At 70.0% G+C, this 222,508-nt stretch carries 225 protein-coding genes, 4 tRNA genes and 2 pseudogenes (2 of these 231 only partly in view); 161 read left to right on the top strand and 70 right to left on the bottom strand.

The genetic code is table 11. The features are described from left to right. From AC067Z_RS12120 to AC067Z_RS12105, 4 genes are all read right to left on the bottom strand, one after another. A protein-coding gene (locus AC067Z_RS12120) for an NAD(P)H-binding protein (RefSeq protein WP_478789369.1) crosses the window boundary here: on the bottom strand, positions 1–546 show its 5' portion. The gene continues 300 nt to the left of window position 1, outside the view; 546 of the gene's 846 nt are visible here — the first part of the coding sequence; it begins with the start codon at positions 544–546; the stop codon falls past the left edge of the window. Between the two features lie 164 nt (positions 547–710). Further along, positions 711–1,460, bottom strand: coding sequence for a metallophosphoesterase (locus AC067Z_RS12115; RefSeq protein ID WP_478789368.1), 750 nt, complete (start codon positions 1,458–1,460; stop codon positions 711–713). A gap of 91 nt (positions 1,461–1,551) precedes the next feature. Further along, positions 1,552–2,082, bottom strand: a complete 531-nt coding sequence (locus AC067Z_RS12110) for a GNAT family N-acetyltransferase (RefSeq protein WP_478789367.1) — start codon at positions 2,080–2,082, stop codon at positions 1,552–1,554. 40 nt (positions 2,083–2,122) lie between these two features. Beyond that, positions 2,123–2,953 carry a DUF6597 domain-containing transcriptional factor gene (locus tag AC067Z_RS12105; RefSeq protein WP_478789366.1) on the bottom strand — a complete coding sequence of 277 codons (831 nt, stop codon included), beginning with the start codon at positions 2,951–2,953 and terminating at the stop codon, positions 2,123–2,125. Positions 2,954–3,025: 72 nt separating this feature from the next. Between AC067Z_RS12105 and AC067Z_RS12100 the strand changes: the two genes are divergently transcribed. The 3 genes from AC067Z_RS12100 to AC067Z_RS12090 all read left to right on the top strand — a co-directional run bounded on the left by AC067Z_RS12100 (position 3,026) and on the right by AC067Z_RS12090 (position 5,703). Further along, positions 3,026–3,607, top strand: a complete 582-nt coding sequence (locus AC067Z_RS12100) for a TIGR03086 family metal-binding protein (RefSeq protein ID WP_478789365.1) — start codon at positions 3,026–3,028, stop codon at positions 3,605–3,607. A 236-nt stretch (positions 3,608–3,843) separates the two neighbouring features. After that, positions 3,844–4,524 (top strand): SDR family oxidoreductase, encoded by a 681-nt coding sequence (locus tag AC067Z_RS12095; protein ID WP_478789364.1) that lies wholly within the window; start codon positions 3,844–3,846, stop codon positions 4,522–4,524. 303 nt (positions 4,525–4,827) lie between these two features. Then, positions 4,828–5,703, top strand: coding sequence for a glycosyltransferase family 2 protein (locus tag AC067Z_RS12090; RefSeq protein WP_478789363.1), 876 nt, complete (start codon positions 4,828–4,830; stop codon positions 5,701–5,703). A gap of 54 nt (positions 5,704–5,757) precedes the next feature. Here AC067Z_RS12090 and AC067Z_RS12085 read toward each other — a convergent pair whose 3' ends face one another. Further along, on the bottom strand, positions 5,758–6,312 hold the full coding sequence (locus AC067Z_RS12085) for a hypothetical protein (protein WP_478789424.1): 555 nt from the start codon (positions 6,310–6,312) through the stop codon (positions 5,758–5,760). A gap of 116 nt (positions 6,313–6,428) precedes the next feature. Here AC067Z_RS12085 and hemL point away from each other — a divergent pair, with 116 nt between their 5' ends. The 8 genes from hemL (at position 6,429) to AC067Z_RS12045 (ending at position 14,596) form a co-directional block, all read left to right on the top strand. Beyond that, positions 6,429–7,745, top strand: coding sequence for a glutamate-1-semialdehyde 2,1-aminomutase (hemL, locus tag AC067Z_RS12080; protein ID WP_478789362.1), 1,317 nt, complete (start codon positions 6,429–6,431; stop codon positions 7,743–7,745). Beyond that, positions 7,742–8,422, top strand: coding sequence for a histidine phosphatase family protein (locus AC067Z_RS12075; protein ID WP_478789361.1), 681 nt, complete (start codon positions 7,742–7,744; stop codon positions 8,420–8,422). The genes hemL and AC067Z_RS12075 overlap by 4 nt, the downstream gene beginning before the upstream one ends. Positions 8,423–8,579: 157 nt before the next feature. Then, positions 8,580–9,827, top strand: coding sequence for a polysaccharide deacetylase family protein (locus AC067Z_RS12070; protein ID WP_478789360.1), 1,248 nt, complete (start codon positions 8,580–8,582; stop codon positions 9,825–9,827). Positions 9,828–9,895: 68 nt separating this feature from the next. Next, positions 9,896–10,495, top strand: coding sequence for a TlpA family protein disulfide reductase (locus AC067Z_RS12065; RefSeq protein ID WP_478789359.1), 600 nt, complete (start codon positions 9,896–9,898; stop codon positions 10,493–10,495). A 46-nt stretch (positions 10,496–10,541) separates the two neighbouring features. Next, positions 10,542–11,264: a cytochrome c biogenesis CcdA family protein gene (locus AC067Z_RS12060; protein WP_478789423.1), complete on the top strand. Its 723-nt coding sequence runs from the start codon at positions 10,542–10,544 to the stop codon at positions 11,262–11,264. 4 nt (positions 11,265–11,268) lie between these two features. Next, positions 11,269–12,942 carry a cytochrome c biogenesis protein ResB gene (resB, locus tag AC067Z_RS12055; protein WP_478789358.1) on the top strand — a complete coding sequence of 558 codons (1,674 nt, stop codon included), beginning with the start codon at positions 11,269–11,271 and terminating at the stop codon, positions 12,940–12,942. Then, positions 12,939–14,030 (top strand): c-type cytochrome biogenesis protein CcsB, encoded by a 1,092-nt coding sequence (gene ccsB / locus AC067Z_RS12050; protein WP_478789357.1) that lies wholly within the window; start codon positions 12,939–12,941, stop codon positions 14,028–14,030. The genes resB and ccsB overlap by 4 nt, the downstream gene beginning before the upstream one ends. A 50-nt stretch (positions 14,031–14,080) precedes the next feature. After that, a complete protein-coding gene (locus AC067Z_RS12045; protein WP_478789356.1) occupies positions 14,081–14,596 on the top strand; it encodes an SRPBCC domain-containing protein in 516 nt (171 codons plus the stop codon). A 12-nt stretch (positions 14,597–14,608) separates the two neighbouring features. On the opposite strand, the gene AC067Z_RS12040 is transcribed toward AC067Z_RS12045, so the two are convergent. The 5 genes from AC067Z_RS12040 to AC067Z_RS12020 form a co-directional block, all read right to left on the bottom strand. Continuing rightward, a complete protein-coding gene (locus AC067Z_RS12040) occupies positions 14,609–16,114 on the bottom strand; it encodes a hypothetical protein (protein WP_478789355.1) in 1,506 nt (501 codons plus the stop codon). Continuing rightward, positions 16,114–18,177 carry a hypothetical protein gene (locus AC067Z_RS12035; RefSeq protein ID WP_478789354.1) on the bottom strand — a complete coding sequence of 688 codons (2,064 nt, stop codon included), beginning with the start codon at positions 18,175–18,177 and terminating at the stop codon, positions 16,114–16,116. The genes AC067Z_RS12040 and AC067Z_RS12035 overlap by 1 nt, the downstream gene beginning before the upstream one ends. 109 nt (positions 18,178–18,286) lie before the next feature. Beyond that, positions 18,287–19,267: an isopenicillin N synthase family dioxygenase gene (locus tag AC067Z_RS12030; RefSeq protein WP_478789353.1), complete on the bottom strand. Its 981-nt coding sequence runs from the start codon at positions 19,265–19,267 to the stop codon at positions 18,287–18,289. Beyond that, a complete protein-coding gene (locus AC067Z_RS12025; protein ID WP_478789352.1) occupies positions 19,260–19,712 on the bottom strand; it encodes a nucleoside deaminase in 453 nt (150 codons plus the stop codon). Before AC067Z_RS12025 ends, AC067Z_RS12030 begins: the two co-directional genes overlap by 8 nt. A 72-nt stretch (positions 19,713–19,784) precedes the next feature. Next, complete coding sequence (locus AC067Z_RS12020) at positions 19,785–20,093, bottom strand: PLD nuclease N-terminal domain-containing protein (protein WP_478789351.1); 309 nt, start codon at positions 20,091–20,093, stop codon at positions 19,785–19,787. 101 nt (positions 20,094–20,194) lie between these two features. On the opposite strand from AC067Z_RS12020, the gene AC067Z_RS12015 reads away from it, so the two are divergent. The 4 genes from AC067Z_RS12015 to AC067Z_RS12000 all read left to right on the top strand — a co-directional run bounded on the left by AC067Z_RS12015 (position 20,195) and on the right by AC067Z_RS12000 (position 23,899). Then, positions 20,195–21,646, top strand: coding sequence for a menaquinone biosynthesis decarboxylase (locus tag AC067Z_RS12015; RefSeq protein WP_478789350.1), 1,452 nt, complete (start codon positions 20,195–20,197; stop codon positions 21,644–21,646). After that, the gene (gene mqnP / locus AC067Z_RS12010; RefSeq protein WP_478789349.1) at positions 21,643–22,545 is read left to right on the top strand and encodes a menaquinone biosynthesis prenyltransferase MqnP; all 903 of its coding nucleotides are present in this window, start codon (positions 21,643–21,645) and stop codon (positions 22,543–22,545) included. Before AC067Z_RS12015 ends, mqnP begins: the two co-directional genes overlap by 4 nt. Before the next feature lie 177 nt (positions 22,546–22,722). After that, positions 22,723–23,154 carry a Uma2 family endonuclease gene (locus AC067Z_RS12005; protein ID WP_478789348.1) on the top strand — a complete coding sequence of 144 codons (432 nt, stop codon included), beginning with the start codon at positions 22,723–22,725 and terminating at the stop codon, positions 23,152–23,154. Between the two features lie 67 nt (positions 23,155–23,221). Then, the gene (locus AC067Z_RS12000; protein ID WP_478789347.1) at positions 23,222–23,899 is read left to right on the top strand and encodes a UbiX family flavin prenyltransferase; all 678 of its coding nucleotides are present in this window, start codon (positions 23,222–23,224) and stop codon (positions 23,897–23,899) included. Here AC067Z_RS12000 and AC067Z_RS11995 read toward each other — a convergent pair. After that, complete coding sequence (locus AC067Z_RS11995) at positions 23,896–24,042, bottom strand: hypothetical protein (protein WP_478789346.1); 147 nt, start codon at positions 24,040–24,042, stop codon at positions 23,896–23,898. The two genes, AC067Z_RS12000 and AC067Z_RS11995, sit on opposite strands and share 4 nt — an antisense overlap. Before the next feature lie 113 nt (positions 24,043–24,155). Between AC067Z_RS11995 and AC067Z_RS11990 the strand changes: the two genes are divergently transcribed. From AC067Z_RS11990 to AC067Z_RS11965, 6 genes are all read left to right on the top strand, one after another. After that, on the top strand, positions 24,156–24,611 hold the full coding sequence (locus AC067Z_RS11990; protein ID WP_478789345.1) for an Lrp/AsnC family transcriptional regulator: 456 nt from the start codon (positions 24,156–24,158) through the stop codon (positions 24,609–24,611). 50 nt (positions 24,612–24,661) lie between these two features. After that, positions 24,662–25,825, top strand: coding sequence for an aminofutalosine synthase MqnE (mqnE, locus tag AC067Z_RS11985; RefSeq protein WP_478789344.1), 1,164 nt, complete (start codon positions 24,662–24,664; stop codon positions 25,823–25,825). 81 nt (positions 25,826–25,906) lie between these two features. Further along, the gene (locus AC067Z_RS11980; RefSeq protein ID WP_478789343.1) at positions 25,907–26,431 is read left to right on the top strand and encodes an N-acetyltransferase family protein; all 525 of its coding nucleotides are present in this window, start codon (positions 25,907–25,909) and stop codon (positions 26,429–26,431) included. Between the two features lie 64 nt (positions 26,432–26,495). Then, the gene (locus AC067Z_RS11975; RefSeq protein WP_478789342.1) at positions 26,496–26,792 is read left to right on the top strand and encodes a DUF4229 domain-containing protein; all 297 of its coding nucleotides are present in this window, start codon (positions 26,496–26,498) and stop codon (positions 26,790–26,792) included. A gap of 88 nt (positions 26,793–26,880) precedes the next feature. Continuing rightward, on the top strand, positions 26,881–26,982 hold the full coding sequence (locus tag AC067Z_RS11970; RefSeq protein ID WP_478789341.1) for a putative leader peptide: 102 nt from the start codon (positions 26,881–26,883) through the stop codon (positions 26,980–26,982). 144 nt (positions 26,983–27,126) lie between these two features. Then, a complete protein-coding gene (locus AC067Z_RS11965) occupies positions 27,127–28,476 on the top strand; it encodes a dicarboxylate/amino acid:cation symporter (protein WP_478789340.1) in 1,350 nt (449 codons plus the stop codon). Between the two features lie 92 nt (positions 28,477–28,568). On the opposite strand, the gene AC067Z_RS11960 is transcribed toward AC067Z_RS11965, so the two are convergent. Continuing rightward, complete coding sequence (locus AC067Z_RS11960) at positions 28,569–29,141, bottom strand: dihydrofolate reductase family protein (protein ID WP_478789339.1); 573 nt, start codon at positions 29,139–29,141, stop codon at positions 28,569–28,571. An 86-nt stretch (positions 29,142–29,227) separates the two neighbouring features. On the opposite strand from AC067Z_RS11960, the gene AC067Z_RS11955 reads away from it, so the two are divergent. After that, the gene (locus AC067Z_RS11955) at positions 29,228–29,890 is read left to right on the top strand and encodes a TetR/AcrR family transcriptional regulator (RefSeq protein WP_478789338.1); all 663 of its coding nucleotides are present in this window, start codon (positions 29,228–29,230) and stop codon (positions 29,888–29,890) included. Here the strand turns inward: AC067Z_RS11955 and AC067Z_RS11950 are convergent. Then, positions 29,859–30,737, bottom strand: a complete 879-nt coding sequence (locus tag AC067Z_RS11950; RefSeq protein WP_478789337.1) for a MaoC family dehydratase — start codon at positions 30,735–30,737, stop codon at positions 29,859–29,861. The genes AC067Z_RS11955 and AC067Z_RS11950 overlap by 32 nt on opposite strands. Before the next feature lie 2 nt (positions 30,738–30,739). After that, positions 30,740–32,050, bottom strand: a complete 1,311-nt coding sequence (locus tag AC067Z_RS11945; protein ID WP_478789336.1) for a 3-oxoacyl-ACP reductase — start codon at positions 32,048–32,050, stop codon at positions 30,740–30,742. A 71-nt stretch (positions 32,051–32,121) separates the two neighbouring features. Here AC067Z_RS11945 and AC067Z_RS11940 point away from each other — a divergent pair, with 71 nt between their 5' ends. Both AC067Z_RS11940 and AC067Z_RS11935 read left to right on the top strand, forming a co-directional pair. Next, positions 32,122–33,399 carry an acetyl-CoA C-acetyltransferase gene (locus tag AC067Z_RS11940; RefSeq protein ID WP_478789335.1) on the top strand — a complete coding sequence of 426 codons (1,278 nt, stop codon included), beginning with the start codon at positions 32,122–32,124 and terminating at the stop codon, positions 33,397–33,399. A gap of 77 nt (positions 33,400–33,476) precedes the next feature. Further along, positions 33,477–35,384: an AMP-dependent synthetase/ligase gene (locus AC067Z_RS11935; protein WP_478789334.1), complete on the top strand. Its 1,908-nt coding sequence runs from the start codon at positions 33,477–33,479 to the stop codon at positions 35,382–35,384. A 95-nt stretch (positions 35,385–35,479) separates the two neighbouring features. Here the strand turns inward: AC067Z_RS11935 and AC067Z_RS11930 are convergent, their stop codons facing one another. Beyond that, positions 35,480–35,683, bottom strand: a complete 204-nt coding sequence (locus AC067Z_RS11930; protein WP_003967102.1) for a cold-shock protein — start codon at positions 35,681–35,683, stop codon at positions 35,480–35,482. Between the two features lie 364 nt (positions 35,684–36,047). Here AC067Z_RS11930 and AC067Z_RS11925 point away from each other — a divergent pair, with 364 nt between their 5' ends. The 11 genes and pseudogenes from AC067Z_RS11925 to AC067Z_RS11875 all read left to right on the top strand — a co-directional run bounded on the left by AC067Z_RS11925 (position 36,048) and on the right by AC067Z_RS11875 (position 47,811). After that, entirely contained in the window at positions 36,048–36,896 is an 849-nt protein-coding gene (locus tag AC067Z_RS11925) for a menaquinone biosynthetic enzyme MqnA/MqnD family protein (RefSeq protein WP_478789333.1), read from the top strand. Positions 36,897–36,959: 63 nt separating this feature from the next. Further along, on the top strand, positions 36,960–38,648 hold the full coding sequence (locus AC067Z_RS11920) for a protein kinase domain-containing protein (RefSeq protein WP_478789332.1): 1,689 nt from the start codon (positions 36,960–36,962) through the stop codon (positions 38,646–38,648). A gap of 100 nt (positions 38,649–38,748) precedes the next feature. Beyond that, complete coding sequence (mqnC, locus tag AC067Z_RS11915) at positions 38,749–39,948, top strand: cyclic dehypoxanthinyl futalosine synthase (protein WP_478789331.1); 1,200 nt, start codon at positions 38,749–38,751, stop codon at positions 39,946–39,948. A gap of 7 nt (positions 39,949–39,955) precedes the next feature. Then, on the top strand, positions 39,956–40,591 hold the full coding sequence (locus AC067Z_RS11910) for an imidazolonepropionase-like domain-containing protein (protein WP_478789330.1): 636 nt from the start codon (positions 39,956–39,958) through the stop codon (positions 40,589–40,591). 70 nt (positions 40,592–40,661) lie between these two features. Beyond that, positions 40,662–42,089, top strand: coding sequence for a hypothetical protein (locus AC067Z_RS11905; RefSeq protein ID WP_478789329.1), 1,428 nt, complete (start codon positions 40,662–40,664; stop codon positions 42,087–42,089). Beyond that, positions 42,086–42,835 (top strand): hypothetical protein, encoded by a 750-nt coding sequence (locus AC067Z_RS11900; protein WP_478789328.1) that lies wholly within the window; start codon positions 42,086–42,088, stop codon positions 42,833–42,835. The genes AC067Z_RS11905 and AC067Z_RS11900 overlap by 4 nt, the downstream gene beginning before the upstream one ends. Next, the gene (locus AC067Z_RS11895) at positions 42,832–43,509 is read left to right on the top strand and encodes a hypothetical protein (protein ID WP_478789327.1); all 678 of its coding nucleotides are present in this window, start codon (positions 42,832–42,834) and stop codon (positions 43,507–43,509) included. Before AC067Z_RS11900 ends, AC067Z_RS11895 begins: the two co-directional genes overlap by 4 nt. 90 nt (positions 43,510–43,599) lie before the next feature. Continuing rightward, positions 43,600–44,295, top strand: a complete 696-nt coding sequence (locus tag AC067Z_RS11890) for a demethylmenaquinone methyltransferase (protein ID WP_478789326.1) — start codon at positions 43,600–43,602, stop codon at positions 44,293–44,295. Between the two features lie 10 nt (positions 44,296–44,305). Further along, entirely contained in the window at positions 44,306–45,238 is a 933-nt protein-coding gene (locus AC067Z_RS11885; protein WP_478789325.1) for a glutaminase, read from the top strand. Beyond that, positions 45,145–45,399: pseudogene (locus tag AC067Z_RS11880) on the top strand (zinc-ribbon domain-containing protein); the annotation flags it as partial. The gene AC067Z_RS11885 and the pseudogene AC067Z_RS11880, both read left to right, overlap by 94 nt. A gap of 174 nt (positions 45,400–45,573) precedes the next feature. Continuing rightward, the gene (locus tag AC067Z_RS11875) at positions 45,574–47,811 is read left to right on the top strand and encodes a hypothetical protein (RefSeq protein ID WP_478789426.1); all 2,238 of its coding nucleotides are present in this window, start codon (positions 45,574–45,576) and stop codon (positions 47,809–47,811) included. Between the two features lie 6 nt (positions 47,812–47,817). Here the strand turns inward: AC067Z_RS11875 and AC067Z_RS11870 are convergent, their stop codons facing one another. Beyond that, a complete protein-coding gene (locus AC067Z_RS11870; protein WP_478789324.1) occupies positions 47,818–48,357 on the bottom strand; it encodes a GNAT family N-acetyltransferase in 540 nt (179 codons plus the stop codon). 103 nt (positions 48,358–48,460) lie between these two features. Here AC067Z_RS11870 and AC067Z_RS11865 point away from each other — a divergent pair, with 103 nt between their 5' ends. Then, positions 48,461–49,747 (top strand): geranylgeranyl reductase family protein, encoded by a 1,287-nt coding sequence (locus AC067Z_RS11865; protein ID WP_478789323.1) that lies wholly within the window; start codon positions 48,461–48,463, stop codon positions 49,745–49,747. A 174-nt stretch (positions 49,748–49,921) separates the two neighbouring features. After that, positions 49,922–50,749 carry a class I SAM-dependent methyltransferase gene (locus AC067Z_RS11860; protein WP_478789322.1) on the top strand — a complete coding sequence of 276 codons (828 nt, stop codon included), beginning with the start codon at positions 49,922–49,924 and terminating at the stop codon, positions 50,747–50,749. A 159-nt stretch (positions 50,750–50,908) separates the two neighbouring features. Here AC067Z_RS11860 and AC067Z_RS11855 read toward each other — a convergent pair whose 3' ends face one another. Next, positions 50,909–51,709, bottom strand: coding sequence for a C40 family peptidase (locus AC067Z_RS11855; protein WP_478789321.1), 801 nt, complete (start codon positions 51,707–51,709; stop codon positions 50,909–50,911). Between the two features lie 691 nt (positions 51,710–52,400). Here AC067Z_RS11855 and AC067Z_RS11850 point away from each other — a divergent pair. From AC067Z_RS11850 to nuoN, 14 genes are read left to right on the top strand one after another with little or no spacing between them, the layout of a single operon-like run. Beyond that, positions 52,401–52,760 (top strand): NADH-quinone oxidoreductase subunit A, encoded by a 360-nt coding sequence (locus tag AC067Z_RS11850; protein WP_478789320.1) that lies wholly within the window; start codon positions 52,401–52,403, stop codon positions 52,758–52,760. 19 nt (positions 52,761–52,779) lie between these two features. Next, entirely contained in the window at positions 52,780–53,334 is a 555-nt protein-coding gene (locus AC067Z_RS11845; protein WP_478789319.1) for a NuoB/complex I 20 kDa subunit family protein, read from the top strand. Continuing rightward, on the top strand, positions 53,331–54,062 hold the full coding sequence (locus tag AC067Z_RS11840) for an NADH-quinone oxidoreductase subunit C (protein WP_478789318.1): 732 nt from the start codon (positions 53,331–53,333) through the stop codon (positions 54,060–54,062). The genes AC067Z_RS11845 and AC067Z_RS11840 overlap by 4 nt, the downstream gene beginning before the upstream one ends. Then, positions 54,059–55,381, top strand: coding sequence for an NADH-quinone oxidoreductase subunit D (locus AC067Z_RS11835; protein WP_478789317.1), 1,323 nt, complete (start codon positions 54,059–54,061; stop codon positions 55,379–55,381). The genes AC067Z_RS11840 and AC067Z_RS11835 overlap by 4 nt, the downstream gene beginning before the upstream one ends. Positions 55,382–55,398: 17 nt before the next feature. Further along, positions 55,399–56,211 (top strand): NADH-quinone oxidoreductase subunit NuoE, encoded by an 813-nt coding sequence (gene nuoE, locus AC067Z_RS11830; protein ID WP_478789422.1) that lies wholly within the window; start codon positions 55,399–55,401, stop codon positions 56,209–56,211. Then, a complete protein-coding gene (nuoF, locus tag AC067Z_RS11825; protein WP_478789316.1) occupies positions 56,208–57,593 on the top strand; it encodes an NADH-quinone oxidoreductase subunit NuoF in 1,386 nt (461 codons plus the stop codon). The genes nuoE and nuoF overlap by 4 nt, the downstream gene beginning before the upstream one ends. Further along, positions 57,590–60,085 carry an NADH-quinone oxidoreductase subunit G gene (locus AC067Z_RS11820; protein WP_478789315.1) on the top strand — a complete coding sequence of 832 codons (2,496 nt, stop codon included), beginning with the start codon at positions 57,590–57,592 and terminating at the stop codon, positions 60,083–60,085. The genes nuoF and AC067Z_RS11820 overlap by 4 nt, the downstream gene beginning before the upstream one ends. After that, positions 60,082–61,455 carry an NADH-quinone oxidoreductase subunit NuoH gene (gene nuoH, locus AC067Z_RS11815; RefSeq protein ID WP_478789314.1) on the top strand — a complete coding sequence of 458 codons (1,374 nt, stop codon included), beginning with the start codon at positions 60,082–60,084 and terminating at the stop codon, positions 61,453–61,455. Before AC067Z_RS11820 ends, nuoH begins: the two co-directional genes overlap by 4 nt. Beyond that, positions 61,418–62,080, top strand: a complete 663-nt coding sequence (gene nuoI, locus AC067Z_RS11810; protein ID WP_478789313.1) for an NADH-quinone oxidoreductase subunit NuoI — start codon at positions 61,418–61,420, stop codon at positions 62,078–62,080. Before nuoH ends, nuoI begins: the two co-directional genes overlap by 38 nt. Beyond that, entirely contained in the window at positions 62,077–62,913 is an 837-nt protein-coding gene (locus tag AC067Z_RS11805; RefSeq protein WP_478789312.1) for an NADH-quinone oxidoreductase subunit J, read from the top strand. The genes nuoI and AC067Z_RS11805 overlap by 4 nt, the downstream gene beginning before the upstream one ends. Further along, on the top strand, positions 62,910–63,209 hold the full coding sequence (nuoK, locus tag AC067Z_RS11800; protein ID WP_478789311.1) for an NADH-quinone oxidoreductase subunit NuoK: 300 nt from the start codon (positions 62,910–62,912) through the stop codon (positions 63,207–63,209). Before AC067Z_RS11805 ends, nuoK (AC067Z_RS11800) begins: the two co-directional genes overlap by 4 nt. Before the next feature lie 13 nt (positions 63,210–63,222). Further along, positions 63,223–65,121, top strand: a complete 1,899-nt coding sequence (nuoL, locus tag AC067Z_RS11795) for an NADH-quinone oxidoreductase subunit L (RefSeq protein ID WP_478789310.1) — start codon at positions 63,223–63,225, stop codon at positions 65,119–65,121. Position 65,122: 1 nt separating this feature from the next. Then, positions 65,123–66,694: an NADH-quinone oxidoreductase subunit M gene (locus AC067Z_RS11790; RefSeq protein ID WP_478789309.1), complete on the top strand. Its 1,572-nt coding sequence runs from the start codon at positions 65,123–65,125 to the stop codon at positions 66,692–66,694. Continuing rightward, positions 66,691–68,346: an NADH-quinone oxidoreductase subunit NuoN gene (nuoN, locus tag AC067Z_RS11785; RefSeq protein ID WP_478789308.1), complete on the top strand. Its 1,656-nt coding sequence runs from the start codon at positions 66,691–66,693 to the stop codon at positions 68,344–68,346. The genes AC067Z_RS11790 and nuoN overlap by 4 nt, the downstream gene beginning before the upstream one ends. Before the next feature lie 65 nt (positions 68,347–68,411). Here the strand turns inward: nuoN and AC067Z_RS11780 are convergent, their stop codons facing one another. The 6 genes from AC067Z_RS11780 to AC067Z_RS11755 are packed head-to-tail and all read right to left on the bottom strand — an operon-like array spanning position 68,412 to position 75,240. Next, positions 68,412–71,123 (bottom strand): fumarate reductase/succinate dehydrogenase flavoprotein subunit, encoded by a 2,712-nt coding sequence (locus tag AC067Z_RS11780; protein ID WP_478789307.1) that lies wholly within the window; start codon positions 71,121–71,123, stop codon positions 68,412–68,414. Positions 71,124–71,135: 12 nt separating this feature from the next. Beyond that, positions 71,136–71,921: an ABC transporter ATP-binding protein gene (locus tag AC067Z_RS11775; RefSeq protein WP_478789306.1), complete on the bottom strand. Its 786-nt coding sequence runs from the start codon at positions 71,919–71,921 to the stop codon at positions 71,136–71,138. Next, positions 71,918–72,829, bottom strand: coding sequence for an ABC transporter permease (locus tag AC067Z_RS11770; protein WP_478789305.1), 912 nt, complete (start codon positions 72,827–72,829; stop codon positions 71,918–71,920). The genes AC067Z_RS11775 and AC067Z_RS11770 overlap by 4 nt, the downstream gene beginning before the upstream one ends. Beyond that, the gene (locus tag AC067Z_RS11765) at positions 72,826–74,184 is read right to left on the bottom strand and encodes an ABC transporter substrate-binding protein (protein ID WP_478789304.1); all 1,359 of its coding nucleotides are present in this window, start codon (positions 74,182–74,184) and stop codon (positions 72,826–72,828) included. The genes AC067Z_RS11770 and AC067Z_RS11765 overlap by 4 nt, the downstream gene beginning before the upstream one ends. Positions 74,185–74,198: 14 nt before the next feature. After that, positions 74,199–74,426, bottom strand: a complete 228-nt coding sequence (locus AC067Z_RS11760) for a 4Fe-4S dicluster domain-containing protein (RefSeq protein WP_478789303.1) — start codon at positions 74,424–74,426, stop codon at positions 74,199–74,201. A gap of 43 nt (positions 74,427–74,469) precedes the next feature. After that, positions 74,470–75,240: a GntR family transcriptional regulator gene (locus AC067Z_RS11755; protein ID WP_478789302.1), complete on the bottom strand. Its 771-nt coding sequence runs from the start codon at positions 75,238–75,240 to the stop codon at positions 74,470–74,472. Between the two features lie 238 nt (positions 75,241–75,478). On the opposite strand from AC067Z_RS11755, the gene AC067Z_RS11750 reads away from it, so the two are divergent. Continuing rightward, complete coding sequence (locus tag AC067Z_RS11750) at positions 75,479–75,880, top strand: hypothetical protein (RefSeq protein WP_478789301.1); 402 nt, start codon at positions 75,479–75,481, stop codon at positions 75,878–75,880. A 100-nt stretch (positions 75,881–75,980) separates the two neighbouring features. On the opposite strand, the gene AC067Z_RS11745 is transcribed toward AC067Z_RS11750, so the two are convergent. The 4 genes from AC067Z_RS11745 to AC067Z_RS11730 all read right to left on the bottom strand — a co-directional run bounded on the left by AC067Z_RS11745 (position 75,981) and on the right by AC067Z_RS11730 (position 80,463). Continuing rightward, on the bottom strand, positions 75,981–76,775 hold the full coding sequence (locus AC067Z_RS11745) for a DUF4190 domain-containing protein (RefSeq protein ID WP_478789300.1): 795 nt from the start codon (positions 76,773–76,775) through the stop codon (positions 75,981–75,983). A 113-nt stretch (positions 76,776–76,888) separates the two neighbouring features. After that, complete coding sequence (locus AC067Z_RS11740) at positions 76,889–77,218, bottom strand: hypothetical protein (protein WP_478789299.1); 330 nt, start codon at positions 77,216–77,218, stop codon at positions 76,889–76,891. Then, on the bottom strand, positions 77,215–78,441 hold the full coding sequence (fahA, locus tag AC067Z_RS11735) for a fumarylacetoacetase (RefSeq protein WP_478789298.1): 1,227 nt from the start codon (positions 78,439–78,441) through the stop codon (positions 77,215–77,217). Before fahA ends, AC067Z_RS11740 begins: the two co-directional genes overlap by 4 nt. Positions 78,442–78,525: 84 nt before the next feature. After that, positions 78,526–80,463 carry a CocE/NonD family hydrolase gene (locus AC067Z_RS11730; RefSeq protein WP_478789297.1) on the bottom strand — a complete coding sequence of 646 codons (1,938 nt, stop codon included), beginning with the start codon at positions 80,461–80,463 and terminating at the stop codon, positions 78,526–78,528. 219 nt (positions 80,464–80,682) lie between these two features. Between AC067Z_RS11730 and AC067Z_RS11725 the strand changes: the two genes are divergently transcribed. From AC067Z_RS11725 to AC067Z_RS11710, 4 genes are all read left to right on the top strand, one after another. After that, on the top strand, positions 80,683–81,693 hold the full coding sequence (locus tag AC067Z_RS11725) for a polyprenyl synthetase family protein (protein ID WP_478789296.1): 1,011 nt from the start codon (positions 80,683–80,685) through the stop codon (positions 81,691–81,693). 198 nt (positions 81,694–81,891) lie between these two features. Then, positions 81,892–83,124, top strand: a complete 1,233-nt coding sequence (locus tag AC067Z_RS11720) for a LolA family protein (RefSeq protein WP_478789295.1) — start codon at positions 81,892–81,894, stop codon at positions 83,122–83,124. 82 nt (positions 83,125–83,206) lie between these two features. Further along, complete coding sequence (locus AC067Z_RS11715) at positions 83,207–84,145, top strand: ABC transporter ATP-binding protein (RefSeq protein WP_478789294.1); 939 nt, start codon at positions 83,207–83,209, stop codon at positions 84,143–84,145. Next, complete coding sequence (locus AC067Z_RS11710; RefSeq protein WP_478789293.1) at positions 84,132–85,034, top strand: ABC transporter permease; 903 nt, start codon at positions 84,132–84,134, stop codon at positions 85,032–85,034. The genes AC067Z_RS11715 and AC067Z_RS11710 overlap by 14 nt, the downstream gene beginning before the upstream one ends. Here AC067Z_RS11710 and AC067Z_RS11705 read toward each other — a convergent pair. The 3 genes from AC067Z_RS11705 to AC067Z_RS11695 all read right to left on the bottom strand — a co-directional run bounded on the left by AC067Z_RS11705 (position 85,031) and on the right by AC067Z_RS11695 (position 87,655). Then, positions 85,031–85,588 carry a flavodoxin family protein gene (locus AC067Z_RS11705; protein ID WP_478789421.1) on the bottom strand — a complete coding sequence of 186 codons (558 nt, stop codon included), beginning with the start codon at positions 85,586–85,588 and terminating at the stop codon, positions 85,031–85,033. The genes AC067Z_RS11710 and AC067Z_RS11705 overlap by 4 nt on opposite strands. A gap of 98 nt (positions 85,589–85,686) precedes the next feature. Further along, on the bottom strand, positions 85,687–87,003 hold the full coding sequence (locus AC067Z_RS11700; protein WP_478789292.1) for a M28 family metallopeptidase: 1,317 nt from the start codon (positions 87,001–87,003) through the stop codon (positions 85,687–85,689). Between the two features lie 199 nt (positions 87,004–87,202). Continuing rightward, entirely contained in the window at positions 87,203–87,655 is a 453-nt protein-coding gene (locus AC067Z_RS11695; protein ID WP_478789291.1) for a VOC family protein, read from the bottom strand. A gap of 37 nt (positions 87,656–87,692) precedes the next feature. Here AC067Z_RS11695 and AC067Z_RS11690 point away from each other — a divergent pair, with 37 nt between their 5' ends. After that, positions 87,693–88,280 (top strand): CGNR zinc finger domain-containing protein, encoded by a 588-nt coding sequence (locus AC067Z_RS11690; protein ID WP_478789290.1) that lies wholly within the window; start codon positions 87,693–87,695, stop codon positions 88,278–88,280. An 11-nt stretch (positions 88,281–88,291) separates the two neighbouring features. Here AC067Z_RS11690 and AC067Z_RS11685 read toward each other — a convergent pair whose 3' ends face one another. Then, entirely contained in the window at positions 88,292–88,744 is a 453-nt protein-coding gene (locus AC067Z_RS11685) for a winged helix-turn-helix transcriptional regulator (protein ID WP_478789289.1), read from the bottom strand. 145 nt (positions 88,745–88,889) lie between these two features. Here AC067Z_RS11685 and AC067Z_RS11680 point away from each other — a divergent pair, with 145 nt between their 5' ends. Further along, positions 88,890–90,323: an MFS transporter gene (locus AC067Z_RS11680; protein WP_478789420.1), complete on the top strand. Its 1,434-nt coding sequence runs from the start codon at positions 88,890–88,892 to the stop codon at positions 90,321–90,323. Positions 90,324–90,412: 89 nt separating this feature from the next. Continuing rightward, a complete protein-coding gene (locus AC067Z_RS11675; protein WP_478789288.1) occupies positions 90,413–90,775 on the top strand; it encodes a DUF6401 family natural product biosynthesis protein in 363 nt (120 codons plus the stop codon). 127 nt (positions 90,776–90,902) lie between these two features. Here AC067Z_RS11675 and AC067Z_RS11670 read toward each other — a convergent pair whose 3' ends face one another. From AC067Z_RS11670 to AC067Z_RS11640, 7 genes are all read right to left on the bottom strand, one after another. After that, positions 90,903–91,757, bottom strand: a complete 855-nt coding sequence (locus AC067Z_RS11670; RefSeq protein WP_478789287.1) for a mechanosensitive ion channel family protein — start codon at positions 91,755–91,757, stop codon at positions 90,903–90,905. A 205-nt stretch (positions 91,758–91,962) separates the two neighbouring features. Then, positions 91,963–93,027, bottom strand: a complete 1,065-nt coding sequence (rarD, locus tag AC067Z_RS11665) for an EamA family transporter RarD (RefSeq protein ID WP_478789286.1) — start codon at positions 93,025–93,027, stop codon at positions 91,963–91,965. A gap of 212 nt (positions 93,028–93,239) precedes the next feature. Continuing rightward, the gene (locus AC067Z_RS11660) at positions 93,240–94,289 is read right to left on the bottom strand and encodes a 2-oxoacid:ferredoxin oxidoreductase subunit beta (RefSeq protein WP_478789285.1); all 1,050 of its coding nucleotides are present in this window, start codon (positions 94,287–94,289) and stop codon (positions 93,240–93,242) included. Beyond that, a complete protein-coding gene (locus tag AC067Z_RS11655; protein WP_478789284.1) occupies positions 94,282–96,228 on the bottom strand; it encodes a 2-oxoacid:acceptor oxidoreductase subunit alpha in 1,947 nt (648 codons plus the stop codon). The genes AC067Z_RS11660 and AC067Z_RS11655 overlap by 8 nt, the downstream gene beginning before the upstream one ends. A 239-nt stretch (positions 96,229–96,467) precedes the next feature. Beyond that, positions 96,468–97,127: a response regulator transcription factor gene (locus tag AC067Z_RS11650; protein ID WP_478789419.1), complete on the bottom strand. Its 660-nt coding sequence runs from the start codon at positions 97,125–97,127 to the stop codon at positions 96,468–96,470. A gap of 196 nt (positions 97,128–97,323) precedes the next feature. Continuing rightward, a complete protein-coding gene (locus tag AC067Z_RS11645; protein WP_478789283.1) occupies positions 97,324–98,646 on the bottom strand; it encodes a sensor histidine kinase in 1,323 nt (440 codons plus the stop codon). 245 nt (positions 98,647–98,891) lie between these two features. Then, positions 98,892–100,064 (bottom strand): sensor histidine kinase, encoded by a 1,173-nt coding sequence (locus AC067Z_RS11640; protein WP_478789282.1) that lies wholly within the window; start codon positions 100,062–100,064, stop codon positions 98,892–98,894. Between the two features lie 205 nt (positions 100,065–100,269). On the opposite strand from AC067Z_RS11640, the gene AC067Z_RS11635 reads away from it, so the two are divergent. The 13 genes from AC067Z_RS11635 to AC067Z_RS11575 all read left to right on the top strand — a co-directional run bounded on the left by AC067Z_RS11635 (position 100,270) and on the right by AC067Z_RS11575 (position 113,138). After that, on the top strand, positions 100,270–100,668 hold the full coding sequence (locus tag AC067Z_RS11635) for an NADH-quinone oxidoreductase subunit A (RefSeq protein ID WP_478789281.1): 399 nt from the start codon (positions 100,270–100,272) through the stop codon (positions 100,666–100,668). Beyond that, the gene (locus AC067Z_RS11630) at positions 100,659–101,255 is read left to right on the top strand and encodes an NADH-quinone oxidoreductase subunit B (RefSeq protein WP_478789280.1); all 597 of its coding nucleotides are present in this window, start codon (positions 100,659–100,661) and stop codon (positions 101,253–101,255) included. Before AC067Z_RS11635 ends, AC067Z_RS11630 begins: the two co-directional genes overlap by 10 nt. Continuing rightward, positions 101,252–102,784, top strand: coding sequence for an NADH-quinone oxidoreductase subunit C (locus AC067Z_RS11625; RefSeq protein ID WP_478789279.1), 1,533 nt, complete (start codon positions 101,252–101,254; stop codon positions 102,782–102,784). The genes AC067Z_RS11630 and AC067Z_RS11625 overlap by 4 nt, the downstream gene beginning before the upstream one ends. Then, complete coding sequence (locus AC067Z_RS11620; protein ID WP_478789278.1) at positions 102,781–103,749, top strand: complex I subunit 1/NuoH family protein; 969 nt, start codon at positions 102,781–102,783, stop codon at positions 103,747–103,749. Before AC067Z_RS11625 ends, AC067Z_RS11620 begins: the two co-directional genes overlap by 4 nt. Further along, entirely contained in the window at positions 103,749–104,414 is a 666-nt protein-coding gene (locus AC067Z_RS11615; RefSeq protein WP_478789277.1) for a NuoI/complex I 23 kDa subunit family protein, read from the top strand. Before AC067Z_RS11620 ends, AC067Z_RS11615 begins: the two co-directional genes overlap by 1 nt. Continuing rightward, entirely contained in the window at positions 104,411–105,022 is a 612-nt protein-coding gene (locus AC067Z_RS11610) for an NADH-quinone oxidoreductase subunit J family protein (RefSeq protein ID WP_478789276.1), read from the top strand. The genes AC067Z_RS11615 and AC067Z_RS11610 overlap by 4 nt, the downstream gene beginning before the upstream one ends. Further along, positions 105,022–105,390 carry an NADH-quinone oxidoreductase subunit NuoK gene (gene nuoK / locus AC067Z_RS11605; RefSeq protein WP_478789275.1) on the top strand — a complete coding sequence of 123 codons (369 nt, stop codon included), beginning with the start codon at positions 105,022–105,024 and terminating at the stop codon, positions 105,388–105,390. The genes AC067Z_RS11610 and nuoK (AC067Z_RS11605) overlap by 1 nt, the downstream gene beginning before the upstream one ends. Beyond that, entirely contained in the window at positions 105,387–107,387 is a 2,001-nt protein-coding gene (locus AC067Z_RS11600) for an NADH-quinone oxidoreductase subunit 5 family protein (RefSeq protein WP_478789274.1), read from the top strand. The genes nuoK (AC067Z_RS11605) and AC067Z_RS11600 overlap by 4 nt, the downstream gene beginning before the upstream one ends. A gap of 27 nt (positions 107,388–107,414) precedes the next feature. Further along, positions 107,415–108,992, top strand: coding sequence for a complex I subunit 4 family protein (locus AC067Z_RS11595; protein WP_478789418.1), 1,578 nt, complete (start codon positions 107,415–107,417; stop codon positions 108,990–108,992). Further along, positions 108,989–110,524, top strand: a complete 1,536-nt coding sequence (locus AC067Z_RS11590; RefSeq protein WP_478789273.1) for an NADH-quinone oxidoreductase subunit N — start codon at positions 108,989–108,991, stop codon at positions 110,522–110,524. The genes AC067Z_RS11595 and AC067Z_RS11590 overlap by 4 nt, the downstream gene beginning before the upstream one ends. A 146-nt stretch (positions 110,525–110,670) precedes the next feature. Further along, entirely contained in the window at positions 110,671–111,534 is an 864-nt protein-coding gene (gene htpX, locus AC067Z_RS11585) for a zinc metalloprotease HtpX (protein WP_478789272.1), read from the top strand. Further along, positions 111,531–111,917, top strand: coding sequence for a YccF domain-containing protein (locus tag AC067Z_RS11580; RefSeq protein WP_478789271.1), 387 nt, complete (start codon positions 111,531–111,533; stop codon positions 111,915–111,917). The genes htpX and AC067Z_RS11580 overlap by 4 nt, the downstream gene beginning before the upstream one ends. 36 nt (positions 111,918–111,953) lie before the next feature. Further along, a complete protein-coding gene (locus AC067Z_RS11575; protein WP_478789270.1) occupies positions 111,954–113,138 on the top strand; it encodes a barstar family protein in 1,185 nt (394 codons plus the stop codon). Between the two features lie 3 nt (positions 113,139–113,141). Here AC067Z_RS11575 and AC067Z_RS11570 read toward each other — a convergent pair whose 3' ends face one another. Beyond that, the gene (locus AC067Z_RS11570; protein ID WP_478789269.1) at positions 113,142–114,398 is read right to left on the bottom strand and encodes an APC family permease; all 1,257 of its coding nucleotides are present in this window, start codon (positions 114,396–114,398) and stop codon (positions 113,142–113,144) included. 77 nt (positions 114,399–114,475) lie between these two features. Between AC067Z_RS11570 and AC067Z_RS11565 the strand changes: the two genes are divergently transcribed. Next, positions 114,476–114,745, top strand: coding sequence for a GlsB/YeaQ/YmgE family stress response membrane protein (locus tag AC067Z_RS11565; protein WP_478789268.1), 270 nt, complete (start codon positions 114,476–114,478; stop codon positions 114,743–114,745). 40 nt (positions 114,746–114,785) lie between these two features. On the opposite strand, the gene AC067Z_RS11560 is transcribed toward AC067Z_RS11565, so the two are convergent. The 3 genes from AC067Z_RS11560 to AC067Z_RS11550 form a co-directional block, all read right to left on the bottom strand. Then, positions 114,786–115,472, bottom strand: coding sequence for an alpha-ketoglutarate-dependent dioxygenase AlkB family protein (locus AC067Z_RS11560; RefSeq protein WP_478789267.1), 687 nt, complete (start codon positions 115,470–115,472; stop codon positions 114,786–114,788). Continuing rightward, a complete protein-coding gene (locus AC067Z_RS11555; RefSeq protein ID WP_478789266.1) occupies positions 115,469–115,975 on the bottom strand; it encodes a methylated-DNA--[protein]-cysteine S-methyltransferase in 507 nt (168 codons plus the stop codon). The genes AC067Z_RS11560 and AC067Z_RS11555 overlap by 4 nt, the downstream gene beginning before the upstream one ends. Positions 115,976–116,149: 174 nt before the next feature. Continuing rightward, positions 116,150–116,638: a YajQ family cyclic di-GMP-binding protein gene (locus AC067Z_RS11550; protein ID WP_478789265.1), complete on the bottom strand. Its 489-nt coding sequence runs from the start codon at positions 116,636–116,638 to the stop codon at positions 116,150–116,152. 191 nt (positions 116,639–116,829) lie between these two features. On the opposite strand from AC067Z_RS11550, the gene AC067Z_RS11545 reads away from it, so the two are divergent. After that, a tRNA-Tyr gene (locus AC067Z_RS11545) sits at positions 116,830–116,911 on the top strand. 149 nt (positions 116,912–117,060) lie between these two features. Here AC067Z_RS11545 and AC067Z_RS11540 read toward each other — a convergent pair. From AC067Z_RS11540 to AC067Z_RS11505, 8 genes are all read right to left on the bottom strand, one after another. Then, positions 117,061–117,702 (bottom strand): NIPSNAP family protein, encoded by a 642-nt coding sequence (locus tag AC067Z_RS11540; RefSeq protein ID WP_478789264.1) that lies wholly within the window; start codon positions 117,700–117,702, stop codon positions 117,061–117,063. A 282-nt stretch (positions 117,703–117,984) separates the two neighbouring features. Further along, positions 117,985–118,572, bottom strand: a complete 588-nt coding sequence (locus tag AC067Z_RS11535; protein WP_478789263.1) for a hypothetical protein — start codon at positions 118,570–118,572, stop codon at positions 117,985–117,987. Between the two features lie 279 nt (positions 118,573–118,851). Beyond that, positions 118,852–119,262, bottom strand: coding sequence for a hypothetical protein (locus AC067Z_RS11530; RefSeq protein ID WP_478789262.1), 411 nt, complete (start codon positions 119,260–119,262; stop codon positions 118,852–118,854). Positions 119,263–119,469: 207 nt separating this feature from the next. Next, positions 119,470–119,880 carry a hypothetical protein gene (locus tag AC067Z_RS11525; RefSeq protein WP_478789261.1) on the bottom strand — a complete coding sequence of 137 codons (411 nt, stop codon included), beginning with the start codon at positions 119,878–119,880 and terminating at the stop codon, positions 119,470–119,472. 22 nt (positions 119,881–119,902) lie between these two features. Further along, on the bottom strand, positions 119,903–120,334 hold the full coding sequence (locus AC067Z_RS11520; RefSeq protein WP_478789260.1) for a hypothetical protein: 432 nt from the start codon (positions 120,332–120,334) through the stop codon (positions 119,903–119,905). Positions 120,335–120,342: 8 nt separating this feature from the next. Further along, the gene (locus AC067Z_RS11515) at positions 120,343–121,911 is read right to left on the bottom strand and encodes a peptidoglycan-binding protein (protein WP_478789259.1); all 1,569 of its coding nucleotides are present in this window, start codon (positions 121,909–121,911) and stop codon (positions 120,343–120,345) included. A gap of 14 nt (positions 121,912–121,925) precedes the next feature. Next, the gene (locus AC067Z_RS11510) at positions 121,926–122,309 is read right to left on the bottom strand and encodes a hypothetical protein (RefSeq protein ID WP_478789258.1); all 384 of its coding nucleotides are present in this window, start codon (positions 122,307–122,309) and stop codon (positions 121,926–121,928) included. Positions 122,310–122,916: 607 nt separating this feature from the next. Continuing rightward, positions 122,917–123,873: a GlxA family transcriptional regulator gene (locus AC067Z_RS11505; RefSeq protein WP_478789257.1), complete on the bottom strand. Its 957-nt coding sequence runs from the start codon at positions 123,871–123,873 to the stop codon at positions 122,917–122,919. An 83-nt stretch (positions 123,874–123,956) separates the two neighbouring features. On the opposite strand from AC067Z_RS11505, the gene AC067Z_RS11500 reads away from it, so the two are divergent. Together AC067Z_RS11500 and AC067Z_RS11495 are read left to right on the top strand one after the other, a co-directional pair. Then, positions 123,957–124,550 carry an MBL fold metallo-hydrolase gene (locus AC067Z_RS11500; protein ID WP_478789256.1) on the top strand — a complete coding sequence of 198 codons (594 nt, stop codon included), beginning with the start codon at positions 123,957–123,959 and terminating at the stop codon, positions 124,548–124,550. A 286-nt stretch (positions 124,551–124,836) separates the two neighbouring features. Then, positions 124,837–125,262 (top strand): VOC family protein, encoded by a 426-nt coding sequence (locus AC067Z_RS11495; RefSeq protein ID WP_478789255.1) that lies wholly within the window; start codon positions 124,837–124,839, stop codon positions 125,260–125,262. 102 nt (positions 125,263–125,364) lie between these two features. On the opposite strand, the gene AC067Z_RS11490 is transcribed toward AC067Z_RS11495, so the two are convergent. The 3 genes from AC067Z_RS11490 to AC067Z_RS11480 all read right to left on the bottom strand — a co-directional run bounded on the left by AC067Z_RS11490 (position 125,365) and on the right by AC067Z_RS11480 (position 127,923). Then, positions 125,365–125,874, bottom strand: coding sequence for a GyrI-like domain-containing protein (locus AC067Z_RS11490; protein ID WP_478789254.1), 510 nt, complete (start codon positions 125,872–125,874; stop codon positions 125,365–125,367). 89 nt (positions 125,875–125,963) lie between these two features. Then, the gene (locus AC067Z_RS11485) at positions 125,964–126,620 is read right to left on the bottom strand and encodes an SDR family oxidoreductase (RefSeq protein ID WP_478789253.1); all 657 of its coding nucleotides are present in this window, start codon (positions 126,618–126,620) and stop codon (positions 125,964–125,966) included. Positions 126,621–126,687: 67 nt separating this feature from the next. Next, positions 126,688–127,923: an amidohydrolase family protein gene (locus AC067Z_RS11480; RefSeq protein WP_478789252.1), complete on the bottom strand. Its 1,236-nt coding sequence runs from the start codon at positions 127,921–127,923 to the stop codon at positions 126,688–126,690. A gap of 314 nt (positions 127,924–128,237) precedes the next feature. Here AC067Z_RS11480 and AC067Z_RS11475 point away from each other — a divergent pair. The 6 genes from AC067Z_RS11475 (at position 128,238) to AC067Z_RS11450 (ending at position 130,934) form a co-directional block, all read left to right on the top strand. Continuing rightward, a tRNA-Thr gene (locus AC067Z_RS11475) sits at positions 128,238–128,310 on the top strand. A gap of 47 nt (positions 128,311–128,357) precedes the next feature. After that, positions 128,358–128,430: transfer RNA gene (locus AC067Z_RS11470), tRNA-Met, on the top strand. Positions 128,431–128,546: 116 nt separating this feature from the next. Continuing rightward, on the top strand, positions 128,547–128,711 hold the full coding sequence (gene rpmG / locus AC067Z_RS11465; RefSeq protein WP_003956487.1) for a 50S ribosomal protein L33: 165 nt from the start codon (positions 128,547–128,549) through the stop codon (positions 128,709–128,711). A gap of 129 nt (positions 128,712–128,840) precedes the next feature. Further along, positions 128,841–129,293 (top strand): FAS1-like dehydratase domain-containing protein, encoded by a 453-nt coding sequence (locus tag AC067Z_RS11460; protein WP_478789251.1) that lies wholly within the window; start codon positions 128,841–128,843, stop codon positions 129,291–129,293. Further along, complete coding sequence (locus AC067Z_RS11455; protein WP_478789250.1) at positions 129,293–129,721, top strand: MaoC family dehydratase; 429 nt, start codon at positions 129,293–129,295, stop codon at positions 129,719–129,721. Before AC067Z_RS11460 ends, AC067Z_RS11455 begins: the two co-directional genes overlap by 1 nt. A gap of 157 nt (positions 129,722–129,878) precedes the next feature. Then, positions 129,879–130,934 (top strand): UDP-N-acetylmuramate dehydrogenase, encoded by a 1,056-nt coding sequence (locus AC067Z_RS11450; RefSeq protein ID WP_478789249.1) that lies wholly within the window; start codon positions 129,879–129,881, stop codon positions 130,932–130,934. Between the two features lie 129 nt (positions 130,935–131,063). Here AC067Z_RS11450 and AC067Z_RS11445 read toward each other — a convergent pair whose 3' ends face one another. Together AC067Z_RS11445 and AC067Z_RS11440 are read right to left on the bottom strand one after the other, a co-directional pair. Beyond that, positions 131,064–132,092, bottom strand: a complete 1,029-nt coding sequence (locus AC067Z_RS11445) for an adenosine deaminase (protein ID WP_478789248.1) — start codon at positions 132,090–132,092, stop codon at positions 131,064–131,066. Between the two features lie 134 nt (positions 132,093–132,226). Beyond that, entirely contained in the window at positions 132,227–133,453 is a 1,227-nt protein-coding gene (locus AC067Z_RS11440; RefSeq protein ID WP_478789247.1) for a pyridoxal phosphate-dependent aminotransferase, read from the bottom strand. A gap of 205 nt (positions 133,454–133,658) precedes the next feature. On the opposite strand from AC067Z_RS11440, the gene AC067Z_RS11435 reads away from it, so the two are divergent. From AC067Z_RS11435 to tuf, 15 genes are all read left to right on the top strand, one after another. Further along, a tRNA-Trp gene (locus AC067Z_RS11435) sits at positions 133,659–133,731 on the top strand. Positions 133,732–133,839: 108 nt separating this feature from the next. Further along, positions 133,840–134,127: a preprotein translocase subunit SecE gene (gene secE, locus AC067Z_RS11430; protein WP_478789246.1), complete on the top strand. Its 288-nt coding sequence runs from the start codon at positions 133,840–133,842 to the stop codon at positions 134,125–134,127. 74 nt (positions 134,128–134,201) lie between these two features. Beyond that, positions 134,202–135,110, top strand: coding sequence for a transcription termination/antitermination protein NusG (gene nusG / locus AC067Z_RS11425; RefSeq protein ID WP_478789245.1), 909 nt, complete (start codon positions 134,202–134,204; stop codon positions 135,108–135,110). A 265-nt stretch (positions 135,111–135,375) separates the two neighbouring features. Then, positions 135,376–135,906 (top strand): hypothetical protein, encoded by a 531-nt coding sequence (locus AC067Z_RS11420; protein WP_478789244.1) that lies wholly within the window; start codon positions 135,376–135,378, stop codon positions 135,904–135,906. A 181-nt stretch (positions 135,907–136,087) separates the two neighbouring features. Continuing rightward, positions 136,088–136,522, top strand: a complete 435-nt coding sequence (gene rplK / locus AC067Z_RS11415; protein WP_389224752.1) for a 50S ribosomal protein L11 — start codon at positions 136,088–136,090, stop codon at positions 136,520–136,522. Positions 136,523–136,601: 79 nt separating this feature from the next. Then, on the top strand, positions 136,602–137,330 hold the full coding sequence (gene rplA / locus AC067Z_RS11410; protein ID WP_478789243.1) for a 50S ribosomal protein L1: 729 nt from the start codon (positions 136,602–136,604) through the stop codon (positions 137,328–137,330). Positions 137,331–137,509: 179 nt separating this feature from the next. Continuing rightward, positions 137,510–138,379, top strand: a complete 870-nt coding sequence (locus AC067Z_RS11405; protein ID WP_478789242.1) for an SCO4651 family lipoprotein — start codon at positions 137,510–137,512, stop codon at positions 138,377–138,379. A 257-nt stretch (positions 138,380–138,636) separates the two neighbouring features. Further along, on the top strand, positions 138,637–139,167 hold the full coding sequence (gene rplJ, locus AC067Z_RS11400) for a 50S ribosomal protein L10 (RefSeq protein WP_478789241.1): 531 nt from the start codon (positions 138,637–138,639) through the stop codon (positions 139,165–139,167). Between the two features lie 109 nt (positions 139,168–139,276). Further along, positions 139,277–139,660 (top strand): 50S ribosomal protein L7/L12, encoded by a 384-nt coding sequence (rplL, locus tag AC067Z_RS11395; RefSeq protein WP_478789240.1) that lies wholly within the window; start codon positions 139,277–139,279, stop codon positions 139,658–139,660. 550 nt (positions 139,661–140,210) lie between these two features. Next, on the top strand, positions 140,211–143,696 hold the full coding sequence (gene rpoB, locus AC067Z_RS11390; protein WP_478789239.1) for a DNA-directed RNA polymerase subunit beta: 3,486 nt from the start codon (positions 140,211–140,213) through the stop codon (positions 143,694–143,696). Between the two features lie 97 nt (positions 143,697–143,793). Then, complete coding sequence (locus AC067Z_RS11385; RefSeq protein WP_478789238.1) at positions 143,794–147,693, top strand: DNA-directed RNA polymerase subunit beta'; 3,900 nt, start codon at positions 143,794–143,796, stop codon at positions 147,691–147,693. Between the two features lie 305 nt (positions 147,694–147,998). Beyond that, positions 147,999–148,370: a 30S ribosomal protein S12 gene (rpsL, locus tag AC067Z_RS11380; RefSeq protein WP_003948652.1), complete on the top strand. Its 372-nt coding sequence runs from the start codon at positions 147,999–148,001 to the stop codon at positions 148,368–148,370. 2 nt (positions 148,371–148,372) lie between these two features. Beyond that, positions 148,373–148,843 carry a 30S ribosomal protein S7 gene (rpsG, locus tag AC067Z_RS11375; RefSeq protein WP_340474758.1) on the top strand — a complete coding sequence of 157 codons (471 nt, stop codon included), beginning with the start codon at positions 148,373–148,375 and terminating at the stop codon, positions 148,841–148,843. 38 nt (positions 148,844–148,881) lie between these two features. After that, positions 148,882–151,008, top strand: coding sequence for an elongation factor G (fusA, locus tag AC067Z_RS11370; RefSeq protein WP_478789237.1), 2,127 nt, complete (start codon positions 148,882–148,884; stop codon positions 151,006–151,008). A 145-nt stretch (positions 151,009–151,153) separates the two neighbouring features. Then, on the top strand, positions 151,154–152,347 hold the full coding sequence (tuf, locus tag AC067Z_RS11365) for an elongation factor Tu (RefSeq protein ID WP_307707791.1): 1,194 nt from the start codon (positions 151,154–151,156) through the stop codon (positions 152,345–152,347). A gap of 124 nt (positions 152,348–152,471) precedes the next feature. On the opposite strand, the gene AC067Z_RS11360 is transcribed toward tuf, so the two are convergent. Next, a complete protein-coding gene (locus AC067Z_RS11360) occupies positions 152,472–154,616 on the bottom strand; it encodes a PIG-L family deacetylase (RefSeq protein WP_478789236.1) in 2,145 nt (714 codons plus the stop codon). Between the two features lie 265 nt (positions 154,617–154,881). On the opposite strand from AC067Z_RS11360, the gene AC067Z_RS11355 reads away from it, so the two are divergent. Then, on the top strand, positions 154,882–155,490 hold the full coding sequence (locus AC067Z_RS11355) for a hypothetical protein (protein WP_478789235.1): 609 nt from the start codon (positions 154,882–154,884) through the stop codon (positions 155,488–155,490). A 48-nt stretch (positions 155,491–155,538) separates the two neighbouring features. Here the strand turns inward: AC067Z_RS11355 and AC067Z_RS11350 are convergent, their stop codons facing one another. Further along, the gene (locus AC067Z_RS11350; RefSeq protein WP_478789234.1) at positions 155,539–158,307 is read right to left on the bottom strand and encodes a poly(A) polymerase; all 2,769 of its coding nucleotides are present in this window, start codon (positions 158,305–158,307) and stop codon (positions 155,539–155,541) included. A gap of 2 nt (positions 158,308–158,309) precedes the next feature. Continuing rightward, entirely contained in the window at positions 158,310–159,968 is a 1,659-nt protein-coding gene (locus tag AC067Z_RS11345) for an RNA ligase family protein (RefSeq protein ID WP_478789233.1), read from the bottom strand. A gap of 204 nt (positions 159,969–160,172) precedes the next feature. On the opposite strand from AC067Z_RS11345, the gene AC067Z_RS11340 reads away from it, so the two are divergent. Continuing rightward, on the top strand, positions 160,173–160,892 hold the full coding sequence (locus AC067Z_RS11340) for a YoaK family protein (RefSeq protein WP_478789232.1): 720 nt from the start codon (positions 160,173–160,175) through the stop codon (positions 160,890–160,892). A 30-nt stretch (positions 160,893–160,922) separates the two neighbouring features. Here the strand turns inward: AC067Z_RS11340 and AC067Z_RS11335 are convergent, their stop codons facing one another. Continuing rightward, the gene (locus AC067Z_RS11335; protein WP_478789231.1) at positions 160,923–161,831 is read right to left on the bottom strand and encodes an AfsR/SARP family transcriptional regulator; all 909 of its coding nucleotides are present in this window, start codon (positions 161,829–161,831) and stop codon (positions 160,923–160,925) included. A 185-nt stretch (positions 161,832–162,016) separates the two neighbouring features. On the opposite strand from AC067Z_RS11335, the gene AC067Z_RS11330 reads away from it, so the two are divergent. The 32 genes from AC067Z_RS11330 to truA all read left to right on the top strand — a co-directional run bounded on the left by AC067Z_RS11330 (position 162,017) and on the right by truA (position 181,417). Beyond that, positions 162,017–163,324 (top strand): metallophosphoesterase, encoded by a 1,308-nt coding sequence (locus AC067Z_RS11330; RefSeq protein WP_478789230.1) that lies wholly within the window; start codon positions 162,017–162,019, stop codon positions 163,322–163,324. Between the two features lie 471 nt (positions 163,325–163,795). Then, complete coding sequence (gene rpsJ, locus AC067Z_RS11325; protein ID WP_003948644.1) at positions 163,796–164,104, top strand: 30S ribosomal protein S10; 309 nt, start codon at positions 163,796–163,798, stop codon at positions 164,102–164,104. 14 nt (positions 164,105–164,118) lie between these two features. Beyond that, positions 164,119–164,763, top strand: a complete 645-nt coding sequence (rplC, locus tag AC067Z_RS11320) for a 50S ribosomal protein L3 (protein ID WP_005313592.1) — start codon at positions 164,119–164,121, stop codon at positions 164,761–164,763. Between the two features lie 5 nt (positions 164,764–164,768). Beyond that, on the top strand, positions 164,769–165,422 hold the full coding sequence (rplD, locus tag AC067Z_RS11315) for a 50S ribosomal protein L4 (RefSeq protein ID WP_478789229.1): 654 nt from the start codon (positions 164,769–164,771) through the stop codon (positions 165,420–165,422). Then, positions 165,422–165,745 (top strand): 50S ribosomal protein L23, encoded by a 324-nt coding sequence (gene rplW / locus AC067Z_RS11310; protein ID WP_147987681.1) that lies wholly within the window; start codon positions 165,422–165,424, stop codon positions 165,743–165,745. Before rplD ends, rplW begins: the two co-directional genes overlap by 1 nt. A 39-nt stretch (positions 165,746–165,784) precedes the next feature. Beyond that, a complete protein-coding gene (rplB, locus tag AC067Z_RS11305; RefSeq protein ID WP_478789228.1) occupies positions 165,785–166,621 on the top strand; it encodes a 50S ribosomal protein L2 in 837 nt (278 codons plus the stop codon). A gap of 12 nt (positions 166,622–166,633) precedes the next feature. Further along, positions 166,634–166,915: a 30S ribosomal protein S19 gene (gene rpsS, locus AC067Z_RS11300; RefSeq protein ID WP_030351437.1), complete on the top strand. Its 282-nt coding sequence runs from the start codon at positions 166,634–166,636 to the stop codon at positions 166,913–166,915. A gap of 40 nt (positions 166,916–166,955) precedes the next feature. Next, complete coding sequence (gene rplV / locus AC067Z_RS11295) at positions 166,956–167,303, top strand: 50S ribosomal protein L22 (RefSeq protein ID WP_004571827.1); 348 nt, start codon at positions 166,956–166,958, stop codon at positions 167,301–167,303. After that, positions 167,303–168,136 carry a 30S ribosomal protein S3 gene (gene rpsC, locus AC067Z_RS11290; RefSeq protein WP_100108606.1) on the top strand — a complete coding sequence of 278 codons (834 nt, stop codon included), beginning with the start codon at positions 167,303–167,305 and terminating at the stop codon, positions 168,134–168,136. Before rplV ends, rpsC begins: the two co-directional genes overlap by 1 nt. Before the next feature lie 5 nt (positions 168,137–168,141). After that, positions 168,142–168,561, top strand: coding sequence for a 50S ribosomal protein L16 (rplP, locus tag AC067Z_RS11285; RefSeq protein WP_005313579.1), 420 nt, complete (start codon positions 168,142–168,144; stop codon positions 168,559–168,561). Further along, entirely contained in the window at positions 168,561–168,785 is a 225-nt protein-coding gene (gene rpmC / locus AC067Z_RS11280) for a 50S ribosomal protein L29 (protein WP_017949657.1), read from the top strand. Before rplP ends, rpmC begins: the two co-directional genes overlap by 1 nt. Then, the gene (gene rpsQ, locus AC067Z_RS11275) at positions 168,785–169,069 is read left to right on the top strand and encodes a 30S ribosomal protein S17 (protein WP_264246571.1); all 285 of its coding nucleotides are present in this window, start codon (positions 168,785–168,787) and stop codon (positions 169,067–169,069) included. Before rpmC ends, rpsQ begins: the two co-directional genes overlap by 1 nt. 106 nt (positions 169,070–169,175) lie before the next feature. Beyond that, positions 169,176–169,544 carry a 50S ribosomal protein L14 gene (gene rplN, locus AC067Z_RS11270; protein WP_003956455.1) on the top strand — a complete coding sequence of 123 codons (369 nt, stop codon included), beginning with the start codon at positions 169,176–169,178 and terminating at the stop codon, positions 169,542–169,544. A gap of 2 nt (positions 169,545–169,546) precedes the next feature. Further along, on the top strand, positions 169,547–169,870 hold the full coding sequence (gene rplX / locus AC067Z_RS11265; protein ID WP_019888758.1) for a 50S ribosomal protein L24: 324 nt from the start codon (positions 169,547–169,549) through the stop codon (positions 169,868–169,870). Beyond that, on the top strand, positions 169,870–170,427 hold the full coding sequence (gene rplE / locus AC067Z_RS11260; protein ID WP_356631657.1) for a 50S ribosomal protein L5: 558 nt from the start codon (positions 169,870–169,872) through the stop codon (positions 170,425–170,427). The genes rplX and rplE overlap by 1 nt, the downstream gene beginning before the upstream one ends. A gap of 5 nt (positions 170,428–170,432) precedes the next feature. After that, positions 170,433–170,618, top strand: a complete 186-nt coding sequence (locus AC067Z_RS11255) for a type Z 30S ribosomal protein S14 (protein WP_003956452.1) — start codon at positions 170,433–170,435, stop codon at positions 170,616–170,618. Between the two features lie 208 nt (positions 170,619–170,826). After that, the gene (gene rpsH, locus AC067Z_RS11250) at positions 170,827–171,225 is read left to right on the top strand and encodes a 30S ribosomal protein S8 (RefSeq protein ID WP_015035585.1); all 399 of its coding nucleotides are present in this window, start codon (positions 170,827–170,829) and stop codon (positions 171,223–171,225) included. A gap of 21 nt (positions 171,226–171,246) precedes the next feature. Further along, positions 171,247–171,786, top strand: coding sequence for a 50S ribosomal protein L6 (rplF, locus tag AC067Z_RS11245; RefSeq protein ID WP_005313535.1), 540 nt, complete (start codon positions 171,247–171,249; stop codon positions 171,784–171,786). Positions 171,787–171,789: 3 nt separating this feature from the next. Further along, positions 171,790–172,173, top strand: a complete 384-nt coding sequence (rplR, locus tag AC067Z_RS11240; protein WP_384709983.1) for a 50S ribosomal protein L18 — start codon at positions 171,790–171,792, stop codon at positions 172,171–172,173. A gap of 46 nt (positions 172,174–172,219) precedes the next feature. Continuing rightward, on the top strand, positions 172,220–172,828 hold the full coding sequence (gene rpsE / locus AC067Z_RS11235; protein WP_010354225.1) for a 30S ribosomal protein S5: 609 nt from the start codon (positions 172,220–172,222) through the stop codon (positions 172,826–172,828). Beyond that, positions 172,828–173,010 (top strand): 50S ribosomal protein L30, encoded by a 183-nt coding sequence (gene rpmD, locus AC067Z_RS11230; RefSeq protein WP_005313525.1) that lies wholly within the window; start codon positions 172,828–172,830, stop codon positions 173,008–173,010. Before rpsE ends, rpmD begins: the two co-directional genes overlap by 1 nt. Before the next feature lies 1 nt (position 173,011). Beyond that, positions 173,012–173,467, top strand: coding sequence for a 50S ribosomal protein L15 (gene rplO, locus AC067Z_RS11225; protein ID WP_478789227.1), 456 nt, complete (start codon positions 173,012–173,014; stop codon positions 173,465–173,467). 669 nt (positions 173,468–174,136) lie between these two features. Next, positions 174,137–175,456: a preprotein translocase subunit SecY gene (gene secY, locus AC067Z_RS11220; RefSeq protein WP_478789226.1), complete on the top strand. Its 1,320-nt coding sequence runs from the start codon at positions 174,137–174,139 to the stop codon at positions 175,454–175,456. Continuing rightward, the gene (locus AC067Z_RS11215; RefSeq protein ID WP_478789225.1) at positions 175,456–176,121 is read left to right on the top strand and encodes an adenylate kinase; all 666 of its coding nucleotides are present in this window, start codon (positions 175,456–175,458) and stop codon (positions 176,119–176,121) included. Before secY ends, AC067Z_RS11215 begins: the two co-directional genes overlap by 1 nt. 103 nt (positions 176,122–176,224) lie before the next feature. After that, entirely contained in the window at positions 176,225–177,061 is an 837-nt protein-coding gene (map, locus tag AC067Z_RS11210; RefSeq protein ID WP_478789224.1) for a type I methionyl aminopeptidase, read from the top strand. A gap of 161 nt (positions 177,062–177,222) precedes the next feature. Further along, positions 177,223–177,444, top strand: a complete 222-nt coding sequence (gene infA / locus AC067Z_RS11205) for a translation initiation factor IF-1 (RefSeq protein ID WP_003956442.1) — start codon at positions 177,223–177,225, stop codon at positions 177,442–177,444. Between the two features lie 58 nt (positions 177,445–177,502). Beyond that, the gene (gene rpmJ / locus AC067Z_RS11200) at positions 177,503–177,616 is read left to right on the top strand and encodes a 50S ribosomal protein L36 (protein ID WP_003956441.1); all 114 of its coding nucleotides are present in this window, start codon (positions 177,503–177,505) and stop codon (positions 177,614–177,616) included. 195 nt (positions 177,617–177,811) lie between these two features. Next, entirely contained in the window at positions 177,812–178,192 is a 381-nt protein-coding gene (gene rpsM, locus AC067Z_RS11195; protein WP_478789223.1) for a 30S ribosomal protein S13, read from the top strand. Between the two features lie 65 nt (positions 178,193–178,257). Next, entirely contained in the window at positions 178,258–178,662 is a 405-nt protein-coding gene (gene rpsK / locus AC067Z_RS11190) for a 30S ribosomal protein S11 (protein ID WP_003956432.1), read from the top strand. Positions 178,663–178,817: 155 nt separating this feature from the next. After that, positions 178,818–179,840 carry a DNA-directed RNA polymerase subunit alpha gene (locus AC067Z_RS11185; protein ID WP_003956430.1) on the top strand — a complete coding sequence of 341 codons (1,023 nt, stop codon included), beginning with the start codon at positions 178,818–178,820 and terminating at the stop codon, positions 179,838–179,840. Positions 179,841–179,935: 95 nt separating this feature from the next. Continuing rightward, positions 179,936–180,436: a 50S ribosomal protein L17 gene (gene rplQ / locus AC067Z_RS11180; protein ID WP_478789222.1), complete on the top strand. Its 501-nt coding sequence runs from the start codon at positions 179,936–179,938 to the stop codon at positions 180,434–180,436. Positions 180,437–180,526: 90 nt separating this feature from the next. Beyond that, complete coding sequence (truA, locus tag AC067Z_RS11175) at positions 180,527–181,417, top strand: tRNA pseudouridine(38-40) synthase TruA (RefSeq protein ID WP_478789221.1); 891 nt, start codon at positions 180,527–180,529, stop codon at positions 181,415–181,417. On the opposite strand, the gene AC067Z_RS11170 is transcribed toward truA, so the two are convergent. Beyond that, complete coding sequence (locus tag AC067Z_RS11170) at positions 181,388–182,374, bottom strand: hypothetical protein (protein WP_478789220.1); 987 nt, start codon at positions 182,372–182,374, stop codon at positions 181,388–181,390. The genes truA and AC067Z_RS11170 overlap by 30 nt on opposite strands. A 56-nt stretch (positions 182,375–182,430) precedes the next feature. On the opposite strand from AC067Z_RS11170, the gene AC067Z_RS11165 reads away from it, so the two are divergent. The 4 genes from AC067Z_RS11165 to glmM all read left to right on the top strand — a co-directional run bounded on the left by AC067Z_RS11165 (position 182,431) and on the right by glmM (position 186,804). Continuing rightward, positions 182,431–184,050: an ABC-F family ATP-binding cassette domain-containing protein gene (locus AC067Z_RS11165; protein WP_478789219.1), complete on the top strand. Its 1,620-nt coding sequence runs from the start codon at positions 182,431–182,433 to the stop codon at positions 184,048–184,050. Positions 184,051–184,277: 227 nt separating this feature from the next. Then, a complete protein-coding gene (rplM, locus tag AC067Z_RS11160; RefSeq protein ID WP_478789218.1) occupies positions 184,278–184,721 on the top strand; it encodes a 50S ribosomal protein L13 in 444 nt (147 codons plus the stop codon). A gap of 44 nt (positions 184,722–184,765) precedes the next feature. Next, positions 184,766–185,293, top strand: a complete 528-nt coding sequence (rpsI, locus tag AC067Z_RS11155) for a 30S ribosomal protein S9 (RefSeq protein ID WP_478789217.1) — start codon at positions 184,766–184,768, stop codon at positions 185,291–185,293. A 152-nt stretch (positions 185,294–185,445) separates the two neighbouring features. Beyond that, positions 185,446–186,804, top strand: a complete 1,359-nt coding sequence (gene glmM, locus AC067Z_RS11150; protein WP_478789216.1) for a phosphoglucosamine mutase — start codon at positions 185,446–185,448, stop codon at positions 186,802–186,804. 35 nt (positions 186,805–186,839) lie between these two features. Here the strand turns inward: glmM and AC067Z_RS11145 are convergent, their stop codons facing one another. Together AC067Z_RS11145 and coaA are read right to left on the bottom strand one after the other, a co-directional pair. Then, positions 186,840–187,775 (bottom strand): DUF389 domain-containing protein, encoded by a 936-nt coding sequence (locus AC067Z_RS11145; RefSeq protein WP_478789215.1) that lies wholly within the window; start codon positions 187,773–187,775, stop codon positions 186,840–186,842. 8 nt (positions 187,776–187,783) lie between these two features. Then, entirely contained in the window at positions 187,784–188,779 is a 996-nt protein-coding gene (gene coaA, locus AC067Z_RS11140) for a type I pantothenate kinase (RefSeq protein ID WP_478789214.1), read from the bottom strand. A gap of 148 nt (positions 188,780–188,927) precedes the next feature. Here coaA and AC067Z_RS11135 point away from each other — a divergent pair. The 6 genes and pseudogenes from AC067Z_RS11135 (at position 188,928) to AC067Z_RS11110 (ending at position 194,761) form a co-directional block, all read left to right on the top strand. Then, positions 188,928–189,925 (top strand): annotated as a pseudogene (locus tag AC067Z_RS11135) (ATP-binding cassette domain-containing protein). Beyond that, positions 189,922–190,710, top strand: a complete 789-nt coding sequence (locus tag AC067Z_RS11130; RefSeq protein ID WP_478789213.1) for an ABC transporter permease — start codon at positions 189,922–189,924, stop codon at positions 190,708–190,710. Before AC067Z_RS11135 ends, AC067Z_RS11130 begins: the two are co-directional and overlap by 4 nt. Before the next feature lie 184 nt (positions 190,711–190,894). Further along, on the top strand, positions 190,895–191,689 hold the full coding sequence (locus AC067Z_RS11125; RefSeq protein WP_478789212.1) for a hypothetical protein: 795 nt from the start codon (positions 190,895–190,897) through the stop codon (positions 191,687–191,689). Positions 191,690–192,099: 410 nt separating this feature from the next. Then, positions 192,100–192,552, top strand: a complete 453-nt coding sequence (locus AC067Z_RS11120) for a DUF6325 family protein (RefSeq protein WP_478789211.1) — start codon at positions 192,100–192,102, stop codon at positions 192,550–192,552. Between the two features lie 40 nt (positions 192,553–192,592). Then, positions 192,593–192,883 carry an SHOCT domain-containing protein gene (locus AC067Z_RS11115; protein WP_478789210.1) on the top strand — a complete coding sequence of 97 codons (291 nt, stop codon included), beginning with the start codon at positions 192,593–192,595 and terminating at the stop codon, positions 192,881–192,883. Positions 192,884–192,910: 27 nt separating this feature from the next. Continuing rightward, the gene (locus tag AC067Z_RS11110; RefSeq protein WP_478789209.1) at positions 192,911–194,761 is read left to right on the top strand and encodes a glycoside hydrolase family 15 protein; all 1,851 of its coding nucleotides are present in this window, start codon (positions 192,911–192,913) and stop codon (positions 194,759–194,761) included. A 139-nt stretch (positions 194,762–194,900) separates the two neighbouring features. On the opposite strand, the gene AC067Z_RS11105 is transcribed toward AC067Z_RS11110, so the two are convergent. The 3 genes from AC067Z_RS11105 to AC067Z_RS11095 form a co-directional block, all read right to left on the bottom strand. Beyond that, positions 194,901–196,292 (bottom strand): chloride channel protein, encoded by a 1,392-nt coding sequence (locus AC067Z_RS11105; RefSeq protein ID WP_478789208.1) that lies wholly within the window; start codon positions 196,290–196,292, stop codon positions 194,901–194,903. 34 nt (positions 196,293–196,326) lie between these two features. Next, complete coding sequence (locus AC067Z_RS11100) at positions 196,327–196,893, bottom strand: potassium channel family protein (protein ID WP_478789207.1); 567 nt, start codon at positions 196,891–196,893, stop codon at positions 196,327–196,329. A gap of 360 nt (positions 196,894–197,253) precedes the next feature. Then, a complete protein-coding gene (locus AC067Z_RS11095; RefSeq protein ID WP_478789206.1) occupies positions 197,254–197,673 on the bottom strand; it encodes a DUF7144 family membrane protein in 420 nt (139 codons plus the stop codon). Between the two features lie 221 nt (positions 197,674–197,894). On the opposite strand from AC067Z_RS11095, the gene AC067Z_RS11090 reads away from it, so the two are divergent. From AC067Z_RS11090 to AC067Z_RS11055, 8 genes are all read left to right on the top strand, one after another. After that, complete coding sequence (locus AC067Z_RS11090; RefSeq protein ID WP_478789205.1) at positions 197,895–199,487, top strand: GMC oxidoreductase; 1,593 nt, start codon at positions 197,895–197,897, stop codon at positions 199,485–199,487. A 98-nt stretch (positions 199,488–199,585) separates the two neighbouring features. Next, entirely contained in the window at positions 199,586–201,433 is a 1,848-nt protein-coding gene (gene glmS, locus AC067Z_RS11085; RefSeq protein ID WP_478789204.1) for a glutamine--fructose-6-phosphate transaminase (isomerizing), read from the top strand. Positions 201,434–201,470: 37 nt separating this feature from the next. Beyond that, positions 201,471–201,839: a holo-ACP synthase gene (locus tag AC067Z_RS11080; protein ID WP_478789203.1), complete on the top strand. Its 369-nt coding sequence runs from the start codon at positions 201,471–201,473 to the stop codon at positions 201,837–201,839. 251 nt (positions 201,840–202,090) lie between these two features. Further along, a complete protein-coding gene (locus AC067Z_RS11075; RefSeq protein ID WP_478789202.1) occupies positions 202,091–203,578 on the top strand; it encodes an NAD(P)H-hydrate dehydratase in 1,488 nt (495 codons plus the stop codon). A 151-nt stretch (positions 203,579–203,729) separates the two neighbouring features. Continuing rightward, positions 203,730–204,905, top strand: a complete 1,176-nt coding sequence (gene alr / locus AC067Z_RS11070) for an alanine racemase (protein ID WP_478789201.1) — start codon at positions 203,730–203,732, stop codon at positions 204,903–204,905. A gap of 10 nt (positions 204,906–204,915) precedes the next feature. Further along, positions 204,916–206,139: an alpha/beta fold hydrolase gene (locus tag AC067Z_RS11065; protein WP_478789200.1), complete on the top strand. Its 1,224-nt coding sequence runs from the start codon at positions 204,916–204,918 to the stop codon at positions 206,137–206,139. After that, positions 206,111–206,632, top strand: coding sequence for a tRNA (adenosine(37)-N6)-threonylcarbamoyltransferase complex ATPase subunit type 1 TsaE (gene tsaE, locus AC067Z_RS11060; protein ID WP_478789199.1), 522 nt, complete (start codon positions 206,111–206,113; stop codon positions 206,630–206,632). The genes AC067Z_RS11065 and tsaE overlap by 29 nt, the downstream gene beginning before the upstream one ends. 183 nt (positions 206,633–206,815) lie before the next feature. Next, entirely contained in the window at positions 206,816–206,998 is a 183-nt protein-coding gene (locus tag AC067Z_RS11055; RefSeq protein ID WP_478789198.1) for a hypothetical protein, read from the top strand. A gap of 151 nt (positions 206,999–207,149) precedes the next feature. On the opposite strand, the gene AC067Z_RS11050 is transcribed toward AC067Z_RS11055, so the two are convergent. Next, a complete protein-coding gene (locus AC067Z_RS11050; RefSeq protein ID WP_478789197.1) occupies positions 207,150–207,707 on the bottom strand; it encodes a hypothetical protein in 558 nt (185 codons plus the stop codon). 118 nt (positions 207,708–207,825) lie between these two features. On the opposite strand from AC067Z_RS11050, the gene tsaB reads away from it, so the two are divergent. From tsaB to AC067Z_RS11020, 6 genes are all read left to right on the top strand, one after another. Next, complete coding sequence (tsaB, locus tag AC067Z_RS11045; RefSeq protein WP_478789196.1) at positions 207,826–208,479, top strand: tRNA (adenosine(37)-N6)-threonylcarbamoyltransferase complex dimerization subunit type 1 TsaB; 654 nt, start codon at positions 207,826–207,828, stop codon at positions 208,477–208,479. Positions 208,480–208,499: 20 nt separating this feature from the next. Next, positions 208,500–208,955 (top strand): ribosomal protein S18-alanine N-acetyltransferase, encoded by a 456-nt coding sequence (gene rimI / locus AC067Z_RS11040; protein ID WP_478789417.1) that lies wholly within the window; start codon positions 208,500–208,502, stop codon positions 208,953–208,955. Continuing rightward, positions 208,955–210,049 (top strand): tRNA (adenosine(37)-N6)-threonylcarbamoyltransferase complex transferase subunit TsaD, encoded by a 1,095-nt coding sequence (gene tsaD / locus AC067Z_RS11035; protein ID WP_478789195.1) that lies wholly within the window; start codon positions 208,955–208,957, stop codon positions 210,047–210,049. The genes rimI and tsaD overlap by 1 nt, the downstream gene beginning before the upstream one ends. Continuing rightward, positions 210,046–210,303: a hypothetical protein gene (locus tag AC067Z_RS11030; protein WP_478789194.1), complete on the top strand. Its 258-nt coding sequence runs from the start codon at positions 210,046–210,048 to the stop codon at positions 210,301–210,303. Before tsaD ends, AC067Z_RS11030 begins: the two co-directional genes overlap by 4 nt. A gap of 107 nt (positions 210,304–210,410) precedes the next feature. After that, the gene (locus AC067Z_RS11025; protein ID WP_478789193.1) at positions 210,411–210,767 is read left to right on the top strand and encodes a YciI family protein; all 357 of its coding nucleotides are present in this window, start codon (positions 210,411–210,413) and stop codon (positions 210,765–210,767) included. 55 nt (positions 210,768–210,822) lie between these two features. Then, positions 210,823–212,073 (top strand): RNA polymerase sigma factor, encoded by a 1,251-nt coding sequence (locus AC067Z_RS11020; RefSeq protein ID WP_478789192.1) that lies wholly within the window; start codon positions 210,823–210,825, stop codon positions 212,071–212,073. Positions 212,074–212,133: 60 nt separating this feature from the next. Here the strand turns inward: AC067Z_RS11020 and AC067Z_RS11015 are convergent, their stop codons facing one another. Both AC067Z_RS11015 and AC067Z_RS11010 read right to left on the bottom strand, forming a co-directional pair. Next, positions 212,134–213,903 carry a M14 family zinc carboxypeptidase gene (locus tag AC067Z_RS11015; RefSeq protein WP_478789191.1) on the bottom strand — a complete coding sequence of 590 codons (1,770 nt, stop codon included), beginning with the start codon at positions 213,901–213,903 and terminating at the stop codon, positions 212,134–212,136. A 101-nt stretch (positions 213,904–214,004) separates the two neighbouring features. After that, positions 214,005–215,204, bottom strand: a complete 1,200-nt coding sequence (locus AC067Z_RS11010) for a S8 family peptidase (protein WP_478789190.1) — start codon at positions 215,202–215,204, stop codon at positions 214,005–214,007. A gap of 338 nt (positions 215,205–215,542) precedes the next feature. Between AC067Z_RS11010 and AC067Z_RS11005 the strand changes: the two genes are divergently transcribed. Together AC067Z_RS11005 and AC067Z_RS11000 are read left to right on the top strand one after the other, a co-directional pair. After that, entirely contained in the window at positions 215,543–216,502 is a 960-nt protein-coding gene (locus tag AC067Z_RS11005; RefSeq protein ID WP_478789189.1) for a helix-turn-helix domain-containing protein, read from the top strand. Between the two features lie 31 nt (positions 216,503–216,533). Then, a complete protein-coding gene (locus AC067Z_RS11000) occupies positions 216,534–217,187 on the top strand; it encodes a hypothetical protein (protein ID WP_478789188.1) in 654 nt (217 codons plus the stop codon). A 16-nt stretch (positions 217,188–217,203) separates the two neighbouring features. Here AC067Z_RS11000 and AC067Z_RS10995 read toward each other — a convergent pair whose 3' ends face one another. Further along, positions 217,204–218,382: a class I SAM-dependent methyltransferase gene (locus tag AC067Z_RS10995; protein WP_478789187.1), complete on the bottom strand. Its 1,179-nt coding sequence runs from the start codon at positions 218,380–218,382 to the stop codon at positions 217,204–217,206. 90 nt (positions 218,383–218,472) lie between these two features. Between AC067Z_RS10995 and AC067Z_RS10990 the strand changes: the two genes are divergently transcribed. From AC067Z_RS10990 to groL, 4 genes are all read left to right on the top strand, one after another. Next, entirely contained in the window at positions 218,473–219,417 is a 945-nt protein-coding gene (locus AC067Z_RS10990; RefSeq protein ID WP_478789186.1) for a polysaccharide deacetylase family protein, read from the top strand. Beyond that, complete coding sequence (locus tag AC067Z_RS10985) at positions 219,414–219,593, top strand: hypothetical protein (RefSeq protein ID WP_478789185.1); 180 nt, start codon at positions 219,414–219,416, stop codon at positions 219,591–219,593. The genes AC067Z_RS10990 and AC067Z_RS10985 overlap by 4 nt, the downstream gene beginning before the upstream one ends. 306 nt (positions 219,594–219,899) lie before the next feature. Next, positions 219,900–220,208, top strand: a complete 309-nt coding sequence (groES, locus tag AC067Z_RS10980; protein ID WP_478789184.1) for a co-chaperone GroES — start codon at positions 219,900–219,902, stop codon at positions 220,206–220,208. Between the two features lie 113 nt (positions 220,209–220,321). Beyond that, positions 220,322–221,950: a chaperonin GroEL gene (gene groL, locus AC067Z_RS10975; protein WP_478789183.1), complete on the top strand. Its 1,629-nt coding sequence runs from the start codon at positions 220,322–220,324 to the stop codon at positions 221,948–221,950. A 70-nt stretch (positions 221,951–222,020) separates the two neighbouring features. Here the strand turns inward: groL and AC067Z_RS10970 are convergent, their stop codons facing one another. Then, on the bottom strand, positions 222,021–222,508 hold the 3' portion of the coding sequence (locus AC067Z_RS10970; protein WP_478789182.1) for an ester cyclase. The gene runs 205 nt beyond the window's last position; 488 of the gene's 693 nt are visible here — the last part of the coding sequence; the start codon falls outside the window, past its right edge — the gene reads right to left on this strand; it ends in the stop codon at positions 222,021–222,023.

Below are 222,508 nucleotides of genomic sequence, written 5' to 3'. Positions count from 1 at the left end.
GCGCAGCAACGGGTCGGTGAGCACGGCCATCGCGGCCTCTGCCAGGTCGAGTTCATGGAGCGGATCGCCGTGACTGCCCGGATAGGGGAGTTCGACGACGCCGGTGGAGCGCAGTGCGTGTGCCCATTGGAGCGCGTTGCCCGCGAAGGCGCCGGGTCGCAGGACGGTGAACGGGACAGGGCCGTCGGCGAGGGCCCTTTCGGTGGCGAGGTGCATCGCCGCGAGCGGGTTGCCGGCTGCTTCCGGGGCCAGGACCGCACTCGACGACAGCAGCACGATGTGCCCGACACCTGCGGTGTGCGCCGCGTCGATGAAGGCGTCGATGTGGGAGGGATCGGCGTAGAGGAAGACGGAGTCGATGGATTCGAGGGCGGTCGCGAAGGTTGTCGGGTCGTCGAGCGCGAGGCGTACGGAATCGATGCCTTCGGGCAGTTCGAGGTCCGTGGGGCGGGCGGAGGCGGCTCGAACGTCGGCTCCTGACTCGTGGAGGAGGGCAAGCAGGGTCGAGCCGACCTTGCCGCGGCAGCCGGTGATGAGCATGGTCATGCGAAGTGCTCCTGGGTCGAGGGGTGTGGCGTCGGCGTGTGGTCGTCCATAGGGCGTCGACAGGTACGCGTCGTTGCGCAGTATCTGCGTGACGCAGATAAATAGTCTGGGAAAGGGCCCGCCTCGTCAAGCGGGCCCTTCGGTCGTGCGCGGGTTGCGGCGGGTTACACCACCACGCGGAAGTGCGTGGTGACCGGGGCGCCGCCCTCGCCCAGGACGTGGAAGGCGACCCCGGGCGGAGCTGTGCGGTCGGTCAGGCCCGCGCCGGGCTCCCAGGGCAGCCGCAGCGTGGAGACGACGCCGGGGGCCACCAGCAGGGGGAGGCCCGCGAACGTCGTTGCGCCGGGGGTGTGGGCATGCCCGGTCAGGATCGCCGGCACGTTGCTGCGCCCCGCGAGCAGCGTGGCCAGGCGGTCGGCGTTCGTGAGGTTCGTCGAGTCCAGGTAGGCGTGGTGGAGCGTGGCCGGCGGGTGGTGGAAGGCGGGCAGCGCGGGGGTGTCACCCAGGGCGTCGAGGGTGTGCTCCAGCCATTGCAGCGTCTCGTCGTCGAAACGGCCCGGGTCCTCGCCGGGGATGGTCGAATCGCACAGCAGCAGGGCGTGGTCGGCGACGTGGTGCAGGCGGTTGACCGGGCCGGCCGGGGTGTCGGACGTCTCCCCGAGCAGCACCTTGCGGTAGTTGGCGCGGTCGTCGTGGTTGCCCGGGCAGGGGAAATGAGGTGCGGTCAGGCGGGACAGGAGCTCTGCCGCCTCCGCGTACTCCGCCGGGGCGCCGTGGTCCGCGATGTCCCCCGTGACCAGAACCGCGTCGGGCTGGCGCGTCAGGGAGTTGAGGTACGCGACCGTCCGTGAGGCGCGGCCGGACGTCTCTGCGGTGCCGTCGAGATGCAGATCGCTGATGTGTGCGAGCAGCATGATTCGCCCTCCGTTGACCTAATGGTTGGATCACTCTATTCCATTAGTAAGGGTTATGGTGGCGACGGCTCCGGTGACGGCTCGGGGTGTGTCAGGACCCCAGCAGGTCGAACCGCCAGTCGTTGGAGGCGAGCACGGTGCCCGGCGGGTACTCGAAGTCACGCACGCCGAGGAGTGTGAATCCGGCCTTGCGGCACACCCCGTTCGACGGCCCGTTGTCCACGGACGGGAACGCGTGCAGGAAACGGTGCTTGCCCTCGGCACGGGCCGCCCCGATCACCGCCAGCGTCCCCGCCGTCGCGATCCCGCGGCCCTGGAACGCGGGCAGCACACTCCACCCCGTCTCGTAGATCTGCTCGCCGTCCCAGGTCTGCTCCCAGAAGCCGACCGATCCGGCCGACAGGCCCGCATCGCCGCCCCCGGCGATGACGATGCGGAACATCCGGCCGCGGCCCGTGCGGTCGGCGCTCAGCTCCACATAGCGTCCGTGCCGTGTGACCAGCTGTTCCTCGGTCTCGGGTCCACCGAGGTGGTCCATCAGCTCCGGTGAGTTCACGGCGTGGAGCAGCTCGAAGTCGTCCTCGGACCATGGCTCGATCCGTACGTTCGCAACGTGGCTCATCTTCAGCACTGTAGGACGGGGGTCCGACAGTGCCGAAGCCTCAGCTCGCAGGGCGGGCGTACGCCGTCGGCGGTACCCCGACGGTTGCCGTGAAGTCCCGCACCAGATGCGCCTGATCGCTGTAGCCCAGCTCGCCCGCCAGCACGGACCAGTCGACCTCGCCGTCCGTCTCGGCCCGTTCCAGCGCCTCGTGGATGCGGTAACGCAGGATGACCCACTTGGGGCCGACGCCGACGTACGCCGCGAACAGCCGCTGCAGAGAGCGGGCCGACACTCCCTCGGCCGCGGCCAGCTCGGCGACGCGGCGGATGGTGCGGTCGCAACGGACGTGTTCCACCAGGGCCATGGCGTGCAGCGCCGACGGGTCGGAAGCCGGTCCCAGCCCCAGCAGGAACGCGTCCAGTGCGGCGACCCTGGCGTCCTCGTCGTCCGGATCGACGATCCGCCGTGCGGCCTCCGCGGGGTCCCCGGCGGGCCCGCCCAGATCCTCGTGCGCCTGCGTCAGCGGCACCCGGCGGCCCGTCCAGTCCGAGACCGGCCGTCCGGGCGCGAAGGGCCGGAACCCGCCGGGCCGGAACTGCACCCCGCACACCCGTCCCCGGCCGGTCAGCTTCTGTGTGAACAACTCCAGCCCGATGCCTGCGATCTCGGCCCAGGCGAGCTCCTCGCCGTGACGCTGGAACACCATGTTCACCGACGGGTGCGGCACCACATGGGAGGCGTACGGCTCGGTCAGGTCCCAGTCGATGAGCCAGTAGTGCTCGAGGAACGGACGGAGCCCGGGGGCCGGCTCGCGGCGGCGGAAGTCGACGCGGGCGAACAGCTCGCGCGCTTCGACGATGCCCCTGGTGTCGCGTCGCGGACCTCCCATGGGCCGATCCTATGCCGGGTGCTGTCGCGTTTCTTCAAGACCGGGACCACGGCCCGCTCCTACGGTGGCTGCATGGCGAACACCATCAGTGACCTGCTCCGGACCGCCGCCGAACAGTCCGTGCCGGTCGTCCGCGGAATCACCGACGCGCAGCTGGCCGACCCGACTCCGTGCGCGGAGTACGACGTCCGGCAGCTGGTCGATCACCTCCACCAGGTGGTGACCAACTTTCAGCGCCTGGCGGCGAAGGAGGACTCCGACTTCTCCGCCGAACCCGACCACGTCGGACACGGAGACTGGCGGGCGTCGTTCGCCGCCGAGGTGGACACGCTCGTGCGGGCCTGGGCGGTGCCGGGGGCCGACGAGGGCGTGACCGGTGCCATGGCGATGCCGGCAGGCGTCGTCGGGCGGATGGCGCTCGGCGATCTCACCGTGCACGCCTGGGACCTGGCACGCGCCACGGGGCAGCAGTACACGCCGGACCCGCGGGTGGTCCGCGAGGTGCTGGACACGTTCGAGGAACTCGCCCCGACAGCAAGGAAGATGGGCGCCTTCGGTGAGGAACGCCCGCTGCGGGACGGGGGTGCGGGGGCATCGGACCTCGACCGGTTGCTGGCGCTGACCGGGCGCGACCCGCAGTGGCAGCGGCCGTAGGCCCGCGCCCTGTGTGCCGAAACGAGACCCGCTTACGCGGGCCGCGTCGCGCTGCCTTCGTGGCGTCGCGCCGGCTTCGCGGACGGACCCGCCTTCGCGGACCCGACTTCCGGCCGGCCCGCCTTGGCGGACGGACCCGCCTTCCGGCCGGACCCCCTCCCCGGGCCCGTACCACGCACCCGCCGCCCGGCCGCTCCCCGATGTCCCATCACGCCGTTCTGTGTCGTCCTTGGGGTATGAGGATTGCCATTGCGGGTGGAACGGGAACGCTGGGCCGCCACGTCACGGACGAACTGCGCGTACGGGGTCACGAGGTACGGGTGCTCAGCCGCCACGCTCCCGAATACCGGGTCGACCTGACGACCGGGGAGGGCCTGGCGGTGGCGCTCGGCGGCTGTGACGCGGTGGTCGACGCGAGCAACAGCCAGTCGCCCAAGCAGGCCGAACAGATTCTGGTGGAGGGTTCGCGCCGTCTCCTGGCGGCGGAGGACGCGGCGGGTGTGGGGCACCACGTCTGTGTGTCGATCGTCGGCTGCGACCAGGTGCCGGCGGGCTACTTCCGGTTCAAGGCCGCCCAGGAGAAGGTCGTGGAGGACGGCCCGGTGCCGTGGACCGTCGTCCGTGCCACGCAGTTCCACGAACTGGTGGCGACGGCCTTCGCCACGCTCGGGAAGGCGCGGGTGCTGCCGATGCCGCAGGGCAGGCTCCAGCCGGTGGCCGCGGCTGAGGTCGCGCACGCGGTCGCCGATGCCGTCGAGGCCGGGCCGCGACGGGGCCGGATCGAGGTGACCGGCCCCGAGGCGGCGGACCTGCGGGTCCACGCCCGCCGCTGGCGCGCGATCACCGGCCGCCGTGTTCTGGTGCTGCCGTCGCCCTGCCGGGTGCGCTCGGCCGGGCGCTGCGTGCGGGTGCGGTGACGTCGGCGCATCCGGACGTGAAGGGCACGGTCCGTTTCGACGATTGGCTCCGCGAGCACGTCCCGTCGCGGTGAGCCGCCCCGATGGCTGCCCGCGGGCGGTCCACCCGACGGACCCGCGAACCCGACGGCCGGCGCCGTGCACCCCGAACAGGACCTCTCCGTGATCTCCCTCACGGCGGAAACGCGCCGCACAGCCGCTGTCCACGTCATCCGCAATCCGGACGAGCTCGCCTCCGTACACCTGCCGGACGGTTCCCGTTAAGCTCGCGGGTCACGGTTGGCAACAGATGGAGATGTGGACGTGTCCCGAGCGCGTGTGGGTGTGGCCGTACTGACAATGGGCTCACGCCCGGTCGAGCTGCGCGCGCTGCTCGACTCGGTGGCCGCCCAGGACCATCCCGCCACCCGCGTGGTCGTCGTCTCCAACGGTGCCCCGCTGTCCGATCTGCCGCCGGGTGTGACCGGCATCGAGCTCCCCGAGAACCTCGGGGTGTCCGGCGGGCGCAATGTCGCGATGGAGCGGCTGCGGGAGTTCGGCGACGTGGACGTGCTCGTGGATCTCGATGACGACGGCCTGCTCATCGAGAGCGACGTGTTCAGCCGCATCGCCGCGATGTACGACGCCGACCCGGCGCTCGGCATCGTGAGCTTCCGCATCGCCGACGAGACCGGCTTCACCCAGCGCCGGCACGTGCCCCGCATCGGGAACACCGACCCGCTGCGCGGAGGCCAGGTGACGACGTTCCTCGGCGGCGGGCACGCCCTGTCGATGCGGATGCTGGAGCGGGTCGGCGGCTGGCCGGACGACTTCTTCTTCACGCACGAGGAGACCGACCTCGCCTGGCGTGCGCTGGACGACGGCTGGAAGATCCTCTACGCCCCCGAGCTGGTGCTCCAGCACCCCCGGACGGCACCCACGCGGCATGGCGTCTACTACCGGATGACCGCCCGTAACCGTGTCTGGCTGGCGAAGCGCAACCTTCCCGCCCTGCTGGTGCCGCTCTACCTCGGCTCGTGGACCGCGCTCACGCTGGCCCGTACGCGGTCGGCGCCCGGCCTGCGCGCCTGGTTCGGCGGCTTCGCCGAGGGTGTCCGCACACCGTGCGGAGAACGGCGCCCGATGCGGTGGAGCACCGTGTGGCTCATGGCGCGTCTCGGCCGCCCGCCTGTCGTCTGAGCGCGGAACGGCTGCCCGCCTGTCGTCCGAGCGCGGCGCGGGAGAACGCGAGGGTCAGGGCCAGACCAGGCAGTACGGCTGGTGGCCCGCCTCGTGCAGACGATGGCTGAAATCTTGCCATTCGTGCAGCAGCTGGTAGACGTTGAACGCGTCCCGGGGCCCGCCCCGGTCCGGGACCGTCGACCATATGAAGGCTGCGGCGCCCACCGATTCCTCACCGATGTCCCGCAGGGGGTCGACGACGGTCATCGGCAGCTTCACCACGGCGTAGTCGGGGTGCAGCACGACCAGCTCCAGCGGCGGCACCTTGTGCAGGGGCATGCCTTGGATGCCGGTCAGCACCATCGCGGCTATGGTCTCCGGCTTGATCTTGGTGAACATCCCGCCCATGCCGAGCTCGTCGCCGCCCAGCTCCTCGGGGCGCATCGAGATCGGCACGCGCGCGGCAGTGGCACCGTCGGGCGCACCGAAGTATTTGTACGTCACCCCCAACCGGCCGCTCCTGCCTCCCGCGGGCTCATCCGCTTCGCCTCGCCGGTGTTTTCCACGCCGGGCAGGCTCAGGACCCAGGTCGTCGGTCCCCTCGCCCAGTCCGCCACCGCGATGCATATCTCCACCCGACCACTCGCAGCCCCCGCCGCGCAACCAGATCATCGTGACAGTGACCTCCCCCACGAACGTGCGGTGAAACACCTGTCCGCAAGAACGTCGGAGCCTCTGAGACCATGGTTTCCGTGAGCTTTCCCTATGACGCCCCAGTTTCGCAGACGCTTTTCGACCGCGCGTCCCTCGTGACGCCCGGCGGCGTGAACTCTCCCGTCCGTGCTTTCCGTGCCGTGGGCGGTACGCCCCGGTTCATGGTGTCCGGCACCGGGCCGTACCTCACCGATGCCGACGGCCGTGAATACGTCGACCTCGTCTGCTCGTGGGGTCCGATGATCCTCGGGCACTCCCACCCGGAGGTCATCGGGGCGGTGCAGGCGGCGGTCGCCCGCGGTACCTCCTTCGGCACACCCGGCGAGGGGGAGGTCGCCCTCGCCGAGGAGATCGTGTCCCGCATCGGTCCCGTCGAGCAGGTACGGCTGGTTTCCAGCGGTACGGAGGCGACGATGTCGGCGATCCGGCTGGCCCGCGGCTTCACCGGCCGGGCCAAGGTCATCAAGTTCGCCGGCTGCTACCACGGGCACGTGGACGCGCTGCTCGCCGCGGCCGGTTCGGGCGTCGCGACGTTCGCCCTGCCGGACACCCCCGGAGTCACGGGTGCGCAGGCCGGCGACACGATCGTGCTGCCGTACAACGACCTGGAGGCCGTCCAGGAGGCGTTCCACGCGCACCCCGGTGAGATCGCCTGTGTGATCACCGAGGCGTCCCCCGGCAACATGGGCGTGGTCCCGCCCCGGCCCGGTTTCAACCAGGGCCTGAAGGACGCCTGCGCGAAGAACGGCGCCCTGTACATCTCCGACGAGGTCATGACCGGATTCCGTACGTCGAAGGCCGGCTGGTTCGGTGTCGACGGTGTGGTGCCCGACCTGATGACCTTCGGCAAGGTCATGGGCGGCGGGTTCCCCGCGGCGGCGTTCGGCGGCCGTCAGGACGTCATGGCACACCTCGCCCCGGCCGGCCCCGTCTACCAGGCGGGCACGCTGTCCGGCAATCCTGTCGCGACCGCCGCGGGCCTCGCGCAGCTTCGGCTCCTCGACGACGCCGCGTACGAGAAGGTCGACGCGGTCTCGGCGGAGATCCAGGCGCTGGTGACCGGCGCGCTCTCCAAGGAGGGTGTGGCGCACCGGTTGCAGACCGCGAGCAACATGTTCTCGGTGTTCTTCACCCCGACCGAGGTCAGGGACTACGAGGACGCGAAGAAGCAGGAGGCGTTCCGCTTCAACGCGTTCTTCCACTCGATGCTCGCCGACGGGGTCTACCTGCCGCCGTCCGCCTTCGAGTCCTGGTTCGTGTCGACCGCCCACGACGAGCGGGCCGTCGAGCGGATCGCGGCCGCGTTGCCCGCCGCCGCCCGAGCCGCCGCGGAGGCGACCGTATGAGCACCAGCGACATCACCGTGGTCCACCTGCTGCGCCACGGCGAGGTGAACAACCCCGACGGCGTGCTGTACGGCCGCCGCAGCGGCTACCACCTCTCCGAGCTCGGACGGCAGATGGCCGACCGGGTCGCCGAGCATCTGGCGGGCCGGGACGTCACGCATGTCGTGTCCTCCCCGCTGGAGCGTGCCCAGGAGACGGCCCAGCCGATCGCCAAGAAGCACGGGCTGACCCTCGACACCGACGAGCGGCTGATCGAGGCGGGCAACGTCTTCGAGGGCAAGACGTTCGGCGTGGGTGACGGCGCGCTGCGCAAGCCCGGCAACTGGAAGCACCTGACGAACCCGTTCCGCCCGTCCTGGGGGGAGCCGTACGTGGAGCAGGTCGTCCGGATGATGGGTGCGCTGGACGCGGCACGGGACGCGGCACGCGGCCATGAGGCGGTGTGCGTCAGCCATCAGCTGCCGATCTGGATCGTGCGCAGTTTCGTGGAGAAGCGCCGGCTGTGGCACGACCCGCGGCGCCGGCAGTGCACGCTCGCCTCACTGACCTCGTTCACGTACGAGGGCAACACAATTGTCTCCGTCGGCTACTCCGAGCCCGCCCGTGATCTTGTCCCCGCGCATCTGCTCGCCGGCGCCAAGCCGGTGAAGGGCAAGTCCAAGGCATTTGGCGCGTAGGCCCGTTGGTACGGTCCGCTGCGCCCGTTTCCCGGCTGCCCTGAGGCAGCCGGGAAATTGATTACGCGTCCCAGGAACCTCCGCGTTCCGAACGGCATCTCCTTCTGTGCCGGTTGGAAATGCTCTCCCGGACCAGGAGAGCGCGGATGGGGACGATATGCGCGACATCAGTCGAAGGGGTTTGCTCGGGGCGGGACTTGGGGCCGCAGCCGCGATCACAGTGGCGGGCTGTGGCACCGGGGCGGCGGGCAGAACGAGTGACTCCGAACCGGGCAGGGGTGGTGACCAGGGCAACGGTGGCAAGCCGTCCCCGTCGGCCACGGCCGGCCGGCCGATCGGCGACGGCTCCACGGCCGACACCGGAAAGCAGCCCAACCAGCCGCCGCGGCCCGTTCCCCTCGAACCGGGCCAGACGCCGCCGCAATTCGTGATCTTTTCCTGGGACGGTGCGGGAGAGGTCGGCAACGGACTCTTCCCCCGTTTCCTCGAACTCGCGAAGAACCACGACGCGGCGATGACCTTCTTCCTCTCCGGGGTGTATCTGCTTCCCGAGTCGAAGAAATCTCTCTACCGTCCGCCGAACAACGGCATCGGTGCGTCCGACATCGGCTACCTCACCGATGAACACATCAAGGACACGCTGAAGTACATACGCCAGGCATGGCTCGACGGCCATGAGATAGGCACCCACTTCAACGGCCATTTCTGCGCCGGCTCCGGATCGGTCGGCAATTGGACCCCCGCGGACTGGCGGAGCGAGATCGATCAGGCTGTGAAGTTCGTCACCGAATGGCGGACGAACAGCGGCTGGCACGACATCGATCCGCTGCCATTCGACTACCGCAAGGAACTCGTCGGCGCCCGCACCCCGTGCCTGCTCGGCCAGGACAAACTGCTGCCCACCGCCAAACAGCTCGGCTGGCGCTACGACGCCTCCTCGCCCGGCGGCCGCCAGAAGTGGCCCGACAAGCGGCTGGGCCTGTGGGATCTGCCGCTCCAGCAGGTCCCGTTCCCCGGGCACTCCTTCGAGGTGCTGTCCATGGACTACAACATGCTCGCCAACCAGTCGCAGAATGCGACCCAGGGTGTGCCGTCGCGCTTTCCGGGATGGAAGAAGCAGGCGACGGACGCGTATCTCGCGGGATTCCAGCGGGCGTACGAGTCCAATCGCGCCCCGTTTTTCATCGGCAACCACTTCGAGCAGTGGAACGGCGGCATCTACATGGACGCCGTGGAGGAAGCGCTCAAGGGGATGGCCGGGAAGAAGGACGTACGGCTGGTCTCCTTCCGGCAGTTCTGCGACTGGCTGGACGTGCAGGACCCGCAGGTGCTCGCGAAACTGCGCACCCTGGAGGTCGGCCAGTCGCCGGTCGGCGGCTGGAACGCATTCCTTAGGGCTTCTTGACAACGGGTCTTAACGGTCAGGCAGGGGGGTGCGGAAGATCCCCGCGGAGGCCATGCGAAACTTTTCACATGAGCCTCAGCCGTGCCCCCCGCGCCGCCCTGCTGACCGCCTTGGCCGTCGCAGGTGCGCTCACCCTGTCGGCATGCGGCGAGGGCGGAAAGTCCGGAGGCGGCGGTGACACCAACTTCGTCACCGACTCCGGCGGCATCTCCACCGTCGCCAAGGGGGAGCGCAAGTCCCCCAACGAGCTCAAGGGTGAAACGCTCGAGGGTGAACAGCTCGACGTCGCCGGCCTCAAGGGCAAGATCGTCGTGATGAACGTGTGGGGATCATGGTGCCCGCCCTGCCGCTCCGAGGCCCCCTATTTCGCCAAGGTCGCCAAGGAGACCCAGGACAAGGGCGTCGAGTTCGTCGGGATCAATACGCGGGACACCAACAAGGGACCCGCGCTCGCTTTCGAGAAGGATTACGGAATCGAGTACCCGAGCCTCTACGACCCGATCGGCAAGCTGATCGTCAACGGTTTCCCCAAGGGCAGCCTCAACCCGCAGGCCATTCCCTCCACGATCGTGCTCGACCGCGAGGGAAAGATCGCGGCCCGTTCCCTCAAGGCGCTGGACGACGAGGAACTGCACAAGATCATCGACCCGTTGATCGCGGAGAAGTGATCCTGTGGACGTACTCGCCGCGGGCTCCGGGGCGTACGACACGGTCATGGGCGGCGCACTCCTGCTGGCGCTGCCCGTCGCCGTGCTCGCCGGGCTGGTGTCCTTCTTCTCGCCGTGCGTGCTGCCGCTCGTCCCGGGCTACCTCTCGTACGTGACCGGGGTCACCGGCACCGACCTGGCCGAGGCCCGACGCGGCCGGATGGTCGCCGGCGCCTCCCTGTTCGTCCTCGGCTTCACCGCCGTCTTCGTCTCCGGCGGCGCGCTGTTCGGCTACTTCGGCTCCACCCTCCAGGGACACCGGGAGATCCTCTCCAAGGTCCTCGGTGCGCTGATGATCCTGCTGGGCGTGTTCTTCATGGGCCTGATGCCCTGGCTCACGCAGCGCGAATTCCGCATCCACAAGCGGCCGGTGTCCGGGCTCGTCGGCGCGCCGCTGCTGGGCGCCCTGTTCGGTATCGGCTGGACGCCCTGCATCGGACCGACGCTCTCGGCCGTCCAGGTGCTCGCGGCGGACCAGGCGAGCGCGGGACGCGGGGCCATACTGACCGTCGCGTACTGCCTCGGCCTCGGGCTGCCGTTCATCCTCGCGGCGGTCGCGTTCCGCAAGGCGCTGGGTGCGTTCGGCTGGGTCAAGCAGCACTACGCCTGGGTGATGCGGATCGGCGGAATCATGATGATCGCGACCGGTCTGCTGCTGCTCACAGGTGTATGGGACAGCATGGTCCAGTCGATGCAGAGCTGGTCCAACGGTTTCACGGTGGGGATCTGAGTCCATGAGCAAGACCGAAGAACGCGAGCTCGGCGAGGCCGGTGCGCAGTTGTCCACCGCCCCCGTGGAGAACGCGGCGGACCAGGCCGTCGGCGGTCCCACGCTCGGCGTGATCGGCTGGATGCGCTGGTTCTGGCGCCAGCTGACCTCCATGCGGGTCGCGCTGATCCTGCTCTTCCTGCTGTCCCTCGGCGCGATCCCCGGCTCCCTCATCCCGCAGAACAGCGTGGACGAGATGAAGGTGCAGGCATTCAAGAGCCGGCACGAGACCCTCGCGCCCCTCTACGAGAAGCTGCAGTTCTTCGACGTCTACAGCTCCGTGTGGTTCTCCGCGATCTACATACTGCTGTTCGTCTCGCTCATCGGCTGCATCGTCCCGCGTTCGTGGCAGTTCGTCGGCCAGCTGCGCAGCCGCCCCCCGGGGGCGCCCCGCCGGCTGACCCGGCTGCCCGCGTACACCACGTGGCGGACCGAGGCCGAGCCCGAGCAGGTGCGCGCGGCGGCGCTCGCGATGCTCAGGCAGCCCCGCTTCCGCGCCCACGAGGCGGGCGACGCCGTGGCCGCGGAGAAGGGCTATGTGCGCGAGGCCGGGAACCTGGTCTTCCATGTGGCGCTCATCGTGATGCTGGTGGCGTTCGCGTCGGGGCAGCTGTTCAAGTCCGAGGGCGGCAAGCTGGTCGTCGAGGGCGGCGGCTTCTCCAACACGCTGACGCAGTACGACGACTTCAAGTCCGGATCGCTGTTCGACACGGACGAACTCACACCGTTCAGCTTCAGCCTGGACAGCTTCACCGGCACCTACGCCAAGGACGGCCCGCAGCGCGGCACCCCGCGCACCTACGAGGCGGCCGTCACCTGGTCCGAACCGGGCAGCGCCGACAAGAAGCAGGTCATCGAGGTCAACACGCCGCTGTCCGTCGACGGCACCAAGGTCTTCCTCAACGGCCACGGGTACGCACCGGTCGTCACCGTGCGGGACGGCAAGGGCAAGGTCGTCTACCGGGACGCGGTGCCGCTGCTGCCGATCGACAACAACATCACCTCGACCGGCGCGATCAAGGTGATGGACGGCTACCGCGACAAGAACGGCAAGAAGGACCAGCTGGGCTTCCAGGCCTTCTTCGTACCGACGTTCGCCGGCGCCGGCAACGGCGACATGTTCTCCCAGTTCCCCGGGCTCGACTTCCCCGTGCTCGCGCTCACCGGCTACCACGGCAGCCTCGGTGTCGACGCCGGTCTCCCGCAGAACGTGTACCAGCTCGACACCCGCAAGATGAAGCAGTTCAAGGATGCCAAGGGCGACATCCTCAAGCAGCGGCTGCTGCCCGGCGAGACCATGAAGCTGCCCGACGGCGCCGGCTCCATCACGTTCGAGAAGGACGTGAAGGAATGGGCGACCTTCCAGATCACCCGTCAGCCCGCCACCGGCTGGGCACTCACCGGTGCTATCGCCGCCATCGCCGGACTCGCGGCATCGCTGTTCGTCCAGCGCCGCCGGATCTGGGTCCGGGCCGTGCGCGGGGAGGACGGGGTGACCGTCGTGGAGATGGCGGGCCTCGGCCGCAGCGAGTCGGCGAAGCTCCCCCAGGAGCTGGGCGAGCTGGCCGCCACCCTCAATTCCCGGGCGCCGACGGCGCCCGAACCCGTGGACGCACCTGCCGAAGGGGCCAAGGAGTGACACTCGCCGCCGCAACCAACGAGAACCTGGCGGAGATCAGCAACTATCTGATCTATTCGTCGATGGCCGTGTACACGCTGGCCTTCTTCGCGCACATGGCCGAATGGCTCTTCGGCAGCCGGAGCAAGGTGGCCCGCACGGCCGCCGCGCTGACCGCACCCGCCGACAAGGCGTCCGACGCGGCCCCGGCCCCCGCCGTCACGGTCAGGAAGGCCGGCGGGACCGCCGTCCTGGAGAAGCCGACGGTCGTCACCCGGTCGGCGAGCGGCACCCGGGACGTCCCGGACGGCCCCGGCGCACACGGCGGCACCGAGCAGGGCGACCTGTACGGCCGCATCGCCGTCTCGCTGACGGCGCTCGCCTTCCTGCTGGAGGCGGCCGGTGTGGTCGCCCGCGCCGTGTCGGTGCAGCGCGCCCCGTGGGGCAACATGTACGAGTTCTCCACGACCTTCTCGACCGTCGTGGTGGGTGTGTACCTGGCGCTGCTGCTCGCGAAGAAGAACGTCCGCTGGGCCGGTCTGCCGCTCGTCACCACGGTCCTGCTCGACCTCGGGCTTGCCGTCACCGTCCTGTACACCAAGAGCGACCAGCTGGTGCCCGCGCTCGACTCGTACTGGCTGTGGATCCACGTCTCGACCGCGATCTTCTGCGGCGCCGTCTTCTACCTCGGCGCGGTCGGCGCGGTGCTCTACCTCTTCCGCGACGCCTACGAACGCAAGCTGGAGCGCGGCGGGAAGCCCGGCAGGTTCGCCACCTCGGTCCTGGAGCGGCTGCCCTCCGCCGCGACCCTCGACAAGTTCTCCTACCGTGTCAACGCCGCCGTCTTCCCGCTGTGGACGTTCACGATCATCGCCGGCGCGATCTGGGCCGGCGACGCCTGGGGCCGGTACTGGGGCTGGGACGCCAAGGAGGTCTGGTCCTTCATCACCTGGGTCGCGTACGCCGCCTACCTGCACGCCCGCGCGACGGCCGGCTGGAAGGGCCGCAAGGCCGCGTACATCGCGCTCGTCGCGTTCCTGTGCTTCCTGTGGAACTACTACGGCGTGAACATGTTCGTGAACAGCCTGCACTCGTACGCCGGCGTCTGACCGCGCCCGGTGCGGTAGCGGCCGGGCCGCCGGGGAGCGACGCTGGATGCATGAGCGACGTGATCCCCCAGGGCACCAGCGAGACCCGGGACAGCGGGACTCGCCTGCTGCGGTACGAGCTGCACCTGCCGCATCCGGTGATCCGGGTCTGGGCCGCCGTCGCGACCCCCGAAGGTCTGCCGTCCTGGCTCTGCGCCGCCGACGTGCTCGAACCGAGAGTCGGCGGCGCCGTCACGCTCCGCTGGCTCAACGCGGACGCGGACGGCCGTCACACCGTCGCCGAGGGCCATGTCACCGCATGGGACACGGAACGGGTCGCCGAGTACACGGTCACCGTGCACGGCCGCATCCGCTTCCACCTGGAGGCGCAAGGCGACGGCGGTACGGTGCTCCGCTTCGGCAACGAGCTGCGCTGCGACGACGAGGTGCTGCTCGACTGCCTGGCCGGCTGGCACCACCACCTCGAACTGCTCGTCGCCGCGCTCGAGGGCAGGCCCACCACCGACTGGTCGGCCTGGACCTCCGAGCGCTGGCAGCAACTGCGGGACGCGTACGCGGCGTCGTGACGCCGGGCGCGGTCAGTCCTTGCGGTACACGCAGTCCACCGGCGGCGCCTTTCCGTCCGGCCAGGAGAACTCCTCGAACCGCAGCGTGCCGTCGGCGGTCAGCCGCACGATGGGTACCGCCTTGTTCCGCGGATTGCCGTCGTTGTCCAGGCAGATCCAGCCACTGGCACCGTTCACCCGGAGCGAGCCGGTCAGATGCGGCCACTGGGCCGTCACATCGTCCAGCTCCGGTGCCTCGTCCGACGATCCGGTCGCGCGGCGGATGCCCTGCACGGCCGTGGCCATCGCGTCGTAGCCGATGATCGTCTGACCGTCCTGCAGGTCGTTCGGGCCTATGCCGGAGCGCACCTCGTCGATGCTGTCGGCGAGTTGCCGGAACGCCGCCGCCGAACCACCGGTCGCCGGGACCGGCCTTCCGTCGGCCTCCGCCCAGGCGTCGGGGTGTGCCAGCGCCGCGTACTTCAGCGTGACCCGTGGCTTCTTGCCGCCCGGCCGGACCTCCAGCGCCCTCCGGTCGAGCTTCCCGTCCGCGCCGAGGTACGACGCCTCGTCGCCGGTGAGGACGGTGAAACCGCGGTCCGCGCAGCCCGCCCTGCCCAGTTCGGAGACGAAGACCCTCAGCGGGGTGTGACGGCCCGCGAAGAACACCGTTCGGGCGTCGGTGTCGCAGATGTAGTGCGCGATGCTGTTGAAGACATTGCCCAGGTTGCCCGGGTTGTTCGGCTCCTCCTTGGAGGTGAACGGTCGGGCGTCGTAGACCTGGTGGGGCAGCTGCTCCTCGAACGCCTTGCGCAGCGTCTTCGCGTAGCGGTCGTGTTCATTGGTGTCGTAGACGAGCAGTGCGCTGCTGTCGGCGGCCTTGGCGTGCGCCACCAGCGCTCGCGCCTCGTCCCTGTTGGTGGGGGAGACGCGGGCGAGCCCGGCGACCTTGGTGATGTCGTCGGCGGTGATCGTCGAGCCGACCATCGGTATGCGGTGCCGGGCGAACAGGTCGACCGCCTTCTTGTTCGCCGTGTTGCTGGTGGCGATCCCCGTCACCGCCCGCAGCGGCTCGGGGTCGTCCACCATGCCCGCCAGCTGGTTGGCCACCTGCTCCCAATGGCGCCCCAGATCACCGGTGTTGGCGAGCAGCAACCGGATCCGGGGCGGCCGGCCCTCGGCGCGGTTGGCGAGCCGCTGCTGCACGTACACGCCCTGCAGCTCGTGCCGCATCTTCGTCAGCTGCTCGGGCGCGCGGGAGCTGAACGGCATCATCACGGCCACGGAGACCGTGAGCTGCCCGGCCTCCTCGACCTCCTTGTTCTCGGCGGCTATGGCCCGGGAGACGTCCCGGATGTCCTTCACCCCGAAGTCGTAGCCGGTCGCGGAGACGCCGATGCACTCGTCGCTGTTCTCCGGCCTGGCGACCCCGGCGGAGCAGGTGCGGTCCGGGTCGAGGATGCCGGGCCCGAACAGCACGCCGAGGACCACCGCGGCCGCCACCCCCACACCGATGAGGATCTTGGTCAGGTTGTTCATCACTCGTTCCCCCCGCTCGCCCGGGTCCGCCGCGAGCAGCCGCACTCCCGCAGCGGACGGCCCGACCGGATGCTCTCCGCCCAGTGGGTGGCCGCGTCGGTGAGCACGGAACTGTCGGCGACGTCGTCCCGCAGTGCATGCAGCGCGCTGTGGGCCGCGGCCTCCAGCCGTGCCTCGGGAAGTTCCAGCCAGTCCTGGGCCAGCCACGCGGCGTTCAGCAGCCGCTCCACCCGCCGGGCCGGCTCGCGGTGCCCGCCGGTGAACGCGCGTGCCCGCCGCTCCTCGAGCCTCTCGAAGCACGGCGCGGACGCGATGTGCAGCAGTTCGTCGAGCCAGGCGGCGGTGTCCGGGCCGCCCAGTGATCCGGTGAGATGCGCAACCGCATTGCCCGTGCGGCCGATCGCCAGCTCGTGGTGGTAGCGGTGCCAGGAGCCGGGGCGGGTGTCGGAGTAGTGCGAGACGAGCCGGGAGTGCATACCGAGCCAGGACGAATGATCGGCGTCCAGATGGTAGAGCCGGTGCAGCAGCACGGTGCGCAGACAGTGGTCGGCCACGAAGTGCTGGTCGCAGCGCGGCCATCCGTCGGCATCGAGGGCGTGGCGCAGCTCGGGCGTGCTCATCGCGGCAGCCGCGGGAAGCAGCAGCTCGGCCGCCCGCGCATCCGCCGCGGGGGAGAGCCGCGTGAGCAGCTCGCCCAGCTCCCCGGGCGCCAGCTCCTGGCGCAGTTTCTCGGCGACCGTCGGCCCCGTCGTCGGCTGCAGCGGAGTGGCGGGCCGATGGCGCAGCAGCGAACGCAGCGTCAGTTCCGACAGTGCGTGCGGCGCGGGCGACGCGTCGGTGGCATCGGCGACGGCCGCCGCGCGGCGCAGCTCGTCGACCGCGTCCGTCATCCGCGTCATCGCCAGCGGGCGCCCGCCGGTGAACCGGTGCAGTGCGCGCGGCAGTCCGGGCGGCAGCATCGCGTCCGGGTCCACATGGCTCAGCAGCCCGTCGGAGGTTTCCGGGCCCGCGGGCGGCAGCGGCGGATACGGCACCACGACCATCGCGTGCCGGCACAGTTCGTCGCCGCGGCTCCCGGCCAGTCCCACCGCCGAACTCAGTGACGGCAGCCGATGCGCTCCCTGCAGCACCGGCGGATCGCCCCGGCGGAACGCCCCGTACATCACCACCCGGTCCGGATGGCCGGTCGCCCGGTGGGTGACGCAGTCGCGCACCAGCTGTTCGCCCAGTTCGTCGTGCGCGTTGTCGAGCAGCATCAACGGCCGCCCGGTGCGCAGCAGCCAGCCGCCGGTCGTGCGGTACGCCTCGTCGAGATCGGCGCGCAGCGCCTGCCCTAGGAAGAACTCGGCCCGCCGCCGCTGGTCGCCGCCGAGCCGGAAGTGACTGCCGAGCAGGGTCAGCCCCCACTGTGCGCTGCCCTGCGCGCCGGGATAGGCGCCGTACCAGCCGACCGCCTTGCGGCTGCCCCGCTGGAACAGTTCCTGCAGCAGTACCTCCACCGACACCTCGATGAGCTTCTGCACCGGCGGCAGCGGCATCGGCAGCGCCGCGTATCCCGCCACCAGCTTGGAGACCCAACTCTGCACCACCGAAGCCCAGTTGCCGCGCGCGGGCGAGATGAGCTCCAGCCGGCGCAGCTCCGCGGCGATGCGCTCGTCCTGGTCGGCGTTCCAGGCGCCGGACGCCACGGCGACCAGGCCCGCGAACAGCCGGGTCATGTGCAGGGCCGGCGCCCGCGGCGGCCCGCTGCTGGTGAACCCGACGCCGAGCAGCCGCAGCGCCTCCGTCACCAGCGAACGTGACTCGGGCGACTCGGCAGCGCCGGTGCGCAGGGTCTCGTCGGCACAGTCCAGATACGCGGTGGGCGTGGTGGTTCCGCAGCTGTCCCGCAGGCGCTCCAGGGCATGCGTCTTGCCCGTGCCCCGGCCGCCGACGACGGCGACCACGGGCGGCGGCAGCACCTTGCAGTACGGGCGGTACCTGTGGCCGGCGACCTCGGCGCCGGTGAGATGGGACGTGAGCTGCGCGAGTAAGTCGCCCCTCGCGGCGAGTTGATCCCTCAAGAACGACTCCCGGGCAGTCAAGTGGCGCCGGAGGGCGGACAGTTGACGATCAGGTTATTACCCGCTCGCGGAACGCAAGGAGGGATTCGTGATGTCCGTGTTCAGTCCGTTACACGCGGTCGCCGTACCCCGTCCGAGCAGGATCTCCGGGGACCGAGATCGCGTCGAGCTTCGCCCGGAGATACGTGTGCGAGTCCACCGGCTCGTAGGCCACCCGCCCCTTCGGCGCGGGCAGCGGCGCCACGACCGTGCCCGGATCGCATTCGTAGAAGTACACCAGCGACATCAGCTCCTCCGACGGAGCTTCGGCGGGCGGCGGCAGCACGCGGTGGCGGCCCGAGCGCCAGCGGTCGCCCGTCCAGCGGGCCATCAGATCCCCGATGTTGACGGTGAACGCCGCCGGGTCCCACGGCGCGTCCTGCCAGCCGCCGCGCTCCGTGAACACCTGGAGCCCTCCCCGGCCGGCCTGCCGGTCCAGGACCGTGACCGTGCCGAAGTCGGTGTGCGGGCCGATGCGGAACTGACCGGGCTGCGGCACCCCGACCGTGTCCGTGCCCGGGTACCAGTTCACGTTGAAGCCCCATGTGGGACCGCCGGTGTGCCGGGTGAAGAAGTCCGGGCCCTCGCCGAGCGCGTCGCCGAGCAGGGCGAGCAGCCGGTCGGACAGGGCGTGCATCTGCTGCAGATACGTCTCCACCAGCGGCCTCAGCTCCGGGACCTCGGCGGGCCAGACGTTCGGCAGGAACCACTCGGCGTCGACCGTCGCGTCCCCGGTGGCCTCGTCCGCCGCGAACGAGAGGGACTCCTTCAGGTCCGGCGGTGTCTGGGTGCCCTCCGCGTACCCGTTGGCCTCCGCGCCCGGGCCGAGCCAGCCACGTCCGCCGACCCGCACGGCGTACGGCTCCTTGACGGTGGCCGGCAACCGGAAGAAGCGCCGTGCGCTCTCGCGGATCTCCTCCCGCAGCCCGGGTGCCACCTCGTGGCCGGTGACCAGGAGGAACCCGGCTTCCTGCAGGGCGCGGTCGATGACAGCAGCCTGGGCCGCCGGCTCCCGGGAGAGATCGATGGTCGGAATGCGCGTCTCACTCATCGCCGATGTCCTCGTTCCAGAGCGCCGGGAACTCCTCGATGAAGCGGCGCATCATCGATGTACAGGCGGGGTCGTCCAGCACCACGACCTCGACGCCGTGCTCCGCCAGCCAGTCGTGGCCGCCGTGGAAGGTCTCCGCCTCGCCGACGACGACCCGGGAGATCCCGAACTGCCGGACGAGCCCGGAGCAGTACCAGCACGGCGAGAGTGTCGTCACCATCGTCGTGCCCGCGTACGACCGCTGCCGGCCCGCGGCCCGGAAGGCCGCCGTCTCCGCATGCATCGACGGGTCCCCGTCCTGCACCCGTCGGTTGTGCCCCCGCCCCAGCAGGATGCCGTCGGCCCCGTACAGCGCGGCGCCGATCGGAATCCCGCCCTCGGCGAGCCCGGCCCGCGCTTCCGCGACCGCCGTTGCCAGCCACCGCCGGTCCTCGTCCTCGTCCATGCCACGACTCTTCCCCGAACGGGCGGGCGGCATCACCCGGCCGAGGCAGGTACAGCGGGCAGGTGCAGCGCGTCAGGGCCTCGGCTTGTCGGGGTCGTCGCCGTCCTCCCGCTCCGCCTGGCGCTCGCGCTCGTTCTCGTCGCGCAGTGACTTGAGGAAATCGGGGTTGTCGTCAGGGGCGACCCAGCCGCGGCGCGGCGCCGCGCCGCCCACGGCGGCGCGATTCTTGCCGACGATCAGCCAGGAGACGGAACCCACCAGGGGGAACAGCAGGACGAGGATGGCCCACAGGGGCTTGGGGATGTAGCGGACATCCTTCTCGTCGGTGGTGATGCAGTCGATGAACGCGTAGATGCTGAGCGCCAGCGGTACCAGAATCATCAGCACCCGAAGCATGGCCGACCCCCTGCACAAAGAACTCGGGACCGGCCGGGCGGCCCCCGTGACAGTTCCAGCGTAGTGCGTACCGGATACTGGACCGCATGGCTTACGACGATCTTCGCTCCCTGCTCCGGGCGCTGGAGCGCGAGGGTGACCTCAAGCGCATCAAGGCCGAGGTCGACCCGTATCTCGAGGTCGGGGAGATCGTCGACCGGGTCAACAAGGCCGGCGGCCCCGCGCTCCTCTTCGAGAACGTGCGCGGCTCGGCGATGCCGCTCGCGATGAACGTCTTCGGCACCGACCGCCGCCTGCTCAAGGCGCTCGGGCTGAAGTCCTACGCGGAGATCAGCGACAAGATCGGCGGGCTGCTCAAGCCGGAGCTGCCGCACGGCTTCGTCGGGGTGCGCGAGGCCTTCGGCAAGCTCGGCTCGATGGTGCACGTCCCGCCGAAGAAGGTGAAGGACGCGCCGGTCCAGGAGGTCGTCCTGCGCGGCGACGACGTCGACCTCGACCAGCTGCCCGCGCTGTTCACCTGGCCCGAGGACGGCGGCTCCTTCTTCAACCTGGGGCTCACGCACACCAAGCACCCGGAGACCGGGGTCAGGAACCTCGGTCTCTACCGGCTCCAGCGCCACGACCGGCGCACCATCGGCATGCACTGGCAGATCCACAAGGACAGCCGCAACCACTACGCCGTTGCGGCGAAGCGTGGCGAGCGGCTGCCGGTCGCGATCGCGTTCGGCTGCCCGCCGGCCGTCACGTACGCCTCGACCGCGCCGCTGCCCGGCGACATCGACGAGTACCTCTTCGCCGGCTTCGTGGCCGGCAAGAGGACGGAGATGGTCGACTGCAAGACCGTCCCGCTGCAGGTCCCGGCGAACGCCGAGGTCGTGCTGGAGGGGTGGCTGGAGCCGGGGGAGATGCTGCCCGAGGGGCCCTTCGGCGACCACACCGGTTTCTACACGCCGCAGGAGCCGTTCCCCGCGCTGACGATCGACTGCGTGACCATGCGCAAGCGCCCGTTGCTGCAGTCGATCGTGGTGGGCCGGCCCCCGACGGAGGACGGGCCGCTGGGGCGGGCGACGGAACGGTTCTTCCTGCCGCTGCTCAAGATCATCGTCCCGGACATCGTGGACTACCACCTGCCGGAGTCGGGCGGTTTCCACAACTGCGCCATCGTCTCGATCGACAAGAAGTACCCGAAGCACGCGCAGAAGGTCATGCACGCGATCTGGGGCGCGCACATGATGTCGCTGACCAAGCTGATCGTCGTCGTCGACGCCGACTGCGACGTCCACGATCTGCACGAGGTGTCGTGGCGCGCGCTTGGCAACACCGACTACGCCCGTGACCTCACCGTCGTCGAAGGCCCGGTCGATCATCTCGACCACGCCTCCTACCAGCAGTTCTGGGGCGGCAAGGCGGGCATCGACGCGACGCGGAAGCTCCCCGAGGAGGGGTACACCCGGGACGGCGGCTGGCCGGAGATGGTGGTCTCGGACCCGGAGACGGCGGCCAAGGTCGACCGCCGCTGGAAGGAGTACGGCCTGTGACCTCCGCCGCCGCGGCCATGCCGCAGCCCGGACGCACCAAGGCGTTCCTGCGCCTGGTGATGATCGAGCACTCGGTCTTCGCCCTGCCGTTCGCGTACATCGCCGCGCTCACCGCGATGTTCGAGCTGGACCGGAACATCCACTGGGTGAAGCTGCTGCTCGTCACCGTCGCGATGGTGGGTCTGCGGACCTTCGCGATGGCCTGCAACCGGATCATCGACCGCGAGATCGACGCCCGTAACCCGCGCACGGCGAGCCGGGAGCTGGTCACCGGCGCGGTCTCCGTGCGGTCCGCCTGGACCGGCGCGCTCGTCGCCGTCGTCGTCTTCCTCGGTGCGGCGGCGCTGCTGAACCCGCTGTGCCTGGCGCTCGCGCCGATCGCCGTCGTGCCCATGGTGGTCTATCCGTACGGCAAGCGGTTCACGAACTTCCCGCACGCCATCCTCGGCCTCGCGCAGGCCATGGGTCCGGTCGGCGCATGGATCGCGATCACCGGCGAGTGGTCGTGGGACGCCGTGACCCTGGGCCTCGCGGTCGGCGTGTGGATCGGCGGCTTCGACCTGATCTTCGCCTGCCAGGACGTCCAAGCGGACCGCGCCCACGGCGTGAAGTCGGTCCCGGCCCGCTTCGGCATCCCGGCGGCGCTGTACGGCGCGCGCGGCTGCCATGTCGTGACGATGGCGCTGTTCGTCTGGTACGCGCTGGCAACGGACGCGGGCGTGTTCCTGTGGCTGGGCCTGGCGCTCGTGGCGGGGGCGTTCCTCTACGAGCACTCGATCGTGCGCCCGCACGACCTGTCCCGTCTGAGCAGGGCGTTCTTCACGGTCAACGGCTTCATCGGTATTGCCCTGTTCGTGTGCGCGCTGCTGGATCTTGTGGTGCGAGGTCTGACGGTCTGAGGAGCGTGCGGCCTACCAGGGAATGGAGGCCGACGTGACCATCTCTGAGAGCGACCGCCTGCACTCGCAGCTCAGCCGGTTCGAGGACATGTTCCCCGGGTACCGGACGGAGATTGTCGAGGGCGACATCGTGATGAGTCCGGTCAAGCCGCACCACGCCGAATCGATCCGGCGGGTGTGGAACCTCCTCGAGTCACAGGTCTCGGGGAGTGGGGTTTCATCAGCGACGTCGCTGTGCCGTTCGACGACGAGAACGAGTTCTGCCCGGATCTCGCCGTCATCCCGGCCGCCGAGGTGGGCAGGAACCTCAGCGCCTACTCTCCGGAGTTGATCGAGCTCGCCGTCGAAGTCGTCTTGCCGAGCAGTGTGCGCAACGACTACGAGGTCAAGGACCGCGCGTACGTGCGGCGCGGGATCCCGCACTACCTGATCTTCGATCCGTGCAAGGCGCAGTGCGTGACGCTGTGGAACCCGGGGCCTGACGGCTCTCTGGGGCGGGACACCATCCCTTACGGCAAGCAGGTCACCGTCGAGTCCGATATCGGGAAGCTCACCGTCGACACCGCGGAGCTGCCCGTCGACCCGAGCGTCCGTCGACCGCAGGTCTGACACCGCCCCGATCGGGCGGGAGACCTTGGTCGGCCGTGCCGACAGCCCGCCGGATAGGCTCAGCGGTGTGGAGCCGCAGGAAAAAACCAGTCGCCGGCCGTGGGTCGTGGGGGTGTCGGGTGCCTCCGGCACGCCGTACGCCGCCGCCGTGCTGCGGGGGCTGCTCGCCGCAGGCGAGAGCGTGGACCTCGTCGTCAGCCGGGCCTCGCGGCTCACGCTGCTCGACGAGACCGGGGTCGCGTTCCGTGACGCGTACTGGCGGGACGATCTGCGCCAGTGGCTGGCGCGGGGCGCGGACGGGAAGCCGGACACCTTCGACACCGACGTGGACGACGTCCGTCACTGGGCCGCAGGCGATCTCGCGGCCGGGCCGTCGTCCGGCTCGTACCCGGTGAAGGGGATGCTGATCGTGCCCGCCTCCACCGCCTGTGTGGCGGGGGTTGCGCTGGGGCTTTCGAAGGACCTGCTGCAGCGGGCGGCGAGCGTGACGCTCAAGGAGCGGCGCCGGCTGGTCGTCGCCGTTCGGGAGACTCCGCTGAACGGGCAGACGCTGAAGCATCTGGTGACGCTGGACGAGGCGGGCGCCGTGGTGCTGCCCGCCTCTCCGGCGTTCTACGCGGGGGCGACGCACATCCAGGATCTGGTGGACTTCGTCGCCGGGCGGGTGCTGGACGCGGCAGGGGTGCCGCACCGGCTGTACCGCCGCTGGGAAGGGGAGCTTGGGGGTGGCTCCCGGAGTGGTTAGCGCTTGTCGGCGCCGCGCGTACGGGCCTTCTCGGCCTTGCGAGCGGCGGTGAGCTGCTGGTGGGCACGCGAGCGGTTGGCACGGTCCTGAAGCTGTCGCATCTGGGCGTAGGCCATCTCGAGCGTGTACACGGTGAGTTTCATCTCCTGAAGATCGTCATTGATCATTTGTATGGATCGCAGGGAATCGACCCCTGCATGCCTTAGATTCTACACTCAATCTTGCGAGATCGCTGAATAATGGAAGGCTCAGGCTTATGGACGCCGTGGATAGGCAGCTCATCCAGGCTCTGCGTGAGAACGGCAGGGCTTCGTATGCCGAGCTCGGCCGGCTCGTGGGGCTCTCCGGCCCCTCCGTCACCGACCGCATCAACCGACTGGAAGCGGCGGGCGTCATCACCGGCTACCGCGCCACGGTCGACGCCGCCTCGCTCGGCCTCGGTGTGACGGCCCTCATCGGTATCTCGCTCTCCGACGCGGCCGACCACGAGGACGTGGCGCGCCGACTGAAGGACCTCGCCGAGATCGAGGACTGCTGGTTCATCGCCGGCGACGACTCGTACATGCTCAAGGTGCGCGCCAGCGACGTGGACGGGCTGGAGAAGACCATCCGCCGGCTGTCGGGCACCCGCGGTGTCTCGCGGACCCGCACGACCATCGTGCTGTCCACCAAGTGGGAGAACCGGGTCGGCGATCTGCCGGAGGAGAGCTAGGGATACCTTTGGTGGAGCCCGATTGGTTGACGTATGGGAGGCGGCCCCCAGTGGACGCAGGACTCAAGCGCGAGCTCGAGGAGAAGGTCCGGGCCGGTGAGCGGCTGACGCGCGAGGACGGCATCGCCCTCTACGAGTCGGACGACCTGGCATGGCTCGGCGGGCTGGCGCACGACGTGCGCACCCGCAAGAACGGCGATGTCGTCCACTTCAACGTCAACCGCCACCTCAACATGACGAACGTGTGCACCGCGTCGTGCGCCTACTGCTCGTTCCAGCGCAAGCCGGGCGAGAAGGACGCGTACACCATGCGCATCGAGGAGGCCGTCCGCCTCGCCAAGGCGATGGAGAACGAGAACCTCACCGAGCTGCACATCGTCAACGGGCTCCACCCCAACCTGCCGTGGCGCTACTACCCCCGCTCGCTCTCCGAGCTGAAGAAGGCCCTCCCGAACGTTTCGCTCAAGGCCTTCACCGCGACCGAGATCCACCACTTCGAGACGATCTCCGGGCTCAGCGCGGGCGAGATCCTCGACGAGCTCATCGAGGCCGGTCTCGAGTCACTGACCGGCGGCGGCGCCGAGATCTTCGACTGGGAAGTGCGTCAGCACATCGTCGACCACCGCACCCACTGGGAGGACTGGTCGCGTATCCACCGCCTCGCGCACGAGAAGGGTCTCAAGACCCCGTGCACGATGCTGTACGGGCACATCGAGGAACCCCGTCACCGCGTGGACCACGTGTTGCGGCTGCGCGAGCTGCAGGACGAGACCGGCGGCTTCCAGGTCTTCATCCCGCTGCGCTACCAGCACGACTTCGTCGACATGCAGGACGGCAAGGTCCGCAACAAGCTGCAGTCGCGCACGACCATGGCGACCGGTGCCGAGGCGCTGAAGACCTTCGCCGTCTCCCGGCTGCTGTTCGACAACATCCAGCATGTGAAGGTGTTCTGGGTGATGCACGGCGTGCAGACCGCCCAGCTCGCGCTGCAGCACGGCGCGGACGACATGGACGGCTCGGTCGTCGAGTACAAGATCACGCACGACGCGGACAACTACGGGACGCCGAACAAGCTCACCCGCGACGACCTTCTCGACCTGATCCGTGACGCCGGCTTCCGCCCGGTCGAGCGCAACACCCGCTACGAGGTCATCCGCGAGTACCCGGGTCCCGACGCCGACCGCCGCGAGTCGCCGCAGCCCATGCGCGTCTGACGCCCGCAGGCGGACGCGCGGCGCCGTCCCATCTGATGGAAGCCCCGGCCCCGGCCGGGGCTTCTTTCCTACCCTTGCGCCATGGCTCTGACGTTCGAACTCGACCCGCCCGGCGGTCCGTCCCTGCGCGACGGCGTGCTCGCCCTCTGGGCGGACGTCAGCAACGCGGGTGGTGCCGTCGGCTTCGTGCCCCCCGTCACGGTCGACGAGATCCGGCCGGAGTGGGTCAAGCATCTGACGGCGATGGCCGAGGGCAGGATGCGGCTCGTCGTGGGGCGCGACGAGGAAGGCGAGATCGCCGCCACCGCGTTCATCGCCCACAACACGCACCGGCTGATGACCCACTGGGTCTGGCTCTACACGGTCATGGTCCACCCCCGGCACCAGGGCAAGGGGTACGGCAGCGATCTCATGGCCGCCACCGCCGATGCCGTCCGCGGTCTGGAAGGCGTCGAGGCGATACGGCTCACCTGCCGCGGCGGCACCGGGGCCGACCGCTTCTACGCCGCCTGCGGCTACAAGGAGGTCGGGCGGGTGCCGGGCGCCATCCGTGTCGCCGAGGGCGACGACCGCGACGACATCGTGATGCTGCTGCCCCTGAACTGATCGCTTTCCGGACATGCTTCACTGGACGGGCATCTCTTGTCGTACGAAGGAAGAAGGCCCCGCCGTGTCCGCTTCAAGGACGAGCGCCGCGATCCGGTACACCGCCCTGCGTCTGGCGATCTTCGTCGGTTGCCTCGTCGCCGTCGGCGGGCTGGTCCAGATCGGCGTCCTGCCGAAGGGTCTCGGGGACTCCAACTTCGTCTGGGTCATCCTGCTCGCGCTGGTGCTCTCCGCACCCCTGAGCTTCGTCCTGCTGCGCAAGCAGCGCGACGCGATGTCCGAGCAGATCGTCCCGATGGTGGACAAGGCCAAGTCCCGCCTGGACGCCAACCGTTCGCAGGAGGACGGCGCCGCGCGCTAGGCCCTGTCCGGGCGTCACGGCTCGGGGCGATCAGGGGCCCCAAAGGGGAGCTTTGAGGTTCTCAAAGTTCAAGTGTTAACGTGTTGCCATGAAGACAGCAGCGCGCCACCACGTCGCCGCGAGCATCCCGCTCGTGGCGCGCCTGCATGTCGATCTCTGCCGCTGTACGTCCGCGGTCTGTTGCCGCTAGGGCCTGCCCGGCGGGTCAGGGCCTGAGGGCCTGCTCCGCGAAAGGCCCGGGTCCGACCCCGGCACCACATGCAGCGGCGTCGCGCCGACGCGCGCCGCATCCCCGTCCCCGTAGTCCCCTGATACGCCCCACTGGAGTGCGTCCGTGTCCGCGAACACCGCGTCCACCCCTGCCGGAAATCGGTCCGGCACCGGATTCCGTATACCCAAGGTCCCCTTCTGGGCCCAGATAGCCGCCGGTCTCGTGCTCGGCGTCCTGTTCGGCTGGCTCGCCCGCAGTCAGGACGTCACGTGGCTCAAGGACACCCTCGACCACATCGGCTCGATCTTCGTCCAGCTGCTGAAGCTTGCCGTCGCACCGCTCGTCTTCTTCGCGATCCTGGTGTCGATCACCAATCTGCGGAAGGTCAACAACGCCGCCCGGCTGGCCACCCGCACCCTGCTCTGGTTCATGATCACGTCGCTGATCGCGGTCGCCATCGGCCTCGTCATCGGCCTGCTCACCGACCCCGGCGCCGGCACCGGCCTCACCCCCAAGGACGGCCAGAAGCCCGAGCAGGCCGGCTCCTGGATCGACTTCATCACCGGCATCGTCCCGACCGACGTCATCACGCCCTTCACCGAGCTGAACGTCCTCCAGATCGTCTTCATGGCCGCCGTCGCCGGTATCGCCGCCCTCAAGCTCGGCGACCGCGCCAAGCCGATCCTCGCGCTCAGCGAGTCCGTGCTGGAGCTGCTGCAGAAGGCACTGTGGTGGGTCATCCGCCTCGCGCCGCTCGGCACCGTCGGCCTCATCGGCTACGCCATCGCCGACTACGGCTGGGACCTGATCGGCAAGTACGCCACCTTCACGGCCGACGTCTACATCGGCTGCGCCCTGGTCCTCTTCGGCGTCTACCCGCTGCTGCTGGCGACGGTCGCCAAGGTCAACCCGGTGCAGTTCTTCAAGGGCGCCTGGCCCGCCATCCAGCTGGCCTTCGTCTCCCGCTCCTCGGTCGGCACCATGCCGGTCACCCAGAAGGTCACCGAGCGGCTCGGCGTCCCGAAGGACTACACCTCGTTCGCCGTCCCGTTCGGCGCGACCACCAAGATGGACGGCTGCGCCGCGATCTACCCGGCGCTCGCCGCGATCTTCATCGCGCAGATCTTCGATGTGCAGCTGGGCATCCAGGACTACCTGCTGATCGCGTTCGTCTCCGTCGTCGGTTCGGCTGCCACCGCCGGCCTGACCGGTGCCACGGTCATGCTGACGCTGACCCTGTCCACGCTGGGCCTCCCGCTGGAGGGTGTGGGGCTGCTGATGGCGATCGACCCGATCCTGGACATGATGCGCACCGCCACCAACGTGGCGGGCCAGGTGGTGTCGCCGCTGCTTGTCGCCGCACGCGAGGGAATCCTCGACCGTGACGCGTACAACTCGGCGAAGCCGTCGCCGATCGACGAGGCGGACTCCCGTGACGCCGAGCGCGAGGTCGCGGTGCCGGTCCCCGCGTAGCCCTGCCGCCGGAGCGGCCGCCGTGTCCCACGGCGGCCGGCCCGGCCGGCGAAAGCGCCCCTGATCCTCCGCGATCCGGGGCGCTTTCGCCGTTACGCGCTGCCCCCGGCCCGCTCGTGGTGCAGCAGCACCACGCCGTTGCCGAAGGTGCGGGTCCCGACGAGGCGCAGATCGGCCGTCGCGTCCGACGCCGCGAACAGCGGCTTGCCGCGGCCGATCAGGACCGGGTGGACGTAGATGCGGAACTCGTCGACGAGGCCGTGGCGCAGGAACGTCGCCGCCAGGTCGGCGCCGCTGAGTGCGAGGTCCCCGCCCGGCTGTGCCTTGAGCGCCTGCACCTCTTCGGGGACGACGTCCCTGACCACCGTGGTGTTCCAGTCGGCCCGCTGCAGGGTCCGGGAGTACACGGTCTTGGGCATGTCGCGCCAGATTCCCGCGAACTCCGCCATGGTTGCGGTGCACGAAGGGTCGGATTCGGCCGTCGGCCAGAAGCCCGCCATCAGCTCGTGGGTGACGCGGCCGCTCAGGAATCCGCCCATCGTGGCGATGTGCTCGTTGAAGTGGTGGTGCAGCTCCTCGTCGACCCGGTGCCAGCCGATGTCGCGTTCCGGTCCCTCGATGTAGCCGTCGAGCGAGACCGACATCATCAGGACGATCTTTCTCATCGCGGTCCTCCGGCGTTCCGTCGGTACTTCCGACAGGGCCTAGTCTTACCGCTGGGTAAGGGCACGGGGCGGGAGGACATCGGACAATGGGTGCTGTGAAGGGCGCGAGGGCCAAGCGCATGCCGCGGGCCGTGCGCGAGCAGCAGATGATGGACGCCGCCGTGCAGACCTTCGGGCAGCGCGGGTACCGCGCGGCGTCGATGGACGAGATCGCCGAACTCGCCGGTGTGTCCAAGCCGCTGGTCTACCTCTATCTGAATTCCAAGGAAGAGCTGTTCACGGCGTGCATCCGGCGCGAGGCGAAGGCCCTCACGGAGGCGGTGCAGGCGGCCATCGAACCGGGCCTCTCGGCGGACCAGCAGATGTGGGCCGGACTGGAGGCGTTCTTCCGGCACACCGCCGAGAACCCCGACGGCTGGTCCGTGCTGCATCGCCAGGCGCGCACGCACGGGGAGCCGTTCGCCGCCGAGGTCGCGAAGATGCGCGAGGAGATCGCCGCGTTCGTGACCGAGCTGATCGGGGCCGCCGCCCGCCAGGGTGTGCCCCCGGCGGGCCGGCGCGACGCCGAGCTGGCAGAACGTGACGTGGCCGGTCTGGCCCAGGCGCTGGTCGGCGCGGCCGAGTCGCTCGCCGGGTGGGTGAACGAGACCGGCGGCGTCTCTGCGAAGGAGGCCGCGGGCATGCTGATGAACTTCGCCTGGACGGGCCTCGACCGGCTCATGCAGGGGGAGCGCTGGAGCCCCAGGTGACCCTGCCGGCGAGGTGGATCCGGCCCGCCGTGCCGCGCAGCTGGAATGCGGCGCCGTCCGGCGTGCTGTCGGCCGCGTAGGTGACGGAGGCCGGCAGCAGGACGGGTGCCTTGAACTCGGCGTGCGCGGACGCGGTGGGACCGCCGGTGCGTTCCGCCTCGGCCAGGCAGCGGGCGAAGGTCCACATGCCATGGGCGATGGCGCGGGGGAACCCGAACAGCCGGGCGCCCAGCGGGTGCAGATGGATCGGGTTGCGGTCGCCGGAGGCCGCGCCGTAACGCCGGCCCAGATCGCCGGGAACCCGCCATTCGGCGGTGGCCGGGAGCGGCTTGGGCGCGGCCGCGTTCTCGCGGGGGCCGTCGTGGGACGTGCGGTGGCGGGCGAGGTAGGAGCTGCGCGACTCCCACACGAGCGCCCCGCCGAGCCTTGCCTCGGTGACCATGACGACCTCGGTGCCGCGGTGGTGCGCCACCAGCTTCTCGGCGTACACGGTCAGCTCGGGGCGGTCGTCCGGGTGCAGCGCGGCGCCGTGCCGTTCGATGCCGATACGGGTGTGGACCAGACCGAGCACCGGCAGGGGGAACGCGCGGTCGGCCATCAGCCGCATCGCCAGCGGGAAGCCGAGGATGTGCGGATACGGCAGCGGCAGCGGCCCGGCCGGGGGAAACCCGCAGACCTCGGCGTAGGCGGCGAGCCGCCCTGCGTCGGTCCGGGCGCCCGGCAGCACGAGCCGGGTTCCGGGCAGTGGCGCCCGGGCGCCGACGCGGCGCTTGAACGGGGACAGGACGGCGCCGCGGGCGAGCAGCGGCGTGAGCGCGGGGGTGGTGTCGAGGGTGTGGGTCGTCATCGTCAGGCACCCAGCAGGCTCTGGCCGCAGACGCGCAGGATCTGGCCGTTGACGGGCCCGGACGCCGGGTGGGCGAAGTAGGCGGTGGCCTCGGCGACGTCGACGGGCAGTCCGCCCTGGGCCATGGAGTTCATCCGGCGGCCGGCCTCGCGGATGAACAGCGGTACGGCCGCGGTCATCCTCGTCTCGATGAAACCGGGGGCGACGGCGTTGACCGTGACGCCGTGGGCGGCCGCGGCACGCGGCGCGAGGGAGCGGACCAGGCCGATGATCCCGGCCTTGCTCGCGGCGTAGTTGGTCTGCCCGGTGTTGCCGGCGATGCCCGCGATGGACGCGGTGGCGACGATGCGGCCGCCGCCGCGGACCGCGCCGGCCTTCAGCAGGGCGTCGGTGGTGTCGAGCACGGCGGCCAGATTGACGTCCAGCACCGAACTCCAGCGATCGGCGGGCATGTTGGCGAGGCGCCGGTCGCGGGTGATGCCCGCGTTGTGGACGAGGACGTCGAGTCCGCCGTCGGGGAGCGCGGCCGCGATGAGGTCCGCGGCGTCGGGGGCGGTGATGTCGAGGGGGAGCGCGGTGCCCCCGAGCCGGTCGGCGGTGCGGATCAGATCGGCCTGGGCCTGGGGCACGTCGAGGCAGACGACGTGCGCGCCGTCGCGGACGAGGACCTCGGCGACACAGGCGCCGATGCCGCGGGCGGCACCGGTGACGAGTGCGGTGCGGCCGGCGAGGGGGCGTGCGGCGTCGGCGGGGAACTCCGGCTCGGTGTCACCGAGTTCGACGACCTGGCCGCTGACGTAGGCGGACTTGGGCGAGAGCAGGAAGCGCAGGGTGGACGCCGCGGCCTCGGGCGCGGGCGAGGTGAGCCGGACGAGGTTGACGGTGCGGCCTCCGCCGATCTCCTTGCCCAGGGAGCGGACGAATCCTTCGAGGGCCTGCTGGGCGGCGGCCTGGTGATGGTCGTCGGCGGCGGGCCGGGCGCCGATGACGACGATGCGGCCGCCGGGGGTGACGGAGCGCACGACCGGGTGCAGGGCGGCGTGCACCTCGGCGAGGCCGGCCGCGGTGGTGACCCCGGTGGCGTCGAGGACGACGGCGGCGGGCCGGTCGCCGGAGTCGGCGACCTGGAGTCCGGTGTCGGGCAGCGGTCGCTCGAGTGCGGACGTTCCGGCGGTGAGCAGCAGCACCGGCCCGTCGAGGGCGGGGTTCTCCGGGTTCCAGCGCCGCAGCGGGGCGGGCTGGGGAAGGCCGAGCCGCCGGGTGAGAAAGCGGCCGGGTGCTGTGCCGGTGAAGTGCAGATAGCGATCGGCCATTGTCCTGACTCCCTGCTCGGTCGTAGATTTACTCCAGAGTAAGGTTACTGAAGAGTCAGGAGCTGGTCGAGATGCTGCCGAAGTTGCCTCGCAGGGTTGCGGTGATCGGCGGCAGCCGTGTCCCGTTCGCCCGGTCCGACGGCCCGTACGCCACCGCCTCCAACCAGGACATGCTCGGCGCGGCCCTCGCCGGGCTCGTCGAGCGGTACGCACTGTCCGCGCCGGGCGCGGTCGGCGAGTTCGTCGCCGGAGCCGTCCTCAAGCACAGCCGCGACTTCAACCTGGCCCGTGAAACCGTCCTCGGCTCCGGACTTGACCCGCACACCCCGGCGTACGACATCCAGCAGGCATGCGGCACCGGCCTCCAGGCCGTCATCGCCGTCGCCAACAAGATCGCGGTCGGCGGCGTGGAGAGCGGCATCGCGGGCGGCGCCGACACCACGAGCGACGCGCCCCTCGGCGTCAACGACGAACTGCGCCGCATCCTGCTCGAGGCACGCCGGGCCGGAAGTACGGGCGCGCGGCTCAAGGCACTCGCGCGGGTGCGCCCGAAGCACCTCGTCCCCGACATCCCGCGGAACGCCGAACCCCGCACCGGGCTGTCCATGGGCGAACACGCGGCGATCACCGCGCGGAACTGGGGGATCGGCCGCGAGGAACAGGACCTGCTGGCCGCCACGAGCCACCAGCGGCTCGCCGCCGCCTACGACCGCGGGTTCCTAGACGATCTCGTCGTGCCCTTCCGCGGCCTGGAACGCGACCAGAACCTGCGACCCGGCTCCACGGTCGAGAAGCTCGCGACCCTGAAGACGGTCTACGGCAACGACGCACCCGGCGCCACCATGACCGCCGGAAACTCCACGCCCCTCACCGACGGCGCGGCCACCGTGCTCCTCGCGAGTGAGGAGTGGGCGGCGGCACACGGCCACGAGCCACTCGCGTATCTCACCGCGTACGAGACGGGCGCTGTGAATTACGTGGACGGTGACGTCGCCGGCGGCGAGGACGGACTGCTGATGGCCCCGGCCCACGCCGTTCCCCGCATGCTGGCACGCGCCGGGCTCTCGCTCGCCGACTTCGACCTGGTCGAGATCCACGAGGCGTTCGCCTCGCAGGTGCTCGCCACGCTCGCCGCCTGGGAGGAGCAGGGCCTGCCGCCGGTGGCCCGCGACCGGCTGAACGTCGCCGGGTCCTCCCTGGCCACCGGCCACCCCTTCGCGGCCACCGGTGCGCGGATCGTCGCCACCCTCGCCAAGCTCCTCGCCGAGCGTGAGGGCCCGGGCCGCGGCCTGATCTCGGTCTGCGCCGCCGGCGGCCAGGGCGTCACGGCCGTCCTCGAACGCGCCTGACCCCGGGGTCCGTCGCCGTGCCGGGCGCCCCTGCCATCCGCCGATGAACGTTCCCACCCCCTGACGAGGAGCCGCACGTGTCCGTCGATCCACTCGTCCCCGCCGGTGCCCCCGCCCCGGTAGAACCCCACAAGAAGCGGGTGAACGGCGTCGTGCGGGAGGTCTCCGTGCCCGCGCTCGTCCCCGCCGTCACCCATGGCTCGCTCGCCGACATCCCCTTCGACAACGAGCGCGAGGCCCCCGGCGAGGCCGTGCTCAGCCGCAAGGACGCCGACGGCCGTTGGCACGACGTCACCGCGGCGCAGTTCGCCGATGAGGTCCGCGCCGTCGCCAAGGGGCTCGTCGCCGAAGGGCTGCAGCCCGGCGACCGGCTCGCCGTCATGGCGCGCACCACCTACGAGTGGACGCTGTTCGACTTCGCCGCCTGGGCCGCCGGCCTCGTCACCGTGCCCATCTACCCGACGTCTTCCGCGTTCCAGGCCCGGTGGATCCTGGAGAACTCGGGCGCGGTCGCCTGCGCCGTCGAGACCGCCGAACAGGCCCGGCTCATCAGCCAGGAGCGCAGGCAGCTTCCAGGTCTCGAGCATCTGTGGGTGTTCGACACGGGGGCCGTGGAGACGCTGCGAAGGGCGGGGGAGAAGGCCGGCGTCCCGGACGCCGCCGTCGCCGAACGCCGCGCCTCGCTCACCCCCGGGTCCGTCGCCACGCTGATCTACACCTCGGGCACCACCGGCCGGCCCAAGGGCTGCGTTCTGACCCACGCCAACTTCTTCGCCGAGGTCGACAACGCGGTCGAACTGCTGCACCCCGTCTTCAGGTCGGTGAGCAAGGAGCCTGCCTCCACCCTGCTCTTCCTCCCCCTCTCGCACGTCTTCGGGCGCATGGTCGCGATCGGCTGCCTGCGGGCCCGGGTACGCCTCGGACACGCCCCGTCGATCAAGACCGAGGACCTGCTTGCCGACCTGGCCGGTTTCGCTCCCACGTTCCTGCTGGCCATCCCGTACGTCCTGGAGAAGGTCTTCAACACCGGGCGCGCCACCGCCGAGAAGCTGGGGCGGGCATCCTCCTTCGACCGCGCCGCGCGGATCGCGCAGCGCTACGGGCAGGCGGTGGAGGCCGCCGAGCACGGCACGGGCCCCGGCCCCTCGCTCGGCCTGCGGGCGGCCCGCGCGCTGTACGACCCGTTGGTCTACCGTCGCATCCGGGCCGCACTCGGCGGAAAGGTGCGGTACGCGATCTGCGGCGGCTCCCCGCTGGGCAGTCGGCTCGGCTCGTTCTACGCGGGTGCCGGCATCCAGGTCTTCGAGGGCTACGGGCTGACCGAGACGACCGCAGCCTCCACCGTGACCCCGCCGCTGCGGCCCCGGATCGGCACGGTGGGCTGGCCGCTGCCCGGCACCGCGGTCCGCATCGCCGACGACGGCGAGATCGAGCTGCGCGGCGGCCAGGTCTTCGGCGGCTACTGGGACGCCGAGCGTGCCGCGGCCGTCCCGGTGGCAGGGGACGGCTGGCTGCCGACGGGTGATCTCGGTGCCCTGGACGACGGTGGATATCTGACGATCACGGGCCGCAAGAAGGACATCATCATCACCTCCGGCGGCAAGAACGTGGCGCCGGCCCCGCTGGAGGACTGGCTGCGGGCGCATCCGCTGGTGGGCCAGTGCATGGTGATCGGCGACAACCGCCCGTACGTCACCGCCCTGCTCACCCTGGAGCCGGACGGGCTCGACCACTGGCGGCGGATGAAGAGGAAGGTGCATCTGCCGCTCGTCGAACTGGTGGCGGACCAGGACCTGCTGGAGTCGCTGCAACGCGCCGTCGACGAGGCGAACCGGCTGGTCTCACGCGCCGAGTCGATCCGCCGCTTCCGGGTCCTGACGGGCGACTTCACCGAGGAGAGCGGTCACCTCACGCCCTCGCTCAAGCTGAAGCGGGCGGAGATCGCGCGGGACTTCGCGGCAGAGATCGAATCGCTGTACCGGTAGCGGCGGCAAAAGGCAGGAGCCCCGTTCCGTACGGAATGTACGGAGCGGGGCTCCTTGGGTACTGCTGGTCGTGCGCGATCGCCGACCCGGGCTGACTAGGCCGGGGTGACGTTCTCCGCCTGCGGGCCCTTCGGGCCCTGGGTGACGTCGAAGTTCACGACCTGGTTCTCCTCGAGGGAGCGGAACCCGGACGCGTTGATCGCGGAGTAGTGGACGAAGACATCCGGGCCGCCGCCGTCCTGGGCGATGAAGCCGAAGCCCTTTTCAGCGTTGAACCACTTGACGGTTCCGGTAGCCATAAGCCCTCCTTGGGCCAAAGGGTTGCCCTGCTCCAGAACCTGCAAGAAGTCTGAAAACTACAAAAGCCTGCGGGTTACATGCTCCGCAGGCTCTGTACTGCAAGGGAAACCAAACTGCAACTTGCGTCGAGCCTAGCACGCAGCGTGTGCGCAGCGGTAGAGGGAAAGATCACTTCACCCGGACGTTTGATCCGAGGGTCGTTCTGCTGACGAAGCCCAGCTCGGGACCGGGGCGGATGCACTTCGGCACCCCCCTGCAGGAGCGGCGCGGCGAGCGGCGGCGGCCGCCCCCGGCGCGGACGGCCGCCGCGCACAGGTCTAGCCTCACGATGTGGACAGTCACGGAGAAAGCACAGCAACCGGCATGCGCCGCACCAGGCCGCGAGTCGGTCACATCCAGTTCCTGAACTGTCTTCCCCTTTACTGGGGACTTGCCAGAACAGGAACTCTGCTCGACCTGGAACTGACGAAGGACACCCCCGAGAAGCTCAGCGAGCGACTCGTACGCGGCGAACTCGACATCGCGCCGATCACGCTCGTGGAATTCCTTCGCAATGCCGACGAGCTCGTCGCCTTTCCCGACATCGCGGTCGGCTGCGACGGCCCCGTCATGTCGTGCGTGATCGTCTCGCAGCTTCCGCTGGAGCAGCTGGACGGCGCACGGGTCGCGCTCGGCTCCACCTCCCGCACCTCCGTACGCCTCGCCCAGCTGCTGCTCGCCGAGCGGTACGAGGTCACGCCCGACTACTTCACCTGCCCGCCGGACCTCGGCGTAATGATGCAGGAGGCGGACGCGGCCGTCCTCATCGGCGACGCGGCGCTGCGCGCCTCTCTCCACGACGCCCCGCGCCTCGGCCTCCAGGTCCACGACCTCGGCCGCATGTGGAAGGAATGGACCGGGCTGCCGTTCGTCTTCGCCGTGTGGGCGGCGCGCAAGGACTACCTGGCCCGCGAACCCGTCGTCGTCCACCAGGTGCACGAGGCCTTCCTCGCCTCGCGCGACCTGTCGCTGGAGGAGGTCGCCAAGGTGGCCGAGCAGGCGGCGCGCTGGGAGAACTTCGAAGCGGAGCTGCTGGAGCGCTACTTCACGACGCTGGACTTCCGCTTCGGACCCGACCAGCTCGCGGGCGTGAGGGAGTTCGCGCGCAGGACGGGACCCACGACGGGATTCTCCGCGGACGTCCACGTGGAGCTGCTCGACGGCCGGCCCTGATCCGTCGGACACGCCCTAGTCTGAGGTCCGGACCGACACGGCCAGGCCAACGGGGGAGTCGAGATGCAGCCGCTTGATCCGGGGGAGCCGCGCAGCATCGGCGCGTACCGGCTGCTCGGCAGGCTGGGCGCGGGCGGGATGGGGCGCGTCTACCTGGGGCGCAGCGCGGGCGGCCGTACCGTCGCGGTCAAGGTCGTCCATCCGCACTTCGCCCTCGACGACGAGTTCCGGGCGCGGTTCCGGCGTGAGGTCGAGGCCGCCCGCCGGGTCGGCGGCCAGTGGACCGCGCCCGTGCTCGACGCCGATCCGGACGCGTCCGTGCCCTGGGTCGCCACCGGCTATGTGGCCGGGCCCTCCCTCTCCCAGGCGGTCACCGGACACGGACCGCTGCCCACCCGTTCGGTACGGGTGCTCGGCGCGGGACTGGCACGTGCCCTGGTCGCCGTGCACGCGCTGGATCTCGTGCACCGGGACGTGAAGCCGTCGAACGTGCTGCTGACCCTGGAAGGACCGCGGCTGATCGACTTCGGGATCGCCCGCGCCACCGACGGGACCGCGTCGCTGACGTCGACGGGCGTGTCCGTCGGTTCGCCCGGCTACATGTCGCCCGAGCAGATCCTCGGCAAAGGCGTCACCGGTGCGGCCGACGTCTTCTCGCTCGGCGCGGTCCTCGCCTACGCGGCGACCGGAGCGGCCCCCTTCCCCGGCGACTCGTCGGCCGCCCTGCTCTACAAGGTGGTGCATGAGGAGCCCGAACTCGGCGCCTTGGACGGGGAGATACGGGATCTGGTGGCCGGTTGCCTTGCCAAGAACCCGGCGGCCCGCCCGGCACCCGCCGAGATCGCCGAACGCCTCGACGCCGACGGCGGCGCGGGCGGTTGGCTGCCGGGACCGGTCGTCGAGGAGATCAGCCGGGCAGCCGTCGACCTGCTGCACCTGGAGTCGTTCCCCGTCGAGCCCGTTGCCCCGGCCGGGCCGGGAGCGTCGGGGCCCGTCGCGTTCTCCAGTCCGGCCGTCGGTGTCTTCGGGCCGCCCGTGGAACCGGACCCGTCCGCTCCCGCGCGGTGGGCCGCGCCGCCGTCCGACGAGCCGCACTCCGACGCATCGCGCGCCGGTACGCGTTCCCCCGCCGCTCCGGACGGCACGGCGGGTGCGCAGGCGAACGGCTTCTCCCTCTCGGCGGGCGGCAGCACCGGCGCACGGCGGGTCAGCTGCACCCTCGCCCTCACCGTGGCGGGCGCGCTGGCGGCCGTGACCGTCGGGGGCGTCTTCGTCCTCGATCTGCTGCCCGGCAGCGGCGGCGACGGCAAGCAGGGTCCGAGCGACTCGGCCGAACAGCCGCCCGCCGCGACCGCGTCGGCGTCCCCGGGGCAGGTGAACGAGGTGCCCAAGGCGTTCCTCGGCACCTGGAGCGGCCCGGCCACCGAGCGCAGCGGGTCGCCGCACGGCACGGTGACCGTCGAGTTCACCGCCGGCCGCAAGGGCCAGGACGTCGTCCGGACGACCAACACCCTCTCGGCGCTCGGAGTGAAGATCGAGTGCTTCGGGGTGGGCAAGCTCGCATCCGGCACCTCCCGGGTGCTGCGGGTCGACGAGCGCAGCGACCCCGACCGCCAGGGCACGACGGGTGCGTGCACCAGCGGCGCGGCCGAGTTGGTGTTCACGCTCGGAGCCGACGGATCCCTGCGCTATCAGTCGAAGGAGGAGGCCGCCGGGCTCCCGCAGGGGACGCTCACCCGGGTCGAGGACTGAACGGCCGCGTGCGGGGAGGCCCGCGACCGGGCGGCGGGACCGTGGCGTAGCCTGGATCGGTCCGTTGATCCGCAGAAGTACCGCCGAAGGGTGACGCCCGGTGACCGAGAAGGCCGACCTCCAGTCCGTGCTGGACCGTGCTGCCGACGGTGGGCGCATCACGCCCGAAGAGGCGCTCGACCTGTACCGCTCCGCACCGCTGCACGCGCTCGGAGCGGCGGCGGACGCCGTGCGCAAGCGGCGGTACGCCGGTACGGAGCACATCGCGACGTACATCGTCGAGCGCAACATCAACTACACCAACGTGTGCGTCACGGCCTGCAAGTTCTGCGCCTTCTACGCCCCGCCGAAGGACACGGCGAAGGGCTGGACCCGGGACCTCGACGACATCCTGCGCCGCTGCGCGGAGACCGTCGAGCTCGGCGGCACGCAGATCATGTTCCAGGGCGGCCACCACCCGGACTACGGCGTCGAGTACTACGAGCAGCACTTCGCCGCCATCAAGAAGGAGTTCCCCCAGCTGGTGATCCACTCGCTCGGCGCGTCCGAGGTGGAGCACATGGCCCGGATCTCCAAGGTCTCCGTCGAGGAGGCGATCTCCCGCATCCACGCCGCCGGTCTCGACTCCTTCGCCGGCGCCGGCGCCGAGCTGCTGCCCGAGCGGCCGCGCAAGGCGATCGCCCCGCTCAAGGAGTCCGGCGAGCGCTGGCTGGAGATCATGGAGATCGCGCACGGCCTGGGCGTCGAGTCGACCTCCACCATGCTGATGGGCACGGGCGAGACCAACGCCGAGCGGATCGAGCACCTGCGGATGATCCGCGAGGTGCAGGACCGCACGGGCGGCTTCCGCGCCTTCATCCCGTACACGTACCAGCCGGAGAACAACCACCTCAAGGGCCGTACGCAGGCGACCCTGTTCGAGTACCTGCGCATGATCGCCATCGCGCGGCTCTTCCTCGAGAACGTGGCGCACATCCAGGGTTCGTGGCTGACCACGGGCAAGGAGGTCGGCCAGCTGTCCCTGCACTACGGCGCGGACGACCTCGGCTCGATCATGCTGGAGGAGAACGTCGTCTCCTCGGCCGGCGCCAAGCACCGCTCCAACCGCATGGAGATCATCGACCTGATTCGCAAGTCGGGCCGTGTCCCGGCGCAGCGGACGACGACGTACGAGCACATCGTCGTGCACGACGACCCGGCGAACGACCCGGTCGACGAGCGCGTCGTGTCGCACTTCTCGTCGACGGCGATCGAGGGCGGTACGGCGCATCCGGAGCTGAAGCTCCTCAGCGCCAACTGAGGTCGCCTTGCTGACGATCCACGTCGCGGACCGGGTTCTGGGCTCTGCGGACGCGGTGTTCGTCGACGGAGGGCTGATCGCGGCCGTCGGCCCGTACGAGCAGCTGGCCACCGCCCACCCGCAGGCGCGGGTGCGGCGCTGGCCCGGGCTGCTGATGCCGGGGCTGTGCCACCCGTTGGCCGCCCCGTTGCTGGAGAGCGTCTACCACCCCGATCCGCGCGAGGCCGATGAGCTGGGCGCCGAGCCGCTGCATGGTGAGGCACTGTCAGGGCTCGCGATCGACGACGCGCGCTGGGGCGCGAGCGCCCGGCGCGGGCTCCAGCGGCTGCTGGGCCACGGAGTGACAGCGGTCGCCGGTCCGTTCGGCCGGCCGGCGGTGCGGACGGCAGTCGCCCGGTCCGGCCTGCGGGTGCGTGATCCGCGGCAGGTGCGGGACATGCAGGCGCCCCTCACGCTCGATCCTTTCGAGGGCTTTCCGCTCGCCTCCCTGCTCGACGGGGACCTGTCCGTCGGCGGCCCCGCCGACTTCGCGGTCTTCGACGTTCCCGTGGAGGAGCAGCCCGCCCGTGCACTGCGCCGGTACGGCGCGGGTACCTGCGTGGCCACCGTCCTCAGCGGCCGACTGGTGTTCCGGCGCCGCTGACCCGGTCCGAGGTGTGTCGTGGACACGACGTTAGGGTGTCCGGGGCCGAGAACGACGGGGAGGGCCAGTGATGCACGTGAAGCGGATGGCGACGGTTGCCGCGGTCCTCCTCCTTGCGGCGGCAGGTCCCGCGACCGCGGCCGAACTGCCGTCCACCCGGGCCGACATCGCCGCGGACGCCCTGCGCAAGGACCCCGTCCACGTCAGCCCGCACCTCGCGCCCGGCGCGGTCGGCCCGCGGGACGTCGAGCGGATCCGGGCCGCGGCCGACAAGCTCCGGGAACTCGGCGTTCCGGTCTATGTGTCCCTCAGCCCGGTATGGGACGGCGACGGCAGCGGTGACTTCGGTGTCGCCCATCTCGCCCTTCTGCACGACCGGTTGAGCAAGGACGGCGCGTACGTCCACGTCGACGACGAAGGGGACGTGCAGGTCCGCACCTACGGCGTCCAGCCGCTCGGGTACGCGTCCGACATCGAGAGCCGGATGTCCGGCTGGAGCGACGGCGGGGACTCGCTCGCCGATCTCGCGGTCGTCGCGATCGACGGACTGCGCACGGGTGAAGTGCCGCGCGGGAAGGGCGAGATCGAGGACGACGCGGAGAACGAGGCGTACGCCCGCACCGAGGACTTCGTCAACAACGCCGCGCTGGCGGTCGGCGCCGTGAGCGCCGCTCTCGTCGCCGCGCTCATGCTGCTCCACCGCCTCACCGACGTGCCGCTGTGGCCGCGGCGCAGGCGGCCCGCGCCTCCCGTCCCGGCCGTGGACTGGCGCTCCGCACCCGATCTGCCCGACCACGCGTACGCCACGCTGTACGACCTGGCCCGGCGCCGCACGCACGCGCTGCGGGCCGCGGTCGTGGCCGCGGAGGCAGCCGGGCTGAAGGTGGGCGGTGCGCTGCCGGACAACGCCTGGGACCTCGCGGACGACCTGCTGATGATCGCCTGGGAGCCCGGTGCCGAGCCCGATGCCGCCGTGCTCGCCGAGCACGGGCCGGGCTGGTGGGAGGAGCGGGCGCCGCTCATCGAGGGCGCAGATCTGCCGGAGCTGCTGGCGGCGATCGAGATCAGCCGCATCGGCATGCTCGCGCTCGCCGCGCTCCGCGACGGCGACGACGCGCCTTCGGACGTGGAACCGCCGTGCTACCACAACCCGTTGCACGAGCGCGGGGTCCGGCGTGCGACGTTGGCCCGGATCACCGACGAACCGATGGCCGTCCTGGTCTGCCAGGACTGCGCCACTCGCGGGCCGGACCCGCTGCTGGTGGCGACCGAGGAGGGGCCGCAGCCGTACTACGCGGCACCCGCGACCAACCCGGTATGGGTCGTGTCGGGCTACGGGGCGGCGGAGCCGCGCGGGTCCGCCGAGTCGCTCGTCGCGTACCTCGCCACCTGGGCGGACGGCGGCGACGAGGACGAGGACGAGCACCAGGACCAGGACGACGAGGCCGAGGCCACCCCTGCCGACGAACCCGGGCGCGACGAGGAGGCCCGCGCATGAGCCGTACGACGAAAGCCACCGGGCTGCTGCTCGCTGCTGCCGCACTGGTCGGCGGCATCGGCGCCGGGGCCCCCTACGACCCCATCGAGCGTGCCGCCGCCGGACTCCGCGAACGGCCCGTGTACGTCGACCCCGACCTCGGGTACCTCCTGAAGCCGAAGGACCGCACGACGATCGAGAACGAGCTGAAGAAGCTCGACGCGCCCGTGTTCCTCGCCGTACTGCCCGGCGTGCCCCGCGGCTACCTCAACCACGCCCGCACCCGCGCGCTCGCGAAGCGGACCGGCAAGGACGGCGCGTACCTCCTCGTCACCGAGCGGGGCTGCTTCGACGTCAACACCCAGACGCTGCCCAAGAGGAAACCGCCGGAGATCCCGCAGCAGTGCGAGGCGTCCAGCGCGGCGATCCGCGACCTCACCGTCGACTACGCGCGTGCCGCGGAGCGGCTTCCCGATGCGCCCGCCGGGCATCTCGCCGGGGACACCACCTGGGAGACGCCGCAAACGGACGGCGACAGAGCCGACGACGCCGTCCAGGAGGCGGAGTGGCACCCTGTCGAACGCCTCACCGGCGAGGAGTGGGGCAGGATCTGGGTGTCCGTGATCCCCGGCGCGTTGGTCGGCTGGTGGGTGATCCGGCCGCTCGTCCTGCTGGGATTCCGGCTCGTACGCCGACGGCCCGCGTCCACCCGGTCGGCACGCCGGGCCGGGGCCGAACTCGACTCCCGGCTGGAGGCCCTGCGATGACCTCCGTACGCTGTGTGCCGCTCACGGCGGCCCTGATCACACTGGCGCTCACCGTGCTCGCCCCGGCGGGAACGGCCGCGGCGAGCACAGTCACCGCCGACCGTCCCGACCGCGCCCGCGCGATCGCCGACGCGCTCGCCGAGGATCCGGTGTACATCGAGCCCGCGCACAAGGCGTCCCTCGACGACTCCGTGCGCCTGAGGATCAGCAAGCAGATCCGGGACTCGGACGTCCCCGTCTACGTGATCGTCGCCGGGCTCCGCCACGACGCCGACGACCCGTACGAGGGAGACGCCGAGGTGCTGCTCTCGTTCGTCCACGACCGGCTGCGGCGCGACGGCGTCTACGTCTTCGGCGAGGGAGGCGGCGACGAGCTCGTGGCCCAGGAGTACGGAGTGGACCGGGACGCCGACACGGCCGTCCTGCTCGGCGAGTACGACGACCCGCTCGACGTCATGCTGCCCCGCTTCGTGGACGCCGTCGTCACGGACACCGCCGACGAGGTGTGGGAGAAGGAGAACGGCTGGTCGGACGAGGACGACGCGGAAGAGGAGGACGACAAGGGCACGATGTCCGGCACCACCGCGCTGATCATCCTCGCGGTCATCGTCCTCGTCATCGGCGGTGCCGCCGTCCGCGCCATCCGCAAGGGGCCGCCCGGGGCACGGAGGTGACGTGCGCCCGGGGCACGGGAACAACGGCACCGTCCGCGCCCCGCGCAGGGCGCGCCGCTGCTTCGGCGGGCGGGCTGCTTGAATGGGCCTGTGACCCGAGCAACCCTGGACAAGCAGCCGCACGAAGTCGCCTCGATGTTCGACGACGTGGCGGCGAACTACGACCTCACCAACGACGTGCTCTCGCTCGGCCAGGACCGGCGCTGGCGCAAGGAGGTCGCCAAGGCGGTCGATGCCCGCCCCGCGCAGAAGGTCCTCGACCTCGCCGCCGGCACCGGCACGTCCTCGTTGCCGTTCACCGCCACCGGCGCGTACGTCGTGCCGTGCGACTTCTCGCTCGGCATGCTCCGCGAGGGCAAGAGGCGCCACCCGTGGCTGCCGCTGACCGCGGGCGACGCGACGAAGCTGCCCTTCGCCGACGACGTCTTCGACGCCGTGACGATCTCCTTCGGCCTGCGCAACGTGCAGGAGACCGACCAGGCGCTGCGCGAGCTGTACCGGGTGACCAAGCCGGGCGGGCGCGTGGTCATCTGCGAGTTCTCGCACCCGACGTGGGCACCGTTCCGCACCGTGTACGAGGAGTACCTGATGCGGGCCCTGCCGCCCGTCGCCCGCGCAGTCTCGTCCAACCCGGACGCGTACGTCTACCTCGCCGAGTCGATCCAGAGCTGGCCCGACCAGCCTGCGCTCGCCCGCCGCCTCCAGCAGGCCGGCTGGTCGAAGGTCGCGTGGCGCAATCTGTCCGGCGGCATCGTGGCGCTGCACCGCGGCACCAAGCCGCTGTAGGCAGCCCGGCATGGAGCACTTGGGGATCGCCGTCGACTACCAGGCGGTCCTGCGGCAGATCGCCGAAGACGTGGCGCCGCTGGTCGGCAGCGGCACCCCCGCCGAGTACATCCCGGCGCTCGCCGGGGTCGACCCGCGCCGCTTCGGCATGGCTGTCGCCGATCTGCAGGGCCATGTGTACGGGGTGGGCGACTGGCGGCACCCGTTCTCCACGCAGTCGATCACCAAGGTCTTCACGCTCGCGCTCGCCCTCGCCGCCGGCGGCGACGGACTGTGGGAGCGGGTCGGCCGGGAACCGTCGGGCAACCCGTTCAACTCGCTGGTGCAGCTGGAGTACGAGAACGGCATCCCGCGCAATCCGTTCATCAACGCGGGTGCCCTCGTCGTCACCGACGCCCTCCAGACCCTGACCGGCGACGCGAGCAGCGAACTGCTGGAATTCCTGCGGGAGGAGAGCGGCAACAAGGCGCTCGCCTTCGACCCCGAGGTCGCCGAGTCCGAAGCCGCCCACGGCGACCGCAACGCCGCGCTCGCCCACTTCATGGCCTCGTACGGCAACATCACCAATCCCGTTCCCGCCCTGCTCGACCACTATTTCTGGCAGTGCTCGATCGAGATGAGCTGTGCCGACCTCACACTCGCCGCCCGCTTCCTGGCCCGGCACGGACTGCGGGCGGACGGCTCGCGGCTGCTGAGTCGCAGCGAGGCCAAGCACATCAACTCCGTGATGCTCACCTGCGGTACGTACGACGCGGCGGGGGAGTTCGCCTACCGCGTCGGCCTGCCGGGCAAGAGCGGTGTCGGCGGCGGCATCGTGGCCGTGGTGCCCGGGCGGTGCACGCTGTGCGTATGGAGCCCCGGTCTGGACGCGCGGGGCAACTCGGTCGCCGGGGTTGCCGCGTTGGACCGGTTCACGACGCTGACGGGACTGTCCGTGTTCTGAGCGGAACCGGTCGATGCCAGGATGAGTCAGTTGTTTACGGCTTCCTTATCCTGCGTCATCTTCCGTCCCCACTCGATGTTTTCGGAGTTCCCATGGCGTCGTACTGCGCCCACTGCGGTGTCCCGTCCCCGGACGAAGCCCGCTTCTGCATGAAATGCGGCAAGGAACGATTGCCCGATGCCGAGCCACCGGCCCCGGCGGCGGCCCCCGTGGCGGCCCCCGCGTCGGCGCCGGTCCTTCCGCCACCTCCGCCGCCCCCTCCCGCATACGTCCCGGGCCCGGCCACACCCTCGCCCGTCGGCGCCTTCTTCGGCCGTGCGATGCGCGGGGACTGGGTGTCCTCGGTGCAGGCCGCGCTGTGGCCGGCCGGGCTGCTGCTCGTGCTGGCGACCGCGCTGGCGATCCCGACCTACGGGCAGGACGACGAGGTCGTCGTCGGCTGGAGCGACCGGCTGCGGGTCGCGCTCGCCCTGCTGATGCAGGGATTCGGCGGCGGCTTCGAACTCCGGGCCGCCGACGGGTCGATGACGGACCCCTCCGGGTCCGGCGGTTCGTCCGGCTACGAGGGCGATTCGGACTACTCCGGCGGCTCCGACGGTTTCGAGGGCGGCTTCGGGGGCGGGTTCGGGAGCGGCTCGGACTCCGGAATGGACGCCATCGCGCAGGGCGCCGCGTCGTTCTCCCTCGTCCCGCTGACCGTGACCGTGCTGTGGATCGCCGCGCTCTACCTGGGGGCGCGGATGCTCCGTACGCGGGGCGCCGGTCTCGACGCGGCCGTGCGCGTGAGCCTGCTGGTCACCGGAGTCGTACTGGTGCTCGGCCTGTTCGCACAGCCGGACATCGAGGGCGTGGAGGTCTCCTCGTCGCCGATGCTCGGCGCGCTCGGCGCGCTCGTCCTCTCGGCGGTCGTGACCGCCGGAGTGCTGCAGCGCGACGACCTCGCCGCCCGGCTCGCTCAGCGTCCCGCCGCACGGTCCGCGGTCCGCGCCTTCGGCACGGCCGTACGCGCGCTCGCCGTGGTGATCGCCCTCTGCTCCCTGGTCGGCTTCGTGTTCCTCGCCACGCAGGACGACGTGGACGGCACGGCCCTGCAGGTCGCGCTGCCCTTCCTGCCGAACATCGGCTTCGCCGTGCTGGGCCTGAGCTGGGGCGTTCCCGTCGAGTACGACGTCCGGGGCCAGCTCGGCATGTTCGGCTCGGGCAGCGAGCACGGCAGCGTGGGGCTCGGTGAGATCTCCGACTTCTGGGGCGGTGGCGCGGTCGCCGGCGTGCTGGCGCTCGGTGCCGTGTCGGCGCTCGTCCTCGGGGTCTCGGCGGCGCGCCGCTCGGCGGACCGGCGCGAGCAGCTGCTCGTCGCCGCCTTCGTGCTGGGGCTCGTACTGCTGGGCACCGCGCTGAGCGGTGTCTCCGCCGAACTGTCCGGTGGCGTCGGAGATTTCGGGGGCCAGGGCGACACGGAGATTGCGCCGAGCGTTCCGGACGCGCTGCTGTTCGGGCTGCTGTGGGTGGCTGCTGCGACGTTCCTCGGACCCTATGTGCTGCGGCTGGTGGGGCAGTCGGCCCAGGTGCCGGCACCGCCCGCCGAGGGCGTGGCGCCGGTGCCCGGAGTGCTGCCGTACGCCCCGGGTGCCCAGCCGTCGGCGGCCGCCGCCTCTCCTGCGGCGGCGCCCTTCGCTCCCGAGCCGCATGCCGCGCCGGCCGTGCAGCTTCCTGCGCAGGCAGTGGGTGAAGTGGGTGCTGTGGGCGCAGTGGGTGCCGCTCACGATCCGTACACCGTGCAGCTCGGTGCCCCCGCGGCGCCCGGGGCGCCCGGGGGTCCCGCGGCGGTCGATCCGGCCGATGGCACCGCGCGCAAACGCAAGGTCCTGCTGTGGACGGCCACGCTCACCGCCGCGTTCGTCATCGGCGGCGGCGCGACCGCCGGCGTGCTGATCTGGCAGAACCAGAGCGGCGACAAGCGCGCCACCACGACACAGGACAAGGAACCGGCCGCCGCCGAGACGCCGGACGCCAAGCCGGCGGATTCCACCCCGCCGTCCCCGTCCCCGTCCGCCACGCCCTCCGGCCCCTCGGCCGACCCGTCCACCGCCGGACCGTCCGAGACGCCCGGTGGCGGCACCCTCCCGGCCGGTTTCGTGCTGCGCCAGGACCCCGCCGGGTTCACGGTCGCCGTCATGGACGGCTGGACGCGCCGGCAGACGGGCAGCCAGGTCTTCTACGAGGCCCCCACCGGCGGCGACTACCTCCAGGTCGGCATCATCAGGAACACCCCGATGAGCTCGTACGAGAACTTCACCAGCCTGGAGAAGACGCACCTGGAGAAGCCGGAGAACGACTACCAGCGCCTGCGGCTGGAGCAGAACACCTACCAAGGCCGCCCCGGTGCCCTCTGGGAGTTCACCCACATCCCCGAGCCCGACGAGGGCGGCCGGGCCCGGCACGTCATCGACCAGGCATTCGTCTCCGCCGACGGCACGGAGTACGCGATCCTCGCCGCCGGCCGGGCCGACCTGTGGGACGCGGACAAGGACGTGGTGTTCTCCACCGCCGTCAGCACGTTCAAGGCCGGCTGAGAACGCTCAGGTCCGGGCCGCCGGGCCCGGACCGCCCAGATCCAGCCGGAAGCAGAGCGCCTGATCCTCGGTGTCCGGAATCGGGTAGGTCTCGGCGAGCTCCATGCCGAGCCGCCCGGTCACGGCGATCGACCGCGCGTTGCGCGCGTTCACCATCGCCACCACACGCTCGACCCCCGCCGCCCGTACCCGCTCCAGCGTGGTGCGGGCGGCGGTCGTCGCGTAGCCCTGCCCCCACGCGGACCGGGCGAGACGCCAGCCGATCTCGATCTCGCCGACCGGGCCGCGCGTCTCGTGCGGCCACGGCTGGGCGCCGGTGAAGCCGATGACCGCGCCGCTCGCGTCGAGCATCGTCCACAGGCAGAAGCCCCGCTCGGCGTCATGCCTGCGCTGGCGGGCGGTGAACTCCTCGTACACGGACAGCTCGGCCGCCTTGCCCCCGTGGAACTCCATGACCTCCGGATCGTCGAAGACCCGGTGCCAGGCCAACGCGTCCTCGTCGGTGGGCACCCGCAGTTGTATGGCGGGGAACGGCCTGCTGGTCATAGACGGAGCCCTTCAGTCGGGTGATCAGTGCGCACCCATAGACTGCACATGTCCTGTGCCGATCGGTACGCAATATCGAATCGAATCTTCGGGAGAACCCGCCGTGACCGAAGCCCTCACCGAGCACACTGCCGATGTGATCGTCGTCGGGGCAGGCCCGGCCGGCTCCACGACCGCGTACTACCTCGCCAAGGCGGGTCTGGACGTACTCCTCCTCGAGAAGACCGCGTTCCCGCGCGAGAAGGTCTGCGGCGACGGACTCACCCCCCGCGCCACCAAGCAGCTCGTCTCGATGGGCATCGACATCTCGGAAGAGGCCGGCTGGCTGCGCAACAAGGGTCTGCGCATCATCGGCGGCGGGGTGCGGCTCCAGCTCGACTGGCCGGATCTCGCCTCGTACCCGGACTACGGCCTGGTCCGCAAGCGCGACGACTTCGACGAGCAGCTGGCCCGCCAGGCGCAGAAGGCCGGCGCCCGGCTGTACGAGCGCTGCAACGTGGGCGCGCCGGTCATCGACGACCGTACGGGCCGGATCACCGGCGTCCACGCGAAGCTCGGCGAGGAGAAGACCCCGGTCACCTTCCACGCCCCGCTCGTCGTCGCCGCCGACGGCAACTCCTCGCGCATCTCGCTCGCGATGGGCCTGCACCGCCGCGAGGACCGCCCGATGGGCGTCGCGGTCCGCACCTACTTCACCTCGCCCCGCCACGACGACGACTACCTGGAGTCCTGGCTGGAGCTGTGGGACCGCCGCGGCCCCGGCGAGGACCGGCTGCTGCCCGGCTACGGCTGGATCTTCGGCATGGGCGACGGCACGTCCAACGTCGGCCTCGGCGTCCTCAACACCACTGCCTCCTTCAAGGAGCTGGACTGGCGCGAGGTGCTCAAGGCCTGGTGCGCCTCGATGCCCGAGGACTGGGGCTACACCGAGGAGAACATGACCGGCCCGATCCGCGGCGCGGCGCTGCCGATGGCGTTCAACCGCCAGCCCCACTACACCAAGGGTCTGCTCCTGGTCGGCGACGCGGGCGGCCTGGTCAACCCGTTCAACGGCGAGGGCATCGCGTACGCGATGGAGTCGGGCCAGATCGCGGCGGACGTCATCGTCCAGGCGCACGCCCGCCAGACCCCGGCCCAGCGCGAACTGGCCCTGCACCGCTATCCGAAGGTTCTCAAGGACACCTACGGCGGCTACTACACGCTCGGCCGCGCCTTCGTGAAGCTGATCGGCAACCCGAAGGTCATGAAGATCGCGACGCAGCGGGGTCTGACGCATCCGCTGCTGATGAAGTTCACGCTGAAGATGCTGGCGAACCTGACGGACCCCACGGGCGGCGACGCGATGGACCGCATCATCAACGGTCTGTCGAAGGTGGCGCCGAAGGCATGACGGCCCCGGGGGACGCCGGACGGCGTCCCCCGGCGGACCGCAGGCACGAGCAGTGAGACGTGAGCGCACCGGCCGGCGCGGGACTCGGCCCGACGGCCGTTCCGCCCGCGCCGAGCGCGGCATCCGTGGTTAGCATCCGGACAGGGTCAGCCCACAGATGGCACGGAGGCGCTCGTGCAGTACAAACCCACGTCCTCGTCCCGACTGTCCGCGAACCGTTCGCGGCTCGGCCACAAGCTGCGGTACGCGGTCCGGAACCCCCGCCGCGTCCTGCCCTACCTGCGCCGGGCGGGCAGGGACAACTGGCTGCGGCTGCGCCATCGCGGCGGCCACGTCGCGTACTACCGGGCGGTGATGGCGTCCGACACCGCGCGGAGCCCGGAGGCGGCGGTCGGCGGCGGGCCGTCGCACGACCGCTGGCTCGCCATCGGGAAGATGCAGTTCGACTACCTGACGGAGCACGGGCTGCAGCCGGGCGACCGGATGCTGGAGATCGGCTGTGGCAACCTTCGGGCCGGATGGCGGTTCATCGACCATCTGGAGGCCGGCCACTACTACGGGATCGACATCTCGCCCGACATCCTCATCGAGGCCAAGAAGACGCTCGTCCGCTACGGCCTCCAGCACAAGCTGCCGTATCTGACCCCCGTCGACGATCTGACGCTGGACTTCCTCCCGGATGCGTCGTTCACGGTTGTCCACGCCCACAGCGTCTTCTCGCACTCGCCGCTCGAGGTCATCGACGAGTGCCTGGCGAACGTGGGGCGCGTGCTGGCGCCCGGCGGCTTCTTCGACTTCACCTTCGACCGCACCGAGACCCGGGAGCACCAGGTCCTGGGCGAGGACTTCTACTACCGGACGGAGACGCTGGCCCGGCTGGCCGCGCGGCACGGTCTCGTGGCCCGCTTCATGGACGACTGGGAGAGCCTTCCGCACGGCCAGTCGAAGCTCCGCGTCACCCATGCCGAGCCCGGTGGAACCATGCGCGGTGAGTCCGTGTAAGGGGCCGGCCTGCCCGGAGCGTTGTCCGGCGGGCCGGGGCCGCTGATCCGGGTCCGTCCATGTGCCGTACGGGCGCCATGGGCTGAGGCCCCCACCGCATGACAGAGGGCCGTCGTCCCCTCCCGGGAACGACGGCCCTCCGCCGAAGATCAGCAGGTGTCAGAGGACGCGGACCGCGCCGCTCGCCGGGTAGCCCGACAGGTCCTGGATCACGACGCCCTTGCCGGGGTTGGCGGCGTCGAGGTACTGGCCGTTACCGATGTACACACCCGTGTGGTACGCGGAGCCCGCGCCACCCCAGTAGAGGATGTCGCCGACCTGGAGGTTGGAGGTGCCCACCTGGGTGCCGGCCACCGACTGGTCCTGCGAGACGCGCGGCAGGTCGACGCCGACGGTGCGGAACGCCGCCTGGACCAGGCTGGAGCAGTCCCAGGCGTTGGGGCCGGTGGCGCCCATGATGTACGCGTCGCCGAGCTGGGCCTTGAGGAAGGCGACCACCGCTGCGGCGGAGCCGCTCGCGGGCGCGGTGCTCGTGGAGGCCGACGCGGAGAGCGTCGTGCGCTCGGCGGTGCGGGAGGCGCGTGCCTCGGCCGCCGCCTCGGCGCGCGCCTTGGCCTCAGCCTTCTCCTTGGCCTCCGCCTTGCGGTCCGCCTCGGCCTTGGCCTTCTTGGCCGCCTTGGCGGCCTTCTCGGCCGCGGCGTTCTCCTGGGCCTGCAGTTCGAGGTCGAGCGCGACCTGCTGCGTGGCCTCCGCCGACTGCGCGACCGTGGCGGAGAGATCGGCGGACGTGAGGACGGGCATCTCGATGGTCTCGGTCACCGGTTCGGCATTCGCCGGCCCGGCGGCTCCGGCCACCGCGATGGTGCTGAGGACGCCACCGGCAACTCCGGCCCGGAGCGCGATTTTCGATGCGCCTCGGCGGGGCTTCCGGTGGCTGGGTATGTGAGCGGTGTGGGACATGAGTACAACCGCTATCAGGGCGCGACGGTTCCCTTCAAGAAACGTGTGTTGCGCCACAGTTGTGTCCGGAACCTGTGAATCCGCCCTGTGCGGGCCTTTATTGACGCCGTAACGGACTAATCGGGCATCCATGATCACGGCTGTGATCATGGGGTTTTCGTAAAAGGTCCGAATTGCCGCGGGCTTACCACTGGCGCGGACCGTTGGCCAAGCCCGCTTTTGTTGAACTCTTGAGTGAGTGGCGCAGGTCACAGAATGGTCAACGTGCGGGCGCTCGTGAGCTCGTGAACGGGCGCACGCGTCCACCGCCGTCCGCGGCGTCCCACGGTCGAGTGAGCAGATGTCCACTATCACCCCATGCGGTCCATCACCAATTTGCTTGCATGAGCCATCACTTGATAGAGCGCCACGTCTGCGACCAGCGGTAACCAGGCCGGATGTCACGTCTGGTGATCATCCGAGAGCTTCGCGTATGAAGATCACCGCTCATTGGGCTTCATGATCGTTCGTCGGGTGGTGGAGATCACAAACGCGATGGCCGACCCCGTGTCGCAGATCACAGACCGACAGGCATAGGATGCGGGGCAGTCGGGCTTGTGAACTGCCTCACATGTACACGATCTTCGCGAGGCGGCGAGGCGATTGCCCGGTGCGGTCCAACGGTCAAGGACGACTGGAAGGAGCGAGGAGGGTGAATGCTTACGCGCCCATCCTTGTGCTCGGCGCCCTCGGGGCAGGGTTTGCGATCTTCTCCGTGGTCATGGCCACGCTTATCGGCCCAAAGCGGTACAACAGGGCGAAACTTGAAGCGTACGAGTGCGGCATCGAACCCACTCCGACGCCGGCCGGAGGCGGCCGCTTCCCGATCAAGTACTACCTGACGGCGATGCTCTTCATCATTTTCGATATCGAGATCGTCTTCCTCTATCCCTGGGCCGTCACGTTCGACGCCCTGGGGATCTTCGGGCTCGTGGAGATGCTGCTCTTCGTGCTCACCGTCTTCGTCGCCTACGCGTATGTATGGCGGCGCGGCGGCCTGGACTGGGACTGAGGGGCGAAGGAGCACTCCAATGGGACTCGAAGAGAAGCTGCCGAGCGGCTTTCTGCTGACCACCGTCGAGCAGGCCGCAGGCTGGGTGCGCAAGTCGTCCGTCTTTCCGGCGACCTTCGGCCTGGCCTGCTGTGCCATCGAGATGATGACGACGGGCGCCGGGCGGTACGACCTGGCCCGGTTCGGCATGGAGGTCTTCCGCGGCTCGCCGCGCCAGGCCGACCTGATGATCGTGGCCGGGCGGGTGAGCCAGAAGATGGCGCCCGTCCTGCGCCAGGTCTACGACCAGATGCCCAGCCCCAAGTGGGTGATCTCCATGGGCGTTTGCGCATCATCGGGCGGAATGTTCAACAATTACGCGATTGTGCAGGGTGTTGATCACATTGTCCCCGTCGACATCTATCTGCCGGGCTGCCCGCCGCGCCCCGAGATGCTGATCGACGCGATCCTCAAGCTCCACCAGAAGATCCAGACGTCCAAGCTCGGCGTGAACGCTGAGGAAGCGGCCCGCGAGGCCGAGGAGGCCGCGCTCAAGGCGCTCCCCACGATCGAGATGAAGGGGCTGCTCCGATGAGTGACGACCAGCCGAATCCGGAGAAGGAGCTCTCCGAGCAGAACCTTCCCGGGCAGCGGGGCGAGCACGGCGAGGAGATCCGCGTCCAGCGCGGCATGTTCGGCGCCAACAACGGAGGGGACACATCCGGTTACGGAGGGCTCGTACGGTCCGTACGCATGCCCGGACCGGCCTCCCGCCCCTACGGCGGCTACTTCGACGAGGTCGCCGACGAGCTCGAGGGCGCCCTCGAGGAGCAGGACCTCCTCCCGGAGAACGCCATCGAGAAGACGGTCGTCGACCGTGGCGAACTCACTTTCCACATCGCCCGGGAACACCTGCTGCGCGTGGCGAAGACGCTGCGTGACGACCCGGCACTGCGCTTCGAGCTGTGCACCGGGGTCAGCGGTGTGCACTACCTCGAGGACAAGGGCCGCGAGCTGCACGCCGTCTACCACCTGCGCTCGCTCACCCACGGCCGGCTGATCCGGCTGGAGGTCTCCGCACCGGACAGCGACCCGCACGTCCCGTCCCTGGTGTCGGTCTATCCCACCAACGACTGGCACGAGCGCGAGACCTACGACTTCTTCGGGCTCGTCTTCGACGGTCACCCCGCCCTCACCCGGATCATGATGCCGGACGACTGGCAGGGCTTCCCGCAGCGCAAGGACTATCCGCTCGGCGGCATCGCCGTCGAGTACAAGGGCGCCCAGATCCCGGCTCCGGACCAGCGGAGGTCGTACTCGTGACTACACCGTCTGCAGATGCACGCGAGACCACCGAGGGTCCCGTATATACGGTCACCGGCGGCGACTGGGACGAGATCGTCCAGTCAGCGGCCAAGGCCGACGACGAGCGCATCGTCGTCAACATGGGTCCGCAGCACCCGTCCACACATGGCGTGCTCCGGCTCATTCTGGAGATCGACGGCGAGACCGTCACCGAGGCCCGCTGCGGCATCGGTTATCTGCACACCGGCATCGAGAAGAACCTCGAGTACCGGACCTGGACGCAGGGCACGACCTTCGTCACGCGCATGGACTACCTGACGCCGTTCTTCAACGAGACGGCGTACTGCCTGGGCGTGGAGCGCCTGCTCGGCATCGACGACCAGATCCCGGACCGGGCTTCGGTCATCCGCGTCCTGCTGATGGAGCTCAACCGGCTCTCCTCGCACCTGGTGTGCATCGCCACCGGCGGTATGGAGCTCGGCGCGACGACGATCATGATCTACGGCTTCCGTGATCGTGAACTGATTCTCGACATCTACGAGCTGATCACCGGCCTGCGCATGAACCACGCGTACATCCGGCCCGGCGGCCTCGCCCAGGACCTGCCGCCCGGCACCGTGGACCAGCTGCGCGAGTTCGTGAAGACGATGAAGAAGAACCTGCCGGAGTACGACAAGCTGGCCACCGGCAACCCGATCTTCAAGGCCCGTATGCAGGACGTCGGGTACCTCGATCTGACCGGCTGCATGGCGCTCGGTGCCACCGGGCCGATCCTGCGCTCCGCGGGCCTCGCCCACGATCTGCGCAAGACCGACCCGTACTGCGGCTACGAGACGTACGACTTCGACGTCCCGACCGCCGACACCTGCGACTCCTACGGCCGCTTCCTCGTCCGCCTGGAGGAGATGCGCCAGTCGCTGCGGATCATCGAGCAGTGCCTGGACCGCCTCGCGCCGGGGCCGGTCATGGTCGCCGACAAGAAGATCGCCTGGCCCGCGCAGCTCGCGCTCGGCCCGGACGGACTCGGCAACTCCCTCGACCACATCAAGAAGATCATGGGCACCTCGATGGAGGCCCTGATCCACCACTTCAAGCTGGTCACCGAGGGCTTCCGGGTGCCGGCCGGGCAGACGTACGCCGCGGTCGAGTCACCCAAGGGCGAGCTCGGCGTCCATGTCGTCTCCGACGGCGGCACCCGCCCCTACCGGGTCCACTTCCGGGACCCGTCCTTCACCAACCTGCAGGCCATGGCGGCCATGTGCGAAGGCGGCCAGGTCGCCGACGTCATCGTCGCCGTCGCGTCCATCGACCCCGTGATGGGAGGCGTCGACCGGTGACTGACGTCAGCTTGGGGATGCCCCAGCTCCCCGCCCCCGACTACCCGGCCGATGTGCGCGCCAGGCTCGAGGCGGACGCCAAGGAGATCGTCGCCCGCTACCCGGGCAGCCGGTCCGCCCTGCTGCCGCTGCTGCACCTCGTGCAGTCCGAGGAGGGCTTCGTCTCCCGCACCGGCATGCGGTTCTGCGCGGACACGCTCGACCTCACCACCGCCGAGGTCACCGCCGTCGCGACCTTCTACAGCATGTACCGGCGCAAGCCGTCCGGTGACTATCAGGTGGGCGTCTGCACCAACACGCTCTGCGCGGTGATGGGCGGCGACGCGATCTTCGAGGAGCTCAAGGAGCACCTCGGCGTCGGCAACAACGAGACGACCGAGGACGGCAAGGTCACCCTCGAGCACATCGAGTGCAACGCCGCCTGCGACTTCGCACCCGTCGTGATGGTCAACTGGGAGTTCTTCGACAACCAGACGCCCGAGTCGGCGAAGCAGCTCGTCGACGACCTGCGGGCGGGCGAGCGGGTCAGCCCGACCCGCGGCGCGCCGCTGTGCAGCTACAAGGAGACGGCCCGCATCCTGGCCGGCTTCCCCGACGAGCGCCCCGGCGCGGTCGAGGCCACCGGCGGCGCGGGCCCCGCCTCGCTGATCGGGCTCCGCCTCGCCAAGGGCGAGAGCCCCACGGCCCGGATCGTCTCCCCGCGCGGCGAGGCCGCGCACGGCAGTCCGCAGCCCGGCTCCGAGCACCTCAGCTCGCATGACGCACCGCAGCAGACCTCGGCGTCCGACCCGGAGCACCCGGCCGGCCCCGCAGCCGAGGAGGGGGAGTGATGACCGTGTCGACCGAGTACGGGGGCAACTCCCGGCCCGACGCCGGAGACCACAGCCCGGAGAAACTGCTCGCTCCCGTCCTGTCCGCCTTCTGGGACGCACCGGAGAGCTGGACCCTGGAGACGTACAAGAGGCACGAGGGCTACGAGGGCCTGAAGAAGGCACTCGCGATGTCGCCCGACGACCTCATCGCCTACGTCAAGGACTCGGGCCTGCGCGGCCGTGGCGGCGCGGGCTTCCCCACCGGAATGAAGTGGCAGTTCATTCCGCAGGGCGACGGCAAGCCTCACTATCTTGTTGTCAACGCCGACGAGTCGGAGCCGGGGACCTGCAAGGACATCCCGCTCCTCTTCGCGAACCCGCATTCCCTCATCGAGGGGATCGTGATCGCCTGCTACGCGATCCGGTCGAACCACGCCTTCATCTATCTGCGCGGCGAAGTCGTGCCCGTCCTGCGGCGGTTGCACGAGGCCGTCCGCGAGGCGTACGAAGCGGGCTTCCTCGGCAAGGACATCCTCGGCAGCGGCCTCGACATCGAACTCACCGTGCACGCGGGCGCGGGCGCGTACATCTGCGGTGAGGAGACCGCACTCCTCGACTCACTGGAGGGACGGCGCGGCCAGCCCCGGCTGCGACCCCCCTTCCCCGCGGTCGCCGGTCTGTACGCATGCCCCACTGTGGTGAACAACGTCGAGTCCATCGCCTCCGTTCCCGCGATCCTGAACAAGGGCAAGGACTGGTTCAAGTCGATGGGCAGCGAGAAGTCCCCGGGCTTCACGCTGTACTCGCTCAGCGGTCATGTCGCCGGCCCCGGCCAGTACGAGGCGCCGCTCGGCATCACGCTGCGCCAACTGCTCGACATGAGCGGCGGCATGCGGCCCGGCCACCGCCTCAAGTTCTGGACGCCGGGCGGCTCGTCGACCCCGATGTTCACCGACGAGCACCTCGACGTCCCGCTGGACTACGAGGGCGTCGGCGCCGCCGGTTCGATGCTCGGCACCAAGGCGCTCCAGTGCTTCGACGAGACGACGTGCGTGGTGCGTGCCGTCACCCGGTGGACCGAGTTCTACGCCCACGAGTCGTGCGGCAAGTGCACGCCCTGTCGCGAAGGCACCTACTGGCTCGTCCAGTTGCTCCGCGACATCGAGGCCGGCAAGGGCGTCATGTCCGACCTCGACAAGCTGAACGACATCGCCGACAACATCAACGGCAAGTCGTTCTGCGCGCTCGGTGACGGCGCCGCCTCGCCGATCTTCTCCTCGCTCAAGTACTTCCGCGAGGAGTACGAGCAGCACATCACGGGCAAGGGCTGCCCCTTCGATCCCGCCAAGTCCACGGCCTGGGCAGACCGGCCCGCCAACAACACGGAGGTGCGGGCATGACCGTCACCACGTCCGGGTCCGCCGCCGCAGGCGGCAGCGCGGCCGTACCGCCCGAGGACCTCGTCACGCTGACCATCGACGGCATCGAGATCTCCGTCCCCAAGGGGACGCTGGTCATCCGGGCCGCCGAGCTGCTCGGCATCGAGATCCCCCGGTTCTGCGACCACCCCCTCCTCGACCCGGCCGGGGCCTGCCGCCAGTGCATCGTCGAGGTCGAGGGCCAGCGCAAGCCGATGGCCTCCTGCACCATCACCTGCACCGACGGCATGGTCGTCCGCTCGCAGCTCACCTCGCCCGTCGCCGAGAAGGCGCAGAAGGGCGTGATGGAGCTTCTGCTGATCAACCACCCGCTCGACTGCCCGGTCTGCGACAAGGGCGGCGAGTGCCCGCTGCAGAACCAGGCGATCTCGCACGGCCAGGCCGAGTCCCGTTTCGAGGGGAGGAAGCGGACCTACGAGAAGCCGGTCCCGATCTCCACCCAGGTGCTGCTGGACCGCGAGCGCTGCGTGCTGTGTGCGCGCTGCACCCGGTTCTCCAACCAGGTCGCGGGCGACCCGATGATCGAGCTGATCGAGCGCGGCGCGCTGCAGCAGGTGGGCACCGGCGAGGGCGACCCGTTCGAGTCGTACTTCTCCGGGAACACCATCCAGATCTGCCCGGTGGGCGCGCTGACGTCGGCCGCGTACCGCTTCCGCTCCCGCCCCTTCGACCTGGTGTCCTCGCCGAGCGTGTGCGAGCACTGCTCGGGCGGCTGCGCGACCCGCACCGACCACCGGCGCGGCAAGGTCATGCGCCGACTGGCCGCCGAGGACCCGGAGGTCAACGAGGAGTGGATGTGCGACAAGGGGCGCTTCGGTTTCCGCTACGCCCAGCAGCGCGACCGCCTCACCACGCCCCTCGTCCGCAATGAGCAGGGCGAACTGGAGCCCGCGAGCTGGCCGGAGGCGCTGGAGGCGGCAGCCGAGGGTCTGCGTGCCGCGCGCGGCCGGGCGGGCGTCCTCACCGGCGGCCGGCTGACGGTCGAGGACTCCTACGCGTACGCCAAGTTCGCACGCGTCGCCCTCGACACCAACGACATCGACTTCCGCGCCCGTGCGCACTCCGCCGAGGAGGCCGACTTCCTGGCCGCCGCGGTGGCGGGGCAGGGCAAGGACCTCTCCGGTACGGGAGTCACCTACACGTCGCTGGAGAAGGCACCGGCCGTTCTGCTCGCCGGGTTCGAGTCCGAGGAGGAGGCGCCCGGCGTCTTCCTGCGGCTGCGCAAGGCCCACCGCAAGCACGGCCAGCGCACGTTCTCCCTCGCCACCCACGCCACCCGCGGCCTCACCAAGGCGGGCGGCACGCTGCTGCCGGCCGCGCCGGGCACCGAGACCGAGTGGCTGAACGCCCTCGCGAACGGCACGGGTCTCGACGAGGACGGGGCGCAGGCGGCCGAGGCGCTGCGGGCCGAGGGCGCGGTCATCGTCGTCGGCGAACGGCTCGCGGCCGTGCCCGGCGGTCTCACCGCCGCCCTGGGCACGGCGACCGCCACCGGCGCGCGGCTGGTGTGGATCCCGCGCCGGGCCGGCGACCGCGGCGCGGTGGAGGCCGGCGCACTGCCGACGCTGCTGCCCGGCGGCCGCCCGGCCACCGACCCGCGTGCCCGCGAGGAGACCGCCGAGGTCTGGCGCGTACGCGAACTCCCGCACCGCTACGGCCGGGACACCGGCCAGATCGTCGAGGCCGCGGCCATCGGCGAACTGGGCGCCCTCGTCGTCGCGGGCGTCGAGGTCGCGGACCTGCCCGACGTGGCCCGTGCCCGTGAAGCCCTGGACGCGGTCGGCTTCCTGGTCTCGTTGGAGCTGCGGCCCAGCGAGGTGACCGACCGGGCCGACGTCGTCTTCCCGGTGGCGGCCGTCGCCGAGAAGTCCGGCACCTTCCTCAACTGGGAGGGCCGGGTCCGGATGTTCGAGGCCGCACTGAAGCCCGAGCAGATGACACGACGCCTCGCGCCGACCGACGCACGGGTGCTGCACATGCTCGCGGATGCGCTGGACATCCCGTTCGGACTGCCGGATCTGAAGTCCGTACGTGCGGAGATGGACCGGCTCGGCCGCTGGGACGGACCGCGCGCCGCCGAGCCGGCGGAGTCCGCGCAGCCGCTGCCCCGGCCGGGTGAGGGCGAGGCCGTGCTCGCCGGGCACCGGATGCTGCTCGACCTGGGCCTGTTGCAGCAGGGCGACGAGGCGCTGGCCGGCACCCGGCACGCGGCCGTGGTCCGGCTCTCGGCGGCGACCGCCGCCGAGACGGGTGTCAAGGACGGCGACGAGCTGGAGGTGTCTGGACCTGCCGGACCCGTCCGGCTGCCGCTCCGGGTGAGCGAGATGCCCGACCGGGTGGTGTGGCTGCCGCTGAACTCCACCGGCGGCGGAGTCACCGCCGACACGGGGGCGCGCCCCGGTGAGCTGGTGCGCATCGCGGCGGCGACGGGTGCGACGGAGGTGGAGGCATGACCGGCATGACAAGCCTGGCGCTCGAGGACCTGTCGATGTTCGGGCGCGACCCGTGGTGGCTCGTCGTCATCAAGGCCGTGTTCTGCTTCGCGTTCCTGATGGTGACCGTGCTGTTCTCGATCGTGTGGGAGCGCAAGGTCGTCGCCTGGATGCAGTTGCGCATCGGGCCCAACCGGCACGGCCCCTGGGGAATGCTCCAGTCGCTCGCCGACGGCATCAAGCTGATGCTGAAGGAAGACCTGATCGTCAAGCGGGCGGACAAGGTGGTCTACATCCTTGCTCCGATCGTCGCGGCGATCCCGGCCTTCATGGCGATCGCCGTGATCCCGTTCGGTCCGTCCGGCAACGAGATCTCGATCTTCGGCCAGCGCACCACGATGCAGCTGACCGACCTGCCGATCGCGATGCTCTACATCCTCGCGGTCGCCTCGGTCGGCATCTACGGCATCGTGCTCGCGGGCTGGTCGTCCGGTTCCACGTACCCGCTGCTCGGCGGACTGCGCTCCTGCGCGCAGATGATCTCCTACGAGATCGCGATGGGCGCCGCGTTCGCCTCCGTCTTCCTGTACTCCGGGTCGATGTCGACGTCGGCGATCGTGGAGGCGCAGGCGGACCGCTGGTACATCCTGCTGCTGCCGGTCTCCTTCATCATCTACGTCGTCACGATGGTCGGTGAGACCAACCGCGCCCCGTTCGACATGCCGGAGTCCGAGGGCGACCTCGTCGGCGGCTTCAACACCGAGTACAGCTCCATCAAGTTCGCGATGTTCATGCTGGCCGAGTACGTCAACATGGTCACCGTCTCCGCCGTCTCGGTCACCCTCTTCCTGGGCGGCTGGCGGGCACCGTACCCGGTCTCCACGTTCTGGGAGGGCGCGAACCACGGCTGGTGGCCGATGCTCTGGTTCGTCATCAAGGTCCAGCTGTTGCTGTTCTTCTTCATCTGGCTGCGCGGCACTCTTCCGCGGGTGCGCTACGACCAGTTGATGAAGCTCGGCTGGAAGGTCCTGATCCCGGTGTCGGTCGTCTGGCTGATGCTGGTGGCGACCGTACGGGCGCTGCGGAACGAGAACTACGAGTTCCAGTCGATCGTGCTCTACGTCGCCGGGGCCGTCATCGCCGTGCTGCTGCTCTCCTTCGTCGCCGACGTCTTCCGCGGCAAGAAGGAGAAGGCCGCCGAGGCCGCGGAGCCCGAGCCGCCGGCGTTCGACCCGATGGCGGGCGGATTCCCCGTACCGCCGCTGCCCGGACAGGAGTTGCCGCCGGTGCCGCGCAGGCGCCCGCGCCGGGACCGCGAACTGATTGTCAGTGGTGGACCCAATACTGACAGTGATGGTCCTCAGGACGGAAAGGAGGCTGACGGTGTCTGAGGGATCCGAGAACAAGTTCCAGAATCCGGTTGCCGGCTTCGGCGTGACCTTCAAGGCCATGTTCAAGAAGCGGCTCACCGAGCAGTATCCGGAGCAGCCGAAGGTCACAGCGCCGCGCTTCCACGGCCGGCATCAGCTCAACCGCCATCCCGACGGTCTCGAAAAGTGTGTCGGATGCGAGCTGTGCGCCTGGGCCTGTCCGGCCGACGCCATCTATGTGGAGGGCGCGGACAACACCGACGAGGAGCGCTACTCCCCGGGCGAGCGGTACGGCCGCGTCTACCAGATCAACTACGCCCGCTGCATCCTGTGCGGACTGTGCATCGAGGCGTGCCCGACGCGCGCGCTGACGATGACCAACGAGTTCGAACTGGCCGACAGCAGCCGGGAGAACCTCATCTACACCAAGGAGCAACTGCTCGCCGGTCTCGACGAGGACATGGTCGACACGCCGCACGCGATCTTCCCCGGCATGGACGAGCAGGACTACTACCGCGGCCTGGTCACCGAAGCCGCCCCCGGCACCGTCCAGCAGGTCGCTGTCTCCAAGGGGGAGCAGGTGCAGGAGGGCGAGTCCACGTTCGGTGAGCGCGAGCCCGCGTCGAAGAAGGTGATCGGCGCATGAGCACGTTTGCCGCCGCCGCTTCGACCGGCGAGGCCGTCCAGTTCTGGGTGCTCGGCACGGTCGCCGTCATCGGCGCGCTCTGCACGATCCTGATGCGGCGGGCCGTGCACAGCGCGCTCTGCCTCGCCGGAACCATGATCATCCTTGCCGTCTTCTACCTCGCCAACGGCGCGTACTTCCTCGGCATCGTCCAGATCGTCGTCTACACCGGCGCCATCATGATGCTGTTCCTCTTCGTCGTCATGCTCGTCGGTGTCACCGCGGCCGACTCGCTCAAGGAGACGCTGAAGGGTCAGCGCTGGTGGGCCGCGGCCTGCGGCCTCGGCTTCGGTGTCCTGCTGATCGCGGGCATCGGCAACGCCTCGCTGAACAACTTCAACGGACTGGGCGTCGCCAACACCGCCCACGGCGGCAATGTGGAGGGCCTCGCCCGGCTCATCTTCACGAAGTACGTCTTCGCCTTCGAGATCACGGGCGCGCTGCTCATCACGGCCGCCGTCGGCGCCATGGTGCTCACGCATCGGGAGCGCACCGAGCGTGCCAGGACCCAGCGCGAGCTCAGCGAGCAGCGCGTACGGGAAGGCAAGCACCTGCCGCCCCTGCCCGCGCCCGGCGTCTACGCCCGGCACAACGCCGTGGACATCGCCGGTCTGCTGCCCGACGGCACCCCGTCCCAGCTGACCGTCAGCAAGACACTGCGGGAACGCGGTCAGATCCGCGATGTGTCGACCGACGCGCTGAACGACCTCAAGGCGCTGGAGCAGCGCTCCGAGGAGCGCCTCGGCCGGAAGAAGGACGAGCCCGACCGGGACGGACAGGAGGCCAAGCGGTGAATCCGGTCAACTACCTGTATCTCGCCGCCCTGTTGTTCACCATCGGCGCGGTGGGCGTGCTGATCCGGCGGAACGCGATCGTGGTCTTCATGTGCATCGAGCTGATGCTCAACGCCTGCAACCTCGCATTCGTCGCCTTCTCCCGGATGCACGGCAATCTCGACGGCCAGATCATCGCGTTCTTCACGATGGTCGTCGCGGCCGCGGAGGTCGTGGTCGGACTCGCGATCATCGTGTCGCTGTTCCGTTCCCGCCACTCGGCCTCGGTCGACGACGCCAGCCTGATGAAGCTGTAAGGGGACGCTGACCGTGGACAACCTGATTGCGCTGCTCGTCGCGGCGCCCCTGCTCGGGGCGGCGGTGCTGCTCTGCGGCGGACGCCGCCTCGACAAGACCGGCCACTGGATCGGCACCCTGCTGGCGGCCGTGTCCTTCTTCATCGGCGTCGTGCTCTTCGTCGACATGCTCGGCAAGAGCGCCGACGACCGCACTCTGAACTCGCTGCTGTACAGCTGGATCCCCGTCGAGGGGTTCCAGGCGGACGTCGCCTTCCAACTCGACCAGCTGTCGATGACGTTCGTCCTGCTGATCACCGGTGTGGGCACCCTGATCCACATCTACTCCATCGGGTACATGGAGCACGACGAACGGCGTCGCCGCTTCTTCGGTTACCTGAACCTGTTCCTCGCGGCGATGCTCCTGCTGGTCCTCGCCGACAACTACCTGCTGCTGTACATGGGCTGGGAGGGCGTCGGTCTCGCCTCGTACCTGCTCATCGGCTTCTGGCAGCACAAGCCCAGTGCGGCGACCGCCGCGAAGAAGGCATTCCTGGTCAACCGGGTCGGCGACATCGGCCTGTCGATCGCGATCATGCTGATGTTCACGACCTTCGGGACCTTCGCCTTCGGGCCGGTTTTCCAGGCGGCGGACGAGGTGTCCGAGGGCACCCTGACCGCCATCGGCCTGATGCTCCTGCTCGCCGCGTGCGGCAAGTCGGCGCAGGTGCCGCTCCAGTCCTGGCTCGGTGACGCGATGGAGGGCCCGACCCCGGTCTCGGCCCTGATCCACGCGGCGACCATGGTGACCGCCGGTGTCTATCTGATCGTCCGCTCCGGCACGATCTTCAACGGGGCACCGGACGCCCAGCTCGCGGTCGTGATCGTCGGAGCCGTCACGCTCCTCTTCGGTGCGATCGTCGGTTGCGCGAAGGACGACATCAAGAAGGCGCTGGCCGGTTCGACGATGTCGCAGATCGGCTACATGATCCTTGCGGCCGGCCTCGGGCCCATCGGATACGCCTTCGCGATCATGCACCTGGTGACGCACGGCTTCTTCAAGGCCGGGCTGTTCCTCGGCGCCGGCTCGGTCATGCACGGCATGAACGACGAGGTGGACATGAGGAAGTACGGCGGCCTGCGCAAGCACATGCCGATCACCTTCGTCACCTTCGGCCTCGGCTATCTCGCGATCATCGGTTTCCCGGGGCTGTCCGGCTTCTGGTCCAAGGACACGATCATCGAGGCGGCGTTCGCCTACGACGACGGCATCCGCGGCTGGATCTTCGGCGGAGTGGCCCTGTTGGGCGCCGGTATCACCGCGTTCTACATGACCCGCGTGATGATCATGACGTTCTTCGGCGAGAAGCGCTGGCAGCCCGATGACGAGGGCCACCAGCCGCACCCGCACGAGTCGCCGAGCTCCATGACGATCCCGATGATCGTGCTCTCCTTCGGATCGGTCTTCGCGGGAGGGTTCTTCGCGATCGGCGACCGTTTCGTCGACTGGCTCGCGCCCGTGACCGAGTTCGAGCACCCGCATCCGGTCATCAGCATCCCGGCCATCACCACCGCGACGATGGTCGTCCTGGTGATCGGCGCGTCGATCGCCTATGTGATGTACGGACGGCGCCCGGTGCCCGTCACCGCGCCGCGCGGCTCGCTGCTCACCCGAGCCGCCCGACGCGACCTGCTCCAGGACGACTTCAACCACGTGGTCCTGGTCCGCGGCGGCGAACACCTCACCCGCTCGCTGGTGTACGTCGACCACACCCTGGTCGACGGCGTGGTCAACGGCACGGCCGCCACCTTCGGCGGAGCCTCCGGCCGTCTGCGCAAACTGCAGAACGGCTACGCCCGCAGCTACGCGGTCTCGATGTTCGGCGGTACGGCGATCCTGATCGCCGCGACCCTGCTGATGAGGGCGGTCTGACATGTCCTTCCCGATTCTGACGGCCATGGCGGTACTGCCCGCGGTCGGCGCGATCGCCACCGCGGCCGTGCCCGCCTCGCGCCGGACCGTGGCCAAGTGGCTGGCGCTGCTGGTCTCACTGGCGACTCTGGCGCTCGCCGCGGTCGTGCTCGTACGGTTCGAGCCCGCTGGCGCCCGCTATCAGCTGACCGAATCCCACGCCTGGATCGCGGACTTCGGCGTCCGTTACGAGCTGGGTGTGGACGGGATCGGGGTCGTGATGGTGGCGCTGACCGCGCTGCTGATCCCGTTCGTGATCCTCGCGGGCTGGCACGACGCCGACCCCCTGGAGACGAAGTCGTCCCGCTGGCGCCCGACCCAGGGCTTCTTCGCCCTGATCCTCATGGTCGAGGCGATGGTGATCCTCTCCTTCGAGGCCACCGACGTCTTCCTCTTCTACATCCTGTTCGAAGCCATGCTCATCCCGATGTACTTCCTCATCGGCGGCTTCGGCGACCGCGCCCACGCGGGCACCGACGAGAACGCGGCGGCCCAGCGGTCGTACGCCGCGGTGAAGTTCCTGCTGTACAACCTGGTCGGCGGCCTGATCATGCTGGCCGCCGTCATCGGTCTGTACGTGGTCGCAGGCACCTTCTCGCTCTCCGAGATCGCCGAGGCGCGCGCCTCCGGCCAGCTGGAGATGGCGACCACCACCGAGCGGCTGCTGTTCCTCGGCTTCTTCTTCGCCTTCGCGGTGAAGGCGCCGCTGTTCCCGCTGCACACCTGGCTGCCCAACGCCATGGGCGAGGCGACCACCCCCGTCGCCGTGCTGATCACGGCGGTCGTGGACAAGGTGGGCACGTTCGCGATGCTGCGCTTCTGCCTCCAGCTGTTCCCGGAGGCGAGCAAGTGGGCCACACCGGTGGTCATCGTCCTGGCCCTGATCAGCATCGTCTACGGGGCGCTGGTCGCAGTCGGCCAGCGCGACATCAAGCGCCTGATCGCGTACGCCTCGATCTCGCACTTCGGCTTCATCATCCTGGGCATCTTCGCGATGACCAGCCAGGGCCAGTCCGGCGCCACGCTCTACATGGTCAACCACGGGATCTCGACCGCCGCGCTGATGCTGGTGGCCGGCTTCCTGATCTCCCGGCGCGGGTCGCGGCTCATCGCCGACTACGGCGGTGTGCAGAAGGTCGCGCCGGTCCTCGCCGGCACGTTCCTGATCGGCGGTCTGGCGACGCTGTCGCTGCCCGGACTGGCGCCGTTCGTCAGCGAGTTCCTGGTCCTGGTCGGCACCTTCTCCGCCTACCCGGCGGCCGGGATCATCGCGACGACCGGCATCGTGCTCGCCGCGCTCTACACCCTCGTGCTCTACCAGCGCACGATGACCGGTCCGGTGAAGGCCGAGGTGAGCACCATGCCCGACCTCAAGGCGCGTGAACTGGTGGTCGTCGCACCGCTGATCGCGCTGCTGCTCTTCCTCGGTGTGTTCCCGAAGCCGCTGACGGACATCGTCGACCCGGCCGTGGAGCACACGATGTCCGACGTACAGAAGAAGGACCCCCGGCCCGAGGTGGAGGCGGCACGATGAGCGCAATGGCTGTCCACAGCCTGTGGACAACGGCTGCGGAGGTCGAGCCGCTCGGCAAGATCCCCGCGCCCCACATCGAGTACGCCCAACTGGCACCGGTACTGATCGTGGTCGGTGCCGCGATCGTGGGCGTGCTCGTGGAAGCCTTCGTCCCGCGGCGGGCTCGGTACTACACCCAGGTGTTCCTGACCGTCGTCGCGCTGGCGGCCGCCTTCGCGGCGGTCGTCGGCCTCGCCGCCGGCGGATACGGCACCACCAAGGCGCACATCGCGGCGATGGGCGCGATCGCCGTCGACGGACCGGCTCTGTTCCTCCAGGGCACGATCCTGCTGTCGTCGCTCGTCGCCGTGTTCACCTTCGCCGAGCGCCGCCTCGACCCGGCGGCCCACGGCAACCGCATCGACTCGTTCGCCGCCGAGGCCGCCGCGGTCCCCGGCAGCGACCACGAGAAGGCCGCGGTCAAGGCCGGGTTCACGACCACCGAGGTGTTCCCGATCGCGCTGTTCGCGATCACCGGCATGCTGGTCTTCCCGGCCGCCAACGATCTGCTGACGCTGTTCATCGCGCTGGAGGTCTTCTCCCTCCCGCTCTACCTCCTGTGCGCACTGGCCCGCCGCAAGCGGCTCCTGTCCCAGGAGGCGGCGGTGAAGTACTTCCTGCTGGGCGCCTTCTCCTCCGCGTTCCTGCTGTTCGGCATCGCCCTGCTCTACGGCTACGCGGGCTCCGTGTCGTACGCCCGGATCGCCGAGGTCGTCGACGGCAGCGTCCGCACCATCGACCCGGCGCTCGCCGACACCATGGGCAACGACGCGCTGCTGCTGATCGGCGGCGCGATGATCCTCATGGGCCTGCTGTTCAAGGTCGGCGCGGTGCCCTTCCACATGTGGACGCCCGACGTCTACCAGGGCGCACCGACCCCGGTCACCGGCTTCATGGCGGCGGCCACCAAGGTCGCCGCGTTCGGTGCGCTGTTGCGCCTGCTGTACGTGGTGCTTCCGGGCCTGACCTGGGACTGGCGCCCGGTCATGTGGGCCATCGCCATCGTCACGATGCTCGGTGGTGCGATCGTCGCCATCACGCAGACCGACATCAAGCGGCTCCTGGCGTACTCGTCGATCGCACACGCCGGTTTCATCCTGGCCGGTGTGATCGCCACGACCCCGGAAGGCGTCTCGTCCGTCCTCTTCTACCTGCTCGCCTACTCGTTCGTGACGATCGGCGCGTTCGCGGTCGTCACACTGGTCCGCGATGCGGGCGGCGAGGCGACGCACCTGTCCAAGTGGGCGGGTCTCGGGCGGCGTTCGCCCCTGGTGGCTGCGGTGTTCGCGGTGTTCCTGCTCGCCTTCGCCGGCATTCCGCTGACGTCGGGCTTCTCCGGCAAGTTCGCGGTCTTCACGGCGGCGGCGGAGGGCGGCGCGGGAGCGCTGGTCGTGGTGGGTGTGATCTCGTCGGCGATCGCCGCGTTCTTCTACATCCGGGTCATCGTGCTGATGTTCTTCAGCGAGCCGAAGGCGGACGGCCCGACGGTCGCCGTGCCGTCCCCGCTCACGATGACGACGATCGGCGTCGGCGTCGCGGTCACGCTGGTCCTGGGCGTCGCACCGCAGTACTTCCTGGATCTGGCGGGCCAGGCGAGCGTGTTCGTGCGCTGAGCAGCCCCCTGCACAGCCGAAGGTCCGGCGCCTCCTCGGGGGAGGGGCCGGACCTTCGGCATGGATCACTCCGCGTTGACCCGCCCCGCGTACGCCCGCACGTCCGCGTCCGGGTCGTGGACCGCGGTGGTCAGCGCGGCGCGGGCGTCCTCGTCCGCCGTGTGCCGCAGCAGCGCGAGCACCGCGGCCTTGCGGACGTCGGCGTTCGCGTCGCCCAGCGTCTTGGCCAGGGCCGGCACGGCCGTGTCCGTGGCCGCCGCGCCCAGGGCCGTCGCCGCGCCCGCCCGGACCTGCCAGGCGGTGTCGGCCAGGGCGCGGACCGCCTCCTCGGCGAGCGCGGCCGGGCAGCCGGCCGTGCCCAGTGCCCCGAAGGCCGCCGCCCTGACGAGGGCGTCCTCGTCGCCCGCCAGTCCCGCGAGCGGCGCCAGCACGCGGGGGTCCGCGACCGCGGCCAGGCCCTTGGCCGTGGCGACGCGGACCTCGCGGGCCGTGTCCGCCGCGGCGGCCGACAGCGCGTCGACCGCGTCCACCGACACCAGGGCGCGCACCGCGGCGATGCGGACCCCGATGTCCGGAGCGCCTGCTGCCGAGGCGTAGACGGCGGCGTCGCCCAGGCGCAGCGCGCGCAGCACGTCGAGTGCGGCGGCCGGGACCACCGGGTCGGCGGAGGTGAGCGCAGCCACCAGCAGGTCGCGTAGTGCGGGCTGCGGGGGCAGCGTCTCCACCAGTTCACGCAGCGAGTCCGCCGCGGCGGACCGCACCCCGGAGTCGGGGTCGGTCAGCGCCCGGGCGAGCGCCGGGCCGGTGCCGTCCGGGGTCGTCTCCGTGAGTGTGGCGACGGCCGCGCGCCGCACCGAGGGGTCGGCGTCGGTCAAGTAGGGGGTCAGGTCGGTCAGTTCGGGCTCGCCCTCGGCGAAGGACAGCGCCTGGAGGATGCGCGGTGACGCGGTCGCGGGCCCGGCATCGGTACGTACGGGCGCGGCCGCGATACGGGACCCCGTCGGCGCCACCACGCGCGGGCCGGCCGTTGCCACCTGCGCGAGTGCGACCTCGCCGAGATGCCGGGACGGGCCCCCGACCGCGGCGTACTCGTCGACCGGAACCAGATACGGAGCCACGGGCCGCGCCGTGAACTCCATCGTCCCGGCCTCCGACTTGCGCAGGTCCAGATGGTGCAGCCAGCCCTCGTCGTCACGCTGCGGATGGTCGGTGCGCTCGTGGTACAGCCCCCAGCGGGACTCCGTGCGTGCCAGCGACGAACGGGCTGCCATCTCCGCGCAGTCCCGGATGAAGCTCACCTCCGCGCACCGCATCAGCTCGTGCGGCGTCGTGGCTCCCATCTCCGCGATCTCCGTGTGCATCCGCTCGAAATGCTCCACGGCGAGCGAGAGCCGCGCGCCGCTCTTGGGAGGCGCGACGTAGTCGTTCACGAAGCGGCGCAGCTTGTACTCGACCTGGGGCTGCGGCGCGCCGTCGGGTCGGCGCAGCGGCCGGTAGACCAACTCGTGTGCCGCGCGAAGCTGTTCGGCGGGGAGCTCCCCCTCGTACGCCTGGTACCGCGCGGCGTCGGCACCGGCCAGCTCGCCGAAGACGAACGCGCCGATCATGTAGTTGTGGGGGACGCATGCCAGGTCACCGGCGGCGTACAGCCGTGGCACGGTGGTGCGGGCGTGGTCGTCGACGCGTACGCCCGACGCCGAGTGCCCGCCGCACAGACCGATCTCCGAGATGTGCATCTCGATGTCGTGGGTGCGGTAGTCATGGCCGCGGTTCGCGTGGAACGTGCCGCGGGTGGGCCGTTCCGTGGTGTGCAGGATGCCCTCCAGTGCCGCGACCGATTCCTCGGGGAGATGGCTGAGCTTGAGGTAGACCGGGCCGCGGTCCGAGGCGAGCTCCTCCGCGAACTCGGCCATCATCTGGCCCGACCAGTAGTCGGAGTCGACGAACCGCTCGCCGTGCCGGTTGACCTGGTAGCCGCCGAAGGGGTTGGCGACGTAGGCGCAGGCGGGACCGTTGTAGTCCTTGATCAGCGGATTGATCTGGAAGCACTCGATGCCGGTGAGGTCGGCTCCGGCGTGATACGCCATGGAGTACCCGTCGCCGGCATTGGTCGGGTTCTCGTACGTGCCGTACAGATAGCCGGAGGCGGGCAGCCCGAGACGCCCGGCGGCCCCGGTCGCGAGGACGACCGCGCCCGCGCGCACGGTCACGAACTGCCCGGTCCGGGTGTTGAAGCCGGCCGCGCCGACGGCCTGTCCGTCCTTCGTCAGCACGCGCACCGGCATGACCCGGTTCTCGATGCGGATGCGCTCGCGCATCTCGCGGCGGCGCAGCTGCCGGTAGAGGACCTTCTTGACGTCCTTGCCCTCGGGCATGGGCAGCACGTAGGAGCCCGAGCGGTGCACCTGGCGTACCGCGTACTCGCCGTGCTCGTCCTTCTCGAACTTCACGCCGTACGACTCCAGCCGCTGCACCATCGCGAAGCCGCGGGTCGCGGTCTGCCGGACGGTGGACTGGTCGACGATGCCGTCGTTGGCGCGGGTGATCTCGGCGACGTAGTCGTCCGGTTCGGCGCGGCCGGGGATGACTGCGTTGTTGACGCCGTCCATGCCCATGGCGAGGGCGCCGGAGTGCCGGACGTGCGCCTTCTCCAGGAGCAGCACGTTCGCGCCGTGCTCGGCGGCGGTGAGCGCCGCCATGGTGCCGGCGGTGCCGCCTCCGATGACGAGGACGTCGCAGGAGAGCGCCTCGGCGTCCGCGAGGGAGGGGATGTCCATGGTGCGTGCCTCTCAGATGTCTCGGCTGCCGAGGGATTCGAGGACGGTGCGGCGCAGGGCGACCGTGGCCGGATCACCGTGCGCCGCACGGTCGCGGGGCCGCGGGACGTCGAGGACGTCGAGCACGCCACCGTTGCCGAGCAGTGCGACACGGTCGCCGAGGAAGACGGCCTCGTCGACGTCGTGCGTCACGAAGACGACGGTCGCGCCGGTGCCCCGCAGAACGTCGACCAGCAACTGCTGCATACCGGCCCGGGTCTGGGCGTCCAGCGCGCCGAAGGGCTCGTCCATCAGCACCGCGCGCGGCTCGCCCGCGAGCGCGCGGGCGAGCTGAACGCGCTGCCGCTGCCCGCCGGACATCCGATGGGGGTACTTGCCCTCGTGCCCGGCGAGTTTGACCCGCTCCAGCCACTGCTCGGCCGCAGCCCGGCGTTCGGCGCGCGCGAACCCCTTGATGGCCAGGGGCAGTTCCACGTTCGCCCGCACCGTGCGCCAGGGCAGAAGGGCGTCGTCCTGGAAAACCAGCGCCCGGTCGCCGCGAGGAGCGGATACGGGCTCCCCGTCCTGGGCGACGTCACCCGCGAGCGGGGGCAGCAGCCCGGCGAGGGTGCGCAGCAGGGTCGACTTGCCGCAACCGGAGGGTCCGACGACAGCGAGGATCTCGCCGGGCACGATGTCGAGGTCCACCGTGTCGAGCACGGGTGCCCCCGCCCGCCCGAGTGCGGCCCCGCGCAGGGTGAGCCGTACGCCCTGAACGGCGGCCCGTTCCTGAGTTTTCGTGGTGGTGTCGGTGATCATGAGGGCGTTCCTCCTCGTGCCGTGCCGGCGGCTTCGGGCTGCTCCCCGCCGATGGGCGCGGTGGTTGCGGGCGCGGGGGCCACGGGTGGGGTGGCGTCGCGCCGCGGCCGGTGCTTCACGGGCCGGGGGCCGGCCGGTCCGGCCGACTCGGTGCGGGGCAGCCACCTGGTCACCCTGCGCCCCGCCACCTCCACGGCGGTCGAGGTCAGCCAGCCCAGCACCCCGATGGTCGCCATCCCGACGAACACCCCGGGGTAGTCGAGGACCGTGTAGTCCTGCCAGGTCCGGTAGCCGACGCCGTACTCGCCGGAGATCATCTCCGCGGAGATCACGCAGATCCACGAGACGCCGATCCCCACGGACAGGCCCCCGAGGATCCCGGGCAGCGCGCCCGGCAGTACGACCGAGCGCAGCACCCGCCACCGGCCGCCGCCCATCGTGCGCACGGCCTCCTCCCACACCGGGGTGAGCGCGCGCACCGCGTGCCGGGTCGAGACCAGTACGGGGAAGAAGGCGGCCGTGAAGGTGATGAACACGATGCCCTGCTCGTTGCTCGGGAAGAGCAGGATCGCCACCGGCACCAGGGCGATCGCCGGTACGGGGCGCAGCACTTCGAGCACCGGGCCGACCACGTCCTCCACCACGCGCGACCTGGCGATCGCGGTGCCGACCGCCACGCCCGCCACCGCCGCCAGCGTGAAACCGGTGACGATGCGGGTGAGGCTGTCGGACAGGTCCTGCCAGTACGCGCCGCTGCCGGCCCGTTGCCCGAAGGCGTGGGCGACGTCCGTCACCGTCGGGAACTGCTCGAACCGCAGCCACAGGTTGACGTCGTACGCGGTCAGCAGCTGCCACACCCCGAGCGCACCGGCCAGGGACAGGACACGCAGCACCCTGCGACCGGTCATGACGCGGCACGCTTCAGGATGTCGGCGTACGGGACGGTCACCGCACCCGGGTGTCCGGCCGTGTACGCGGCGGCCGCCGACGGGGTGACGAACGGCAGCGCCTTCGCGCCGTCCGCGACCCACACCGCCTTGTCGGCGAACCAGGGTGTGCCGGTCGTGGTGTCGGGCACATACGCGGCCCGCACCTTGTCCGGACCGGCGCCGGCCACCGCCTTCAGCAGCGCGCCGGGCGAGTCGAAGGATGTGGTGGTGCCGTCCTTGCGCCACACCTCGGAGCGGGCAGCGGGGGCTGTCGCGGCGAGGGCATCGGCGTACTTCGTGCCGTACACCCGCTTGATGTACCGGTCGTCCACGAACGCGTCCACGTCCACATCGCCCACCAAGTCCGCCGACTTCAGCACCGGCACGTCCTGCTTCAGCGCCGCGACGAGCGCGGGCTTGACGGTCGGATCGAAGGTGGCGATGCCGTTGGCGCCGTTGTAGAGGTAGACGACCTCGGCCGGCAGCCCGGTCGCCTTCGCCACCGACTCGGCCGCCGCGACCGGCTCGGTGCGCAGGTACGTGGTGGCCCGCAGCTGAGCGCGCAGGAAGTCCTCCAGGACCTCGGGCCGCTTCTCGGCGAAGGACTCGACAGCGGTGACCCCGTGGAAGGTCGGCAGCTTCAGCTCGGCGCCGTCGTAGAGGGCCTTGGCGCGGCCCTGGAAGGCGAGCAGTCCGGGCCAGGCGACGAACTGCGAGAGGGCGTCGGCGCTGCCCGACTCGAGCGCCGAAGCACCCACCGACGGCTGCTGGTTGAGCTTGCGGATGTCCTTGCCGGGGTCGATGTCCGCACGCTGCAGGGCGCGGACGAGTGTGCCGTCGGCCGCCGAACCGACGGACGTGGACACCTTCTTCCCGCGCAGGTCGCCGAGGGAGGCGAGCTTCGAGTCCGGCGCGGTGACGATGGTGTTGAGGCCGCCGCGCAGGTTGTAGCCGGTGACGGAGACGAGCTTGGTGGGCCGGTCGAGCTGCTTGCCGCGGGCGGCGTTGAGCAGCAGCGGGAAGTCGCCCATCGAGCCGATGTCGATCTTCCCGGCGGTCATCTGCGCGGTGATCGGTGCGCCTGTGGCGTAGTCCTGCCACTTCACCTTGTACGTGATGCCGTCGCGTGCGCCCCGCTTCTTCAGCTCCTCCTCGAAGTAGCCGAGGGAGCGCAGCAGGGTGCCCGCGGTGACGGTGTTGATCGTCTTGGACTGGTATCCGACGGTCACGGTGACCGTGTCCGCGTCCCCGGCGTTCGCGTCGCCGCCGCATCCGGTGGCGAGCGGGACGAGGAGCGAGGCCGCGAGGGCGACGGCAAGAGGAGTGCGCTTCATGGGAGTCGGGCCTCTCAACGGAGCAGATAGGGCATGTTGACCGTGACTGCGCCGGTGGGACACCGGGCTGCGCACGGGCCGCAGTACCAGCACTCGTCGACGTGCATGTAGGCCTTGCCGTTGTCCGACTTGATGGCGAGGGAGTCGAGCGGGCACATGTCGACGCACAGGGTGCAGCCGGTGATGCACTTCGACTCGTCGATGGTCACGGGCACGTCGGCCCGCTGGGGCACCAAGGGCATGGCTGTCTCCAGTGAGAGCGGTACGGAGGTCGGGGCGTCGGGGTCAGCAGGCGCGGTGCAGCAGGCCGCTCATGGCGATGCGGTCGCCGCGGAAGCGGATGAACTCCAGGTCGACGGGCCTGCCGTCGGCGAGGTGGGTGAGCCGCTCCAGCATCAGCACGGCGGCGCCGCGCGGCGCCTGGAGGACGGCGGCGGAGTGCGCGTCGGCGTTGACGGCCTCCAGGGTGATCTCGGCGGTGCCGAGCAGCTGACCGGTGAGGCGCTCGAGGAGCCGGAACACATCGGTGTGCTCCAGGTCGCAGCCGATCAGTTCGGCGCCGATGTCCATGGGGACGTAGGTCAGGTCGAGGGAGAGTGGCAGGCCGTTCAGCCGGCGCAGCCGCTCGATGTAGAGCACGTCGCTGTGCTCGGCGATGCCCAGGCGGCGGGCGACGGGTGCGGGGGCGGTGACGGGGCCTGCGGTACGGACCTCGTTGGTGACCTCGCCGTGTTCGTGCAGGGTCTCGGCGAGCCCCTGGAGCCGGTCCAGTCCGTGCGGGTACTTCTCGGACACCACCACAGTGCCGACCCCCGGCTGCCTCTCGATCAGCCCTTCACCGCGCAACAGGTCGAGGGCCTGCCGGACGGTGTTGCGGGAGACGCGGTAGTCGGCGCCGATGGTGCCTTCCAGGGGCAGGACGCCGCCGGGGAAGCCGCCGGTGCGCACCTGGTGGCGCAGCAGGTCGGCCAGCTGCCGCGCCTGGTCCGCGCGCAGCCGCCGCCGGCGTGCGGCGGCGAGGGGCACGGTGTGCTCACGGAGGCGTTCGGCTGGCATGCGGTGGACCATACCGACGGTGTTCGCCGAATGGTGTTGCCGCAGTATTGCGCCACTTGAGGCCCCGACAGCGCGGCCTTGACCTGCAGGTTCGCCGGTCGCGAGGGAAGATCTGCCACTCGGCCGGGGGACGGGGACGGGCCCGGTGGTGCGCTGAGCCGCCCGCCCGAGCAACCAATGATCAAGGCCCGGCGTCATCCCAGGGGCACCGGGCCTTGATCGTTCATACGGGGGAGTAATGCGGGAGCAGTCAGAGGAACAGGCACAGGGTCAGGCACAAGGTCGCGGACAGGACCAGGAGCAGGGGCAGGACCAGAACCAGGGACAGGACCAGAACCAGAATCAGGATCAGGATCAGGATCAGGATCAGGAGCAGCCCAAGGCATCGGTGTTCACCTCCACCCTGTCGCTGCTGCTCATCGGACCCGCACTCCTGCTGCTGCGATTCCTGGGCGAGTTCACTTGGATCTACTGGACCGCCGCGGCCATCGGTGTGACCGGTGCCGTCATCGCGGTCTTCGAGTTCGTCGCCGCGATCCGTTCGCTGTTGCGCCGCAGGCGGATGCTCGCCTCGGTCTGGGCCGCATTCCTCCTGGCTGCGGGGGTCTTCGTGCTCGGGCTCAGGCTGAGCGGGAGCTGACCTCCCGCTGCCCCGCGCCCCCAGGGTCTTTCGTCGGGATCAGGCCGGCTCAGCGGGCGTGCAGGGCACCGCGAGCCCGGCAGGATCCGAACGAGAGGCCCTATGCCCCGGAGCCGGCGCCCGAGCCGGCGCTGCGCGCCGAACCTGTGCTCGACCCGCTGGTGTCGCCCAGGAAGCAGGTGACCTCGCGGTCGCCGAAGGCCCAGCCGGCGGCCTGCGGGTGGTAGTAGTACACCTCCAGCGTCTTCGGGAGCTCGGCGTCGTTGCCCACGTAGTCGGTGAGCACGGTTCCGGCGCACTTCTCCTCGGCGGCCGCGACGACCTCCTCCGTACCGGGGTACGGGCCCTCCTCCAGGTCGAAGACGGCGTACGCCTCGGCCTCGTGGGGTTCGGTGCAGGGAACGATGCTCACCGAGAAGGCGGCCTCACCGCCCTCCTTGCCGTACTCCTCGAGGTCGTCGTTGGTGTTGAAGCAGTCGCCCTTGTGGATGTCCTGCACGTCGCTGGAGCCCGGGCTGGTCACCTGGCCGCCGTTGTCGCGCCGAGGCTCGGGACCGTCGTCGAGTGCGCCGGACAGGCCCAGTACCAGGACCAGCGCGTAGAACGCGATGGTCACGCCGTGGATGGCGATCGCGGCGACGGCGAAGCCCTTGCCCCGCTCCCCGCGGTTGCGGATCTGGGAGAGGGCGATGATGCCGAGGATGAGCGGCACCAGCGGCACCGCGCACACGATCGACATGACGAACCCGACGATGGCCAGGGCGTTGGTCTTCTGCGGCGGCGCCGGCGCGTACCAGTTCGCCGGGCCGCCGTACGGGCCGGGCTGTCCCTGCGCGTACGGTCCCGGCTGCGGGTACGGCCCTGGGGACGACGGCGGTTGCGGCGGTATGGACATGCTGCGTGGCGCTCCTTGTGCCGAGGGTGAGGCCCGCAACCTATAGCCGGCCACCGACAGTCCGGACACCGGGTGCGCTCTCGCCGGGGCAACCCCAGGTCGGCGCCGCCGCGCTACCGCGGGGGTGAGGCGGGCAGACCGCTCGCCCCGTGCATGCAGCCCAGCATCCACGCCTGGCTCGGCGGGAAGGGCTCCACCCCGTCGGTCTCCGCGTGCTCGCCGCACTCCGAGTCCGCGCCGATGGCGTCGGCGGGGTCGGTGACGTCCGGGACATGGCCGTCGGGGATCTCGTCGCGGCCGAAGCGGTAGCCCTGCTCGTACTGCTCCGCCGGGGCGGGTTCGTCCGAGCAGCCGGCGAGCAACAGGACGAGAGAGGCGGCGGCCAGGGCCCGTCCGGCGCCGATCCGCCGGACAGGCAGTCGTCGCCGGACGGTGCGGGTCATGCCGAGGGCGCGATCCGGCCGGTGACCTCGCCGAGTCCGACGCGTACGCCGTCGGGGCCGGGGGCCCACGCGGTCATCGTCACCTCGTCGCCGTCCTCCAGGAACGTGCGCTTGCCCTCGGGCAGTTCGAGCGCGTCGCGGCCGTTCCAGGTGAGCTCCAGCAGCGAACCGCGCTGGTGCACCTCGGGGCCGCTGACGGTGCCGGAGCCGTAGAGGTCGCCCGTGCGGAGCGAGGCGCCGTTGACCGTCATATGGGTGAGCTGCTGCGCCGCGGTCCAGTACATGGTGGAGAACGGCGGCTCGGCGACCACGTGTCCGTTGATCGCGACCGAGATGCGGAGGTCGAAACCGCCCGGCTCCTCCTCCGCCGCGTCGTCGAGATACGGGAGCAGGTCCACGTCGCGCGTGGGCGGCGCGGTCCTGGCGGCGTCGAGCGCCTCCAGCGGGGTCACCCAGGCGGAGACCGAGGTGGCGAAGGACTTGCCGAGGAACGGGCCGAGCGGCACGTACTCCCAGGCCTGGATGTCGCGCGCCGACCAGTCGTTGAGCAGGAACAGCCCGAAGACGTGCTCCCGGAAGTCCGCGAGCGCCACGGAGCTGCCGAGCTCGGAGGGGGTGCCGACGAGGAAGCCGACCTCCGCCTCGATGTCGAGCTTGACGGACGGTCCGAAGACCGGGGCCGGGTCGGACGGGGCCTTGCGCTGGCCGGACGGCCGCACGACGTCCGTGCCGGAGACGACGACGGTGCCCGCCCTGCCGTGGTAACCGATCGGCAGGTGCTTCCAGTTGGGCGTGAGCGCGTCACCGTCGGGCCGGAAGATCTTCCCGACGTTGGTGGCGTGGTGCTCGCTCGCGTAGAAGTCGACGTAGTCGGCGACCTCGTACGGCAGATGCATCGTCACCGTGTCGACGGGGTGCAGCAGAGGCTCTATGTCGGGTCGGTGCGCGGGGACGGTGACCCAGGCGGTCAGCGCGCGCCGTACGTCGCGCCAGGCGGTGCGCCCGGCGGCCAGCAGCGGATTGAGGCTCGACTGGGCGAGGACGCCCGCGTAGGGGGAGCCGAGCGCGAGGGCCGCGGCCCCGGCGTCGAGCACATGGTCACCGATACGGACGCCGAGCCTGCGGCGCTCCGGCTCGTCGGCCGTGGTGAAGACGCCGTACGGGAGGTTGTGCGGGCCGAAGGGATCGCCCTCGGCGAGATCGAGCGGGCTCTGCTCGGACATCGGTGCCTGCCTCGCTTTCCACGGTTGTGGACGACACGTTACGTGGACCTCACCACGGCGCGGCACCGTGCCTCGGCCACCCGGTCAGTCCACCGCGCGCGGGACGCGTTTCTCCCAGGTCCGGTGGAAGACGATCTCACTGCCGTGCCGGCACACCAGCTCGTCCGACGTGACGAAGTCGGAGGCGTCGCAGGTCATTTCGGAGCGGGTCTCGATCCGGACGTCCCAGCCCAGCTCGGGCCGGTGCAGCCGCAGCGTCCAGGTGGACAGGGCCCGGGCGGAGAGCGGGTCGTCCTCGTGCACCGTGTACGTCTCGTGGGCCTCCTCGGTGTACTCCAGTCCGTCCGGGTGCACATGGGTGCCGCCGCGGTGGGGCGTCGCGTCGAGCGTCCACCGTCCGTCGGACACGTCGCGGGTGAGCAGCAGGCGCGGACGCTCCTCACCGAGGGTCTGGGGCACGGCGACCGCGGGCGGCTCGGCATGCTCCGGCTCAGGGAAGTCGATCTTCTCGCCGGTCGGTTCGCGGACGGGCAGGCCGAGGCGGGAGCCCGCCGGGTCCAGGGTGAAGCCCGCCGTGTCGGCGTGCGGCCAGATCCACGGCCAGTACGCGGAGGAGACCGCGAGACGGATGCGGTGTCCGGGCGCGAAGGTGTGTGCGGCCAGGGAGAGGTCGAAGGCCACGTCCTGCACCGCGCCGTCGGCGGGCAGGTCCAGCGCGCCGCGCGTGACGAGCACGGAGGTGCCGTCCGGGGCGACGTCGCACAGCCGGGCCACGACCTGCCCGTGCGCCGGGTCCCGGTGCAGCCGCAGGGTGATCCGGGGCCTGCCGAGGACGTCGAGGGGGGCGTCGCCGACGGGGAACTCGAAGCACACCGACCTCGCATCCTCCTCCCGCTGGTCGGGCGGCAGGTCCGCGGCGTGGCCCACGGGGCAGTAGCGTCCCGCGTCGGCGCCGGTGTGCTGAGGGGAGCGCACGAGGACCGGCGCGCCGCCCAGCGCGTAGGGGACGACGGTGACGTGCGGGGACGGCACGGCCCCCTCCCCGGCCCAGTGGCCCCCGGACGGATCCGGCGACGCGAGCATGCAGCGCAGCACCGGTTCCGCCAGGACGCCCGTGTCCCTGTCCTTCAGCCACTGGTCCCACCAGCGCAGCGTCTCCTGCAGGAAACCGATCGCCTGGCCCGGGCCGGTCGGCCGGTCGGGGTACTGGCGCTGCCAGGGGCCGATCAGTCCCCGCACCCGGTCGGCGGGCAGCCGTTCGACGAGCCGCAGCACGGTGTCCCGGCCGGGGTCGTGCAGTCCGCCCACGGCGAGGACGGGGGCCCGTACCGCTGCCGTGTCGTCGCTGATGCCCGCGCTCGCCCAGAACTCGTCGCGCGTACGGTGCCCCAGCCAGGTGTGCACGGCGGGTCCGGCGGCCGCCAGCCGCTCCAGCCACATCGCGCGCCACTCCCGGCCCGCGTGGAGCGGGTCCGGCGGCCGGGCGGCGTGGGCGAGGAGGGCGGCGGACCGGGAGTGCAGCCCCTGGCCGGTGACGCAGCCGCCGAGGAAGGGGCCGTCGTTGTCGTACGGGTCGTCACTCGCGCAGACGGCAACCACCGCCCGCAGCGCCTCCGGCGCGAGTGCGGCGATCTGCAGCGCGCCGCGTCCGCTGTCGCCGATGCCGAACAGGCCGACCCTGCCGGTGCACCACGGACGGCGGGCCAGCCAGGAGATGACGGCGACACCGTCCGCGAGCTCGGTGGCGTCGCACTCGCCGCCGGGGACCCCCTCGCTGTTCCCGTGGCCGCGGGCATCCACCCGTACGGAGGCGTAGCCGTGACCGGCGTACCAGGGGTGGCGCTCGCCGTCGCGCACCGCCGTCGCGTCGGTGAGCCGGTGGGTCGCGTATTCGAGGAGTACGGGCACGGGCCCGCCGGTCACCGGCCGCCACACGCGGGCGTGGAGGGTGACACCGTCCGGCAGGGGGATGCGGATGTCCTCGTGGGCCGTCTCGTGGGGAAATACGGTACGGATACGCATGGCGGAACCTCGGTGGCGCGGCCCCGGTCCGGGGGTGGCGGGGACGATCACGGGTAGGTGTAAAAGCCCTGCATCGTGGTATTGCGGCTGATCACGAACATACCGGGGGTGGCGGGAAGGCGCTCATGGTGATCGAAAGGCGACCGGATACGCTGACTTGAGTGAATCCAGCGACACATCGACAATCCGTGTGATCGTCAGCAGACAGGAGACCCCCTCGTGACCGTCGTCGGGCCGTTCGGGCTGAGCGTGCGGGACCAGGCTCTTGAGGCCGATGTCCAGACCGGGCTGTCGGCTGTCGAGGCGGGCCTGCTCGATGCCACCAAGAGCGAGGTTCCGTTCATCACGGAAGCCGCGCAGCATCTCGTGCGGGCCGGCGGGAAGCGTTTCCGCCCGCTGCTGGTGATGCTGGCCGCGCAGTTCGGTGATCCGTACGAGCCGGGCATCGTGCCCTCGGCCGTCGTCGTCGAGCTCACCCACCTCGCGACGCTGTACCACGACGACGTGATGGACGAGGCCGACGTGCGGCGCGGCGTCGCCAGCGCCAACACCCGCTGGGGCAACTCGGTGGCGGTGCTCACCGGCGACTTCCTGTTCGCCCGGGCCTCGCACATCCTGGCCGACCTGGGCCCGGAGGCCGTACGCATTCAGGCGGAGGCGTTCGAGCGTCTGGTCACCGGCCAGATCCTGGAGACCGCGGGGCCCCGCGACGGCCGCGACCCGGTGGAGCACTACCTTGACGTGCTCGCCGGGAAGACCGGCTCGCTGGTCGCGGTGTCGTGCCGGTTCGGCGCGATGATGTCCGGCGCCGAGGAGCGCGTCGTCGACGTCCTCACCCAGTACGGCGAGCGCCTCGGCGTCGCCTTCCAGCTCGCCGACGACGTCCTCGACATCGCCTCCGACTCCCACGAGTCCGGCAAGTCGCCCGGCACCGACCTGCGCGAGGGCATCCCGACGCTGCCGGTGCTGCACCTGCGTGCCGCGGCCGAGGCGCACGGCCGCCCCGAGGACCTGGAGCTGCTCGCCCTGCTCGACGGCGACCTGAGCGACGACGCCCGGCACGCGGAGGCGCTGCGCCGGCTGCGTGAGCACCCGGCGCTGGAGCAGGCCCGCCAGGACTCCGTCCGCTACGCGGAGGAGGCCCGGTCGATGCTCACGCCGCTGCCGGACTGCTACGCGAAGGCGGCGCTGGCGGAGCTGTGCGACGCGGTGGTCCACCGCGCGGGCTGACAGGGCGGGATCCACCCCGGCCCGGCCGCGCGGGAACTTCTGCTCGTCCCTCGACCCCTACGGGTCGGGGGACTTGGTGTCGCCGGTTGTCATCCCAGAGGGGTACAGGGGATTGCGCCCGGGGGCTGACGCTTCCGTACGGTTGTTTTGGTCAGATGGAGAGCACCACCCCTGACAACCACGGAGGTAGGGCACACCATGGCACCGAACGACAGCGCACACTCCACCGACGAGGCCGGGGACCTCTCAGTGGGGCGCCGCAAGGCCACTCGCTATCTCGTCCCGCTCGCGGTGGCCGGGATCGCGGCGGGGACCATCGGGCTCGTCCCGGCGCTCGCCGCCTCCGGTGACCCCGATCTGCCGGAGACCACCGCTCAGGAACTGATCGAGAAGATCGCCGCGTCCGACACGCAGCAGCTCTCGGGCAACGTGAAGATCAGCACCGACCTCGGCCTGCCCTCGCTCGACGGACTGGCGGGCTCCCTCGCCGGTGCGGCCGGGGACGGCGAGGGTTCCTCCGCCGACCCGGAGTCCAAGCTGACGCAGCTCGCCACCGGCACGCACACACTGCGGATCGCGGCCGACGGCCCCGACCGCCAGAAGGTCTCCATCCTTCAGGACTCGGCCGAGTACAGCCTGATCCACAACGGCGACGACGTCTGGGGCTACGACAGCGCCTCGAACGAGGTCTTCCACGGCAAGGCCGAGGCAGGGCAGGAGGGGAAGCACGAAGGCCCCGCCGACGCCGGTGATCTCCCGGCCACGCCCAAGGAGTTCGCCGACGAGGTGCTCAAGGCGTCCGACAACACCACGGCCTTCTCCGTCGGCGGCACGTCGCAGGTCGCCGGCCGTGACGCGTACAAGCTCGTCGTGAAGCCGAAGCAGCAGGGTTCCACGGTCGGTTCGATCACGATCGCGGTGGACGCGAAGACCGGCACCCCGCTGAAGTTCACCCTGACCTCGAGCGGCGGCGGCAAGGCCGTCGTCGACGCGGGCTTCACGAAGGTCGACTTCTCCCGGCCCGCCGCCTCGACCTTCGACTTCACGCCCCCCAAGGGCGCGAAGGTGACGGAGGAGGACGAGATCGAACGCGGCAAGGACGCCCACGAGGGGTTCAAGGGCCACGAGGGGTTCATGGGCTCCTCCCCGGAGGACTTCGCCGGTCCGAACGTCATCGGCGAGGGCTGGACCTCGATCGCCAAGATCGAGGCTCCGGGTGGCGCGCGCCTCCCCGAGAAGGGCGAGGGCGACGTCCCGCCGGAGGCCCAGCAGTTCCTGGACTCCCTCGGCGACAAGGTCAGCGGAAAGTTCGGCGAGGGCACGGTCTTCACGACGCGCCTGGTCAACGCCCTGATGACGGACGACGGCACGGTCTACGTCGGTGCCGTCACCAAGGACGCCCTGGTGAAGGCCGCCGACGCGGACAAGTAGGGCTTCGCCCCGACCGAGCGCCCCGCCGTACGCTGCGTACGGCGGGGCGCATCCGATCGCAGACCTCGAACGGGGGACCGCAATGACAGCCGTCATCGAGACGCGCGGGCTCACCAAGCGCTACCGGGGCGGACAGCTCGCCGTCGACCGCCTCGATCTGAGCGTGCCCGCGGGCAGCGTCTTCGGCTTCCTCGGACCCAACGGCTCCGGAAAGACCACCACCATCCGGATGCTCATGGGTCTCATCGCGCCCACCGCCGGCACGGCCACGCTCCTCGGCCGTCCGGTCCCGCGCTCGCTGCACACCGTGCTCCCGCAGGTGGGCGCGCTCATCGAAGGCCCGGCGCTGTACGGCTTCCTGAGTGGGCGTGACAACCTCGTGCGCTACGACTCGGCCGACCCGGTCGCGGATCCCCGTACCCGCAAGGCGCGTGTCGCCGAGGCGCTGGACCGGGTGGGTCTCGCGCAGGCGGCGGGCAAGAAGGCCAGGGCGTACTCCCTGGGGATGAAGCAGCGGCTCGCTCTTGCCGCGGCGCTGCTGCAGCCCAGGAAGCTGCTGGTGCTGGACGAGCCGACGAACGGGCTCGACCCGCAGGGCATGCGCGAGATCCGTTCCCTGGTACGGGAGTTGGCGGCGGACGGCACGACCGTCTTCCTCTCCTCGCATCTGCTCGACGAGATCGAGCAGGTGTGTACGCACGCCGCGGTGATGGCACAGGGGCGGCTGATCACCCAAGGGCCGGTCGCCGAGCTGGCGGCGGGTGCACGAGGGCGGCTCGCGGTTCTCACCCCCGACACCGCCGACGCGGCGCGGGTGCTCAAGGAGCACGGTGCCGTGGAGGTGACCGTGGCGGGGGAGAAGGTCACGGGCGAACTGCCCGAGCCGGACAGGGAGCTGGCGGAGATCAGCGCCGCCCTGGTGGGGAACGGGGTCCGGGTGCGCGGATTCGGGATGGAGCGCGCGTCGCTGGAGGACGCGTTCGTCGCACTGACCGGGGAGGGCTTCGATGTCGCGGGCTGAGACGGCTCAGGCCGCGGTGCCGGGGGCGGGTGGCAGGCCGCTGCGGGCGTTGGGGCTCGGCCTGTTCCGTTCCGAGCTGACGCTCACCTTCCGCCGTTGGCGCACCCTCGCCCTGCTCGGCGTGCTCGCGGCCGTTCCGGTGCTGATCGGTATCGCCGTGAAGATCGAGACGAGCGACGGCGGCGCCGTCGGGGGCGGTGGCCCGGACGGTGCTGCGGGCCCGGCGTTCCTCGCGCAGATCACCAACAACGGCCTGTTCCTGGTCTTCGCGGCCATCGCCGCGACCCTTCCCGTCTTCCTGCCGATGGCCGTCGGGGTCGTGGCAGGGGACGCGGTCGCCGGCGAGGCGGCCGGCGGCACGCTGCGCTATCTGCTGGTCGCCCCCGCGGGCCGCACCCGGCTGCTGCTCGCCAAGTTCACCGCCGTGTGCGCCTTCTGCCTGGTGGCGACGGCGGTGGTGGCCGCGTCCGCGCTCGCCGTGGGCGCGCTGCTCTTCCCGCTGGGCGAGGTGACCACGATCTCCGGCACCACGATCCCGTTCGCCGAGGGGCTGTGGCGTGCGGTGCTCATCGCGGTCGTCGTCGCCGCGTCGCTGACCGGGCTCGCGGCCGTGGGCCTGTTCGTGTCGACGCTCACCGGCAGCGGTGTCGCCGCCATGGCCACGACGGTGGGGCTGTTGGTCACCGTGCAGATCCTGGGCTCGATCCCGCAGCTGGGCGGCATCCACCCGTACCTGTTCCCGCACGGCTGGATGTCGTTCTCGGACCTGATGCGCGAGCCGGTCCTGTGGGACGAGGTGCTGAAGAACCTCGGTCTGCAGGGACTGTACGTCGCGGTCTTCGGATCGGCGGCGTGGGCGCGGTTCACCACCAAGGACATCACGGCTTAGGGCCTGTCCGCGAAGAACGTCTTGGCCTCCCTCAGCGCCCGCTCGTCGCGGTGGACGTCGCCGGGACGGTTGCCGTTGCCCAGCAGTACGCCGCCGAACTCCATGCTCATGTAGGACGCGACCGTCCGCAGCGTGCCGACCAGCGGATCGGCGTCCGCGCGATCCGTCCCGGCGAGGGCGGTGACACCCCACAGGGTGCGCCCGGCCATACGGGGCCTGAAGTCCAGGCCGGGTACCCGCATCCAGCCCGACCAGTGGTCCAGATACCGCTTGACGGACGTGGACAGGGAGTACCAGTACAGCGGGGAGGCGACGACGAGATCGGTCGCCCCGAGGGTGGCGTCGAGCAGGGTGGCGGCGTGGCCCGTGGGTGCCGCGTAGCTGCCGTCGCCCTCGTGGCGCAGGTCCTCGAACTCGGGCAGAGGAAGCGCGGAGAGGTCCAGCCAGCGCTGCTCGGTGCCGGCAGGGAGCTGCTCGGCGGCCAGCCTGGCCAGTGTCTCGGTGTTGCCGCCGGTGCGGCTGCTGCCGATCAGGAAGGTGAAACTCCGGGTCATGGCGTGGTCCCCCGTAGGAAGTGACTGCATGCGTGTGCAGTATATGCACACGCATGCAGTCGATGGGGGGTGGCGGCTTCTCCGGTGGTTCGCAGTCGTCAGAAGGTGAGCTTCCAGCTGTCGATGTAGCCCGTGTCGTACCGGGCGACGTCCTGGACCCGCAGCTGCCATGCTCCGTTGGCCGTCTCTGCGGAGGCGTCCACGGTGTAGGTCGCGACGATGTTGTCGGCCGAGTCGCTGCCGCTGGAGTTCTTCAGCCGGTACGCGGTCCCGTCCGGCGCCACGAGGTCGATCACCACGTCGCCCCGCCAGGTGTGCTTGATGTCCACGCCGACCTTGAGCGCGGCGGGCGCGTTGCCCGTGCGCCCTGAGACGGTCACCGTCGAGGTGACGGCCGCCCCGGCGTCCGGGATGGTGACGTCGGCGGCGCTCTCGTAGGAGTCGCCCGGCGGAACGGTGGTGCCGGCCGAGAGGGTCCAGATCGCGTGCGCGACGGCGTCGCTGTTGCGGTCGAGTGCGGTGTCGTTGATGTTCGACGTGGTGTCGCACGACGAGTGGTAGCAGCGGTCGAAGGCCTGGCCGGCCGTGCCGCCCCACTTCTGCGCCTGGGCACTGGACTTGGTGCGGCTCGCGCCGGTGAACAGGCCGCCGACGGGTATGCCCACGTTCTTGAACGACGCGTGGTCGGAGCGGCCGTCGCCCTCGGTCTCGATCTCGGTGGCGACGCCGAGGGAGGCGAAGTAGTCCTTGAAGGTCTGCTCGATCGTCGGGTCGTCGTCGTAGACGAAGTAGCCCGGGTTGGGGGAGCCGATCATGTCGAAGTTCAGATAGCCCGAGATCTTCGAACGCTCGGTGGCCGGCAGGTTGTTGACGTAGTACTTCGAGCCGACCAGGCCGAGCTCCTCCGCGCCCCACCAGCCGAACCGCAGATGCTTGGTGGGCTGGAGCTGGGCGCGGGACACGGCGAGCGCGGTCTCCAGCACGGCGGCGGATCCCGAGCCGTTGTCGTTCATGCCCGCTCCGGAGCTGACCGAGTCGAGATGGGCGCCGGCCATGACGGTCTGGTTGACGTCGCCGCCCGGCCAGTCGGCGATCAGGTTGTAGCCGGTCGCGCCGCTGGAGGTGAACTGCTGGATCGACGTGGTGAATCCGGCCGCGTCGAGCTTGGCCTTCACGTAGTCGAGGGAGGCCTTGTAGCCCGCCCGGCCGTGCGCCCGGTTGCCGCCGTTGGCGGTGGCGATCGACTGGAGCTGCGTGAGATGCGCCTTGACGTTGGCGAGCGGTATGTCGGGGGCGGCGAGAGTGGAGACGGGCGCCGTGGGCGCCGCGGTCGCCGCCGGTGCGCCGGCCGCGAGCAGCCCGGCGAGGGCGAGGGCGGTGGCCGCGAGGGTACGTCTGGGCACGGAGACGTTCATGTGGGGGCTCCGGATTCCGTACGGGGACAGGACGGAACGTGCGTGACGCCCCGGACCGGCGGGGTACGGGGCGCTGGAGCTTGACGTGCGCGGTGCGTGCTGAATGGTCAGCGAGAGGTTGACGTACCGTCAAGGGCGGAAATCGGTCACGGTCGTTCGTATTGCGGACGGTCGAACGCGACCTGCGCCCGGGCAGGGTCTAGTGCACGCAGAACTCGTTGCCCTCCGGGTCCGCCATGACCGTCCACTCGCCGCCGGGCTCCTTCACCTGCCGCAGCACCGTCGCCCCCAGCCCCCGCAGGCGGGCGGTCTCCGCGTCCCTCGTGCCCGGCTCGGTGTGCAGGTCCACGTGCAGCCGGTTCTTTCCGCTCTTCTTCTCGGGCACCCGCTGGAACAGGATGCGGCGGCCCAGGCCGGTGCCGCTGTGCTCGTCGTACGGGTCGTCCGGATGGCGGACGGCGACCAGATCGCGCCAGGCGCGGCGGCCGTGCGATTCCACCGTCGCCTCCTCGGGCGCGGCTCCGGCCGCGAGGACCTGCTCGATCAGCCGACTGTTGTCCTCGACCGCGTACCCCAGGGCCTCGGCCCAGAAGTCGGCCTGGGCGTGCGGGTCGGCGGAGTCGATCACAAGCTTCCAGTGCAGCGGATTCATGGAAACCAGTTATAGTGGTTACGCCAGGGAGGTGGCCATGGACGCGCCGGGAATGCTGCTGGAACCGCCGTCCGGGGGCTCGTTCCGCTTCGACCCGGGCGCGCTGTGCCTGGAACTGCTGACCACCGGCGGCCCCGGAAGGCTTGCCGCGTTCGAGGTGCTGCACGATCCGGACGCGCTCTTGCGGTGGGTGGCGGACAGTCGGCTTCCGGCGGGCCTGCATCTGAGCGTGGACGACGCGGAGGTGACGGCCGCGCGGGCCCTTCGGGATGCCGTGTGGGGCCTGGCCGTTGCCCAGGTGCACGGTGACGACGCGGCCCCGGCGGATGTGTCCGTGGTCAACGCGGCAGCCGCGGGGCCGGCTCTGGCGCCCCGCATCGGTGTGGACGGATCGCGGGAGTGGGCGCCCGGCGCGACAGTGGCGCAGATGCTCTCGACAGTGGCCCGGGACGCCGTGGAGCTCTTGACCGGCCCTCACGCGCACCGGGTGCGCGAATGCGGATCGCACGACTGCCGACTGCTCTTCGTCGACACCTCACGTCCCGGCCGCCGCCGGTGGTGCGCGATGGAGCGATGCGGCAACCGCAGCAAGGTGCGGGCGCACCGCGCTCGCCACTCGGACTGACCCCGCGAGCCTCAGTCGGCCCGGGCGAGCTCCGCCTCGGCCCGCGCGTCGTAATCGGCGCGTGCGGCCGCGATCTCGTTCTGATGCTCCTCGGTCCAAGTGACCAGCGAGCGGATGGTGGTGTGCAGGGTGCCGCCGAGCGGAGTGAGCGCGTACTCCACCCGCGGCGGCACCACGGGGTGCACCGTCCGCGTGACCAGCCCGTCGCGCTCCAGCTGGCGCAGGGTCACGGTGAGCATCCGCTGGCTGATGCCGTCGATCTCCCGGCGCAGCTCGGTGAACCGGAGCACGCGCCGGTCCAGCAGCGCGATGACCAGCAGCGACCACTTGTCCGCCACCCGGTCGAGGATCTGGCGGACCTCGCAGTCCTCCCGTGTGTCCCACTGGAACGGGTCCGTATCGCCCGCGTCCGCGTAGTCGGTGACCCGGCAGTTACTCGGTGACTTCGAAGTGCCTTCTTCCATGTCTCCTCATGCTGCCGGAGGATCGAGGCGGTTACAAGAGGGAACCGGCCATCGATCCGGTAACCCACTTCCCTTGCGTATGTGCCCACCCGTGCGTACGCCCTCCTCCTACGGAGCTGCTGTGTCCGCCGATCCGTACCCCCGCATGTCCGCACGCGCCTGGGCCCTGCTCCTGGTGCTCTGCGGAACGATCTTCCTCGAGGGCATCGATGTCGCCATGCTCGCCGTCGCGGTGCCGGCCGTCCGTGCCGACCTCGGGCTGTCCACCGGTTCCGCGGCCTGGGTGATGAGTGCCTACGTCCTCGGCTACGCCGGGTTCACCCTGCTCGGCGGACGTGCCGCCGACCTGCTGGGCCGCCGGCGCATGTTCCTGACCTGGCTCACCGTCTTCCTCCTCTTCTCCGGGCTCGGCGGATTCGCCACCGAAGGCTGGATGCTGATCGTGGCCCGCTTCGTCACCGGTGTGGCGGCGGCCTTCATGACACCGGCCGCGATGTCGATCATCACCACTTCCTACGCGGAAGGGCCGCAGCGCAACAAGGCGCTCCTCGTCTTCGCGGGCACGGCGGCGGGCGGCTTCTCGCTCGGCCTCGTCATCGGCGGTCTGCTGACCCAGTTCGGCTGGCGCTGGGTCTTCTTCGCCCCCGTGCTGCTCTCCGCCGCCATCCTGACCGCCGCGCTCAAGCTGGTGCCCGCCGGTGCGCCGCCACTGCGCAAGGGCGGCTTCGACCTGGCGGGCGCGGCGACTGCCGCAGGCGCGATGCTCCTGCTCGCCTACGGGGTCGTGCGCCTGGAACACGGGCTCGCGGGCTGGGGTGCGACCGCCGCCGCCGTGGCCGGCGGGCTGGTGCTGGTCGCCGTCTTCGTCGCCGTCGAACGCCGCTCGGCCGCGCCCCTCGTCCGGCTCGGCATCCTGCGCCGGGCCGCCATGGTCCGTGCCGACCTCGGTGCGCTGCTGTTCGTCGGCTCGTTCTTCGGCTTCCAGTTCGTCGTCACGCTCTACCTCCAGGAACTGCGCGGCTGGTCCTCGATGGAGACGGCGCTCGCCCTGCTGATCATGGGCAGCGACGCGGTGCTCGCCCCGACGCTCACTCCGCGCCTGGTGAACCGGTTCGGCAACGCCCGGGTGATCCTCGGCGGCTTCCTGCTCGGCGTGCTCTCCTACGCCCTGTTCCTGCCGGTCGCACCGGACTGGACGTACGCCGCGATGCTCCCGACGCTCGCACTCACCGGCGTCGCGTTCGCCCTGGCGTACGGCCCGCTCACCATCGCGGCGACCGACGGGGTGCCCCCGGCCGAACAGGGCCTCGCGGGCGGACTGCTGCACACCTCGACGCAGTTCGGCTCCGCGCTCGGCATCTCCGCGGTGACCGCGGTGTACGGCATCGCGTCCACCGGCTCCGGGCCGGCCGCGACGCTCGACGCCTATCGGGCGGCGCTCGTGGTGCCGCTGGTGATGGTGGCGCTCGGCGCGCTGATCACGGCGACGGGGCTGCGCCCGGCGCGCGGGTCCAGCACGGCGCCCGCGGGCGCGGCCACGACGGCGGAGCGGTCCGTCGCGGCGGCGCGCCAGAGCTGAAGCGCAAGGGCTCGTCCGTTCCGACGGGCAGGGTGGTTTGCGACGGACGTCACGTCTGGGGGCACCTGTTCCCGGCTTAACGTGGGGGAATGGACGCTCTGCCCCACAGCGGGCCGCCCGGCTGCCCGCTGGTCGGTGTGGCCGCCACGTACATGCCCCGGCTCTCGGAGTTCTCCTTCGAGCCGGGGCTTGTCGCGGCGGTCGACCAGCACGCGGCGGCCGTGCGGGATGCGCTTCTGCCGTCCGTGCCCGGCCCTCGCAGGTCTCCGGAGTCGGCGGGCCCGGAGACGCCCGACGCGCCGCTGCGCGAGGATCTCGCGGACTACGTCCTGGGGTTCACCGACTGGCTGTCGGAGATCGACTGGTCCGAGCCCGTCGGCTACGACTTCGCGACACTGCGGCTGACCGCGGTCTGCTGGCTGATCCGCGAGCACGACCTGCTCGGCCGCTGACGTCGGGCGCAGCCGCGCGAGCCGCTGACCTCGGGCGCAGCCGCTCGAGGGGCGGGCCCGGAGCGCACGCAGGACAGGCGGGTGATCACGGCAGGTCCTGTGTTCGTGCTCCGGGCCCGCCGGTGCGTCACATCGGGTCGCGGCCGTTCCCCAGCGGCGGGCCCTCGTCCATGTCCCGTCCGCGGCCCATGTCCTGCCTGCCGTCCCTACCGCCCCGCCGGCCCTTCTGGCGTTCGGTCGCGGGCTGTCCGGCGGCTGCGTCGGCGCGGCCGCGCTGGTAGGCGGAGAGAGTGTCCTTGGCGCGGCCCGACTCGGCCTCGGCCGTCGCGAGCCAGCGCTCCCAGCGTTCCCGCATCGGGCCGATGAGGCCGCCGCCGACACCGACGATCAGGACGCCCGCCACCGTGGCGAGCACCGCCCAGAGCACCGGACCGGTGACGGAGGTCGCGATCTGCACCTGGCCGAGCGCGGCGATCACGCCGAGTCCCACGATGAAGGCCCAGACGATCGTCCCGAGAGTGCGGCCGTAGGAGGTCTCGGACAGGGCGCTCTGGACGATGTCGCGGACGGCGCGGGCGATCGCCATGGCCACGACGACGATGATGCAGGCGACGATCGCCTTCGGGATCCAGGAGACGATCCCGTTGATCATGGTGCTGACCGGGTTGGGCCCGAAGACCCCGAAGCCCAGTTGCAGGGCGATCAGCATGATCGCGTAGTAGAGGATCTTGCAGAGGATGCCGGTGGCGTCGTACTTCGAGCCCCGGAGGCTGTTCGCGATGCCGCTGCGCTCGGCCATCCGCTCGAAGCCGACCTTGCGCAGCAGCCGGTCGGCGACCTTGGCGATCGCCTTGGCGATGAACCAGCCGATGACCAGGATCGCCAGGAAGGCGATGAACTTCGGGATGAACTCCGCCACGGCGGACCAAGCGTCGGTGAGGCCTTGACCGAAGTCGACCGACAGTGCGAGGGGTTGAGACATGACGCACTCGCTCCGCTCTCTGGGTCACCGCGGTCCGTCCGACCGGGGCCTGGACTTCGGTGGTAGCACCCGTCGTCGGGGGCGGCCTGCGCCCGGAGGCGGTACTGCGCCGTTCGAGTGGAGATGGGGCCCTGGTGGGCGTGTCGGTCACCGGATGCGGCCCGGACCGTGGGAAGCCGGGCCGGCGTCGGGTGGCCGCGGGACGTCAGACCGTCGGCTCCGTCTCCCGCTCGGCGCGTGCGGCGCCCACTGCGGGCTCCTCCTCATCGGCCGACGCGGCCGCGGGTGCGGTCACCGTGCCGGCGACGGCACCGGCCTGCGCGACCGTGACCGGCTCCGCGCCCGAGGCCGCCGCCTGGACCGCCAGCCGCAGGGCCTCCGCCTTGTTGCGGCGGGCCGTGCGCAGCGCATCCCAGGTGAGGCACGACAGGGCCAACCACACCAGCGCGAAACCGGACCAGCGCTCCGCGGGCATCGCCTCGTGGAAGTAGAGGATGCCGAGCAGGAACTGGAAGACCGGGGCCAGGTACTGCAGCAGGCCCAGCGTGGACAGCGGCACCCGGATCGCGGCGGCGCCGAAGCAGACCAGCGGCGCGGCCGTCACCACGCCCGTCGCGGCGAGCAGCAGCGCATGGCCGGTGCCGTGGAACCCGAAGGTGGCCGAGCCGTTCGCGCCGAGCCACACCAGGAAGGCGAGCGCGGGCAGGAACTGGATCGCCGTCTCGGCCGCCAGGGACTCCAGGCCGCCGATGTTGACCTTCTTCTTCACCAGGCCGTACGTGGCGAAGGAGAACGCCAGCGTCAGGGAGATCCACGGCGGCTGCCCGTAGCCGATGGCCAGGACGAGCACGGCGGCGAAACCGATGCCGACTGCCGCCCACTGGGCCGGACGCAGCCGTTCCTTCAGGAGCAGGACGCCCATGGCGATGGTGACCAGCGGGTTGATGAAGTACCCGAGTGAGGCCTCGACGACATGGCCCGTGTTGACGGCCCAGATGTAGACGCCCCAGTTGACCGTGATCACCGTGGCGGCGACGGCTATCAGCGCCAGCTTCCGCGGCTGCCGGGCCAGCTCGCGCACCCAGCTCCACTGCTTCAGGAAGAGCAGCGCGACCGCGACGAAGGCCAGCGACCAGACCATCCGGTGGGCGAGGATCTCCAGGGCTCCGGCCGGCTTGAGCAGCGGCCAGAAGAGGGGGACCAGTCCCCACATGCCGTAGGCGCCGATCCCGTACAGCAGTCCCGCGCGCTGCTCGTTCTGCGACTTCACTGACCCTCCTGCCCAGCGTCCATTCCTCGAAGAAGGTACGCCGCAGGAGCCCTGATGTCATGTCCGTATCGCCATACGGTCATGACGGATCATGCCGCGGCCGCCAGAAAGGACCGAGGCCGTCCGGCCGCGAGGGCTTCGGCTGCTCCGCACATGCAAGGAGGTCAGGAACCGACCGGTTCCTGACCTCCTTGTACGTGCTGTGCCCGGCGTCAGCCGACGACCGTCCAGGTGTCGTTGCCCGACAGCAGCGCGGCGAGGTCGCCCTTGCCGTTCTGCTCGACCGCGGTTTCCAGCTGCTCCGCCATGAGCGTGTCGTAGACGGGCCGCTCGACGCTGCGCAGGACGCCGATCGGCGTGCGGTGGAGGGTGTCCGCGTCCGCGAGCCGGGAGAGGGCGAACGCCGTGGTGGGGCTCGGGTTGTGCGCGTCGTGGACGAGGACCCTCGCCTCGTTCTCCGGCGTCACCGTCACCACCTCCAGGTCGCCGGTCCGTTCGTCGCGCACGACGCCCTTCGCCAGGTCGGCGCCGAAGCGGATGGCCCGGCCGTGCTCCAGCCGGATCACCGCCTCCTCGGCCTGCTGCTTGTCCTTCAGTGCTTCGAAGGCGCCGTCGTTGAAGATGTTGCAGTTCTGGTAGATCTCGACCAGCGCGGTGCCCCGGTGGTCTGCCGCCTGGCGCAGCACTTCGGTGAGGTGCTTGCGGTCGGAGTCGATGGCGCGCGCCACGAACGACGCCTCCGCCCCGAGCGCGAGCGACACGGGGTTGAACGGCGCGTCCAGGGAGCCCATCGGCGTGGACTTGGTGATCTTGCCCAGCTCGGACGTCGGGCTGTACTGGCCCTTGGTGAGCCCGTAGATCCGGTTGTTGAACAGCAGAATCTTGAGATTGACGTTGCGGCGCAGCGCATGGATCAGGTGGTTGCCGCCGATGGACAGGGCGTCGCCGTCACCGGTGACGACCCACACCGACAGATCGCGGCGGGAGGAGGCGAGGCCCGTCGCGATGGCGGGTGCGCGGCCGTGGATCGAGTGCATCCCGTAGGTGTTCATGTAGTACGGGAAGCGGGAGGAGCAGCCGATGCCGGAGACGAAGACGATGTTCTCCTTCGCCAGGCCGAGTTCGGGCATGAAGCCCTGCACGGCGGCGAGGATCGCGTAGTCGCCGCAACCGGGGCACCAGCGCACTTCCTGATCGGACTTGAAGTCCTTCATGGATTGCTTGGCCTCGGCCTTGGGCACCAGCGAGAGCGCCTCAGTCATTGATGGCCTCCTTGAGAGCCGTGGCGAGCTGCTCCGCCTTGAACGGCATGCCGTTCACCTGGGTGTAGCTGTGCGCATCGACCAGATATCTCGCCCGGATCAGGGTGGCGAGCTGGCCGAGGTTCATCTCCGGTACCACTACCTTGTCGTAACGCCCCAGCACCTCACCGAGATTCCCCGGGAACGGGTTGAGGTGACGCAGATGTGCCTGCGCGATGGGCAGGCCCCCGGCGCGCAGCCGGCGTACGGCGGCGGTGATCGGGCCGTACGTCGATCCCCAGCCGAGCACGAGGGTGCGGGCGCCGTCCGGGTCGTCGACGTCGATGTCCGGGACCTCGATGCCGTCGATCTTGGCCTGCCGGGTGCGGACCATGAAGTCGTGGTTGGCCGGGTCGTAGGAGATGTTGCCCGTGCCGTCCTGCTTCTCGATGCCGCCGATGCGGTGTTCGAGACCGGGGGTGCCGGGCACGGCCCACGGGCGGGCCAGCGTCTGCGGATCGCGCTTGTACGGCCAGAACACCTCGGTGCCGTCCGCCAGCTCGTGGTTCGGGCCGGTGGTGAACTGCACGCGCAGATCGGGAAGTTCGTCGATCTCGGGGATCCGCCACGGCTCCGAGCCGTTGGCCAGGTAGCCGTCGGAGAGCAGGAAGACCGGGGTGCGGTAGGCAAGCGCGATCCGGGCCGCGTCGATCGCCGCGTCGAAGCAGTCCGCCGGGGTGCGGGGGGCCACGATCGGCACCGGCGCCTCGCCGTTGCGCCCGAACATGGCCTGCAGCAGGTCCGCCTGCTCCGTCTTGGTCGGCAGTCCGGTGGAGGGGCCGCCGCGCTGGATGTCCACGACCAGCAGCGGCAGCTCCAGCGACACCGCGAGACCGATCGTCTCCGACTTCAGCGCCACACCGGGGCCGGAGGTGGTGGTGACGGCGAGCGCGCCGCCGAACGCCGCACCCAGCGCCGCGCCGATGCCCGCGATCTCGTCCTCGGCCTGGAACGTGCGCACGCCGAAGTTCTTGTGCTTCGACAGTTCGTGCAGGATGTCGGAGGCCGGGGTGATCGGGTACGAGCCCAGATACAGCGGAAGATCGGCCTGCCTGCTCGCCGCGATCAGTCCGTAGGACAGGGCGAGGTTGCCGGAGATGTTGCGGTAGGTGCCCGTGGGGAACGCCTTGCTGGCCGGCGCGACCTCGTAGGAGACGGCGAAGTCCTCGGTCGTCTCGCCGAAGTTCCAGCCCGCGCGGAATGCCGCGATGTTCGCCTCGGCGATGGTCGGCTTCTTCGCGAACTTCGTCCGCAGGAACGACTCCGTGCCCTCGGTGGGCCGGTGGTACATCCAGCTCAGCAGCCCGAGCGCGAACATGTTCTTGCTGCGCTCGGCCTCCTTGCGGGACAGGCCGAAGTCCTTCAGCGCCTCGATCGTCAGCGTCGTCAGCGGCACGGGGTGGACGTGGAAGGCCTCCAGCGAGACGTCCTCCAGCGGTGAGGTGTCGTAGCCGACCTTGGCCATCGCCCGCTTGGTGAATTCGTCGGTGTTGACGATGATCTCGCCGCCGCGCGGTACGTCACCGACGTTGGCCTTGAGCGCGGCCGGGTTCATCGCGACCAGCACGTTCGGGGCGTCGCCGGGCGTGAGGATGTCGTGGTCGGCGAAGTGGAGCTGGAAACTGGAGACACCCGGGAGCGTTCCGGCAGGTGCCCGGATCTCCGCGGGGAAGTTCGGCAGCGTGGAGAGGTCGTTGCCGAACGACGCCGTCTCCGAGGTGAACCTGTCACCTGTCAGCTGCATACCGTCACCGGAGTCACCCGCGAAGCGGATGATCACCCGGTCCAGTCTGCGGATTTCCTTGTCGCCCGAAGGCCTGCGTTGTTCGCCGACGACGGCCTCACGGCCCCCACCCGACTCGTCGGCCTGCTCGGTCGGGCTACTCACCTGGCTGGTCACTGAACTGGACCTCCCTCGAGGCGGCTCCTCGGGCCCGGCCGGTCCGCCGACCGTCCCATTGGCAACCCTACGACGGTAAGGAGGGCCTTCCCCGGACCGTTCGTATCTCGGAATCACCCGTGAGACGTCGTGCCGCCCACCTTTGTCATGATTCATATGCTCATGTGTTCCCGGTGTACACGTTCACCCGTCGTGGCGCACGAGTCACCCGTTCAGGGAACTGCGCCGGAAGTGGGACGTCACGAGTTCAAATACGTCAGCACGGCCAGCACCCGCCGGTGGTCACCCTCGCTGGGCGAGAGGCCGAGCTTCATGAAGATGTTGCTCACGTGCTTCTCCACGGCGCCGTCGCTCACGACGAGCTGCTTGGCGACCGCCGAGTTCGTCCGGCCCTCGGCCATCAGCCCCAGAACTTCGCGCTCGCGGGGCGTGAGGCCGGCGAGCACGTCCTGCTTACGGCTCCGGCCCAGCAGCTGCGCCACGACCTCCGGGTCCAGCGCGGTACCCCCACGGGCCACCCGGACCACGGCGTCCACGAACTCGCGCACCTCGGCCACCCGGTCCTTGAGCAGATAGCCCACGCCCCGGCTGCTGCCCGCGAGCAGCTCGGTCGCGTACTGCTCCTCCACGTACTGCGAAAGGACGAGCACGCCGATGCCGGGATGCTCCCGGCGCAACTGCACAGCGGCCCGTACGCCTTCGTCCGTATGGGTGGGAGGCATCCGCACATCGGCGACGACGACGTCCGGCAGCGCGTTCTGGCCGGCGAGCTCCGCCACCGTCTTGATCAGCGCCTCGGCGTCGCCGACACCGGCGACGACATCGTGGCCGCGGTCGGTCAGCAGCCGGGTCAGCCCCTCCCTGAGCAGCACGGAATCCTCGGCGATGACCACCCGCACCTTGTCCTCCACAGCCCCGCGTCCCCCTGTTGATGAGTGTTGTGGCCCCTGCGCCGTCCAGCATCCCAGCCCGGGCCCGCTCGCGGGCCCGGGCTCCGGGATCTGCAGGGGGTGCGGGGCGGGTACGCCGACCGCCGAACGGGGGGACGCAGGGGGGCCGGGGAGGGTTGAGACCGGGCCCTGCGCGGCGCCGGGGTCAGGCGCGCCAGGGGAGCTCGGCCGTCACCGTCGTCGGGCCGCCTGCCGGCGAGTCCACGGCGAGGATGCCGTCCACCGCACCGAAGCGCTCCGCCAGCCCCGCGAGACCGCTCCCCGCCGCAGGGGAGGCGCCGCCCCTGCCGTTGTCCGTGACCTGCAGCATCAAACGGTCCTGCGAGCGCCAGACGTCCACGGACACACGGGTCGCCTGCGCGTGCTTGCTGACGTTCTGCAGCAGTTCGGACACGGTGAAGTAGGCGATGCCCTCTATCGCGGCGGCCGGTCGCGTGTCCAGGTCGACGGTCACCGTGACGGGGGCGGTGCAGCGGGAGGCGACCGCCGACAGTGCGGCGTCGAGACCGCGGTCGGTGAGGACCGCGGGGTGGATTCCGCGTGCGAGATCACGCAGCTCCTGCAGCGCCACCTTCACCTCGCCGTGCGCCTCGTCGACCATGCGGGCGGCGGCCTGCGGGTCCTCGGCCAGTTTCTCCTTGGCGAGCCCCAGGTCCATGGCGAGCGCGACGAGCCGGGCCTGCGCGCCGTCGTGCAGATCGCGTTCGATACGGCGCAGGTCCGCGGCGGCCGTGTCCACGACCACTCCGCGGTCCGACTCCAGCTCCTCGACGCGGCCGGCCAGCCGGGACGGCCCGAGCAGCCCTGTCACCATCAGCCGGTCCACGCCGGTCAGGCCGCGGATGACCCACGGTGTCGCCAGGGTCAGCAGCAGACCGGCGAAGCTGGTCACCCCGATCTCGAAGGGGGAGTCGAGGTAGTAGCCGTGCGTCCGGTCGCCGTACAGCTGCAGCCCGTCGACACCGCCGTACATCGGGAAGACCCATTGCCACAGCGGGTACAGCAGCAGCGCCCAGCCGGCCGTCCACAGCGGCACCACCAGAGAGAAGCCGAAGACCGCCCACGGGAAGTGGAGGAGCGCGTAGAGGAGGTGTCGCCAGGAGGCGCCGCTCTTGAGGATCCCGCCGATCCAGCCGGCGGCTCCGGCCTTCCTGACCCGCACCGGCTCGGGCGCGGCGACGTCCACGTCCAGCAGGGCCCTGGCCCGCATGCGCTCCACCGCGCCGAGGCCGCGCAGGGTGGCGAACGTGCCCGCGAGCAGCGGGATTCCGAGGAACGTGACGAGCAGTCCGGCGCTCGTCGACGTCAGGGCGACGGCCAGGACGAAGAGCAGCACACTCATGGGCAGGCTCAGCACGAGCCAGACGAACTCCCGCCACGTACGCCCCTCCAGCGGCGCCCGCAGTACGGGAGGCAGCGCATGCACCCGCTCGCGGGGCACTGTGCCGTATCCGTGATCCGTGGTCATCGAAGTAGTCCGTTCTGCGATGCGGGTTGTCATGTCTCTAGCGTGCTGACCGGGAATCGCACACACCATGAGGGCGGTCGGCGTCCTGGCCGGGGGTTTTCCCCACCACGGGCGCCCGGGCGGGCTCGTGGCGGGCATGACCGAGAGGATGGGGCAGGGGCAGGGGCAGGGGGCGGGACGTCGGGGCATGCCCGAGGGGCGAGGGCATGGGGGAGGGCGTGGGAGAACCCTGTGCGCCCGGGCTGTTAGGCGCGGCGCTCCCGCCACGGCAGTTCCGCCGTGACCTTCGTCGGGCCGCCCACGGGGGAGTCCAGCGCGAACAGGCCGTCCACCGCGCCCAGGCGTTCCGCGAGGCCGGACATGCCCGTGCCGCCGTCCAGCCGCGCCCCGCCCTTGCCGTTGTCGCTGACCTGGATGAGCAGCCGCTCGTCGGCACGCCAGACGTCCACGGACGCACGGGTGGCCCGCGCGTGCTTGCTGACGTTCTGCAGCAGTTCGGACACGGTGAAGTAGGCGATGCCCTCGATCGCCTCCGCCGGTCGCCTCTCCAGGTCGACCGTCACCGTGACGGGGGCGGTGCAGCGGGAGGCGACCGCCGACAGTGCGGCGTCGAGACCGCGGTCGGTGAGGACCGCGGGGTGGATTCCGCGTGCGAGATCGCGCAGTTCCTGAAGCGCGAGTTTCACCTCGCCGTGCGCCTCGTCGACCATCGCCGCCGCCGCGTCGGGATCCTCCAGCAACTTCTCCTTCGCGAGGCCGAGCCCCATGGCGAGCGCGACGAGCCGGGCCTGCGCGCCGTCGTGCAGATCGCGTTCGATACGGCGCAGGTCCGCGGCGGCCGTGTCCACGACCACTCCGCGGTCCGACTCCAACTCCGCGATGCGCCGCTCCAGTTCGTCGGAGGGCGACAGCAGTCCGCGCACCATGGCACGGTCCGCGTTGGCCATCCCCCGAGCCAGGTACGGCAGCAAAGGCCACAGCGCCACCAGCCCCACGAGCGTGACGGCGAACGTCAGCACACCCCACGGCAGCCGGATGAACGAGTAGAGCACCGCCCGCCAGCCCACCGGATCCTTCAGCCGGGACCAGATCCGGGCGAGCAGACCTGAGCCGTGCCGCGGGGAGCCGAGCGGGCTCGGCTCGTCGATGCGCACGCCGAGCAATGCACGGGCCCTCGCCCGCTCCAGACGTCCCACGCCGCGCGCGCCCGCCAGCCCGAGGGCGAGCAGGGGCAGCCCGATCACGGTGACGGACAGGCCCGCTCCGACCGCCACGGCCACCAGGACGTAGACGAAGGAGACGAGCGCCACCGGCAGATTGGCCAGCAGATGCGCGACCTCCCGCCAGGTGTGACGGTCGAAGGCGAAGCGCACGGGTGGCGGTCCTCCGTTGTCGGGGGAGGTGATGCTCGCGGTCATGAGGGCCAGCCTGCCGGGCGCGTCCTCCGGGCGCCATGGGGTACATGGGTGGGAGGAAGTGGGGATAACCCCACCTCATGCATGACGCGACTGCTTACGGTCCCTTTAGCAGGGCCTAGACTCCCGTGCGTACGGACGCCGCAAGGCGTCGTACGAAGCGACAAGCAGCATCGAAGTCGACGAGGTCAGGGAGCGAGGGGCGGACGTGCCGGAAACGACCGTGGTCGTACTCGCGGCGGACTACTTCCAGAGCTACTCGGTCGTCGGACTGCTCGCGGTGATCGGCGTGCTCTTCGTCGCCGTCGCCTTCGGCGCCGGCCGGCTGCTGCGGCCGGTGGTGCCGACGCCGGAGAAACTGCTGACGTACGAGTGCGGAGTCGACCCTGTCGGCGAGGGCTGGGCCCACACCCAGGTCCGCTACTACGTCTACGCGTTCCTGTACGTGATCTTCGCGGTCGACTCGATCTTTCTTTTCCCGTGGGCGACCGTGTTCGCCGCGCAGGGCTACGGCGCGACGACGCTCGTCGAGATGTTCATCTTCCTCGGCTTCCTGGCCGTGGGCCTGCTCTACGCGTACAAGAAGGGCGTCCTGACATGGGCGTGACTCCCGTCGATCTTCCCGAGCCGCAGAGGCTCGGCGCACTGGCGCGCCTGGCCCCCGAGCCGATGAAGGTCGTTCTCAACTGGGGCCGCCGCTACAGCCTCTGGGTCTTCAACTTCGGCCTCGCCTGCTGCGCCATCGAGTTCATCGCGGCCTCCATGGCGCGGCACGACTTCATCCGGCTCGGCGTGATCCCGTTCGCCCCCGGCCCGCGCCAGGCGGACCTGATGGTCGTCTCCGGCACGGTGACGGACAAGATGGCACCTGCGGTGAAGCGTCTGTACGAGCAGATGCCCGAGCCCAAGTACGTCATCTCCTTCGGCGCCTGCTCCAACTGCGGCGGCCCGTACTGGGACTCCTACTCCGTCACCAAGGGTGTCGACCAGATCATCCCCGTCGACGTCTACGTGCCCGGCTGCCCGCCCCGTCCCGAGGCGCTGCTCCAGGGCATCCTCAAGCTGCAGGAGAAGATCGCAAACGAATCGCTCGGCGAGCGCTACGCACGCGGCACCGCCCGCCCGTCGGCCGAGGCGCTGCGCAGCGGTCTGGTCACGCCGCCACCGCCCCCCGGATCGGAGGGCGAACGGTGAACGCGTACGACAACCTCCCGGACGCCGTCACCGAGATCTTCGGCGAAGAGGCCACCGCGGAGCGCAGCTACGAACTCCTCACGGTCGACGTCCCCGTCGGCTCCTGGATCCCCGCCCTCGAAATCGCCCGCGACAAGCTGGGCTGCACCTATTTCGACTGGCTGAGCGCGGTCGACGAGCCGGGCACCGGCTTCCGCGTGTGCGCGCACGTCGTCTCGCTGGAGGGTCGCAGGGTCCGTCGGCTGCTTGTACGCACCACGGTCCCGCACAGTGCCCCGGCGCTGCCGTCGGCCGTCGACATCTACGCGGGCGCGAGCTGGCACGAACGCGAGACGCACGAGATGTTCGGGGTCGACTTCACCGGGCATCCGCATCTCGATCCGCTGCTGCTGCCCGAGGGCTTCGAGGGGCATCCACTGCGCAAGGACTTCGTCCTGGCCGCCCGGGTGGCCAAGGCATGGCCGGGCGCGAAGGAGCCGGGGGAATCCGAGCACGGGGGCCCCAAGCGCCGCCAGATGCTGCCGCCCGGTGTGCCCGACCCCAACGAGTGGGGCCCGCTGAAGGGCCAGCTCCCGCCTGCCCCGGCGCGACCGGCCCGCACCCCGCGTGCGGCCGGAGCACCCGGCGAACGCCCACCGCGCCGCACGCGCACAGCCACCGAGGGCTCGGCTTCCCAGGCGGCCACGGGCACGGCCGCGGGAACGGGTACGGAGGCGGGTGCGAGCGCGGGTGGGGGACCCGCCCCGGCATTGCCTCGCCGTTCGCGCAGTGCGAGCGAGGGCTCGGCGTCTCAGGCGGCCTCGGCGTCCCAGACGGAGGACGTGGCGTCCCAGGCGGAGGACACGGCGTCCCGGGCGGGCGCTGCTTCGGAGGCTCCGGCTGCGGGAGAGTCGCGGCCTCGTCGTTCGCGCAGTGCGAGCGAGGGCTCGGCCTCTCAGGCGGCGGGCACGGCGGAGGGTGCAGCGGCGGGCACGGCGGAGGGTGCGGCTTCGGCTGAGGGGCCTTCGGCCGAGCGGCCACGCCGCTCTCGCAGCGCCGCCGCAGGTTCGGCGAGCACGCGCCGGGCGGAGGCCGCCCCGGAGGAGACCGAGCCCCCGGCCCCGCCGGCCCGCAGTTCCGACGCCCCCTGGCACCACGCGCGCCCGGCATTCGACGACGACAGGCCGACCCCGGGCGCCGCGGCGCCCGCGCCGAAGGGCGCGACGGAGGACGCGACGGAGGACGCCGACGCCACCGGCGCCGCCGAGCCCTCTGCGCCCGCGGCGGCCGAGTCCGCGCCTGCCGAGCCCTCTGCGCCCGCGGCGGCCGAGTCCGCGCCTGCCGAGCCCCCTGCGCCCGCACCGGCCGACTCCGCACCGGCCGAGTCCGCGCCGGCGTCGACGCCTGGGAGCCCTGCGCCCGCAGTCCCCGAGCCGGACGACGGCGACACCGATGCGGACGCGGACGACACGGAGCCCACGGACGACACGGGCCCCGCCCACCCCGACCGCACCCAGCAGGACCGACCCACCGGAGGCGACCCCGCGTGAACGACGCCCTCGACGTCGCCGTCCGGCTGATCGTCGTCTTCGCCGTGTTCATGGTGTTCCCGCTCGTGATCGGGCAGACCGAGCACAAGGTCATGGCCCATATGCAGGGCCGCCTCGGCCCGATGTACGCGGGTGGCTTCCACGGCTGGGCCCAACTCGTCGCCGACGGCGTGAAGTTCGCGCAGAAGGAGGACGTGGTCCCGGCCGATGCCGACCGCCGCATCTTCCAACTCGCCCCGGCCGTCGCCCTGCTGCCCTACCTTCTCGTCCTGGTCGCCATCCCCATCGGCCCCAGCGAGGGCGCGGTCGGCCAGGTCGTCGACGCTGGCATCTTCTTCGTCCTCGCCGTGATGGGCGTCGGTGTGCTCGGCTCGCTCATGGCGGGCTGGGCATCGGCCAACAAGTACTCCCTTCTCGGCGGCCTGCGAACCGCCGCTCAGCTCCTGGCATACGAGCTCCCCATGCTGCTCACCGCGGCGTCGGTCGCCATGGCGGCCGGGACCGTGTCGCTGCCCGGCATCGTGAACGCCTTCGAGTGGTGGTGGCTGCCCTGGCAGATCGTGGGCGCGCTTGTGTTCTTCGTCGCCGGTCTCGCCGAACTGCAGCGTCCTCCCTTCGACATGCCGGTCGCCGACTCCGAGATCATCTTCGGTGCGTACACCGAGTACACGGGCCTGCGTTTCGCGTTGTTCCTGCTCGCCGAGTACGCGGGCATCGTCGTGCTGTGCGGCTTGACCACCGTCCTCTTCCTCGGCGGCTGGCACGGTCCGCTGGGTGCCGACGGGCTCGGCTGGCTGTGGACCCTCCTCAAGACCGCGGTGCTCGCCTTCGTCGTCATCTGGCTGCGGGTGAGCTACCCGCGGCTGCGCGAGGACCAGCTGCAGAAGCTGGCCTGGACCGCGCTCATCCCCCTCGCCCTCGCCCAGATCGCCCTCACCGGCATCGTCAAGGTGGTGATCCAGTAATGTCCCCGATCCCCGGCAGCGGCCTCGCCAAGGGCCTTGCCGTCACCCTGCGGACGATGACGAAGAAGACCGTCACCGCGCAGTACCCGGACGTCCTGCCCGAACTGCCGCCCCGCACGCGCGGAGTGATCGGCCTGTTCGAGGAGAACTGCACGGTCTGCATGCTCTGCGCCCGTGAGTGCCCCGACTGGTGCATCTACATCGACTCCCACAAGGAGACGGTCCCTGCCGCCGTCCCCGGCGGCCGTGAGCGCAGCCGGAATGTCCTCGACCGGTTCGCCATCGACTTCTCGCTCTGCATGTACTGCGGTATCTGCATCGAGGTGTGTCCTTTCGACGCGCTGTTCTGGTCCCCCGAGTTCGAGTACGCGGAGACCGACATCCAGGAGCTCACCCACGAGCGCGACAAGCTCCGCGAGTGGATGTGGACGGTGCCCGCGCCACCCGCGCTCGACCCGGGCGCTGAGGAGCCGAAGGAGGTCGCGGCAGCCCGCAAGGCGGCCGAGAAGCTCGCGGCCGCCGCCCAGGCCGACGCCACGCCGACTGCCGGAGACGCGCCCGCAGGCGGCCCCGTCTCCGGTATCGGCCCGACCCCGCCCGCCGACGGGGACGCTCCGGCAAAGCGCGAGCCCGGACCCCAGCCGGGCGAGGGAGGTCCCGCATGACGCTCGCCGCAGTAGCGCCACAGGGCTTTCTCTCCCCGACCGGTGTGGAGATCGCCTTTCTGCTCGTCGGCCTCGCCACCTTCGGCGCGGCCGTCATCACCGTCACGACCAAGCAGCTGGTGCATGCCGCCCTCTGGCTGGTCGTTGCGCTCGGCGGTATCGCCGTCGAGTACCTCCTGCTCACCGCCGAGTTCATCGCGTGGGTACAGGTCCTGATCTATGTCGGCTCCGTGGTCGTCCTCCTCCTCTTCGGTCTGATGCTCACCAAGGCGCCCATCGGCCGTTCCCCCGACGCCGATTCCGGCAACCGGTGGCTCGCGCTCGGGGTGGCCGTGGTCGCCGCGACGGCGCTGGTGTGGGTGGTCGTGGACGCGTTCCGCACCACGTGGATCGATCTGGACGGACCCGCCCAGGGATCCACCAAGGTGTCCGGCGAGATCCTCTTCCGGCACTGGGTGCTGCCGTTCGAGGCGCTCTCCGTCCTGCTGCTCGCCGCCCTCGTGGGGGCGATCGTCCTGTCCCGCAAGGACCCGGAACCGCCGCACACCACGCACGGCCCCGGCCCGTCGGACCGAACGGCCCGCGAGGCCGGAGAGGGGAAGCGCTGATGCATCTCGCCTATCCCGCCGTGCTCGCCGTCCTCCTGTTCTGTGTCGGGCTGTACGGCGTCCTTGCACGCCGCAACGCGATCCTCGTCCTGATGTCCGTCGAGCTGATGCTCAACGCCGTCAACCTCAACCTGGTCGCCTTCGACGTGTGGCTCCGCGACGCGCTGCACGCCGGCCAGGCGTTCACCCTCTTCATCATTGCCATCGCCGCGGCGGAGATCGGAATCGGTCTCGCGATCGTGCTGATGGTGTACCGAAACCGCGGCACCTCGGACGTCGACCGCCTCCGGGACACCGCCGAGGCCGCCGGGCCCGACGACAGCCCCTCACCCGCAGACCGCGAGGAGAAGGCAGAGGCCACCGCGTGACCACCACAACCCTCGCCGTCCTCGTCCCCCTCCTTCCGTTCCTGGGCGCCGCGGCCGGTTTGCTGCTCGGCCGCGCCGCGCCCGGTTTCGTACGACCCCTCGCGGTCCTGCCCACCCTGGCCGCGACTGCGCTCGCCGCCCTCGTGGCCGCCCGACAGGGCGGCGGCCGGGCGATCACCGCGGCGACCGAGCTGACGCCCACCGGATCGGTCCCGATCGATCTCGCCCTGTACATCGACGGCTTCGCGGCCCTCGTCGCCGTCGTGGTCGGGATCGTCGCGTCCTGTGTGCAGATCTACTCCACGGCCTATCTGCGCGACGACCCTCGCTATCCCTCGTACGCCGCGCTCATTTCCCTGTTCACCTCCGCGATGCTGCTCGTCGTCTACTCGGGCGACCTGATGGTGCTGCTGGTGGGCTGGGAGATCATGGGCATCTGCTCCTACTTCCTCGTCGGCCACTACTGGGAGACGCCCGAGGCGCGCGCCGCCTCCCTCAAGGCCTTCCTGGTCACCAAACTCGGCGATGTCCCCTTCCTCATCGGCCTGTTCGCCCTCGCCACCGACGCCGGCACGTTCCGGATCAACGGAATCCTCGGCGCCGTCGCGGCCGGCACCATCGAGCACCCCACCCTGGTCGCCCTGCTCCTCCTCGCGGGCGTGGCGGGCAAGTCGGCGCAGTTCCCGCTGCACACCTGGCTGCCCGATGCGATGGCGGGCCCCACACCCGTCTCCGCACTGATCCACGCCGCGACGATGGTCGCCGCCGGCGTCTACTTCGTCGCCCGGCTCCTTCCCCTCTTCGCAGCCTCCGCGGCGGCCATGACCGTCCTTGCCGTGATGGCCGCCGTCACGATGGTCGGCTCCGGGCTCGCCGCCCTCGCCCAGGACGACATCAAGCGCGTCCTCGCCTATTCGACGATCGGCCAGCTCGGTTACATGACCGGCGCGCTGGCCGTCGGTGACCGCGGCGCCGCCGTCTTCCACCTCCTGTCCCACGGTGCCTTCAAGGCCCTGCTCTTCCTGGCCGCGGGCTTGATCATCCACGCCGTGGGCACCAACTCGCTCGCCGCCATGTCCCGCATGAGCGGCATCGCCAAGCGCGTCCCTGATGCGTACTGGACGATGACCATCGCGCTGCTGGCCCTCGCCGCGATTCCTCCCTTCGCCGGCTTCTTCTCCAAGGAAGCCGTCCTCGTGGCTGCCGAGCACACCGCGTTCGGCGACTCCGCCATCGCGCCCACGGGTGCGGGCTGGACCGTACTGATCGCCGGTCTGATGACAGCCGTCCTCACCGCCGCATATGCGATGCGGCTGTGGCTGCTCGCTTTCCGTGGCCGCGGCGCCGAGGCCCCCGACCACGGCAGGCAGCCGGTCGCCATGACCGCTGTGCTCTGGGTCCTCGCCGTCCCGTCACTCGCCTTCGGCCTGACCTACAACCAGCTGCCCGGCTGGTTCGACGGACACGCCCTCACCGCCACCGTCACCACTGCCGTCCTCGGCACCGGCCTGGCCATGGTCGGCGGACTCGTCACCTACGGAACCTGGCGGCACACCACCGCCGTCATGGCCCGCACACCCATCGGTGCGGTCGCCGCCCACCCCGAAGCCGAACCCGCCGTCTCCGAGGCCGAGGCGATCGCGACCCACACCCCCGCCTACGGATCGCTCGCGACCGCCCCCGACCCGGCCGATCCCGCCCGGTTGCTGCTCGGCCCGCTCCACAGGCATGCCGCCGTCGGCTTCCACGTCGACGCCCTTTACAGCGCGTTGTTCGTGCGCCCCGTCCGGGCGGCCGCCCAGCTGGTGCGCTTCCTGGACCGCGAGGTGGTCGACACCTACGTCAGCGGATCGGGCGCCGGAACACGCCTGCTCGGAACAGTCGTCAGGCGCGCACAGACCGGCAATGTGCAGACCTACCTCGGTGCGCTGCTCGCCGGCTCTGTCGTCCTGGCGGTCGCCGCCGTCGTCCTGTCCAACGTCAACGCGGGATCGTGAGCCGTGATCGATATCAGCGAGTCAGTGATGCAGGTCCTTCTCGCGTTCATCGTCGTCGGACCGCTCCTCGGCGCCGTCGCCGCGCTGCTCCCCGCGCCGCCCGGGCTGCGCGGATCCGGCCCGGACCAGGCGGTCCTGCGCCACGGTGTGACCGTGACCGGGGCGATTCTCGTCGCCGCGGTGGTGCTGGCGCTCGGCTTCGACCACGACCACCCGTCGGTGATGCAGGCCACGACGGACATCAAGTGGATCCCGGCACTCGACGTGCGGATCCACCTCGGCGTCGACGGCATTTCGCTCCCCCTTGTCGTACTGACGGCGTTGCTGACCTTCCTCTGTGCGCTCCACAGCTACTTCAAGATGCCTTCCGGCCCCTCGCCGAAGGCATTCGTCGCTCTGCTGCTCGTCCTCGAATCGGGCACTCTCGCGACCTTCGCCGTCCTCGACCTGGTGCTGTTCTTCCTGGCCTTCGAGATGGTGCTCATCCCGATGTACTTCCTCATCGCCCGCTGGGGCGGTGCGGAGCGGCAGGCAGCCGCCTGGAAGTTCATCCTCTTCACGCTTCTCGGCTCGGTCGTGATGCTGCTCGGCCTTCTGCTCATCGGGCTGAAGGCCGGCACATTCGACATGGTGGCACTCGCCACTGACAACGGCCGTGACCTGACCACATCCGTGCAGGTCATCGCCGTCCTGGCGATCGGGATCGGGCTCGCGGTGAAGACGCCCATGTGGCCTCTGCACAGCTGGCTGCCCGACGCTCACACCGCCGCCCCGACAGTCGGCTCCGTGCTCCTCGCCGGAGTCCTGCTCAAGATGGGTACGTACGGGTTCGTCCGCATCGCCCTGCCCATCACGCCCGACGGGATGCAGATCTTCGCCCCGTACCTCGCGGCATTCGCGGTCGTCGGCATCATCTATGGATCCCTCGCCTGCCTCGCCCTGGCCAGGCAGGGAGCCGGCGGTGACCTGAAGCGGCTGATCGCCTACTCGTCCGTCGGCCACATGGGGTTCGTGCTCCTCGGCATCGCCTCGATGACGCCGACCGGCATCAACGGGGCCCTGTTCGCCAACATCGCGCACGGCCTCATCACCGGCCTGCTGTTCTTCCTGGTCGGCGCGGTCAAGGACCGCTACGGCACCGCCGACCTGGACGCTCTCGCCGGTGCCACCGGCGCCGCGCTGTACGGACGGGCGCCCCGCCTCGGCGGTCTGCTCGCCTTCGCGGCCGTCGCCTCGCTCGGCCTGCCGGGTCTCGCCGGGTTCTGGGGCGAGATGCTGGCCCTGTTCGGCGCCTTCGACCCCGCCGACGGCCTCAGCCGGCCTGCGTTCCTCACGTTCATGGCGATCGCCGCGTTCGGCACACTGCTGACCGCCGCGTATCTGCTGGTCGTCGTGCGCCGCGTGTGCATGGGCGCGCCGCCGCAGGCGGGGGCGAGTGCGGCGGAAGGCCGCCCGTTCGCCCCGCTCACCGATGTCCGGGGCTACGAATTCGCCGCCTGGACGCCGCTCGTCGCTCTCACCGTCCTCGCCGGACTGTGGCCCGCGGTCCTCCTCGGCCTCACCGACCCGGCAGTGCAGAAGCTCCTCGCAGGAGGCAATTCGTGACCGTGGCCGCCGAGAGCGTCACCAGCCTCGTCCAGTCGGTCGACTGGCTCACGATCGCGCCGCCCACGATCACGGCGGTCGTCGGCATGATCGTTCTGGTCGCCGACCTCTTCCTCGCGGAACGCCGCAAGCCAGTGCTTGGCGGCGTCGCGATCGCCGGCCTCGTCGCCGCGATGCTGACCCTGGTGCCGCTGCGTAAGGGCGACCGTTCGACGTTCTGCCTGACGAGCGACGTCGACGTGTGCAGTTACACCGCCGACCACTTCACGCTGGCCATCCAGTTCCTGGTTCTCGGCGGCGCGTTGCTGACCGCTGTGCTCTCGCTCACGGACACGCGCCGCGAGCTCCCGGCCGGTGAGTTCTGGTTCCTGCTGCTCTCCTCGGCGGCGGGCGCGGCCCTGCTGCCCGCATCGCGTGACCTCGCCACCCTCGTCGTCGCGCTCGAAGTCGCCTCGCTGCCCGCGTTCGCACTCGTGGGCCTGCGGCGCGGTAACCGGCTGTCCAGCGAAGCCGCCCTGAAGTTCTTCCTCTCCTCGGTGACCGCGACGGCCGTGACCCTGCTCGGCGTCAGCTTCGTCTACGCCGCGACGGGAACCCTGCATCTCACCCAGGTCGCCGCCGGCCTGGAGAATGTGCCCGGTCAGTTCGACACGCTCGCCAAAGCCGGCGTAGCGCTGACCCTGGTCGGCTTCGCCTTCAAGACGGCCGCCGTTCCCTTCCACTTCTGGGTTCCGGACACCTATGTCGGCGCGCCGCTGCCGATCGCCGGATACCTCTCCGTCGTCGGCAAGGCCGTGGGCTTCACCGGCCTCATCCTGGTGACGGTCGTGGGCTTCCCCGGGTACGCCGACGTCTGGGGCCCTGCGCTCGCCGTCCTCGCGGCACTGACCATGACGGCGGGCAACGTGGCCGCGCTGCGCCAGTCCGCCACGCGTGCGTGGAGCGCGGTACGGCTGCTGGCCTGGTCCTCCGTGGCCCAGGCCGGGTACCTGCTGGTGCCGATAGCGGCCGCCGCGTACTCGAGCGACGACCAGATCGGTGCCACCGTCGCGTACGCCCTGATGTACGCCGTCGTGAACCTGGGCGCGTTCGCGGTAGCGGCGCTCGTCGCGCGCAACCACCCGCAGAACCGGATCTCCGACTACCGCGGCCTCTACGCGACCCGCCCTCTCGCCGCCCTGGCGATGGGCTTCTTCCTGCTCTGCCTGGCAGGGCTGCCGCCCGGCATCATCGGACTGTTCGCCAAGGTCACCGTCTTCTCGTCGGCCGTCGATGCCGGGCTCGGCTGGCTCGCCGTCGTCATGGCCATCAACGTCGTGATTGCCCTCTACTACTACCTGCAGTGGACGGCGATCCTGTTCCGCGCCCCCGAGGCGGTGGGCGAAGGAGAGGCCGTGGAAGCGGCCGCCCCGGCGCGGCGGCGCACCCCGGCCCCGGTCACCGTCGCGATCGCGCTGACGGCCGTCGCCGGTGTGGTCCTCTCCGGGTATCCCCAGCTGGTGCTGCGCTTCGCGGCGAACACCCTCTTCTGAGCATCACTCCACCGGCGCATGCCCGGGGTCGGGAGTGCAGGGGAACCAGCGTCCTTCGCCTGGCGTTGACCAGTACAGAAGGGTCCACTGGAGAGTGAGCACCACAGGCAAAGGGTTCCCCTGCCGCACCATTTGGAGGGCGTACCGTGCACCGCCGGCACAACGGGCTGAAGACCGCCGTACTCCTCGGGGGACTGTCCGCCATCATCCTCGTCATCGGCAGCTTCTTCGGCCGGACGGGGCTGCTCGTCGCGCTTGTCGTGGCACTCGGCACGAACGCCTACGCGTACTGGAACAGCGACAAGCTCGCGCTGCGGGCCATGCGTGCCCGGCCCGTCAGCGAATTCGAGGCGCCCACGCTGTACCGCATGGTCCGCGAGCTCTCGACCGCCGCCCGCCAGCCCATGCCCCGGCTGTACATCTCCCCGACGCAGGCACCGAACGCCTTCGCCACCGGCCGCAATCCGCGCAATGCCGCCGTGTGCTGCACGGACGGGATCCTGCGGATCCTCGACGAGCGCGAGCTGCGCGGCGTGATCGGCCACGAGCTGAGTCATGTCTACAACCGTGACATCCTCATCTCGTCCGTCGCCGGAGCCCTGGCCTCGGTCGTGATGTTCCTGGTCAACTTCGCCTGGCTGATCCCTGTCGGCCGCTCGGACGACGACGACGGCCCCGGCCTGGTCGGCATGCTGCTGATCATGCTGCTCGGCCCCCTGGCTGCTTCCGTCATCCAGCTCGCTGTCAGCCGCTCGCGTGAGTACGAGGCGGACGCCTCGGGGGCTCAGCTCACCGGTGACCCCCTCGCCCTGGCGAGCGCCCTGCGCAAGCTGGATGCCGGGACGAAACAACTACCGCTGCCGCCCGAGCCCCGGCTGGAGACAGCGAGCCACATGATGATCGCGAACCCGTTCGGCCCCGTCCGGGGGCTGTCCAAGATGTTCTCCACCCACCCGCCCATGGCGGAACGGATCGCCCGACTCGAACAGATGGCAGGTCATCGCCCGTGAAAACCATTCTGAACGTCATATGGCTGATCCTCAGCGGCTTCTGGCTGTTCCTGGGATACCTGCTCGCGGGCGTGATCCTGTGCATCACGATCATCGGAATCCCGTTCGGCCTGGCCTCGTTCCGGATCGGCGTCTATGCCCTGTGGCCCTTCGGCTACACGACCGTCGACCGGCACGACGCCGGAGCCCCGTCCGTGCTGGGCAATGTCCTGTGGGTGATCCTGGCCGGCTGGTGGCTGGCGCTGGGTCATATCGTCACGGGCATCGCGCTGTGCCTGACGATCATCGGGATCCCGTTCGGCGTCGCCAACTTCAAGATGATCCCTGTCTCGTTGATGCCGCTGGGCAAGGAAATCGTCCCGACGGACCGCCCCTTCGTGTGAGGCCCACCCCCTTCGTGTTGAGAGGTGACCTGGTAGTTGCGCATACAGCTGGCTGTCGCGAACACCGACCCCGACGATCCCGAGGACACGGAGATCCTGGCCCTCTGCACTGATGCGGAGGGCCTCTACGGGGACCCGCCGGAACCGGAGCGGGACCGCTACGAACTCGTCGGCTGCGCGCCCGAGGGGCGCCTGTCGGAAGCGGCCGCCAACCCGCAGGAGGACGGCACCTCGCCCGTCGGCGTGCTGTACGCGGTGACCCTGGACCCCGAGGGGCAGCCGATCGATCCGCCCTGGCTTGCGTGGTGGGGCCTGCAGGACGTGCGGGTACTGGCTGTGCGACCGAGTGCGGCGGGCGACGGCCTGGTCGACATCACGGTCGAAGCTGCCCTGGAGGGGTGGGACGAAGTCCACGAGCACCAGCCGGACGTACCGGAGCAGCCGCCCCGGTCCCGGGGCTTCCGCCTGGAGGGCCGGGACGAGCAGCCCTGGGGTCACTGCCAGGAGGTGAGGCTGGTCGGTGACAAACAGCCGGAACCTGGCGCGACACCGCTGCAGTTGCTCGGCTGCGAAGCCCGCGGGACCCTGCTCGCCGCGCTGCATGCGGGGGACGACGACTTCACGCTGGGTGGCGTCCACATCGGGGTGCTCGACCGCACGGGGCGGGTCGTCCAGGAGGACTGGTTCAACGTGGACATCCAGACGTGGAAGCCGTCTGCCCTGGGAGACGGACTCTTCGATCTCACCCTCGACGTCTACGCCTTCGACGAACGCAGCGCCGCACGCCGCCGGGTCCACGAGATCTGGTGGAGCGGGCCGCCGGCCGAGCCCAACCTCTGGGCTTCGCTCGATACGGTGGGACGTGCGTGCTGGCCCCTGGTCACGATGAAGAACCACCAGCAGGTGCGCGAACATGACGCCCCACCGGGCGGGACGTACCACCTGGACGGCAGGCACGTCACCGACGTTCCGGGATTCCTCTGCGCACTGGGCGAGGCCATGAACGGGCCCGGCACGTACTTCGGTTGGGGTCTGTGGGCCATTGACGACTGCCTGAAGGGCGGGTTCGGCGTCGAGGCCCCGCTCACCCTGGTCTGGCACGACCATCACATCGCCCGTACGTGCCTCGGGATGCCTCCGCTGGCGAACCCCGAGCAGCCCACGTTCGAGTACGTTCTCGCGACGCTCGCCGCAGGCAAGGTCGAGGTCGTCCTGGGCTGAGGGTCAGCGGGCACCGCGCCGACGGCGCAGCAGCAGCGCCCGCCCCCCGTACACCGCGGCTCCCGCCGACAGCACCGCCGTGCCCGACAGCACCGAGGAGAGCGGCAGCGCGAAGGCCAGCCCGAGACAACCCACCAGCCCGCATCCCGCAAATGCCTGCACGCTCCGGGAACTCAGCGTCCAGGCCGAGGCGTTGGCAATGGTGTAGTACACCAGCACTCCGAACGACGAAAAGCCGATCGCCCCGCGCACGTCCGCCGTCGCCGCCACCACCGCGACGACGGCCCCCACGGCAAGCTCCGCGCGGTGCGGCACCTGGAAGCGGGGATGCACCGCGGCCAGTGCTCCCGGCAGATGGCCGTCCCGGGCCATCGCCAGCGTTGTGCGGGAGACGCCGAGAATCAGCGCGAGCAGCGAGCCGAGCGCCGCCACCGCGGCGCCCGCCTTCACGACGGGCTCCAGCCACGGCACACCAGCCACACGCACGGCATCCGCGAGCGGAGCCGCAGCCTGGCCCAGCCCGTCCGGGCCCAGCACAGAGAGGACCGAGACAGCGACACACACATAGACGAGCAGCGCGATACCGAGCGCCAGTGGTACGGCCCGAGGGATCGTCCGGGCCGGGTCCCGCACCTCTTCGCCCAGCGTGGCGATCCGTGCGTACCCGGCAAAGGCGAAGAACAGCAGCCCCGCCGCCTGCAGCACACCACCGGCCGTCACGTCCGTACCGAGGCCCAGCCGTTCCGTGTCCGCGGCGTCCGACCCGAGGGAGGCCACCACGACCGCAGCCAGAACCGACAGCACGACCGCCACGATCGCCCGCGTCAGCCACGCCGACTTCTGAACGCCCCCGTAATTCACGGCAGTCAGCGCGACCACCGCGGCGACGGCGACCGCGTGTGCCTGCTCCGGCCAGGCGTATGCACCGACCGTCAGCGCCATCGCGGCACACGATGCCGTCTTCCCGACCACGAACGCCCAGCCGGCCAGATACCCCCAGAACGGGCCCAGCCGCTCCCGCCCGTACACGTAGGTGCCCCCGGACGCCGGGTACAGGGCCGCGAGCCTGGCCGACGACATGGCATTGCAGTACGCGACGGCGGCGGCCAGCGCCAGCGCGGGCAGCAGCCCGGTCCCGGCCGAGTCGGCCGCCGGGCCCAGCGCAGCGAAGATGCCGGCTCCGACCATCGAGCCGAGTCCGATCACGACCGCGTCGAAGACACCCAGCGATCGACGCAGTTCTCGTGTCACGCGTCGCACCCTACCGATCTCCGCAACCGCGCCCGGTCGCCCGGTCGTCCTCAAGTGCAACAACGTACGAAAGGCAGGTTCACGGCATGAGCATCATCAGCTGGATCGTCCTCGGGCTGCTGGCCGGGGTCATAGCCAAGATCCTGCTGCCCGGCCGCGACCCGGGCGGGCTGATCGGCACGACGGTCACGGGCATTGCCGGCGCGTTCATCGGCGGCTGGATATCGGCCCGTTGGCTGGACCGGCCGATCTCCACCGACTTCTACGACGGGGCCACGTGGGCCGCGGCCATCGGCGGTTCCCTTGTGCTGCTGATCGCCTACCGGATCCTTTTCGGTCACTCGCGTTCTCGCTGATCCCGACGCGCTGATCCCGGCAGGATCCGAACGAGAGGCCCTACAGTCCGGTCTCGCGCAGGGTGATGTTCAGCCGACCGCTGCTCATCCCCGTCGCGGGATCGGCCGTGCCGGGAAGCACCTTCGGGACCCCGTGGTAGGCGAATCGGGAAGGCCCGCCGAAGACGAACAGGTCCCCGGACATCAGCTCCACGTCCCTGTACGGCTGCCCGCGCGTCTCGGTGTTCCCGAATCGGAAGACGCAGCTGTCACCGATGCTCAGCGACACCACCGGAGCGCCGGACCGCTCCTCCTTGTCCTGGTGCATCCCCATCCGCGCGGCACCGTCGTAGAAGTTGATCAACGCGGTGTCCGGGGAGTACGTGCTAGCCGACGCCGCGGCCTGCCCGCCCTCTCCACCCTCGGACCCCGTCCCGTACGCCGCGGCCAGCGCCTCCCGTCCCAACTCCATGAGCCAGTCGGGAAATTCGGCCACTCGAGCACCGTTCACATCGTCGGCGGTCCGGGAGTAGCGATACGGCTGCCAGTGCCACCCCACGCACACGGTCTGCACCGACATCACGCCGCCGCCCGGCAGCGCCGTGTGCCGGATGGGCACAGGGCCGCGCGCCCAGGCGCGGCACGCTTCGACCAGTTCCCGCTGCCGCCCGACCGGCAGCCAGCCGGGGACGTGCACCGCGCCCGGCGCGACAACTGTCCGTTCCCTGGGAAACAGGGGGTCGTTCACGACGCCCGCGTGCCCTCGAGTCCGAGGAGTCGTTCCTTGGACGCGAGGCCTCCGGCGTATCCGCGCAGGGCACCGTCCGTGCCGATCACTCGATGGCAGGGCCGGACGACGAGCAGCGGATTGCGCCCGATGGCCGTCCCCACGGCCCGTACACCGACCGCGGAAGTGCCCACTCGCTCGGCGATCTCCTTGTAGGTCGTGGTGCGCCCGTACGGCACCTCTTCCAGTGCCCGCCACACCCGTCGCTGGAAGTCGGTCCCGCTGTCGGCGAATTCGATCTCGAAACGGGTCAGTCGTCCAGCGAAGTACGACGAGAGCTGTCGGCCCATCTCCTCGAACGCCGCCGGGTCACGCCGCCAGCCGTCCTGCACGACCGCCGCGCCCTTCTGCCCGGGCAGCGAGAGCGAGACGAGCGCGGTGCCGCCCTTCGCCGTGGCCGAGGCCTCGCCGACGACCAGCAGCTCACCCAACGGGCTGTCGACGACCTCGTACAGAGTGGTCATGGCTCGCGTCCCTCCTTGCGGGATGTCTCCGTGCGCCGTACGCCTACGATTCTGCGCCCCCGACGACGTCGCGGCTGGCGGAAATCGGACGTCACGCCCTGCCCCGGCACAAGGGCGGGGGCGGAGCGGTCGAGCCGCTCCGCCCTCGGTCGCTCCGGCGCGCCCGTGCCTACCTCACCGGTAGTTCACGAACTGCAGCGCGAAGTCGAAGTCCTGCCCCTTGAGCAGTGCCTGTACGGCCTGCAGATCGTCCCGGCTCTTGGAGCTGACACGCAGCTCCTCGCCCTGGACCTGAGCCTTGACACCCTTCGGGCCCTCGTCGCGGATGATCTTCGCCACCTTCTTGGCGTTGTCCTGGGAGATGCCCTCCTCGATCGAGGCGAAGATCTTGTACTCCTTGCCGGAGAGCTGCGGCTCGCCCGCGTCGAGTGCCTTCAGCGAGATTCCGCGCTTGACCAGCTTCGTCTGGAAGACGTCGAGGATCGCCGCGACGCGGTCCTCGGAGTTCGCCTGCATCAGGATCTTCTCGCCGGACCAGGCGATCGAGGCACCGACGTTCTTGAAGTCGTAGCGCTGGGAGATCTCCTTGGCGGCCTGGTTGAGGGCGTTGTCGACCTCCTGCCGCTCGACCTTCGAGACGATGTCGAAACTGGAGTCGGCCATGTCCTGTGGCTCCTTTGTCGGGTGCGTGGAGGCGCGTCCGGAACACCCGGACGGCTCCGTCAAGCCTAGCCATCCGCGCCCGCCCCGAGTGCTGATCAATCCGGTGGCGAAGCACCCCTGCACATCAGGTATCGTTTACGTCGTTGCCACGGAGCACCGCCCCGAAGGGGTGTCTCAAGGCGACATCCCATGGCGGTGTGCCCGAGTGGCCAATGGGAACGGACTGTAAATCCGTCGGCTTAGCCTACCCAGGTTCGAATCCTGGCGCCGCCACGTGATGAAGATGGCCCCTGATCTGCGGAAACGCAGGTCAGGGGCCATCGTCGTTGCTGCCGCCGGCAGATCGAGCCGTCGCGCACTGTCTCTCTGTTTCACGTCTCTACCGGCTGTTGTGGAGGGGGCGTGGACGGGACTTCCGATGTCTACCTGCGGCGATGAGCAGGCGTCGCAAGTCCCCGGGGCTGCTGCCCCCGAACGGGCTCCAGCCGGAGCTGCCGCGGAGCCGACTTCAGATGAGCCGAGAGGTCCGGCAGGGGCGGTACCTCGCCCGCCGTGAACCAGAGCAGGACCTCCTCACCGGTCCGGACCGGCAGCGCGGGGAAAGTGTTCTCCGCGTGCTCGGAGCGGTGTACCGCCTGCGCAGGGGTCCCGGCGGCGGCCAGCGCGGGGCGCAGGTGCTGCTCGAAGTGGTCGGCGAAGGCCGTATCCATGGGGTGGCAGATTGTCGCGACGACCGGCCCTGCGGTGTCCGGGGCGGTGAAGCCCGGTCCGCGCAGCAGGAGCACGTCGTCCGAGTCCAGCATGGTCGCGTTGGCCCTCTCGCGGTGTGCCTGCCAGACGGGGCCGTCGTAGAAGGCGTGCAGCGCCCGGGCCCGCTCTGCCATATCCGGGAAGCTGCGCAGCCAGACGAAGCGGTCCGAGTCGTCCAGGTCCCGGAACCGGCCTCCTACGGTGATGCCGGCCGCCTCCTGCCCGGTGACGAATTCCCGCTCGAAGAGGTCGACCAGGGTGTCCCGGGCGCCCGGGCGGAGGGTGTATTGCCGGAGTTCGACGATGACGTCCATGGCCGGAGACTAGGGACAGTTCACTGACATCTCCTGTCAGTGGACTGGGTGAACTGGCAGCGCACGCAGGACACCGCCGGGCGGACAGGACTTTGACGACACCGCCTGCCCCTTGAAAGGCGTCGAGTGCCACCGCCCGGTCCCGCTTGGGTCGAGGCCGGTCCACACTCTCTGAGTCGGGCGGAGATCTTCGCGTTCGCGGCCTCGTCGCCACCCTTCAGGTACTTCGCATCGCAGGACAAGGCAATGCCGTCGCTGCCCTGAGCGCGGTCGGCGCCCGGCTCAATAGCCGACGGGGCCGGGCCTCGCCCGGGCCCGGTCGCGGAAATACGCGGCCGCCCCCACCAGCACCGCCGCCCCCAGCCCGTACAGGGGCAGCCACAGAGTCGTCGTGGCCGCCAGGCACTCGGCAACGGCCTTGCGGGCCTGGGCCTCCTGCGCGAACGCCAGAGCGGCACCGTCACTGCCGGCCAGGTTCCCCAGCGCGGCCTGCACCCGGAGGGCCTCGTACCTGCCCATCAGCCCGCACTCGCTGCGCGTGCCCGGCATCGGGAACAGCCAGGCCCGGCGCTGCAGCAGGGGTGCAAGTGCGATCGCCACGCACAGGCCGACGACCAGCGCGTACGCGACCAGGCCGCGCATGTACGCCGAGCGAATGTCCGGCGTCCACTCCGCCCGTCGCTGGAAGGCGAGCATCACCGCAAGGAGCGTCACCCCGATGAACGTGGCGAACCACTGCCACGAGCCCTGGGCGAACGCGAACGTCAACACCGCGGCGAGTCCGATGCCGATGACTCCGGGAGCGGGAATGTCATCGCCTGCTGCGACGGATGCCGGCCTCGGGGTCACTCGGGGGCTGGGATCGCTCACGGGCCTCTCCTGCAGGGGGAGGCATCAGCATCCGCCGCGCGGCGCCGCGGCCCTGGGCACCATGCCGTACGGGCCCGGCGCCTCGCCCGGATGGCCTGCACCTGGTCGGCCGCGCGGGCCACCGGCCGGGACGGCGCCTGGGCCGCCTCTTCCGGATCATGCCTGGCACGCGCTGCCTGCCACGCACCTTGCTGCGTTGTCGGAGCGTTCAGACGATGTCCAGTGATGTACCGAAGACTGAGTGCGTCTCGTCGCAGGCCGAGCGGGAGCTGATCATTCCTACGGGTGTGTGCGCTCCGGGCGGTCAGCGGCAGTGGTCGGAGCCGGCTGCCAGGTCACCCGTCCCTTGATGTTCGGCGCGCCGCCCGAATCCGCGGGCAGGTCGGCCACCACCACGCCCTCCACCGACTGACCAGGGGCAAGGCTGCCGTACTCGCATCGGATGGCGTCAGCCGTGGCCTCGCACGGCTCGCTCACCTCCGCGACTGGCAGCTCGGGGGTGATCCTGTGGGTCAGGACGAGCTGGTCGATCTCCTGGTCACCGGGATTGGTCACCGTCCAGCTCCAGGTGACCTTGTCCCCGTCCTCGGAGATCTCAGGGCTGGCGTAGGTGAACTCGAGCTCTTCGTCCGCCGACGCGCTGGACGCGTTGACCACGCCAAGACCCGTCAGGGCGGTTGCCGTGAGCACAAGGGCCGCAATCCTGGACCGCATGGAGTCCCGCTTTCGTCGAGGCCGCACCACGAGCTGATGCGTGACGATCTCCTAACCCCCACGGCCCTGCTGACGGAACGCCAGTCCACCTGTTCAGACCACACTCCGCAACGGGCTGCCCGCGGGGGGATGCTGCTGGTCCTCGACGGCGAGACACCGCTCGGCCGGCGCCTCTCGTGAGGATCAGGCCGGACCTGGCCCCGCCGTCGCGGCCCGGCTGCCGCGGCGCAGGCCGACGAGCTCGGCGACCGTGTCCAGCCAGCGTGCGGCGCGCGCCTGGTCATCCGGTGTGTCGGCGACCTGCGCGGCGGTCTCCAGCCAGTCCCGCAGGCATGCGGACGCGGTCCCCGACGGCAGGGGCTCGGCCAGCCCCGCCGCGTACGCGAGGCCGCCGGCCCGGACGATCTTCGCGACGTACCTCACCGAGCGCGGCAGCACTCCGAGCCGGTCGAGGGTGATGGCGGCGGCGATCGCACCGTCGCCGAAGAGCATGCTGCGGAAGGCGTCGCGCCTGAGGCCGTGGCGCAGCAGTGCCTCGATGTCGGTGGCGGCGAGCACCTCGTCGTCGGTACGCGGGGAGGGGGCGTGGACCATCGTCGTTCCGTTCCGGTCCGGCTCAGCGGACGGTGATCGTATAGAGGTAGTAGGCGGGTTCCTGGTCCGAGTTCTTCGGGGTGCTCGTGGCTGTCGGCACCGGCGACGCTGCGACCTCGTCGGCGCTGTGGCACCGCGCGTAGGGGCAGAACACCAGCTTCACCGTCGTCTTCCCGGACGAGAGTCCGGTGAAGTCGAAGAACTGGGCTCCGTCACTGACGTCGCCGGTGTGCTCGCGGTTGCCCCGGTACTCCAGGACGTCCGGGTCCGGGCGCGGGTCCGCCAGGTACCAGTTCTGGCCGAGCTCCATGGCGGCCGGCACCTCCAGCGTGAACTTCTCGCCGCGGTCGACCGAGATGGTCCGCTCGTCGGTCTCGTACGCGGAGTCGCCGCAGCCGGTGAGGACAAGAAGCAGGGCGGCCAGCACGGGCGCCGTACGCAGGGAAGATCGCATGGACACCATCAATCCTGTTCGATGTAGACGGTGCTGACATCGCCGTTACGGCCCTTGGAGAAGCGGTCGTCGGTGGCCGCGCTGAGGTCGCCGTTGATGAAGTCGTCCTCGCTCACCCACGTGGTGGTGCCCCAGGGGTTGTAGATCTGCAGCTTCCCGTCCTCCTGCCCGACGATCATCACGCTGTGGCCGATCCACTCGCCTTCCGCGTCCTTGCCGGAGATGTTGATGGGGACCGGCTTGCCATCGGCCACGGACTTCTCGATGTCGGGCAGGACACCGCGCCGGTCGTCGGCGCCGTCCATCTCCTGCGTGTCGTACTTGTCGCCGGTGTGCGGGCCGAGTTCCTTGTTCGAGATCTCCTCCTGCCCGTCGGAGTCCATCCCGGCCGGGTGGCGGTCCCACCACCAGCCGTCGTAGTCGCCGTCGCCCTCGTCGTTCATCCGGAACTGCTCGTCGTGCAGGCGCTTGCGGAAGTGGTCGGGGTCATCGTCCTGGCCGTCGGGACCGCCGGTGAGTTCGAGGGCGTAGACCGGGTCGACCAGGGCGCGCGCGGTGACCGTCGAGGACGGGACGCAGGTCGCGTCGTCCTGGGACCATTTCTCGTCACCGAACTTCTGATCCTCCTTCCCCGTGGTCGAGCCGGTGGTGACCGGCGTCAGGTGCTCCGCGAGCCACGCCGAGTCCTTGCCGTGGATCTTCCCTCCGAACTCCTCGACCTCGCCGACGTCGTAGCCCGAGGCGAGGGCCTTCATGAGGTACGCCTTCTCCTGCGGGCTCGACGCGTTCGCCAGGAGCCGTTCCATACGGGCCCGTTCGGCGGGCGAGAGGTTCTCCATGGCACGGCCCGACCGTTCGAGGTCGTTGGCGCTGAGGATCTCGTTCAGTTCGGCGCTGCCGCCGACGTTGCTCGTGTCGGCGAGGGCGAGGCGGTCGGCGGCGGTCAGTTCGTCGGTGTCCATCTGACCGGCGCGGGCCTCGGCGGCGAACTTGTTGAGGTCGCGGGCCGCGACGCGGGCGGCGTCGTCGGCGCCGACGGCCGCCGTGTGCAGGTCGTCGACGCCGTGGGAGGCCAGCGAGCGGGCCCGCAGACGGACCTCCTCCTCGTCGTCGTCCTCGTGCCAGTCGTCGAAGAAGCCGTCCTTGCCGCCGAGCATGGTGCGGGCGTCCCGCAGCTTGCCGCGGCCGGTGCCGTCCGTGGTCTGCGCGATCTCCAGCGCGTCGGACAGCGCGATCAGTGCCTTGCCGCCGCCCCGGAACGCCTCGATCATCTGCTGGGCGTCGCGGGAGGCGGCGCCCACCACCTCGGAGGCGAGGACGCTCGTGTCGCCGACCCAGATCTGCGGAAGACCCGTGCGGGCGATCCTGTCGATCCGGTCGCTCACCGCGTCGGCCTCGTCGGTCTGGCCGGTGTAGCGCTTGCCCAGGGCCTCGATCACCTTCGGGTCGCCGACCGGTGCCGAGACGCCGAGGGCGTCGTCGATCGCGTCGATCAGGTCGTTCTTGCTGCCGGCCGAGGAGATGCGCCCGCGCAGGCCGTTGAGCTTCTGCCTGCGGTCGTTCGTGGATTCCGTCATGGACGCGTGCCCCGTCAGTAGGCGGCCAGCGCGGACGGGCGCTGGGCGTGGGCCGGCATCGTGCTGACGGCCGCGTCGTCCGCCGAGCCGACGGAGACGGCTTGCGCTCCCGTACGGACGTCGATGTCGGAACCGCGGTACGCGTGGCTGGAGAGACGGACTTTGTTCGCGAGTTCGTGCAGGGCCGCTTCGAGGACCTTGGTCTCGGCCTCCCAGGCGGCCGCGAACTCGTTGAACGCGGGCCCGGTGTCGGAGCCGCCGAGGGCGTCCTGCGTGTAGCACATCGTGCTGGCGACGGCCTTGCGGATCTTGCCCACGTCGTTGCCGGAACCGTCCAGTTCGCCGGCCTGGCCCGACATGCCCTTGTGCCCGACCTGGTAGCCCCCCGAAGAGGTCATGGCCCTTCCCCCGTTTCTGCTTCCCCGACCCCGACACACCTTCCGAACAGGGAAGTTGCGCCAGGTCACAACCGTCAGGAAGTTAGCAGATGACTGCCATGGACACGCCCGCCGCCACAGGTTCCCCACAGGGCTCCCGTGTATGTGCCACCCGGCGACGAGCGCCGCGCCCACCGCAAAAGCCGAAGGGCCGCACCCTCATCCAGAAAGCGTCCGACCCCTGGGGTGCGGCCCTTGGGCCGTATCGGTGAACCGCGGTGCCACGTGACCAGACCTCGTGACTTCCGCCCGTCGCAGGGCCGGCACCCTTCTGGCTCGCCGCTGATCAAGAGGCGCACCGGACCCGTCCCGGAAGCTCCCAAGGCTTTTCAGCGAGGCGGGCCCCTCCTGAAAAGCCGCCCGAAGCGGAGGCGGGGGCGGGGGCGAGCCCCCCAAGGGGCGTGGCCACCACGGCTTGAAGGTGGTGCAACGCCCGTCCTGGAGAGACGGAGGAGAACATCTCCCGGCCTCCGCCACCCCGACCGCCGTCACCGTCAACGTGGGCGGTACTGGCGGTTTGACGCTGTCCACTGCTGCGCGGGCAGGGATGGGGCATGCCCCTCGCCGGCTACGGCGTACGCGTGAAGGACCGGCGGTAGGAGCGGGGCGGGACTCCCCGACGCCGTACGAACTGTGAGCGCAGGACGGCCGCGCTTCCGAAGCCGACCAGGCGGGCGATCTCCTCGACAGGGAAGTCCGTGGTCTCCAGGAGTTCCTCGGCGCGGCTGAGCCGCAGGCCGAGCAGCCAGGCGTGCGGGGTGGTGCCGGTCGAGGCGGCGAAACGGCGGGCGAAGGAGCGCCTGCTCATCAGGGATCGGCGGGCCAACTCCGCCACGGGAAGCGGCTCGTGGAGGTGCTCGCGGGCCCAGGCGAGCACGTCGGCAAGCCGATCGTCATGGCAGTTCTCGGGGGCCGGGGTGGCCAGGTACTGGGCTTGGCCACCGTCGCGGTGGGACGGCAGAACCAGGTCTCGGGCGATGGCGTTGGCCGTGGCAGCTCCGTACTCCCGCCGCAGAAGGTGCAGGCACAGGTCGAAGCCGGCGGCGGCTCCCGCGCCCGTGGCGATCCGGCCTTCGTCGATGTACAGGGCGTCGGGTTCGACGGTGACGTCGGGGTGGCGGTCGGCCAGCAGACCGGCGAACCGCCAGTGGGTGGTGGCGCGCCGCCCGTCGAGCAGGCCGGCCGCGGCGAGCGCGAAGGCGCCGACGCAGTGTCCCGCGACCAGCGCACCGCGCTCATGTGCGGCGGTCAGCGCCTCGAGCACGGCGGGTCCCGGCGGTGTACGGAACTCGGCCCACGGCAGGGCGATCACCAGATCGGCGGCGGCCAGCCGGTCCAGGCCGTGCTCGACCACGATCGGCAGCCCGACATCACTGCGGATCCGTCCGGGCCGGTCGGTGCACAGGGCGAAGTCGAAGCGGGGCAGGTCCGGGCCGCGCGCGTCGAACACCTCGGAGGCGATGCCGGCTCCGAGCATCCCGACACCGGGCGGGGCGTAGGCGGCGACGGTCACGAAGGGCGGCATGCGGGGCAGTGTGGCACGATTCCTGCGATCAGTGGCAGTGCGGCCACTCGTGAAGGAGGCTTCTGCCCCGAAGACTTGGGGTCATGACAGACGCACCGCTCGGCCGCAGCGCCACCTACAGGATCCTGACCACCGGCTACACCCTCTCCACCGGCCCCGGGGTGGCCGCCACCGTCTCCTACATCAGTGACGGGGAACGCCGCGTGATCGTCGACCCGGGAATGGTGGCCGGCCGCGAGCGGATCCTCGGTCCGCTCGCCGAGTCGGGGATCGGCCCCGATGACATCACCGACGTGGTGCTCAGCCACCACCATCCCGACAACACCATGAACGTCGGCCTCTTCGGCCGGGCTCGCGTCCACGACCACAAGGCGATCTACCAGAACGACCAGTGGACCGACCGCGACGCCGAGGGCTACGAACTGACCTCCTCGCTCAGGCTGATCCGCACCCCGGGTCACAGCCGCGAGGACATCACCCTGCTGGCAGGCACGGACTCGGGTGTGGTGGCCTTCGTGGGTGACCTGTGGTGGCGTCCCAACGGCCCGGTGGACGACCCGGTGGCCCCGGACCACGAGATGCTGCTGGAGTCCCGGCTCCGGGTACTCGCCGCCGCGGATCTGATCGTGCCCGGCCACGGCGCCGCGTTCCCGGCCGACGACACCGCGCCGCGCTAGGGCGTTGAGCACGGCCGCGATGAAGATGGCCCCTGAGCTGCGGAAACGCGGATCAGGGGCCATCGTCGTCGGCAGGCCGGATGTCCCCTCTGTCTCGTTCGGGCGAGCTCCCTGGCGGCTGTCCGCCGGAGCGCAGGCCGCCGGCGCGGAGCCGGCGGTGGGCGGCGGAGTGGCCAGGGGGAACCGCCGAGGGAAGGTCGGTGACCCCGCCATGCGCGAGGTGACCCCGCCGAGCGAGCCTGGTGCCTCCAGCCCTCGGGCCACCGCTCGCGGCATAGTGGAGGGCATGAACGCAGACGGCAGGAACGGTCTGGCCGGGGCACGCGTGGCGACCAGGCTTCCGGCCCAGAACCTGGACCGGGCGCGGCGTTTCTACTCCGAGCAGCTCGGTCTGGAGCCCGTCGATGAACGGCCCGGTGGGCTGCTGTACCGGTGCCAAGGCGTGGAGTTCGCGCTGTTCCAGTCGACGGGAGCCTCTCCCGGCACCTTCACGCAGATGGGGTGGCAGGTCGACGACGTAGAAGCTGTCGTGTCGGAACTCAGACGGCGCGGCGTGGTGTTCGAGGAGGTCGACGTCCCCGGGCTTCGCACGCGGGACGGGATCGCCGAGATCGACGGGAACTACCCGAGCAAGGGCGCCAGGGGCGAACGCGCCGCCTGGTTCCGTGACAGCGAGGGGAACATGCTGGGCGTCGGCGAGCCGGTCGTCTGAGTCGGGCACCCGATCGGCGCCCGGAAACGCCCCCACGCCCGGCAGGCGCAAGGCCGGGCGGGCCGGATCGCCCGCCGCCCACGCCCCTGCGCGACGCCCGTGTCAGTCCGCCAGTCGGAACGCCAGCTCGATCTCCCACTTCGACGGGTCCGGTTCCACCCGGGGGTCGGTCAGATACGACTCCAGCCTGCACGCCCAGTGCTCGACCCCGTCGACGTCCGTCATGTCCCAGTCCAGGCCCTCTCGTGCCGCCCACGCCCGCAGAGCCGTGACGACGCCGAACAGCTGGTCGGGATGGCCGAGGTGCCTGACGGTCGCGTAGCGGCCTGCCGGCAGCAGCGCCACGCCGATGTCGCCCTCCGGCACGGGCAGGGACGTGACGGGCATGCCCGCCTCGACCGCCGACACCCCTTCCATGTCGAGGGTGTTGAAGCGGAAGAACGGCGCCCCGGCGAACTCCGCGCCCCGGCCGCTCAGCCAGCCGATCAGTTCGGGCAGCCGGTCGGCGAGCACGGCGAAGTTGTCCAGGCGTACCGAGCCACGGACGTAGGCGTACGGCTGCTCGCCGCGTTCGACGATCGCGGGGTGGATCTCCGGTGTGTGACGATTCATGACCTCAAGGACCCTCGGGGCAGGCGAAATTCATCGGTGGGGGCGCAGCGGCCGGGCCGCGGGCCGGTGAACGGCCCTCGATCACCGGGTCAGTTCCCGGCGACATCCTTCACCGCCACCGCCACGGGAACCGAGCCGCTGATCAGCTCCAGCGTCAGACCGGCCGTGGCAGTCGACTCCGTCATCTCCGCGAGCACCGCAGCCACATCGTCCCGCGGTACCGGCCCGCGCCCTGTCGACGCCCCGAGCCGTACCAGCCCCTTGCCCGCGTCGTTCGTGAGCGCACCGGGCCGCAGGATCGTCCAGTCCAGGCCGGTCTTGCCGCGCACGTAGTCGTCGGCCGCGCCCTTCGCCCGCAGATATGCGTCGAACACCTCGTCGCCCTCGTGCTGCGCGTCGGCGCCCATGGACGAGACCACGATGTACCGGCGTACGCCCGCCCGTTCCGCCGCGTCGGCGAAGAGCACCGCCGCGCCGCGGTCCACGGTGTCCTTGCGGGCGACGCCGCTGTTCGGACCCGCGCCGGCTGCGAAGACCGCCGCGTCCGCGCCTTGGAGCACCGCTGCCGCCTCCTCCACGGAGGCCGACTCCAGATCCAGCAGCACCGGCTCGGCTCCGGCTTCCCGCAGGTCGTCGCCCTGATCGAGACTGCGGATGATGCCCGCGACCTCGTGTCCGCCCGCCGAGAGCAGTCGCTCGAGCCGGAGTGCGATCTGACCGTGTCCACCAGCTATGACAATGCGCATGCTTACGACCGTACGTCCGAAGCACGGCCCGCGCTCAGGAAGTGGCGGGCGACGCGGCCGCAGTGCCCTACGGGCAGGTGTCCGGCCGCCCCTGACGCGGCAGTTCGAGCGCCACGGTGGCCGCCGAGTCGCAGTACTCGCGTACGGCGCTGGTGCGGGCCACCACCCGCCCGCGGTGGATGACGATGCGGCTGTAGGCGAGGGACAGTACGCCCGAGAGACGCTCTCCGCGCACAGCCAGCAGTTCGGCCGGAAACCCCGCCTCGACACGTACTTCGGGAAGGCCCATCACCGTGCGGGCGGTGCCGGCCACGCAGCCGTACGCGTCCGACGGGCGCATTCCCGCCTGGGAGGCCAGCAGATAGGCGGCCTCCAGCGGATCGCCGCGGCCCACCGGGTTGCAGATGATGTCCCGCAGCGCGCCGCTGCCGGCCGCGACGGTGACGCCGGCGGCGCGCAGCAGCCGTACGGGGGCGTTCCCGCGGTGCTCGATACCGGCGCAGCCGCCCTGGGGCAGGGAGACGACGGTGACCCCGGCCGCCGCGAGGCGGTCGGCGGCACGGGCGGCGACGTCGCGCGGCAGCCGGGAGAGTCCGGCGCAGGGGCCGATCGTGACGCCGGGGCGCAACCCGCCGGCCATGGCTGCCAGCCGGGCGAGGCGTGCCGGATCGTCGCCGTGTGTGTGCAGATCGACGGGGCAGCCGTGCTCGGCGGCGATCTCCAGGACTGCCTCGACGTACCCGGTGGGGTCGGGGTCGGCGTTGGGGCAGCCGCCCACCACCCCGGCGCCCATCTTCATGGCGTCGCGCAGGATCGCCATGCCCTCGGCGCCTGCGACCCCGGTCAGCAGCCGGGGCACGGCGACCGCGGTGAGATCGGCGAGACCGCGCAGCGAACGCCGTGCCTGCAGTACCGCTTCCAGCGCGCCGAGCCCTTGCACGTCCCCGATGCGCACATGGGAGCGCAACGCGGTCGCGCCGTGTCCCACCTGCAGCAACGCGGCCTCGGTCGCGCGGCGCCGGATGTCGTCGGGCTCGTACGAGACGGGGCCCGGGGTCTCGGCGCTGAGCGCGGTGTCGCCGTGGGTGTGCGGGTCGGCGGGCGCGGGGAGCAGCAGATAGCCGGTCAGATCGACGCGGGCGGAGTGCGGGGGCAGGCTGCCCGCGGTGCCGACCGCCTCGATGCGGCCGCCGCCGAGCCGTACGTCGACGGTGCGGCCGTCGGTGAGGCGCGCGCCGCACAGCAGCAGCGCCGTGTGGTCCGTGGTCGCGCTGTCGGGGGGCTGCGGCTGACTGTCGGGCATCGCGCTCCTGGAGGAGGAGGGTTCGGGGGCCTGCGGCACCGGAAGGGATCACCGAAGGGATCACTCAGCGTGAGTCGAGACTAGGGGCGCTCGGAGTGAGCTTCGAGGAGGAGCGCAATAGTCGTACTGGTGTGGTCACACGCGACGTACGGGACGGGGGTGACGCCGCGGGAGCAAGCCGGACAACGGGTACGTGATGGCGGGGCCGCGGTGGGGCGACGTGCGGGCCGCGCGGGTGCCGGTCCGGGCCGGACAGGGGGCCGCTAAACGGATTTGGGCGATCGGCGGGCGACCGTGTAATGTCTTCATCGCTCGCCCCAATAGCTCAGTCGGTAGAGCGTCTCCATGGTAAGGAGAAGGTCTACGGTTCGATTCCGTATTGGGGCTCTGGTGATCGGTGATCCTCGCCTTCGGGCGAGGGGATCCGTCATCAAAGCGGTGTAGCTCAGTCGGTAGAGCAAGCGGCTCATAATCGCTGTGTCACCGGTTCAAGTCCGGTCACCGCTACACACAGTAGCCGATTGTGGGGTCGGTCCTCCGGTCGGCTACTCTTTATTGTTCCCCCCAGCCTTTGGCGTGGAGGGACACCCATCCGTCCATCCGTCCGTCCAAGGAGCACTCACGTGGCTGCCACCGACGTCCGCCCGAAGATCACGCTGGCCTGCGTGGAGTGCAAGGAGCGGAACTACATCACCAAGAAGAACCGGCGTAACAACCCGGACCGTCTTGAGATGAAGAAGCACTGCCCGCGCTGCAACTCGCACACGGCGCACCGCGAAACGCGCTGAATCAGGCTCGTACACGAGGCCGTCCCCGCTGGGGGCGGCCTCGTGTCGTTTGTGTCGTGGCCGGTCCGTGCACCCTGAGGTCGGACGGACCCGCCCAATCCGTTGGGTCAATCAGGAGGGAGCCAGTCCATGGCGCTCGACCAGTCGTTCGTCGGGCGGACGTATCCGCCCACCGCGCCGTACGAGGTGGGCCGGGAGAAGATCCGCGAGTTCGCCGAGGCGGTGGGCGACCCGAATCCGGCCTACACCGATCCCGAGGCGGCGGGCGCGCTCGGTCACGCCGATGTGATCGCTCCGCCGACCTTCGTGTTCGCCATCACGTTCAAGGCGGCCGGCGAGGTCGTGCAGGATCCGCAGCTTGGGCTGGACTACAGCCGAGTGGTGCACGGGGACCAGAAGTTCGCCTACCGCCGCCCGGTGCGCGCGGGGGACCGGCTGACCGTGACCTCGACCATCGAGTCGATCAAGTCCCTTGCGGGCAACGACATTCTCGACATCCGGGGTGAGGTCCACGACGCGGCCGGCGAGCACGTGGTGACCGCCTGGACGAAGCTGGTGGCACGCGCCGCCGAGGAGGCGTGATGGCAGCGAAGATCGCTTACGCGGACGTGGAGGTCGGCACCGAGCTGCCGGCGCAGAGTTTCCCCGTGACCCGCGCCACGCTCGTGCAGTACGCCGGCGCCTCCGGTGACTTCAACCCGATCCACTGGAACGAGAAGTTCGCCGTCGAGGTCGGTCTCCCGGACGTGATCGCCCACGGCATGTTCACCATGGCCGAGGCGGTCCGTGTGGTGACGGACTGGCTGGGCGACCCGGGTGCGGTCGTCGAGTACGGCGTGCGTTTCACCAAGCCGGTCGTCGTGCCGAACGACGACAAGGGCGCGGTCGTCGAGGTCAGCGGCAAGGTCGCGGCTCTGCTGGACGACAAGCGGGTGCGCGTCGATCTGACGGCGACCTGCGACGGGCAGAAGGTGCTCGGTATGTCCCGCGCCGTGGTCCAGCTCGCCTGAGCCGGGGCAGGGGTGTGGAGAAGGGCGCCTGCCACTGCAGGCGCCCCTTCGACGATCCCGCGGGGATCGCCGTCTGAACCCGGTCCGCTCCCCTCTGTACGGCCCCGGTCCGCGGCCCCGCCCGAGTGGCGGGGCCGCGGACCGTACTCTTGTCCCCGTGCAGGAACTTCACGACGCCCCCCTCGCCCCCCTGACCACCTTCCGGCTCGGCGGCCCCGCCACGCGCCTCGTGGTGGCCACGACCGACGACGAGGTGATCGCCGCCGTGCGCGAGGCGGACGACGCCGGCACGCCGCTGCTGATCATCGGCGGCGGAAGCAACCTCGTGATCGGCGACAAGGGCTTCGAGGGCACGGCCCTGCGCATCGCCACCCGCGGCTTCCTGCTCGACGGGACCCGGCTGGAACTCGCCGCGGGCGAGGTCTGGACGGACGCGGTCGCCCGCACCGTCGAGGCGGGCCTCGCGGGAGTCGAGTGCCTCGCAGGCATCCCCGGCTCGGCCGGCGCGACCCCGATCCAGAACGTCGGTGCCTACGGCCAGGAGGTCTCGGGCACCATCACCGAGGTCGTCGCCTACGACCGCACCACCGGCGAGACGGTGACGCTGTCGAACGATGAGTGCGGCTTCTCCTACCGGCACAGCCGCTTCAAGCAGCACCCGGAGCGCTACGTCGTGCTCCGCGTCCGCTTCGCGCTCGAGGACGCGGGCGGCCTCTCGGCTCCCGTGAAGTACGCGGAGACGGCCCGGGCGCTCGGTGTCGAGGTCGGCGACCGCGTCCCGGCCGCCGCCGCGCGCAAGACGGTGCTGGCGCTGCGCGCCGGCAAGGGCATGGTGCTCGACCCCGAGGACCACGACACCTGGTCGGCCGGGTCGTTCTTCACCAACCCGATCCTCACAGCGGCCGAGTACGAGACGTTCCTGACCCGGGTGCGCGACCGCCTCGGCGACGACATCGCCCCGCCCGCCTACCCGGCCGGTGACGGCCTCACCAAGACCTCCGCCGCCTGGTTGATCGACCGGGCCGGCTTCACGAAGGGCTACGGATCCGGCCCGGCCCGGATCTCCACCAAGCACGCGCTCGCCCTCACCAACAGGGGAGAGGCCACCACCGAGGATCTGCTCGCACTGGCTCGCGAGGTGGTGTCCGGAGTACGGGACGCCTTCGGCGTGACGCTCGTCAACGAGCCGGTGACGGTCGGCGTCAGCCTGTAGCGCGCCCGGCGGTGTGCGTCCGGGGGCGTTCGCCCACGAGACGCCCCTCGGGCCGCCGGCCTCGCCCCCGCGCCGCCGTCTTCGGCGGTCACCGACCGGCCTCGACGGCGTACCCGCCGCGTGGCCGGATCAGACTCCCGGGCCCGCCAGCCAGTCGTCGACCCCGGCGAGCAGCTTCTCCCTGACGTCCTCCGGGGCGGCGGAGCCGCGCACCGACTGGCGGGCCAGCTCCGCGAGCTCCTCGTCGGTGAAGCCGTGATGGCGGCGGGCCAGCTCGTACTGCGCCGCGAGCCGCGACCCGAACAGCAGTGGGTCGTCCGCCCCGAGCGCCATCGGGACCCCGGCGTCGAAGAGCGTCCGCAGCGGAACGTCCTCCGGCTTCTCGTACACGCCCAGCGCCACGTTCGACGCCGGGCACACCTCGCAGGTCACCCCGCGCTCGGCCAGCTTGCGCAGCAGCCGGGGATCCTCCGCGGCGCGAACGCCGTGGCCGATGCGGGAGGCGTGCAGATCGTCCAGGCAGTCCCGTACGGAGGCGGGGCCGGTGAGCTCGCCGCCGTGCGGGGCTGCCAGCAGACCGCCCTCGCGGGCGATCGCGAAGGCGCGGTCGAAGTCCCGCGCCATGCCCCGGCGTTCGTCGTTGGACAGCCCGAACCCGACGATGCCGCGGTCCGCGTAGCGCACGGCGAGCCGCGCCAGCGTGCGGGCGTCCAGCGGGTGCTTCATCCGGTTCGCCGCCACCAGGACACGCATCCCGAGACCGGTCTCCCGCGACGCGCTGTCCACCGCGTCGAGAATGATCTCCAGGGCCGGGATCAGCCCGCCGAGGCGCGGCGCGTACGAGGTCGGGTCGACCTGGATCTCCAGCCAGCCCGAGCCGTCCCTGATGTCCTCCTCGGCCGCCTCGCGCACCAGACGCCGGATGTCCTCCGGATCCCGCAGGCAGGACCGGGCCGCGTCGTACAGCCGCTGGAAGCGGAACCATCCCCGCTCGTCGGTGGCGCGCAGCTTGGGCGGCTCCCTGCTGGTCAGTGCCTCGGGGAGGTGCACACCGTGTTTGTCGGCGAGTTCCAGAAGGGTGGTGGGCCGCATCGACCCGGTGAAGTGCAGGTGCAGATGGGCCTTCGGGAGAAGGGAGAGATCGCGTACGTGCTCCATTGGGTGATCCTGCCTCAGTACGCGGCTCCCCGGCAGGGGGTTTCCCCGATCGGGCGCTTGCCCGAACGAAAGACGGAGCGGCGCCCGCCCCCGCAGGGACAGGCGCCGCTCCGTGCATCTCGTGTGCGGTCCCTCTACGCCTTGGCCTCCGCCAGCAGCTTCTGGATCCGGGAGACGCCCTCGACCAGGTCCTCGTCGCCCAGGGCGTACGAAAGACGCAGGTAGCCGGGGGTGCCGAAGGCCTCGCCGGGGACGACCGCGACCTCGACCTCGTCGAGGATCAGGGCGGCGAGCTCGACGGAGGACTGCGGGCGCTGACCGCGGATCTCCTTGCCGAGCAGCCCCTTCACCGACGGGTACGCGTAGAACGCGCCCTCGGGCGTCGGGCACAGCACACCGTCGATCTCGTTGAGCATCCGCACGATGGTCTGGCGGCGCCGGTCGAAGGCCTCGCGCATCTTCGCGACGGCGTCCAGGTCGCCGGACACGGCGGCCAGCGCGGCGACCTGCGCCACGTTGGAGACGTTCGAGGTGGCGTGCGACTGCAGGTTCGTCGCGGCCTTCACGACATCCTTCGGGCCGATGATCCACCCGACGCGCCAGCCCGTCATCGCGTACGTCTTCGCGACGCCGTTGACCACGATGCACTTCTCGCGCAGCGCGGGGACGAGGACGGGCAGCGAGGTGAACGTCGCGTCGCCGTAGACCAGGTGCTCGTAGATCTCGTCGGTCATCACCCACAGACCGTGCTCGGCGGCCCACTCGCCGATCGCGCGGGCGTCGGCCTCGCTGTAGACGGCGCCGGTCGGGTTCGACGGAGAGACGAAGAGGACGACCTTGGTCTTCTCCGTGCGCGCGGCCTCCAGCTGCTCGACCGAGACGCGGTAGCCGGTGGTCTCGTCGGCGACGACGTCGACCGGGACACCGCCCGCGAGGCGGATCGACTCGGGGTAGGTGGTCCAGTACGGGGCCGGGACGATGACCTCGTCACCCGGGTCGAGAATCGCGGCGAACGCCTCGTAGATCGCCTGCTTGCCGCCGTTGGTGACCAGGATCTCGGCGGGGTCGACCTCGTAGCCGGAGTCGCGCAGCGTCTTCTCGGCGATGGCCTTCTTCAGCTCGGGCAGGCCGCCGGCCGGGGTGTAGCGGTGGTACTTCGGGTTGCGGCAGGCCTCGACAGCCGCCTCGACGATGTAGTCGGGCGTCGGGAAGTCGGGCTCACCCGCGCCGAAGCCGATGACCGGACGCCCGGCGGCCTTGAGAGCCTTGGCCTTGGCGTCGACGGCGAGGGTCGCGGACTCGGAGATCGCGCCGATGCGGGCGGAGACCCGGCGCTCGGTGGGAGGGGTTGCAGCGCTCATGCGGCCCATGCTCCCAGACGCCGAACGGACGAGGCACACAGGTTTCATGGACCGGACAACAGTGGTCAGAACTGGACCCGAGGGCATTGTGTTCGACGCCGGGCCTGGGACCACGTACACTCACTCGTCGTTGGCCCTCACCAGCCACGTCCGTGCCGGGCACTTAGTGCATCCGGTCGGATGCGGTAGGTTGGGGGAACCACAAAGGGTCGTAGCTCAATTGGTAGAGCACTGGTCTCCAAAACCAGCGGTTGGGGGTTCAAGTCCCTCCGGCCCTGCTACACACACCTTCGCCAGGCTGTGTGCGCATGTACGTACTTCTATGCACCGCCGTGCGGCTCCACCGGGCGCGGCACGGCCACGACCCGGGAATCAGGTGAGAGATCGTGACGGACGCCGTGGGCTCCATCGACATGCCTGATGCCGAAGACGAGTCGCCGGAATCGAAGAAGAAGAACCGCAAGGGCGGAAAGCGCGGCAAGAAAGGCCCGCTGGGCCGTCTCGGGCTCTTCTACCGGCAGATCGTCGCAGAGTTGCGCAAGGTCGTCTGGCCGACTCGCAATCAACTGACGACGTACACCACAGTGGTGATTGTCTTCGTCGTCATCATGATCGGCCTCGTGACCGTGATTGACTATGGCTTCCAGGAAGCAGTCAAGTACGTCTTCGGCTGATCCGCGGAGGGCGCCGTGATGCGGCGCCCCTTTCGCATGTTCCACCCCTCTGTATCCAGGAAGAAGCAGCCACCGTGTCTGACCCGAACCTGAACGACGCCGTCCAGTCCGGCGAGAGCTTCGAGTCCGCTGAGGACGAGCTCGACATCGTCGAGGCGGCGGACGTGGACCAGGCCGAAGCTGCCGACGCCGCCGCCGGTGAGCCGGCCGAGGAAGCCGCGCTGCACGTCGAGGACGACACCGACACCGACTCCGAGGCTGCCGACGACGTCGCGGCGGACGCCGGGTCCGACGAGGCCGAGTCCGACGACGCCGAGTCCGAGTCCGACGACGAGGCGGAGGTCGAGGCAGAGCCCGAGGCTCCGGTCGACCCCATCACCGCCCTGCGCGACGAGCTGCGTGGCCTGCCCGGCGAGTGGTACGTCATCCACACCTACGCGGGCTACGAGAAGCGCGTGAAGGCCAACCTGGAGCAGCGCGCCGTCTCGCTGAACGTCGAGGACTTCATCTACCAGGCCGAGGTCCCCGAGGAAGAGATCGTCCAGATCAAGAACGGCGAGCGCAAGAACGTCCGGCAGAACAAGCTGCCCGGCTACGTGCTCGTCCGTATGGACCTGACGAACGAGTCCTGGGGCGTCGTCCGCAACACCCCCGGCGTGACCGGCTTCGTGGGCAACGCCTACGACCCGTACCCGCTGACGCTGGACGAGATCGTCAAGATGCTCGCCCCCGAGGCCGAGGAGAAGGCCGCCCGCGAGGCCGCCGAGGCCGAGGGCAAGCCGGCTCCGGCCCGCAAGGTCGAGGTCCAGGTGCTGGACTTCGAGGTCGGCGACTCGGTCACCGTCACCGACGGCCCCTTCGCGACGCTGCAGGCCACGATCAACGAGATCAACGCCGACTCGAAGAAGGTCAAGGGCCTCGTCGAGATCTTCGGCCGCGAGACCCCGGTCGAGCTCAGCTTCGACCAGATCCAGAAGAACTAGCTTCTCCGCGCTCCGCCCTGAGGGGGCGGCCACGCCGATCCAACGGCGGGCCGCCCCCTCAGGCGTTCCCCGAGGCGCCCGCGGGCCGGACGCGGCCGTGAATTTCGATGTGTTCTGCACCACAACCATCGGGCGGTGACGGTGGTCTGACCTTATGACCGAAACGCGCGAACGGTTCCCTTCGCAGTGAACTGCGAGGGTTGACCGGTAATGCGCCATGCGCGCTTCGGGGTCATGTCACCGAAGAGCAAGGGGGGATCTCCTCATGCGTGCCCGAATCACAGTGATCGCCGCAGCTGCCTGCGCGTTAGTCCTCGTTCCCGCGGGCTCCGCCCTGGCCGGCACGGGCCCCGCACCCTCGCCGGGTGCGAAGAAGTCCGCGGCCGCCAGGTCGACGGCCGCCTCGGAGGCGGGCAACCCGGTCAGCGCGAAGGCCGTCGCGGCCGGCGTCTGCGCGGACGCCTACCAGATCGGGACCACCGCTTACATCAACCGCTCCGGGGCGCACGTGGCCTCGGTGAAGCAGTTCTACTCGCCCGAGTGCCGGAAGAACTACGGCTATGTGTGGGTGTGGCAGAGCTTCCGCGACAAGATCAAGGACTACGACGTCAGCAGCGGCATCTACAGCTACTCCCGTGACGCCGTCGTCAGCAGGCAGGTGTGGAAGGCCACCAACGCCCAGGAGTTCTGGTCCCTGCCCGCGGACACGGTCGAGGAGTGCACCGCGGCCATCGGCACGCTCCGCGCCCCCGGTGACCCGGTGCCGGGCCAGACGGTGAGCTCCAAGCGCTGCTGATCCTGCGTACAGGCGCGACATGCGGGCCCCGGCCATCGGAAGTGGCCGGGGCCCGCGGCACGGGATCCGGGCCCACCGGTTTTGGGCGCCGGTGGGTTACCCGTTATCGTTGTGCAGTATGCCTCCATCCGGATGATCCGGTTGGAGTGCTGAAAACTCTCACTAGGACCCGGAGAGAGCAATGCCTCCCAAGAAGAAGAAGGTCACGGGGCTCATCAAGCTCCAGATCCAGGCCGGCGCGGCCAACCCGGCTCCGCCGGTCGGCCCCGCACTGGGTCAGCACGGCGTCAACATCATGGAGTTCTGCAAGGCCTACAACGCCGCGACCGAGTCGCAGCGTGGCATGGTCGTGCCGGTGGAGATCACGGTCTACGAGGACCGTTCCTTCACCTTCGTCACCAAGACTCCGCCGGCCGCCAAGCTGATCCTCAAGGCCGCGGGTGTGGACAAGGGCTCCGGCGAGCCGCACAAGACCAAGGTCGCCAAGCTCACCGGCGCCCAGGTCCGCGAGATCGCCTCGGTCAAGATGCCCGACCTGAACGCCAATGACCTTGACGCCGCGTCGAAGATCATCGCCGGCACCGCCCGTTCCATGGGCATCACGGTCGAGGGCTGACCAGCCCCCAGCAGTCCCCAGTGGTAGGGCCAAGCGCTGGCCCGCACCACGACTCCACCCCTGAACCTCAGGAGCAGAAGTGAAGCGCAGCAAGACTCTCCGCGCTGCGGATGCCAAGATCGACCGGGAGCGCAACTACGCCCCCCTCGAGGCCGTCCGTCTCGCCAAGGACACCGTCGCCACCAAGTTCGACGGCACCGTCGAGGTCGCCTTCCGTCTGGGTGTTGACCCGCGCAAGGCCGACCAGATGGTCCGTGGCACCGTCAACCTTCCGCACGGCACCGGCAAGACCGCCCGGGTCCTGGTCTTCGCGACCGGTGACCGTGCTGCGGCCGCGGAAGCCGCGGGCGCCGACATCGTCGGCTCCGACGAACTGATCGACGAGATCTCCAAGGGCAACCGCCTGAACGAGTTCGACGCGGTTGTCGCCACCCCGGACCTCATGGGCAAGGTCGGCCGCCTCGGCCGTGTGCTCGGTCCGCGTGGTCTGATGCCGAACCCGAAGACCGGCACCGTCACGATGGACGTCGCCAAGGCCGTCAACGAGATCAAGGGCGGCAAGATCGAGTTCCGCGTCGACAAGCACTCGAACCTGCACTTCATCATCGGCAAGGTCTCCTTCGACGAGACGAAGCTGGTCGAGAACTACGCCGCGGCTCTGGAGGAGATCCTCCGTCTGAAGCCGTCCGCCGCGAAGGGCCGCTACATCAAGAAGGCGACCCTGACCACGACGATGGGCCCCGGCATCCCGCTGGACTCCAACCGCACCCGGAACCTCCTCGTCGAGGAGGACCCGGCCGCTGTCTGACCGGGTCCGGGCCGAGCCCGAGGGCTCGCCGCACGGCTGACGACGGGCCTGTCACCCCGCTTCACGGGGGTGGCAGGCCCGTCTTCCATTTGTCCGGCGGGATATTCACGGGGACTTCGATGATCTTCCGAATACAGTCATGGGGATCACGCAGAGTGACACCCATGGGGGAGGCGTACATGAAGAAGGCAGTCCTCACGCGAGCAGGTGCCGCCGTCGCCGGTGCTGCGCTGCTCACGGCCGCCATGACCGCTTGCGGCGGCAAGGGCGGCGAGGACGCCAGCGGGCCGGGCAGGGCTGCCGCAGCGCCCTCGGAGGCCATCGAGGCGTCCTACCTGAAGACGGTGGACGCCAAGTTCGCCCGGGCCGATCTGACGTACGCCGAGGGGAACGGCAAGACGAACCGCCAGGTCGGCGTCAAGGGGTGGTACCCGGCCAGCCAGGACCTGACGATGACGGCGGACGGCAAGGACGAACAGCTGCTCCAGATCGGCGACGACGTCTACGCTCCGGCGGACAAGGAGGCCTCGGGCAAGCCCTGGACGAGGATCGACCTGTCCGACGGCGGCAAGCCCGGTGTCCGGCTGAACCAGGACCCGGCCGAGTACCTGGCGATGCTGCTCGACCAGGACGAGCTCGGGCACGTGGGTACGGAGAAGTCCGGTGGCAGCGACTCCGAGCACTACCGGGGAACTTTCACCCTCGCCGAACTGCTCAGGGCGGACACCAGGAGCAACGTCATGAAGGACGACCGGCGCAAGGCGCTCCACGACGCCCTCAGGAAGGCCGGGATCACGCAGTACAAGATCGACATCTGGATCGGGAAGGACGGCTACCCGGTCCGCGTCGAGGACGTCATGACGGATGCCGAGGGGACGGCCACGACCAAGGCGACGTTCTCGGACTACGGGACGGCCCCGGCCGTCAAGGCCCCGCCGGCCGACCAGGTGTCCGACTTCGACGACGTCATGAAGGGCATCGACGACAAGCTCAAGGAGACCGACGAGATCCTCCAGGGGCTCGCCGGAGGCTCCGCCGGCGGGGCTTGATCACCCGATTTGCCTGGCGGGGATCCCCTCCCGTACTCTTCCCGAGAAGCCAAAGACCGCTGGTCGTTGCCGTGCCCTCCCGAGGGTTCGGTGGCCGAAGGATCCGCTCAGCAGCGGACGACCCGCGCAGGTGACTGTGGAAAGCTCCCGGATGTCTCATCAGGTCGAGCTACGCCCCGTGCGCCTGCGCCGGGGCGTTTCGTTTTGTTCAGCCCCTTCTGAGCGGTCCTCATCACCCGGAAGGAGGCCGACGCTCTATGGCAAGGCCCGACAAGGCTGCCGCGGTAGCCGAGCTCGCGGACCAGTTCCGTAGCTCGAACGCCGCCGTGCTGACCGAGTACCGGGGTCTCACCGTGGCTCAGCTCAAGCAGCTGCGCCGTTCGCTCGGTGAGAACGCCCAGTACGCCGTGGTGAAGAACACGCTGACCAAGATTGCGGCCAACGAGGCCGGGATCAACACGCTCGACGACCACTTCAGCGGTCCGACGGCGGTTGCCTTCATCACCGGTGACCCGGTGGAGTCGGCGAAGGGTCTTCGTGACTTCGCCAAGGAGAACCCGAACCTGATCATCAAGGGCGGTGTCCTTGACGGCAAGGCGCTGTCCGCCGATGAGATCAAGAAGCTTGCGGACCTCGAGTCCCGCGAGGTTCTGCTCGCCAAGCTGGCGGGCGCCATGAAGGGCAAGCAGTCCCAGGCTGCCGCGCTCTTCCAGGCGCTTCCCTCGAAGTTCGTCCGCACCGCGGAGGCGCTTCGTGCCAAGAAGGCCGAGCAGGGCGGTGCCGAGTAATTCGGCTCGCGCATTGACCGACGCCGCCTGAGGCGACGGTCACAGCGGGCCGACTACGCCCGCCGACACATACAACCGGCACCTGCCGAATGAGTGGAAGGACGCCATCATGGCGAAGCTGTCCCAGGACGACCTGCTTGCGCAGTTCGAGGAGATGACCCTCATCGAGCTCTCCGAGTTCGTGAAGGCCTTCGAAGACAAGTTCGACGTCACCGCCGCCGCCCCGGCCGCCGTGGCCGTTGCCGGCCCGGCCGGTGCCGCGGTCGAGGCCGAGGCCGAGCAGGACGAGTTCGACGTCATCCTCACCGGCGCCGGCGAGAAGAAGATCCAGGTCATCAAGGTCGTGCGCGAGCTGACCTCCCTGGGTCTGAAGGAGGCCAAGGACCTCGTCGACGGCACCCCGAAGCCGGTCCTCGAGAAGGTCGCCAAGGAGGCCGCGGAGAAGGCTGCCGAGTCCCTCAAGGCTGCCGGCGCCTCCGTCGAGGTCAAGTGACCCCACGGAGTCCCTGACTCCTCGCGTGTAACGCGCGCACACTGAAGGGCGATCACCCAATCGGGTGGTCGCCCTTCGGCGTGCCCGGGAGAGCTCTCTTGCGCTGCCGGTCGCGGGGAGTATGGTGATCTTCGCCGTGCGCCCCTCACGGCGCCTGTGAGATTCCCCGAGCAGCAGCTCAGGGACGGGGGCCTTGACGAACCGCACGCAGCGCGCAATTCTCAGGACGCGTCGTCACAACGATCCGTATCCGAGGCATGGATCGACGACCGAACGGGCAGTATCGATGTGCGCCTCACGGCGCATGGGTTCGCGGAGATGAGAAAAACGAGGGTCTCGAGGGTCTCGAAAACCCGCACTGGACATCAGTGTGCCAAGTGGCTACACTGACCCTTTGCGCTGCCTGTTAGCTGCCTCCTGCCCGTCACCAGGGGCATGCCCATACCTGAGCATCGGATGAAAGATCGCCCCCACCCGGGCTTTCTCTCTCCGTGCATGGAATGGGACCGGTACGCGCGTAGTGAGTCCGAGCCCTCGGAAGGACCCCCTCTTGGCCGCCTCGCGCAACGCCTCGACCGCGAATACGAACAACGGCGCCAGCACCGCCCCGCTGCGCATCTCCTTTGCAAAGATCAAGGAGCCCCTCGAGGTTCCGAACCTCCTCGCGCTGCAGACCGAGAGCTTTGACTGGCTGCTCGGCAATGCCGCATGGAAGGCTCGTGTCGAGGCGGCTCTCGAAAGCGGACAGGACGTCCCCACCAAGTCCGGTCTGGAAGAGATCTTCGAGGAGATCTCGCCGATCGAGGACTTCTCCGGGTCGATGTCGCTGACCTTCCGCGACCACCGTTTCGAGCCTCCGAAGAACTCGATCGACGAGTGCAAGGAGCGCGACTTCACGTACGCGGCCCCGCTCTTCGTCACCGCCGAGTTCACCAACAACGAGACCGGCGAGATCAAGTCCCAGACGGTCTTCATGGGCGACTTCCCGCTCATGACCAACAAGGGCACCTTCGTCATCAACGGCACCGAGCGTGTCGTCGTGTCGCAGCTGGTCCGCTCGCCGGGTGTCTACTTCGACTCCAACATCGACAAGACGTCCGACAAGGACATCTTCACGGCCAAGATCATCCCGTCCCGGGGTGCCTGGCTGGAGATGGAGATCGACAAGCGCGACATGGTCGGTGTCCGCATCGACCGCAAGCGCAAGCAGTCCGTGACCGTCCTGCTCAAGGCTCTCGGTTGGACCACCGAGCAGATCCTCGAGGAGTTCGGCGAGTACGAGTCCATGCGCGCCACCCTGGAGAAGGACCACACCCAGGGCCAGGACGACGCGCTGCTCGACATCTACCGCAAGCTGCGCCCGGGCGAGCCGCCCACGCGTGAGGCTGCTCAGACGCTGCTCGAGAACCTCTACTTCAACCCGAAGCGCTACGACCTCGCCAAGGTCGGCCGCTACAAGGTGAACAAGAAGCTCGGCGCGGACGAGCCGCTGGACGCCGGCGTGCTCACCACCGACGACGTCATCGCGACGATCAAGTACCTGGTCAAGCTGCACGCCGGTGAGACCGAGACCGTGGGCGAGTCCGGCACGCAGATCGTCGTCGAGACCGACGACATCGACCACTTCGGCAACCGTCGTCTGCGCAACGTCGGCGAGCTCATCCAGAACCAGGTCCGCACGGGTCTGGCTCGTATGGAGCGCGTCGTGCGTGAGCGCATGACGACCCAGGACGTCGAGGCGATCACGCCGCAGACCCTGATCAACATCCGGCCGGTCGTCGCCTCCATCAAGGAGTTCTTCGGCACCAGCCAGCTGTCGCAGTTCATGGACCAGAACAACCCGCTGTCGGGTCTCACCCACAAGCGCCGTCTGTCGGCTCTTGGTCCGGGTGGTCTCTCCCGTGAGCGGGCCGGCTTCGAGGTCCGTGACGTGCACCCGTCGCACTACGGCCGCATGTGCCCGATCGAGACGCCCGAAGGCCCGAACATCGGTCTGATCGGCTCGCTCGCGTCGTACGGCCGGGTCAACGCGTTCGGCTTCGTCGAGACGCCGTACCGCAAGGTCGTCGACGACCAGGTGACCGACGAGGTCGACTACCTGACCGCCGACGAGGAGGACCGCTTCGTCATCGCGCAGGCCAACGCCGCGCTGACCGACGACATGCGCTTCGCCGAGGCGCGTGTCCTGGTCCGCCGTCGTGGCGGCGAGGTCGACTACGTCCCGGGCTCCGACGTGGACTACATGGACGTCTCGCCGCGCCAGATGGTGTCGGTCGCGACCGCCATGATCCCGTTCCTCGAGCACGACGACGCCAACCGTGCCCTCATGGGCGCGAACATGATGCGTCAGGCCGTTCCGCTCATCAAGGCGGAGGCCCCGCTCGTCGGCACCGGCATGGAGTACCGCTGTGCCACCGACGCCGGTGACGTCATCAAGGCGGAGAAGGACGGTGTGATCCAGGAGGTTTCGGCCGACTACGTCACCGTCGCCAACGACGACGGCACGTACACCACGTACCGCGTCGCCAAGTTCTCCCGCTCCAACCAGGGCACCTCGGTCAACCAGAAGGTTGTCGTCTCCGAGGGCGACCGGGTCATCGAGGGCCAGGTCCTCGCCGACGGCCCCGCCACCGAGAACGGTGAGATGGCGCTCGGCAAGAACCTGCTCGTGGCGTTCATGCCGTGGGAGGGTCACAACTACGAGGACGCGATCATCCTGTCGCAGCGCCTCGTGCAGGACGACGTCCTCTCCTCGATCCACATCGAGGAGCACGAGGTCGACGCCCGTGACACCAAGCTCGGCCCCGAGGAGATCACCCGGGACATCCCGAACGTCTCCGAGGAGGTCCTCGCGGACCTCGACGAGCGCGGCATCATCCGTATCGGTGCCGAGGTCGTCGCCGGCGACATCCTGGTCGGCAAGGTCACGCCCAAGGGTGAGACCGAGCTGACCCCGGAGGAGCGTCTGCTCCGCGCGATCTTCGGTGAGAAGGCGCGCGAGGTCCGTGACACCTCGCTGAAGGTGCCGCACGGCGAGACCGGCAAGGTCATCGGTGTGCGCGTCTTCGACCGCGAGGAGGGCGACGAGCTTCCCCCGGGCGTCAACCAGCTGGTCCGCGTCTACGTGGCCCAGAAGCGCAAGATCACCGACGGTGACAAGCTCGCCGGCCGTCACGGCAACAAGGGCGTCATCTCGAAGATCCTGCCGATCGAGGACATGCCGTTCCTGGAGGACGGCACCCCGGTCGACATCATCCTCAACCCGCTGGGTGTCCCGTCCCGAATGAACCCGGGACAGGTCCTGGAGATCCACCTCGGCTGGCTCGCCAGCCGCGGCTGGGACGTCTCCGGTCTTGCCGATGACTGGGCCCAGCGCCTGCAGGCCATCGGCGCCGACCAGGTCGCGCCGGGAACCAACGTCGCGACCCCGGTCTTCGACGGTGCGCGTGAGGACGAGCTCGCCGGCCTCTTCGAGGCCACGATCCCGAACCGCGACGGCGACCGTCTGGTCCAGCCGTCCGGTAAGGCGAAGCTGTTCGACGGCCGCTCCGGTGAGCCGTTCCCGGACCCGATCTCCGTCGGGTACATGTACATCCTCAAGCTCCACCACCTGGTCGACGACAAGCTCCACGCCCGTTCGACCGGTCCGTACTCGATGATCACCCAGCAGCCGCTGGGTGGTAAGGCCCAGTTCGGTGGCCAGCGATTCGGTGAGATGGAGGTGTGGGCACTGGAGGCGTACGGCGCCGCCTACGCACTCCAGGAGCTGCTGACGATCAAGTCCGACGACGTTACCGGCCGCGTGAAGGTCTACGAGGCCATCGTCAAGGGCGAGAACATCCCCGAGCCCGGCATTCCCGAGTCCTTCAAGGTGCTCATCAAGGAAATGCAGTCGCTCTGCCTCAACGTGGAGGTGCTCTCCTCGGACGGCATGTCCATCGAGATGCGCGACACGGACGAGGACGTCTTCCGCGCGGCGGAGGAGCTCGGTATCGACCTGTCCCGGCGCGAGCCGAGCAGCGTCGAAGAGGTCTGACGGGCCTGACGGGGGGCTCGCCCAAGAGCCCCCCGTCATCCCCGGGACCGTTCAGACCATGATTGAGACTCGACCCCGAAAGAGGGATTGACGCACAGTGCTCGACGTCAACTTCTTCGACGAGCTGCGGATCGGCCTTGCCACCGCGGACGACATCCGAACCTGGTCGCACGGCGAGGTCAAGAAGCCGGAGACCATCAACTACCGCACGCTCAAGCCCGAGAAGGACGGACTCTTCTGCGAGAAGATCTTCGGTCCGACCCGGGACTGGGAGTGCTACTGCGGCAAGTACAAGCGTGTCCGCTTCAAGGGCATCATCTGTGAGCGCTGTGGCGTCGAGGTCACGCGTGCCAAGGTGCGCCGTGAGCGGATGGGCCACATCGAGCTCGCCGCTCCCGTCACGCACATCTGGTACTTCAAGGGTGTTCCGTCGCGTCTGGGCTACCTGCTGGACCTGGCGCCGAAGGACCTCGAGAAGGTCATCTACTTCGCCGCGTACATGATCACGTTCGTGGACGAGGAGCGCCGTACGCGCGATCTGCCGTCGCTGGAGGCCCACGTCTCCGTCGAGCGCCAGCAGGTCGAGAACCGCCGCGACGCCGACCTCGAGGCCCGTGCCAAGAAGCTCGAGACCGACCTGGCCGAGCTCGAGGCCGAGGGTGCCAAGGCCGACGTGCGCCGCAAGGTGCGCGAGGGCGCCGAGCGCGAGATGAAGCAGCTGCGCGACCGTGCCCAGCGCGAGATCGACCGTCTCGACGAGGTGTGGAACCGCTTCAAGAACCTCAAGGTCCAGGACCTCGAGGGCGACGAGCTGCTCTACCGCGAGCTTCGTGACCGGTTCGGCACGTACTTCGACGGTTCGATGGGTGCCGCGGCGCTGCAGAAGCGCCTGGAGTCCTTCGACCTCGAGGAGGAGGCCGAGCGTCTCCGCGAGATCATCCGTACCGGCAAGGGCCAGAAGAAGACCCGTGCGCTCAAGCGCCTCAAGGTCGTCTCGGCGTTCCTGCAGACGTCCAACAGCCCCAAGGGCATGGTGCTCGACTGCGTGCCGGTCATCCCGCCGGACCTGCGTCCGATGGTGCAGCTGGACGGTGGCCGCTTCGCGACCTCCGACCTGAACGACCTGTACCGCCGCGTGATCAACCGCAACAACCGTCTGAAGCGTCTGCTCGACCTCGGTGCTCCCGAGATCATCGTGAACAACGAGAAGCGGATGCTCCAGGAGGCGGTCGACGCCCTCTTCGACAACGGCCGTCGTGGTCGCCCCGTCACGGGCCCCGGCAACCGTCCGCTGAAGTCCCTCAGCGACATGCTGAAGGGCAAGCAGGGTCGTTTCCGTCAGAACCTGCTCGGCAAGCGAGTCGACTACTCGGCGCGTTCCGTCATCGTCGTCGGCCCGCAGCTGAAGCTGCACCAGTGCGGTCTGCCCAAGGCCATGGCGCTGGAGCTCTTCAAGCCGTTCGTGATGAAGCGCCTGGTGGACCTGAACCACGCGCAGAACATCAAGTCGGCCAAGCGCATGGTCGAGCGCGGCCGCACCGTCGTGTACGACGTCCTCGAAGAGGTCATCGCCGAGCACCCGGTGCTGCTGAACCGTGCGCCCACGCTGCACCGCCTCGGCATCCAGGCCTTCGAGCCGCAGCTGGTCGAGGGCAAGGCCATCCAGATCCACCCGCTCGTCTGCACCGCGTTCAACGCGGACTTCGACGGTGACCAGATGGCCGTGCACCTGCCGCTGTCCGCGGAGGCGCAGGCCGAGGCCCGCATCCTGATGCTGTCCTCGAACAACATCCTGAAGCCGGCCGACGGCCGTCCGGTCACCATGCCGACCCAGGACATGGTGCTGGGCCTCTTCTTCCTCACCACGGACGAGGAGGAGCGCGAGGTCATCGGCGAGGGCCGGTCCTTCGGCTCCACCGCCGAGGCGATCATGGCATTCGACGCCCGCGAGCTCTCGCTCCAGGCGAAGATCGACATCCGCTTCCCCGTCGGCACCATCCCGCCGCGCGGCTGGGTTCCCCCGGTCGCCGAGGAGGGTGAGCCGGAGTGGCAGCAGGGTGACTCGTTCCGTCTGCGGACGACCCTGGGCCGTGCGCTCTTCAACGAGCTGCTGCCCGAGGACTACCCGTTCGTCGACTACTCGGTGGGCAAGAAGCAGCTCTCCGAGATCGTCAACGACCTGGCCGAGCGCTACCCCAAGGTCATCGTGGCGGCGACGCTCGACAACCTGAAGGCGGCCGGCTTCTACTGGGCGACCCGTTCCGGTGTCACCGTGGCCATCTCCGACATCGTCGTGCCCGACGCCAAGAAGGCGATCGTCAAGGGCTACGAGGACATGGACGAGAAGGTCCAGAAGCAGTACGAGCGCGGTCTGATCACCAAGGAAGAGCGCACGCAGGAGCTCATCGCGATCTGGACCAAGGCGACCAACGAGGTTGCCGAGGCGATGAACGCGAACTTCCCGAAGACCAACCCGGTCTCCATGATGGTCAACTCGGGTGCTCGCGGAAACATGATGCAGATGCGTCAGATCGCGGGTATGCGTGGTCTGGTGTCCAACGCCAAGAACGAGACGATTCCCCGTCCCATCAAGGCGTCGTTCCGTGAGGGCCTGTCCGTGCTGGAGTACTTCATCTCCACGCACGGTGCCCGTAAGGGTCTGGCTGACACCGCCCTGCGTACCGCCGACTCGGGTTACCTGACCCGTCGTCTGGTGGACGTCTCGCAGGACGTCATCATCCGCGAGGAGGACTGCGGCACCGACCGCGGTCTGAAGCTCAAGATCGCGGAGCGCGCCGCGGACGGCAGCCTGCGCAAGACCGAGGACGTCGAGACCTCGGTGTACGCACGGATGCTCGCCGAGGACGTCGTCGTCGACGGCAAGGTCATCGCACCGGCCAACGTGGACCTCGGTGACGTGCTCATCGACGCCCTCGTCGGCGCCGGCGTGGAGGAGGTCAAGACCCGCTCGGTCCTGACCTGTGAGTCCGCGGTCGGCACGTGTGCGTTCTGCTACGGCCGTTCGCTGGCCACCGGCAAGCTGGTCGACATCGGTGAGGCGGTCGGCATCATCGCCGCCCAGTCCATCGGTGAGCCCGGTACCCAGCTGACGATGCGTACCTTCCACACCGGTGGTGTGGCCGGTGACGACATCACCCAGGGTCTGCCCCGTGTCGTCGAGCTCTTCGAGGCTCGTACGCCCAAGGGTGTCGCCCCGATCTCGGAGGCGGCAGGCCGCGTCCGTATCGAGGAGACCGAGAAGACCAAGAAGCTCGTCGTCACCCCGGACGACGGCAGCGACGAGACGGCGTTCCCGATCTCGAAGCGTGCCCGTCTGCTGGTCGGCGAGGGCGACCACGTCGAGGTGGGCCAGAAGCTCACCGTGGGTGCCACCAACCCGCACGACGTGCTGCGGATCCTCGGTCAGCGCGCGGTCCAGGTCCACCTGGTCGGCGAGGTCCAGAAGGTCTACAACTCGCAGGGTGTGTCGATCCACGACAAGCACATCGAGATCATCATCCGGCAGATGCTGCGCCGTGTGACGATCATCGAGTCCGGCGACGCGGAGCTGCTGCCGGGCGAGCTGGTCGAGCGCTCGAAGTTCGAGACCGAGAATCGTCGTGTGGTCACCGAGGGCGGTCACCCCGCCTCCGGCCGTCCGCAGCTGATGGGTATCACCAAGGCCTCGCTGGCGACCGAGTCGTGGCTGTCGGCGGCGTCCTTCCAGGAGACGACCAGGGTTCTGACGGACGCGGCGATCAACGCCAAGTCCGACTCCCTGATCGGCCTCAAGGAGAACGTCATCATCGGTAAGCTCATCCCGGCCGGTACGGGCCTGTCCCGCTACCGCAACATCCGGGTCGAGCCGACCGAGGAGGCCAAGGCCGCGATGTACTCGGCCGTCGGCTACGACGACATCGACTACTCGCCGTTCGGCACCGGCTCCGGCCAGGCCGTTCCGCTGGAGGACTACGACTACGGTCCGTACAACCAGTAGGCAAGTGCGTGAAGGGCGGTCACCCCACGGGGTGGCCGCCCTTCGGCGTACCCCGGCCCGCGGGGTGCGCGTGGCCATTTGTTTTGACCGGAGTCCATACGGTAGGTACGCTCAGACCTTGTGCCTGGGGTGTGCCTGGGCTCGCGTGCGTGTCCTCAACCGCATGGCGAGTTCGATATCGGCCACCGCAATCTGCGCCCTTCCCGCCTTGCGGCGGGAGTCTGCAGCATTCGACACACCCGACCGCGTGGGTCGGCGACGTTCCAGGTTAGTTTCACAGACGGCACACAGAAACCGGAGAAGTAGTGCCTACGATCCAGCAGCTGGTCCGGAAGGGCCGGCAGGACAAGGTCGAGAAGAACAAGACGCCCGCACTCGAGGGTTCCCCTCAGCGCCGTGGCGTCTGCACGCGTGTGTTCACGACCACCCCGAAGAAGCCGAACTCGGCCCTGCGTAAGGTCGCGCGTGTGCGTCTGACCTCCGGCATCGAGGTCACGGCCTACATCCCGGGTGAGGGACACAACCTGCAGGAGCACTCCATCGTGCTCGTGCGTGGTGGCCGTGTGAAGGACCTGCCGGGTGTTCGTTACAAGATCATCCGCGGTTCCCTCGACACCCAGGGTGTCAAGAACCGCAAGCAGGCCCGCAGCCGCTACGGCGCCAAGAAGGAGAAGTAAGAATGCCTCGTAAGGGCCCCGCCCCGAAGCGCCCGGTCATCATCGACCCGGTTTACGGTTCTCCTCTGGTGACCTCGCTCATCAACAAGCTCCTGCTCAACGGCAAGCGTTCCACTGCCGAGCGGATCGTCTACGGCGCCATGGAAGGCCTCCGCGAGAAGACCGGCGCAGACCCGGTCATCACGCTGAAGCGCGCCCTCGAGAACGTCAAGCCCTCTCTCGAGGTCAAGTCCCGCCGTGTCGGTGGCGCCACCTACCAGGTGCCGATCGAGGTCAAGCCCGGTCGCGCTGCCACCCTCGCGCTCCGCTGGGTCGTGGGTTACTCCCGCGCCCGCCGTGAGAAGACCATGACCGAGCGCCTCATGAACGAACTGCTCGACGCCTCCAACGGCCTCGGCGCTTCGGTCAAGAAGCGTGAGGACACGCACAAGATGGCCGAGTCCAACAAGGCCTTCGCGCACTACCGCTGGTAGTCGCTACCCACATCGAGACCGAGAGAAGATTGAGCCTTATGGCCACCACTTCGCTTGACCTGGCCAAGGTCCGCAACATCGGGATCATGGCCCACATCGACGCGGGCAAGACGACGACCACCGAGCGCATCCTGTTCTACACCGGTGTGAGCTACAAGATCGGTGAGGTCCACGACGGCGCTGCCACGATGGACTGGATGGAGCAGGAGCAGGAGCGCGGCATCACGATCACGTCCGCCGCGACGACCTGTCACTGGCCGCTCGAGGACGTCGATCACACCATCAACATCATCGACACCCCGGGTCACGTCGACTTCACCGTCGAGGTGGAGCGTTCGCTTCGTGTCCTCGACGGTGCCGTCACGGTGTTCGACGGTGTCGCCGGTGTCGAGCCCCAGTCCGAGACTGTCTGGCGTCAGGCGGACCGCTACGGCGTGCCGCGTATCTGCTTCGTCAACAAGCTCGACCGCACCGGTGCCGAGTTCCACCGCTGTGTCGACATGATCGTGAACCGCCTCGGCGCGACCCCGATCGTCATGCAGCTTCCGATCGGTGCCGAGGCAGACTTCAAGGGCGTCGTCGACCTCGTTCGTATGAAGGCTCTTGTCTGGTCCGCAGAGGCCACCAAGGGCGAGATGTACGACGTCGTCGACATCCCGGCCACGCACACCGAGGCTGCCGACGAGTGGCGCGGCAAGCTGGTCGAGACGGTTGCGGAGAACGACGAAGAGATCATGGAGCTGTACCTGGAGGGCCAGGAGCCCACCGAGGAGCAGCTGTACGCCGCGATCCGTCGTATCACCATCGCTTCCGGCAAGGGCGGCGACACCACGGTCACTCCGGTGTTCTGTGGTACCGCGTTCAAGAACAAGGGCGTCCAGCCCCTGCTCGACGCCGTTGTGCGCTACCTCCCCTCCCCCCTGGACGTCGAGGCCATCGAAGGCCACGACGTGAAGGACGCGGAGCAGGTCGTCTCGCGCAAGCCGTCCGAGAGCGAGCCGCTGTCGGCGCTCGCCTTCAAGATCGCGAGCGACCCGCACCTCGGCAAGCTCACCTTCATCCGGATCTACTCCGGTCGCCTGGAGGCCGGCACCTCGGTGCTGAACTCCGTCAAGGGCAAGAAGGAGCGCATCGGCAAGATCTACCGTATGCACGCGAACAAGCGTGAGGAGATCGACGCCGTGGGCGCCGGCGACATCGTCGCCGTCATGGGCCTGAAGCAGACCACCACCGGTGAGACGCTGTGCGACGAGAAGAACCCGGTCATCCTGGAGTCCATGGACTTCCCGGCGCCGGTCATTCAGGTCGCCATCGAGCCCAAGTCCAAGGGTGACCAGGAGAAGCTGGGTGTCGCCATCCAGCGTCTCGCGGAGGAGGACCCCTCCTTCCAGGTTCACTCGGACGAGGAGACCGGCCAGACCATCATCGGTGGTATGGGCGAGCTTCACCTCGACGTCCTCGTCGACCGTATGCGCCGCGAGTTCAAGGTCGAGGCCAACGTCGGCAAGCCGCAGGTCGCGTACCGCGAGACGATCCGCAAGACCGTCGAGCGTCACGACTACACCCACAAGAAGCAGACCGGTGGTACCGGTCAGTTCGCCAAGGTGCAGATCGCGATCGAGCCCATCGAGGGCGGCGAGGCGTCGTACGAGTTCGTGAACAAGGTCACCGGTGGCCGTATCCCGCGGGAGTACATCCCGTCGGTGGACGCCGGTGCGCAGGAAGCCATGCAGTTCGGCATCCTGGCCGGGTACGAGATGACGGGCGTCCGCGTCATTCTTCTCGACGGTGGCTACCACGAGGTCGACTCCTCCGAGCTCGCGTTCAAGATTGCCGGCTCGCAGGCCTTCAAGGAGGCCGCGCGCAAGGCTTCGCCCGTGCTTCTCGAGCCGATGATGTCCGTCGAGGTCACCACGCCCGAGGACTACATGGGTGAGGTCATCGGCGACATCAACTCCCGCCGTGGCCAGATCCAGGCCATGGAGGAGCGCAGCGGCGCTCGCGTCGTGAAGGGCCTCGTGCCCCTCTCGGAGATGTTCGGCTACGTCGGAGACCTCCGCAGCAAGACCTCGGGTCGCGCAAGCTACTCGATGCAGTTCGACTCCTACGCCGAGGTTCCCAGGAACGTCGCCGAGGAGATCATCGCGAAGGCCAAGGGCGAGTAACTCACCCGAGTTCACGCTTTAGGCTTGACACCATCCGCCGGGGTTCGCCCCGACCCGGGAACGGACCCCGGCGGCTGGCTTCCCAGCAAAGATCACCTGGCGCCGATGAGTAAGGCGTACAGAACCACTCCGTAGGAGGACCCCAGTGGCGAAGGCGAAGTTCGAGCGGACTAAGCCGCACGTCAACATCGGCACCATCGGTCACATCGACCACGGTAAGACGACCCTCACGGCCGCCATTACCAAGGTGCTGCACGACGCGTACCCGGACCTGAACGAGGCCTCGGCCTTCGACCAGATCGACAAGGCTCCTGAGGAGCGCCAGCGCGGTATCACCATCTCCATCGCGCACGTCGAGTACCAGACCGAGTCGCGTCACTACGCCCACGTCGACTGCCCCGGTCACGCGGACTACATCAAGAACATGATCACGGGTGCGGCGCAGATGGACGGCGCCATCCTCGTGGTCGCGGCCACCGACGGCCCGATGCCGCAGACCAAGGAGCACGTGCTCCTGGCCCGCCAGGTCGGCGTTCCGTACATCGTCGTCGCCCTGAACAAGGCCGACATGGTGGACGACGAGGAGATCCTGGAGCTCGTCGAGCTCGAGGTGCGTGAGCTCCTCTCCGAGTACGAGTTCCCGGGCGACGACCTGCCGGTCGTCAAGGTCTCGGCGCTCAAGGCTCTCGAGGGCGACAAGGAGTGGGGCCAGTCGGTCCTGAACCTGATGGCCGCCGTCGACGAGGCGATCCCGCAGCCCGAGCGTGACGTCGACAAGCCGTTCCTGATGCCGATCGAGGACGTCTTCACGATCACCGGTCGTGGCACCGTCGTCACCGGTCGTATCGAGCGTGGTGTCCTCAAGGTCAACGAGACCGTCGACATCGTCGGTATCAAGACCGAGAAGACCACCACCACGGTCACCGGCATCGAGATGTTCCGCAAGCTGCTCGACGAGGGCCAGGCGGGCGAGAACGTCGGTCTGCTCCTCCGTGGCATCAAGCGCGAGGACGTCGAGCGCGGCCAGGTCATCATCAAGCCGGGTTCGGTTACGCCGCACACCAGCTTCGAGGCCCAGGCCTACATCCTGTCGAAGGACGAGGGTGGCCGTCACACCCCGTTCTTCAACAACTACCGCCCGCAGTTCTACTTCCGTACCACGGACGTGACCGGCGTCGTGACCCTCCCCGAGGGCACCGAGATGGTCATGCCGGGCGACAACACCACCATGACCGTCGAGCTGATCCAGCCCGTCGCCATGGAGGAGGGCCTCAAGTTCGCCATCCGTGAGGGTGGCCGGACCGTGGGCGCCGGCCAGGTCACCAAGATCAACAAGTAATTGTTGGTTTGACCTGGTAGCTCGCTGAGCTGCAAGAAGGGCCCCGCACCGTGAGGTGCGGGGCCCTTCGTCGTTTTCGGTTGCCGGGCCGGCGCCGGGGCGATGCCGGCCCCGGCCGACCCGTTCAGCCTTCGGCGTCGGGGCGAGGTGCCCAGGACCAGGGGTGCGCGTCGGGGCCGAGGCCGATGGCCGTCGCGCCCCGGGCGCGCAGGTGGAGAGCGACACCGTCGATGCACGGCGTACCAGTGGTGCGGGTCAACAGGCGTCCGTTGAAATGCAGTTGGATCCGACCGGCCAGATCCCGGCCGAGGAGTGCGGTACCCGTGGGGCCGGTGGCGGCGGACACCGAGCCGTACCCGTCGAAGCGGTCGGCGGGCAGCTGCTCCCCGTCGGCCGTCAGCCGGGCCAGCCGGGCGGACGCGCTGCCGCGCGAGTCGGTTGCCGAGGCGCGCCGCCACGGCCGCTCGGTGCGGTAGAGCAGCTGTACGGAGCCGTCCTCGCCGGCCAGCGCGGCGGGGGAGTCGACCGCGACCGGGAGGCGTCCGGGCGGCCGGTGGGCCGGCGGCAGGCCCGGTGCGTCCTGCGCCCAGTGGTGCACGGTGCCACGGCCCGCGCCGAACACGTGGACCAGGCCGGCGCCGTCCACCACGGTGGACAGTCCGTCCTGGATCTCGGCGAAACCGCCGAGCGGCTGCCATGCGCTCCAGCTGCCGTCGGCCTGCCGGACCCGGGTGCTGACGCCCTTGTCCGCGTTGCGCACGAACAGATGGACCCGGCCGTCCGGCGCGGTGACGGCCACGGGTATGCCGATGCGCCGGCCCCGGTCGTCGTTGCGCTCCGGGTTGCCGAGACCCCGCCAGGCGCGGAACGGGCCGCCGGGGGAACTCTGCTCCAGCAGCACGATCTCCCGGGCGTTGTTTCCGCCGTGGCCGCCGATCGCCGAGAAGCGCAGAGCGAAGAGCAGGTGGCGGCCGTCCGGCAGAGCCGTCGAGCCCAGCACGGGTGCGAGCGGGCCGCCGCCGAGGTCGTACGGCTCACCCCATCGGCCGCTGCCCGGCTCTGCCTCCCGCCAGCGCACCGCGCGCAGCCCCAGCACCCCGTACGCGGCGAGCCGCCCGTCCGGTTCGGACGCGACGGCCGTGCGCGGGCCGGGGTAGCGGTGGTGGGTGGAGCGGACCCAGCCCTTCTTGTTGGTGAGGGGGCGCTTGCCGCCGACGCCGTAGTCGCCGCACCCGCCGCTGTTGCCGCACTGCCAGTCCGCGTCGCCGCCGTACGGGACGAGAGGGGCGGCTTTCCTCCGGAGCACGGTGTCCGGCAGGTTCTTCGGCCAGTGCCGGTTGTAGTAGCCGCGGAACGAGGTGGCGGCGAACGCCGGGACCTCGCCGCCGTCCTGGGTGGACTCGGCGACCCACTGGACCATCGCGGTCCAGCTGAACGACGCCACCGCGGTGTGGTCCGCGTGGTCCGAGTAGCCGCGCTGCTCGGAGTCCCTCTTACGGGTCGCCTCGTCGCTGTACTGGATGTCCGGATCGGGGTCCAGCGTCTGTATGACGGTGGGCCGGTAGCGGTCCATCAGTCCGACGAGGACATCGACGAGCTGGTCGTAGTCGTACCCCCCGGCCCTGCGCACCGGCGAGTCGTCGGCCACGACGGTCGGCAGTTCCAGAACCCGGTCGCGCCACAGGCTCGGCAGGCCCAGCCGGTAGTTGCGCATGGTGTGCATGGCGAGATTGAGGAAGATCAGGTCGACCCGGCGTGCGCCGTTGGTCAGTGTGTTGATCTCGGCCCGCCGGTCGCCGCGGAGGGTGGCGACGCCCTTCTGCCACTCGGTGAACTTGGGCAGCCCCAGCAGCGTCGCGTATGCCTGCCGCAGACCCTGGTGGCGGGCGGAGGAGTACGCGTTCTTGTCGGGGGCCGGCCGAGGGTGGCCCGGCATTCTGTTGACCCCGTTCGCCTCACCCGCGGTGACGTACACACACACCAGCGGCACACCGGAGTCCAGCATCTGCTGGGTGTCGGGGTTCATGAAGTACAGGTCGTCGTCCGGGTGCGCCAGTATCTGCATCAGCTGCGCACGCCGGGAGCTGGCTATCGGGATGCCGGGCGCGGGGTCGGCGACCGGCCCGGCGCGCCGCGGCGCGGGCACGGCGCACGAAGTGAGCGCGGTGGCCGACACACTCGCGGCGAGGGCGGTGATCGCCGCGACGACGCTGCGCCGCCGGGGCCGGTTCCGGGCATGGCTCAGCCTGGACACAACTCGCTCGTTCACTTGTGCTCCGTCCGCTTCCCCCCGCAGCGGCCGGGCTGCGCGCCCCCGTCTGCGTACTGTGATCTCCCCAGGGCGGACTGGCTGGTCAGGAGCCCTTCCGCGATCAACTAGACGGAGCTCGGGCGGGCCGGGTTGCTTCACGGCGGGGCGATGTGACGCAACAGGCCCTGCGGGAGGAAAGGGAGTCGCGCAGGGCCTGCGTACTCATTGGCGACTGAGTACGTCATCGCTTCTGCGGGCGGGGGCAGGGCGCTTGGATGGGCCCATGAGTACGACGCCCTCACCCGAGCGCCCCCCTCGGCCCACCGAGCCGCAGTCCCGCCGCGACACGCGGATGGTGATCGTGACGTTCACGGTGCTGGCCGTGTCCTTGGGGCTCATCGCCCTGCTCGCGAAGGGATGCGAGTCGATGGCGGGCGGCCGGGTGATGTCGGAAGCGGCGTACCGCGAGCATCTGCGGCACACCGAGGAGGCGGGCGAGGACGCGGTGCGGCGGCTGGGCGTGGACCCGGCATCAGTGATCGACGGGCACGAGACGGCCAACGCCTCCTGCAAGGACGACCTCGGTATGGACTCGGAGGGCGTCACACGTGACCAGCCGACCGTCAGATGGGCGCCCGACTTCGCGAACCGTGCCGCGTACGTGGCAGCGGTCGAGACCCTCCGCGACAAATGGTCCGCGCAGGGACTGACGGTGGAGGACGTCGCCGCCCCCGCACAGGGCGAGCCGGGAGCCGGGCTGCCGGGGATCCGGGCGACGGACGACCGCGGCATCGAACTGCTGCTGCGCCCCGACTGGTACTCCGGGGAGCCGACGCTCGTCGCCGACGGGGGATGCGTACGGCACGAGGGGTACCTGGTGGAGTGGGAGTGACGGCAACCGTGCTGCGGGAGCGTGACCCGGTGTCCCTCGTGCCCGGTGTCAGCGCAGCGTCGGCATCTCACCGTTCTCCGCCCGCCTGAGCGTCACCCCCGGCAGCCCCCGCAGCCGGCGCGCCGCGACGGCCGCGAGGTCGTCCGCCGTCGGGGGGCGGCGGCCGAGACCGATGGCGTAGCGGGTCGGGGCCGTGGTGACGGGGCGGGGCCAGGCGTGGATGTCCGGGGTCGGCAGGTCGGACAGGGCGGAAAGGTCGGACAGCAGAGCGCGCATCCGGCCCCGTACCCGGCCGTCGTCGCGGGGGTCCGCCGTCACCACGGCCCAGGCCGCGTGGCGGCGGTGGAGCGGGGGAGGGGCCAGGAGGTCGTCGGCCGACGACGAGTCCAGGAGCTCCCAGGCGCGGAACAGTTCCTGCGTGAGCAGATCGCGCATTCCGGCCGTGACCTGGTCGGTGCAGGGACGCACCGGCTCGGTCGGGGTCATGACCGTGACCGGCAGGTCGGGGCGCGCGGCGCCGTCCACCGGCTCGCGCCAGTCCCACGCGGCCCACGTCGCGAAGAAGTGCCGCAGCAGCTCCGTGGGCGGCAGGTCACCCGCCTCGCGCACGGTCCTGGCGGACAGCACCGACCAGGCCAGGCCCGGCAGTGTGCCGAACGGTGCCGAGTCCAGGCCCCGTGCCCTCGCCCACGCCTTGACCTGCCCGGCCAGCCGGGAGAACGCTTCCTCGCGCGCGCCGACCGAGGCGAGCACCGCATCGGCGTCGCTCACCGCGCTCAGGGCGACCGCCGCCGCCTCGCCCAGCTCGGTCCGGCGGTCCACCGCTTCGGCGGGCCGCATCGTCCCGGTGGCCACGACGACCAGGTCCACGTCCAGTCCGTCCACGCGCAACCGCAACCCGGGCACCCGGGCCCCGACCACCTCGCGCATGTCCGACGCCTGGGGGAGCGCGTCCGTCAACCGGGCCTGTACGGCAGCCATGTCGGCCGCGCCCGGCAGCGCAGCCACCAGGTCCAGGTCCGCGCCGGGCAGCGCGCACCCCATGCGCCGGGAGCCGACGACGTGTACGACACCGTCACCGAGCGCCTCCGCGATGCGCCGGGCGGTCGTTTCGGCGTGGCCGGGGACCTCGTACGAAGCGGTGGGGGCCGGGTCCGGCATCCAGCGGATCTTGCCCGTGCCGAGGGCCACGGTCGCCCGCACCCGCATCGGCTCGTCGCCGCGCCGGGACAGCAGTGCCAGCTCCCCGACCCGCACGGGCACCGGGGTGAGCCGCGCGCCGCAGTGTTCGGCGAGCGCGTGCGGATCGGTGGTCCGGCCCAGGCTCAGATGCGGGGTGAAGCCCTCGCGCCGGCCGCGGCAGCGGGGGAAGTGCCGCACCAGCGTCCGGTGCAGCTCGGCCCACGGCTTCCCGCCGCCGGCCGCGGGGTCGAGCCAGACGGTGGCGTCGTCGCGGTGCCCGAACCAGTGCACGCCCTCCAGCCGGGCGTCGAAGGGGGCCGACGTCGCGGCGGCTGCCGCGAGCACCGTGGCCGCCTGCGCGAACGCGTGCTCCGGCACGAAACCGAAGAGCACGTTGACATGTGGCGGCCAACGGTGGATCTGCGGGTCGTGGTCTCGGCGGATGTCCTGCAGCGGCGGCCACAGCTCCCGGGGCGGAATCCACGCCAGCGCCGTACGGGCCGTCGGCCGCACGTCCAGGACGTTCTCGTCGTGGGTGTCCGCGCCCAGTTCGGCCGCCACCCCGTAGTGGTCCGAGATGTACAGGCCGTCGGCCGTGGGGGTGTCGCCGTACAACTCGGCCCGGCGCACCCGTAGTCCTTCGGAGCGCAGCAGCACCCGGTCCAGCCGGGAGACCCGGCCGGTCAGGGAGGAGACGGCGGCGAGTGGGTTGGTGCCAGGGTCGAAGGTCGGCGTGGTGTCCTCGGGCCCGTGGGCCTCGCTCCACGCGTCGCGCATCCCCAGCGTCCGCTGAGGTGTGTCCCCGCCGTCGTTGAAGTCGCCCATCAGGACCAGATCGCCGTCGAGCCCCGCCGATCCCTCGGCGATACGGGCCAGTTCGGCATCACGCCGGGCGGCACCGTTCTCGGAGTGGTCGCTGCTGAGATGGGTCGCGGCGACCACGAGCGGCTGTGCTCCGGTCTCCACGACGAGCGCCGCGACGGCCTTGTGCGGTCCGAGCGCATGGTGCGCCGCTTCGCGGACGGGCAGCCGGCTGAGCAGCAGCAGACCGCAGTTGTCGACGTCCCGGCCGCCCGGGTCCGTCCCCAGCGTCCAGTCAGCGCGTACCCACGGCTCGCGCAGCAACAGGGCGAGGAGCTCCGGCTCGGCCTCCTGGAGCGCGATCACATCCATGTCGGCGTCGCGGAGGGCGGCGAGCAGCAGCGGCCTGCGCCGGGCGCTGTCGATGCGGTCGGCGTCGTAGCGGTCCCAGAGGGTGTTCCAGGTCAGCACGCGCACCGCGCCCGTCCGCGGCGCGATGCCGCGCGGGGAAGGCGCGGGTGTCCAGCCGTTCCCGTCCCAGGCGTACGGCGTCCGCGCCTCGAAGAACGGCGCCCGCAGTCTGCGGGCCTCCCGTACCCGTCCGGCATCCGTCGCGTCGATCCGGTCCACGCCCGTGGTCCGGTCCCACACGACCTCGCCGTCGGCCTCGAAGAACAGCACCCGGTGCCACGGAATCTCGCCGCCGGGCACGAACGCGGGCAGCGGTACGCGCTTGGGGGCGGCCCCGCGCTGCAGGATGCCGATCACGAAGCGGGCCGGGTCGAACCGTGCGTCCCAGCGCACCCGGTGGTAGATCTCCTCGCTCGTACGCACGGTCAGACCTCTTCCTCGACGGTTCCGCTCGCACCGATGTACCAGGTGCGGTGGGCCTCGCCGGGGTACGGCGGGCCGAAGCGGTGCAGCTGAGCGGTGAGCACCTCCGGCGGAACGGGGTGCTCGCGACGCTCGTTGCGCCGGATCAGCTCGTCCTCGTCGACGAGGACCACAGCATGGGTGACCAGGGCGTCACGGCGGTCGGCGACCGAGCGCACCAGCGAGCGCTGCTGCCGGTTGAGGGACGTGGCGTCCCACACCACGGTCCCTCCGGCGGCCAGGGCCGCGTCCAGCCGGTCGAGGCCGGTGCGCAGGACGTTCCCGTTGGCCTTCTGGTCGGCCCGGGAGCCGCGGGCCTCCCGCAGATCGTCGAGGGAGACGTAGGCCGCCACCCCGGCGAGCTGCCGGGCGAAGGTGCTCTTCCCGCTGCCCGAGGGGCCGACCATCTGGATCAGTGTCGGGAACTCGCCGGAACGCCAGCGCCAGGTCGCGGCGACAGCCTCCTCGACACCGCCGATCCGCCCCTGTGCATACGCCTCGCGTGCTTCGGCGCGGCAACGGTCGGCGGCATCCGGCGCCAGGTCGGCGAACGCGCCCCGCAGCCCGGCCTCGTCCAGCCCGTCGATGTCCTCGGCGTGCAGTGCCGACCACTCCACCTGCTCGCGCGCCTCGTCGGATCCGGCGGTAGCCCGGGCGACGGCGTGCAGCACGCCGAGGTCGGCGGCGTGCGACAGGTGCACCAGACCGGCCCGCCGGGCCTCGTCCGGATACGGCCGGTGCAACGCCGGATGCAGCCCGACGAGGTCCGCGACGCGCCGCGCGAGCGGCATCCCGAGCGGGGAGGCGAGCTTCGGCGCCAGCGCGGCGCGGCGGTGGCGGTGCAGCATCGCGGCCAGGACGCCGGCGAGCCGGTCGTCGCCGGTCCGGCCGCCCGAGTCCAGTCGCGCGACGGCGTCGGTGTCCCCGTCGGCGACACCGACAGCCTCGCCGAGCGCCCGCACGTCGGCCGCGGCCCCCGACCGTACGTCCCACAGTGCCGCGCCCGGACCGAGGCCGTTCGCGACCACGGCCGTGTGCATCCAGTGCGTGTCGGTCTGCACATGTCCCGCCCGCACCCACTTGGCGACCCGCTGTCCGAACTCCTCGGCCATGAAGCCCTCGGCGCTGCGGACGACGTATCCCTCCTGCCGCCCGAGGTCCAACTTCAGCGCCCGCAGCGCCCGTTCGTCGAAGACACCCCGCCAGAGCACGCGCGGTACGGGGATCCCGAGCCCCCGCAGGAACCGGACGGTCCAGTCCCAGTCCGGGCACCAGCCGAGTTCGTCCCACACGGAGAACCCGTAGAAGTAGCTCTCCAGCCCTTCATAGGCGATCGAGTGGCGGGCGTACATGTTCTCCCCGCACACCCGCCAGCCCTCGGGGATCGCCTGCCCGACCCGTCCTTGCAGTGCTTTGACCCAGGCCCGCGACGGGTGATGCGCGGAGTCCAGCGAGCGGGCGTGCAGCCCGTCGGCGTACAGCGTGGTGTTCTCGCCGTCGAGTTTCTCGGTGACGACGACCTCGCGGCCGAGCAGCCCGGACAGGTCGGTGACCCGGACATCGTCCGCGGTCGCCCCGGGCGACCAGGGCAGATGCCGGGTCCGTGGATAGTGCGTACGCATGGTGGCCGTTCCCCCGTGTCTACTGCTGCCGCCGTCACTGTAGGTGGCGGTGGGGAGGTGCTTCGAAGCATTTACGCGCCCGGGGCCGCCGTTGGGACGGCTCGGTAGGTCCGTGCGCTCTGTCCCTCGGAAGCTTTCACCCACCGGGGTGAGGCGGTCCGGCGATGTGCCGCCGGGGAGGCCCCGCGCCCGTACCGTCCGGGTATGAAACCGAAGGCCGGGCGGGCACTGACTTTCGCCATGGTGTTGCTCACCGTGACGACCGGGATGATCGAGGCGGTCTCGTTCCTCGCGCTCGGTCCGGTCTTCGCGGCCGTCCAGACCGGCAGTTTGCTGCTGCTCGGGTTCGCCGTCGCCGGGACCGGCGGCATCTCGGTCGCGGCGACGGCGGCCTCCCTGGCGGGCTTCGCGGTGGGGGCGGTCGGCGGCTCGCGGGCGGAGTCGGCGATCGACAGCCGGGGCCGACGGTGGTTCACCGCTGCCCTCGTGGGGGAGGGCGTCCTGCTGAGCGCGTCGGCGTTCGTGATCTGGCGCGTCGGCATCGAGCGCCCGGGCGGCGCGGTGGACGGGCGCCACCTCGCGGCGATCGGCATGGTGGCCTGCGCCATGGGGGTACGCAACGTGACCGCGCTGCGGGTGAACGTGCCGGGCGTCACCACCACGGTGGCGACCTCGGCCCTGACCGGACTGCTCGTCGCACTCCACCCGCTGGCGGCCGACAGCCGGGTCCGCTCGGGCGTCGGGGTGGAGTTCCGGCGGCTTGCGTCGATCCTCGCCATGTTCTCCGGCGCCCTGTTCGGTGCGTGGCTGCTGGCGCAGTGGGTCGATCCGGCGGTGGTACTGGCCGTCCCGGCCGGGCTCGTCCTCGTGCTCGGCCTGAGCCTGTCGGCGCTGCCCCGGGAGCGGACGTCGGTGCCGGGCTGACCCGTCTCGGCTCCGACCGTCGGGCCACGGCTACTCGAACGGACCGCGGCGGGTGAGCCGAGGGACCGCGAACGGCATCTCCGGTTCCTCCGCCGTCCCGCTCTCCTGCCGCAGCGCGGAGAGCGCCATCAGATGCGGATCCTGCAGAAGCAGCCGGGCATGGAGCGCCCGTAGGGCGGGACCTGGCTCCGTGCCCAGTTCCGCCACGACCCGGCTGCGGTGGTCCGAGTACACCGTCAGCGCCTCGTTGCCGCGGTCGGACCGGTACAGCGCGAGCATCAGCAGCCAGATGAAGCGCTCCCGCAGCGGATACTTGTGCACCGCGTAGTGCAGGAACGGCACCGCGTTGCGGTGTCTGCCGAGCTCCAGCTCCAGCTCCGCCCGGACCTCCATGTCCGCGAGGAACCGCTCCTGGCGGTACAGCCGTTCACGTTCCAGCATGGGCCCGTCGAGCCCTTCGACGAGAGGGCCCGTCGACATCGTCCGTGCCCTCTCCAGCAGGCGTGCCCCCTCCAGGATCTCGCCCCTGTGGGCCGCGGCGATGCCGGCTGCCGCGAGCTGTTCGTACACGTACATGTCAACTTCGGCGTCACGTACATCCAGCAGGTATCCGCTGCCGGACCACTCCAGGGACACCCCGCCTGCCGTCTGTTCCTCGGTCGCCAGCAGGCCGCGCAGACCGGAGACCGACTTCTGGATCAGGTTCTTGGCGTAGGCCGGGTAATCGTCGTCCCACAGGGATTCGATGAGCTGATCGATGCCCGTTTCCAGGCCCGGCCTGAGCAATAACACGGCCAGCAGGGAACGTTGTTTCGGCGGGCCCAGCTCGATGACCTCCGATCCGCGGGTGACCTGAAGCGGACCGAAGAGGCGGAAGCGGAGTCTTGACGGGTCCTGGTTGTCGCAGGAATCAGAACGGCGGAACAGCACACCAGACATGTCTCTCCCCCAGAGAATCGGCGCAGCAAGCACTAAGTAATACCGGCGAGTTCCAGCCGGCGGCAGGTCGATTGAGATCGACATCACGTTGCGCGCCATCTTGACGTCGCTCCGGGCGTGTGACCGCCAGGAGGGCCCGAGCGCCGTGAGGCCACGGAGGCCGGCCTGTCCCCGGGGCGCCTCTGATGCTCGGAATCGGCATGTGGGTGCTGATGCTGGCCGGGTCAGGCGTCCTGCACCGCTACCTGTGGGTCCGCCTGGTCCGCGACACGACCGGGCCCGGGACCCCGGGGCGCCGGCTGGGTACGGGGGCGGTGGTGCTCTCGGCACTGGCCGCCCCCGGCACGCGGATCGTCACCCCGCTCTTCGACCCCTCGGACGACGGGGCCGGGCGCTGGGTGGCCTGGCCCGGTTACACCCTGATCGGCGTCCTGCTCTATCTGCTGCTCACGCTGGCCGTTCTCGAGGTGCCCCGGGCACTGCTGCTGCGCAGGTGGCGGCGCCAGGACGGGCAGGGAACGGCCGCGGCGCCCGAGCCGGAGCGGGAGGCGGTCGGCGCCGCAGTCTCCGGCACTCCCGCCGTACCGCCCGTCCCGAGCCGGGAGACGTCCGCGCCGCCCGAGCCGGCCCCCGCCCCCTCCGGCGGCCGGCCGGTCGGCCGCCGGCTCGTGCTCGGCCGGGCGGTGGGCGTGCTGGCCGGGGCCACGGCCCTGGGCACCGTGGGTTACGGCATGTCGAAGGCGCTCGGCGATCCGACGATCAAGCGGGTGCCGGTCACCCTCTCCAAGGTGAACGCCCGCCTGGCCGGTCTGCGCATCGCCGTGGTGAGCGACATCCACCTGGGGCCGATGCTCGGGCGCTCCCACACCCAGCGGATCGTCCGGATGACCAACGAGCTCCAGGCCGACCTCGTGACGATCGTCGGCGACCTGGCCGACGGCACCGCCTCACAGCTCGGCCCGGCGGCCCGTCCCCTGCGGGGACTGGAGTCGCGGTACGGCAGCTTCTTCGTCACCGGGAACCACGAGTACCTCTACGACGGTGTGGAGGACTGGCTGGACGAGATGCGGGCGGTCGGCGTCCGTCCGCTGGTCAACGAGCGGGTGGAGATCCGGCACAACGGTGCCTTCCTCGATCTGGCCGGGGTGGAGGACCTGGCGGGGGAGGAGACCGGCCGGGGTCCCGACCTGGAACGGGCGCTGGCCGGCCGGGACACCTCGCGCCCTGTGGTGCTCCTGGCTCACCAGCCGGTGTTCGCCGAGGAGGCCGCCCGGCACGGTGTGGATCTCCAGCTGTCCGGGCACACCCACGGCGGGCAGATGTTCCCGCTGACCGCGGTGACGGCGCTCGCCAATCCGGTGAGCGCGGGCCTCGGCAAGGTGGACGACACGACCCTGTACGTGACGAGCGGCGCCGGCTTCTTCGGCCCGCCGGTCCGGGTCGGTGCCCCCGCGGAGATCACCCTGCTCGAACTGCGCGCGCCGGCGCCGTGACGGCTGCCGGTCCGGGCGCCCCCCGCCCGGACCGGCAGCACCCACGCGCCGCCCCGCACGGGGTGTTCCGCGTGCCCCTGTTTGACACGCAACCCCCGCGGGGTAATCTCTTCGGCTCGATTGGCCATGGCCAGGGCCCGTGTGGCAGACTGTCCGGGTTGCTCGGTTGAGTGCCGATGCTGCGCGCCTCCCGCCGGGAGGACCGGAAGCGAGTCCCACAGTACTCGTCGACCCCCAGCGGGTCGGACGTACGGGAATCTTTCGGGAAGCGTCAGTGCGGTGCCGGCCAGGCACTCGGTGGGAGTTCTTCCCCCGGTCCCGCGGTCTTCAGGCCCGCAACCCCTTGGTTGGGAAATCCTTCGGGAGATCTTCGTAGAGGGAGTGCGACACGCCCGACCGCGGGGGTCGGAGAAGAAAGCACGACCCATCGAGTCCAGAGCGTTTCACTAGACAAAGGACTACTGAGTAGCCATGGCGGGACAGAAGATCCGCATCCGGCTCAAGGCCTACGACCACGAGGTCATCGACTCCTCGGCGAAGAAGATCGTCGAGACGGTGACCCGCACTGGTGCGTCGGTCGCAGGCCCGGTGCCGCTGCCCACTGAGAAGAACGTGTACTGCGTCATCAAGTCGCCGCACAAGTACAAGGACTCGCGCGAGCACTTCGAGATGCGCACGCACAAGCGCCTGATCGACATCCTCGACCCGACGCCCAAGACCGTTGACTCGCTGATGCGCCTGGACCTTCCGGCCGGCGTTGACATCGAGATCAAGCTCTGAGAGGCGCGGAAGAGATGGCAAAGCAGATCAAGGGCGTCCTGGGCGAGAAGCTCGGCATGACCCAGGTCTGGGACGAGAACAACCGTGTCGTCCCTGTGACCGTTGTCAAGGCCGGGCCCTGCGTCGTTACCCAGGTCCGTACGAACGACATCGACGGCTACGAGTCGGTCCAGATCGCCTTCGGCGAGATCGACCCTCGCAAGGTGAACAAGCCCCTCAAGGGCCACTTCGCCAAGGCCGACGTGACCCCCCGCCGCCACCTGGTGGAGCTCCGTACCCCTGACGCCAGCGAGTACACGCTGGGCCAGGAGATCACTGCCGAGGTGTTCGAGTCCGGCGTCAAGGTTGACGTCACGGGCAAGAGCAAGGGCAAGGGCTTCGCCGGTGTCATGAAGCGTCACAACTTCAAGGGCCTCGGCGCCGGTCACGGCACCCAGCGCAAGCACCGCTCTCCCGGCTCCATCGGTGGCTGTGCCACCCCGGGCCGTGTGTTCAAGGGCCTCCGCATGGCGGGCCGCATGGGCAACGAGCGGGTCACCACCCAGAACCTGACCGTTCACGCCGTTGACGCGGAGAAGGGTCTGCTGCTCATCAAGGGCGCAGTTCCCGGTCCGAACGGCGGCCTGGTCCTGGTCCGCACTGCGGCCAAGGGGGCCTGAGGACTATGAGCACCATTGACATTCTGTCGCCCGCCGGCGACAAGTCCGGGACCGTAGAGCTCCCGGCCGAGATCTTCGACGCCAAGGTCAGCATCCCGCTGATCCACCAGGTCGTCGTCGCGCAGCTGGCCGCCGCCCGTCAGGGCACGCACAAGGTCAAGCGTCGTGGCGAGGTCCGCGGTGGTGGCAAGAAGCCTTACCGCCAGAAGGGCACCGGCCGCGCGCGCCAGGGTTCGACCCGTGCGCCGCAGTTCGCCGGCGGTGGCGTTGTCCACGGCCCCACGCCGCGTGACTACTCGCAGCGGACCCCGAAGAAGATGAAGGCCGCCGCCCTGCGCGGTGCCCTCACCGACCGGGCCCGCAACTCCCGCATCCACGTCGTCACCGGCGTGGTCGACGGTGGGGTGTCCACGAAGGCCGCCAAGTCCCTGCTGGGCAAGATCAGTGAGCGCAAGCACGTGCTCCTGGTCGTCGAGCGGGCCGACGAGGCCGCGTGGCTGTCCGCCCGCAACCTGCCCCAGGTGCACCTCCTGGAGCCGGGCCAGCTGAACACGTACGACGTGCTCGTCTCCGACGACGTGGTCTTCACCCAGGCCGCCTTCGAGTCCTTCGTGTCCGGCCCCAAGGCCGCCAACGACACCGAAGGGAGCGAGGCCTGATGTCCGAGGCCACGATCACCAGCAAGACCTTCACGGACCCGCGCGACGTTCTCGTCAAGCCGGTTGTCTCGGAGAAGAGCTACGCCCTGCTCGACGAGAACAAGTACACGTTCATCGTCGCGCCCGGCTCCAACAAGACCCAGATCAAGCAGGCCGTCGAGGCGGTCTTCTCGGTCAAGGTCACCGGGGTCAACACGATCAACCGTCAGGGCAAGCGCAAGCGCACCCGCACCGGTTTCGGCAAGCGCGCCAACACCAAGCGCGCCATCGTGACCCTTGCCGAGGGCGACCGTATCGACATCTTCGGCGGCCCGACCTCCTGACGGAGGTCGAGTCGTCCGGAATCGGACGAGGACTGAGAAATGGGTATCCGCAAGTACAAGCCGACGACCCCGGGCCGTCGTGGCTCCAGCGTCGCCGACTTTGTCGAGATCACGCGGTCCACGCCGGAGAAGTCGCTGGTCCGCCCCCTGCACAGCAAGGGCGGCCGTAACAACACCGGTCGTGTGACCGTCCGTCACCAGGGCGGTGGCCACAAGCGTGCCTACCGCGTGATCGACTTCCGTCGTCACGACAAGGACGGCGTGCCGGCCAAGGTCGCTCACATCGAGTACGACCCCAACCGCACCGCGCGCATCGCGCTGCTCCACTACGTGGACGGCGAGAAGCGCTACATCATCGCCCCGCGCGGCCTCTCGCAGGGCGACCGGGTCGAGAACGGCCCCGGCGCCGACATCAAGCCCGGCAACAACCTGGCGCTGCGCAACATCCCGGTCGGTACGACCATCCACGCCATCGAGCTGCGGCCCGGCGGCGGTGCGAAGTTCGCCCGTTCCGCGGGTGCCTCCGTGCAGCTGCTGGCGAAGGAGGGCCAGATGGCCCACCTGCGCATGCCGTCCGGTGAAATCCGCCTGGTCGACGTCCGCTGCCGCGCCACCATCGGCGAGGTCGGCAACGCCGAGCAGTCGAACATCAACTGGGGCAAGGCCGGCCGCCTGCGCTGGAAGGGCGTTCGCCCGACCGTCCGCGGTGTCGCGATGAACCCGGTTGACCACCCGCACGGTGGTGGTGAGGGCAAGACCTCCGGTGGTCGCCACCCGGTCTCCCCGTGGGGTCAGAAGGAGGGTCGTACTCGTTCTCCCAAGAAGGCGAGCAACAAGTACATCGTCCGCCGCCGCAAGACGAACAAGAAGCGCTAGGAGCGGGTTTAGATGCCGCGCAGTCTCAAGAAGGGGCCCTTCGTCGACGACCACCTGATCAAGAAGGTGGACGTACAGAACGAAGCCGGCACCAAGAACGTCATCAAGACCTGGTCCCGTCGCTCGATGATCGTCCCGGCCATGCTGGGCCACACGATCGCGGTGCACAACGGCAAGATCCACGTCCCGGTGTTCGTCACCGAGTCGATGGTCGGCCACAAGCTCGGCGAGTTCTCGCCGACTCGCACCTTCCGCGGCCACGTCAAGGACGACCGGAAGTCGAAGCGCCGCTAACGCGGGGTGACTGACTATGACTTACACCGAAGGGACAACCATGGAAGCCAGGGCCCAGGCGCGGTACATCCGCGTCACGCCCATGAAGGCCCGCCGAGTGGTGGACCTCATCCGTGGCATGGATGCCACGGAGGCTCAGGCGGTCCTGCGTTTCGCCCCGCAGGCCGCGAGCGTGCCGGTTGGCAAGGTGCTGGACAGCGCCATTGCCAACGCTGCACACAACTACGACCACACCGACGCCTCTTCGCTGGTCATCAGCGAGGCGTACGTGGACGAGGGCCCGACCCTGAAGCGGTTCCGTCCGCGTGCTCAGGGCCGTGCCTACCGGATCCGTAAGCGGACCAGCCACATCACCGTGGTCGTCAGCAGCAAGGAAGGAACCCGGTAATGGGCCAGAAGGTTAACCCGCATGGGTTCCGGCTCGGCATCACCACGGACTTCAAGTCCCGCTGGTACGCCGACAAGCTGTACAAGGACTACGTCAAGGAAGACGTCGCCATTCGTCGCATGATGACGAAGGGCATGGAGCGGGCCGGTATCTCGAAGGTCGAGATCGAGCGCACCCGTGACCGCGTCCGCGTTGACATCCACACCGCTCGTCCGGGCATCGTCATCGGCCGCCGCGGCGCCGAGGCGGACCGCATCCGCGGCGAGCTGGAGAAGCTGACCGGCAAGCAGGTCCAGCTGAACATCCTCGAGGTCAAGAACCCCGAGGTGGACGCTCAGCTGGTGGCCCAGGCCGTCGCCGAGCAGCTCTCCTCCCGCGTCTCCTTCCGTCGTGCGATGCGCAAGTCGATGCAGAGCTCGATGAAGGCCGGCGCCAAGGGCATCAAGATCCAGTGCGGTGGCCGTCTCGGTGGCGCCGAGATGTCCCGCTCGGAGTTCTACCGCGAGGGCCGTGTGCCCCTGCACACGCTCCGCGCGAACGTCGACTACGGCTTCTTCGAGGCCAAGACCACCTTCGGCCGCATCGGCGTGAAGGTCTGGATCTACAAGGGCGACGTCAAGAACATCGCCGAGGTCCGCGCCGAGAACGCTGCTGCCCGTGCGGGCAACCGCCCGGCCCGTGGTGGCGCTGACCGCCCGGCCGGCCGTGGTGGCCGTGGTGGCGAGCGTGGCGGCCGCGGTCGCAAGCCGCAGCAGGCTCCGGCTGCCGAGGCCCCCAAGGCCGAGGCTCCCGCCGCCGCTCCGGCTGCTGAGAGCACCGGAACGGAGGCCTGACCGACATGCTGATCCCCCGTAGGGTCAAGCACCGCAAGCAGCACCACCCCAAGCGTCGCGGTATGGCCAAGGGTGGTACGACGGTTGCGTTCGGCGAGTACGGCATTCAGGCCATGACTCCGGCGTACGTGACCAACCGCCAGATCGAGGCGGCTCGTATCGCGATGACCCGCCACATCAAGCGTGGCGGCAAGGTCTGGATCAACATCTACCCGGACCGCCCGCTGACGAAGAAGCCTGCCGAGACCCGCATGGGTTCCGGTAAGGGTTCCCCCGAGTGGTGGGTCGCGAACGTGCACCCGGGCCGGGTCATGTTCGAGCTGTCCTACCCGAACGAAAAGATTGCACGTGAGGCTCTGACTCGCGCGGCTCACAAGCTGCCGATGAAGTGCCGGATCGTCAAGCGCGAGGCAGGTGAAGCGTGATGTCGGCCGGTACCAAGGCGTCCGAGCTGCGCGAACTGGGCAACGAGGAGCTTGTTGCCAAGCTCCGCGAGGCCAAGGAAGAGCTGTTCAACCTCCGCTTCCAGGCGGCGACGGGCCAGCTCGAGAACCACGGCCGGCTGAAGGCCGTCCGCAAGGACATCGCCCGGATCTACACCCTGATGCGTGAGCGCGAGCTGGGCATCGAGACGGTGGAGAGCGCCTGATGAGCGAGAGCAACGTGACTGAGAACAAGGAAGCGCGCGGATTCCGCAAGACCCGTGAGGGTCTCGTCGTCAGCGACAAGATGGACAAGACCGTCGTCGTCGCTGTCGAGGACCGTGTGAAGCACGCGCTGTACGGCAAGGTCATCCGCCGTACGAACAAGCTCAAGGCGCACGACGAGCAGAACGCTGCCGGCGTCGGCGACCGCGTCCTCATCATGGAGACGCGTCCGCTGTCGGCGACCAAGCGCTGGCGCATCGTCGAGATCCTCGAGAAGGCCAAGTAATTACTTGAGGGGTTTCCCTCGAGTTCGTTCCGCCAGGCTCGGTGGGGGCTTCACCTCCTAGGAGGAGAGCCCCCGCCGGGAACCGGCAGACAATCAGGAGATAGACGTGATCCAGCAGGAGTCGCGACTGCGTGTCGCCGACAACACTGGTGCCAAGGAGATCCTTTGCATCCGTGTTCTCGGTGGTTCCGGTCGCCGCTACGCGGGCATCGGTGACGTCATCGTCGCCACCGTCAAGGACGCGATCCCCGGTGGCAACGTGAAGAAGGGTGACGTCGTCAAGGCGGTCATCGTTCGCACCGTCAAGGAGCGCCGCCGCCAGGACGGCTCGTACATCCGCTTCGACGAGAACGCCGCCGTCATTCTGAAGAACGACGGCGACCCTCGCGGCACCCGTATCTTCGGCCCGGTGGGCCGTGAGCTGCGCGAGAAGAAGTTCATGAAGATCATCTCGCTCGCGCCGGAGGTGCTGTAAGCATGAAGATCAAGAAGGGCGACCTGGTACAGGTCATCACCGGCAAGGACAAGGGCAAGCAGGGCAAGGTCATCGCGGCCTTCCCCCGCGAGGACCGCGTCCTGGTCGAGGGTGTCAACCGGGTCAAGAAGCACACCAAGGCCGGTCAGACCGCTCGCGGTTCGCAGACCGGTGGCATTGTCACGACCGAGGCCCCCATTCACGTGAGCAACGTTCAGCTCGTCGTGGAGAAGGACGGCAACAAGGTCGTCACGCGCGTCGGTTACCGCTTCGACGACGAGGGCAACAAGATCCGCGTTGCCAAGCGGACGGGTGAGGACATCTGATGGCTACCACCACCACTCCGCGTCTGAAGACGAAGTACCGCGAGGAGATCGCGGGCAAGCTGCGTGAGGAGTTCTCCTACGAGAACGTCATGCAGGTTCCCGGCCTCGTCAAGATCGTGGTCAACATGGGTGTGGGCGACGCCGCCCGCGACTCCAAGCTGATCGATGGTGCCATCAAGGACCTCACCACGATCACCGGCCAGAAGCCGGCGGTCACCAAGGCCCGTAAGTCCATCGCGCAGTTCAAGCTGCGTGAGGGCCAGCCGATCGGTGCCCACGTCACGCTCCGTGGCGACCGCATGTGGGAGTTCCTGGACCGCACCCTGTCGCTCGCGCTTCCGCGTATCCGCGACTTCCGTGGTCTGTCCCCCAAGCAGTTCGACGGCCGTGGCAACTACACCTTCGGTCTCACGGAGCAGGTCATGTTCCACGAGATCGACCAGGACAAGATCGACCGCGTCCGGGGTATGGACATCACCGTGGTCACCACGGCGACCAACGACGACGAGGGCCGCGCCCTTCTCCGTCACCTCGGCTTCCCGTTCAAGGAGGCGTAAGCGAGATGGCGAAGAAGGCTCTCATTGCCAAGGCTGCTCGTAAGCCCAAGTTCGGTGTGCGTGCGTACACCCGCTGCCAGCGCTGCGGCCGCCCGCACTCCGTGTACCGCAAGTTCGGCCTGTGCCGCGTGTGCCTTCGTGAGATGGCTCACCGTGGCGAGCTGCCGGGCGTGACCAAGAGCTCCTGGTAATCCCTCTCTTGGGATGACCGGAGTCTCTCGGTAAGCAAAGGGTCGGCGGAGGCCCTGCTCTCCATGGCTTAGGCTAGGAGGGTTGGGCGTCCGCCGCCCGTACGACTTACTACGCCGTAGGTCCCCGCGCCGCACCCGTCCCGCCCCTGTGTGGGGAGAGGGATGGCGCATACAGGAAACCCCGGCGAGAGAGGCCGAAGGCCAATTCATGACCATGACTGATCCCATCGCAGACATGCTCACGCGTCTGCGTAACGCGAACTCGGCGTACCACGACTCCGTGACCATGCCGCACAGCAAGATCAAGTCCCACATCGCGGAGATCCTCCAGCAGGAGGGCTTCATCACCGGCTGGAAGGTCGAGGACGCCGAGGTCGGCAAGAACCTCGTTCTCGAGCTGAAGTTCGGTCCGAACCGTGAGCGCTCCATCGCGGGCATCAAGCGGATCTCGAAGCCCGGTCTGCGGGTCTACGCGAAGTCCACCAACCTGCCCAAGGTCCTCGGTGGCCTCGGCGTGGCGATCATCTCCACGTCGCACGGTCTCCTGACCGGTCAGCAGGCAGGCAAGAAGGGCGTAGGTGGGGAAGTCCTCGCCTACGTCTGGTAGTCGGGAACGGAGGAATAGCTAATGTCGCGTATTGGCAAGCTGCCTATCCAGGTTCCCGCCGGTGTGGACGTCACCATCGATGGCCGTACGGTCGCGGTGAAGGGTCCCAAGGGCTCCCTCACGCACACCGTCGCCGCGCCGATCGAGATTGTTAAGGGCGAGGAGGGCGTGCTCAACGTCACCCGTCCCAACGACGAGCGTCAGAACAAGGCCCTGCACGGCCTGTCCCGCACGCTGGTGGCGAACATGATCACCGGTGTGACCCAGGGATACACCAAGGCGCTCGAGATCAGCGGTGTCGGTTACCGCGTTGCCGCGAAGGGCTCCAACCTGGAGTTCCAGCTCGGCTACAGCCACCCGATCCTGGTGGAGGCGCCCGAGGGCATCTCCTTCAAGGTCGAGTCGCCGACCAAGTTCTCGGTCGAGGGCATCGACAAGCAGAAGGTCGGCGAGGTCGCCGCGAACATCCGCAAGCTGCGCAAGCCCGACCCGTACAAGGCCAAGGGCGTCAAGTACGCGGGCGAGGTCATCCGCCGCAAGGTCGGAAAGGCGGGTAAGTAAGCCATGGCATACGGTGTGAAGATCGCCAAGGGTGACGCGTACAAGCGCGCCGCCATCAAGCGCCGCCACATCCGCGTCCGCAAGAACGTCTCCGGTACGCCGGAGCGTCCGCGCCTGGTCGTGACGCGTTCCAACCGCAACATCGTTGCGCAGGTCATCGACGACATCGCGGGCCACACGCTCGCTTCTGCGTCGACCCTGGACACCTCGATCCGCGGTGGCGAGGGCGACAAGAGCGCCCAGGCCAAGCAGGTCGGTGCCCTGGTCGCCGAGCGCGCCAAGGCCGCCGGCGTCGAGGCCGTCGTGTTCGACCGTGGTGGCAACAGGTACGCCGGGCGCATTGCCGCTCTGGCTGACGCCGCCCGCGAAGCCGGGCTGAAGTTCTGAGCCCCGGTTCCGGGACTAACGGACGTAACAGAGAGAGGTAAATCCAATGGCTGGACCCCAGCGCCGCGGAAGCGGTGCCGGTGGCGGCGAGCGGCGGGACCGGAAGGGTCGCGACGGTGGCGCAGCTGCCGCCGAGAAGACCGCGTACGTTGAGCGCGTTGTCGCGATCAACCGCGTCGCCAAGGTTGTCAAGGGTGGTCGTCGTTTCAGCTTCACCGCGCTGGTCGTGGTGGGCGACGGTGACGGCACGGTAGGCGTCGGCTACGGCAAGGCCAAGGAGGTGCCGGCCGCCATCGCCAAGGGTGTTGAGGAGGCCAAGAAGCACTTCTTCAAGGTCCCCCGTATCCAGGGCACCATCCCGCACCCGATCACGGGCGAGAAGGCTGCAGGCGTCGTCCTGCTCAAGCCGGCTTCCCCCGGTACCGGTGTTATCGCCGGTGGCCCGGTGCGTGCCGTGCTCGAGTGCGCGGGCGTGCACGACATCCTGTCGAAGTCGCTCGGCTCGTCCAACGCGATCAACATCGTGCACGCGACCGTGGAGGCCCTGAAGGGTCTGCAGCGTCCCGAGGAGATCGCGGCTCGCCGTGGTCTGCCGCTCGAGGACGTCGCCCCCGCGGCTCTGCTCCGTGCGCGTGCGGGAGCGGGTGCTGCGTAATGGCCCGCCTCAAGATCACGCAGACGAAGTCGTACATCGGCAGCAAGCAGAACCACCGTGACACTCTGCGTTCGCTCGGGCTCAAGCGCCTGAACGACGTGGTCGTCAAGGAGGACCGCCCCGAGTTCCGCGGAATGGTGCACACCGTCCGCCACCTCGTGACGGTCGAGGAGGTCGACTGACATGGCGGAGAACAACCCGCTGAAGGTCCACAACCTCCGTCCCGCCCCGGGCGCCAAGACCGCGAAGACCCGTGTCGGTCGTGGTGAGGCGTCGAAGGGTAAGACGGCCGGTCGTGGTACCAAGGGCACGAAGGCCCGTTACCAGGTTCCGGAGCGCTTCGAGGGTGGCCAGATGCCCCTCCACATGCGTCTCCCGAAGCTCAAGGGCTTCAAGAACCCGTTCCGCACCGAGTACCAGGTCGTGAACCTGGACAAGCTCGCGGCCCTGTACCCGCAGGGTGGCGAGGTCACTGTTGCCGACCTGGTCGACAAGGGTGCCGTGCGCAAGAACAGCCTCGTCAAGGTTCTGGGCCAGGGCGAGATCTCCGTGGCGCTGCAGGTGACGGTCGACGCCGTCTCCGGCTCCGCCAAGGAGAAGATTGCCGCCGCCGGCGGCAGCGTCACCGAGCTCGTCTGAGTCTCGGACCGACAGACAGAACAAAGCCTGGCCGGTGCCCTCACGGGGCACCGGCCAGGCTTTCTTCGGTGAATCCCGCAGTGCGGCGGAAAACGCGGTCAGAGGGCTTTGGGGATCGTCCGGTGTACTTCCGGACGCGTTGCACCGGTGTTGTGTCTTCGGCTGCCTGTTCCCTTTTCCTTTGTTGCTTTCCCTGCTCGGCTTGAGCGGTATCCAGGGTTCCGTTTTGCCTTTTCATGGGAAAGGGAAAAGCCGGCCGCCATTGTTCTTTGCGCCCGCCGTGACTGACGTGCGCTCCTGCTTTCACGTGGGCGGGGCTGGGCGGGTCGTGCCCCGGCCCGCACCGGCTGCCGGTCGTATGAGCGGTATCCGGCCGTTCCGGAACTTCTCGAACACTCGTCCTGGGGTGGTGCCCCGTGTCATCGTGTCCTTCGACCCGACAGCGGACCCGGCGAAAGCCGGATACTCGGGACAGGCCGGGTCGCCTTCGGGGGACTGGCCGTTGACGTGCCTCGGCGACGTTTCACGCTCGCCGCAGGGCCGGGTATGGTAGCCGCTGTTAGTATCCCGGCAGTCTGCGCTCGTGGCGTGGAGCTGCCGTGTTCTGTACCTGCTCACTTACCAAACCGTCACCCTCACGCGCGTAACGCGGGGGTCGCAGGAGGCACCGTGCTCACCGCGTTCGCCCGGGCGTTCAAGACGCCCGACCTGCGCAAGAAGCTGCTCTTCACGCTCGGCATCATTGTGCTGTACCGGTTCGGAGCTCATATTCCGGTCCCCGGTGTCAGCTACCAGAACGTTCAGATCTGCGTGGACCAGGCGTCGAAGGGCGGAAACAGCCTTCTGGGTCTCGTCGATCTGTTCAGTGGTGGTGCCCTGCTGCAGATCACGATCTTCGCGCTCGGCATCATGCCGTACATCACGGCGAGCATCATCCTGCAGTTGCTGACCGTGGTGATCCCGCGGCTGGAAGCCCTCAAGAAGGAGGGATCGTCCGGCACGGCGAAGATCACGCAGTACACGCGTTATCTGACCGTGGCCCTCGCGATCCTCCAGGGCACCGGCCTCGTGGCGACCGCCCGCAGTGGCACGCTCTTCAGCGGCTGCCGTGTTGCCACCGAGATCGTCCCGGACCAGTCGATCTTCACCATCGTCGTGATGGTCGTCACCATGACCGCGGGCACCGCGGCCGTCATGTGGCTCGGTGAGCTCATCACCGACCGCGGCATCGGCAACGGCATGTCGATCCTGATGTTCATCTCGATCGCCGCCGGCTTCCCGGGTGCCCTGTGGGCCATCAAGGAGAGCGGCAAGCTGGCCGGAGGCTGGATCGAGTTCGGCACGGTCATTCTGATCGGCTTCGTGATGGTCGGGCTCGTCGTCTTCGTCGAACAGGCCCAGCGGCGCATCCCGGTGCAGTACGCGAAGCGCATGATCGGCCGCAGGTCGTACGGCGGAACGTCCACTTATATCCCGCTCAAGGTGAACCAGGCGGGTGTGATTCCCGTCATCTTCGCCTCGTCGCTGCTCTACATCCCGGCGCTCGTCGCTCAGTTCTCCAGCTCCGACTCGGGGTGGAAGACCTGGATCGAAACCCACTTCCGCACCGGTGACCACCCCTACTACATCGCTACGTACTTCCTTCTGATCGTGTTCTTCGCCTTCTTCTACGTGGCGATCTCGTTCAACCCCGAGGAAGTCGCGGACAACATGAAGAAGTATGGTGGCTTCATCCCGGGTATCCGGGCCGGTCGACCTACTGCCGAGTACCTGAGCTACGTGCTCAACAGGATCACTTGGCCGGGCTCGCTGTACCTGGGTCTGATTGCTCTTGTCCCGACGATGGCGTTGGCGGGCTTCGGAGGCGCGAACCAGAACTTCCCGTTCGGCGGGACGAGCATCCTCATCATCGTGGGTGTGGGTCTGGAGACCGTGAAGCAGATCGAGAGCCAGCTCCAGCAGCGCAATTACGAAGGGTTCCTCCGCTGATGCGAATCGTCCTCGTCGGGCCGCCCGGTGCCGGGAAGGGAACACAGGCCGCCTTCCTGGCGAAGAACCTGTCGATCCCGCACATCTCCACGGGCGACCTCTTCCGCGCCAACATCTCCCAGGGCACGGAGCTGGGGAAGCAGGCCAAGGCGTACATGGACGCCGGAAACCTGGTCCCGGACGAGGTGACCATCGGGATGGCCAAGGACCGCATGGCCCAGCCCGATGCCGTGAACGGCTTCCTGCTGGACGGATTCCCGCGCAACGTGGGACAGGCCGAGGCCCTCGACGAGATGCTGCAGGGCGAGGGCGTGAAGCTGGACGCCGTCCTCGACCTGGAGGTCCCGGAGGACGAGGTCGTCAAGCGGATCGCCGGCCGCCGTGTGTGCCGCAACAACAGCGCGCACGTCTTCCACGTGACGTACACGCAGCCGAAGACCGAGGGTGTCTGCGACGAGTGCGGCGGCGAGCTGTACCAGCGCGACGACGACTCCGAGGAGACCGTGCGCAAGCGGCTCGAGGTCTACCACACGCAGACCGAGCCGATCATCGACTACTACAAGGCCCAGGGCCTGGTGGTCACCATCTCCGCGCTGGGCAAGGTCACGGACGTGACGGCCCGGGCGATGGAGGCCCTGCAGGTGGACAAGGCCGCACAGGCCTAGCCCCCGCACAATTCGGAGAAGGTACGGCCGCGGTGTCCGACGGACGCCGCGGCCGTATTGTTGATAAGCCCCGTTTCCTCCTGCCAGAAAGGCGCCCGCCGCAATGGTGCAGATCAAGACCCCCGAGCAGATCGCGAAGATGCGCGAGGCGGGACTGGTCGTCGCCGCCATCCACGCGGCGACCCGAGAGGCCGCGGTGCCCGGCGCCACGACGCGGGATCTGGACGAGATCGCCCGCAAGGTGATCTCCGACCACGGCGCCAAGTCGAACTTCCTCGGATACGGCGGCTTCCCCGCGACGATCTGCACCTCGGTCAACGAGGTCGTCGTCCACGGCATCCCGGACGACAAGACCGTCCTCAAGGACGGCGACATCATCTCCATCGACTGCGGCGCCATCATCGACGGCTGGCACGGGGACGCGGCATACACGGCCTTCGTGGGCACCGGCCACGCCCCGGAGCTCCTGGAGCTGTCCCGGGTGACCGAGGAATCGATGTGGGCCGGCATCGCCGCGATGAAGAACGGCAATCGTCTCGTCGACATCTCCCGCGCCATCGAGACGTACATCCGCCGCCAGCCGCGTCCCGCGACGGGCAAGTACGGGATCATCGAGGACTACGGCGGCCACGGCATCGGGACCGAGATGCACATGGACCCGCATCTGCTGAACTACGTCGCCCGCAAGCGCGGCCGCGGCCCGAAGCTCGTACCCGGTTTTTGCCTCGCGATCGAGCCCATGGTCTCCCTGGGCACCGCGCACACCGAGGTCCTCGCCGACGAGTGGACCGTCATCACGACGGACGGCACCTGGTCCTCGCACTGGGAGCACTCGGTGGCCCTGACCGAGGAGGGCCCGCTGGTGCTGACGTCGCCCGACGGCGGCAGGGCGAAGCTGGCGGAGCTCGGTGTCACGGCCGCGCCGGCCCCCCTCGCCTGAGCAGGCCACGGCCGGGCGTAATGATCTTCTGCGATGGGCAGACTGGACGGATTCGTCTTTTCGAATGCCCTGACGTAGACTGATGCGTCGGCTCTCGTGTACCCGTGTGTCCGCACACGGCGGCGGGAGTCGATCAAGGTAGCCGATTCGAAAGGCGAAGCGTGGCCAAGAAGCAAGGTGCCATCGAAATCGAGGGCACCGTGATCGAGTCTCTCCCGAACGCCATGTTCAAGGTGGAGCTCCAGAACGGTCACAAGGTCCTCGCGCACATCTCCGGCAAGATGCGGATGCACTACATCCGTATCCTTCCGGACGACCGGGTCGTGGTGGAGCTCTCTCCCTATGACCTGACGCGTGGGCGGATCGTCTACCGCTACAAGTAGATCTTGTCGCACCCCCTTCCGCGGGGTGTCGGCACTGACCCGGAGAACCTCACATCCCATGAAGGTCAAGCCGAGCGTCAAGAAGATCTGCGACAAGTGCAAGGTGATCCGCCGTCACGGCCGGGTCATGGTCATCTGCGACAACCTGCGCCACAAGCAGCGCCAGGGCTGACGCACGACCACCTGCACTCGCAGTTCTTCGCGCGACGCACGTAAAACATGTACATACGCAGGGCCCGCCCGGCTTCGGCTGGCGACACCCCCGGTGGAGGCCGGGGACCTGGTCCGTACCACCCTCTCTTTTCCCGAGGGTCGGCGGCCACGGAACGGTTCTGCGGAAGACCTCCGACTACAACAGGAGCCATGAATGGCACGCCTTGAAGGCGTTGACCTCCCGCGCGACAAGCGTATTGAGGTCGCCCTCACCTACGTCTTCGGCATCGGGCGCACGCGGTCCCAGGAGACCCTTGCCGCCACCGGTGTCGACCCGAACGTCCGCGTTCGTGACCTGCCCGAAGAGGACCTGGTCAAGATCCGCGAGTACGTGGACGTCACCTTCCAGACCGAGGGTGACCTCCGCCGCGACATCCAGGCCAACATCCGCCGCAAGGTCGAGATCGGCTGCTACCAGGGTCTGCGTCACCGTCGCGGCCTGCCGGTCCACGGTCAGCGCACCAGCACGAACGCTCGTACCCGCAAGGGCCCGCGTCGCGCCATCGCCGGTAAGAAGAAGCCGGGCAAGAAGTAGTCCTCAGCCGGACGCTCACCAGCGGTCTTCGCTGTAGGACCGACCACCTCCCGTAGGAGTTATAGATGCCCCCCAAGGGTCGTCAGGGCGCTGCCAAGAAGGTGCGCCGCAAGGAAAAGAAGAACGTCGCTCACGGCCACGCGCACATCAAGAGCACGTTCAACAACACGATCGTGTCGATCACGGACCCGAGTGGCAACGTGATCTCCTGGGCCTCCGCCGGCCACGTCGGCTTCAAGGGCTCGCGCAAGTCCACCCCCTTCGCCGCGCAGATGGCCGCCGAGTCGGCCGCCCGCCGCGCGCAGGAGCACGGCATGCGCAAGGTCGACGTCTTCGTCAAGGGTCCCGGCTCCGGCCGTGAGACCGCGATCCGCTCCCTCCAGGCCACCGGCCTCGAGGTCGGCTCGATCCAGGACGTCACCCCCACGCCGCACAACGGCTGCCGTCCGCCGAAGCGCCGCCGCGTCTGACGCACGGCCGCCTGCGGGCAGCTTCGATCCGGGTGCGTGACGCATCCGGGTCGACGCAGGGATTCGGGCGGTAGGCCCCCTTTGGGGCGTACCGCCCGTACCCTGTATCAGAGGACGTCAAATAGCGGGCGTCCACGACTGAAGGAAACAACACCATGCTTATCGCTCAGCGCCCTTCGCTGACCGAAGAGGTTGTTGACGAGTACCGCTCGCGGTTCGTCATCGAGCCCCTGGAGCCGGGCTTCGGCTACACGCTCGGCAACTCCCTTCGCCGTACGCTCCTCTCCTCGATCCCGGGTGCGGCTGTCACGTCCATCCGCATCGACGGTGTCCTGCACGAGTTCACCACCGTGCCGGGCGTCAAGGAGGACGTCACCGACCTCATCCTGAACATCAAGCAGCTGGTCGTCTCCTCGGAGCACGACGAGCCGGTCGTGATGTACCTGCGCAAGCAGGGCCCCGGCCTGGTCACCGCTGCTGACATCGCCCCGCCGGCCGGTGTCGAGGTGCACAACCCCGACCTGGTGCTCGCCACGCTGAACGGCAAGGGCAAGCTGGAGATGGAGCTGACCGTCGAGCGCGGTCGCGGCTACGTCTCCGCCGTGCAGAACAAGCAGGTGGGCCAGGAGATCGGCCGTATTCCGGTCGACTCCATCTACTCGCCGGTCCTCAAGGTCACCTACAAGGTCGAGGCGACCCGAGTCGAGCAGCGCACCGACTTCGACAAGCTCATCGTCGACGTCGAGACCAAGCAGGCCATGCGCCCGCGCGACGCCATGGCGTCCGCCGGTAAGACCCTGGTCGAGCTGTTCGGTCTGGCCCGCGAGCTCAACATCGACGCCGAGGGCATCGACATGGGCCCGTCCCCCACGGACGCCGCCCTTGCCGCCGACCTGGCGCTGCCGATCGAGGAGCTCGAGCTCACCGTTCGTTCGTACAACTGCCTCAAGCGTGAGGGCATCCACTCCGTGGGTGAGCTCGTGGCGCGCTCCGAGGCCGACCTGCTCGACATCCGCAACTTCGGTGCGAAGTCGATCGACGAGGTCAAGGCGAAGCTGGCCGGCATGGGCCTGGCCCTCAAGGACAGCCCGCCCGGATTCGACCCGACCGCCGCTGCCGACGCCTTCGGCGCCGACGACGACGCGGACGCCGGGTTCGTCGAGACCGAGCAGTACTGAGCCGTCAGGCTCGACCCCACTTCCGGCGGGCATCCGTCCGCCGGTAACTGACACCGGTACCTGATACGGCCGGTGCAGATCACAAGGAGAAACCCATGCCGCGTCCCACCAAGGGAGCCCGTTTCGGTGGCAGCGCCGCTCACGAGAAGCTGCTTCTCGCGAACCTGGCGAAGTCGCTGTTCGAGCACGGCCGCATCACCACGACCGAGGCCAAGGCCCGCCGCCTGCGTCCGGTCGCCGAGCGCCTGATCACCAAGGCGAAGAAGGGCGACATCCACAACCGTCGCCTGGTGCTGCAGACGATCACGGACAAGGGCATCGTGCACACGCTCTTCACCGAGATCGCCCCGCGTTACGCGGAGCGTCCGGGTGGCTACACCCGCATCACCAAGATCGGCAACCGTCGTGGCGACAACGCCCCGATGGCTGTGATCGAGCTGGTCGAGGGTGAGATCGCGAAGAAGGCGACCGTCGCCGAGGCCGAGGCCGCCACCAAGCGTGCGGTCAAGGAAGACGCCCTCAAGAAGGACGAGGCTGTCGAGGCCAAGTCCGACGAGGCTGCCGAGGCTCCGGCCGAGGAGTCGAAGGACGCCTGAACCGCGTTCTGATGGCTGACGGACGGGCCCGTATCCCTTCGGGGATGCGGGCCCGTTCCGCGTGTGTGCGAGCTTGAGAGGATGGATCGCGTGAGCGACGAGGTGGAGCCCGGCTTCGTGCGGGTGCGGCTGGATCTGTCGTACGACGGCAAGGACTTCTCCGGCTGGGCGAAGCAGGCCGGCGGCCGGCGCACGGTGCAGGGTGAGATCGAGGATGCCCTGCGCACGGTGACCCGGTCCGGGACGACGTACGAGCTGACGGTCGCCGGGCGTACGGACGCGGGTGTGCATGCGCGCGGACAGGTGGCGCACGTCGATCTGCCCGTCGAGCTGTGGGCCGAGCACCGGGACAAGCTGCTGAAGCGGCTGGCCGGGCGGCTCTCGCGCGATGTACGGATCTGGAGCGTGGCCGAGGCGCCCGCCGGGTTCAACGCACGCTTCTCCGCGGTCTGGCGGCGTTACGCCTACCGCGTGACCGACAACCCCGGCGGCGTCGACCCGCTGCTGCGCGGTCATGTCCTGTGGCACGACTGGCCGTTGGACGTCGACGCGATGAACGCCGCGGCCGGGAGGCTGGTGGGCGAGCACGACTTCGCCGCGTACTGCAAGAAGCGTGAGGGCGCGACGACGATCCGTACCCTGCAGCAGCTGTCCTGGGAGCGGGACACCGCCGGGGTCATCACCGCCACGGTGAAGGCCGACGCCTTCTGCCACAACATGGTGCGCTCGCTCGTCGGCGCGCTGCTGTTCGTCGGCGACGGGCACCGGCCGGTGGAGTGGCCCGCGAAGGTCCTGGCGGCCGGAGTGCGGGACTCGGCCGTGCACGTGGTGCGGCCGCACGGGCTGACGCTCGAGGAAGTGGGCTACCCGGCCGACGAGTTGCTGGCCGCCCGCAACCGGGAGGCCCGCAACAAACGTTCGCTGCCCGGCCCTTCGCCGACCGCCGGTCCGCTACTGGGCGGGTGCGGTGGCTGCGGCTGAGGCCTGCGCCTCGCCGCGCCGCACGATCTGACGGAACGCGAACTCGCCCACGTCGTCACCGGTGCGGTACGCCTTGGCGTCGTTCTTCGTCACCGACTTGGCCTTCGTGTAGCCAGTCACGGTGAAGTAGGCGTAGCGGCCGTAGGAGTTGTAGGTGTTCCGGCAGGTCGGGCCGCCCTTGCAGAAGCTGCCGATGCCCGCGCCGGGCATCGGCGCGATGCCGCCCTTCGCCTCCTGTACGACCTTCTTGGCCTTCGCCTCGTTCTCGAACGTCGCGACGCCCACGGTGACCGCGATGCCGTCCTTGACGTAGCTGGCGCGGAAGACCTGTTCGCAGCCGTGCTTCTCCAGCACCGAGCCGAGCGCGCCAACGGTGATGGAGGCGCAGTTGCCCGTACGGGACGTGGCGCCCTTGGTGTAGACGCGCTCGTCGTCGCCGTCGCCCATCGTCAGCTTCTTGCCCGGGAAGAGTCCGTCCGCGCTCAGCGGCGCCGTGTCCTTCTTGCGCTCCGAGACGAAGTCCTTCGGGTTCGGCGGCGGCAGGGGGGCCACCGAGGAGAAGGACGGCTGGGGCTGGGTGGTGTCCTGCGGCAGGGTGGGGGCGGTGGGCAGTCCGCCGTTCTTGTCGGCTGCGGTGCTGCCGCCGGTGTCCTTGTTGGACGAGACGATCGCGGTCGCCACGATCGCGGCGATCACGGCGGTGGCGACGGCGCCGCCGCCCACCATCAGCCAGCGCCTACGGCGGGCACGGGTGGCAGAGGCATCGGCCAGCGCTGCCCAGTCGGGCGTCCCCGAGTCGCGGTCGGACCGCTGGCCGAACGCGTCGAAGGAGCCGGCGCCGCTGTCGTACGGGCTCTGCTGCGAGCCCCCGTACTGCCCCCGGCCGTACGGGTCGTTGAACGGGTCCTGGTTCTGTCCGCCGGACCCCCACTGAGGTCCCCCCTGCCCAAAGCTCATGCCGCGCATCCTAAACCTGTTGGGCGACAGCGGTGTCGGCGGAGAGAATCGGCCCCATGGGACATGTGGAAGCGGCGCACCTCGAGTACTACCTACCGGACGGGCGGGTGCTCCTCGGCGACGCTTCCTTCCGCGTCGGTGAAGGAGCGGTGGCCGCCCTGGTGGGGGCCAACGGAGCGGGCAAGACGACGCTGCTCCGGATCATCGCCGGGGAGCTCGAGCCGCACAGCGGCTCGGTGTCGGTCAGCGGCGGGCTGGGTGTGATGCGCCAGTTCGTCGGCTCCGTACGCGACGAGCGCACGGTCCGCGATCTGCTGGTGTCCGTGGCCCAGCCGAGGATCCGCGAGGCGGCTGCCGCGGTCGACACAGCCGAGCACGCGATCATGACCGTCGACGACGAGGCCGCGCAGATGCGGTACGCCCAGGCGCTGAGCGACTGGGCCGAGGCACGCGGCTACGAGGCCGAGACCGTCTGGGACATGTGCACGATGGCCGCGCTGGGTGTGCCGTACGAGAAGGCGCAGTGGCGTCAGGTGCGCACGCTGTCCGGCGGCGAGCAGAAGAGGCTGGTGCTGGAGGCGCTGCTGCGCGGTCCGGACGAGGTGCTGCTCCTGGACGAGCCGGACAACTATCTGGACGTGCCGGGCAAGCGGTGGCTGGAGGACCGGCTGAAGGAGACCCGCAAGACGGTCCTCTTCGTCTCCCACGACCGGGAACTGCTGGCACGGGCGGCGGAACGGATCGTGGCCGTGGAGCCGGGCCCGGCCGGTTCCGATGTCTGGGTGCACGGTGCGGGCTTCGCGACCTTCCACGAGGCGCGCAAGGCACGCTTCGCGCGCTTCGAGGAGCTGAAGCGGCGCTGGGAGGAGAAGCACGCGCAGCTGAAGAAGCTGGTCGTCAATCTCCGGCAGGCGGCTTCGGTCAGCCACGAGCTCGCCTCCCGCTACGCGGCGGCGCAGACGCGGCTCCGCAAGTTCGAGGAGGCCGGCCCGCCGCCGGAGCCGCCGCGGGAGCAGGACATCCGGATGCGGCTGCGCGGCGGGCGCACCGGGGTGCGGGCCCTGACGTGCTCCGGTCTGGAGCTGACGGGCCTGATGAAGCCGTTCTCGCTGGAGGTGTTCTACGGGGAACGGGTGGCGGTGCTCGGCTCGAACGGCTCCGGAAAGTCACACTTCCTGCGGCTGCTGGCGGGAGACGCCGTGGCGCACACGGGGGAGTGGAAGCTGGGCGCGCGGGTGGTCCCCGGGCACTTCGCCCAGACACACGCGCACCCGGAGCTGCTGGGCCGGACGCTGGTCGACATCCTGTGGACGGAACACGCGAAGGACCGGGGCGGCGCGATGTCGGTCCTGCGGCGCTACGAACTGGAGCGCCAGGGGGACCAGCCGTTCGACAAGCTCTCCGGCGGCCAGCAGGCGCGCTTCCAGATCCTGCTGCTGGAGCTGCAGGGCACGACGGCGCTGCTGCTGGACGAGCCGACGGACAACCTGGACCTGGAGTCGGCGGAGGCGCTGCAGGCGGGCCTGGAGGCGTACGAGGGCACGGTGCTCGCGGTGACGCACGACCGCTGGTTCGCGAAGTCCTTCGACCGGTATCTGGTGTTCGGCTCGGACGGGGTGGTGCGCGAGACGGCGGAGCCGGTGTGGGACGAGCGGAGGGTGGAACGGGCGCGCTAGGGCGGGCGCGTTTTGACCCATGCGGGGCTGCGCGGGTACTCTCGTCGATTGTTATACGTATTGGCTTCCTCGTTCTCACGCGAAGGGCCCTTACGTAGGTTCCCTGGAGCAGTTACCAGTGGCTCACATACGGGCTTCGTCCCTGGCATTGTGAGCCCCAGCTGCATGATCGCTTCAGAGGATTCGTGTGTCTGGAACCCATCCACTGAAGAAGCGAAGGCTACGAAGTGCGTACGTACAGCCCCAAGCCCGGCGATGTCACGCGCCAGTGGCACATCATCGACGCGCAGGACATTGTCCTGGGCCGTCTGGCGACAACGGCAGCGAACCTCCTCCGAGGCAAGCACAAGCCGACCTATGCCCCGCACATGGACATGGGTGACTTCGTCATCATCATCAACGCCGAGAAGGTCCACCTCTCCGGCAACAAGAAGACCCAGAAGATGGCGTACCGCCACTCCGGCTACCCGGGTGGTCTCCGCTCCGTCCGCTACGACGAGCTTCTCGCGAAGAGCCCGGAGAAGGCCGTGGAGAAGGCCATCAAGGGCATGATCCCGAAGAACACCCTGGGCCGTCAGATGCTCTCGAAGCTGAAGATCTACGCGGGCGAGAACCACCCGCACGCTGCTCAGCAGCCGGTCCCGTTCGAGATCACCCAGGTCGCGCAGTAATTCCGGCCACCCCCTAAGACGTAAAGAAAGATCTGAGGAGAATCGTGGCCGAGACCACTGTTGAGACCCCCGCCGAGGGCACCGAGGGCGAAGAGACCTTCGCCGAGGTCACCACCTTCGAGTCGGAGACGCCCGTCGAGGGCGAGTACACCTCCGAGTCGCTCGCGTCCCGCTTCGGCGACCCGCAGCCGGCCGCCGGCCTGGGCCGCCGCAAGAACGCCATCGCCCGCGTCCGGATCGTTCCGGGCACCGGCAAGTGGAAGATCAACGGTCGCACCCTTGAGGACTACTTCCCCAACAAGGTGCACCAGCAGGAAGTCAACGAGCCCTTCAAGGTGCTCGAGCTCGACAACCGCTACGACGTCATCGCCCGTATCTCGGGCGGCGGTGTCTCCGGTCAGGCCGGCGCCCTGCGCCTCGGCGTGGCCCGTGCGCTGAACGAGGCGGACGCCGAGAACAACCGCGGCGCCCTGAAGAAGGCCGGCTTCCTCTCCCGCGACGACCGTGCGGTCGAGCGCAAGAAGGCCGGTCTCAAGAAGGCCCGTAAGGCCCCGCAGTACAGCAAGCGCTAAATCGCACGCTGCCCGTACAAGCTGGTACGGCTTCTGTACGGCTTTTCGTTCGCCCCGGCGGCACATTCCGTGCTGCCGGGGCGTTCGTTTATCGACCCGACGACCTCGGGCGTAATAACGGTTCGAGTAATCAGCTCTCTCGGAGGACAACTGTGGGACGACTCTTCGGAACGGATGGTGTACGCGGTGTAGCCAACGCCGACCTCACGGCCGAGCTCGCGCTCGGCCTGTCGGTCGCCGCGGCACATGTACTCGCGGAGGCGGGTACCTTCGCGGGCCATCGCCCGACCGCGGTGGTCGGCCGTGACCCCCGCGCATCCGGAGAGTTCCTGGAGGCCGCCGTTGTCGCAGGCCTCGCCAGTGCCGGTGTCGACGTGCTGCGCGTCGGTGTGCTGCCCACCCCCGCGGTGGCGTATCTCACCGGTGCGCTCGGCGCCGACCTCGGTGTGATGCTCTCCGCCAGCCACAACGCCATGCCCGACAACGGCATCAAGTTCTTCGCGCGCGGCGGGCACAAGCTGGCCGACGAGCTGGAGGACCGCATCGAGCAGGTCTACGAGCAGCACCGCACCGGTGAGCCGTGGGACCGGCCGACCGGCGCGGGCGTGGGCCGGGTCACGGACTACGACGAGGGCTTCGACAAGTACGTCGCCCACCTCATCGCCGTCCTCCCCAACCGGCTCGACGGGCTGAAGATCGTCCTCGACGAGGCGCACGGCGCGGCCTCCCGGGTCTCGCCGGAGGCGTTCACGCGTGCCGGGGCCGAGGTCGTCACCATCGGTGCCGAGCCCGACGGCCTCAACATCAACGACGGCTGCGGCTCGACCCATCTGGAACTGCTGAAGGCCGCCGTCGTCGAGCACCGCGCCGACTTCGGCATCGCGCACGACGGCGACGCGGACCGCTGCCTCGCCGTGGACGGCGCGGGCAACGAGGTCGACGGCGACCAGATCCTCGCGGTGCTGACGCTGGCGATGCGCGAGGCGGGGACGCTGCGCGGCAACACCGTCGTCGCCACGGTCATGTCCAACCTCGGCTTCAAACTGGCGATGGAACGCGAAGGCGTCGAGCTGGTGCAGACCGCAGTCGGTGACCGCTACGTCCTGGAGTCCATGAAGGCGCACGGCTTCGCGCTCGGCGGCGAGCAGTCCGGGCACGTCATCGTCCTGGACCACGCGACGACCGGCGACGGCACGCTGACCGGTCTGATGCTGGCGGCCCGCGTCGCCGCGACCGGCCGCTCGCTGGCCGAGCTCACCGCTGTGATGCAGCGGCTGCCGCAGGTGCTCATCAACGTGCGTGACGTCGACAGGTCGCGGGTGGACACCTCCAAGGAGCTGGCGACCGCGGTCACCGAGGCCGAGCGGGAGCTCGGCGCGACCGGTCGCGTACTGCTGCGTCCGTCGGGCACGGAGCCCCTGGTGCGGGTCATGGTCGAGGCCGCGGAGATCGAGCAGGCGCAGAGCGTCGCCGGCCGGCTCGCCGATGTGGTGAAGTCCGCGCTCGGCTAGGCCGGTGCACACGCTGTCGGAGGGGGCTCGTACGGTTACGTACGGGCCCTCTTCCGGCTTCTGCGCCACAGGTACTTCTGCGTGAACAGTGTCAGCGTGCCCGCGAGCACGATGCCCAGCAGGTTCAGCAGCAGCTGTTCCGTGGAGCCCCAGGCCTGCCCGTACTCGGAGTAGCTGAAGGCCACGGCCGCGTTCGCCGCCGCAGGGACGGTGGTCACCGAGATCGCGACGCCGACCAGCGCACCGGACTTCGCCGAGGTCAGCGACAGCATGCCCGCCGCGCCTGCCAGCAGGGCCACGATGAACGAGAACCAGTCGGGGGCGTAGATGAAGGCCGTGTTCGGGCGGTCGGCGGCCAGTTGCGCCGCGCTGAAGAGGTCGAGCGCGCCCATGGCGTAGCTGAAGGCCACCGTGACCAGCATCGCCGCACCGAATCCGACGATCAGCGCGAGGAAGGACCGCCAGGCGAGCCTCGCGGCGCGCCGCACCAGTGCCGTGCAGAAGCCGGCGAGCGGGCCGAACTCGGGGCCGACGGCCATCGCGCCGACGATCAGGATCGCGTTGTCGAGCACCACACCGCACGCCGCGATCATCGTCGCGAGCGTCAGGAACGCGAGGTAGGTGACGCTGAGCGTCGACTCCTCGTGGGTGGCGTCGGTCAGCTGCTCCCACAGGACCGCGTCCGCGCCCTCGCCCGGAGCGTCCTCCTCCGCCTGCTCGGCGCGGGTCGAAAGCGACAGGTGGATGTCGTCGACGGCGATGGACCCGGTCTTGTCGATGCCGCGCTCCCGCAGCTCGGCCAGCAGTCCGTCACCGGCCTCGCGTGCGACGTCGCACAGCACCAGATCGCCCTGCGGATCGCGGGCCGCGCCCGGCAGGACGACCAGATGCGCCGTGCCGACGGTCTGCTCCAGCAGGTCCACCACGTCGGTGGTCCGGTCGGCCGGGGTGATCAGCCGTAGGTGCAGCACGCGGGCTCCTAGAGCTTTCGCAGGGACAGGCGCTGGACCTTGTGGTCGGGCCCTTTGCGCAGCACCAGTGTGGCGCGGCCGCGCGTGGGCGCCACATTCTCCAGCAGATTGGGCTTGTTGATGGTGCGCCACATGGTGCGGGCGTAGTCGAGGGCCTCCTCCTCGGAGACCTGGGTGTACTTGCGGAAGTACGAGAACGGGTTCTGGAACGCGGTCTCGCGCAGCTTGCGGAAACGGTTCAGGTACCAGGTCTCGATGTCCTCGGCGCGGGCGTCGACGTACACGCTGAAGTCGAAGTAGTCGGCGAGGCCGACCCGGGTGCGGCCGTCCTTGCCGGGCAGCGCGGGCTGAAGGACGTTGAGGCCCTCGACGATGAGGATGTCCGGGCGGCGCACGGTGAGGCGTTCGTCCGGGACGATGTCGTAGATGAGGTGGGAGTAGACGGGGGCGGTGACCTCGTCCTTGCCCGCCTTGATGTCGGCGACGAACCGGGTCAGCGCCCGGCGGTCGTACGACTCGGGGAACCCCTTGCGCGACATGAGCCCGCGGTCCCTGAGCTCCTTCATCGGGAGCAGGAAGCCGTCGGTCGTGACCAGCTCGACCCGCGGGTGCTCGGGCCAGCGGGCGAGGAGCGCCTGCAGCAGGCGCGCGACGGTGGACTTGCCGACGGCGACGGACCCGGCGACGCCTATGACGAACGGGGTGCCGCGCTGGGCACCGTGGCCGTTGCCGGCGTCGCCGAGAAAGGTGTTGAGCGCCCCGCGCAGCTCGCCGGTGGCCTGCACATAGAGGTTGAGCAGCCGTGACAGCGGCAGATAGACGTCACGTACCTCGTCGAGGTCGATGACGTCCCCGAGGCCGCGCAGCCGCTCGACCTCGTCGGCCGTCAGTGGGAGCGGGGTTTTCTCGCGCAGCGCGCTCCACTCCGCTCGGGTGAGGTCGACGTAGGGGGTCGACGCTGGCTCTGCCCGGCGGTGGGCGCTTCGTGGCGGCGAAGAGATCACGGGCCCATTGTCGGTGGTACAGGGCTGTTGTGGGGGGTGGGGTGGGTCACGCGGAGCAGGGCGGCCACGGTGGAATGTCAGTGGCGTGGGTCACAGTTGTGGGAGAGGTGGGCGCTGCCCGGCGTCCACGAACCCCGAGGGGTGACCCATGACGTATGCGATCCAGGCAGAGGGCTTGGCGAAGCGGTTCAAGGAGACCGAAGCGCTGGCGGGGGTGGATCTCGCCGCGGATGCGGGCACGGTGCTCGGCCTGCTCGGCCCCAACGGCGCGGGGAAGACGACGGCGGTGCGCATCTTCGCGACGCTGTTGCGCCCCGACGGCGGCAGAGCGCTGGTGGCGGGCCATGACGTCGTGCGGGAGGGGGAGTGGTGCGCTCCCTCGTCGGTCTGACCGGCCAGTACGCCGCAGTGGACGAGAACCTCACGGGCACGGAGAATCTGCTGCTCATCGGCCGGCTGCTCGGTCTGCCGAGGCGCGACGCGAAGGCGCGGGCGGGTGAGCTGCTGGACCGGTTTCAGCTGAGCGACGCGGCGGGCAGGGCCGTGAAGACGTTCTCCGGCGGTATGCGGCGGCGCCTGGACCTGGCGGCGAGCCTGGTCGGCCGGCCCAGCATCCTGTTCCTCGACGAGCCGACCACGGGCCTGGACCCGCACAGCAGGGGAGAGCTGTGGGACATGCTGCGCGCCCTGGTGGCCGACGGGGCGACCGCCCTGCTGACGACGCAGTATCTGAACGAGGCGGATGTGCTCGCCGACGACATCGTGGTGATCGACAAGGGCAGGGTGATCGCCGAAGGCACTCCCGATCAGCTGAAGTCCGAGGTCGGCGGCCAGGTCCTGGAGCTGCGGCCGGTGCGGTCCGCAGATCTTGCGACGGCCCACGGGCTGGTGGCGGAGGCCGCAGGCCCGCAGACGCGGATCGAGGGTGCGCTGGTCACGGCGCCGGTGAAGGACCCCGAGCTGATGCCCGCGGTCGTGCGCCGGCTCGACCGGGAGGGGATAGCGGTCGGGGAGCTGTCCTTGCGCCGCTCCTCGCTGGACGAGGTGTTCCTCGCGCTGACCGGGCACCGGGCGGAGCCCGAGCGGCCCGACGGAGCGGAGGAACTGGACGAGGGCGAGCCGGAGAAGGCGGTGAGCTCGGTATGACCGCGACGACGATCACCACGCCGGTCACCAAGTCCGGCCGGGTGCGGCCCCTGTCGGGGCTCCAGCAGACGCTCACGATGGCGTGGCGGAGCCTGGTGGCGGTCAAGCACAATCCACTGGAGCTGGTGGACTACAGCATCACGCCGATCATGTTCGTGTTCCTGTTCACCTATGTCCTGGGCGGCCAGATGGCCGGTTCCCCGGACGCGTATCTGAAATACGCGCTGCCCGGCATCATCGTGCAGAACACCCTGTTCATGACCATGTACACCGCGATGGCGCTCAACACGGATCTGACGAAGGGCGTCTTCGACCGCCTCCGCAGCCTCCCGATAGCCCGCTCGGCGCCACTGGTGGGCCGCATCCTGGCAGACCTCACCAAGCACGTGTGGGCGATGCAGCTGATGCTCGGACTCGGGTTGCTGATGGGCTTCCGGATCACCGGGGGCGGGGTGCTGCTGGTGGTCTTCGCGGCCGCCGTGTCGTGGAGTGCCGTGCTGATCGGAATGCTGGCGGGCGACGCGGAGAAGGTGCAGGCGTTCGCGTTCACCATCATCTTCCCGATCACCTTCACGAGCAGCGCCTTCGTCGTGGTCGACACCATGCCGGGCTGGCTGCAGGCATGGAGCGACGTCAATCCGGTCACGCACCTGTCGGACGCCTACCGCGGACTGCTGGTCGGCGGACCGGTCGCGGAGCCGGTGCTGTGGTCGCTGCTGTGGGCGGCCGGGATAGCCGCGGTGTTCTACCCGCTGGCGATGCGGGCGTACCGGGCGAAGGTCTGAGCCGACGGTCCCGGGCATCCGGTGATCACATGGCCATCACGATTGCGTTCCGCGACAGGCCGCGTGATCAACAAGCGTCCGGGCGCACCTTATCGTCGGGCTCAGCAGCAACGATGTGGGACGGGCGGCTGTGTGAACGCCTGCTCCGGGAGGGGTCGTTGCGCTTCACCCACGAGGAAGACTCATGAGAAACACTGTCGTACGCCGTTCCGCCGTTGCCGTCTCCGCCCTGTCCCTGGCCCTGCTGGTCGGCGCCTGTGGCGGGGGCTCCGGCGACAAGGGCACGGACACGGACGGCACGGGGGGCAAGGGCAAGGAGGCCGCCGCCAAGGCGCTGAGCGCGGCCGAGCTGGAGAAGCTCGCGCTCGCCCAGGGGGATGTCGAGGCGCACAAGGTGGCGAAGGCGGGGCCCCAGGACGAGATCGCCGCGAAGGACGTCACGGCGGGCAAGGCCGGCTGCGAGCCGCTGGCTCAGCTGCTGAGCGGCGTGCCGAACGGAGAGCCGGGGGCGACCGTGAAGCGCAGGGTCACCTCCGAGCCGAAGAAGGACGGCAGCGCCGGCAAGGACCTCGGCGATCTGACGGAGAAGGAGATCGACGACGCGATGGCGAACGCGTTCGACGTCACGACGACGCTGTCGTCGCTCTCCTCGTACGACGGCACGGGCGCCCAGGACGTCATCGCCGGTCTCGGGACCGCGGCGACCGCCTGCGCCGACGGATTCACGATGACGATGGCCGGTAGGGAGCAGAAGGTCACCAAGGTCGGCGAGCTGCAGATCTCGGGCGGCGACGAGGCCGTTGCCTGGTCCGTGGAGGCGGATCAGGAGGGCGAGAAGGTGTCGTACACGCTCGCCGCCGTGCGTCAGGGCGGGACGGTCGCCTCGTTCTCCTCGGTCAACCTTGTTGCCCTGAAGGACGAGAAGGCGACCAAGCTGCCCACCGCGGTCATCGACGCGCAGGTGGCCAAGCTCGGCTGAGCCGCGGGTCTCGGCCGGGGCGGGCGGGGCCAGTTCTGATCGGAGCGGTCCGCTCGGCGAGAACCGGTCCGATCCGAACGACCCCAGCCGTCGCCAGGTGTGTGCGCCCGCCCTAGGGCGGGCGCACACACCTGGCGTGGGGGGCGACTCCCGCCAGGCTCAGCGAGACACGAGCCTGGGGAAGGCGCCAGAAATAGCCGCCCGTTGGGAGCGAGGGGCCGCAGCCGTCGGTTCTTGCCGGTCCGGCCCCGCCCGAGTCGCGGGGAGCTCGCCGCGATGATGCAATGAAATGCGGTGATGCCGTGGATCCGGCGGCCCGGCCGCCCGCACAGCGGAGGTTTTTCCCGCCTCACCCCCTCGTCGGACCGAGCCACGCGCACCAGCCGAACCGAGCCACGCGAGGAGCCGGCATGAGTGTCGACGAATTCTCCGAAATGGGACCTGTCGACTATCTGGTCTTGGAGTTTCCCGGAAACCGGATGACGGGCGAGGCACTGCCTCTGCTCCTCGAGCTGGTGGACCGGCACATCATCCGGATCCTCGACCTCACGTTCGTCGGCAAGGAGGCGGACGGGACGGTCAGGGGGCTGCAGCTCGCCGACTTCGACGGCGACGGCCAACTCGACCTGGCCGTCTTCGAGGGTGCCTCTTCGGGACTGCTGGACGAGGAGGACATCCAGGAGGCCGCGTCCGTCCTCGAACCGGGGAATTCCGCGGGCATCATCGTCTACGAGAACGTGTGGGCCGGGCCCCTGGCGGCTGCGCTGCGGCGCAGTGGCGCCCGGATGGTGGCCAACGGACGGATCCCGGTCCAGGATCTCCTGGCTTCCCTCGACGCAGCCGAGGCACGGTCCGCCGCCTGAGGCGGCCCGCAGGGTTGCCCGTACGACAAGGACGCATCTCATGCCAGGTCTACTTCGTGGAGTCGCACGCACCGCTGTCGTCGCCGGCACGGCCACCGCGGTGTCCAACCGGGTGTCGCGGCGCCAGGCCGGCCGATGGGCGCAGCAGGACTATGCGCAGACCCCCGCCGAGCCGGCGCCGGGCCACGGGGCGCCCGCCCCGCCCCCTCCGCCGGAGTCCTCGATGGAAAGCAGGATCGCCCAGCTGAAGGATCTGGCCGACCTGAAAGCGCAAGGGGTCCTCTCCGAGGCCGAGTTCGCGGCCGAGAAGAGCCGCATTCTCAACTCCTGAACGAACTCACGGCCCATCGGAGTCGGCATGGACCGCTATCCCCTCATCGCCGACCACGGTCTGATCGGCGACCTGCAGACAGCTGCGCTGGTCTCGTCCCAGGGTGTCATCGACTGGTGGGCTGCCCCCCGGTTCGATTCCCCCAGCGTCTTCGCAGCCCTCCTCGACCACGACCGCGGCGGATACTTCGAGGTCGCTCCGGACGAAACCGACGCTACGTGCAGACAGCTCTACTACCCGGACACGGCAGTCCTGGTCACCCGGTTCATGTCGCCCGAGGGCGTCGGCGAGGTCATCGACTGCATGGAGCCGGACCGCATCCTCACACCGACCGACCGGCACACGGTGGTGCGGGTCATGAGGTCGGTACGCGGCACGGTGCGATTCCGGTTGGAGTGCCGCCCGCGGTTCGACTACGGCCGCGCAACGCACGAGCTCGACCTGCGGCCGGAGGCCGCGGCCTTCCGGGCACCGGCGCAGACCGCATATCTCCAGGCCACCTTCCCCCTGCAACGCGACGGGGTGGACGTCCGGGGCGAGGTGACGCTCCGGGCGGGAGAGTCGGCGGCGACCGCCTTCACCGTCTGCGACCGGGACGGTGAACAGCCGGCTCCCATCACGGTGGAGGGGCTCACCGAGCGGATGTTCGCCGTGGGTGAGTTCTGGCAGGAGTGGCTGCACACCTCCCGTTACAACGGCCGCTGGTCCGACATGGTCAACCGCTCGGCCATCACGCTGAAACTGCTCACCTACGCTCCCACGGGTGCTCCGGTCGCTGCGGCGACGATGGGGCTGCCCGAGCAGGTCGGAGGCGAGCGCAACTGGGACTACCGGTACACCTGGGTACGCGACGGGTCGCTGTCGGTTCGGGCGCTGCTGGACCTGGGGTTCGTCGAGGAAGCTGCCCGGTTCACCCGCTGGCTCGGCGACCGGATGCACGACCGGGCCGACCTGCCCGGCGAACGCCTTCAGATCATGTACCGGGTCGACGGGGATCCCGACATCCCGGAGGAGATCCTCGGCCATTTCGAGGGCTATCGCGGCTCGTCCCCGGTACGGGCCGGGAACGCCGCGATGGACCAACTCCAGCTCGACATCTACGGCGAGGCGCTCTACGCCATGGCGGAGGGCCGCGAGGTGGGGATCCAGACCGGATACCACGGCTGGAAAGGGCTGGCTGCCACGCTCGACTGGCTCGCCGACAACTGGGACCGGCCGGACGAGGGCATCTGGGAAACCCGCGGCGGCCGCAAGGACTTCACCTACAGCCGCGTGATGTGCTGGGTCGCCTTCGACCGCGGACTGCGCCTCGCGGCGGAGTTCAGCAGGCCGGCCGACACCGTCCGATGGACCACCGCACGCGACGCGATCCTGGATCAGGTGATGGAGCGGGGCTGGAGCACCAAGGAGCAGGCACTCGTCCAGCACTACGACGACGACGTGCTGGACGCCTCGCTGCTGCTGATCCCGCGCGTCCGGTTCCTGGCGCGCAAGAGTCCCGGATGGCTGCAGACGCTCGACGCCGTGGACCGCAAACTCGTCTCGGACAGCCTTGTCTACCGCTACGACCCCGCGGCCTCCCCCGACGGCCTGCGCGGCTCCGAGGGCACGTTCAGCCTGTGCACGTTCCTCTACGTCGACGCGCTCGCAAGGGCCGACCGCACCTTTCAGGCGCGTTATGCCTTCGAGAAGATGCACACGTACGCCAACCATGTCGGTCTGTTCGCAGAGGAGATCGGCCCGAGCGGGGAGCAACTCGGCAACTTCCCGCAGGCGTTCACCCACCTCGCCCTGATCATGGCCGCCACCACCCTCGACGACGCCCTCAACCGGCAACGGGGGCGCGAGGTGCCACCGGTGCGGCCCACGTTCATCTGAGGGCCTGCGTGCTGCGTGATCGGCCCGCTCCGGCTTCCCGCGGCAACCGGATCGCCCGTGAATCCGTCGTGATCCTGCGAGCCCCCGCCGGGCGCCGCGGCGCCCGTACGAGCACCCGCCGGTCGCCGCGGCACCCGTGTCAGGCCGTCGCGCTCCCGTCCGTGGACCTGTCCGGTCTGCCCGGCTTCCGCGGGGGCCGGGGCTTGACCGAAGGGCCCGGCGGCAGGAGCTCGGTCGTGGCGAAGGAGACCACGGCGGCCAGGATCACCACGGGAATCGAGTCGGTGTTCCCGAGCAGCATGACCACGAGGACGACGCTGCTGACGGGCAGCCGCAGGGCACACGTCGCCGCCGCTGCCATCCCCGCTGCCACTGCCGGGACGACCCCGAGCCCGGGGAGCGGAGCGAACAGCATGCCCGCCGCCGCGCCCAGGAGCAGCGAGGGGAACACCGGACCGCCTCGCAGGCTGCCCAGGCACAGGGCGTAGGCGGCGGACTTGAAGAGCAGCACGGCCAGCAGCGTGCCGACCCCCCAGGCATGGGGATCGGCGGCCATCTCGGTCAACGTGGCCTGGCCGGACGAGGCCACATCCGTCGGCGTGCGGCCGGTGATGACGGAATACAGGGACGCACAGCCGCCGGCGGCGACCGCGCAGACGACGGTCCTGCGAAGCGGACTCGCGGCCACGAACGCAGCGGCGAAACGCCCTCCGGCGATCACCAGGTGCACCAGCACGCCGATCGCCACCGCCAGCACGATCGACCACACCACGTCTCCGGCGTCCAGACGCGAGGTCGGGCCGGGGAGCTTCAGCGCGAGGCTTCCGGTGTCCAGGCCGGTCCAGCGCCCGAATCCGGTGAAGACCAGGGCACCCACTCCGCTGGACAGCAGGGCGGGGAGCATGATCGCGAACAGTTGTGGGCCGCCCACGCCCGCCACCTCCATCAGCAGCACCGCCGCAATGAGCGGGTTGCCGAAGATCACCGAGATGGCGGCCGCCGCGCCGGCCGCACCCAGCAGGGCGGTTCCCTGCGTCGTGGCGGGGGCACGGGCGAGATCCCTGAAGAGCAGGGCAAGACCGCCACCGAGTGCGATCAGCGGGGCTTCCGGTCCGAGGGTCGCGCCGAGCGGAAGGCTCGCCACCGCGGCGATGATCACTCCGGGCAGTGCGGCGGGAGACGTCGCGCCCGCGTGCAGACCGGATGCGGGGATGTGGCCGCCCGCACCGGGCAGATGCGCCACCACCAGCCCCACGACGACGCCCGCGACCAGGAGCAGCGGCAGCGGCCACCAGAACGGCGGGGTGTCCCAGCCCAGTGCCTGCGGCAGGTCCGCCCACATCACGTGTTCGAGTTCGTGCAGGCCGACCAGGAACCAGAAGGCGGCGAGGGAGACCGGAACACCGATCAGGCCACTGAACACCAGGGCCCTGCGGTACGCGGGCGTCAGCATCAGCTCCCGCAGCCGGTCCGCCTCCTGTGATTCCGCCGGGCCGCGGGGCGGCGTCGGCCGGGCACTGGGTTCCGTCATCGGACAGGTCCTTCCGGGCCATGACCGCGGCGGCTCATGGATCACGCTCATCCGGCCGGGACGCCGAACGGCGCCTTTCCAGACCGATCTGAACGGCTCCGAACATGGCCTTCGCGATCAGGCCCACCAGGATGAGGTCGGCCACCATCTGAAGGACGGTCATCACCCGGGCGGCTTGCGTGACGGGCACGATGTCGCCGAAGCCGACGGTGGCGAACACCGTCACCGTGAAGTAGAGCGCGTCGGTACGGTTCAGCGGTTGGGAGAAGGCCCGCCCGTCGTCCTTGGCGTACAGGAAGTACGCAGCGGAGAACAGCAGCAGGAACAGGGGTACGGCCGTGGTCATTGCCTCGACGGCGCGCAGCCTGGGGTGAGCCGATCCGGCGATGGTGATGGTCTGCCAGGTGATCAGGGCGCCGAACGCCAGCAGTCCCAGGATCAGCGTCACCGCCGTGGTGCCGACAGCCGGATCGCGGTCCAGCGGAAGCACGTAGTACAGGACGGTGGCCACCACGACGACGGCGCCGGAGCGCAGCAGCGGCAGGAACAGCCGCGCACGCCGCTGCCCGTGTCCGGTCGGGCTGCCCGGGCCTGCCGTCACGACGGCCGGGGCCTGCTGTCGGCTCCGGGCAGTCCGGTTCCGCCGATCCACCGCTCGCAGCGGTGCGTGAACCGCCCCTCCGGGCCCGGCCGCGGTCCGGCCGCCGGGGCGACCCCGCGCACGGCGTCGATCCCGGTGACGCACGCCCGTCGCACCGTGCTCCGTTCCCGGTCGTCAGACGGGCGCGGGCCACGGCCACTTGTGCCGGACGGGTCCGGATCCGATGCATCGTGCGATGCCATGGAGCGCTCCTGCGTCAGGTCCAACGGGCCTACAGCGGCGGAGCGGCCGCCGCCCGTCCAGGAAAAGCGCTTCCGCCCCATCCCGCGACCCGAGTGGCCGCCCGGGTCCGGCGAGGTGTCAGTACTTCGCGGGCCGTGGCGCGACGCACAACGCCCAGATGACGAACACGTCGATCGCGATCAGCACCAGCGCCCAGAACGGGTGGTGGGGCAACCACAGGAAGTTCGCGATCAGGCCGAGGCCGGCGAGCACCACGCCGAGGACGCGGGCCCAGACGGCGCCCTTGAACAGTGCGAATCCGGCGAGCACGAGCACGACGCCGATGATCAGGTGGATCCAGCCCCATCCCGTCAGGTTGAACTGGAAGACGTAGTTGCGAGTGGCGACGAACACGTCGTCGTGGGCGATGGCGGAGATGCCCGAGAAGACGCTCACGAAGCCGCCGAGCACCATGAGGACGCCCGCGAACGTCATCCAGCCCCCGGCGGCGCCGCCGTGCGATGTGCTGCCTTCCCGCCCACCCGTATCAGTGACCATGGTGCGTTCCTTCGGCTTGTACGGCCGACGGACCGGACGACCCGCGTACGGCCGGTCGGATTACTTCCAGCGTCCGCCTGCCCGGCCCTGCCCGCATGTGCATCCCGCCTCCGGCCCGGTCCCCGGAGGCGTATCCCTCCTCACCGCCTCCGGCCCGGTCGCCGGAGGTGGAGAGGAGGGATACGTTCGAAGAGGGCGCCTTGTACGGACGATGCGCAAGGATGGTGGTCGCCGTGGGCGACGCCCCGCATTACGACGTGATTGTCATAGGTACCGGAGCAGGCGGCGGAACGCTGGCCCACCGCATCGCGCCGTCCGGAAAACGGGTGCTCATCCTCGAACGCGGTGACTATCTTCCGCGTGAACGCGACAATTGGGACTCGACCGCCGTGTTCGTCAAGGGCAAGTACCGCGCCCCGGAGTTCTGGATCGACAAGCACGGCAACGAATTCCCGCCGGAGGTCAACTACTACGTCGGCGGCAACACCAAGTTCTACGGCGCCGCCCTCTTCCGGCTGCGCCCCGAGGACTTCGGCGAGATTCGCCACCACGACGGCGTCTCGCCCGCCTGGCCGATCCGCTACGAGGACCTGGAGCCGTACTACACCCAGGCCGAGCACCTCTATCTCGTGCACGGCCGGCACGGCGAGGACCCCGGCGAAGGGGCGGTGAGCGCGCAGTACGCGTACCCGCCGGTGGAGCACGAGCCGCGGATCCAGCAGCTGAGCGACGACCTCGAGAAGCAGGGGCTGCACCCCTTCCACCTGCCGATCGGGGTCAATCTCAGCCAGGACGAACAGGGCCGCGCGACACACTCCAGCGTCTGCATCCGCTGCAACCGGGTGGACGGTTTCCCCTGCCTCGTCCGTGGCAAGTCCGATGCGCAAGTGGTGTGCGTCGAACCCGCGTTGGCTTATCCGGGCGTCGAGATGATCACCGGTGCCCGGGTGACGCGGCTGGAGACCGATGCCACCGGACGCAGCGTCAGCACGGTCGTGGCGCAGCTGGCCGACGGGGCGCCGGCGCGCTTCGAGGCGGACATCGTCGTCGTGGCGTGCGGGGCGGTGAACTCCGCCGCACTGCTGCTGGCCTCGGCGAACGACCGGCATCCCAGGGGGCTTGCCAACAGCTCCGACGTGGTCGGCCGGCACTACATGCGGCACAACAATCTCGCCCTCATGGCGGTGTCGCAGGAGCCCAACGACACCCAGTTCCAGAAGACCCTTGCGCTGCACGACTGGTACCTGGGCGCGGACGACTGGGACTACCCGCTGGGCGGGATCCAGATGCTCGGCAAGTCGGACGCCGAGCAGATCCACGGCGAGGCCCCGCGCTGGGCCGGTGCGGTGATGCCGGACATGCCGTTCGAGGTGCTGGCCCATCACGCCGTGGACTTCTGGCTGTGCGGCGAGGACCTTCCTCTTGCGGACAGCCGCGTCACGCTGGACGGAGAAGGACGAATCCACCTCTCCCTCGACGAGAAGAACAACATGGCCGGGCTTCAGCGCCTGAGGCACAAGCTGCAGGGCATGCTCGGGCACCTGGGCATGCACGAGCACCATCTGCTGCCGCACAGCATCTATCTGCACAAGGGCATGCCCATCGGGGCCACCGCGCACCAGGCGGGTACGGTCCGGTTCGGCGACGACCCCGGCAGTTCGGCCCTGGACGTCCACTGCAAGGCCCATGACCTGGACAACCTGTACGTGGTGGACACGAGCTTCTTCCCCAGCATCGGCGCGGTCAACCCGTCCCTGACGGCCATGGCCAACGCCCTGCGGGTCGGCGACCACATTGTCGAGCGGCTGGGCTGACCGATCGGCCGAGCGGGCGAAGAGCGTCTACCCAACGGCCCAAGACGGGCAGGTCTGGTCGACCGGTGACCCAACGGCAGGAGCCGTAGGCTGCCGACATGTGTGGAATCGTGGGTTACGTCGGCGGACAGTCGGCGCTTGATGTGGTCGTCGCCGGCCTGAAGCGGCTCGAGTACCGCGGCTACGACTCGGCCGGCGTCGCCGTCCTCGCGGACGGCGGCCTGGCCGCGGCGAAGAAGGCGGGCAAGCTCGTCAATCTGGAGAAGGAGCTGGTGGAGCGGCCGCTGCCGAGCGGCCCCACCGGCATCGGGCATACCCGCTGGGCCACCCACGGCGGCCCGACGGACGCCAATGCGCACCCTCATCTGGACAACGCCGGGCGGGTCGCCGTCGTCCACAACGGCATCATCGAGAACTTCGCCGCTCTGCGCGCCGAGTTGGCCGAACGCGGTCACGACCTGGCGTCGGAGACGGACACCGAGGTCGTGGCGCATCTGCTCGCCGAGTCGTTCTCGTCGTCCGGCGATCTCGCGGAGTCGATGCGGCTGGTGTGCCGACAGCTCGAGGGCGCGTTCACGCTCGTCGCGGTGCACGCGGACGAACCGGATGTGGTGGTCGGGGCGCGGCGGAACTCCCCACTGGTGGTGGGCGTCGGAGACGGCGAGGCCTTTCTCGCGTCGGACGTGGCCGCGTTCATCGCCCACACGCGGTCCGCGATCGAGCTGGGCCAGGACCAGGTGGTGGAGCTCCGCCGTGACGGTGTGACGGTCACCGGCTTCGACGGGGAGCCTGCGGAGGTGCGGTCCTATCACGTGGACTGGGACGCGTCCGCGGCCGAGAAGGGAGGTTACGACTACTTCATGCTCAAGGAGATCGCCGAGCAGCCGAAGGCTGTCGCCGATACCCTCCTGGGCCGTATCGACGTCGCGGGGTCGTTGATCCTCGACGAGGTGCGCATCCCGGCGTCCGTGCTGCGCGAGGCGGACAAGGTCGTCATCGTGGCCTGCGGGACGGCCTTCCACGCCGGCATGATCGCGAAGTACGCCATCGAGCACTGGACACGTATCCCGTGCGAGGTGGAGCTCGCCAGCGAGTTCCGCTACCGGGACCCGATCCTGGACCAGCGGACGCTGGTCGTCGCGATCTCGCAGTCCGGCGAGACGATGGACACGCTCATGGCACTGCGGCATGCGCGTGAGCAGGGCGCGAAGGTGCTGGCCATCTGCAACACCAACGGCTCGACGATCCCGCGTGAGTCGGACGCCGTGCTCTACACGCATGCCGGCCCCGAGGTCGCGGTCGCGTCGACGAAGGCGTTTCTGACGCAGTTGGTGGCCTGTTATCTCGTGGCCCTCTATCTGGCGCAGGTGCGCGGCACCAAGTGGGCAGATGAGATCCGGGCCGTGGTCCGGGACCTGTCACGGCTGTCCGGCGAGGTCGAGCGGGTGCTGGAGACGATGGAGCCGGTGCGTGAACTCGCGCGTTCGCTGGCGGACAAGAACACGGTGCTGTTCCTGGGGCGGCACGTGGGCTATCCGGTGGCGCTGGAGGGTGCGCTCAAGCTCAAGGAGCTGGCGTACATGCATGCGGAGGGGTTCGCGGCGGGCGAGCTCAAGCACGGGCCGATCGCGTTGATCGAGGAGGATCTGCCGGTGGTGGTCGTGGTGCCCTCACCGCGCGGACGGTCGGTGCTGCACGACAAGATCGTCTCCAACATCCAGGAGATCCGGGCCCGCGGTGCGCGGACGATCGTGATCGCGGAGGACGGGGACGAGGCGGTCGTGCCGTACGCGGACCACCTGGTGCGGATCCCGGCGGTGCCGACGCTGCTCCAGCCGATGGTGGCCACGGTGCCGCTGCAGGTCTTCGCGTGCGAACTGGCCACGGCGCGCGGCAACGAGGTCGACCAGCCACGGAATCTGGCGAAGTCGGTGACAGTGGAATGAGCCGTCCGGACGGAGTGGGGACGAAGGGCTTTCGCGGATGATCATCGGTGTGGGGATCGACGTTGCCGAGATCGACCGGTTCGCCGCGTCGATGAAGCGCACACCGGCCATGGCCGAACGGCTCTTCGTGGAGCACGAGTTGCTGCTGCCGAGCGGAGAGCGTCGCGGGTACGCCTCGCTCGCGGCGAGGTTCGCCGCGAAGGAGGCGGTGGCGAAGGCGCTCGGCGCACCGGGCGGGCTGCTCTGGACGGACGCGCAGGTGTTTGTGGAGGATTCGGGCCGGCCCCGGCTGCGTGTCCGGGGTACGGTCGCGGCCTGCGCCGCCGAACTGGGCGTGAAGGCATGGCATGTGTCGCTGAGCCATGACGCGGGCGTGGCGTCGGCGGTGGTGATCGCGGAGGGCTGAGGCCGGGGCGCGACGGGAGCGCCCGACAGGCGCGGTGTTCGCCAGGGCGCGGGGACCGGGCCACCGGCGATCGCGGTGGCCCGCCGTGCCGAACCGCTCGGCGGCGGGCGGTGAACGCGTCGGGGCCGCCCGGCCGATGTGGCGTGGCGGCAGGGTCCCCTCGGCCGCCCGCGGTAACTCGGCCGGTCCGATGGCGACTTGCCCCGCGGCGCCCCGCGCGGCGCTGCGGTGCGTGCGGCAGACTCGGGGACATGCGTACTGCGTACAGCGTCGAGGCCGTCAGGCATGCCGAGGCCCAGCTCATGGCCCGTCTCCCGGAAGGCGCCCTCATGCAGCGCGCCGCCGCCGGGCTGGCCGCGGCCTGCGCCGATCTGCTGGGCCGCGTGTACGGCGCGCGAGTCGTCCTGCTCGTCGGCAGCGGCGACAACGGCGGCGACGCGCTGTACGCCGGGGCGCGGCTGGCCCGCCGCGGTGCCGGGGTCGTCGCCGTGCTGCTCGCCCCCGACCGCGCCCATGCCGGCGGGCTCGCCGCCCTGGTGGGCGCGGGCGGTCGGGTCGCCGACGACCCGTTCGAGGCGCTGGCCGTCGCCGATCTCGTCCTGGACGGCATCACCGGCATCGGCGGCCACGGCGGGCTGCGGCCCGACGCCGTGCCGGTGGCACGCGCCGCCCGCGGTTCGGATGCCGTCGTCGTCGCGGTCGACCTCCCGAGCGGGATCGAGGCCGACACCGGCCAGGTGCGCGGCGAAGCACTGCGAGCGGATGTCACGGTCACCTTCGGCACGTACAAGCCGGGACTGCTCGTCGATCCCGCCAAGGAGTACACGGGCATGGTCCGGCTCGTCGGCATCGGCATCGAGGAGCACCTGCCGTCCGTGCCGGAAGTGGAGGCGCTGCAACACGCCGACATGGCACGGATGGTGCCGCTCCCGGCCGCCGAGAGCGACAAGTACAGGCGTGGCGTCGTCGGTGTCGTCGCCGGATCCCCGCGCTATCCGGGCGCCGCCGTGCTCGCGGTGGCGGGAGCGCTGCGCGGCGGTGCGGGGGCCGTGCGGTACGTGGGGACGGGCGCCGACGCCGTGATCGCGCGCTTCCCCGAATGTCTCGTGACCAACGGGCCGCCGGCCAAGGCCGGGCGCGTCCAGTCGTGGGTCGTCGGCCCCGGCATCGGTGAGAACGCCGACGCCGTGCGGGACGTGCTCGCCTCGGACGTACCCGTACTGGTCGACGCAGACGGACTTCGCCTGCTGGACGCGGCCGCCGTACGGGACCGGACCGCGCCCACTCTGCTCACCCCGCATGCCGGGGAGGCCGCCGCGCTGCTCGGTGCGGCGCGCGAGGACGTGGAGTCGGCGCGGCTCGACACCGTACGGGAGCTGGCCGCGCGCTTCGGCGCGACCGTCCTGCTCAAGGGGTCGACCACGCTGGTTGCCGACCCGGACGTCGGGCGCACCCCGGTGCGGGTCAACCCCATGGGCACCCCGTGGCTGGCGACCGCGGGCAGCGGCGATGTCCTGTCCGGCCTGGCCGGTTCGCTGCTGGCCGCGGGGCTCGACGCCCGCGACGCGGGCTCCGCCGCCGCGTATCTGCACGGCCTCGCGGCCCGGCTCGTGGCTGCCGAGGGTGTGCCGATCACCGCGTACGAGGTGGCGGCGACGCTCCCGGCCGCCTGGCACGACGTACGCGACCCTGGCGGCGCACACGGGCCGGGCGCGGCCGGCCACCTCGTGCGCGGTTGAGCCGCCCGCAGGGCGGCCGCCGCCCCGGTGCACGAACCGCCCGCCGGGTGCCGGGAGGTGTGCCCCGTGCCACGGACACATGCCGCGCACGTGATGGAGTCGACCGCCGGGCGTACGAATCAAGCCGTAGAGCTCTGAGAGACTGGGCGCGATGAGCCAGACACCGCCGCCGCACCACGCATCGCCGAGGGCCCGTGCCGAGATCGATCTCGCGGCCCTGCGCGCCAACGTCCGCGCGCTGCGCGCCCGCGCGCCGCGGGCTGCTCTGATGGCCGTGGTGAAGTCGGACGCGTACGGCCACGGCATGGTGCCCTGCGCGAAGGCCGCGCTCGCGGCCGGCGCGACCTGGCTCGGCACTGCCACTCCGCACGAGGCGCTCGCGCTGCGCGAGGCGGGCATCGGCGGCCGGATCATGTGCTGGCTGTGGACCCCGGGTGACCCGTGGCGTGCCGGCATCGAGGCCGATCTCGACATGGCGGTGAGCGGGCGGTGGGCACTCGACGAGGTTGCCGCGGCGGCGCGGGAGGCGGGCAGGCCCGCCCGGATCCAGCTGAAGGCGGACACCGGCCTCGGCCGCAACGGCTGCCAGCCCGCCGACTGGCCCGCTCTCGTCTCGGCCGCGCGCGCCGCCGAGGACGAGGGGCTGGTGAACGTCACCGGTCTGTGGTCCCACTTCGCCTGCGCGGACGAGCCCGGCCATCCGTCGATCGCCGCGCAGCTCCAGATGTTCCGCGACCTGGTCGACCACGCCGAGAAGGCCGGCATCGAGCCCGAGGTCAGGCATATCGCCAACTCGCCCGCGACGCTGACCCTTCCGGACGCGCACTTCGATCTCGTGAGGACCGGCATCGCCGTCTACGGCATCTCGCCGAGCCCCGAGCTGGGTACGTCCGCGGACTTCGGTCTGCGGCCCGTGATGACGCTCGCCGCCTCCGTGGCCCTGGTCAAACACGTTCCCGCGGGCCACGGCGTCAGCTACGGCCACCACTACGTCACCGAGGGAGAGACGACGCTCGGCCTGGTGCCCCTCGGCTACGCGGACGGCATCCCGCGCCACGCCTCGGGCCGCGGACCGGTCCTGGTCGGCGGCGAGTGGCGGCGGGTCGCCGGCCGGGTCGCCATGGACCAGTTCGTCGTCGATCTCGGCGGGCAGACGGTCGAGGAGGGTTCCGAGGCGCTGCTGTTCGGCCCTGGCGACCGGGGCGAGCCGACCGCCGAGGACTGGGCGGAGGCGGCGGACACCATCGCGTACGAAATCGTCACACGCATCGGCACGCGAGTTCCGCGCGTCTATGTGAACGAGGATTCCGAGCACCCGGACGAGTAGGAGAGGCACGGTGAGCGAGACCAGCACGGGGGACGTGGCCGAGGCCGCCGCCGCGGTCGCCACGGGCAACTGGCGCCGCGCGGGCGTCGCCGGTGCCGCGATAGGCGTGATCGCCGCCGGTGCCGCCGCGGGCGTCGCGATCGAGCGGCTCACCGTGGGCCGCGGCATGCGCAGGAAGGCGCGCCTCGCCCTCGACGCCGTGGGCCCCTACGGATCGATGCGCGGACTGCCCGGCAAGGCGGTCGCGGACGACGGCACCGAGCTGTACTACGAGGTGGACGAGGTCGACGCCGAGGCCGCCGCGCCGCGCCGCCGACGGATCTTCGGCCGCAAGGTGCCCGCACCGGTCACCGTGGTGTTCAGCCACGGCTACTGCCTGAGCCAGGACTCCTGGCACTTCCAGCGGTCCGCGCTGCGCGGCCTGGTGCGCACGGTCTACTGGGACCAGCGCAGCCACGGCCGTTCCGCCCGTGGCTCCTCTCAGGCCGGACCCGACGCCGTGCCGGTCTCCATCGACCGGCTGGGCCGGGACCTGAAGGCCGTGATCGACGCGGCCGCCCCGGACGGGCCGCTCGTGCTCGTCGGCCACTCCATGGGTGGCATGACGATGATGGCGATGGGTGCCCACTACCCCGAGATGGTGCGCAGCAGGGTGGCCGCGGTCGCCTTCGTCGGCACCTCCTCCGGCAAGCTCGGGGAGGTCAGTTACGGACTGCCGGTGGCGGGGGTGAACGCGGTGCGCCGCGTGCTGCCGGGCGTGCTGCGTGCACTCGGCTCGCAGGCGGAACTGGTCGAGCGGGGGCGGCGGGCGACCGCGGACCTGTTCGCGGGGCTGATCAAGCGCTACTCCTTCTCGTCGAAGGACGTGGACCCGGCGGTCGCGCGGTTCGCCGAGCGGATGATCGAGTCGACACCGATCGACGTGGTCGCCGAGTTCTATCCGGCCTTCGCCGAGCACGACAAGGCGGAGACGCTGGTCGTCTTCGAGGGGCTGCCGGTCCTCGTCCTGGCGGGTGACCGGGACCTGGTCACGCCGAGTGCGCACAGCGAGGCGATCGCCGACCTGATGCCGGGTGCGGAGCTGGTCATCGTGCCGGACGCCGGGCATCTGGTGATGCTGGAGCACCCGGAGGCCGTCACCGACCGCCTGGCGGACCTGCTGGTGCGGGCGGGCGCGGTCCCGGCAGCCGCTAACGTTGGCACGTATGGAAGCACCGCACAGCCCGGCGGCTGATCCGGCCGCCCGTTCCGCCCGCATGACGGTCGACTCCCCGGAGCAGATGCAGGAACTGGGGCGCAGACTCGCGAAACTGCTGCGCCCCGGTGACCTGGTGATGCTCACGGGTGAGCTCGGCGCGGGCAAGACGACACTCACCCGCGGCCTGGGCGAGGGCCTCGGCGTGCGCGGCGCCGTCACCTCCCCGACCTTTGTGATCGCCCGTGTCCATCCGTCGCTGACCGGTGGCCCGGCGCTCGTGCACGTCGACGCGTACCGCCTCAGCGGCGGCCTCGACGAGATGGAGGACCTCGACCTGGACGTCTCGCTGCCCGAGTCGGTGGTGGTCGTGGAGTGGGGCGACGGCAAGGTGGAGGACCTGTCGGAGGACCGGCTCCACGTACTGATCCACCGGGTGGTCGGAAACACCGACGACGACCGCCGCGAGGTGACGCTGCGGGGCTACGGGGAGCGCTGGGCGGGGGCCGGTCTGGACGCCGCGGGCGCGTAGCCCGACGGGCGGGGTCCCGTGACCGCAGGACGCCGCTCCTGACCCCGTGATCGCCCGGCTGTGTACGTTCCGACAAGACGTCGGGAAAATGTTGCGCCGGTCGCCCCACGCGTGATGACATGGTACCGAGACCTGGTTAGGTCTACCTAACCACGCCTGCCCCCGGAGCCCCAGGAGGCGTCCATGTCGGCATCGGAGCGAGAAGCACAGTCCCGCCAGCAGTCGGCCGCGCCGGCGACGCCGCTGCCTCCCACCCTGTCGATGCGCGATCTGCTGGCGTCCTGCGCCGCGGCCAACGCCGTGTCGACGCCGCCCCGCGAAGCTGCCCGGGCCGAGGACACGACAGCCCGCCGCGACGCCGCGTAGGCGGCCCGGCGAGCAGGGATTCGTACAGCCGATTCCTTACGGGTGGCTTCCCGGACTCCGGTTCCTCCGGCGCCCTGGACGGACCCCGGTTCCTCCGGCGCCCTGGACGGACCCCGGTTCCTCCGGGGCCCGGACGGGCCCCCGACGGGTCCTACGGGACCACGACCACCTTCGAGCCGATCGTGGCGAACACCCACATCGCGTCCCCGTCGGCCCGCTTCATGCGCACGCCGCCCGTCTGCTGCTCCGGATCGGGGCTCGCCATGGAACCGTCGACGGCTGCGCTGAAGCCGATCGACACACCGGCGACCTTCGCGAACCGCACCACGTGCTCGATCGGGAGGCCGTCGGAGCCGGCCACGCGGCCCGAGCGCGAGGTGACCGTGTAGGACCCGATCGGAGGGTTCACCGTCGACGGCATCACGGTGAAGGTGCGCGGCTCGCCCTTCTCACCGACGAGCCACACCCGCCGTTCGGCCAGTGCGTACACCACACGCACGCCCGTGCCGGAGTCGGCGGGCAGTGTCAGCGGGTCCTTCGCCTTCGCGTTGGGGCCGTCGGACGACTTCGCAGAGGGGACGGCACTGGGGGTCCTGGCGGAGCCGAGGCTGTCCGGGACGTTCGCCGACGCCTGGTAGGCGAGGAAACCGACGACGGCCAGAGCGGCCGCCGTGAGCCCGGCCACGATTCCCGAGCTGCTCCGTGCCACCGTGGCCACCTTTCAGGTCTGTACGCATTCGTGTGTACGTATTCGTGGTGACGGTAGCAGCAGGCGCACCGTTCGACGGGGCGCCGTGGCGCCCCTGCGGGAGCCGTAGGCTGTTTGCGTGCTCTTGCTCGCCATGGATACCGCCACGCCCGCCGTCACCGCCGCCCTCCACGACGGTTCCTCCGTCGTCGCCGAGTCCAGTCGGGTGGACGCCCGCAGGCACGGGGAGCTGTTGCTGCCCGCCGTCGACCGGGTGCTCGCCGAGGCCGGGGTGAAACTCGACGCCGTCACGGGCCTGGTGGTCGGTGTCGGGCCGGGGCCGTACACCGGACTGCGCGTCGGGCTGGTGACGGCGACGACGTTCGCCTCCGCGCTGGGCGTTCCGGTGCACGGGGTGTGCACGCTGGACGGGCTGGCTTACGCGGCGGGCCTCGACGAGCCGTTCGTGGTGGCGACGGACGCACGCCGCAAGGAGGTCTACTGGGCGCGGTACGCGAATGCCCGCACACGGCTGACGGACGCGGCGGTCGACCGGCCCGCGGTCATCGCCGAACAGGTTGCCGGGTTGCCGGCCGTCGGCGCGGGCGCCCTGCTGTACCCGGAGACGTTCCCGGACGCCCGCGATCCCGAGCACGTCAGCGCCGCCGCCCTCGCGGCGCTCGCCGCCGAGCGGCTCGCGGCGGGCGAGGACTTCCTCGACCCGCTGCCGCTGTACCTGCGCCGCCCCGACGCCCAGGTGCCCAAGAACTACAAGGTGGTCACTCCCAAGTGAGCACGGCCGCCCTGCGTGAGATGCGCTGGTGGGACATCGCGCCGGTGCTGGAACTCGAGCACGCCCTGTTCCCCGACGACGCCTGGTCGGCCGGAATGTTCTGGTCCGAACTGGCGCACTCCCGCGGCCCGGCGGCCACCCGCCGCTACGTGGTCGCCGAGACCGACGGGAAGATCGTCGGCTACGCCGGCCTTGCGGCCGCCGGCGGACTCGGCGACGTACAGACGATCGCCGTCGACCGCGGACAGTGGGGCACCGGACTCGGCGCCCGGCTGCTCACCGATCTGCTGCAGCACGCCACCGCCTTCGAGTGCGACGAGGTGCTCCTCGAAGTGCGCGTGGACAACACCCGGGCCCAGAAGCTGTACGAGCGCTTCGGCTTCGAGCCCATCGGATTCCGCCGCGGCTACTACCAGCCCGGCAACATCGACGCCCTCGTCATGCGGCTGACCGTTCAAGGAACTGAGAATCACTGATGGCTGACGAACCGCTCGTACTCGGTATCGAGACCTCCTGCGACGAGACCGGAGTCGGCATCGTCCGCGGGACGACCCTGCTCGCCGATGAGATCGCCTCCAGCGTCGACACCCACGCACGCTTCGGCGGCGTCGTCCCCGAGATCGCCTCTCGCGCGCATCTGGAGGCGATGGTTCCGACCATCGAGCGCGCCTTGAAGCAGGCCGGTGTCTCCGCGCGCGACCTCGACGGGATCGCGGTGACGGCGGGTCCCGGCCTCGCCGGCGCGCTGCTGGTGGGCGTCTCGGCGGCGAAGGCGTACGCGTACGCCCTGAACAAGCCGCTGTACGGGGTCAACCACCTCGCCTCGCACATCTGCGTCGACCAGCTGGAGCACGGGCCGCTGCCCGAGCCGACCATGGCGCTGCTTGTGTCCGGCGGGCACTCCTCCCTGCTCCTCGCCCCCGACATCACGGCCGACGTGCGGCCCATGGGCGCCACCATCGACGACGCGGCGGGCGAGGCATTCGACAAGATCGCGCGCGTGCTGGACCTGGGCTTCCCCGGCGGTCCGGTGATCGACCGGCTGGCGAGGGAGGGCGACCCACGGGCGATCGCATTCCCGCGCGGTCTGAGCGGCGCGAAGGACCCGGCGTACGACTTCTCCTTCTCGGGCCTGAAGACGGCCGTCGCCCGCTGGATCGAGGCGAAGCGCGCCGCGGGCGAGGAGGTGCCGGTACGGGACGTGGCGGCGTCCTTCCAGGAGGCGGTCGTCGACGTGCTGACACGCAAGGCGGTGCGTGCGTGCAAGGACGAGGGCGTCGACCACCTGATGATCGGCGGCGGCGTCGCGGCGAACTCGCGGCTGCGGGCGCTCGCCGAGGAGCGCTGCGAGCGGGCCGGAATCAGGCTGCGCGTACCGCGGCCGAAGCTGTGCACGGACAACGGCGCGATGGTCGCGGCCCTCGGCGCCGAGATGGTCGCGCGCAACCGGCCGGCGTCGGACTGGGAGCTGTCGGCGGACTCCTCGCTGCCGGTGACGGACCCGCACGTGCCGGGCGCGCACGGCCATGACCACGTGCACGAGGTCAGCAAGGAGAACCTCTACTCGTGACCGTCGTCGCGCTGATGTGGGAGGCCCGTGCCGTCGACGGGCGCGGCGGGGAGCTGCTGGAGTGGGCGCGCGCCCAGGAGCTCCCGCACGAGCCGCTGCGCCGCGAGACGCTGCGGGCGGCGCAGGAACGGGTGCTGGTCATCACCTGGTGGGAGGCCGCGGACGTGCGCGCTGAGCTGCCCGAACTTCCCGAGCCGGCCGCCGACTTGATCACCCGGCCGGTGCATCGCTGGCGCTTCGAGTCGCTCGGCTGAGGAATTCTCGGAAGAATTCCTGCGACGGTGTCGATCCGGCCGTCTCCCCTTCGACGCAGGGGTGAGAGGCGGGGAACGGCCCCGCCCTCCCGAACCGAGGAGTCACCATGCCGCGCTTTCTGTCGATGGTCCGTGTCAACGAGAACGAGCTGTCCGGAGCCGACTTCCCCGAGGACTTCGGCGAGCGGATGGGCAAGCTGCTCGAGGAGATCACCAAGGCCGGGGTGATGCTGGACACGGCGGGCCTTCTGCCGACGTCCGAGGGCACCCGGGTCACCTGGTCCGGCGGCAAGCTGTCGTACACGGACGGGCCCTTCACCGAGACCAAGGAAGTCGTCGGGGGCTACGCCCTCACGCAGTGCAAGGACAAGGCCGAGGCCCTTGAGTGGACCAAGCGCTTCCTGGAGATCCACCCCGAGGAGTGGACGGTGACCTGCGAGGTCCGCCAGATCGACGAGGGCTGACCCGCAGGGTCGCGCTTGCCGCGCCAAGGGACGGCTGCTCTGATGGGTGGCCGTGATGGCAGCAGGCACGACCGAGACGGTCGAAGCGGTGTTCAGGATCGAGTCCGCGCGGATCATCGCCGGTGTCACCCGCATCGTGAGGGATGTGGGCATCGCCGAGGAGCTCGCGCAGGACGCCCTTGTCGCCGCACTGGAGCAGTGGCCGGAGTCGGGCGTACCGGACAGGCCGGGGGCCTGGCTCATGGCCACCGCCAAGCACCGCGCGATCGATCTCGTACGTCGCAAGGAGACGTACGCCCGCAAGCTGGCCGAGGTGGGGCGCGCCCTGGAGGAGGAGCCGCCGCCACCCGAACCCGCCGAGCCGGACGACATCGACGACGATCTGCTGCGGCTGATCTTCACCGCATGCCACCCGGTGCTGTCCACGGAGGCGCGGATCGCGCTCACCCTGCGACTGCTGGGCGGACTGACCACGGAGGAGATCGCCCGCGCGTTCCTCGCCGCCGATGCCACGGTCGCGCAGCGCATCGTGCGTGCCAAGCGGACGCTGGCCAAGGCCGGCGTCCCCTTCGAGGTGCCGTACGGCTCGGACCGGTCCGCGCGCCTCGGCTCGGTGCTGGAAGTCATCTACCTGATCTTCAACGAGGGGTACGCGGCCACCGCGGGCGACGATCTGGTCCGCCCCGCGCTCTGCGAGGACGCCCTGCGGCTGGCGCGGGTGCTCCAGGGCCTGATGCCCGACGAGCCCGAAGTGCACGGGCTGGCAGCGTTGCTGGAGTTCCAGGCGTCGCGCACGGCGACGCGGACGGGCCCGGACGGCGAACCGGTTCTGCTGGCCGATCAGAACCGTGCCCGCTGGAACCGGATGCTCATGGCTCGCGGGGTGGACGCCCTGCACCGCGCCGGGCCGGGCCCGTACGGGCCGTACACGCTCCAGGCCGCCATCGCGGCCTGCCACGCCCGTGCGGTCCGCTACGAGGACACGGACTGGGTCACGATCGCCACGCTGTACGGGCAGTTGGCCAGGCTCGCCCCGTCACCCGTCGTCGAGCTGAACCGCGCGGTCGCGCTGTCCATGGCGGAGGGCCCCGAGGCCGGTCTGGAGATCGTGGAGGCGCTGACCGCCGAACCGTCTTTGAAGGACTACCACCTGCTGCCCAGCGTCCGCGGGGACCTGCTGGCCAGGCTGGGCCGCCATGAGGAGGCGCGGGCCGAGTTCGAGCGCGCGGCGCTGCTGGCCCGCAACGCACGGGAGAAGGAACTGCTGCTCGACCGCGCGGCTCGCGCCGGGGACGGGCGCCCCTGAGGCACGGACGGCCCCGGCACGGTGGGGGACGTGCCGGGGCCGGGTGTGGGGGCGTGGTGGCTAGAGGGTGAGGCTCCAGCTGTCGAGGGTGCCCGTGTCCTGTGCGGAGGTGTCCTGGACCCGGAGCGTCCAGGTGCCGTTGCGGGCCTCACCGGACAGGTCGGTGGTCCAGGTCTGGTCGATGTCGTCGGCGCCGTCGTTGCCGGACGCGTTCTTCAGGCGGCGGACGGTGCCGTCGGGGGCGATCAGGTCGAGGGTCAGGTCACCGCGGTAGGTGTGGTCGATGTGCACCTCGGCCGTGCTGGTGGCGGAGGCGGTCCCGGTGCAGCCGCTGATGGTGATGCCGCTGGTGACCGCGGCGCCCGCGTCGGGGACGGCGACATCGGTGCCATTGGTGCCGTGGCAGCCGGCGGGGGAGGGTGAAGCGGCGCCGCCGTACGGACTGCCCGCCTTGCCGGCCGCGTACGTCAGCATGGGCCTGACCTGGTTCCAGAAGGTGTTCTGGCAGGAGTACGCCGGGTGGAAGCCCCCGCAGGTGCCGCTGCTCGGCCCGATCTCCCAGGTGAAGGCGGGGACTCCGAGCTGGTCGTAGGCCCAGTCGTCGTGGCCGCCGCTGGCGTCGTAGAGGATCTCGCCGGGCTGGCCGTACTGCCACCCGCCGGCCAGCCGCGCCATCTCCTTGCCCATGGTTCGCAGCGCGGCGTCGTTGCCGCTCCCGGTGTCCCCGTCGAAGCCCCAGGGGAACAACACCATGTTCGCGTAGCTGTGCAGGGTCACGAACATGCCCTGGGTGCCGGCCGCGGCGGGCGCCGAGTCTCCCGTGGCGCGGGTGTCGGGGAACAGCTTGCGGTAGAGGGCCTGGAGCGCCTTGTTCTCGGTCTCGGAGTCCGCGGACCGGCCCTTGTAGACCGGGTCGCAGGGCTGGGAGCTGGTGCTCGCGCCGCCCCAGTGGCTGCTGTTGTTGCGGTTCAGGTCGATGCCGCTGCCGGTGCTCGGCCCCTCCGTGCAGGTGGTCGTGGAATGGGTGTGGTTGGCGTTCTTGCGGTGCCACTGCTGGCCCGTGGGGCCGCCCGTGAAGCCCTGCTGGACCATGTCCACGCCGTCGGGGTTGCCGATCGGGACCACCCAGATCTCGCGGGTGTCGAGGATCTCGGTAGCCGTCGCGTCGGAGCCGTAGCCGTCGGTCAGGTAGTCGATCCACCGGTAGGCCATCTCGCCGGTGGTCAGTTCCCGGGCGTGGACCTGCGCCTGGAGCAGGAAGCGCGGCTTGGTGGAGTCGGGGGTCAGCCGGCAGCTTCCGCTCTGCTTCACGGTGAGGCAGACGGCCTTGAGGTCGTAACCGCCCGGCCTGCCGGTGGACTTGCGCCAGGAGTCGCCGATGTCGACGACGGTGGCGAGCGACGCGTGGTCGGCGGCCACTTGGTCGAGGTGGGCGTACTGGGCGTTCACGGTGCGGTAGCCGCCGTTGTACGTCTCCTCGGCGACCGCCTCGGTCAGCGCGGGGACCTGGCCGCTGCGCTTGGGTGCCTCCCCGGCGGCGGGTGTCAGTTTCTGCTCCACGCTCGGGTGCAGGCCGGCGGCCTTGAGCTGCGGCGCCGTCGCCGCGTCGCCGAGCACGAACAGGTCGTCGCCGTCGCGGTCCTCGATGACATCGAAGCCGGCGAGCCTGCTCTGCGGCAGCTGGGCGGCGCCGGGAATGCGGTAGACGTACGCGCGGTCGTCGGTGACGGCGCTCCGGTCGGCAGGCGCGGCGATGCCGTAACCGGTGCCGGCCGCGACGGCCGCCGCGGTCGCGGCAGTGACGAGCCAGTGGACGAACTTCACTTGCACAGGAACCTCATTCGGCGTGGGGGGTGGTGACGGGCGCTCCGGAGGGAGGGGCCGTCCGGCCGGGGCTCGCGGACGGACGACCCCTCGCGGGGATCAGAGCGTCACGACTGGCCGATGAAGCCGGTGTGCAGAAGGCTGTTGGGCGAGCCGGCGCCGATGCCGGTCAGCTTGCCCTGGGTGGCGTTGCTCTTGAGCGCGGACTGCACCTGAGCGGGGGTGGCGGACGGGTTGGCCGCCAGGTAGAGCGCAGCGGCGCCCACCACGTGCGGGGTGGCCATCGAGGTGCCGGACATCGTCGCGGAGGCGGTGTTGCTCGTGATGCCCGCCGAGACGATGTCGGAGCCGGGCGCGAAGAGGTCGATGCAGGAGCCGATGTTGGAGAAGTCCGAGCGGCTGTCGGAGCGGGTGCTCGAGCCCACGGTGATCGCCTCGGGCACCTTCGCCGGGGTGATGTTGCAGGCGTTGTAGCCGTAGTCGTTGCCGGCGGCGGCGACGTTGACGATGCCGGAGGCGACGGAGTTCTTCACGGCCGTCGCGACGGCCGAACTGGGGGTCTTGAAGCTCATGTTGGTGACGGCGGGCTTCACGGCGTTGCGGGTGACCCAGTCGATGCCGGCCGCGATGGATGTGGCGGTCGTGCCCCCGGCGCAGTTGAAGACCTTGACCGCCACCAGCTTGACGCCCTTGGCGAGACCGTAGGACGTGCCGCCGACCGTGCCGGCCACATGGGTGCCATGCCCATGACAGTCAGTATTGTTGCTGTCGACGGTGTTCGTGCCCCAGGACGCGCGCCCGCCGAAGTCGTTGTGCGAGGTGCGGATGCCCGTGTCGATGACGTACGCGGTGACGCCCGCGCCGGTGTTGGGCCCCGCGTAGGCGCCGTCGAGCGGCAGGCTGCGCTGGTCCACGCGGTCCAGACCCCAGGAGGAGACGGCCTCCAGGGACGCCGTGGTGTCCTGCTCGACGTAGGCGACGGCCGGGTCCGCCGCGAGCCGCTTGGCCTGCTTCTCGGTCATCCTGACCGAGAAGCCCTTGAGCGCGGAGCTGTACGTGTGCTTGACCTTGCCGCCGTAGCGCTTCGAGAGGGCGGCCTTCCGGTCCTCGACACCCTTCGCCGTCGTGCCGTCCTTGAGGACGACGAGGAAGCTGTCCTTGACGGTGTTGCGTGCGCCGGCTCCCAGGATGCTTCCCTCGGCGGCGGTCGCCGTGCTCGGCACGACAGCCAGCGCGGTGGCGGCCAGACCGGCGGCGAGCGCCGTCCCGAGTATCTTGCGCGCGGGCAGTGCGGTTCTCTCGTGCATCAGTGCTCCTTGATGGCAGTGCCGTCCCGGTGGCCTGGTGGCCTGTGCCCGTGGGGGTCGACGGCAGGAGGGCTCCGCCGCACGTCGGTGAGGGACGAACAGCCGCGGCGGGGCCAGGACAAGGATTGGGCCGCCTCCAACTGCCTGTAAATCACTGTGCATTTCCGGTTTCGGACAATGTCCTGTTCAGCGGGGACGGGTGCGGGCGCAGCAGGACGGACGGCGCATTTGGCGCGAATGGGCCCTGTTCTGTTGGGCATTCGCGGGATCTTGACGGCCGCCGAAGCGCCACTTACAGTCCCCACGCCGATGCCCCCACGTCGGCGTGGGAGGTACACGTGTTCCTGCTGGAGCCCGTCGGTCTCGGCCGGCTCGACAACGACGCCTACCTCGCCCTGCTCGACCTGAAGCGGGCCACGGCGGAGGAGCTCGCCGCGAGCATCGGGTGCTCCCCGCCCGAACTGCGCCCCGTCGTCCGCCGTCTCCTCGACCACGGGCTCGTTCAGCAGCTCGGCTTCACGCCGGCGCTGTACGCCGTCGTCGCGCCCGACGAGGCCCTCCCCGAGCTGATCAACCGCCGACGCGGCGACCTCGCCCAGATGCAGCTGCACGTCGAGGAACTGGCCGACCGGCTGCGTGCCAGGCCCGCGCACGGGGGGACGCCGGTCGTCGAGCTGCTGGAGGGCGAGGACGCCGTGCTGGCCGCGGTGTCACGGCTCCAGCTCCAGGCGCGCGAGGAGATAATCGCGGTCGACGCCCCGCCGTACATCGGCGGCCAGAGCAACCCGAACGACCTCGAACTGCGCCGCCTCGCGGACGGCGTCGCCTACCGGTTCGTCTACGCCCGCGAGGCGCTGGCGTCGCCCGAGCACCTGGACGCCATGCGCCGCTGCACCGAGGCCGGCGAACAGGCCAGGATCCTGCCGGATGTCACCCTGAAGCTGTTCGTCGTCGACCGGACCACCGCGCTGCTGCCCGTCTCCTACACCGACCCGGACCCGAGCGTCCGGCTGCTGGTGCACGAGTCGGCACTCGTCGACGTCATCGTCAGCTGCTTCGAGAGCCTGTGGGCGCGCGCCACGCCCTTGGCCGAGACCGAGGCGCAGGGCGGCGTGTCCGCCAAGGACCGCGAGCTGCTGTCGCTGATGGCGTCCGGCATGAAGGACCGCACCATCGCCCGGTCCCTCGGCGTGACCGAGCGCACCGTGGGGCGCAGGCTCACCGAGCTGATGGCCGAACTGGGCGTGGAGACACGCTTCCAGGCCGGTGTGCAGGCGGCCCACCGGGGTTGGCTCTGACCCGTTCCGGCAGGCGGATAGGGTCGCACGCATGTCCCGACGCGCCCTTCCGCCCCCGCCGCCGCCTGCCGAGATGCGCGCCTGGCCGGACAGAGAGGCCATGCTCGCCGACCGCGCCAGGGCGATGGGTGAACTGCACCGGATGACGATGGGCGCATCGCTGCTGGTCCAACTGTGGGCGATGGCCGCGGGGTTCACGGTGGGTTGGCTGCTGTTCGCCTCGGCACTGCGGGAGTTCGACGAGGGGGTCGACCTCCTCAGCCCCGTATTCGGCGCGGTACTGGCCCTGCTGGGTGCGGCGATCATGGTGCCGACGGGCTTGCTGATCGCCTTCGGCCTCGCCCACGACGGCAAGGTGCGCGCCCTGCTGCGCGCATGGACGGCCCTGGCCAGGGACCCGGCCCGCGACGCCCGTTTCACGTCCCCCGTCCTGAGCCTGGCGTGGTTCCTGCCCTCGTTCCTGCTCTGCGCCTGCGGCCTGTGGCTCTCCTTCACGGTCCCGGCGGGCGCCGAACCGGGCAAGGACACTCTGCCGGGCGTCGTGCTCCTGATGGGCCTGGGAACGATCCTGTGGCTGACGGGCCTCATCGGAGCCGCGAAGGCGGTGGGCCACTACCGCTGGGCGGTGCGTCTGCCTGCGGGCGGACGAGTGCCGGCGTCCGCGGCGGAGGATGCGCTCCGCTGAGGCGTGGTGGGCGCGGCTACGCCGGCCGGCCGATGAGCATCGTCGGCGCCCCCGCGACCCGCGTCAGGAACACCGTGGCGGAGCCCCGGCCCTGCGGCTTCACCTTGCGGCGCAGCTCCTCCGGTTCGACCGCCGAGCCGCGCTTCTTCACCGTCAGGTTCCCCACCCCCCGCTCCCGGAGCAGGGCCTTCAGCTTCTTGACGCCGAAAGGGAGTTCGTCGGTGATCTCGTACGCCGTCGCGTACGGGGTCGGCCGGAGCTCGTCCGCGGTGATGTAGGCGATCGTCTCGTCGATCAGGCCGCCCGACACGTCCTCGGCGACCTCCGCGACCAGGTGGGCGCGGATCACCGCGCCGTCCGGCTCGTAGAGGTAGCGGCCGACCGGCCGGACGGCCGGATCCGGCAGTCCGCGGCCGGTCAGGGTGTGCGGGCCCGGGAGGAGCGTGGCGTTGACGGTGGAGGGCGCCGTGCCGAACCAGAGCACCGCTTCCTTCACATCGCCGCCGTCCGAGATCCACTCCGCTTCGGCGTCCTCGGGGACGGCCTCGTGGGGGATGCCCGGGGCGACCTTCAGCGCCGCGTGCGGGCGCGTGCGGGCGGCCTCGATCGCCCAGGACAGGGGAGGGGAGTACGCCTGGGGGTCGAAGATCCTGCCCCGGCCGCCGCGGCGGGCCGGGTCCACGAACACCGCGTCGTAGGGCGCCGTGTCGATGTCGGTGACGTCCGCGCAGCGGACCTCGATCAGACCGGCCAGGCCGAGTGCTGCGGCGTTTGCGCGCGCGACTTCCGCCGTGAGCGGGTCGCGGTCGACCGCCAGGACCGCGATGCCCGCGCGGGCGAGCGCCAGCGCGTCGCCGCCGATGCCGCTGCACAGGTCGGCGACGCTGCGCACGCCGAGCGCGGCGAAACGGGCGGCGCGGTGCGCCGCGACGGAGCGGCGGGTGGACTGCTCGACGCCGTTCCCGGTGAAGAACATCCGGCCGGCGTCCTCGGCGCCGAACTTCGCCACCGCCCGCTGCCTCAGCCGCGCCTGCCCGAGCGCCGCCGATACGAGCTCCGCCGGATACTCGCGGCGCAGCCGGGTGGCGACCGCCAGTTCGTCGGACGGGTCGTAGTCGGCCAGTGAGGCCAGCAGGGCGCTGCCCTCCTCGGAGCGCAGTGCGGAGAAGGCGGCGAGCGGATCGAGGTCGTTCACCGGCCCATTGTGGGCCAGCCGGGGGATGGTCCGCGTGCGCAGGCGGTGTCGGCCGGGCGGGCGGGCCTTGCGCTGACAGGATGCGACGCCATGCAGCTAGTACGACAAAAGGGAAAAGTGAGGATGCGTCGGGTCCGTGTGGCCCTCGCCGCGCTTGTTGCCGCCGCCGTCGCGTCCGGCTGTGCCTCCGGGGGTGCGGAGCACTCCCGCCCGGACAGGCCGGCGTCGAAGTCACCGTCGGGCCGGGTCGCGAACCAGGGCCCGGAGGGCCGGCAGGCCGGCGCGCTGTCCGCGTACCTGGAGAAGGTCAGACGGGCCCAGGCGGTGCGTGCCAAGGCGGCCAGGAAGTGGGGGCTGAAGCAGACGCCGCTCGCCGCACCCCCGCCGCCCGCGGTCAAACCACGGATCACCACCCGCAAGGGTTTCGAGGTCAAGGGCGGCGACGAGCTGCCGCCCGTCTTCACCACCGTCCCCACGAAGGAGAAGATCGTCTTTCTGACGATCGACGACGGCGCGGAGAAGGACCCCGAGCTGCTGCGGATGATGTCCGAACTGCGGATCCCGTACAGCGCCTTCCTGAGCGACTACGTCATCGCCGACGACTACGACTACTTCGAGAAGATGCAGGACCGCGGGGTGGCGCTGCACAACCACACCCTCCACCACCCCTATCTGCCGGGCCTTTCGTACTCCCAGCAGAAGCGCGAGATCTGCGGGCAGCAGGACAGGCTGAAGAAGCGGTACGGCACACGGCCGGAACTGTTCCGCCCGCCGTACGGCAACTACAACCGGGACACCCTGCGGGTCGCGAAGTCCTGCGGGGTCAAGGCCGTGCCGCTGTGGGCGGCGGAGGCGTTCCCCGACCACATGGAGTGGCGCGAATGGGATCGCGACCTGCATCCCGGCGACATCATCCTCACGCATTTCCGCGGCAGGGATACCTGGAAGGGCACGATGGCGGACATGATCCGCCGGGTCATGAGGACCGTGACCGCGAAGGGCTACGCGGTGGCGAAGCTGGAGGACTACGTATGAGCCGGGTGCACCGGCTGCTCGCCGGCCTGTCTGCCGCCGGTGCGCTCCTCGCGGCGGCGGGGTGCACGCAGTCCGTGGACCCGATCGAACGACTGGGCCGCAAGGTGGCGCAGAAGGCCGCGCCGGCCGCTGCCGATCACGGCCACTCCCGGCCGCCCGCCCCCGGGAATCCGTGACACCGACGCCCGCCCCTGCGGCAGCCGCGTCCGCTGCCGCAGGGGCGGGGGTGAGGCCATGCGTTTGTCAGGAACGCGATGCGCTGTCCGGGCGTTGACCGGATCGAGACCGAACCGCCACGCGGCATCGGATTGGCACTCCGCTTGACCGAGTGCTAATCGCAGTCATAGTCTCGCTCCTGGCACTCCCCGAGGGAGAGTGCCAACACAGCGACGGGCAGGTCCGGCACCCGCGACGACGGATCCACCTGGTCGCCACCTCAGATCAGTTAACCCCGTGAGATCTCCGAAGGGGGAGGTCGGATCGTGACGACCACCAGCTCCAAGGTTGCCATCAAGCCGCTCGAGGACCGCATTGTGGTCCAGCCGCTCGACGCCGAGCAGACCACGGCCTCTGGCCTGGTCATTCCGGACACCGCCAAGGAGAAGCCCCAGGAGGGCGTCGTCCTGGCCGTGGGCCCGGGCCGCTTCGAGAACGGCGAGCGTCTTCCGCTCGACGTGAACGTCGGCGATGTCGTGCTTTACAGCAAGTACGGCGGCACCGAAGTGAAGTACAGCGGCGAGGAGTACCTCGTCCTCTCGGCTCGCGACGTGCTCGCGATCATCGAGAAGTAATTCACCGAAGCACATTGCTTTGTGAGCTGCGCCCCTGGTCACCCCGCTGATTGCCGGGCGGCGAGGGGCGCCGTTCATTTGAATACGAGTTCCGAGAGGGCTGAACCGCTCCCATGGCGAAGATCCTGAAGTTCGACGAGGACGCCCGTCGCGCCCTCGAGCGCGGCGTCAACAAGCTTGCCGACACGGTGAAGGTGACGATCGGCCCCCGCGGCCGCAACGTCGTCATCGACAAGAAGTTCGGCGCTCCCACCATCACCAACGACGGTGTCACCATCGCCCGTGAGGTCGAGGTCGACGACCCGTACGAGAACCTGGGCGTCCAGCTGGTGAAGGAGGTGGCGACCAAGACCAACGACATCGCGGGTGACGGTACGACCACCGCCACCGTGCTGGCCCAGGCGCTGGTCCGCGAGGGCCTGCGCAACGTCGCCGCCGGTGCCTCCCCGGCCGCCCTGAAGAAGGGCATCGACGCCGCGGTCAAGGCCGTGTCCGAGGAGCTCCTCGCGACCGCCCGTCCGATCGAGGACAAGACCGACATCGCCGCCGTGGCCGCGCTCTCCGCGCAGGACCAGCAGGTCGGTGAGCTCATCGCCGAGGCGATGGACAAGGTCGGCAAGGACGGTGTCATCACCGTCGAGGAGTCCAACACCTTCGGTCTGGAGCTGGACTTCACCGAGGGCATGGCCTTCGACAAGGGCTACCTGTCCCCGTACATGGTGACCGACCAGGAGCGTATGGAGGCCGTCCTCGACGACCCGTACATCCTGATCCACCAGGGCAAGATCGCCTCCATCCAGGACCTGCTCCCGCTGCTGGAGAAGGTCATCCAGGCGGGTGGCTCCAAGCCGCTGCTGATCATCGCCGAGGACGTCGAGGGCGAGGCCCTGTCGACCCTGGTCGTGAACAAGATCCGCGGCACCTTCAACGCGGTGGCCGTCAAGGCCCCCGGCTTCGGCGACCGCCGCAAGGCGATGCTCGGCGACATGGCCACCCTCACCGGTGCCACCGTCATCGCCGAGGAGGTCGGCCTCAAGCTCGACCAGGCCGGTCTGGACGTGCTGGGCACCGCCCGCCGCGTGACCGTCTCCAAGGACGACACCACCATCGTCGACGGTGGCGGCAACCACGAGGACATCGTCGGCCGCGTCAACCAGATCAAGGCCGAGATCGAGTCCACCGACTCCGACTGGGACCGCGAGAAGCTCCAGGAGCGCCTCGCGAAGCTGGCCGGCGGCGTGTGCGTGATCAAGGTCGGCGCCGCCACCGAGGTGGAGCTGAAGGAGAAGAAGCACCGTCTGGAGGACGCCATCTCCGCGACCCGCGCCGCGGTCGAGGAGGGCATCGTCTCCGGTGGTGGCTCCGCGCTCGTCCACGCCGTCAAGGTCCTCGAGGGCAACCTCGGCCTGACCGGCGACGAGGCCACGGGTGTGGCGGTCGTCCGCCGCGCCGCTGTCGAGCCGCTGCGCTGGATCGCGGAGAACGCCGGTCTCGAGGGCTACGTCATCACCTCCAAGGTGGCCGAGCTCGAGGCGGGCCAGGGCTTCAACGCCGCCACCGGCGAGTACGGCGACCTGGTCAAGGCCGGTGTCATCGACCCGGTCAAGGTCACGCGCTCCGCCCTGGAGAACGCCGCCTCCATCGCCTCCCTGCTGCTCACGACCGAGACCCTGGTCGTCGAGAAGCCGGCCGAGGACGAGGCCGAGGCGGGCCACGGCCACGGTCACGGCCACAGCCACTGACGCTTCGTCGTCTGCAGAAGGCCCCTGTCCCGCGCTCGGCGCGGGGCGGGGGCCTTCGCCGTTTCCGGAACTACATCGCGCCGAGCTGCCGCATCAGACGCATCATGTCCATGTGCCACCAGCCTTCCTTGATCATTCCGTCCTCGAACCGGAAGATCGTCGTGCCGGTCATGGTGCACTGCTCGCCGGTGGCAGGGATGCCCTGGAAGTCGCCCTTGTGCTTCCCGCTCCAGGTCCACAGGGTGACGACGTCGTCGCCTTCGGCGATCTGGCGGTCGAGGTCGAAGGTGAAGTCGAAGCCGCCGCGCCATTGGGTCACGTCGCGCCGTACGACGTCGATGCCGGACTCCGCGTCCGGCTCGTTGGCGATGTCGTGGTCGGTGTAGTCGGGCGCGAACATCTCGTCGATGGCGCCCAGGTTTCCTCCGGCGGCGACCTCGTGGAAGAAGCGCCGCGCGCTCGCCGCATTGAGCTGCTCCTCACGGACCACATCGAGATCCGTGAACGACGGCATGCCGTCGCAGAGGGACACCATCTCGTGGAACATCTTGTCGGTCT

The organism is Streptomyces sp. NPDC043812 (assembly GCF_056436245.1).
The sequence above is the reverse complement of the archived record's forward strand: the minus strand, read 5'-3'. Positions and strand labels throughout refer to the sequence as shown.

Coding starts and splice junctions, on each gene's coding strand:
- AC067Z_RS12115 (WP_478789368.1), bottom strand. CDS start 1,460: ATGCTGCTCGCACACATCAGCGATCTGCATCTCGACGGCACCGCAGAG.
- AC067Z_RS12110 (WP_478789367.1), bottom strand. CDS start 2,082: ATGAGCCACGTTGCGAACGTACGGATCGAGCCATGGTCCGAGGACGAC.
- AC067Z_RS12105 (WP_478789366.1), bottom strand. CDS start 2,953: ATGGGAGGTCCGCGACGCGACACCAGGGGCATCGTCGAAGCGCGCGAG.
- AC067Z_RS12100 (WP_478789365.1), top strand. CDS start 3,026: ATGGCGAACACCATCAGTGACCTGCTCCGGACCGCCGCCGAACAGTCC.
- AC067Z_RS12095 (WP_478789364.1), top strand. CDS start 3,844: ATGAGGATTGCCATTGCGGGTGGAACGGGAACGCTGGGCCGCCACGTC.
- AC067Z_RS12085 (WP_478789424.1), bottom strand. CDS start 6,312: ATGCATCGCGGTGGCGGACTGGGCGAGGGGACCGACGACCTGGGTCCT.
- hemL (WP_478789362.1), top strand. CDS start 6,429: ATGGTTTCCGTGAGCTTTCCCTATGACGCCCCAGTTTCGCAGACGCTT.
- AC067Z_RS12075 (WP_478789361.1), top strand. CDS start 7,742: ATGAGCACCAGCGACATCACCGTGGTCCACCTGCTGCGCCACGGCGAG.
- AC067Z_RS12070 (WP_478789360.1), top strand. CDS start 8,580: ATGCGCGACATCAGTCGAAGGGGTTTGCTCGGGGCGGGACTTGGGGCC.
- AC067Z_RS12065 (WP_478789359.1), top strand. CDS start 9,896: ATGAGCCTCAGCCGTGCCCCCCGCGCCGCCCTGCTGACCGCCTTGGCC.
- AC067Z_RS12060 (WP_478789423.1), top strand. CDS start 10,542: ATGGGCGGCGCACTCCTGCTGGCGCTGCCCGTCGCCGTGCTCGCCGGG.
- resB (WP_478789358.1), top strand. CDS start 11,269: ATGAGCAAGACCGAAGAACGCGAGCTCGGCGAGGCCGGTGCGCAGTTG.
- AC067Z_RS12045 (WP_478789356.1), top strand. CDS start 14,081: ATGAGCGACGTGATCCCCCAGGGCACCAGCGAGACCCGGGACAGCGGG.
- AC067Z_RS12040 (WP_478789355.1), bottom strand. CDS start 16,114: ATGAACAACCTGACCAAGATCCTCATCGGTGTGGGGGTGGCGGCCGCG.
- AC067Z_RS12030 (WP_478789353.1), bottom strand. CDS start 19,267: ATGAGTGAGACGCGCATTCCGACCATCGATCTCTCCCGGGAGCCGGCG.
- AC067Z_RS12025 (WP_478789352.1), bottom strand. CDS start 19,712: ATGGACGAGGACGAGGACCGGCGGTGGCTGGCAACGGCGGTCGCGGAA.
- AC067Z_RS12020 (WP_478789351.1), bottom strand. CDS start 20,093: ATGATTCTGGTACCGCTGGCGCTCAGCATCTACGCGTTCATCGACTGC.
- AC067Z_RS12015 (WP_478789350.1), top strand. CDS start 20,195: ATGGCTTACGACGATCTTCGCTCCCTGCTCCGGGCGCTGGAGCGCGAG.
- AC067Z_RS11995 (WP_478789346.1), bottom strand. CDS start 24,042: ATGAAACTCACCGTGTACACGCTCGAGATGGCCTACGCCCAGATGCGA.
- AC067Z_RS11990 (WP_478789345.1), top strand. CDS start 24,156: ATGGACGCCGTGGATAGGCAGCTCATCCAGGCTCTGCGTGAGAACGGC.
- AC067Z_RS11980 (WP_478789343.1), top strand. CDS start 25,907: ATGGCTCTGACGTTCGAACTCGACCCGCCCGGCGGTCCGTCCCTGCGC.
- AC067Z_RS11970 (WP_478789341.1), top strand. CDS start 26,881: ATGAAGACAGCAGCGCGCCACCACGTCGCCGCGAGCATCCCGCTCGTG.
- AC067Z_RS11960 (WP_478789339.1), bottom strand. CDS start 29,141: ATGAGAAAGATCGTCCTGATGATGTCGGTCTCGCTCGACGGCTACATC.
- AC067Z_RS11955 (WP_478789338.1), top strand. CDS start 29,228: ATGGGTGCTGTGAAGGGCGCGAGGGCCAAGCGCATGCCGCGGGCCGTG.
- AC067Z_RS11950 (WP_478789337.1), bottom strand. CDS start 30,737: ATGACGACCCACACCCTCGACACCACCCCCGCGCTCACGCCGCTGCTC.
- AC067Z_RS11945 (WP_478789336.1), bottom strand. CDS start 32,050: ATGGCCGATCGCTATCTGCACTTCACCGGCACAGCACCCGGCCGCTTT.
- AC067Z_RS11940 (WP_478789335.1), top strand. CDS start 32,122: ATGCTGCCGAAGTTGCCTCGCAGGGTTGCGGTGATCGGCGGCAGCCGT.
- AC067Z_RS11930 (WP_003967102.1), bottom strand. CDS start 35,683: ATGGCTACCGGAACCGTCAAGTGGTTCAACGCTGAAAAGGGCTTCGGC.
- AC067Z_RS11925 (WP_478789333.1), top strand. CDS start 36,048: ATGCGCCGCACCAGGCCGCGAGTCGGTCACATCCAGTTCCTGAACTGT.
- AC067Z_RS11920 (WP_478789332.1), top strand. CDS start 36,960: ATGCAGCCGCTTGATCCGGGGGAGCCGCGCAGCATCGGCGCGTACCGG.
- AC067Z_RS11905 (WP_478789329.1), top strand. CDS start 40,662: ATGCACGTGAAGCGGATGGCGACGGTTGCCGCGGTCCTCCTCCTTGCG.
- AC067Z_RS11900 (WP_478789328.1), top strand. CDS start 42,086: ATGAGCCGTACGACGAAAGCCACCGGGCTGCTGCTCGCTGCTGCCGCA.
- AC067Z_RS11895 (WP_478789327.1), top strand. CDS start 42,832: ATGACCTCCGTACGCTGTGTGCCGCTCACGGCGGCCCTGATCACACTG.
- AC067Z_RS11885 (WP_478789325.1), top strand. CDS start 44,306: ATGGAGCACTTGGGGATCGCCGTCGACTACCAGGCGGTCCTGCGGCAG.
- AC067Z_RS11870 (WP_478789324.1), bottom strand. CDS start 48,357: ATGACCAGCAGGCCGTTCCCCGCCATACAACTGCGGGTGCCCACCGAC.
- AC067Z_RS11855 (WP_478789321.1), bottom strand. CDS start 51,709: ATGTCCCACACCGCTCACATACCCAGCCACCGGAAGCCCCGCCGAGGC.
- AC067Z_RS11845 (WP_478789319.1), top strand. CDS start 52,780: ATGGGACTCGAAGAGAAGCTGCCGAGCGGCTTTCTGCTGACCACCGTC.
- AC067Z_RS11840 (WP_478789318.1), top strand. CDS start 53,331: ATGAGTGACGACCAGCCGAATCCGGAGAAGGAGCTCTCCGAGCAGAAC.
- nuoE (WP_478789422.1), top strand. CDS start 55,399: ATGCCCCAGCTCCCCGCCCCCGACTACCCGGCCGATGTGCGCGCCAGG.
- AC067Z_RS11820 (WP_478789315.1), top strand. CDS start 57,590: ATGACCGTCACCACGTCCGGGTCCGCCGCCGCAGGCGGCAGCGCGGCC.
- nuoH (WP_478789314.1), top strand. CDS start 60,082: ATGACCGGCATGACAAGCCTGGCGCTCGAGGACCTGTCGATGTTCGGG.
- nuoI (WP_478789313.1), top strand. CDS start 61,418: ATGGTCCTCAGGACGGAAAGGAGGCTGACGGTGTCTGAGGGATCCGAG.
- AC067Z_RS11805 (WP_478789312.1), top strand. CDS start 62,077: ATGAGCACGTTTGCCGCCGCCGCTTCGACCGGCGAGGCCGTCCAGTTC.
- AC067Z_RS11790 (WP_478789309.1), top strand. CDS start 65,123: ATGTCCTTCCCGATTCTGACGGCCATGGCGGTACTGCCCGCGGTCGGC.
- nuoN (WP_478789308.1), top strand. CDS start 66,691: ATGAGCGCAATGGCTGTCCACAGCCTGTGGACAACGGCTGCGGAGGTC.
- AC067Z_RS11780 (WP_478789307.1), bottom strand. CDS start 71,123: ATGGACATCCCCTCCCTCGCGGACGCCGAGGCGCTCTCCTGCGACGTC.
- AC067Z_RS11775 (WP_478789306.1), bottom strand. CDS start 71,921: ATGATCACCGACACCACCACGAAAACTCAGGAACGGGCCGCCGTTCAG.
- AC067Z_RS11770 (WP_478789305.1), bottom strand. CDS start 72,829: ATGACCGGTCGCAGGGTGCTGCGTGTCCTGTCCCTGGCCGGTGCGCTC.
- AC067Z_RS11765 (WP_478789304.1), bottom strand. CDS start 74,184: ATGAAGCGCACTCCTCTTGCCGTCGCCCTCGCGGCCTCGCTCCTCGTC.
- AC067Z_RS11760 (WP_478789303.1), bottom strand. CDS start 74,426: ATGCCCTTGGTGCCCCAGCGGGCCGACGTGCCCGTGACCATCGACGAG.
- AC067Z_RS11755 (WP_478789302.1), bottom strand. CDS start 75,240: ATGCCAGCCGAACGCCTCCGTGAGCACACCGTGCCCCTCGCCGCCGCA.
- AC067Z_RS11750 (WP_478789301.1), top strand. CDS start 75,479: ATGCGGGAGCAGTCAGAGGAACAGGCACAGGGTCAGGCACAAGGTCGC.
- AC067Z_RS11745 (WP_478789300.1), bottom strand. CDS start 76,775: ATGTCCATACCGCCGCAACCGCCGTCGTCCCCAGGGCCGTACCCGCAG.
- AC067Z_RS11740 (WP_478789299.1), bottom strand. CDS start 77,218: ATGACCCGCACCGTCCGGCGACGACTGCCTGTCCGGCGGATCGGCGCC.
- fahA (WP_478789298.1), bottom strand. CDS start 78,441: ATGTCCGAGCAGAGCCCGCTCGATCTCGCCGAGGGCGATCCCTTCGGC.
- AC067Z_RS11730 (WP_478789297.1), bottom strand. CDS start 80,463: ATGCGTATCCGTACCGTATTTCCCCACGAGACGGCCCACGAGGACATC.
- AC067Z_RS11720 (WP_478789295.1), top strand. CDS start 81,892: ATGGCACCGAACGACAGCGCACACTCCACCGACGAGGCCGGGGACCTC.
- AC067Z_RS11715 (WP_478789294.1), top strand. CDS start 83,207: ATGACAGCCGTCATCGAGACGCGCGGGCTCACCAAGCGCTACCGGGGC.
- AC067Z_RS11710 (WP_478789293.1), top strand. CDS start 84,132: ATGTCGCGGGCTGAGACGGCTCAGGCCGCGGTGCCGGGGGCGGGTGGC.
- AC067Z_RS11705 (WP_478789421.1), bottom strand. CDS start 85,588: ATGACCCGGAGTTTCACCTTCCTGATCGGCAGCAGCCGCACCGGCGGC.
- AC067Z_RS11700 (WP_478789292.1), bottom strand. CDS start 87,003: ATGAACGTCTCCGTGCCCAGACGTACCCTCGCGGCCACCGCCCTCGCC.
- AC067Z_RS11695 (WP_478789291.1), bottom strand. CDS start 87,655: ATGAATCCGCTGCACTGGAAGCTTGTGATCGACTCCGCCGACCCGCAC.
- AC067Z_RS11690 (WP_478789290.1), top strand. CDS start 87,693: ATGGACGCGCCGGGAATGCTGCTGGAACCGCCGTCCGGGGGCTCGTTC.
- AC067Z_RS11685 (WP_478789289.1), bottom strand. CDS start 88,744: ATGGAAGAAGGCACTTCGAAGTCACCGAGTAACTGCCGGGTCACCGAC.
- AC067Z_RS11680 (WP_478789420.1), top strand. CDS start 88,890: ATGTCCGCACGCGCCTGGGCCCTGCTCCTGGTGCTCTGCGGAACGATC.
- AC067Z_RS11675 (WP_478789288.1), top strand. CDS start 90,413: ATGGACGCTCTGCCCCACAGCGGGCCGCCCGGCTGCCCGCTGGTCGGT.
- AC067Z_RS11670 (WP_478789287.1), bottom strand. CDS start 91,757: ATGTCTCAACCCCTCGCACTGTCGGTCGACTTCGGTCAAGGCCTCACC.
- AC067Z_RS11660 (WP_478789285.1), bottom strand. CDS start 94,289: ATGACTGAGGCGCTCTCGCTGGTGCCCAAGGCCGAGGCCAAGCAATCC.
- AC067Z_RS11645 (WP_478789283.1), bottom strand. CDS start 98,646: ATGACCACGGATCACGGATACGGCACAGTGCCCCGCGAGCGGGTGCAT.
- AC067Z_RS11640 (WP_478789282.1), bottom strand. CDS start 100,064: ATGACCGCGAGCATCACCTCCCCCGACAACGGAGGACCGCCACCCGTG.
- AC067Z_RS11630 (WP_478789280.1), top strand. CDS start 100,659: ATGGGCGTGACTCCCGTCGATCTTCCCGAGCCGCAGAGGCTCGGCGCA.
- AC067Z_RS11615 (WP_478789277.1), top strand. CDS start 103,749: ATGTCCCCGATCCCCGGCAGCGGCCTCGCCAAGGGCCTTGCCGTCACC.
- AC067Z_RS11610 (WP_478789276.1), top strand. CDS start 104,411: ATGACGCTCGCCGCAGTAGCGCCACAGGGCTTTCTCTCCCCGACCGGT.
- nuoK (WP_478789275.1), top strand. CDS start 105,022: ATGCATCTCGCCTATCCCGCCGTGCTCGCCGTCCTCCTGTTCTGTGTC.
- AC067Z_RS11595 (WP_478789418.1), top strand. CDS start 107,415: ATGCAGGTCCTTCTCGCGTTCATCGTCGTCGGACCGCTCCTCGGCGCC.
- AC067Z_RS11565 (WP_478789268.1), top strand. CDS start 114,476: ATGAGCATCATCAGCTGGATCGTCCTCGGGCTGCTGGCCGGGGTCATA.
- AC067Z_RS11555 (WP_478789266.1), bottom strand. CDS start 115,975: ATGACCACTCTGTACGAGGTCGTCGACAGCCCGTTGGGTGAGCTGCTG.
- AC067Z_RS11550 (WP_478789265.1), bottom strand. CDS start 116,638: ATGGCCGACTCCAGTTTCGACATCGTCTCGAAGGTCGAGCGGCAGGAG.
- AC067Z_RS11540 (WP_478789264.1), bottom strand. CDS start 117,702: ATGGACGTCATCGTCGAACTCCGGCAATACACCCTCCGCCCGGGCGCC.
- AC067Z_RS11525 (WP_478789261.1), bottom strand. CDS start 119,880: ATGGTCCACGCCCCCTCCCCGCGTACCGACGACGAGGTGCTCGCCGCC.
- AC067Z_RS11520 (WP_478789260.1), bottom strand. CDS start 120,334: ATGCGATCTTCCCTGCGTACGGCGCCCGTGCTGGCCGCCCTGCTTCTT.
- AC067Z_RS11515 (WP_478789259.1), bottom strand. CDS start 121,911: ATGACGGAATCCACGAACGACCGCAGGCAGAAGCTCAACGGCCTGCGC.
- AC067Z_RS11510 (WP_478789258.1), bottom strand. CDS start 122,309: ATGACCTCTTCGGGGGGCTACCAGGTCGGGCACAAGGGCATGTCGGGC.
- AC067Z_RS11505 (WP_478789257.1), bottom strand. CDS start 123,873: ATGCCGCCCTTCGTGACCGTCGCCGCCTACGCCCCGCCCGGTGTCGGG.
- AC067Z_RS11500 (WP_478789256.1), top strand. CDS start 123,957: ATGACAGACGCACCGCTCGGCCGCAGCGCCACCTACAGGATCCTGACC.
- AC067Z_RS11495 (WP_478789255.1), top strand. CDS start 124,837: ATGAACGCAGACGGCAGGAACGGTCTGGCCGGGGCACGCGTGGCGACC.
- AC067Z_RS11490 (WP_478789254.1), bottom strand. CDS start 125,874: ATGAATCGTCACACACCGGAGATCCACCCCGCGATCGTCGAACGCGGC.
- AC067Z_RS11485 (WP_478789253.1), bottom strand. CDS start 126,620: ATGCGCATTGTCATAGCTGGTGGACACGGTCAGATCGCACTCCGGCTC.
- AC067Z_RS11480 (WP_478789252.1), bottom strand. CDS start 127,923: ATGCCCGACAGTCAGCCGCAGCCCCCCGACAGCGCGACCACGGACCAC.
- AC067Z_RS11460 (WP_478789251.1), top strand. CDS start 128,841: ATGGCGCTCGACCAGTCGTTCGTCGGGCGGACGTATCCGCCCACCGCG.
- AC067Z_RS11455 (WP_478789250.1), top strand. CDS start 129,293: ATGGCAGCGAAGATCGCTTACGCGGACGTGGAGGTCGGCACCGAGCTG.
- AC067Z_RS11445 (WP_478789248.1), bottom strand. CDS start 132,092: ATGGAGCACGTACGCGATCTCTCCCTTCTCCCGAAGGCCCATCTGCAC.
- AC067Z_RS11440 (WP_478789247.1), bottom strand. CDS start 133,453: ATGAGCGCTGCAACCCCTCCCACCGAGCGCCGGGTCTCCGCCCGCATC.
- AC067Z_RS11420 (WP_478789244.1), top strand. CDS start 135,376: ATGCGTGCCCGAATCACAGTGATCGCCGCAGCTGCCTGCGCGTTAGTC.
- rplK (WP_389224752.1), top strand. CDS start 136,088: ATGCCTCCCAAGAAGAAGAAGGTCACGGGGCTCATCAAGCTCCAGATC.
- AC067Z_RS11405 (WP_478789242.1), top strand. CDS start 137,510: ATGAAGAAGGCAGTCCTCACGCGAGCAGGTGCCGCCGTCGCCGGTGCT.
- rplJ (WP_478789241.1), top strand. CDS start 138,637: ATGGCAAGGCCCGACAAGGCTGCCGCGGTAGCCGAGCTCGCGGACCAG.
- rplL (WP_478789240.1), top strand. CDS start 139,277: ATGGCGAAGCTGTCCCAGGACGACCTGCTTGCGCAGTTCGAGGAGATG.
- rpsG (WP_340474758.1), top strand. CDS start 148,373: ATGCCTCGTAAGGGCCCCGCCCCGAAGCGCCCGGTCATCATCGACCCG.
- fusA (WP_478789237.1), top strand. CDS start 148,882: ATGGCCACCACTTCGCTTGACCTGGCCAAGGTCCGCAACATCGGGATC.
- AC067Z_RS11355 (WP_478789235.1), top strand. CDS start 154,882: ATGAGTACGACGCCCTCACCCGAGCGCCCCCCTCGGCCCACCGAGCCG.
- AC067Z_RS11345 (WP_478789233.1), bottom strand. CDS start 159,968: ATGCGTACGCACTATCCACGGACCCGGCATCTGCCCTGGTCGCCCGGG.
- AC067Z_RS11340 (WP_478789232.1), top strand. CDS start 160,173: ATGAAACCGAAGGCCGGGCGGGCACTGACTTTCGCCATGGTGTTGCTC.
- AC067Z_RS11335 (WP_478789231.1), bottom strand. CDS start 161,831: ATGTCTGGTGTGCTGTTCCGCCGTTCTGATTCCTGCGACAACCAGGAC.
- AC067Z_RS11330 (WP_478789230.1), top strand. CDS start 162,017: ATGCTCGGAATCGGCATGTGGGTGCTGATGCTGGCCGGGTCAGGCGTC.
- rpsJ (WP_003948644.1), top strand. CDS start 163,796: ATGGCGGGACAGAAGATCCGCATCCGGCTCAAGGCCTACGACCACGAG.
- rplC (WP_005313592.1), top strand. CDS start 164,119: ATGGCAAAGCAGATCAAGGGCGTCCTGGGCGAGAAGCTCGGCATGACC.
- rplD (WP_478789229.1), top strand. CDS start 164,769: ATGAGCACCATTGACATTCTGTCGCCCGCCGGCGACAAGTCCGGGACC.
- rplW (WP_147987681.1), top strand. CDS start 165,422: ATGTCCGAGGCCACGATCACCAGCAAGACCTTCACGGACCCGCGCGAC.
- rplB (WP_478789228.1), top strand. CDS start 165,785: ATGGGTATCCGCAAGTACAAGCCGACGACCCCGGGCCGTCGTGGCTCC.
- rpsS (WP_030351437.1), top strand. CDS start 166,634: ATGCCGCGCAGTCTCAAGAAGGGGCCCTTCGTCGACGACCACCTGATC.
- rplV (WP_004571827.1), top strand. CDS start 166,956: ATGGAAGCCAGGGCCCAGGCGCGGTACATCCGCGTCACGCCCATGAAG.
- rpsC (WP_100108606.1), top strand. CDS start 167,303: ATGGGCCAGAAGGTTAACCCGCATGGGTTCCGGCTCGGCATCACCACG.
- rplP (WP_005313579.1), top strand. CDS start 168,142: ATGCTGATCCCCCGTAGGGTCAAGCACCGCAAGCAGCACCACCCCAAG.
- rpmC (WP_017949657.1), top strand. CDS start 168,561: ATGTCGGCCGGTACCAAGGCGTCCGAGCTGCGCGAACTGGGCAACGAG.
- rpsQ (WP_264246571.1), top strand. CDS start 168,785: ATGAGCGAGAGCAACGTGACTGAGAACAAGGAAGCGCGCGGATTCCGC.
- rplX (WP_019888758.1), top strand. CDS start 169,547: ATGAAGATCAAGAAGGGCGACCTGGTACAGGTCATCACCGGCAAGGAC.
- rplE (WP_356631657.1), top strand. CDS start 169,870: ATGGCTACCACCACCACTCCGCGTCTGAAGACGAAGTACCGCGAGGAG.
- AC067Z_RS11255 (WP_003956452.1), top strand. CDS start 170,433: ATGGCGAAGAAGGCTCTCATTGCCAAGGCTGCTCGTAAGCCCAAGTTC.
- rpsH (WP_015035585.1), top strand. CDS start 170,827: ATGACCATGACTGATCCCATCGCAGACATGCTCACGCGTCTGCGTAAC.
- rplF (WP_005313535.1), top strand. CDS start 171,247: ATGTCGCGTATTGGCAAGCTGCCTATCCAGGTTCCCGCCGGTGTGGAC.
- rplR (WP_384709983.1), top strand. CDS start 171,790: ATGGCATACGGTGTGAAGATCGCCAAGGGTGACGCGTACAAGCGCGCC.
- rpsE (WP_010354225.1), top strand. CDS start 172,220: ATGGCTGGACCCCAGCGCCGCGGAAGCGGTGCCGGTGGCGGCGAGCGG.
- rpmD (WP_005313525.1), top strand. CDS start 172,828: ATGGCCCGCCTCAAGATCACGCAGACGAAGTCGTACATCGGCAGCAAG.
- rplO (WP_478789227.1), top strand. CDS start 173,012: ATGGCGGAGAACAACCCGCTGAAGGTCCACAACCTCCGTCCCGCCCCG.
- AC067Z_RS11215 (WP_478789225.1), top strand. CDS start 175,456: ATGCGAATCGTCCTCGTCGGGCCGCCCGGTGCCGGGAAGGGAACACAG.
- map (WP_478789224.1), top strand. CDS start 176,225: ATGGTGCAGATCAAGACCCCCGAGCAGATCGCGAAGATGCGCGAGGCG.
- rpmJ (WP_003956441.1), top strand. CDS start 177,503: ATGAAGGTCAAGCCGAGCGTCAAGAAGATCTGCGACAAGTGCAAGGTG.
- rpsM (WP_478789223.1), top strand. CDS start 177,812: ATGGCACGCCTTGAAGGCGTTGACCTCCCGCGCGACAAGCGTATTGAG.
- rpsK (WP_003956432.1), top strand. CDS start 178,258: ATGCCCCCCAAGGGTCGTCAGGGCGCTGCCAAGAAGGTGCGCCGCAAG.
- AC067Z_RS11185 (WP_003956430.1), top strand. CDS start 178,818: ATGCTTATCGCTCAGCGCCCTTCGCTGACCGAAGAGGTTGTTGACGAG.
- rplQ (WP_478789222.1), top strand. CDS start 179,936: ATGCCGCGTCCCACCAAGGGAGCCCGTTTCGGTGGCAGCGCCGCTCAC.
- AC067Z_RS11170 (WP_478789220.1), bottom strand. CDS start 182,374: ATGAGCTTTGGGCAGGGGGGACCTCAGTGGGGGTCCGGCGGACAGAAC.
- AC067Z_RS11165 (WP_478789219.1), top strand. CDS start 182,431: ATGGGACATGTGGAAGCGGCGCACCTCGAGTACTACCTACCGGACGGG.
- AC067Z_RS11130 (WP_478789213.1), top strand. CDS start 189,922: ATGACCGCGACGACGATCACCACGCCGGTCACCAAGTCCGGCCGGGTG.
- AC067Z_RS11125 (WP_478789212.1), top strand. CDS start 190,895: ATGAGAAACACTGTCGTACGCCGTTCCGCCGTTGCCGTCTCCGCCCTG.
- AC067Z_RS11120 (WP_478789211.1), top strand. CDS start 192,100: ATGAGTGTCGACGAATTCTCCGAAATGGGACCTGTCGACTATCTGGTC.
- AC067Z_RS11115 (WP_478789210.1), top strand. CDS start 192,593: ATGCCAGGTCTACTTCGTGGAGTCGCACGCACCGCTGTCGTCGCCGGC.
- AC067Z_RS11110 (WP_478789209.1), top strand. CDS start 192,911: ATGGACCGCTATCCCCTCATCGCCGACCACGGTCTGATCGGCGACCTG.
- AC067Z_RS11105 (WP_478789208.1), bottom strand. CDS start 196,292: ATGACGGAACCCAGTGCCCGGCCGACGCCGCCCCGCGGCCCGGCGGAA.
- AC067Z_RS11095 (WP_478789206.1), bottom strand. CDS start 197,673: ATGGTCACTGATACGGGTGGGCGGGAAGGCAGCACATCGCACGGCGGC.
- AC067Z_RS11090 (WP_478789205.1), top strand. CDS start 197,895: ATGGTGGTCGCCGTGGGCGACGCCCCGCATTACGACGTGATTGTCATA.
- glmS (WP_478789204.1), top strand. CDS start 199,586: ATGTGTGGAATCGTGGGTTACGTCGGCGGACAGTCGGCGCTTGATGTG.
- AC067Z_RS11080 (WP_478789203.1), top strand. CDS start 201,471: ATGATCATCGGTGTGGGGATCGACGTTGCCGAGATCGACCGGTTCGCC.
- AC067Z_RS11075 (WP_478789202.1), top strand. CDS start 202,091: ATGCGTACTGCGTACAGCGTCGAGGCCGTCAGGCATGCCGAGGCCCAG.
- alr (WP_478789201.1), top strand. CDS start 203,730: ATGAGCCAGACACCGCCGCCGCACCACGCATCGCCGAGGGCCCGTGCC.
- tsaE (WP_478789199.1), top strand. CDS start 206,111: ATGGAAGCACCGCACAGCCCGGCGGCTGATCCGGCCGCCCGTTCCGCC.
- AC067Z_RS11055 (WP_478789198.1), top strand. CDS start 206,816: ATGTCGGCATCGGAGCGAGAAGCACAGTCCCGCCAGCAGTCGGCCGCG.
- rimI (WP_478789417.1), top strand. CDS start 208,500: ATGCGCTGGTGGGACATCGCGCCGGTGCTGGAACTCGAGCACGCCCTG.
- tsaD (WP_478789195.1), top strand. CDS start 208,955: ATGGCTGACGAACCGCTCGTACTCGGTATCGAGACCTCCTGCGACGAG.
- AC067Z_RS11025 (WP_478789193.1), top strand. CDS start 210,411: ATGCCGCGCTTTCTGTCGATGGTCCGTGTCAACGAGAACGAGCTGTCC.
- AC067Z_RS11020 (WP_478789192.1), top strand. CDS start 210,823: ATGGCAGCAGGCACGACCGAGACGGTCGAAGCGGTGTTCAGGATCGAG.
- AC067Z_RS11010 (WP_478789190.1), bottom strand. CDS start 215,204: ATGCACGAGAGAACCGCACTGCCCGCGCGCAAGATACTCGGGACGGCG.
- AC067Z_RS11000 (WP_478789188.1), top strand. CDS start 216,534: ATGTCCCGACGCGCCCTTCCGCCCCCGCCGCCGCCTGCCGAGATGCGC.
- AC067Z_RS10990 (WP_478789186.1), top strand. CDS start 218,473: ATGCAGCTAGTACGACAAAAGGGAAAAGTGAGGATGCGTCGGGTCCGT.
- AC067Z_RS10985 (WP_478789185.1), top strand. CDS start 219,414: ATGAGCCGGGTGCACCGGCTGCTCGCCGGCCTGTCTGCCGCCGGTGCG.
- groL (WP_478789183.1), top strand. CDS start 220,322: ATGGCGAAGATCCTGAAGTTCGACGAGGACGCCCGTCGCGCCCTCGAG.